Here is a 197,695-nt window from a genome sequence, read left to right on the forward strand (position 1 = left end):
GCCACCGAACTTGTAGTTCAGGCGAGCGGTCACGAGATCGACGTCCTGGCTGATGCGATCGGTGCCGAAGAACACGCCAGCCGGCGTAATGAACGTGTAGGTCCGATCCTGCAGGAAGATGTGATTGTATTCGACGCCAATCGACCAGTTCGGGGCGAAGCCGTATTCGAGGCCAGCACCGACCGTGCCACCCCAGCGGGTGTCGTCGCCGGTGGACGCAGCAAGCGCGCCAGCAACGGTGTTGATGTGGTTACGATTCGAGGTCACAGCAGCACCGCCCTTGACGTAGAGCAGGACGTTGTTGACGGCATAGCCGACCTGACCGGTGAACAGGCCGAACGCGTCGATCTTCGAGTGGTTGACGAAGCCGGGGAACAGCAGGCTGGTATTCGAGCCCTTGAAGTCAGCCCAGTTGCCCTGCGCTTCCAAGCCGAACACCCAGGTGCCGGCCTGCCAGCGATAGCCGATCTGACCACCGACCGTGGCGCCCGATGCGTCATGCGAACCCTCGGGGCCAAACGCAACGTTGGGAGCGACCGCGTCCCAGTCATTGCGGCTCCAACCGCCGCCACCGTTGACGCCGATGTAGAAACCACTCCAGTCATACACAGCGGCGATCATCGGCGGCGCCTTGGTGTAAGGACGCGCAGCGAGATCCGCAGCCACTGCCGGCGCAGCCGCGCCGAGCGCGATCAGACTGGCCGTTACAAGCAAAACCTTCTTCATCTTTTTTAATTCCCGTTCCAGTTGGTACAGCCCCCAAGGCCGTGGCAGCGTCATATCATTGTTCGTTTGAATTACTGTCACTTGGCTGCAACAGCGCACGCGAAACGAGTTCAGTGAAAATGTAAGTTAATATTGTGTAACAGGCACTTTTCGAAACATTGCGTGACGTTCGCCGCAGAAAAATCACAATGGAACCGCGCAGCGGTATCACCGTGTGCGATTGTGTTGAAGAGATGGCGCGCGTGCGCGGCTAAAGATGTTCAACGATCCGTGATCGAACCGACGAGCGCGCTCCGAGCTCAACGAGATTCGAATGTGTGGAGCGATTCCAATTCCATTGTGAAGCTGTCGTCATTCCAGCTCGACGACCTGACCGTCCACCAGCGACACCCGCCGGTCCATGCGCCCGGCCAATTCCATGTTGTGGGTTGCGATCAGCATCGCGACCCGCGTCGCCTTCACGAGCTGCATCAGGGCGTTGAACACGTGATCGGCGGTGTGCGGATCGAGGTTGCCGGTCGGCTCGTCCGCCAGCAGCACCCGCGGCGCATTGGCGACCGCGCGTGCGATCGCGACGCGCTGCTGCTCGCCGCCGGACAGTTCGGCCGGGCGGTGGGTGATGCGTTCGCCAAGACCGAGATAGGCCAGGATCTCTGTTGCACGCTTGATGGTCTCGTTGCGCTTGAGACCGCGGATCATCTGCGGCAGCATGACGTTTTCGAGCGCGGTGAATTCCGGCAGCAGCCGGTGCTGCTGGTAGACGAAGCCGATGTCGGAACGCCTGATGTGGGTGCGGTCGATGTCTGACAATTGCGAGGTCGGCGCTCCCCCGACATAGACCTCGCCGTCATCGGGGCTTTCGAGCAGGCCCGCGATATGCAGCAGCGTCGACTTGCCCGAGCCCGACGGCGCCACCAGCGCCACCGACTGCCCGGCCCATAGCGCGAGCTTGGCGCCGTTGAGAATGGTCAGCGTCGCCTCACCCTGCGTGTACTGGCGTTTTATCTCGTGGAGATAGACCACCGGTACATCTTCCGCGCCCTCGGCCATTTTGCCCTCACTCATAGCGGAGCGCGTCCACGGGATCGAGGCGCGCCGCGCGCCAGGACGGATAGAGCGTGGCCAGGAACGACAGCGTCAGCGCCATGATCACGACGGCAGAGGTCTCGCGGAAGGCGATCTCGGCCGGAAGCTTCGAGAGGAAATAGATCTCTCGCGGAAATATGTCGGTGTTGGTGAGCCACGACAGGAATATCTGGATCGATTCGATGTTGAGACAAATCAGCATGCCGACGAAAAACCCGGTCAGCGTGCCGACCACGCCGATCGCGGCCCCCGTGATCAGGAATATCCGCATGATCGAGCCCCGCGAGGCGCCCATGGTGCGCAGGATCGCAATGTCCTGGCCCTTGTCCTTGACCAGCATGATCAGGCCGGAGACGATGTTGAGCGCCGCGACCAGCACGATCATGGTCAGGATCAGGAACGTCACGTTGCGTTGGACCAGCAGCGCATTGAAGAAGGTCGAGTTGCGCTGCCGCCAGTCGACCAGGAACACCGGCCGCCCGGCCGCATCCGTCACCAGCCTGCGGAAAGTGTCGATCTTGTCCGGATTGCTGGTGAACACCTCGATCGCGGAGACGTCGTCCTTGCGGTTGAAATAGACCTGCGACTCCGGCAGCGGCATGAACACGAAGCCTGAGTCATATTCCGACATCCCGATCTCGAACACGGCGGCGACCTTGTAAGGCTTGATGCGCGGCGTGGTGCCCATCGCGGTCACAGCCCCCTTCGGGGCAACCAAGGTGATGCTGTCGCCGGCACGCAACGACAGCGTATCGGCGAGCCGGCGACCGATCGCGACGCCCTGCCCCTCGTCGAAGCCTTCCAGCGTGCCCTGCTTGATGTTCGCCGAGATCGAGGTGAGGTTGTTCAGGTCAGCGGCGCGCATGCCGCGCACCACCACGCCCGAGGCGTTGAAGGCCGACGACGCCAGCGCCTGACCGTCAACCACCGGCGCGGCCAGCCGGACACCCTGAATCAGGCTGATCCGCTCGGCGACATCCATCCAGTCCGTCAGCGGCGATTCCAGAGGTTGGACCAGCAGATGCCCGTTGAGGCCGAGGATCTTGTCCAGCAGTTCCTTGCGAAAGCCGTTCAACACGGCCATCACGACGATCAGCGTCGCAACGCCGAGCATGATGCCGAGGAACGAAAAACCGGCGATGACGGAAATGAAGCCTTCCTTGCGGCGCGCCCGCAGGTAACGCCCGGACAACAGCCATTCGAACTGTGAGAACGGCGGGGTACGAACTGTCTCCTTCATGGTCTCACCCATCACTCGTACCGGAGTGCGTCGACGGGATCGAGGCGCGCGGCGCGCCAGGACGGATACAGCGTGGCCAGGAACGACAGCGTCAGCGCCATGATCACCACCGCGGTGGTCTCGCCGAAATCGATCTCGGCGGGCAGCTTGGACAGGAAGTAGAGCTCCGGCGAGAACAGCTCGGTATTGGTCATCCACGACAGGAATTGCCGGATCGATTCGATGTTCAGGCAAACCAGCATGCCGACAAAAAAGCCGGTCAGCGTGCCGACCACGCCGATCGCAGCCCCCGTGATCAGGAATATCCGCATGATCGAGCCCTGCGAGGCACCCATGGTGCGCAGGATCGCAATGTCCTGGCCCTTGTCCTTTACCAGCATGATCAGGCCGGAGACGATGTTCAGCGCCGCGACCAGCACGATCATGGTCAGGATCAGGAACATCACGTTGCGTTCGACCTGCAGCGCGTTGAAGAAGGTCGAATTGCGCTGCCGCCAGTCGACCAGGAACACTGGCCGCCCGGCCGCTTCCGTCACCAGCTTGCGGAAAGCGTCGATTTTGTCCGGATTGGAGGTGAACACCTCGATCGCTGTCACGTCGTCCTTGCGGTTGAAATAGGCCTGCGACTCCGGCAGCGGCATGAACACGAAGCTCGAATCATATTCCGACATGCCGATCTCGAACACCGCGGCGACCTTGTAGGCCTTGATGCGCGGTGTGGTGCCCATCGGGGTCACGGCCCCCTTCGGGGCAACCAAGGTGATGCTGTCGCCGGCATGCAATGACAGCGTATCGGCGAGCCGGCGACCGATCGCGACGCCCTGCCCCTCGTCGAAGCCTTCCAGGGTGCCCTGCTTGATGTTCTTGGCGACCGAGGTGAGGTTGTTCAGGTCCGCGGAACGTATGCCCCGCACCAGCACGCCCGAGGCGTTGAAGTACGAGGACGCCAGCGCCTGGCCATCCACCACAGGCGCGGCCAGCCGGATGCCCTGAACCTGGTTGATACGCTCGGCGACATCCTTCCAGTCGGTCAGCGGCGATTCCAGCGGCTGAATTAAGAGATGTCCGTTAAGGCCGAGGATCTTGTCCAGCAGCTCCTTGCGAAAGCCGTTCATCACGGCCATCACGATAATCAGCGTCGCAACGCCGAGCATGATGCCGAGGAACGAAAAACCGGCGATGACGGAAATGAACCCTTCCTTGCGACGCGCCCGCAGGTAACGCCCCGACAACAGCCATTCGAACTGCGAAAACGGCGGGGTTCGGACTGTCTCGTTCATGGTCTCATCCATCTTTCGATAATCCCATGATTCGGGGCCAAATGTGGCCGGGAATGGCCAAGAATACCCGCCCCCCGTGGATAATCTTTATCCCGCTATCTTCCGCTTATCGTCCAACTATCTTGGCGACCGCTTCCGCCGGGCTGAGATTCTCGCGTGAGCCGTCGCTGCGCCGCTTGATCTCGAGCTTGCCCTCGGCGAGGCCCTTGGGGCCGACCAGAATCTGCCAGGGGATACCGATCAGGTCGGCGGCGGCGAACTTCGCCCCTGCGCGCTGATCGGTGTCATCATAGAGGACATCGACGCCCTTGGCCTCGAGCTCGCGATACAGCGCCTCGCAGGCGGCATCGGTGTCGCTGGAGCCCTGCTTCAGGTTCAGGATCACGGCGGTGAACGGGGCCACCGCTTCGGGCCATTTGATGCCGGCATCGTCATGGCAGGCCTCGATGATGGCGCCGACCAGGCGCGACACGCCGACGCCGTAGGAGCCGCCATGGATCGGGACGTCGACACCGTCGGCACCCGCGACCATCGCCTTCATGGCGTCGGAATATTTGGTGCCGAAGTAGAAGATCTGGCCGACCTCGATGCCCCTGGTGTGCACCTTGTTCTCGGCAGGCACTTCGCTGTCGAAGCGCGCGGCATCGTGCACGTCCTCGGTCGCGGCATAGACCGAGGTCCATTGCTTGATGATCGGGGTCAAATCGCCGTCATAATCGACGTCGTCGCCCGGGATCGGCAGGTTGAGCACGTCGCTGTCGCAATAGACGCCGGACTCGCCGGTCTCGGCCAGCACGATGAATTCGTGGCTGAGATCGCCGCCGATCGGGCCGGTCTCCGCGCGCATCGGGATCGCCTTCAACCCCATCCGCGCGAAGGTGCGCAGGTAAGCGACGAACATCCGGTTATAGGAGCGCCGCGCCGCCGCCTCGTCGATGTCGAACGAATAGGCATCCTTCATCAGGAATTCGCGGCCACGCATCACGCCGAAACGCGGACGCTGCTCGTCGCGGAACTTCCACTGGATGTGGTAGAGATTGAGCGGCAGACTCTTGTAGGACTTGACGTAGGCGCGGAAGATCTCGGTGATCATTTCCTCATTGGTCGGCCCGTACAGCAGTTCGCGCTTGTGGCGGTCGCTGATGCGCAGCATTTCCGGGCCATAGGCGTCGTAGCGGCCGCTCTCGCGCCAGAGGTCGGCGAGCTGCAGCGTCGGCATCAGCAGTTCCAGGGCACCTGCGCGGTCCTGCTCCTCGCGGACGATCTGCTCGATCTTCTTCAACACCCGAAAACCCAGCGGCAGCCAGGCGTAAATGCCCGCCGCTTCCTGCCGCATCATGCCGGCACGCAACATCAGGCGATGCGAGACGATCTCCGCCTCTTTCGGATTCTCTTTCAGGATGGGCAGAAAAAACCGCGACAATCGCATGGGGCAACTCAGGGAATCAGGGGGCGATAAGGAAGAATGGCAGTGAAACCGGATCGGCTACGAAAATACAAGGCCGGAACACCTTAAAAAGCCGCAAGATATGCGGATTTCCGACCGTTCTGCCCCCGATATTGACCGCATGATTGCGGCGCGATCAGGTCCGGGTTGGTCTTCGCAGGCAATGACCGGGAACGGTGCGTGTCCATACGCTTCTGTCGTCCCGGCGAACTCAGATGCGCAATTGCGCATCTGAGCTCAAGGCCGGGACGACGGTGGTGTTTGTTGTTGCACCGTCATCCAAACGCAGCTTCGCATTCTCGCGACGCGATGCGCCCGAGGTTTTCAATTTCGGTCCGCCCTCTAAAAATCCAGAGGGCGCAGGGAATGCCGGATGCGCGCTGCACCCGCGGTCTCGTGTGCGAATTGTGCTAAGAAAGCTGCACACGAGCATACAGGGCAGCGGAGGCAATCCGACATTCCCTGCGCAATGGCTTTACGGCTTATAACGCGATCTCCCCGGTCGGGCCGTGCTCGTTGTCACCGTCGCCCGTGGAAGCGTGAGCTTCTCACGAGCTTGACGCCAGCATACGGGGCATCAGGACCACGCGTCTTTGCCGTACGCCTTTGCCGCGCTCGTCAGGCGCAACATCAGCGTCCACCGCGACCCGCCCCTCGTTGTGACGATGGCCAACGCCCCTCTGAGTGGGACGGGATGGCTATTGATGTGCCGGTGATTTGGGGTCGAAGGAAAGGTAAATATTTTTGATTTACAGAAATTTAGGGCTTGACATGATTTCGATAAATCAGAAATGATTTGCCCGACGGGTTGTTTTGTCGCATGCTGGCCGCAAGATTGCGCTTGCGCGCGAGGCGACGCAGCATACCCCGTCACCGTACTTCGAAATCACCCTCCAGAGTGATTTTCTCGAAATCGGTCACCAGCGCGTCGATCCGCATGTGCCAACGGCCGGCGAGCGGCAACGGCACGCCGCGCACGCGCCAGGACCCATCCGGTCCGCGCGTCGCTTCACGCTCGAATGGTTCGATACCGCGCTCCGGCAGGCTCAGCGTCAGGGTCGCCTCCTTGGCCGATAGCGCGGCGAAGTCGCCGGTCATCAATTGCAGTACAAAATCATCCGAACCCACTTTCCCCGGCGAAATCGACACCTGAGCCATCGCAGTCTCGGTGTGGATATGGATCGCCAGCGGCGCCTGCGCGGCGGCCGCCAGCACGCGCGGCGGCGGCGTGAAACGCCAGCCCGCGACGACGGCGAGGATACAAGCCACCACGACGCATTCGATCAGGATCGAACCGATCAACGGCCGCGTATTCCCCGGATCAGCCGCGACGGCCGGCGTCAGGCGGTATCGGTTCAGCGCGGCGAGCCCAAGCAGGACCGTCACCAGTGTCAATTTGACCAGCAGGATAATGCCGTAGCGGGTGTCGATCAGCGCATGAAAGCTCTCAAGCTGGATGACCGCCAGACCCAATCCGCTCAACACCAGAAATCCGACGACCGGCACGGCCAGGCGCGAAAACCGTTGCAGCACCGGCACCACCGCCCCCGTCGATTGGCGCGCCAGCACCACTAGGGGCGCGAGTGCGCCGACCCAAAAAGCGATGGCAACGCCGTGGAGGAACATGGCAGGCGCCGTCAGCGATTTCGGTGACGCCGTTGCGGCGTGTCCGCTGGTTGCCAGCGACAGTCCGACGCCTGCCATCGCGAGAACAGTCAACGCCCGGGCGGTAATCCTGGTCGGGCTGCGCCACGCGAACCCGGCGATGACCATCGACGCGATCGCAATCAGCAGCGACGGTCCGAGGCTGGTTCCGAGCGCGCCAGTCCATGGCGCTGAGGTCGCCAGCCCGCCGAGCGGAAGATCGAGCAAGTCGAGACCCTGCAGGCCAAGCGAGGCGACAGCGCTCGCGACACCGACGGCAAGCGCGCCCGTGATCACGCGCGCACCGCTGGAACCCTGCCCGATCCATACGGCAAAGAACGCGCCGCCGACGCCTGCGAACAAGCCGACATAAACCCCGATGCGAGCCAGCCAAATCAGGATCGCAACCGGCCCGCCATTCGACCTGGCGGTATTGGCCGTCGCAACGCCGATCGAAAACACCAGCGATCCCGCGACGGGATGCCCGTCCTGGGAAACCACGCGATAGCTGACGACCTGAGTCCCGCGCGGCAGATCATCAGGCAACACGATCACGACGGATTGGTCGACCGCGCGAACCGTGACGGCGCGCGACTTGCCCGCGGCATCGATCAGGTTGACAACCGCGGGTGTGACGCTTTCGTTGAACTGCAATTGCAGGGTCTTTGGCGCCTCGGCCACGACGCTGCCATCGGCAGGTTCGGCATCGACCAGCGACGCATGCGCAAACGTATCGGTTGCAAAACAGAGCGCCACCAGCAGTGCCGCGACGGCTGCGATGGCGCGTAGCATCGAATTTACGGCTTCGAGATCAGCTTGAGGCCCGGCGCCGGCGACGAGCCGTCATGACTATGCGACCCGGCCCCGGCCTTCGGAATATCGATCCAGCGGCTTACCCCCTTCTCGCATTCCTGCACCACCGGAAAATACAGCGTGGTGTTCGGCTTCAGGCCACCGGTGAGAAAGGTTGCCATGACGAATTCGTCGTAATTGTCGTCCGCGAGCTTGCCCCCGCTCCAGGACACTTCCTTGACGCCTTCGGAGAATTTGTTGCCATGATATTCGTATTCGGCGGCGTATTTTCCCTTGATGGTCTCGAGAGTCCAGCCAGCCTTCGGCATCGGCTTGACGCTGATCACGCCTTCGGGGATTTGCACCCGGATTTTGACGGTGGCCGATCCCGCGCAACCATGCGGCACGGCAAATACCGCCTTGTAATAACTGCCGACGGCCGCCTCGCGCTTCTCGAGCGTAACGTGCGCGTTGGCGGAAGACGCGGCGCAGAGTGCAGCGGCGGCGACTAGTAAACCTGGCTTCGACATTTTTGGCCTCAAATGTTCCTGCTGAATTGATCGGACTTCTCTCACGTCAATGGCGATGATGCGCCGCCCGTTCCTTGCCATGGCTGGTGGACGCGGGGTCGCCCGCTGCACCGGCCGCAGCGGCGAACCCCACGCCATCGCCGTTACTTCTTCATGCCGGAATGACCCGAATGATCAGGCGCGGGCGCCTGCGCGCCGACGCCCTGCACGTCGAGCGACAGCGTCACCTTGCCCGCTTTTTCGAACTCGAGCGTTACCGGTACCTTGTCGCCTTGCTTGAGCGGGCCCTTGAGATCCATCAGCATCAGATGATAGCCGCCCGGCGCGAGTTTTACGGTCTTGCCGGGTTCGATGGCGAGGCCCTTGTCGAGTTCCCGCATCGTCATCACGCCATTGTTGACAGCCATCTCGTGGACCTCGATCTTGCCGGAGATGTCAGCTGCGCCCTTGATCAACCGATCCGGCGTCGAGCCCTTGTTCTCGATGGTGAGGTATCCGCCCGCGATCTTGGCGCCGCCCGGCGTGGCGCGGCTCCAGGCTTGCGTGATGACGAGACCGCCGGCCTTGACCTCCTGGGCGTGCAAGGGGACCGTCTGCAAGCCCGCTACGAGGGCCAGGCACACGAGTTTGATTTGAATTGATTTCATAGCTTGTTCTTTCGATGTTTGAACGGCTTCGGCATTCGGATTTCCACCACGCTGGTGAAGAAACCGGCGACATATACCGTACTCCCTCACCATCGGTACTTCATGCCGGCATAAACAGCCCTTCCGTTACCAGGTTCGAACAGAGGCGACGTGGCGGTTGCCTGATTGATAATGCTCGCACTCGAAATATAGGCCTTGTTGGCCAGATTGCGCCCCTCGATATAGGCCGAAACCGGACCGCCATTGTCGAAGCCCGCCTTCAACCCGACGAGCGCATAGGGCTCGGTCATCAGCGTGTTCGCGTTGTCGACAAAATAGGACTGCGGCACCCATTCGATATTGGGCCCGAAATAGAAACCGGTCGGATTCTTGTACAACAACTCGGCACGGAGGTAGTGGCGCGGGGCCCCGGGCAGGATGTTGTTGCGATAGTTTGGATCGTTGTCGAAACGAAAATCGTTCAGCGTATACGCAAGATTCAGCCAGATCTTGTCGGGCGCCGGGCCGTTGTTGAAGATGCCACGGAAAATCGCGGCGCCCGCACCCGCTTCGATGCCCTGGTGAATGGTGCGATCGGCGTTGGTGACGTTACAGGTTCCGGCGGCGTTGCCGAAGATACATTGCAGCTCGTCGCGGATGTTGGCGCGATAGGCCGTGATCTCCCAGGCGTAATCGGGCCGCTTCATCCGAGTTCCGATCTCGTAGGTGGTGGCGATCTGCGGTCGGATGCTGGTGAAGGGAATGACCGGCGTGCCCCCCGCTCCGGACGAACTTTCCCCAAAACTTGGCACCTCGGCGCTTCGGGAGATGTTGGCGTAGGCCTGCCAGGTCGGATCGATATTCCAGAGCAGACCGGCCTTCGGCGACCACAGCCTGAACTCGGTCGCCCCCGACTGATTGCCATCGCTGAGAAAGCGATCCTGCCGGTTGCGGGTTGCGTACAGGAACTGCGTTCCGCCGATCGCGGCAACATTCGGCAAGAAGTAAAAGCTGTCCTCGATGTAGAGGGAGGTGTTTTTCGACCGATCGATCGACGACGACAACAGCGCGCCCTTCTGGCCGCCGATATTCGCGAACTGCTGGTTGTCGATGCTGCCGTTCAGGACGTTGACGCCGGCGACAAGGCGGTTGCGGAAGCCGCCGATGTACCGGTCGTCGGTGACCTTCGCGAAGCCGCCATAGTCCTTGTAACTGTAATCGAGCCACTGAAAGATCGGGTGCATCAGGTGACGGTCGACGCCGAACACTCCGAATTCGACCTTGGTGTCTTCAAACCGGATCGTCGTCTTGTTGGCGAGCCGCACAGTATCGATATTGCGCTGCTGGTCATTGGTGACGTTTGCGGGAGCGGCGGCTTCAGGATTGCTCAAGGCGGAGGCCTTGGTGACGGTGCCGGGGATACGCTGGCGCACCTCATTGGCGTTGAAATAGAACCGTGTCTCGACATCCGGCGAGAACTGATAGCCGACATTGCCGCTGACGCGCGTGCTGCTGCCGCTGCTGTGATTGCGAAAGCCGTCGGACGCCTGGGTCGAAGCGGTGACGAAACCGTCCCACGGCCCATTCGCGCCGCCGGCATTGGCTTGGAGCCGCTTGAATCCGAATGCGCCAATATCAGCCGACACCCCGTTCGGAAACGGGTCGCGGCCGGTCGGCATCACGAAATTGATGGCGCCGCCGAGCGAGTTCGCGCCGAACTGCAGCGCGTTGCCGCCCTTGTAGACCTCGACATATTTGTAGGCGGTCGGATCGATTTCCTGGAAATCGCCATAGCCGTCCGCGGTGTTCATTGGAATGCCGTCCATATAGAGCTGCACGCCGCGCAGATGGAAGTTCCGTGACAGGCCGGACCCGCGGATCGAAAGCCGCGTGTCGTCACCCCATTTCGGCTGCGCAAAGACGCCGGGAACGTAATCCAGAATGTCCTTGATGGTGTTGGCGACTGTCGAATTCCTGTACGCTTCGGCCGGCACCAGCGCGACGCCGCCCGGCGTCTGGTTGATCTCCGCCAACGCCTGCTGTGCACTCAGTACCGCCAGGGCGCCGCGCCGCCCCTGCCCCTGATCGCTCGCGACCGGCGCAACCGGAGCCGGATTTCGAACGCGAGATGCCCGCGCGGTGCGCGCCGCGGCGCGTTGTGGGGGACGGGTCGTGGTCGCCCGCTGCTGTGTGGGGGCGTCAACCGTGACGGGAGGCAACACGCCGTGCGGGCTTGTCTGCGCGGCTGCTGGAATGGAAGCAAGTAGGACGGCGCCGGCAAGCAGGGGCTTGCACGGGCGCGCGCCCGAGGGGAAATGATAGCGAAACATTGATAATCCTGACACCGGCGCTGTGGCCGGCTTATTGAACTGCACCGATCAGCGCAGCCGAGGCCGCACCGATCGTTCGGATGTTCGAAAGGTCAGGAAATAGAGGGTGGCGCGCGCGCTTGCGCGTGCGAGCCGGCGCGGGAACCGAACCGCTCCGTTGTGAATTCGACCCAGACCACGCGCGCGTGCCGGCGTTCGAAGACGACGGCGTCGGCGGTTTGCGGTACATCGACCGGCGCACCGGTCTGGAGCACGCTGCAGACCGAACAGCAACCATCGTGCGCGCGATGCCCGGTCTGGTCGCTCTGGCCGGTGGAGGCATCTGCATTGCCGTGACAGATCACGGCCGCGGCGATCGGATCGGAGGCCGCGATGCTGGCCGCCCAGCATGCGCCGATCGGTGCGAAAATCTGCACCAACAAGGCGATCAGGACTATGGGTAGGAACTTTTTCAGCCGCGCGCGCATTGCAAACCCATCCGGGTCAAGAACTAATCACCGAGAGAGTCCGAAGTCGAGATCGGGTTTCCGGTTTATCCGCTTGTGTTGCGCAAATAACCCGGCGTTTTGGATGCGTTCCAGCCGATTGAGGCGGCGATTCCGGCCCTCCGCGCCCGTGACCCAGTACGGGTACTGACCCTGCGCCACAAGGAATAGTGGTGCAATTCCAATCATTTCGCAGATTGCTGGAATTTTGAACAATCGTTGCTGAAAATGGTGACAAGTGGAAAAAGATAGTCTACATGTGCTGGCTCAGGCTGGCCGAAAGGTTGAAGTCTGGTGGTCCAAGTCTCGGGAGGAGCCCTGACGCGCACAAGCAGCGTCGCCTCGTCAATCAAGATCAAACCCAAATTTTCGAGGTAAAAGGGTCGACACAATTTTTGAGCAGGGCTCCGTGCCCTGCTCTTTTTTTTGAGTCTTTTGTTTTGACGCGTTTTCTTTACGCGAACCGCAGCCCGCTTCGGTTGAAAACGCTCTAGAATCGTTTCTCTAAATCGTTCCAAGAGTCTCCGAACCGCGTACGCCTCATGATCGCGTCCAATCCGATCGAGCGAAGCTTTGAGATCGCAGCCGCCCGCTGCGCGGATCTGACGCCGCTGGTCTATCGCCGCCTGCACAGCGAACATCCCGAAACACAAACGATGTTCCGGACCGAGGGCAGCGAGCTGGTCAAGGGCTCGATGCTGGCGCTGACGATCGATGCGATCCTGGATTTCGCAGGTCCCCGCACCGGCCACTTCCGCATGATCGAGTGCGAGATTTCCTCGCATGACGCCTACGGTACGCCGCGCGACCTGTTCATCGCATTCTTCGGCGTGATCGCCGGGACCCTGCGCGAAATCCTCGATCAAGACTGGTCGCCTGAGATCGATGCTGCATGGCGGAAACTACTCGATGAGATCGAGCAGCTGGTCTTGCAGCGCACAAGCTAGGACGGCTTCCACTCAACTTGCTCGATCGATTCTGCACCCTCAGCGATGACGTGATCAGCGAACGGGTAGCGCGTGCGCGACGAGTGTGAGACACTGCGGGCATCCGCGGTGCGTGCAACGCCCTCGGTCATAAAAATGAAAGCGAGGGAGCAAGCAATGTCAGGGACGGACAAATCCTCTACGACCAGGCGTGATCTTCTTCAGTCGGCGGCGTTCGCCGGCGCAGCGACTGCGCTGTTCGGCGGTTTGGGCGTGAGCCCGGCGCTCGCGCAGGCCGCACGTTCCGAAAAACCGCTGAAGGCCGCGTTCTCCAACGCCGGCCTGCAGGCCACCTGGTGCGCGCAGGGCAAGCAGGCCGCGGAATGGTGGGGCAAGCTGTTCAACGTCGAGGTCACCTGGTTCGACGGCCAGCTCGACGCCGTCAAGCAGCGCGCCGCGATCGACAACATGGCGTCGCAAAAATGGGATTTCGTCGCCATCCAGGCGTTCGGCATCGGCACCCTGACCCAGCCGGTGCAGAAGATGATCAGCGCCGGCACCCCGGTCATCGACATGGACACGCTGATCGCACCGCTCGACCAGATCAACGTCCACTCCTTCCTCGCCCCCGACAATGAATTTATGGGCGCTTCGGTGACGCAGGCGCTCTGCAATGCCATGGGCGGCAAGGGCAAGATCATCATGACCCAAGGCGCCCTCGGCCACACCGGCGCGCAAGGCCGCGCCAAGGGCTTCAATACGGTCGTCAAGCAATTCCCGAACATCGAGGTGCTCGATACCCAGCCCGCCGATTGGGACGTCACCAAGGCCGCGCGTCTGTGGGAGACCTATCTGACAAAATACCCGCAGATCGACGCCGCCTTCTTCCACAATGACGACATGGCGCTCGCCGCCTACAACATCATGAAGGCGCGCAACCGCACCAACATCCTGATCGGCGGCGTCGATGCCATGCCGCCGGCGATCCAGGCCGTCAGCGAAGGCCGGATGTTCGCCACCGTCCGCAATCCTTCATGCCGTATCCATGGCGGCGCCATCGTCGCGGGCGTCGCCGCGGTGACCGGGGGCGAGAAGAGCGGTCAGGGCATTCCGAAGCACGTGATAACGGACGGCCCGGTCGTGACCAAGGCCAACGCCGCGGGCATGCAGTGGATGGAGAATCATTTCCTGATCTGAAGCCTGATGATTCCGCAACGCGCACCCATCCTCGAACTGCGAGGGATCACCAAAGCCTTCGGCGGCGTCGAGGCGCTTCGCGGGGTCGATTTTGCGCTGTTCGCCGGCGAGATCCATGGTCTCGTCGGCGAAAACGGCGCGGGAAAAAGCACGCTGATGAAGATCATCGCCGGCGTGCACGCGGAATTCTCCGGCCATATTGCACTGGATGGGAAGGACACCCGTTTCCGTTCGACCCGCGACGCGCATGCGGCCGGCATCGCCATGGTCCATCAGGAGCTGAGCGTCGCCCCTGATCTGTCGGTGGCCGAAAACGTCTTTCTCGGCACCCAGCCGACCAACCGCTACGGCCTCGTACAGTGGCGGCGCATGGCGCGCGAGGCCGGCGAGCAGCTCGCCAAATTTGGCATCGACGTCGATCCAATGTCGCGGCTCGGCGACCTGCCGATCGGCATGCAGCAGTTGATCGAGATCGCCCGCGTCCTGTTCTCGGGCGCCCGCATTGTCATTCTCGACGAGCCGACCTCCGCCCTCTCGCCGCCTGAGGTCGAGCGCCTGTTCGCGACGCTGCGGCGGCTGCGCGACGAGGGTTGCGCCATCGTCTTCATCTCGCATTTCATCGAGGACATCCTGCGCGTCTCCGATACGGTGACGGTGTTCCGCAACGGGCGGAAAGTCGCCGAGACGGAATCCGCCGCGACCAGCAAGGCCGCGTTGATCGAAGCCATGATCGGCAAGGGCAGCGAGGCGCTGGGCGAGACCTATACCGACGACATCATGCTGCCGCCGCCAACCGATCGTCCGGCGGTGCTGAAGGCGGACGAGCTCACGCTCGCCCGCAGCCTGCAGGACGTTTCGTTCGAGGCCCGCGGCGGCGAAGTTTTGGGCATCTACGGCTTCATGGGCTGCGGGCAGCTCGAGCTGGCGCGAATCCTGTTCGGCAAGATCAAGCCCGACCGCGGCACGCTGATCGTGGGCGGCGAGCCCAAGACCTTCGCCAGCACCGCGGCGGCGCGGCGCGCCGGCGTCGCCTTTGTTCCCGAGAGCCGCCGCGCCATGCTGTTCCACCAGGAGCCGGTCTACAAGAACATCTCGATCAGCGTGCTGGGCCGGATCTCTGCCCTGTTGCTCAAGCCCGCACGCGAGCGCTCGATCGCTGCGCGCCAGGTCGAACAGTTGCAGATCAGGCCCGCCGCCGTCGAACTCGAACTCGGCATGCTGTCCGGCGGCAATCAGCAGAAGGTGGCGCTGGCGAAATGGCTGAGCTATCCGCCGCGCCTGCTCGTGCTGTGCGAGCCGACGCGGGGCATGGACGTCGGCGCCAAGAACGACGTCATCAACATCGTCAGAGATCTGCGCGCCAAGGGACTGGCCGTGATCGTGCTTTCGACCGAACCGGAGACGGTGCTGTCGCTGGCCGACCGCATCATCGTCCTCAAGCGCGGCGTAGTCGTGCGCGAATTCACTCACGAGATGGTCAGCAAGGACCGCCTGCTGCAAGCGGCTTGAGGAGAACTTTGAATGGCGAGCAGTGACAGCGCGACAGTCCCGGCGGATCGCAAGCGGCCGCGCAGCATTGGCAGGTTCCTGCGCTCGCAGATGCGCAACATCGCGCCGTTCCTAACGCTGATCTGCCTTACCGGCTTCTTTGCCGCCGCCAGCCCGTCGTTTGCGACGCTCGACAATTTCGGCAACATCCTGACCCAGGTGTCGGTGACCGGCATCATCGCCGTCGGCCTCACCTTCGTGATCCTGTGCGCCGAGATCGACCTGTCGATCGCCAGCATCGCCAACGTCACCGGCATCGCGGTCGCTTATTTCACGCTGCAGGAATCCTACGTCAACATCGCCAACGTGCCGATGCCCGGCTGGGCCGCGGTCATGCTGGCGCTCGCGCTCTGCGCCCTGCTCGGCGTCGTCAACGCTTTCGGCCTCACCGTGATCGGCATCCCCTCCTTCATCATGACGCTGGCGATGATGCAGATCGCCGCGGGCATTTCCGCGCTGCTGGTGCGCGGCCAGATCGCCTACAAGGTGCCCGACGTGATCACGACGCTCGGATCGGGATCGATCGGCGGTATCCCCTGCATCGTGATCGTGGCCGCGCTGATGTTGCTCGCCGGCCACCTGGTGCTGACCTACACCCGCTTCGGCCGCTACGTTTACATGGTCGGCGGCAACCGCGAGGCGGCGGAATATTCCGGGCTCAACGTCAAGCTCATCCTCGGCAGCGTGATGGTGATCGCGGCGGTCTGCTCGGGCATCGGCGGCATGCTCGGCGTCGCCCATTTCGGCAGCGCGCAGCAGAACGAGTTCGACACCTACCTGCTCGACTCGATCGCCGCCGTCGTGGTCGGCGGCACCAGCCTGTTCGGCGGCCGCGGCGGCATCGGCAACACCATCGTCGGCCTGTTCGTGCTCGGCGTCCTCAACAACGGCCTCGACCACGTCAACATCGACAGTTTTCTGAAGATCCTGATCCGCGGCCTGATCCTGCTCGCAGCGCTGGTGATCAACGTCTATGCGCAGCGGCTGCGGGAAAGGTCGGTTGATTGAAGGCAGCGTTCCAGGCCGCGAACCCATAAATCTGCCGAGGGCGGACTTCTTGCCAGAGTCCGCAATGCGTCCCGTGGACGCGACGGGTCGGTCATCTCGCCACGAAATCATCCGCGTCAAAGTCATCGTATTGTCAGCGCAAAAATTCGAGGCGCGCTTCCAATCCGCCGCCATCACGATTGGCGAGCGTGAGCGTCCCGAGAAGCGCGCTGGTAAGTTGCTGGGCGATGGCAAGGCCAAGCCCGGTGCCGCCGGTTTCGCGATTGCGCGAAGCCTCGACCCGATAAAACGGCAAGAATACCGACTTCAGATGCTCGTCGGGAATACCGGGGCCCCGGTCCGATACGGTGATCGTGATGCCGTTCGACCGCTGCGCATCGATGGCGACTTCGACATCCTCGCCGAATTTCAGGCCGTTATCGATCAGGTTGATCATGATGCGGCGCAAGGCCTGCGGGTGCGTGAGAATCGTCACCCCGCGTTCTCCGGAAAAGCGAAGAGATTTTCCGGCGTCGGAATAGTCGCAGACGAGGCTGTCGATAAGGGCATGCAGGTCGGTCTGACACCGCTGCTTGCTGAGCTCGTCGCGTCCGCGGGCCAGGGCAAGACCCTGCTTGACGAGCGTCTGCATTTCCTGCAGGTCGCCCTGCAGCCTTTCCTTGGCGTCGCTGTCACCCAGGAAATCAGCGCGCAGCCGCATGCGCGTGATCGGAGTCTGAAGACGGCGCGCTATCCCCGCCAGAATCTGGATCCGCTCCACAGCCTGCCCGGCAATGCGTCGCTGCATGGCGTTGAATGCGGTAGCGGCGCGCGCCACTTCCTTCGGACCATCCTCCGGGAGCAACTCGCCGCGCAGATCCGAACCCAGGCTGTTGGCCGCGCGCTCGAGGCGCACCAGCGGTTGTGTCGCGAGCTTCACGGCAATCCAGGTGAGGAACGCGAGAGCAAAGAGTTGAACGGCGAACGCCGTCGGCAACCAGGGCGAAATCACCGTCCTCTGTGCGACGAATTCGACCATCAACGGGCTGCCGTCCTTCAGGTGAACGAGCCAGCCCAGCCGCCGTCGATTCAGTGGATCGAGGTAGAAGATAGATTTCGCGTCGTGGCCGGCCCCTAGCATGGCCCTCAAACGCGCCAGGCGCTCTTGTCGTCGTTTGGATGGCGCCGCTTCTATCTCTCCCCCACCTCCGAGAACGTACCGATATGTAGGTCGACTGAGACGTTCGAGCCAGGCGGACCGTTCTTCGGTCTTGACCCGGTCGAGGATAGCGACCGTGGTCGCGATGTACCTGATGAAATAGTCATCCCCTATCTCGCGGCTGAGGCCGAAGACATTAAAGGCAACCAGACCAAAGGACAGCACATGTGTAGCCAGGAGACCGCCGAACAGGATGATCGCCAGCCGGCGGAACAGTGAGTCCGGCCAAAGACGCGCCGCCGTACGCCGAAAACGGGCGCTCATGACGGCTCCCGCAATGCTTCGACGGCGACATGCGCGGTGGCCCCGGGGCCAATGTCGTCGTACTCCCGCGCCAGGGCAAGGCCCTGTTTGACGAGCGTCTGCATTTCCTGCAGGTCGCCCTGCAGCTTTTCCTTGGCGTCGCTGTCACCCAGGAAATCAGCGCGCAGCCGCATGCGCGTGATCGGAGTCTGAAGATCGTGCGAGATCGCCGCCAGAATCTGGATCCGTTCCGCGACCTGCTCGGCAATGCGGCGCTGCATGGCGTTGAACGCGGTAGCCGCGCGCGCCACTTCCTTCGGACCATCCTCCGGGAGCGGCTCACCGCGCAAATCCGAACCCAGGCTGTTGGCCGCGTGCTCCAGGCGCGCCAGCGGTTGCGTCGCGAGCTTTACGGCAAGCCAGACGAAGAATGCGATAATACAGAGTTGAACGGCGAGCGCCGCCGGCAACCATGGCGAAATGGTTGCCCCCTGCCCGAAGATCTCGAGCGTCAGCGGGCTACCGTCCTTCAGATGCATGAGTATGCCCCGTCGCGATCGCGTCGGTGGATCGAGGTAGACAAAATTCGCCTCGTAGGCGGGCCCCAGCAGGGCCCGCAAACGCGCGATGTTTGCTTGCCGTCGTTTGGGTGGCTCCGCTTCCAGCTCTCCCCCATCTCTGAGAACGTATCGATAGTGCAGTCGAGAGATGCGGTCGAGCCAAGCGGGTCTTTCTTCAGGCTTGACGTAGTCCAGGATAGCGACCGAGTCCGCGACGTCCACGGCAGCAAATTTATTCCCCAGTTCGTCTTCGATAGCCATGTGGTCGAGGACAATCAAAACGAAGGCCAGCACATGTGCAGCTACAAGGCCGGAAAACAGAATCATCGCCAGCCGGCCGAACAGGGAGCCCGGCCAAAGACGCGCCGCCATACGCCGAAAACGGGCGCTCATGACCGCTCCGGCAATGCCTCGACGGAGACTGCAAAGACGTAGCCTTCGCTACGCACCGTCTTGATGTAGGACGGCTCCCGGGCGTCGTCGCGCAATCGCTGGCGAAGGCGGCTGACAAGAAGGTCGATTGACCGATCGTAGACTTCGGTCTCACGGCCTTGCGTCAGGTCGAGCAGCTGATCGCGATTGAGGACATGTTGAGGGTGATCGAGAAACACGCGCAACAATCGGTATTCGGCGCCACTCAACGAGACCACGGTTTCGTTGGAGTCGACCAGGAAACGCCCGGTCGTATCGAGCTTCCATTCGCCGAAGCGAAAGAGGCGGGCTTTTTCCGATGCCGCAAGGTTGCGGGGCAGCATCTCGGCCCTGCGCAAAACCGAGCGGATTCGTGCGAGCAGCTCGCGCGGGGCAAACGGCTTCGTGAGATAGTCGTCCGCCCCCATCTCAAGGCCGACGATACGGTCTGCTTCATCGCCGCGCGCCGTCAGCATCAGGATCGGAATGTCATAGGGTTGATTTGCGCGCAAGTTGCGACAGAGCGTGAGGCCGTCGTCCCCGGGCAGCATGAGGTCAAGCACGATCAGATTGACCCGGTGGTTTGCGAGAACCTCGCGCATCTGCCGGCCGTTGGCCACCGTAGTGACCCGATAGCCGTTGCCGACAAAATATCGGTCCAGCAGTTCGCGCAAACCCAAGTCATCGTCGACGACGAGAATGTGGTCCGAATTGCCCATACACGCCATAGTACCCAACCGGCGAGGCAAGCGACATCCTATTTTGTAACGTAATGTATCGACCCGCCGGCCTGACATGGAAAATTTCAAAATGGGCACAAACGGAAATTCGCGAGACACATCGGACACTTCCAGTTGGGGCTTCTCGTCTTTTTTGGAGGCGGTGTCGATGAACCTGGACAAGGACATGCTCGCCTTGCCCGCCGAGGCCAAATTGAGCGCGCCCGCGCCGTCCTGGGACGGCATTAATGTCCGGATTTGGGAGAACGTCTCATGAGAATGTCGTCAAGCCTATTTGCACCCTCAGCTGTCGCGATCCTGTCAACGGCATTGTTGTGCGGCCTGAGCGGTACGGCAATGTCGCAAACCGCAACGGGCTCAACCACCCCGCTTCCTGCCGTCACGGTCGACGCGCCGAAGCAGGTGGCAAGGCCGCTTCGGCCGGCGGTAAGGTCACAAAGGCCCGCTCGGGTGGCACACACGGTTGCATCTCCCCGGAGATCGCCAGCCGCGGCAATACGATCGACTTCGCCAGGTGCCATACTGGCGGGGCCAGGTACAACCATGGAGAAGCTTGCCGCGTTCGAGAAAATCTCCAACAATTGCAACGATGGTTGCCAAACAAGTTTCAAGTACGGCAACCAACCCTGGAATGGATGCTCGGTGTCGGGGGGGGTTCCGCCTCCTTTTTCGCCAACGTGCAGAAACGTACACAACTACAAAACCTATGCTGAGTGCCAGAACAGCAGACTGTTTTTGGGTGGGAGCAACGCTGGCGCATGGTGGTATTGCAGCAGCCTGCTCGCCGGAGGGAAGTTGGCCGGGGAGAAGCCTCAGGTCGCAGAACTCAAGCGATCAGGGCGTCGCTAGTCCATACCGCCCGCTGGCTGCGCAAGTCTGGCCAAGTCCGCAATCCGCCGAAAGCGGAAGTAGATTACGCTTGGCCAGCCGCTAGCCTTTACCCACCGAATCCTGCTCGCGGCGCTGGTGATCAACGTCTATGCGCAACGGCTGCGGGAAAGGTGCATTCCAGGCCGTGAACCCAAATCAACACGCGGGTTGCGACAATGCGTCTCTCCTGTGCGCGGGAGAGAAGAATCGCGAACGATTGAGGGGCCTGCCTCGCTCGGAGACAGACCCCTCAACCGCTTCTCTCGGGAAGAGAGTCGTTAGAACACCTTGTCCACCGGCAGGCCGAGCGCCATCGAGCCGGCATATTGCGCCTGCGGGCCGGCCTGCAGCGGGTGGTAGCGGGCGGCCTGGATGTCGCGGAAGCGGCGCTCCAGTCCGGTGGCACGGTAGAAGCCGGCGCCGCCGGCGAGCTCCATCGCAAGCTCCACGGTGGCAATGGCGTGGCGCGCGACGAGCGTGCGGCCCGTCATCACCTGATTGATGGTCTCGGCCGAAGGCGCATCGAGCCGCACCGCCGCCAGCATGTGTTCGCGGGCAAGGCGCGCACCAGCCAGTTCGGTGTCCATGCGGCCGGCGAGCTGGATCATGTGGTTGTCGACCTTCTTCTTTTTCGCGACACCAACCGCGATGTCGCGGGCGCTCTCGGCGACGCCGAGATAGACCGAATAGATCAGCGGGAACGCGATGGTTGCGATGATCTGGAACAGCGGATGCCATTCGCCGGCCTTGCGCTTCACCGCGACGGCGGCCTCCGGCACCACATGGCCGTCGATCATGACGTCGTTGGAGCCGGTGCCGCGCATGCCGAGCGTGCGCCAGTTGTCCATCACCTTCACCTGCGGCGAGTTCATCGGCAGACCGAAGTGCAACACCTGCGCCGGTTCGCCTTCGCTCTCCAGCACGGCGGTGGTCATGAACAGGTTCGCGGCTGGTGAGCCGGAGGCAAACACCTTGCGCGCGGTGATGCGATAGCCGCCGTCGACCTTCTCGGCCTTGCCGGAGCCGCCGATCCAGTCGCTGCCGCCGCTCGACAGCAAAAAGATGCGCTCGGCAGCGATGCGCTTGAGCAAGGGCTCGACGGGCGCCGCCTTCTGCACCTTCCAGCGCCAGGCGGGAATTGCGACCTGATGGGTGTGCATGGAAAACGCCAGCGCGGTAGAGCCGCAATGCTGGCCGAGGATGCGCAGCATTTCGGCGAGCTCATCGATACTGGCGCCGCCGCCGCCAAGCTCAGTGGGCACGCCGGCCTCGACCAGGCCCGCTTCCTTCAGCGCGGCAAAATTCTCGGCGACGAACTGGTCCTCGTCGGTGGCGGTGGCGGTGGCGGCGCGCTCGGCGAAGATGGGGCCGAGCTCGCGGGCGATCTCGACGGGGCTGCGGTGCGTTGTCGCATCGACGGCGCGTGCTGCGTTGCTGCTCATGGTGATCCCTCCATTCATTGGGACATTCGCCGGTAAGCGAGATGTCTAATGCCCCGGAAACTAGGCCCGGGCGCAAGATCCCTCCAGTTCAGGAAGTGTACTGCCGCGCCGGCGATGCCCCACAAGCAAAACAGCCCACTGTAAACACTGGATTATTCGCTTCCATGTGACAGCCGACAGGCTAGAGCGGTATAGTATCTGTACTGCCCCCGCGCGTGCATGAGGAGATTCCCGTTGCCCGACATAAGCGAACGCGGAAGCTACGGGCAGTTCTGCCCGGTGGCGATGGCGTCAGAGATCTTCTGCAACCGCTGGACCGCGCTGGTGCTGCGCGAATTGCTCTGCGGCACCACGCGCTTCAACGAACTGCGCCGCGGCGTGCCGCGGATGTCGCCGACACTGCTGTCGAAGCGGCTGAAGGAGCTGGAAGAGGCCGGCGTGATCGTCCCGGTGCCAACCGGTCAGCACGGCGTGGTGGACTACAAGCTGACCGAGGCGGGCGAAGATCTGCGCGGCATCGTCATGTCGCTCGGCTTCTGGGGGCAGCGCTGGGTCGAGTCGACGCTGTCGCTGAAGAATCTCGATCCCGGGCTGTTGATGTGGGACATGCGGCGCAACCTGCAGCCGACGCCGCTGCCGCCCCGCCGCACCACCATCAACTTCATCTATCCGGAGATGCGGCCCGACCGGAAATCATGGTGGCTGGTGGTCGATCGCGAGAAGGTCGACCTCTGCCTCACCGATCCCGGCTACGACGTCGACCTCTATGTCAGCTGCCCCCTGCGCTCCATGACCGCGGTGTGGATGGGCGTCGCCAAGCTCAACAGCGAAGTCGAGGCCGGCCGCATCAAGGTCACCGGCGATAGCTCGATCGCCAAATCGATGCAGCAATGGCTGGGACTCAGCCCCTTCGCGCAGGGGCAAAGGGCTGTGGTGTAGCTGGAAGCGGGCCGTTACGGTTAGAACCGGAGGGTCCTTCTTGTTCGGCTTATCCTGAGCCTGTTCGGCGGCCGCGGCGGCATCGGCAACACCATTGTCGGCCTGTTCGTGCTCGGCGTCCTCAACAACGGCCTCGACCACGTCAACATCGACAGCTTCCTGAAGATCCTGATCCGGGGCCTGATCCTGCTCGCGGCGCTGGTGATCAACGTCTATGCGCAGAAGCTGCGGGAGCGGACGGTGGAATGACGGCGGCATTCCAGGCCGTGAACTCATAGATCTGCCCGAGGGCTTTCGCCGAGCTGATATCTTTGTCGATCATATCCTGAAGGACGCCCCCTATTCGGGAATACCGGCCTTGATCAAGCCCTCCGCGAACACCTCGCAATGGGCGAAGCCGCGCAGATTGTTGCGCAGCACGCCCACCCTCAGCGGTGGCCCGACCTTGTTGCGGCGGGCGGTGAATTCCTCCGCCTCTTCGATCAGGCCGAGATGCCCGCAGCAGCTGATGAGCGCATTGTAGTGCCCGGCGAATTCGGCATCGGCGGCGACCGATGCCCGGACATGTGGCAGCGCCTCCGCAAAGCGCCGCGCCGCGAGCAACGCCAAACCGTGGATCGTGGTGTAAAGGCCGGCAAAGGAATCCAATGGGCTCATGCGAAGCGCTTTTGCAGTTTCGGCGATCGCATCATCGAAGCGACCCGCCCGCAACAACGCCCAGCCATAAGCCGTGCGCGCGAGCGCGAAGCTGGGATTGAGGTTGAGGGCGGCCTGGTGCTCGGCCAGCGCGCGCTGGTGTTGGCAGGAGGTGCTCAAGTTGAGGCCGACGGTCATGTGGGCCCACGGCTCGCCCTGGTCGAGGCGCAGCGCCTCCTGGGCGTGCAAGGCGCTCTGCCTGTAGCCCTCGGAGCGGTCTTCAACGTAATAGTAGAGCGTGGCCCACCAGATCGCCCAGCTGAGCGTGGCGTGCGCTCGCGCATAGTTCGGGTCGATCTCTATGGCGCGGCGCAGCAAGCGTTGCGCCTCTTCATTGTGCTTGCGGCCAAACTTGTTAATGAGGTCGATGGCGCGGACCACGAGTCCCCAGACATCGACGCTTTCAGGCGGCTGTCGGGTGGCACGATAGCCCTCCTGGGCGTAGAGGTGCGGCTCGATCGCGGCAACGATGTTTTCCGTAATCTCGTCCTGGACCGTGAAGATGTCGTGCAGTTCACGATCGTATTTCTCCGCCCAGATGTGCTTGGCCGTCTCCCCATCGATGAGCTGGCCCGTGATGCGGATGCGCTGGCCAGCCGTGCGTACGCTGCCCTCCAGGACGTAGCGCACGCCCAGATCGCGGGCGATTGTCCTCACATCGACGGCTTTGTCTTTGTAGACAAAGGCCGAGTTGCGGGCGATGACGAAGAGCCAGCGAAGCCGGGACAGCGCCGTGGTGAGATCCTCGGTGACGCCGTCCGCGAAGTACGCGCGCTCCGGATCGTCACTGAGGTTCGTGAACGGCAGGACCACGATGGACGGCCTGTCCGGCAATGGCAGAGCTGGCGGAGCCGACGCGGCAGCGGCCAAGCCGACGTTGACCCGAAATACCTGCAACGGGTCAGCGATGTTTTTCAAACGCTGCTCACCCATATCAGCGTACTGGGCGGCGATCTTACCCTTGACCTGTTCGTATGCGGAACGCGACAAGCAGATTCCGCCGGGTTCAGCAATTCCTTCGAGTCGCGCTGCGATATTGACACCATCGCCCAGAATGTCATCGCCCTCGACCAGCACCTCGCCGAGATTGATGCCGATGCGGTATAGCACGCGCTGTTCCGCGATCAGCTTGGCGTTGCGTCGGGCCATTAGCTTCTGCACTTTGATCGCGCATTCGACCGCTGCCACCACCGATGGGAACTCAATGAGCACGCCGTCGCCCATGGTCTTGAAAATCCGTCCGTCGTGCTTTCCGACGATCGGCCGCATTGCCGCTAGATGGTCACGCAAGCGGCGCGCTGTCCCTGCCTCGTCCAAGCCCATGAGTCGGCTGTAACCAGCCACATCGGCGGCAAGGATCGCTGCAAGCCTGCGTTCGACCCGCTGCTGTGCCATGGACTGCTCTCCAGGCTACGGCTTGCGGCACTGTACCACAATGAGCGCACGGCTATCACCACGGGGGCGATATCTGGTTCTGCCGCCGCCATTATGGAGGTATGTCTGTTATGGGTCATTCGCAACCGGGTCGAACCAGCAGCAAGTCCGCAATCCGCCGAAAGCGGAAGTGGACCACGCCCTAGCCAGCCGCTCGTCCTTACCCAGCGAAATCCGGCCGCCAGTCGCGCATTTCTCGTGCCGCTTTCGTCACATCGCCGATCGTGGGGAATGAGGACGATTCCACCATCATGGCACGCGCCAGCCGCAGGCTTCGCGCCTCGCAGACGGCGCGAAGCTTCGGATCCTCGATCAGTTCGAAGTCGATATTGTGCGCGAGACCGAGGATGCGGCGGATGATCTTGGCCGCGGCAAACCCGACGGTGTCGCCAAACAGCTGTGCCATATAGGCCTGCCGTTCGGCCTCGAGGCGCGCCGCACCATCAGTGCCGGCAAACAGCGATGCCGGATAGGCATCGCCCTTCGCTTCGGTGCGCCACAACTCGACGAATTTTCGCGTGAATTCCGTCCACACGCCCTCGACCGTCTGCAGCAGCCACGCTTCGAAGGCGCGCCGGTCGCCGGGCGAGGTTTCGTGACCGCTGGAGGCGAGATAGGCCATGAGGAGATTGCCGATCACGGCGCCGATATCGAACGCCATCGGCCCATAGAACGCGAATTCGGGATCGATCACCTTCGTCTCGCGATCCGTCACCATGATCGAGCCGGTATGAAGGTCGCCGTGGATCAGTGCTTCCGGCGAAGCCATGAACTTCAGCTTGAGCCTGGAGATCGCGACGTGCAGGTCGAGATCCCCGCGAAAGCGCGCCGCGGTCGCATCCAGCCAGGGCTGTGTCCAGCGGTTCTGTTCGGCGACGCGGTATGGATCGGTGAAGATCAGGTCCTCGGTAATCTTGCACAGCGCATGATTGCCGGCAAAGGCGGCAATGCCTTCCTTCTTCTCCGCGGCGGGGACCGCGAGATCGGAGCTGAAGAACAGCGTTCGCGCCAGAAAATTCGTGATGTCGTCGACGAAGCGCGGATAAGTGGTTCCGGCCACCAATCCCTTGCGCATGATGATATGCGGCTCAAGAAACTCCATCGCGATCAGCGCAAGCGCTTCATCGTGGTGGAGGACCACCGGCACCAGCCCGGGCGCCAGCCGGGCCTGATGGGTGAGCGCCAGATGTTCGTAGTGCGAGCGCGACAGCGGCAGCGGCCAGCTCTCGCCGACCAGGCGCACATAGGGCAGCGCCTGCTTGACGGCGATGCTGCCAGCCCCGCCGCGCACGATGAAGACGAGGTTGAGATTGCCGTCGCCGACCTCGCTGATCGACCAGGTGGCCGGCGCACCGCCAAGCTGGCTTGCGATCGCGGGAAGCTGCGCGAGATAGTCGCGCAGATCGGCTTCGCGCAGAATTCGGTATTGGTTCGGCCGGGGGGTATCCAACACTCGCTCGCGTGCGGTCATCGGTCGTCGCCTCCGGTTGTTGACGCCTGAGCTTCGGTCTCAATCCCGCTCGAGGAAGTTGGAACCGATGTCGGCTTTTTTCTTGATCGGATCGTAGTCGCAATAGACGCTGTCGGCGACCAGTGTGTAGCTCGCGATGATCGTATCCTTGTTGAGCTTGACCGAATTCAGGCCGATCGCCGCGGTCTGTTTGCCGCCGTTCCATTTGAACGGCGTCGAGCTCTGCGCTTTCTCGCAGGCTACGACCGCGTCGGGAAAGACCGCCTGCTCGACGAAGGCTTTCACCGTTCGAAGCTGCGTCTGCGTCTTCCAATTCATGTAGAACGACCCGCCAAGGCCGGCGGCGAGCAGGATCACCAGAGCAATCATGATGCGTTGAAAAGTCATTTCTGTTCTCCCGGCAAGCTAGTGCCTGGCCTCGCCGCGCCGCAAAATGTGCATTGACCCCTGTGCTCTAGAGCGTGATGACTTCTCTTCGATTCGTCATCCCACTCTAGCTCCTTGTTTGAGCATGATCTTTTCGGAAAACCGGTACCCACTTTTCCGGATCATGCTCTAGAACGGCGTCCCCATCAGCTTGGCCAGCCGCTCGATATTAAAGAATCCCTGATAATAGGCCCACATCGCGATGGCGAAAATGACCGCCGATATGATCGTGGTCCAGATCAGCTTGCGGCCCATCCGCGCCAGGACCGGCGCGCCGGGATCGGTGCCGGGCGCGCCCGCGCCGTCCTCGTGCTGGCTGCGCACGCCGAACGGCAGCGTCACGAACAGCACGACCCACCACAACACGAAGTAGATCGCGAACATCGTCGAGATGTTGTAGGCCATAAGGGTTCAGGCCTGTTCTATTTCGACGAGCGCGCCGGAAAAATCCTTTGGATGGAAAAACAGCACCGGCTTGCCGTGGGCGCCGATCTTGGGCACGCCGTCGCCGAGCACGCGCGCGCCCTCGCTGATCAGCTTGTCGCGCGCCACGATGATGTCGGGCACGTCGTAGCAGATGTGATGGATGCCGCCGTCGGCGTTGCGCTCGACGAATTTGGCGATCGGCGAGGCGTCGCCGAGCGGCTGGATGAACTCGATCTTGGTATTGGGCAGCGTCACGAACACAGTGATGACGCCGTGCTCCGGCAACGGCACCGCGCCGGAGATTTCAGCGCCGAACGCGCCGCCATAAATCCTGGCCGCCTTCTCGGCGTCCTTGACCGCAATCGCGACATGATTGAGCCGGCCCAGCATCGTTGCTCCTCCCCTAGTACCCAATTCCGCGGAACACGCGCTAGATCGTCAGCACATGCACGAGGCAGATCGGCTTCTTGCCCCAATGTTCGTTCAGCACCGCGCGTACCGCGCGACGTACCGATTCCGCAGTGGCATCGGCATCGCGCCGCCGCGCCCGCGGCAGGCCTTCCACGGTCGATACCACCACATCGAACACGATGTCGTCGAGGGGTTCGCCGGCCGTATTCTTCTCGGGGATGCCGACCAGATCGACCTCGGGATCGTCGGCCAGCTCGCCCTTGTCGGTCATCGCGATCGCCACGAAGGCACAGCCGGCAAATCCCATCCGGCGCCGCTCCACCACGGCGCGCGACTTGGAATCCTCCAGGATCGTGCCATCCTTGTAAATCCGGCCCGAAGGTAGTTGGTCGATGATGCCGGGGTCGCCGGGGCCGAGCTTGACCAGGTCGCCGTTTTTGCAAATCAGGACCTTCGGCACACCCGCGGTGCGCGCCAGCTTGGCGTGCTCGGACAGATGCAGGGCTTCGCCATGCACGGGGATCAGCAGCTGCGGACGCACCCAGGAGATCATGTCGCGCAGTTCGTCGCGGCGAGGATGGCCGGAGACATGGACCAGATCGGTGCGGTCGGTGATGACCTCGATGCCCTGCGTAACCAGGCCGTTGATGATGCTGCCGACCGCCTTCTCGTTGCCGGGAATGGTGCGCGAGGAGAAGATTACGCAGTCGCCCTTGTTCAGCGTCACCTGCGGATGGTCGTCATTGGCAATGCGCGCCAGTGCCGCGCGCGGCTCGCCTTGGCTTCCCGTGCACAGCGCCAGCACCTTGTCCGGCGGGAAATGGCCGTAAAGATCGGCGCCGCGGAAATTCTGCACACCGTCGAGATAGCCGGTTTCGCGCGCGACCTGCACCACCCGTTCCATGGCGCGGCCGACCACGACCACTTCGCGGTCGGCGGCCTTGGCGGCGTCCGCGACCGCCTTCAGGCGCGCGACGTTGGAGGCGAAGGTGGTGACGGCGACCCGGCCCTTGGCGGCCTTTACCAATTTCGTAATTGTCGCGGCGACCTCGGTCTCCGAGGGCGAGCGCCCGTCCCGCACCGCATTGGTGGAATCGCCGACCAGCGCCAGCACGCCCTCGTCGCCCAGTTCGCGCAGACGGCGCTCGTCGGTCGGCAGGCCTATGATGGGCGTCGGATCGATCTTCCAGTCGCCGGTGTGCAGCACGGTGCCGACCGAGGTGTGGATCGCCAGCGCGTGCGATTCCGGAATCGAATGCGCAACCGGGATGAACTCGACGTTGAACGGGCCGAGATGGACACGCCCCCCTGAAGGCACCACCGTGACCGGAATTTTCGGCGGATTGCGCTCGGCCGCCAGTTTGGCCTCGAACAGAGCCGCGCTGAACTTGGTCGCGTAGATCTTGCATTGCAGCTTCGGCCAGAGATCGATGATGGCCCCGAAATGGTCCTCATGGGCGTGCGTCAGCACCAGGCCCATCAGGTTCTTACGTTCCTTCTCCAGGAAGCGGATGTCGGGCATGATCAGGTCGATGCCCGGCAAATGCTCCTCGTCGCCAAAGGAGACGCCGAGATCGACCGCAAGCCAGGATCGCTCGTGGCGGTTGCCGAGCCCGTAGATCGACAGGTTCATGCCGATCTCGCCGACGCCGCCGAGCGGCGCAAAGGTCAGTTCATCTGGTCTAGCCATCAGGCAGCTCCCACGGAGGCCGCCGAGCCAAAATAAACCTCGCCCGCGGCGATCGGGAGGTGTTTGCCTTCTGCGGTCCGCACGATCAGGCAGCCGCTTTCATCTATCGTGTCGAACGTGCCTGCGATAGTCGCAGTTCCGGTTTGGATTGCGACCGGCTCACCGAGGCCGGCGGCGCGCGCCAGCCACAGCCGGCGGATTTCGGCAAAGCCGCGACCGTTGTCCCAGATGCCGCGGAACTCGACCCAGGCGTCCGATAGCACGGCGAACAGCTCCTCGGCGCCGACATGGACACCTAGCGCCGCCAGCGAAATGGCTGGCGTCGGCGTGCCGGTGGGGGCTGCGACCACATTGGTACCGATCCCGACCACGACAGCCAGCCGGTTGCCGGCGACAGCTTCGGCTTCGAGTGAAATACCGACCAGCTTCTGCTTCTCGACCAGCACGTCGTTCGGCCATTTCAGCAGGAATTTCAACGGGTCAGAGCCGGCGCTTCGCAGATTGGCTTCGATGCTCACCTGCTGCAGGGCGGTCGCGATCGCGAGCCCGGCGGCAAAGCCCAATGTCGCGGCGGTCGCGGGCGGGACGTCGATGATCTCGAGAACGCTGCTGGCAAGGTTGCCGCGCGGCGCGATCCAGGCGCGCTGGCGCCGTCCCTTTCCTGCCGTCTGCTCTGTCGTGACGAACCAAGTCGATCCGGGCTCACCACTGCGGGCGTGCGCCATGGCCTCGGTATTGGTCGAACCGACCTGGTCAAAGGCGGCGAGACGGTAACCCGCCGATAAGGCCCGGGAACCGAGCGCGAAGGCCATCTAGAAAAGCGACTTCGCCGCGGCCGCGGCCACACTGACCAGCAGCCCCGGATAGACGAAGAAGAAGATCGTGAAGATGCCCGTGATCGCCAGCACCACGCGCAATTCGGTGCGCATCGGATCGAGTTCGCCCGCCGGCTCGTCGAAATACATCACCTTGATGATGCTGAGATAGTAGAACGCGCCCACGACACTGGCGAGCACGCCGACCACGGCGAGCGTGAACAGGCCTGCCTTGATGGCGGCGACGAAGACGTACCATTTGGCGAAGAAACCCGCGAGCGGCGGAATGCCGGCCAGCGAGAACAGCAGCATCGCAAAGACGAAGGCGAGCAGCGGATTGGTGCGCGACAGACCGGCAAAGTCGCTGATCTGCTCCATCGGCTGGCCGTTGCGCTTCATGGTCAGGATGACCGAGAAAGTGCCGAGCGTCATCGCGACATAGATCGCGATATAGACCAGCACTCCCTGCGCGCCTTCGACGGTGCCGGACGCGAGCCCGACCAGCGCAAAACCCATATGGCCGATCGACGAATAGGCCATCAGGCGCTTGATGTTCTTCTGCCCGATGGCGGCAAACGAGCCCAGCACCATCGAGGCGATCGCCACGAACACGATGATCTGCTGCCACTGCGAGACGATGCCCGGGAATGCCGTCAGCGCCACGCGCGTAAACACCGCCAACGCTGCGACCTTCGGCGCGGAGGCAAAGAACGCGGTCACCGGCGTCGGCGCGCCCTCATAGACGTCGGGCGTCCACATGTGGAACGGCACCGCGGAGACCTTGAAGCAGAGGCCCGCGAGCAGGAACACCAGGCCAAACACGAGCCCGATATTGCCGGTTTTCGCAGCCGCCGCGATCCCGGCGAAGCTGACGGTGCCGGTAAAGCCGTAGATCAGCGAGGCGCCGTAGAGCAGCATGCCCGAAGACAGCGCGCCGAGCACAAAATACTTCAGGCCGGCTTCGGTGGATTTGGCGTTGTCGCGGTTGCTGGCGGCGACCACGTAGAGCGCCAGACTCATCAGTTCCAGCCCGAGATAGAGCATGATCAGGTCGCCGGCCGAGATCAGCACCATCATGCCGAGCGTCGAGAGCAGCACCAGGATCGAATACTCAAAGATCCGCCGCGACGGATCGGACAGGAATTCCGCCGACAGGATCAGTGTCGCGCCAGAGCCGATCAGCGCCAGGATCTTTAGGAAACGCGCAAAATCGTCGACGATGAAGCTGCCGCCGAAGGTCGTGAGCTTGCCGGCCGGCAGCATCAGCTCCAGCAAGCCGGTCAGGATCAGCAGGCATACCGCAAGGCTTGTAACGAGTTTCGTCGTCCCCTCGCCGCCGCGATAGGCGCCGAGCATCAGCAGTGCCATGGCACCCGCGGCCAGCACCAGCTCCGGCAACACCGGCAGCAACTGATAACCTGCACTTTGGAAGCTCATGGAGGCGGCCTTACTGGATCAACGCGGCTGCCTTCACGGCAGTCACGGCGGTGTTGTAATTGTTGACGAGTTGCTGAACCGAGGCCGCCGACATGTCGAGCACCGGTTTCGGATAGACGCCGAACAGGATGGTGAGGAACACCAGCGGGAACAGCATCAGGCCTTCGCGGAACGTGAGGTCCTTGATGCTGGCGAGCGCCGGCTTGGTCAGGGTGCCGAACACCACCTTGCGATAGAGCCAGAGCGCATAGCCCGCCGAGAGGATCACGCCGAACGTGGCGAAGGTCGCGGTCGGGATCGAGACCTTGAAGGTGCCGATCAGCGTCATGAATTCGCCGACGAAGCCGCTAGTGCCGGGCAACCCGACATTGGCCATGGTGAACACCATGAACACCAGCGCGTAGAGCGGCATCCGGTTCACGAGGCCGCCGTAAGCGGCGATCTCGCGGGTGTGCATGCGGTCGTAGACGATGCCGACGCAAAGGAACAGCGCGCCCGAGACGATGCCGTGCGAGATCATCTGGAACACGCCGCCGGCCACGCCCTGCGTGGTGCCGGCGAAAATGCCCATGGTGACGAAACCCATATGCGCCACCGACGAATAGGCGATCAGCTTCTTGATGTCTTCCTGCATCAAGGCCACCAGCGAGGTGTAGATGATCGCGATCGCTGACAGCGAGAAGATGATCCAAGCGAAATCATGCGACGCCAGCGGGAACATCGGCAGCGAGAAGCGCAGGAAGCCGTAGCCGCCCATCTTCAACAGGATCGCCGCCAGGATCACCGAGCCCGCGGTCGGCGCCTCGACGTGGGCGTCCGGCAACCAGGTGTGCACCGGCCACATCGGCATCTTCACCGCGAACGATGCAAAGAACGCCAGCCATGCCCAAGTCTGCAGGGAACGCGGCACGGCGGTGTGCATCAGCGTCGGGATATCGGTGGTTCCGGCGTTCCAGTACAGCGCCATGATCGCCAGCAGCATCAAGACCGAGCCGAGCAGCGTATAGAGGAAGAACTTGAAGGACGCGTAGACCCGGCGCGGGCCGCCCCAGACGCCGATGATCAGGAACATCGGGATCAGGCCGCCCTCGAAGAACAGGTAGAACAGCACGAGGTCGAGCGCCGAGAAGGTGCCGATCATCAGCGTTTCCAACAGCAGGAACGCCATCATGTATTCGCGCACCCGCATCGTCACCGATTTCCAGCTCGCGATGATGCAGAACGGCATCAGGGCGGTGGTCAGGATCACGAACGGCAGTGAAATGCCGTCGACACCCATGTGGTAGGTGATGCCGCTCGCCAGCCACGACGCCTTTTCAATGAACTGGAAGTCCGGATTGGTCGCATCGAAGCGCCAGACCAGGATCAGCGAGACCGCAAAGGTCACCAGCGTGGTCCACAGCGCGATCCAGCGCGAGTTGCTTCTCGCCGCGTCGTCGTCGCCGCGGCTGATGTAGATCACCAGCGCGCCGAACAGCGGCAGGAAGGTGACGACCGAGAGAATGGGCCAGGTTGTCATCACTGGCCTCCCAAGCCGAACATGAACCAGGTGATTAGTCCGGCGACCCCGATCAGCATCGCAAACGCGTAGTGATAGAGATAGCCGGTTTGGATCTTCACGACGTTGCGGGTGACATCGAGCACCCGCGCGGAAATGCCGTCGGGGCCGAAGCCGTCGATGACATAGCCATCGCCCTTCTTCCACAGGAAGTGGCCGATCCATTTGGCCGGACGAACGAAGATCAGGTCATACAGCTCGTCGAAATACCATTTGTTGAGCAGGAACTGGTACAGCATCGGGTGCTGATTGGCGAGTTCGACCGGCAGATAGGGCCGGCGAATATAGAAGACGTAGGAGATGTAGGCGCCCACCACCATCATCACGGTCGGCAGGTACGCGATCCACGCCGGGATGTGGTGCATCTCTTCGATGATGTTCGGGTGCATCTTCAGGGATTCACGGAAGAACTCGGCCACGCCGTGGCCTGCGAACAATTCCTTGAACGGGAAGCCGGCCAGGATCGAGCCTGCGGCGAGGACGCCGATCGGGACCAGCATCCACAGCGGAGCCTCGTGAGCGGCTTCATAGTGCTCCTGATCGTGCGGTTCGCCGTGGAAGGTCTTGAAGATCAGACGCCAGGAATAGAACGAGGTCAGGCCGGCTGCGACCACCGTCATCAGGAAGCCGTACATCGCGAACGGATTATGCGAGACGAACGCAGATTCGATGATCGCATCCTTGGAGAAATAGCCGGCGGTGAGCGGGAATCCAGTCAATGCCAGCGTGCCGATCACCATCACGATATAGGTGAAGGGAATCCGGTCCTTCAGCCCGCCCATGTTGCGGATGTCCTGCTCATGATGCATCGCGTAGATCACCGAGCCGGAGCCCAGGAACAGCAGTGCCTTGAAGAAGGCGTGCGTGAACAGATGGAAGATGCCGACCGAATAGGCCCCTGCCCCCATCGCCACGAACATGTAGCCGAGCTGCGAACAGGTCGAGTAGGCGACGATGCGCTTGATGTCGTTCTGCACGAGGCCAATCGTCGCCGCAAAGAACGCGGTGGTGGCGCCGAAGAACATCACGACGGCCTGCGCATTCGGCGCCAGCTCGAACAGCGGCGACAGGCGCGCCACCATGAACACGCCGGCGGTGACCATGGTCGCGGCATGGATCAGCGCCGAGACCGGCGTCGGGCCTTCCATGGCGTCCGGCAACCAGGTGTGCAGCAGGAACTGGGCGGACTTGCCCATCGCGCCCATGAACAGCAGCAGGCAGGTCAGCGTCAGCGCGTCGGCATGCCAGCCGAACACGTCGATGGTCTTGCCTGCGAGCCCCGGCGCACCCGCGAAGATGGTCTCGAAATCGGTGGACTTGAGCAGCATGAACACGGCGAAGATGCCGAGCGCGAAGCCGAAATCGCCGACGCGGTTGACCACGAAGGCCTTGATCGCCGCCGCATTGGCCGACGGCTTCTGGTACCAGAAACCGATCAGGAGATAGCTGGCGAGACCGACGCCCTCCCAGCCGAAGAACATCTGCACCAGGTTGTCCGAGGTCACCAGCATCAGCATCGCGAAGGTGAACAGCGACAGATAGGCAAAGAAGCGCGGCCGGTGCGGATCCTCGTCCATGTAGCCGATGGAATAAAGATGCACGAGCGCCGAGACCGTGTTGACCACGACCAGCATGACCGCGGTCAGCGTATCGACGCGCAGCGACCACGCGACCTGCAGATCGCCAGAATTGATCCAGGGGAACAGGGCAATGCGGGCGTCATGATGCATGAAGCCGACATCGACCAGCGTGACCCAGGACAGCCCAGCCGAAATCATCAGCAGGCAGGTCGTGATCAGTTCCGCCGCGCGCGAGCCTGCCGCCGGCGGCTCGGACACGTGGTGGTCGTCGTGCCCGTGGTCATCGTGGCCACGGTCGTCGTGGGCGGCTGACGCCTGCGCGTGCGCATCGTGCCCATGATGCCCGTCATCATGATGCTCGACGGTGTCGCCGCTCGGGTTGCGCGCATGCGCGCCAAAAATGGCGATCAGGCCGGCCAGAATGGCGCCCAGCAGCGGCAGAAAGACGATTGCCTGAACCATCAACGTTTTCCCTTGCGCATGATCTTGCCGGAAAACCGGCGTCCACTTTTCCGGATCATGCGCCGTCAGCCCTTCATCAAATTAACGTCTTCAACCGCGATCGAACCGCGGTTGCGGAAGTACACCACCAGCACCGCCAAGCCGATCGCCGCCTCGGCTGCGGCGACCGTCAGCACCAGCAGCGCAAACACCTGGCCGACGATGTCGCCGAGGAAGGTGGAGAACGCCACCAGGTTGATGTTGACCGAAAGCAGGATCAGCTCGATCGACATCAGGATGACGATGATGTTCTTGCGGTTCAGGAAGATGCCGAGGATCCCGAGCGTGAACAGGATGGCGCCGACCGAGAGGTAATGTCCGAGCCCGATCGTCATTTCACCCACTCCGCCGCGTCCGCGTCCTGCAGGCCCTGGCCCGCGGCCACCTTGCGCACGCTCATCGCGAGCTCCGGCGTCCGCGCGTTCTGCACGTTGATGTCCTGCCGCTTGACGTTGACCTTGTGGCGCAGCGTCAGCACGATGGCGCCGATCATCGCGACCAGCAGCACCATGCCGGCGAGCTGGAAGTAGTGGATGTACTTCGTATAGAGCACGAGGCCGAGCGCCTCGGTGTTGCTGATATTGGCCGGGATCGCCGCCGTGATGTTCTTGGTCACGGACGGATTGATCGCCCAGCCGCCGACGACCAGCAGAAGCTCGAACACGAAGATGCCGCCGATCACGAGCCCGATCGGCAGATACTGCATGAAGCCCTCGCGCAGTTCGACGAAGTCGACGTCGAGCATCATGATCACGAACAGGAACAGCACCGCGACCGCGCCGACATAGACCACGATCAGCATCATGCCGAGGAATTCGGCGCCCATCAGGATGAACAGGCCCGAGGCGTTGACGAAGGCCAGGATCAGATACAGCACGGAGTGCACGGGATTGCGCGAGACAATCACCATCACAGCCGACGCCACGCAGATGCCGGCAAACAGATAAAAGAACAGCGCGGGAAGGATCATGCCCTCACCTCACCGGTACGGCGCGTCGAGTTCGATCGATTTCGCAATCTCACGCTCCCAACGGTCGCCATTGGCGAGCAATTTCGCCTTGTCATAATAGAGTTCCTCGCGGGTCTCGGTCGCGAATTCGAAATTCGGTCCCTCGACGATGGCATCGACCGGGCAGGCTTCCTGGCACAGGCCGCAATAGATGCATTTCACCATGTCGATGTCGTAGCGCACGGTGCGGCGGGTGCCGTCGTTGCGGCGCGGGCCGGCCTCGATGGTGATGGCCTGCGCCGGGCAGATCGCCTCGCACAGCTTGCAGGCGATGCAGCGCTCTTCGCCGTTCGGATAGCGGCGCAGCGCATGCTCGCCGCGGAAGCGCGGCGAGATCGGGCCCTTCTCGAACGGATAGTTCAGCGTCGGCTTCGGCTTGAAGAAGTAGCGCATGGCGAGGAAGAACGCCGATACAAACTCGGTCAGGAGAAGCGAGCGGGCTGTTGCGTTGATATTGATGCTCATAGCGACCTCATTTCGGCGCGAGCCCCGCGAATTGCAGGACCCCGGCGACGATCACCACCATCGCCAGCGACAGCGGCAGGAACACCTTCCAGCCGAGCCGCATCAGTTGATCGTAGCGGTAGCGCGGCACGATCGCCTTCGCCATCGCGAACATGAAGAACATGAAGAACACTTTCAGCGCGAACCAGATGATCCCGGGCACCCAGGTGAACGGGGCGTAGGGAACCGGCGGCAGCCAGCCGCCCAGGAACAGGATCGTCGCCAACGCGCACATCGTGGTGATCGCGACGTATTCGCCGAGCATGAACAGCAGATACGGCGTCGAGCCGTACTCGGTCATGAAGCCCGCGACCAGTTCGGATTCCGCTTCAACCAGGTCGAACGGCGGCCGGTTGGTTTCGGCCAGCGCCGAGACGTAGAAGATCACGAACATCGGAAACAGCGGCAGCCAGTACCAGCCGAGCAACCCGAATCTGGTGTTCTGGGCCTGCACCACGTCGGTCAGGTTCAGCGAGCCCACGCACAAGAGCACCGTGATGATCACGAAGCCGATCGAGACTTCGTACGACACCATCTGCGCCGCCGAACGCAGCGCGGCGAGGAACGGATATTTCGAGTTCGACGACCAGCCGGCCATGATGATGCCGTAGATCGACAGCGACGAGATCGCGAAGATGTAGAGCACGCCAACATTGATGTTGGCGATCACCCAGCCGAAATCCATCGGGATCACGGCCCAGGCCGCCAGCGCCAGCACGCAAGAGACCAGCGGCGCGAGCAGGAACACGCCCTTGTTGGAGCCGGAGGGAATAACCGGCTCCTTCAGCACGAACTTCAAAAGGTCGGCGAAGGATTGCAGCAGGCCCCAAGGGCCGACGACGTTGGGACCCCTGCGGATCTGCACCGCCGCCCAGATCTTGCGGTCGGCAAGCAGGATGTAGGCGATCGCGATCAGCAGCACGACCAGCAGCAGCAGGCTCTGCGCGACCATGACGATCAGCGGCCAGAGGAAACCGGTCCAGAACGAGCTTGCGAAGAATTCAGCCATCAGGTCACGCTCACTCCGCTGCCGTCAGCATTTGCCCGGACGCCAGGCGGGAACATTCCGCCATCACCGCCGACGCACGCGCGATCGGGTTGGTGAGGTAGAAATCCTCGACGGGCGTCTTGAACGGCGTCTTGTCGACGCTGCCGCCCTTGCCGGCTAGCGCCTTGATATCATCCGCCTTGCCGGGCTCGATCTGGTCGATCCGGATCAGATGCGGCGCCGCCTTGACCAGCGCCTGGCGCAACGCCTGTAGCGAGTCGTAGGGCAGCTTCTTGCCCAGCACATCCGACAGCGCACGGACGATCGCCCAGTCCTCGCGCGCCTCGCCCGGCGGGAACGCGGCACGGTTGGCAATCTGCGCCCTGCCCTCCGTGTTGACGTAGATGCCGGATTTTTCGGTATAGGCCGCGCCCGGCAAAATGACGTCAGCGCGATGCGCGCCGCGGTCGCCATGGGTGCCAATATAGACCACGAAGGTCCCGTCCGGCACCTTGACGTCATCGGCGCCGAGCAGGAACAGCACGTCGAGCGTGCCGAAGGTGGTCATTTGCGCGAGATTCAGGCTGCCCTTGTCAGCCGCAAAGCCGATATCGAGCGCGCCCGCGCGCGACGCCGTATCCTGCAACACGCCAAAACCATTCCAGCCGTCCTTGAGTGCGCCGACATCGACCGCGAGTTTGGCAGCGAGCGCCAGCACCGCCGCGCCGTCATGGCGTGCCAATGATCCGGCGCCGACCAGCACGATCGGGTTCTTGGCGCCCTTAAGCACCTCGGCGAAGGAATGCTTGCCGGCCGCGAGATCGCCGAGCGAATCCGTGCCGGCGCCGAGATAATCGTAATCATAGGTCAAGTCGGCCTTGGCGCCGATCACACCGACCTTGAGCCTGCCCGTGCGCCAGCGCTTGCGGATACGGGCGTTGAGGACGGCGGCTTCCTTGCGCGGGTTGGAGCCCACGATCAGCAGCGCGTCGGCCTGCTCGATCCCGGCAATGGTCGGATTGAAGATATAGGACGCGCGGCCGGCCTTGGGGTCGAAGGCGTCGCCGCCCTGCACCGCCAGGTTGGCCGAGCCGCACTTCGCCAGCAGCTCCTTCAGCGCGAACATTTCTTCGACCGCGGCAAGGTCGCCGGCGATCGCACCGATCCGCTTGCCGTCGATACGGCCGGTCTTGGCAGCAATCGCCGCAAACGCCTCCGACCACGATGCGGCGCGGAGCTGGCCGTTCTGGCGGATATAGGGCCGGTCGAGCCGCTGGGTCCGCAGGCCGTCGACGATGTGACGGCTCTTGTCGGAAATCCATTCTTCGTTCACGGCCTCGTTGATGCGCGGCAGGATCCGCATCACCTCGCGGCCGCGGGTATCGACCCGGATCGCGGAGCCTACGCCGTCCATCACGTCGACCGACTGGGTCTTGCCGAGCTCCCAGGGCCGCGCCGCAAAGGCATAGGGCTTCGAGGTCAGCGCGCCGACCGGGCAAATGTCGACGAGATTGCCCTGCAGTTCCGAAGTCAGCGCCGATTCCAGGTAGGTCGTGATTTCCATGTCCTCGCCGCGGCCGGTCGCGCCCATTTCCGGCGCGCCGCAGACTTCGGCGGAGAAACGGACGCAGCGCGTGCACTGGATGCAGCGGTTCATCGAAGTCTTGACCAGCGCGCCCAGATATTTGTCCTCGACCGCGCGCTTGTTTTCGGCAAAGCGCGAGGTATCGACGCCGTAGCCCATCGCCTGGTCCTGCAGGTCGCACTCGCCGCCCTGGTCGCAGATCGGGCAATCCAGCGGATGGTTGATCAGCAGGAATTCCATCACGCCTTCGCGCGCCTTCTTCACCATCGGCGAACGCGTCGAGATTTCCGGCGGCTCGCCCTTGGGACCCGGACGGCAATCGCGCACGCCCCAGGCGCAGCTTGCGACCGGCTTCGGGCCGCCCTTCACCTCGACGAGGCACATCCGGCAATTGCCGGCGATCGACAGCCGCTCGTGGTAGCAGAAGCGCGGAATTTCGGCGCCCGCGGCCTCACATGCCTGCAGCAGCGTGTACTCCGGGGGGACATCGATCTCTTTGCCATCGACGATGAGTTTGGTCATTGCGCTCTCAAGTCTTTCCGAGCTTGCAGTCGGGTGGTGTAACGCTTGATGTCTTCAGCGACGCCTTGATCCATTGCTGGGTCTCGGCGCCATAGGTGGCCAGATAGGCCGGCTGCGCCGCGTTCTTCTCGCACAGGAACGGCAGATGCGGCTTCAAATCGTAATCGCAGGAGGCCTGCCATTCGCGCTTTCCCGCGAACGCGCCGATCGCTTCCTCGCAGGCGTAGAGGAAGTAGGTGACGAAGCTCTCGTACTGAACCTGCTCGTCGCGGCCGGAAGCCTTGATCTTGTCGTAGTCCGGCTGCGCGAACTTCGGATTCTTGAACGCCAGGTCGGTGTAGCCCAGAAACGCCTGCCGCGCGCTGGTCGCGCGGTTGCCTGTGCGGATCTCGTTGATCTGGAGCAGGATCGCAACAAAGCCGAGCAGCGCCACGGTCGCCTGCGCCATCTGCGCCAGCGTTCCGTATTTCTGCCACCAAAAGCTCGGTTGCGACATGGACATTACTCCGCCGCGACCATGTTTACGGGGTCGCGCACGCCGATATCGTCGATATCGGCCTTATGCGAATACTGATCGATACGCTCTTCGATCTCGTGGCGAAAATGCGCGATCAGGCCCTGGATCGGCCACGCCGCGGCATCGCCCAGCGCGCAGATGGTGTGGCCTTCGACCTGTTTGGTCACCTCCAGCAGCATATCGATCTCGCGCTTGTGGGCGCGGCCGTCGGCCATGCGGGTGAGCACCCGCCACATCCAGCCAGTACCCTCGCGGCACGGCGTGCACTGGCCGCAGCTCTCGTGCTTGTAGAAGTAGGAGATCCGCGCGATCGCCCGGATCAGATCTGTCGATTTGTCCATCACGATGACAGCGGCGGTGCCGAGGCCGGAGCGCAGCTTGCCGAGGCTGTCGAAATCCATCGGCGTATCGATGATCTGTTCGGCCGGCACCATGCGCACCGACGAGCCGCCGGGGATCACAGCCTTGAGATTGTCCCAGCCGCCGCGAATGCCGCCGCAATGGCGCTCGATCAATTCGCGGAACGGAATCCCCATCGCCTCTTCGACGTTGCAGGGCCGCTCGACATGGCCGGAAATGCAAAACAGTTTTGTGCCGACATTGTTGGGCCGGCCGATCGCGGCGAACCATGCCGCGCCACGCCGCAGGATATCGGGAGCCACCGCAATCGACTCGACGTTGTTGACGGTGGTCGGGCAGCCATAGAGACCGACATTGGCCGGGAATGGCGGCTTCAGCCGCGGCTGGCCCTTCTTGCCTTCGAGGCTTTCCAAGAGCGCGGTCTCTTCGCCGCAGATATAGGCGCCGGCGCCGTGCGCGACATAAATGTCGAACGGCCAGCCATTGAGATTGTCCTTGCCGACCAGCTTGGCATCATAGGCCTGGTCGATCGCGGCCTGCAGATGTTCGCGCTCCCTGATGAATTCGCCGCGCACATAGATGTAGCAGGCATGCGCGTTCATCGCGAAGCTCGCGAGCAAACAGCCCTCGACCAGAAGATGCGGATCGTGCCGCATGATCTCGCGGTCCTTGCAGGTGCCGGGCTCGGACTCGTCGGCATTGACCACGAGATAGCTCGGCCGGCCGTCGGTGGATTCCTTCGGCATGAACGACCATTTCAGCCCGGTCGGAAAACCCGCGCCGCCGCGCCCGCGCAGGCCGGAGGCCTTCATCTCGTTGATGATCCAGTCGCGGCCCTTGTCGATGATCGATTTGGTGCCGTCCCAGGCGCCGCGGCGGCGTGCACCCTCAAGGCCCCAATCGTGCAGGCCGTAGAGATTCTTGAAGATGCGATCCTTGTCGTCGAGCATGACCAGAACTTCCCGGGATCAACGTTTGGACTGAGAGTAAGCGAGCCCCGCGGCGCATCCGCCGAAGGTCAGCGCCCACAACAAAGCGGAATCAAGCGAGGCGCTCAGCGCGTAGCGCTGCAGCAGAAAAATGAACGTCGCCGCGGCCAGGGCGTGAAGGGTCATCAACTGCCAGGTCTTCATCGCAGCGGCCCTCCCCGGCCCGCCCGCTCGCAACAAGCGATCGCGCGTCATGTGGTTTCCTTCAGCGTTGTCGGGCCGCCCACCGGCGCCGAGAACTGACGGTCGATCTGCGGTCCAGGCTTTGGCGGATTGCCGGAGGCAAAGCCGTCCAGCACCTTGCCGAAGTTTTCCTTGTTCAGGTCCTCGTAGGTGTCCTTCCAGATCAGCACCATCGGCGCGTTGACGCAGGCACCCAGGCACTCGACCTCTTCCCAGCTGAAATTGCCGTCCTTCGACAGATGGAAGGGGTCGTGATGGATGCGGCTCTGGCACACCTTGATGATGTCTTCCGCGCCGCGCAGGCGGCACGGCGTGGTGCCGCAGACCTGGACATGGGCTTTCTTGCCGACCGGCTGCAGCTGGAACATGGTGTAGAAGGTCGCGACCTCGAGCACGCGGATGTAGGGCATATCCAGGAGATCCGCGACCGCGCGGATCGCGGCTTCCGAAACCCATCCCTCATGCTGCTCCTGCACGCGCCACAGGATCGCAATCACCGCCGACGCCTGGCGTCCGGGCGGATACTTCTCGATCTGCTTCTTCGCCCAGGCGAGGTTCTCGTCGGAGAACGCAAAGCTCGCGGGCTGCAGTTCCTTTGGTGCAAGGCGGCGGACGGACATCGTTCAGTCTCTCATTGCGCGCGGGGCTGCGGCTTTCGCATTGAGCGCATTGATCCGGTCGAGCCAGAATGCGCTTGCGGTGCCGAACACGTTGTAGCCGACGTGGGTTGAAACCTTGATGCGATCGAGGATGGAAAGGTCGGTCACGGTTTCAAGGCGATTGCTGCGCGGATCGTAGACGATCAGCTTCAGCGGGGTCTGGTCGAGGATGTAGCGCGACACGGTATGCTGGGGATCGTTGCCGTGCTCCTCGCACAGGATCACGCTGTCGGCCTCCAGCAGCCGCTTGCCGCCCTTCATGGCCTCGATCTCGACGCCTTCGACGTCGAGCTTGATCAGGAATTTTCCGCCGGCCGCGACCTTGCCGTCGTCGATCAGATTGTCGAGCGCGATCACAGGCACTTCCTCGCCAGCGGTCTGGTCGCCGGCGATGCTGAAGGCTTCATGCTTGGTGCCGCTCAATCGCGCGGTGCCGCGCGCGGCGCCGATCGCGCATTTCATCGCTTCGAAGCGGTTGCCGTTGAGTCTCGCGTTATTGGCCAGCTTCGGGAAATTCTGCCCCGACGGCTCGATCGCGATCGCCTTGTGCGAGCCGAACGGCTTGCTTGAGACCAGCACCGACCAGTAGCCGTAATTGGCGCCGCAATCGAGCAGCGTGTAGTCGACGTCGACTGATTCCCGGAACAGCAATTCGAGTTCGTTCTCATAGGCGAACGAGCGGTTGAGCAGCTTGCTCCAGTAGCCGTCGCCATAGGGGAATGCGAATGTCGCGTCCGCATTCAGCCTGACGTCGATGTCGCGCTCGGGCAACGTCCTGCGCAGCAGGTTGGCGCACATGTTGTAGCCGCGATGCGAAAAGTTCGACGATATTTTCGATCCCAGCGTCAGCGCCACCGCAGCCAGCCGCTCCCAAGGGTTGGCGCCTTCAAGCGCACCCGAAGCCCGGTCAAACTGGATTGGCGGCTGCGCCATCACCGATCGACCTCTCCGAACACGATGTCGAGCGAGCCGAGGATGGCCGAGACGTCGGCGAGCAGATGGCCCTTGCAGATGTGGTCCATCGCCTGCAGATGGGCAAAGCCCGGCGCGCGGATCTTGCACTTGTAGGGCTTGTTGCTGCCGTCGGCGACCAGGTAGACGCCGAACTCGCCCTTCGGCGCCTCGACCGCGGCGTAGACTTCGCCGGCCGGCACGCGGACGCCCTCGGTATAGAGCTTGAAGTGATGGATCAGCGCTTCCATCGAGCGCTTCATCTCGCCGCGCCGCGGCGGCGCGATCTTGTTGTCCTCGACGACGACAGGCCCCTGCCCGTCCGGCGCCCGCAGCTTGGCGATGCACTGCTTCATGATGCGCACCGACTGGCGCATCTCTTCCATGCGGATGCAGTAGCGGTCGTAGCAGTCGCCGTTCTTGCCGATCGGAATGTCGAAATCCATCTCGGCATAGCATTCATAAGGCTGCGACTTGCGCAGATCCCAGGCAGCACCGGAGCCGCGCACCATCACGCCGGAGAAACCCCACTCCCAGGCTTCTTTCAGCGGCACCACGCCGATATCGACGTTGCGCTGCTTGAAGATGCGGTTGCCGGTGAGCAGCGTTTCGAGGTCGGCGACGACCTGCAGGAACGGATCGCACCAGGCGTCGATGTCGTCGATCAGTTTTGGCGGCAAATCCTGATGCACGCCGCCGAGGCGGAAGTACGCCGCATGCATGCGCGAGCCGGAAGCGCGCTCATAGAACACCATCAGCTTTTCGCGTTCTTCAAAACCCCACAGCGGCGGGGTCAGCGCGCCGACGTCCATCGCCTGCGTGGTGACGTTGAGCAGATGCGACAGGATGCGGCCGATCTCGCTATAGAGCACCCGGATCAATTGCCCGCGGCGCGGCACCGTGATGCCCAGCAACTTTTCCGCCGCGAGGCAGAACGCATGTTCCTGGTTCATCGGCGCGACGTAATCGAGCCGGTCGAAATACGGGATCGCCTGCAGATAAGTTTTCTGCTCGATCAGCTTTTCGGTGCCGCGATGCAAGAGGCCGATGTGCGGATCGACGCGCGCGACGACCTCGCCGTCCAGTTCGAGCACGAGACGCAGAACGCCATGGGCTGCCGGATGCTGCGGTCCAAAGTTGATCGTGAAATTTCGAAGATTCTGTTCGTTCATGGTCAGGCCTTCGGCTCCGCCTTCTCATCGCCGGGCAGCGGATAGTCAGCGCCTTCCCATGGCGAGAGGAAATCGAACTTGCGGAATTCCTGGTTGAGACGGACGGGTTCGTACAACACCCGCTTCTCCTGGTCGTCGTAACGCACCTCGACGAAGCCGGTGAGCGGGAAATCCTTGCGCAGCGGATGGCCGTCGAAGCCGTAATCGGTCAGCAGGCGGCGCATGTCGGGATGGCCGGTGAAGATCACGCCATAGAGGTCGTAGCATTCGCGTTCGAACCAGTCGGCGCCGGGAAACACGTCGATGATCGAGGGCACCTGCGTGGTCTCGTCGGCCTCGGCGCGCACGCGGAGGCGACCGTTCAGCGTCGGGGACAGGAAGTGATAGATCACGTCGAAGCGTTTTTCGCGGCCGGGATAATCCACCGCCGTGACGTCGATGATGCTGACGAAACGGCAGGAGGGATCGTCGCGCAGGAATTTAACGACCTCGACGATTTTGGTCGCGTCGACCGTGATCGTGAGCTCGTTGTACGCGACCGCGTGGGCGCTGGCCGCACCCGGAAGCGCGCTAACAATCGTCTGCCCCAAGGCGTCGAGCTTGCCGTCGTCCATTGACCTGAAACCTTAGCGTTCGATGGTGCCGATGCGCCGGATCTTCTTCTGCAACAGCAACACGCCGTAGAGCAGCGCTTCCGCCGTCGGAGGGCAGCCGGGCACGTAGATGTCGATCGGCACGATCCGGTCGCAGCCGCGCACGACCGAATAGGAATAGTGATAATAGCCGCCGCCATTGGCGCACGACCCCATCGAGATCACGTAGCGCGGCTCCGGCATCTGGTCGTAGACCTTGCGCAACGCCGGCGCCATTTTGTTGGTCAGCGTCCCCGCAACGATCATGACGTCGGACTGCCGCGGCGAAGCGCGCGGCGCAAAGCCGAAGCGCTCGACGTCGTAACGCGGCATCGACACCTGCATCATCTCGACGGCGCAGCAGGCCAGACCGAACGTCATCCACATCAGCGAGCCGGTGCGCGCCCAGGTGATGAGATCGTCGGTCGCGGCGACGAAGAAGCCCTTGTCGGAAAGCTCGTGATTGACCTCGAGGAAGTACGGGTCATTGGCGCCGACCGGCTTGCCGGTCGAGGGATCGATAATGCCGGTCGCGGCCGGTGCGATCACCGGCGAAGACCCATGCGATACGGCGGTGGGGCTCAATCCCATTCGAGCGCGCCTTTCTTCCATTCGTAGGCAAAGCCGACCGTGAGGACGGCGAGGAACACCATCATCGACCAGAAGCCGGTGGCGCCGAGCTTGCCGAAAGCCACCGCCCACGGAAACAGGAACGCCACTTCGAGGTCGAAGATGATGAAAAGGATCGCCACCAGATAGAAGCGGACGTCGAATTTCATGCGGGCGTCATCGAAAGCGTTGAATCCGCATTCATAGGCGGAAAGCTTTTCCGGATCGGGCTGCTGGAACGCGACGAGGAACGGGGCAATCAACAGCGCCAGACCGATCAGGCTTGCCACCCCGATAAACACCATAAGTGGAAGGTAATTCTGCAGGATGCCGTTCATCGGCGGGACCTTTTCCTGCGGTTTCGGACAGCCGCAGATTCGCTGATTGGAATTATTCTTGAGGCTTAGCGCAGCGCAACAGAGGGCGCAAGACAAGCTATTTTGTGGTCTAACCGGGGCTACCACGCCGTGGACAACTCAGGAAAGCAAGGGCGTTCCCGTCGCCACCCTGGCCAGCGTTTCGCGCCGTGCTTCTCGCGCAATCCATTCATGCGAACCCTGCTCGCGCGGCGCGTAATTGGTGTACCGATCAGCCAACAGAATGTCCGGGCCCGCCGCTCCGGTTTTCGCGATGTGCATGCTGACGCAGGATTGCAAAACCATGGTGGCGGCTTCCGCCTCGGGCGACTTTTGCGATCGCACACACCGTCGAAGCCGAGCATGCGAGCGCTGGCGTCCGCGATCATCCTGATGACCGCAACCTGCTTTGGCCAGGGGCGTCGGCGCGCTCGCGGTCGGCACGATCAACGGGACGAACTGAAGAACGACTTGGCGCAGGCGCAGCGCCATTCCCTTCTGTCGGCCGAGGTCACGACTCGGCGCACTGCTGTGGACACCAAACGAACGGGTGACAGAACCGATCTCGGCATATCCCATTGTTATTGCTTATATTTCAAGCCATGTCGCCGGCCTATGCCTTCGCCGCGACAACGGGCGAACCACCTAACGACGCCGAAAAGGCGCAAAATCGCCCCGAAAGCCCACCGGACGAAACCATTTCACGGAATCCACGAAACCGTCCCGAAACAGACGGGGCGTACATCTCTTGCCATCAGATGGCGCATAGACGCCTCGGAGGCATCACATGAACCACTCAATTCACTCGGCAGACCGTTCGACCCACCTGAAGATCGTGGTTGTCGCGCTCGTGGCTGGTATCGCGGTGGCAGCTTTCGGCATCTCGGCGCGCACCAATTCGGAATACACCCAGACAGCCCAGACCCAGGTCGTGAAGGCAGGCAAGCCGGTTGTCATCACCAGCTCGCAGACCTCGGCGGTCCGCTAAGGGGTTTCGTTCTCAGCACCGGCAAGACGGCCGCCTTCGGGCGGCTTTTTTGTTGGCTGCGCAGCCACTTCTGCCGCACGCTGGAACCATCGGGCCGCGTTTGAGCGCAACCGAGTTCCAGTCCGACGATCGGGGGATTTTTCTTTAAGCCATTGAAAAATGGCGCGAGAGACGGGACTCGAACCCGCGGCCTCCGCCGTGACAGGGCGGCGCTCTAACCAACTGAGCTACTCCCGCGGATGCGTAATCACGTCTTGATCCGCGCAGAAGCGAGGACTTAAAGGGCCTCCTTGTTTTAGTCAAGGACGTTGCGAATCCCCTTGTCAAATGGGCCTTTTTGCGATGCCGATGCAAATAACGGCCTATTTGCAGGCAAAACAGCGTAGGCACCCGCCACCCGAATCGTTTAAGGCCTGATACGCCTAAGTTTCCGTAAAGCCATTCATCACCAAGGAGGGCCGAATATGGCGAAGAAAGCAGCGACTCCGGCGACGATCACGCTGAAGCATCTGGCAGCGGCAATCGCCGAGGATCAGGAATTGTCCAAAAAGCAGGCTGAGTCGATCCTGACCGACACGGTCAGCCTGATCACCAAGCACCTGAAGAAGGGCGAGCGCATCCGCATCGTCGGTCTCGGCATCCTCCAGGTCCGCAAGCGCGCCGCCCGCATGGGCCGCAACCCCGCCACCGGTGAAGCCATCCAGATCAAGGCCAGCAAGAAGGTCGCCTTCCGTGCGGCCAAGGAACTCAAGGAAGCCGTTTAAGCGACAAGCTTTACGGTCCGACATTCAAGCGCCGTTCCGGGGGCCCGGAATGGCGCTTTTCTGTTATAGAGCGCCGTCGTTTCTCAAAACCTGTTGCGGTTGTCATGCTGGCTTCGCCCCTCGCCTTTACCCACGGTGTTACCGAGCGCTTCCTGCGCTATGTCGTGATCGATACCCAGTCGGATCCGGCGTCGCCGACCTGCCCTTCCACCGAGAAGCAAAAAGACCTCGGCCGCGTGCTGGCGGCCGAACTCAAGGCGATGGGCCTCTCCGATGCCCATCTCGACGAGCACGGCTATGTCTACGCGACGATCCCGGCCAATTCAGACAAGAAGGTGCCGGTGATCTGCTTCTGTTCGCACATGGACACCTCGCCGGATTGCAGCGGCAAGGACGTCAAGCCGCAGATCGTGCGCAATTATCGTGGCGGCGACATCGTGCTGCCGGCTGATACGACGCAGGTGATTCGATTCGCCGATCATCCGGCGCTTGCCGACCAGATCGGCAACGACATCGTCACGACAGACGGCACCACGCTATTGGGCGCCGACAACAAAGCCGGTCTTGCCGAGATCATGGATGCCGCGCAGTTCCTGATCGACAATCCGCAAGTGAAGCACGGCGCCATCAAGATCCTGTTCACGCCGGACGAAGAGATCGGCCGCGGCGTCGACAAGGTCGATCTGAAAAAACTCGGCGCCGATTTCGCCTACACAATGGATGGCGAGACCGCGGGGAATATCGAGGACGAGACGTTTTCGGCCGATGGCGCCACCATCACCATCGAGGGCGTCAGCACCCATCCGGGTTTTGCCAAGGGCAAGATGGAGCACGCGATCAAGATCGCCGCCGCCATCGTCGACCGCCTGCCGAAAGACACCTGCTCGCCGGAGACCACCGAAGGCAAGCAAGGGTTCCTGCATCCGATCGGCATTTCCGGTGCACTGGAAAAAGCGACGATCGGCTTCATCGTGCGCGATTTCACCGACGAGGGCCTGAAGGAAAAAGAGGCGCTGCTGGAGGGCATCGTCAAGGACGTGATGAAGGACTATCCGCGCTCGACCTACCGGATGGAGGTCAAGCACCAGTACCGCAACATGAAGCAGGTGATCGACCGCCACCCCGAAATCGTCGACTACGCGATCGAGGCGATCCGCCGCGCCGGCTTGACGCCGGTGCGCTCATCGATCCGCGGCGGCACCGACGGCTCACGGCTGTCGTTCATGGGGCTGCCCTGCCCCAACATCTTTGCCGGCGAACACGCATTCCACTCGCGGCTGGAATGGGTCAGCGTACAGGACATGGAAAAAGCCGTGCAGACCATCGTGCATCTGGCGATGATCTGGGAAGAAAAGGCCTAGCTGACGAGCGGGAGCGATAGTGTGAAAATCAGAAATTCGATTTGTCTCGTGTGGTTGTTGGCATTTGGAACGGCGCCTTCCCTGGCGCAAACCTCAGCCGAGAAAGTCACCGTGAGCTCCCTGCTCGCGCAGGACTACGCAATCGCCGGGACCTCGGCGCCGGCGAGCGGCGGCGCCGGACTGTTTCTGCGCAAGGGTCCAAAACTCTATTTCTGCTTCGTTTCCGAGACCCGGCAATCGGCAACGGTTTCGACCGAGTATTGCAAGCCGGTCGAGTAGCCGGGCGAACCATCCTGTATTTGGCGGTGACCTGGGGGAGCTGACGACGCGCCATGGGCTTTTCCGCTAGCCGAAAGTTCAGCAATGCGACGAAACTACCGAGTCTATACAACCAAGTATGACAGGGAGATTCACGCCAACCAAATTGACTCGGTTCTTGGCCGTCCTTTACCCCGGGACAGGATGGCACTCGATGAAGCGTGGCATGCCTTCCAATCCGACCTGCTCCCCTGGAGAACCCGATTGCTTGTCGTGGCGGCGGACGTGAGCGCGCGCATCAGAGCAAATTTGACCAATTCAGATCGTAGCAATACCGCTGTGACGCTCTTGGTGGATCAGTCGGGCTCCATGCGCGGACAAAAAATGCTGTTCGCGGCGGCAACACTCGATGTAGCCCAAGAGCTACTGGTCAGCCTTGGTTTTGCCTGTGAGGTTTTGGGCTTTACTACCTCGGAGTGGACTGGCGGACGTTCTCGCAACCGATGGAAGTGGCGTTTCAGCCGAAATAACCCGGGCCGACTGAACGATATTCTACACATAGTCTACAAGAGCGCGGATGACCTGCGCGCAAGCACCGGAAGGGCCGACTTCCGGCAGATGCTACGTCCGGACCTGCCGAAGGAAAATATAGATGGCGAGGCCGTGCTGTGGGCTGCACGGCGCCTGCTGGCGTTACCTCAAGAAAAAAAGCATCTGATTGTCCTGTCAGATGGCGCGCCAGTTGATGATTCAACCCTACAGGAAAACGGCCTCTCCTATCTCTCTGACCACCTCCATGAGGTGGTGGGTCAAATCAAGGAGGCGGGCAGGATCAATTTGGCAGCCCTCGGACTGGGCCACGACGCCAGTGAGTACCCCGTCACAAGCATAGTCGATGCGCCCGACGAGCTTGGTGGAGCCCTTGTTTCTCTGCTGGAGCGCATCCTCGCAGGCGAGCACGCGATGTTGGGCGCTCGGTCGCCGTAGCCTTCGCTCGGTCGAGTAGCCGGGCGAACCGCGGGGCCCGGACTCAAAATCGCGAAAACAACCCCATGCAAAGATAGCCAGGGTTGAGCAACCGGTAATTAGGTAGCGCGCGCGGTCACGATCCAGACCGAGGCCGGGAGCAGCACGGCGTCGCCCTTGGCGTACGGCGTGAGCGCGTCACGGATCGAATTGGCCGCGGCAACGCGAAGCTCCTCCGGCTGGCCGTCCAGCGCGCGGCTCACCGGGCCGATTTCGAGCGAACCCTGCACCGCCCCATCGACGCCGCGGCCGATCGCGGCGTCCAGCAACAGCGGACAGGCTTCCATTTCCACCGCGGCAAAGCCGGCTTCGCTCAGGATGCGGCGCACGCGCGCTTCCGAGGCAAACGCAAACGGCCCGGGATCTTCCGGCCCCTGCTGTGGCAGCTTTGGCACGTGTTTATAGGCAGCCTGCAATGGCGCCATGAAGAACGGGTTTTCGCGCGGCTCGCGCCAGCAGGCGAATGCCAGCCGGCCCGTGGGTCGCAGCGCCTTGCGCATGTTGGCAAACGACGCCACCGGGTCGGCAAAGAACATCACGCCGAACCGCGACGCCAATAGATCAAAGCTCGCGGGGTCGAACGGATAGACGGTGGCATCGGCCAGCGCGAAGTCGACAGGCAAATCCTTCGGCGCGCTCGCCCGCGCCCGTTCCAGCATCGGGCCTGATATGTCGACGCCGAACGCGTGTCCTGACGGCGCAACCTTTTTCGCAAACGCAATCGTGGTGACGCCGCTGCCGCAGCCGATATCGATGACCCGCTCGCCCGGTTTGGGCTTCGCGCGATCGATCAGAAGGTCGGCGACCGGCCCGAGCACGACGTCCTGCTCCGCCTGCCGATCAGCCCAGCGTTGCCCGGCCGGGCCGTTCCAGTAGGCTATCTGATCGGCGTTCTGCTCGTGGCCTGTGGGGGCGTCCATGTGGTGTCTCGCGCGTATGAAAGGCGTGGTCCAACGAACAGTCCGCCTTCGCTCTTCGAGCTACGGCGAGACAGCCTTCGCGCTTCGCACCCTGGCTGGCTTGCCCAGCCGTAGCGCGAAGCGCGAAGGCTGGTAGGCGATGACGGACTCGAACCGCCGACATCTTCCGTGTAAAGGAAGCGCTCTACCAACTGAGCTAATCGCCCTTAAGTCGCCTGTTTAGCGCCGCCCTGCCCCTTGGCGCAAGCGGGGATGCCCTAACAAAAAAGCGGCGCCCCGGGGACGGGACGCCGCTTTGTCACATTGTCTGGTCTCAGTGGGCCGTCAGGCCGCCACCGGCGTCATCCGCAGCGTCGGATTTGACCGGCACCTTGCTGTCCTCTTCCCAGACGATCGCCACCGGCGGGCGCACCAGCGCCTTGGCGACGACGTCATCAAGCCGGGCAACCGGGATGATGTCCATGCCGCCCTTGATCGCATCGGAAATCTCCGTGAGATCCTTGGCGTTGTCCTCGGGGATAAACACCGTCTTGATGCCGCCACGGGCCGCCGCCAGCAGCTTCTCCTTCAGGCCGCCGATCGGCAGCACCCTGCCGCGCAGCGTGATCTCGCCGGTCATGGCGACATCGTGCCGGACCGGAATGCCGGTCATGACCGAGATGATGGCGGTCGCCATCGCGACACCCGCCGACGGTCCATCCTTCGGGGTTGCGCCCTCGGGAACGTGGACGTGGATGTCACGCCGGTCGAACAATGGCGGCTCGATGCCGTAGTTGATCGCCCGCGAGCGGACATACGACGCCGCCGCCGAGATCGACTCCTTCATGACGTCGCGCAGATTGCCCGTCACCGTCATCTTGCCCTTGCCGGGCATCATGACGCCTTCGATCGTGAGCAGCTCGCCACCGACATCGGTCCAGGCCAGGCCCGTTACGATGCCGACCTGAGGCTCGCTCTCGATCTCGCCGTAGCGGTACTTCGGCACACCGAGGAATTCCTCGAGGGACTTCTCGGTGACCTTGACCGACTTCTTCTTGGAGATCATCAGCTCCTTCACCGCCTTGCGGGCGAGTGTGGAGAGCTCACGCTCCAGGTTACGCACGCCCGCTTCGCGGGTGTAGCGGCGGATCATCAAGAGCAGCGCATCGTCGTCGATCGACCATTCCTTGGAATCGAGGCCATGCTTGGAGATGGCGTTCGGGATCAGATGCTTGCGCGCGATCTCGACCTTCTCGTTCTCGGTATAGCCGGCGATCCGGATGATCTCCATGCGGTCCATCAGCGGCCCCGGAATATTCAACGTATTCGCGGTCGTGATGAACATGACGTTCGACAGATCGTAATCGACCTCCAGATAGTGGTCGGCGAACGTGCCGTTCTGCTCCGGATCCAGCACCTCAAGCAGCGCCGACGACGGATCACCGCGGAAATCGGCGCCCATCTTGTCGATCTCGTCGAGCAGGAACAGCGGATTCGAGGTCTTCGCCTTCCGCATCGACTGAATGATCTTGCCGGGCATCGAGCCGATATAGGTGCGGCGATGACCGCGGATCTCGGCCTCGTCGCGCACGCCGCCAAGCGACACGCGCACGAACTCGCGGCCCGTCGCCTTCGCGATCGACTTGCCCAGCGAGGTCTTGCCGACGCCGGGAGGTCCGACCAGACACAGGATCGGTCCGGTCAGCTTGTTGGCGCGCGACTGCACCGCCAGATACTCGACGATCCGGTCCTTGACCTTCTCAAGCCCGTAATGGTCGCTGTCCAGGACCTCCTGCGCGGCCACCAGGTCCTTCTTGACCTTGGACTTCTTGTTCCACGGGATCGACAGCAGCCAGTCGAGATAGTTGCGCACGACGGTGGCTTCCGCGGACATCGGCGACATCTGGCGCAGCTTCTTCAGCTCGTGCTGCGCCTTCTCCCGCGCTTCCTTGGAGAGCTTGGTCTTGGCAATCTTCTCTTCCAGATCGGCGAGCTCGTCGCGACCTTCGTCGTCGCCGAGTTCCTTCTGGATCGCCTTCATCTGCTCGTTCAGGTAATACTCGCGCTGGGTCTTCTCCATCTGGCGCTTGACGCGCGAGCGGATGCGCTTCTCCACCTGCAGCACCGAGATCTCGCTCTCCATCAGGCCCAGCACCTTCTCCAGGCGCTGCGTCACGGACAACGTCTCCAGGATGCCCTGGCGATCGGCGATCTTGACGGCGAGATGCTGGGCGACCTGATCGCTCAGCTTGGCGAAATCAGTGATCGCCTGAACCACGCCGACGACTTCGGCGGAGATTTTCTTGTTCAGCTTCACATAGCTTTCGAAGTCGGACACCACCGAACGCGAGAGCGCCTCGGCCTCGACGGAGGTCGCATCGGTATCGGCGAGCGCAACCGCGGTGGCTTCGTAATATTCGCTGCGGTCGGAATATTTCTGGACGCGTGCGCGCTCCAAGCCTTCGACCAGCACCTTCACGGTGCCGTCGGGCAATTTGAGCAGCTGCAGGACGCTGGCGAGCGTGCCGACTTCGTAGATCGAATCCGGGCTCGGATCATCGTCGGACGCGTTCTTCTGCGTCGCGAGCAGGATCAACGCATCGTTCTTCATCACCTCTTCGAGCGCGCGGATCGACTTCTCGCGGCCGACGAACAGAGGCACGATCATGTGCGGGAATACGACGATGTCGCGGAGCGGCAGCACCGGATAAGAGTGGCTTTCGCCGTGGACGATAGATGGCCGGGGTTTGGCGGTCGTCATGGCCTAATTCCTTTTGTTGTGCCCCCTTGCACGCAGTCCGCCTGTTGTGCGCAACCGCCACAAGGTGCCGGGAGGTTCCGGGGCTGCAAGCCACCTTCGCAGCCTGTTTTTCCGGATCGTTTGGCGACGAATCTCAAGCATGAGCTTCGCCACCGACAGCATTAGGTGGCTATCGGGTACGGGGGTGTCAAGTCACGAAAAATGCCCGCCAAATGGGGCTAAACGCAAAAGGATTGCTGCGAAATAACTACGCCGCTGTGGCCGCCGGAATGTCCCGGCAGCCGTCCTGTTTGGGACAGAAATCCATCCCGGACCAGGGCCTATCAGGCGCTGGCGCTGCTCTCGACGGCGCGGTCGGAACGGTCCGCGTAGATGTAGAGCGGACGGGCAGTTCCCTCGACCACTTCGCGCGAGATCACCACCTCTTCGACGCCTTCCAGACCCGGAAGATCGAACATGGTCTCGAGCAGGATGCTTTCGAGGATCGAACGCAAGCCCCGCGCGCCGGTCTTGCGCTCGATCGCCTTGCGGGCGACAGCGCCAAGCGCCTCGTCGGCGAAGGTGAGTTCGATATTCTCCATTTCGAACAGCCGCTGGTACTGCTTGACCAGCGCGTTCTTCGGATCGGTCAGGATCTTCTTCAGCGAAGCCTCATCCAGATCTTCCAGCGTCGCGACGACCGGCAAGCGGCCGACGAATTCCGGGATCAGGCCGTACTTCAAGAGGTCTTCCGGCTCGACATGGCGGAAGATTTCGCCGGTGCGGCGGTCTTCCGGCGCCAGGACCTGCGCCGCGAAACCGATCGACGTCGAACGGCCGCGTGCGGAGATGATCTTCTCGAGGCCCGAGAAGGCGCCGCCGCAGATGAACAGGATGTTTGTGGTGTCGACCTGCAGGAATTCCTGCTGCGGATGCTTGCGGCCGCCCTGCGGAGGCACGGAGGCAACGGTACCTTCCATGATCTTCAACAGCGCCTGCTGCACGCCCTCGCCCGAGACATCGCGGGTGATCGACGGATTGTCGGACTTGCGGCTGATCTTGTCGATTTCGTCGATATAGACGATGCCGCGCTGCGCGCGCTCGACATTGTAGTCGGCCGACTGCAGCAGCTTCAGGATGATGTTCTCGACGTCCTCACCGACATAGCCGGCTTCGGTCAGCGTGGTCGCATCCGCCATCGTGAACGGCACGTCGAGAATCCGCGCCAGCGTCTGGGCCAGCAACGTCTTGCCCGAACCGGTCGGACCGATCAGCAGTATGTTCGACTTCGCGAGTTCGACGTCGTTGTGCTTGGTCTGGTGATTGAGCCGCTTGTAGTGATTGTGGACGGCGACCGACAGCACCTTCTTGGCGTGGCTCTGGCCGATCACGTAGTCGTCCAGCACCTTGCAGATTTCCTTCGGCGTCGGAATGCCGTCGCGCGACTTCACCAGCGAGGATTTGTTCTCCTCACGGATGATGTCCATGCAGAGCTCAACGCATTCGTCGCAGATGAAGACGGTGGGTCCCGCGATCAGTTTGCGGACCTCATGCTGGCTCTTGCCACAGAACGAGCAATACAGCGTGTTCTTGGAGTCGCTCGTGCCGACCTTACTCATTCTATTCTCCGTCCGCCGTTCGATCCCGTCACTCGATCGACCCATTCCGGTACCAAACCGGACCTGAAAGTAGATAGAGCAAATTCCGTACCAAAAAAGACCTTAACTCAGTACGCGCCGTTCGAATCACGGTTTACTCGAATCCCCGCGATCCTACCCGATCCCTCACAGCCAACCATGCTGACACCCGACTATCAAGAATTCGCTAACCGGGCTCGGCGCGGACACCGTGACAATACCGTGATTTTCGGCCTTCGCACGGGGAGAAGCTACCGAAATCACCCAAGCGTTGCGCGATTACCACGCCGCCAAACCAGCACGAAAGCGGAACTTTCTGCCTACGTTCGGGCATAAGCAGCCGCTTAGAGCGTAATTTGCCGATTGGGCCCACCTGTCAAGGTCAACGCGTGGGTACCTCCACCCGTTACCTTACGGGGTCTTGGTCATCGCCGGCTCTTCCGGACGCTTATCCATCACCTTGTCGACAATACCGAAGTCCCTGGCCATGTCGGCGGTCAGGAACTTGTCGCGCTCCAGCGCTTCCTCGATCGCCTTGTAGGTCTGGCCGGTGTGCTTCACGTAGATTTCGTTGAGCCGCTTCTTGAGATTCAGGATCTCCTGCGCGTGCAGCATGATGTCGGTGGCCTGGCCCTGGAAGCCGCCGGACGGTTGATGCACCATGATGCGCGAATTCGGCAGCGAGAAACGCATGTCCTTGTGGCCCGCCGCCAGCAACAGCGATCCCATCGACGCTGCCTGCCCGGTGCACAACGTCGTCACCGGCGGGCGGATGAACTGCATGGTGTCGTAGATCGCCAGGCCCGATGTCACCACGCCGCCCGGCGAGTTGATGTACATCGAGATTTCCTTTTTCGGATTCTCGGCTTCCAGGAACAGCAGCTGAGCGACGATCAGCGTCGACATGCCGTCTTCGACCGGACCGGTCAGGAAGATGATGCGTTCCTTCAGAAGGCGCGAGAAAATGTCGTAGGCGCGTTCACCGCGGTTGGTCTGTTCGACCACCATCGGCACAAGGTTCATGTAGGTTTCAACGGGATCGCGCATTAGTCACCCAAAGGTTGGCTGGGGCGAACATCCATCGGCAAGCCGGCTGATTTGCCAAAAGTGGACGAACGTCCCGTGATGCAGAACTTCAAAGACAACTCACAGATATGAGCCAATTTCCCGGCCACAAGGCCGAGCAATTGCGAGCTGGATTAGACGAGTTCAAACTGATTCGCAGGCGAACTCATAGCGACGGATGCCGAAGCCCCGCCGCTTTCGCCGTTCATCATTAACATCAGGTGCCGGGATTAAGCGGCAGTTTTCTCAGCGTCCTCGTCCTTGAACAGGTCTTCGCGCGAAACCTTCTTTTCGGTCACGTTGGCGAGTTCGAGGATGAAATCGACCACCTTGTCTTCATAAATCGGCGCACGAAGCTGGGCCAGCGCATTGGCATTGTTGCGATAGTAGTCCCAGACTTCCTTCTCGCGGCCCGGCATCGACCGCGCTCGCTCGATCACGGCGCGGCTGACTTCGTCGTCGGTGACGGTGATCTTGTTCTTCTCGCCGATCTCCGACAGCACGAGGCCGAGCCGGACCCGGCGGTCGGCGATCTTCTGGTACTCTTCCTTGGCGGCGTCCTCGGTGGTGTTCTCGTCGGCAAAGGTTTTGCCGCTGGATTCCATTTCGGCCTTGATCGAGTTCCACATCAGATTGAACTCTTCAGCGATCAGTGACGGCGGCGCCTCGAATTTGTGGCTTTCGTCGAGACGGTCGAGCAGCGCGCGCTTGACGCGCTGGCGCGTCGCACCGGCAAATTCAGAGACCAGGCGCTCGCGCGCGGCTTCCTTCAGCTTGTCGAGCGATTCGAGGCCGAGCGTCTTGGCGAACTCGTCATCGACGGTGGTCTCGCCCGGGGCTTCAATGGCGGTGGCGGTGGTTTCGAACTCAGCGGGCTGGCCGGCGAGCTTTTCGCTCGCGTAGTTCTTCGGGAAGGCAACCTTCAGCGTGCGGGTCTCGCCCGCGCCGATGCCGATCAACTGCTCTTCAAAGCCCGGAATGAACTGGCCGGTGCCGATCACGACAAGGATGCCCTCGCCGGTACCACCCTCGAACGGCGTACCGTCGATACGGCCGGTGAAGTTGATGGTGACGCGATCGCCGTTCTCGGCCTTCGCGCCTTCGCTCTTGGCGTTATAGGGGCGGCTCTGGTCCGCGATCCGCTTGATGGCGTCATCGACATCGCTGTCGGACACGTCGACGACCGGCTTCTCGACGGTAAAGCTCTTGAAGTCGGCGAGCTGGATCGTCGGCACCACCTCGATCGCCACCGTGTAGGTGAGATCGCTCTTGCCGGCGAGGAGTTCCTCGACCTCTTTTTCCTCGGTCGGCATCGTGATCTTCGGTTCGGTCGCAAGGCGGAAGCCGCGATCGGTGAAGATCTGCGTGTTGGTGTCGCGGATGGTCTGGTCGATGGTCTCGGCCATGACAGAGCGGCCATAGACTTTCTTCAGATGGCTCACCGGCACCTTGCCGGGACGGAAGCCGTTGAGCTTCACCTTGTCCTTGAGGTCGATCAGCTTGGCGCCGGCCTTGGCATCGAGATCCGATGCGGGAACGCTGATCTTGAACTCGTGCTTCAATCCCTCGACGAGGGTTTCGGTGACCTGCATGGCGTCAATCTTCTTCCGTTTCGGCAGGGCCTGATGGCCCCGACATTGTCAATTGGGTCGACGCGGGGCCCTTAAAGCCTGCGCCGGTGGTTCGGCTGACCCAACTCCCCAACCGGGGAAACAGGCCCTCCAGTATTCATCATGCAAACGCTTGAATAGAGCGCTTGGTGCGGGCGGAGGGACTCGAACCCCCACAACTTTCGTCACTGGAACCTAAATCCAGCGCGTCTACCAGTTCCGCCACGCCCGCGTAAAAAGCATCCAGTCCGGCCGCGATGCCGCGAGCGGCGGGCTTATAACATGCGCCCACCGGTCCGCAGCAAAAAAATGGCCCTTTTTGCACGCCGCCCGAGGCAAGGCGTCACAGCTGGACACGGCCGCCAGAAAATGGTCCGCATCAGTCTCATGGCAAGCCCCAAATCCCTGCTGCACCGACGCGAGCTGATGGCCGGACTGGGCGCTGCCGCCCTGCTCCCGATATGGCCCGCCATTGGCTCCGCTCAAGGCCGCGCCGCGCTGGCGCTGCAAGCCAAAGCCGATGTCGTTGCGCTTCGGCCAGGGGCGCCGCAGACGCCGGTTTGGTCACTCGCCGGTTCGGAAATGAGATTCAAACGCGGCGATACCGTTGAAGTCACGCTCGCCAATGAGCTGCCGCAGCCCGTTGCCCTCAATTGGCGGGGGCTCGACGGGGTCGCGAGCGCCGAATCGCTGACGGCCCGCGCGCCGCTCGCGGCCGGAGTGAAGGAAACTCTGCAACTGCCGCTGCGACATGCCGGGACGCTGCTGTGCGATCTGACCCTTCTCGGCGACGGCCAGGCACGGCCATCGCGGGCTCGCGCATTGGTGGTCCGGGAAAGCGAGACTGTCGCCGTCGATCGCGACGAGGTGTTTCTGGTCGAGGACTGGCGGCTGCGCCCGGACGGGTCAGCGATCGCGCCCGGAATCGACCCCAAGGACGCCGCAACGGTTTTGACGGCCAACGGCCGGCTTTCGCTCGATATTGCAGCGCGAACCAATGAACGGATCAGGATTCGCTTCATCAATGGCTGCCAGCGGTCTGTTATCGCCGCGAAAATCGAGAATTTCGACGTCCGCGTCATGGCCATCGACGGCCAGCCCTCCGAGCCGTTCCAGGCCCGCAACGGCGCGCTGGTGCTGCCCCCCGGCGGCCGCGTCGATGCCTTTGTCGATGTGACGGCGCCGGCCGGGACCACCGCAGCGATTCTGGTCCACGACGGCAAGGAGGCCCGCCCTATCGGCAGGCTGATCGTCTCGGGTGAACCGCCGGTTCGCGCCGCCCCGCTTTCCCCGGCGCCGCCGTTACCTTCCAACGGTCTGCCGGAGCGACTCGACCTCAAGGGCGCAACCCGGGCCGACTTGACCCTTGGCGGGCCGCAAGGCGACTGGGTGCCGCCGGCAAACTTCACTGCGACCGCCGCGCCCGCGGTCCGCACCAAAGCGGGACGCACCGTTGTGCTGGCCCTGAACAACCGCGGCGCCACCCCAACGGTGTTTCACCTTCACGGCCATCATTTCCGGCTGCTCGACCGGCTCGATGACGGCTGGAAGCCGTTCTGGCTGGATACGCTGGCCATCGAACCCGGCCAAACGCAACGCATCGCCTTTGCCGCCGAATATGCCGGACGCTGGCTGATCGAATCCGTCGCGACCGATTGGGCCTCCCCCCGGCTGGTGCGATGGTACAGTGTGGAATGAGGAGACCGGCATGAGCACATCCGTTCCCACCATTCGTAGCGTAACCGCCCGAGGCCTCGTGGTGCCGATCGCACGGCCGGTGAAGACAGCCTTCTCAACGATCGATGCCGCACCGATGGTGTTGATCGATGTCGCGACCGATCAAGGCGTTACCGGACGCGCTTACATCTTTGCCTACGCCAAGCTGACGCTGAAGCCGCTGGTGCACCTGATCGAGGAGATCGGGCGCGAACTCGTCGGCAAGCCGGTTGCACCGTTTGATCTGATGCAGGCGATGGATGCAAAATTCCGCCTGCTCGGCTGGCAGGGCCTGGTTGGCATGGCAGTGTCCGGCCTCGACATGGCCTATTGGGACGCGCTCGGCCAGATTGCCGGTCGGCCATTGGCCGAGCTGCTCGGTGGCGCGCCGCGGCCGATCAAGGCCTATGACAGTTATGGCGTGGTCGATCCGATCGCCGACGAGCAGGCGCTGCGCCGCTCGCTGGAGCAGGGTTTTCGCGGCATCAAGATCAAGGGCGGCGACGGCGACGCTGCCAATGACGAGCGGGTGGTCAAGGCCGTGCGCGCTTTGCTCGGCCCCGATATCGCGCTGATGATCGACTTCAACCAGTCGCTCGATCCCGCGGAAGCCAGCCGGCGCATCGCTCGCCTTGAGCCCTATGATCTGCACTGGATCGAAGAGCCGGTGCCACAGGAGAACCTGCTAGGCCACGCCAAGGTGCGCGAGACCTCGCCGACGCCGATCCAGGCCGGCGAGAACTGGTGGTTCCCGCGCGGCTTTGCCGAGGCGATCGCAGCCGGCGCCAGCGACTTCATCATGCCCGACCTGATGAAATGCGGCGGCGTCACCGGCTGGCTGCAAGTCGCAGCGCAAGCCGAAGCCGCCAACATTCCGGTGTCGAGCCATCTGTTCGCTGAGGCCAGCGCCCACATGCTGGCGGTGACGCCATCCGCGCACTGGCTCGAATTCCTCGATTTCGCCCGCGTCATCCTCGCCCACCCTGCCGAGATCATCGACGGCACGGTTACCGCGCGAGGTCCGGGCCTTGGGCTGGAATGGAACGAGACAGCGGTGGCGAAATATCAGGTGACGTAGTGGACAGTTCGGCAGTCGGCGGATTAGGCGTCCCATAGATGGGAATTCCGAAAGAACTCGGACATGCTCGAAGTCACAATTTCAATTTTATCGCGTGGATATGGGACCGAAACTGCGTAGTCATGTGGAATCCTTACAAGGGGCGGATCGTTAGAAGAATTCCTGAGATCCACAAAATATGGATCTCCTGATCCCTCCGCACACGCCCCTACTGCGAGAAATCCATAGGACAGCACTGATTTCCCGGGCTCACATTCGACGCTCTCGGACACAATCTGTTCCGGCGTTAGCCAGATAACTTCTGCTCCGATCCCAGACTCGTCGTGATCCGTGTTCAAGCTGAAGCCAACGCCCGCCAGCGCGTGCCCTCCCAAAAGGGCCATGAGCCAATCAGGTGTCAAACTGGCGGGCAATCGAGATCTCAAGAAATGTATATCGCCATCCGTCGCGCGCGTGCCGCGCAGATTTGGACTGATCGAGCGTAGGCGTAGATCGAGCGTCATGATCTGGCTCTTTGCTAATACTCAATCCCGAACTCGTCATACAGCCGCCGGAACACCGCGGGCAGCACTTCGGTCAAATCTTCCGCGATCAGGCCCGGCCCCGCCTCGCGGGCGCCCTCGCCGTGCATCCAGGCGCCGATACAGGCAGCCTCGAAGGCCGGCACGCCCTGGGCCAATAACCCTGCGATGATCCCCGCCAGCACGTCGCCGGCGCCGGCGGTGGCGAGCCAGGGCGGCGCGTTGGCGGCGATGCTGGCGCGCCCGTCGGGTGACGCCACCACCGTATCCGGCCCCTTCAGCAGCACCACGGCGCCAGAGCGCAAGGCGGCGTCACGCACCCGTTCGAGTTTGGAGCGGCCCGGATGCTTGTTGCTGATGTCGCTGAACAACCGCGGAAACTCGCCCTCGTGCGGGGTCAGCACCACCTGCGGATCGCTGGACGCCTTGATCGATTCAAACAGGCGCTCCGGTTCTTGCGCAAAGCTCGTCAGCGCGTCGGCATCGAGCACGAGGTGACGTTTCGCCGACAATGCGGTGTGGACGAGATCGCGCGTGCGCGCGCTGATTCCGGCGCCCGGTCCGATCACGCAGGCATTGAGCCGCTTGTCGTTCAGCATGTCAGCGAATTCGATCGCACTATCGACCGCGCGGATCATCACCGCGGTCAGGGCCGAAGCATTGACCGCGAGCGCCTCGCGCGGCGAGGCCAGCGTGACCAGTCCGGCGCCGGCCCGCAGCGCGGCGCGCGCCGCCAGCCGCGCCGCGCCGGTTGAGGCCATGTCGCCGGACACGACGACAGCGTGACCGCGCGCATATTTGTGGCCATCGATACGCGGCACCGGAAAGCATCTCCGCCAGGCCTGCGGAACGTTTTCCGTTGTCTGCGGGCGGATCTCGTCCAGCACTTGCGCATCGATGCCGATGTCGGCGACGCGGACGCGGCCGCAATGCATCCGTCCCGGCAGCAACAGATGCGCCGGCTTCTTGCGGAAGAACGTCACGGTCTCGACGGCGTTGATCGCGACATCCATCACGGCGCCGGTGGTGCCGTTGATGCCGCTCGGCAGATCGACGGCGAGGACCGGCGCGCCGTTGGCGTTGATCGCCTCGATCATGTCAAGCGGATCGCCCTTCACGGGACGATTGAGACCGGCGCCGAGCAGCGCGTCGATGATCAGCGCCGGCTTTCCGATCGCCTGCGGATTGAACGGCAGCACCGGGTATTTCCAGCCCTTCGCCGCGATTGCCGCGTCGCCCGTCAGACTGTCCCGCTCGCAGAGCAGGATCACCGAAACCTCGCGGCCGCGCGCGGCCAGTTCGGCCGCAGCGACAAACCCGTCGCCGCCATTGTTGCCACGGCCGGCAACCACCACGATCGCGCCCTCCTCGACCAGTTCCATCGCGGCTTCGGCAACGGCCTGGCCCGCGCTCATCATCAGCGCGAAGCCGGGCGTGCCGGCGGCAATGGTCATTCGGTCGGCGCGCTCCATCTCAGTGGTGGTCAGAACTTCCATGCCGAATCCTCGATCTATCAGCCTTTTCCGGAGGCATTTCCGATATCGGCCGTAGCCAATTTTCCAATAGCTGCATACCAATTGATCGGTTTGCCTATTTGCTAGGCTTGGGTATCATGCAGCGTCCGGTTCGACCTCTGCCGATTGCCTGTTAAAAGTCTGATAACATTCCAAAATCAGGCCCGTTAACAACTTGGCATAGACCCTGCTTTTGGGGAAGCCGGTAAGGAAGCCGGTTCAGGACCTTCGTCGTTCGCGGCAATTGCGAGCGTTTAGAGGCCTGATCAGGGATCAACGACCAGACGGCGCCACGCGCGACATCGAAACTATCTGCTCTGCAATTTGTAATGCCCGGGAGGCGCTCAGTGAAAAAAATCGAAGCCATCATCAAGCCGTTCAAGCTCGACGAGGTGAAGGAGGCGCTTCAGGAGGTCGGACTGCAGGGCATCACCGTGACCGAGGCCAAGGGTTTCGGCCGGCAAAAGGGCCACGCCGAACTGTATCGCGGTGCGGAATACATCGTGGACTTCCTGCCCAAGGTCAAAATCGAGATCGTGATATCAGACGAACTGGTCGAGAAAGCCATCGACGCGATCCGCCGCGCCGCCCAGACCGGCCGCATCGGCGACGGCAAAATCTTCGTCTCCAACATCGAAGAAGCGATCCGGATCAGAACCGGAGAATCCGGGCTGGACGCTATCTAAGCCGGGTGCTATCCCGCATTTTGCGACTGAAAAACAAGAAAAGGGCTGCTTCGGCGGCCTGATTTCGTTTGCGATATCTCACCACTCTGTCTGTGTGTGCGTGTTGTTTGCGAAAATGTCGTTGTCGCAGAGTCCTGGAAACCAAAAGGGGTATTCATGAAGACCGCCAAAGACGTCCTGAAATCGATCAAGGACAACGACGTAAAATACGTCGACCTGCGCTTCACCGACCCGCGCGGCAAGTGGCAGCACGTGACTTTCGACATCGGCATGATCGACGAGGAAATCTTTGCCGAAGGCACCATGTTCGACGGCTCGTCGATTGCCGGCTGGAAGGCGATCAACGAATCCGACATGTGCCTGATGCCCGATCCGGTCACCGCGACGATCGACCCGTTCTTCGCCGAAACCACCATGGTCATCACCTGCGACGTGCTCGAGCCGACCACCGGCGAGCCCTACAACCGCGACCCGCGCGGCATGGCCAAGAAGGCCGAGGCGATGGTCAAGTCGATGGGCATCGGCGACACCGTGTTCGTCGGACCGGAAGCCGAGTTCTTCGTATTCGACGACGTGCGCTTTTCGTCCCTGCCCTACAACACCGGCTTCAAGCTCGACTCCTCGGAATTTCCGACCAATTCGGACACCGAATATGAAGGCGGCAATCTCGGTCACCGCATCCGCACCAAGGGCGGCTACTTCCCGGTGCCGCCGCAGGACTCGGTGCAGGACATGCGCTCGGAAATGCTCGGCGCGATGGCCAAGATGGGCGTCAAGGTCGAAAAGCATCACCATGAAGTCGCTTCCGCCCAGCACGAGCTCGGCATGAAGTTCGACACGCTGACGCTGATGGCCGACCACATGCAGATCTACAAATATTGCATCCATCAGGTCGCGCACATCTACGGCAAGACCGCCACCTTCATGCCGAAGCCTATCTATGGCGACAACGGCTCGGGCATGCATGTCCACCAGTCGATCTGGAAGGACGGCAAGCCGGTGTTCGCCGGCAACAAATACGCCGACCTCTCCGAGACCTGCCTTCACTACATCGGCGGCATCATCAAGCACGCCAAGGCGATCAACGCCTTCACCAACCCGTCGACCAACTCCTACAAGCGTCTGGTCCCGGGCTATGAAGCCCCCGTGCTGCTCGCCTATTCCGCGCGCAACCGTTCGGCCTCCTGCCGTATCCCCTACACCGCCAACCCGAAGGCCAAGCGCGTCGAGGTCCGCTTCCCCGACCCGATGGCCAACCCGTATCTCGGCTTCGCTGCGATGCTGATGGCCGGCCTCGACGGCATCAAGAACAAGATCGATCCGGGTCCGGCGATGGACAAGGACCTCTACGATCTGCCGAAGGAAGAACTGAAGCAGATCCCGACGGTGTGCGGCAGCTTGCGCGAGGCCCTGGAAAACCTCGACAAGGACCGCGCGTTCCTCAAGAACGGCGGCGTGTTCGACGACGACTTCATCGACAGCTACATCGAGCTGAAGATGACCGAAGTCGAGCGCTTCGAGATGACCCCGCATCCGGTCGAATTCGACATGTACTATTCGCTGTAAGGTTGGTGGGATTTTCCACCGACCTCACGGCTCGAGAAATGCGAAAGGCGCTCCCAACGGGGCGCCTTTTGTTATGCAGGATGGGTTAGTTCATTCGCCTTACGGGCTGAAACTTATATGCCCCCATTGCGCGCGCACGCTTCCCGCTGGGCAAACCCCTTAACCAGCTTTCGACATGCCCGATAGCGATCTTCCATAGACTGGGCGGCGACCTTGCCCTGTCGCGTATCGCTCTCTAGCGCAACCTTCGGGCCCAGGGTTTTCGGCTTGATCGTGGGCTCTGATATCGTAGATCGCCGCTCTGGCGACTTCTGTTTGGGCACTGGACCATTTTGCGAAGACAGTCGCCACAGCGGGCTGAGCTTGATAGTGGCCGTTTTCGATTGGCCTTGCTGCGGACTTGGGTTGAGCGAATGAAAAGTCATCGTCGAGCCCGAAACCTTGGCATCCATTGGCACGTCGCCACTCTTGAACTCTAGTTTGCCGTTGTTGATCTTCGAGGCAAAGTCAACGTAGCCAGCGGGCGTCTCCTTCTGCCAGGAAAGCTTTTTGGGTGGCCCCCAAAGATAGTACCCAAGAGCAATGCCGTCCGAAGTAACTTCCGTCACAATCAACATCACATGACGGCCAGTCCCTTTGCCGAAGCCATCTTTGTTTGACCATATACCTACGAACTGCAGATAACGATCTGGAACGTCGCTCTTGGTTTGCCCCATAGCAAAGGGTGGCATCTTCAGTTTTTGGTCTGCTCCTGTCGCAGCAACCCGCTGCGCGTCTTCTGTTGAAAACACATTGCGCAGTCCTGATGACAAGCTGCCTGTTCCATTTTCACGCGAATTGGCTTTTTCCTTCGCTTCTTCTGGTTTTGTAGCAAGCTTGGCGACCGTCGTCGGAGCCACCATGGGTGCCTGCAACGTAGCCATCGGCTTGAGATAGATCGCTTCCTTCGAAAGCGAACCATACACGAAGGGCTGCTGCTCTCTCTTAGTTGCCGCCATGACCTCGTCACGCACGTTCCGGAACAAGAACGATATTTCAAGACCCGGAGTTTCGATATTGCGAAGCAGGGCCGCCGTGAATGGGCTGTTACGGCCTTCGCCGTCGCTGGCTGTGGTGCCATCCCGAGCGGCATATGCAATCAGCACGTTGTCGGAGGGTTCTGTCGGAGCCAACCCGCGAGCCACCGCCCGGGTGCTGAGCGAGCGCTTCATCTTTGCAGCAAAGGGATTATTTCGACATGCATCAAGAATGACGAGACCCAGCTGCCGCGCCTTTGAAACCTGGAGACTAATCGAGCGCAGACTGACGGCCTCGCTCTCGATGTCGGCGTCGCTACGCAGTTCGGCATTGACCGGAATCAGCCAATTTTCGCCACCCACCTCCATGCCGTGTCCGGCATAGAATACGACGGCCATTTCCGCCCCTTCGGCAGCGCGGCCGAAATCGACGATGGCTTTACGCATTTCGTGCGCGGTCGCGTTTTTTGTTTGCGTGACCTTGAAATTCAATCGCTCAAGGGCACGCGCAATGTCGGCTGCGTCACGAGGCGGGTTAGGTAGCTCCGGTACCTTTTCGTAGGAGCCGTTCCCGATGACGAGCGCGATCCGATTCTCAGCAAGTGCCGGCTGAATGAGAAGCCAAATTGAAGTGACGACGAAGGTGGCTGCTCTAACGGTGCGCATCGGTACGGTCCTATCCAGCATTAAATTCGAAGCTATCATCCGGGTACCCCGACAACAGGAAAACTAGAAATTGCACATCTTGTGTGATCTAACTCACAGTTTGATGTGAAAGCCTTCGTTGTCCGAAGTGAAACTTGTTTGCGCGACGCCTCTCCGCGACACCTCGAATAAATTCTATCTTTCCTTCGGCGGATACTTGCGCAGGAAACGCTCCAGCTCCGGCTGCACGGAATAAGGCGTTGGTATCGGATCGCCGGCCGGATCGACCGCAATATCAAGACAACGGCGCAACGTTCGCGCCAGCTCCGCGCGCCGATACGGCTTGGTCAAAAGCGGAATCCCGTGGCCCGCGCGGTTTTTCAGCGGCAGCGCGCCGTCGCTGTAGCCGGAGGTGAAGAGCACCCGGAGCGACGGACGCCCGGCCATCAGCGTTTCAGCCAGTTGCCTGCCGTTCATGCTGCCGGGCATCACGACGTCGGTGAACAGCAGATCGAACGCGGCGCCCCGATTGACGATGGCGAGGGCCTCGTCGGCATTCGAGGCCACGATCACCTTGTAGCCGAGGCTCTCGAGCTGCATCGTCACATAGTCGCGGATCTTGCGGTCGTCCTCGACGCACAGGAGCGTTTCGCTGCCGCCCTGCACCGGCGAATCCTCGTCTTGTGTCGACGGTTGAAGCGCGCTGGTGTCGGCTTTGGGCAGATAGATCGTGAACGTCGTGCCGCTTCCCTCCTCGCTGCGCACGTCGACGCTTCCGCCCGACTGCTTGGCGAAGCCAAACACCATGCTGAGCCCGAGCCCTGTTCCCTGGCCAACCTCCTTGGTGGAAAAGAACGGTTCAAATATCTTGTCGAGAATGGGCTGCGGAATTCCGGTGCCGGTGTCACTCACTTCGACCACGACGTAATCGCCGGCGCGTTCGACGCCGCGGGCCACGGCCTCCGGCACGCCCAGGGTGATATTGCCGGTCGCAATGGTCAGCTTTCCGCCATCTGCCATCGCGTCCCGGGCATTGATCGCGAGATTGACGACCGCGGAGGAGAGTTGGCTACGATCGACGAATGCCGGCCACGCGTCGTCGTTCAAGGCGGCCTCGATTTCGATATTCTTGCCGACGGTTGGCGCGAGCAATCGAACGGCCTCGCGAATGAGATCATTGACGTCGATCTCGGCCGGCTGCAACGGCTGCTTGCGCGCGAACGCCAGCAGGCTGGCGGTGAGGTTTGCACCGCGGTCGGCGGCGTCGCTGATCAGTTTGGTGATCGAAGCCAGGTGCGGAACGTCCTTGACGCCATCGGCCAGAATTTCGATCGTGCCTGTGATCACCGTAAGCATGTTGTTGAAGTCATGGGCAATGCCACCGGTCAGTTGCCCGACCGTATCCATCTTTTGCGCCTGAATCAGTCGCTCCTCGGCAAGGCGCCGCTGGGTGACGTCCCTGACAAAGGAGTTGATGATGTAACCGTCGCCGCGGCGCAGCGCCGTGAGCGACACTTCGACGAAAAATTCGTGACCGTCCCGGTGCAGCGCCGGCGCCTCATAGCGCATGCCCATGGCGCCACCGGCGGTCTCGCGCAGGAATTGGGCGATCCGCTGCCGGTGCCCCGCACGAAGCGGTTCGGGAAACACCAGCTCGACCAGCTTCGCACCAACGGTTTCTGCCCGCGTCCATCCGGTCAAAGCTTCGGCCTGCGGACTCCATTCGAGAACGAATCCGTTCTCGTCGGTCTGGACGAAGGCGTCGAGCGCGGTGCTCACGATGGTCTGCGCCATCTGTTCGCTGTCGACCAGAGCCTGCAGGGCGCGCCTTTGTTCGGTGACGTCGCGGAGCACGGTCACCGCCCCGGAAAGCCTGCCGCGTTCGTCGCGCAACGGCCGGGCGTTGGCGACGATGTAGGCTTTTGCGCTGGATCCTTCGGACTGCACTATGAGTTCGAAATCATCGACATGTTCCCCGCGCAGCGCCCGCGCCAGCGGCGAATCCGGGATCGGCAGCGGCGTGGTACCGTCCGAAAGGAAACAGGCGAATTTTCTTACCCCCGTCAGGCTGTCGAAGCCGCGGTCCACACCCAGCAGCTGGCGGGCTGCGCCGTTGGCAACGACGACCACCGCATTCTCGTCGGCCACGACAACGCAATCGCGGATGCTTTCGACCGTGTTTTCCACCAGGTTTGGCCTGGCGCCGAGCTGGCCCGACAATTCGGCGAAAGCCGCTGATAGCGGGGCCATCTCCCGGCTACCTTCGGAAGGCATCGCAACCGGCTTGCCGCGCGACAGCCCTTCGACCGCCCGGGTCATTTGGGTCAGCTGTCGGGACAGCGAGCCCGCGATGGCGGCCGCAAGCACCAGCGCGAGCAAAATCGCGATCGCCCCGACGACCAGCGTCGCGCGGCCGAAACCATCACCGAACACAGCAAGGGCGCAAATGGTGCCCACGACCAGGAACACCATCGCGAACGCAAGGCGGCTCCTCAAAGTCATGACGACCAACTGCCCAATAAAATCGCTAAGAAAACCGCCAGAGAAACCGCCCAGGAAATGATAACGACAATGGTGTGAGTATGAATGCGGGTCCGGCGCCTTGCGCCGGTTGTTCGGCGCCCTCAGCTACCCCAATGCATAGCCGAGTTCTGCGCCGCGCTCCCGCGTTTTCGGTTCCGTAGAATTACGGACAGCACCCCGGAGAAATGCATATTTCGAATCAAATTATACCCCGAATATCCTGGTGTAACGCGCCTTGATCTCCTCGCTTTGCGCTTGCACGGCGGCGGGATCGGCCTTGAGCAATTTCAGATTCGCCAGCGGGATGTGCTCGCCCTTCTCCTTCACCTGCGCATGAAACGAGCGGTGTGCGAACACGTCGACCAGCATCTGCTGGGTTTCGGCGCTGAAAAAGAAGTTCTGAAATAATCTTGCCGCGTTGGGATTGGGCGCGCCGCGGAAGATTCCGGAGGGAACGATGATTAACGGCGCCCCCTCGGTCGGGTAGACCACCTCGACCGGTTTGCCCTGGTCCTTGGCCAGCACCAGATTGTAGTCGTTGCCGTCGGCCATGATGGCACGCTCGCCGAGCAGGATCTTCTTCGGTGGATCGGCGGCCGACTGCACCTGCATGACCTTCTGCTGCGCGAGTCTCTCCAGATAGACCCAGCCGAGATCGCGCGTCAGCACGAAGGTCGCCGTCAAGATGGCGCCGCTGTAGCCGGGATGGCCCTTGACGATCTTGCCTTGCCATTTCGGGTCGAGCAAATCGGCATAGCTCTTTGGCGCTTCCTCGCGCTTGACGAGATTGGTGTTGTAGCCGATCGCCTCCAGCCAGGCGCAGGACGTCGCGTGCATGCCATCGGGGTCGATCTGGTCGGCCGGGAAATGTTTGGCGACCTCCGCCGGCAGGTAGGCCGCGAGCCAGTTGTTCTTCTTCCAGTCGAGATAATGCGCCGGGTCCGTCGAGTTGGCGACGTCAACGGCGTTGATGCCGCTGCCCTGCTCCTGCGCGATGCGCTGGAAGATCCGCTCCGCGCCGGAACGCTCCACCCGGACGCTGATGCCCGGATATTTGGCTTCGAACGTCCGCGCCATCCGCTCGGCGGTGTTGAGCTCAAGCGCCGTATAGAACGACACCTTGCCCTCTTTCTTGGCAGCCTCGATCAGCGCGGGCGTCACTTCGGAAGGCGGCGGCGCCGCGGCTTTGACCGGCTCGGCGAATAAAAGGCCGGCAACGGAAGCCGTCGACGCCTTGAGCAGGTCACGTCTCGACCATCGGCGGTCCCGCATCGCACCCTCCCCCTTTGTCGCCCGACCGTTGTTCGGCCGCCTGTTCGTTCGAAACCGCCTGCTAGCTCGCCCGCTGATGCGCCTTCAGCGCCTCGCCGAACGCCTCAAACAGCGCACGGTTGATCGGATTGCGCTGCGGATCGTACTCCGCATGCCATTGCACGCCGAGCGCAAAGCTCGGTGCGTCAGCAATCCGGATCGCTTCGATGGTGCCGTCTTCCGCCACGCCCTCGATGACGACGCGCTCGCCGGGATCGAGAATGCCTTGCCCATGCAGCGAGTTCACGCGAATGGTTTCGCAGCCGAGCAGCTTTGCAAAAGCGCCGTCCGGGGTGAGATGGACGTCATGCCGGTCGGCAAAGATCACCAACGGATCGGGGTGGATTTCGCCGTTCTCCAGCCGCGGCATGCGGTGATTCATCCGGCCGGGGATTTCGCGAATCTCCGGGTGCAGCGAGCCGCCAAAGGCGACGTTCATTTCCTGCAAGCCGCGGCAGATACCGAAGATCGGCACGCCGCGGGCGACGCAGGCCTCCGCCAGCGCAAGGGCGACGTCGTCGCGGTGAATATCGTAGGGCTCGTGCCTCTCATGCGGCTCGGTCTTGAAACGGGTCGGATGGACATTGGCACGGGCGCCGGTCAGCACCACCCCGTCGACGGCGTCAAGCAAGGCGCCGATATCGGTAATCTCCGGCGATCCCGCAAACATCAGCGGCAGTGCGCCCGACACGTCGGCTACAGCGCGGAGATTGCGCTCTCCGACCATCTGGGTTGTGAAACGATTTTCGATGCGATGGGCGTTCCCGATCACACCGACCACGGGCCGTCTCATCGCCAAATTTCTGCTTTCATCGTCCTGCGCAAGGATCTTCTAGGTTGAGCCATGATGTTGGCCGATCATGCCTGCGAGAACGTGCCGGATCAACATGATATGCTGCCCACTTCTGCTTTGCAGCTCCGCGCGAATCCCAGGCCGTGCCGGCAAGCCGGCGTCAGAATAGGCGCAAGGCACACGTTTTGGCTCGTGGGGGGCGGCCTGACGCGCGGCAAAGGCAGCTACTTCCGGGTAAAGGCTTCCCTGGCATCAACAGCCTCGACGCCGGGCAGACCGGCCGCCCGAAGCGCGGTCGCGGCGGAATTGTCGGCGCCATTCAGCCACGGCAGTTTCGCCTGGATGGCGCGGGTCACCGGCTCGCCCAGCGCGCCGCCGAAATCGAGCGGCCAGAACCCGTTCGGCACTGCCTCGGCTGATATCCCGTGGAGGCGATATCCCTTCCCCAGCGTCGCCTCCGCTTGGTCAGGCTGTACGTTGCGCGCGGTCCCAGGGTTGGCCGGATCGGCAAATGTCACAAGCACCGGGATCAGCGCGCCCGTTACCGGCACGACGCCGGTCTGGCGGTTCATGTCGTTGAACGACACGCGCTTGCCGTCGCCGGCGGCGGCCGTATAAGCGCGCAAGGCTACGTAATTGATGCCCTCGAGTTCGAGTTTCTTGTCGATATGCGCCAGCAGCGCGACCAGATTTTTGCCGCCGCCGAGGTCGACGTAGACGGCATCGCCCACGGTGCGGGTTGGGCCGATGCCGCTGTAGCCGCGATACGGATGGACCGCCAAAACTCCGCTCGCCGATTTGCGTCCATCGGGGGTCTCGACTTCGACGGTCAAGCGATATTTGTGGCTGGGACGGTTGATCCTGATCTGGTCGCCGATATAGATCGCCGCCAGCAGCGCAACCGGCCCCAACCATTTGAAATTCATCTCATCCTCGCCGACGTCGCTGGAGCCTTTTCCGTTCCGATGGAATCGGAACGGAGCTCCAGATTCTTGATTTGACGCGTTTTCTTGACGCGAACCGGCGTCCACTTCGCTGGAAAACGCTTTAGTTAGCCTGCACCGCTTGGCACACCGGGCGTGGCAGCGTCAAACCGGCGCGTGCCTCGCCGCTTGATCCCGGGCGAATTTTCGCGAAAGACTGGCGCAGGATATTCTGCAGGAAGGAATCAACGTGACAGGTCCGGCTGACGATCGTCTTTTGGCCCGCAACGATCTGGCGTGGGCGATCTCGGTCGGAGGCATCGGCGTCGTGCTGTTCACGGCACTCTTGCTGTTCACCTGGTATTTCGCCGCGACCCTGTTCCTGATCTTTGCCGGCGTGCTGCTCGGCGTCGCCCTCACCGCGATGGCCAATATGCTCGGCCGTGTGGTCAAACTTCCCCATTCGCTGCGGCTAACCGTCGTGGGCCTGGTGTTGGCCGGGCTCCTGTCGGGTATTCTTTTTCTCGGCGGCGCCACCATCGCGCAACAGACCAAGGTGTTGAGCGACACGATCAAGTCGCAGTTGGTTGACCTCAAAGCCTTCCTGGACAGGAATGGGGTCGATACCAGCTTTTTCGACTTCGGCAGCCTCAATGCGGCTTCGGATGCGTCTGCGCCGGCGGCGCCAACAACGCCGCATAGCCTTCCCAGCGCCAGCACCATCGCGTCCAGCGGCGGCGCCATTTTCAGCCAGAGCCTGAAGCTGATCCTGGGCACCGTGAGCGCGGTCGGAAACTTCTTTATCGTGCTGTTTCTGGGCCTCGCCTTTGCCGTGCAGCCGAGCGTCTACCGCAACGGGCTGCTGTTCATGGCGCCGGCCAAGCACCGCGCCCGCGCCACCATCATTATCGACCGCATCGGCTGGACGCTGGAGCGCTGGCTGATCGCGCAGATCATCACCATGGCCGCGGTGTTCTTTGTCACCTGGGTCGGACTTGCCATCATCGGCATCCCCAGCTCGTTCATCCTGGGCATCCAGGCCGGCCTGCTCGCCTTCATTCCAACCGTGGGTGCGATCCTCGGTGGACTGATCGTGGTGCTCGCGAGCCTCGCTTCGGGATGGGTCGCGGCGTTGAGCGCGTTCATCCTGTTCCTCGGCGTGCACGCGCTGGAAAGCTACGTGCTGACGCCGATCATCCAGCGTCAGGCGCTGGATATTCCGCCCGCCACGCTGTTCGCGTTCCAGATCCTGCTCGGCGTCGTGTTCGGCATCTGGGGGCTGGCGCTGGCGCTCCCCCTGATGGCGATCGCCAAGGTCATGATCGACCATTTCAAGGCCGAAAGGACGATGGCGTAAGCCTAGCCCGCCGAGGTCAGCACCGTCTCGGTGTGCTCGACCTCGGGCGGCGCCGCAAAGTACTGCCCGACCAGGCCGCGCCATGCCGTAAAATCTTCCGAGCCGCGGAAGTCGACGGTGTGATTTTCCAGCGTTTCCCATTGCGCCATCAGGCGATAGCGCTGCGGCTTCTCAATCGACTTGTGCAGCTCAAACCCCTTGCCGCCCTTGGCGCGCAGGAACAGCGGACGCGCCTTGGCCACCGCGGCCTCAAAATCCTTCTCGGTGCCGGGTTTGACGTCGATCTGTGCGATTTCGGTGATCATTGATGAAGGCCTTCTGCTGGGAACAATCGTCTCTAGAGCCTTTTCCGTTCCGATGGAATCGGAACGGGCTCTAGATTCTTGTTTTGACGCGTTTTCTTGCCGCGAACCGGTATCCACTTCGCTGGAAAACGCTCTAACCCAGCCCGGCGCAAAGAAAAAGGCGCCTCGCGGCGCCCGGCATCAGCATCCCGAAGGTCAGCCTCAGTTGAACAGCAACACTGCGCCCACAACCATCATCGCGCAACCGATGAACAGGATGGCGGGCCAGCGCGTTCTGCGCTGATCGTAACGGCCCTGCGCCCGGCGCTCGGTTATGAGCGCCGTCTCGAATTCTTCCGAGCTGGAGAACATGCAGGCGAAGCCGCCACGGGCGGAGACTGCGGCCGCTTCGAGCGACATCAGGGCAGCCTGGGGGTTTCGCGAGCGTATCGACTCCATAAGTAAATAATATGGACAGAATGGTAAACGCGAGGTTACCGCCGCGTTTTCCTGCAGCGCGTTTTCAAGCGAAAGCCTGTCCCGCACTTGATGCGGGATGGCTACCGGTTCGCGTCAAGAAAACGCGTCAAACAAGAGTCTGGAGCTTCGGTTCTGCTCAAATCAAAACCGATCAGCTCTAGGTCGCGGCAACCTGCGCACGGGCCGGCGCCGGAAGGCCTGCGGTCTTGCGCCGCCAGTGTTCCAGCGACAGCGGCAGCTCTTCCGCGGCCTCGACGCGATTGCGGCCGCTGCGTTTGGCCTGATAGAGCGCGGTGTCGGCCGCCGCCAGCAGCACCTCGAGTTCGGTGCCCGCCGGCCCGCCGGCCACGCCGATGCTGACGGTGGTATCGACCGGCCCTTCCTCGCACACGATTCCGGACGCCTCGAACGCTTCACGCACGCGCTCGGCCACCAGCACACCCTCTTCCAGCGCACACGGCAACAGCGCGGCGAACTCCTCGCCGCCAATGCGGCCTGACAGATCGCTGATGCGCAGATTATTGACCACGACGGTGGCAAACAGTTTGAGGATTTCATCACCCGCCGGATGACCGAAACGGTCGTTGATGCCCTTGAAATGGTCGATGTCGAAGATCATCACCGTCACCGGCCGGCCGGCGTTGGCCTCGCGTTCGATCACCCGCGCACAGGCCTCGGCAAAGCCGCGGCGGTTGAACATGCCGCTCAAGGGATCGATCGACGCTGCCGTCTTGTGCACGGTCACGGCACGATCCGACACCAGCATGAAGATGACGAACACGGTGCCGATCGCATAAAGCACGAGCTCGATCGAAAACGCCGTCACCCAGATGCTGCTGTAGAAGGTTTCGTCGTGTGGACGCAGCAGATCGCCGAGCAGGATCGGCAGCATCAGCACGCAGCCGTGCATGACAGGCACCGCAATGGTCGGCCAGCGCTTCTGCATGCTGCGCCGCCGCTCGCTCCACAATTCGGAGGCCGTCAGCGCCGCGTAGATCGCAACGATGGCCGCACCGGCGGTCAGGCGCATCGCCGGATCCAGCCACGGCAAGCCCACGGATACACCGACCCAGGCGATCGCGCCGAACACCAGTCCCGGCAGATTGGGCTTGCGGCCGAGGAATACACGGGCGGCATTCCAGACCATGCCGCAGGCGATGAAGCCGACCGCGTTCAACGCCAGCGTCAGCGGTCCGCCAAGTGCGGCGCCGCCGACGGTCCAGATCGCGACCGAGGCCGCGCCGAGCAGATAGGCCGTGCCCCACCACTTCAACGCCGGGACATTTTCCTGCTTGCCGAAGAAAATGAGCATGGCCCCGAGCATGCCCGCAACCATGGTTGCGAACAGATATAGCGTGGACGTATCGAACGACATGAGCCCCACCGTAAAAGTGTGATGCAATGCTGGGAGCGTATTTGGAAATGTGATGCTGCGCCCCCGCAGTCCTGGCACGCTAGGCCGCTCGGGTTCCAATTTCGTGTGTACGCGCACGAAAGTTTTCGTGAAAATCTGCGTTAATTCATCTCTAAACTCACAACAAAAAGGGCGCTGAAAAGCGCCCTTTTTCTTCGTTTTTGAATGCAGCAATCGCTGCAAATTTTAGCGAAGCAATTAGCGCTTCGAGAACTGGAACGACTTGCGCGCCTTGGCGCGGCCGTACTTCTTGCGCTCCACGGTACGGGAGTCGCGGGTCAGGAAGCCGCCCTTCTTCAACACGCCGCGCAGATCCGGCTCGAAGCAGGTCAGCGCCTTGGAGATGCCGTGACGCACGGCACCCGCCTGGCCCGACAGACCGCCGCCGGCGACCGTGCAGATGACATCGTACTGGCCGGCACGGGCAGCTGCGACCAGCGGCTGCTGGATCAGCATGCGCAGAACGGGACGCGCGAAATAGACTTCGACTTCGCGGGTATTGACCACGATCTTGCCGGCGCCCGGCTTGATCCAGACGCGGGCGACCGCGTCCTTGCGCTTGCCGGTGGCGTAGGCTCGGCCGAACTTGTCGACCTTCTTGACGTATTTCGGCGCGTCGGGCGAAGCCGTCTTCAGGGACGACAACTGGTCGAGCGACTGCATGGTATCGGACATCTTATGCGGCCCTCATGTTCTTGCGGTTCATCGAAGCGATATCAACCGTCTCGGGCTGCTGGGCTTCATGCGGATGTTCGGCGCCGGCGTAAACGCGCAGATTGCCCATCTGCACGCGGCCGAGCGGTCCGCGGGGGATCATGCGCTCGATGGCCTTCTCGACGACGCGCTCGGGGAAGCGACCCTCGAGGATCGACTTCGCGGTGCGTTCCTTGATGCCACCGATGAAGCCGGTGTGCTTGTAGTAGACCTTCTGGTCGCGCTTGCGACCGGTCAGAACGACATGCGCCGCATTGATGATGACGACGTGATCGCCGCAATCGACGTGGGGCGTGTAGGTAGGCAGGTGTTTGCCGCGCAGACGCATGGCGACCAGGGTAGCGAGCCGTCCGACCACCAGACCTTTGGCGTCGATCAGCACCCACTTCTTCGTCACCTCGGCGGGCTTAGCCGAAAAGGTTTTCATGTGAGGAAATCCGTGAAAGGGGACTGCGGCGCAGGCTGCGCCGAACTGCGCGGTTTCTAGAGAACCGCGCGCGGTGCGTCAATGCCAAACGATAAGAATTATAATAGCAAAAACAATCACTTATAAATATGGTGTTATATTACCGTATAAAAGACTATTTGTTTGGAATGGAATAGGTCGACGTCACGTGCGCGATCGGATCGGGTGACGTGCCCGACAGCAGATTGACCTCCCCCACCGCCAGCCGCTTGCCGAGCTTCAACAGCCGCGCTGCGGCCAGCACGTCCTGTCCAGGCTGGCCCTTGCGCAGGAAATTGATGTTGAGATTGGTGGTCACCGCGAGCCCAACCGGTCCGATCGCCGACAGCAGCACCACATACATTGCGAAATCGGCCATCGCCATCAGCGTCGGGCCCGACACCGTGCCGCCCGGGCGGAGCATGTTCTCGTTGTAGCGCTGGCGCAGCAGGCAGGTTTCGCCATCCGCGCTTTCGATGGTGATATCGCCGCCTTTGAACGCCTGCGGGAATTCCTCGTGGAGGAACTTCTCCAGTTCAGCCACGCTCATTTTCGCTGCCGCCATGCTGACCCCTGCCCTCGCTTCAGATCGCCTGTTACATTAAGTTGTCATCAAAGCCCAAACAAAACCCAAGAAAACCATTGAGCGGAAATTTTTGAGATGTCGCCCCAGACCGCCCGCGCGCCCGCCCCTCAATCGCCGATCCTGCTGCGCGAGCGGGTCGGCAGCGTCGCCGTGCTTACCTTGAACCGGCCCGCGGCGCGCAACAGCCTGTCGGAGGGCTTGATCGCCGAACTGCATGCGGCGCTGAAGGACATTCACGGCGACAAGAATGTGCGCGCACTCGTCATCGCCGCCAACGGCCCGGCGTTTTCGGCCGGCCACGACATGAAGGAACTGACCGCGCGCCGAAGCGACGCCGATAGCGGCCGCGCCTATTTCGCAGAGATCATGAATGCCTGCAGCGCGATGATGCAGGCGATCGTGCAATTGCCGAAGCCGGTGGTCGCCGCGGTTCAGGGCGTCGCCACCGCCGCCGGTTGCCAGCTGGTCGCGAGCTGCGATCTGGCGGTCGCCTCCGAAGCCGCAAGCTTCGCCACGCCCGGCGTCGACATCGGGCTGTTCTGTTCGACGCCGATGGTGGCGCTGTCGCGCAACGTGCCGCGCAAGCAGGCGATGGAAATGCTGCTCACCGGCGAGCCGGTGGACGCCACGACGGCGCAAAACCTCGGCCTCGTCAATCGCGTGGTTCCACCCGGCACCGAACGCGATGCGGCGATTGCACTGGCGCAAAAGGTTGCGCTGAAATCCGCCTACACCGTCAAGCTCGGCAAGGAGGCCTTCTATCGCCAGGCCGAAATGAGCCTCGCCGACGCCTATCGCTACGCGGCAGAGGTGATGACCGAAAACATGATGGCGCGCGACGCCGAGGAAGGCATCGGCGCCTTCATCGAGAAACGCGAGCCGAAATGGCAGGATAGATAGCTTTTCCGTCATTGCGAGCGCAGCGAAGCAATCCATCGATACCAAGCAAAGAAAGAATGGATTGCTTCGTCGCTTCGCTTCTCGCAATGACGCAGGGAATCATAAATGAACCACGACGCCTACGACGACAATTACATCCGCGCGATCCTCAACAGCGTGAAATCGATCGCGATGGTCGGCGCCTCGCCGGTCAACGTGCGGCCGAGTTACTTCGCGTTCAAATATCTGGCACAGCGCGGCTACGACATGATCCCGGTCAATCCCGGCCATGTCGGCAAGAGCCTGCTCGGCAAACCCTTCGTCGCTTCGCTCGGGGATATCGACCGCCCGATCGACATGATCGACATCTTCCGCAATTCCAGCCACATCATGCCTGTGGTCGATGAAGCCCTGAAATTGTCGCCGCTGCCGAAGGTGATCTGGATGCAGCTCGGCGCGCGCGACGACGCCGCTGCGGAAAAAGCCGAAGCCGCCGGCATCCAGGTCGTGATGAACCGCTGCCCGAAGATCGAATATGGGCGGCTGTCATCAGAGATTTCCTGGATGGGCGTCAATTCGCGAACGCTCAGCTCCAAGCGCGCGCCGATCCCGACGCAGGGCATGCGTCTGTCGCTGAACCGGATGAGCGTCGGCGGCGGTGAAACCGCTGCATCCGACCGCGCCGCGAAAAACAAGAGCGAGCCATAGCGTTTCAAGCGAAATGGGCACCGGTTCGCGCCAGGAAACGCGTCAAAACAAAAAACAGAGCCGACCAGGCTCTGTCGTAACGCAGATGCGAAACGATTGTTTCGAAAACGTGGCCAACGGCGCGGAGCGCCGCCTAGCTACAGGCTCCCGTGAAGCACGTCCGTTCCTAATCCACGATATGTGAAACGGTCGCCTTGACGGCGGACGCGGCTTGCGATCAGCATGCCGCGCATTTTCGACGAACCAAAAACAGGATGCATAGAATGACCGATCGCCACCCGGGATTTTCGACCCTTGCCGTGCATGCGGGCGCGCAGCCTGATCCGACCACCGGCGCGCGGGCGACGCCGATCTATCAAACCACGTCCTTTGTTTTCAACGACGCCGATCACGCTGCGTCGCTGTTCGGCCTGCAGGCCTTCGGCAACATCTATACCCGCATCGGCAATCCGACCAACGCCGTGCTGGAAGAACGCGTCGCCGCGCTCGAAGGCGGCACCGCCGCGCTTGCGGTCGCGTCCGGACACGCCGCCCAGGTGGTCGTGTTCCAGCAATTGCTGATGCCCGGCGACGAGATCATTGCCGCGCGCAAACTCTATGGTGGATCGATCAACCAGTTCACGCATGCATTCAAGAGCTTTGGCTGGAACGTCGCATGGGCGGATTCCGATGATATTGCAAGCTTCGAACGCGCGGTGACGCCGCACACCAAGGCGATATTCATCGAGTCGATCGCCAATCCCTCCGGCAGCATCACCGATATCGAGGCGATCGCCGCCGTCGCCCGCAAGGCCGGCGTGCCATTGATCGTCGACAACACGCTTGCCACCCCCTACCTGATCCGCCCGATCGACCACGGCGCCGACATCGTCGTCCATTCGCTGACGAAATTTCTGGGCGGCCACGGCAATTCGCTCGGCGGCATCATCGTCGATGCCGGCACCTTCGACTGGTCGAAGGACAACAAGTATCCGATGCTGAGCGAGCCGCGCCCCGAGTATCACGGCATCAAGCTGCAGGAAACTTTTGGCAATTTCGCCTTTGCGATCGCCTGCCGGGTGCTCGGCCTGCGCGACCTCGGCCCGGCGCTGTCGCCGTTCAACGCCTTCATGATCCTCACCGGCATCGAGACGCTGCCGCTGCGCATGCAGAAGCATTGCGAGAACGCCAAGGCCGTCGCGGAATTTCTCGCCGGCCATCCCAAGGTCGCCGCGGTGAACTATGCGGGTCTCGCCAGCGACAGGTACAACAACCTCGCGCGCAAATACGCACCGAAGGGTGCCGGCGCGGTGTTCACCTTCAGCCTCAAGGACGGTTATGACGCCGGCGTCAACCTGGTGTCGAACCTGAAACTGTTCTCGCATCTGGCCAATGTCGGGGACACCCGCTCGCTGGTGATCCACCCGGCCTCGACCACGCACAGCCAGCTCGACGACGCCGCCAAGGTGAAATCGGGCGCCGCCCCCGACGTGGTCCGGCTGTCGATCGGCATCGAGGACAAGGAAGACCTGATCGCGGATCTGGAGCAGGCGCTGACGGCCTGAGGGCCATCGCACGTCGCATCACCACGACTCGTGGTACCCCGCGAAAGCGGGGTACCCAGTACGCCGCGGCCTAACGGTTTACCCGCCCCCCGTGCGCAATTGCGCACTCGGGCGGTGGCGACAGTTGGTGACCGCCGCCTCCCAGCCGGCCATTTGGCCTGAATCACAAGCCTCTCATTAACGGTCATTCCGGCATAAAGTGGCGCTAAGCCGCCCTTGATGATTCGGAGCAAACGATGCCGCGCTGGATGACGCCATTTCTGGTCGCTATTTTCGCGATCGGAACTGCTGCCGCGGACGAGGGCCCCGGCACCGCCAAGGCCACCGATGGCACCGCAGCAGCAAAGCCTGCCGACAGCCCGGCCGCTACCACATCCCCAAAAAGCCCAGCCGTAGCGAAGCGCGCCGATAACCCGGCCGCCGCCAAGCGCGCCGCGGCTCGCGCTGCCAGGCAGTTGCCGCCGGGCCTGCCCCGCGCGCACTACAATTACCGGACCACGATCGCTCCTGCTGCAGCGCCGCTCTACGTGCGGCGCGGCCGGCAATTGGTGGTCGTCGAGGAAGCCGATCCCGACGTGTTGTTCACGCCGGTCGGGGTCGTCCCCTATGCACCGCGTGTCTACGGCGTGCCGCTGCTGCCGGGCTCCAACACCCTGCCCGGTTACTACGGGACCAGCCACTCCTACAGCTATGATGGCCCCTATTACGGCGGCCCCTACACGCCCTACTGGAATCGCCTGCCTTATGCCGGCGGCGTCTACGGGTATCGCTAGCGCGACCGCAACAGAAACGGACTTTTGGACGTGGCAGGGCCACCGCGAAAAACTAAGACACCGAATTCCGCGCGCGCGATCACCGCCGACCTCGTCGCCGTGCTGGTCGCGGTGACCGACGGCCAACCCAAGATCATGACGATCGCCAATGCGGGTGCGCTGCCGAGCGGGCCTTTCGAATTCAAGCACCGCTCGCTGCAATCGGGTTTGCGGGCGTGGGTCGAAGCGCAAACCGGCCATCCGCTCGGCTATGTCGAGCAGTTGTACACTTTCGCCGATCGCGGACGGACCGGCGATGCCCGGTCGCCGCATAGCATCTCGATCAGCTATTTGGGATTGACCCGCGAGGATGAGATTGGCGAGGGGGCGGAGGCCCATTGGTCCGGCTGGTATGATTATTTCCCCTGGGAAGATCATCGGGAAGGGCCGCCTTCTCTGCTGGCGAAACTGCTGACGCCGCGACTGCGCGCATGGGCGAAATCCGCCCCCTCCACAGCGCTGCAGCGGGAGCGCTGGCAGCGTGCCGCGATCACCTTCGGGTTCGAAGACCGCGAGTGGAATGAAGAACTCGTGCTGCAACGTTACGAATTGCTCTTTGAGGCCGCGCTAATTCCCGAAGCGGTTCGCGAAGGCGGCAACGCGGCCACGCTGATGCCCGGCCGGCCGATGACGGCCGATCACCGCCGTATTCTCGCGACCGGAATCGCCAGGCTGCGGGCCAAGATCAAATACCGCCCCGTGGTATTCGAGCTGATGCCGGCGGAATTCACCCTGCTGCAACTGCAACGCAGTGTTGAAGCGCTTGCAGGACGGCTGGTGCACAAGCAGAACTTCCGCCGCTTGATGGAACAACAGCAACTCGTTGAGGAAACTGGCGCAATCGCCGCCGACACGGTCGGCCGCCCCGCCAAGCTGTTCCGCTTCCGCCACGCCGTCCTGGCCGAACGGGCCGTCGCCGGAACCAAACTCCCGCTCTCGCGCACTTGACTTAGGTTATGCTCAGGATAAGTATAAGCCATGATATGCTCATGGAGAGTATAAATGGCCAGCCTCAATGCCGACGCCCTCGCCCGCACCGCGCCGCTTTACGAGAGGGTGAAACGCGTGGTCCCGCCGCCCGAATGGGCGACCTTCGCAGGCGACGTCGACGCCATTCTCGACCTCAAGCGCAAGCGCAACGCGGTCATCCTGGCGCACAACTACCAGACGCCGGAAATTTTCCACGGCGTCGCCGACATCGTCGGCGACAGCCTGCTGCTGGCGCGCGAAGCCACCAAGGTCGACGCCGATATCATCGTGCTCGCCGGCGTGCACTTCATGGCCGAGACGGCCAAGCTGCTCAATCCGCAGAAGACCGTCCTGATCCCTGATCTTGCGGCCGGCTGTTCGCTCGCGGATTCAATCACGCCGGCAGACGTGCGGCTGATGCGTCAGCGCTACCCCGGCGCGCCCGTCGTCACCTATGTCAACACATCGGCCGCTGTGAAGGCGGAATCCGACATCTGCTGCACCTCGGGCAACGCGCTCAAGGTCGTGGAGTCGCTGGGCACTGACCGCGTCATTATGCTGCCGGACGAGTATCTGGCACAGAACATTGCAAAACAGACCGGCGTGAAGATCATCGCGTGGAAGGGTCATTGCGAGGTGCATGAACTCTTCACGCCTGACGACATCAGGCAGATCCGGGAAAACCACCCCGGCGTCACTGTTCTGGCGCATCCGGAATGCCCGCCCGAGGTGGTGGCGGAGGCTGACTTCTCCGGCTCGACGGCAGCGATGTCCGGCTATGTCGAGCAGCAGCGCCCGCCCCGCGTCGTGCTGCTGACCGAATGCTCGATGAGCGACAACGTCGCGGTGCTGCATCCCGATGTCGAGTTCATCCGGCCCTGCAATCTGTGCCCGCACATGAAGCGGATCACGCTGAAAAATATCCGCCATGCGCTGGAGACCAATCAGCACCAGGTGACGATCGATCCCGCGATCGCCGCCCCCGCGCGGCGCGCCGTCGAGAGGATGCTGGCGATATGAGCACGGATATTTCAGCGCTGGCCAACCGTCCCGTGATCATCGGCGGCGGCGCCGCAGGATTAATGACGGCGTTACAACTGGCGCCAGAGCCGGTGCTGGTGGTGTCGAAGGCCCCGTTGGGTGCGGAGGCCTCCAGCCTGTGGGCGCAAGGCGGGCTCGCCGCGGCGATGGGTGCGGACGATGATCCTGCGCTGCATCTCGCCGACACCCTCGCTGTCGGCGCCGGCCTTTGCGATGAGACCACCGCAAGCCGGATCGTCCACGCAGCGCCCGCGGCGGTCGAACATCTCGCGCAACTCGGCGTCGCCTTCGACCGGCGGCCGGATGGACGCTGGCGGCTTGGCCTCGAAGCCGCCCACAGCCGCAACCGGATCGTACACGCCACCGGCGACGGCACCGGCCGCGAGATCATGCGGGCATTGATCGCGGCGGTACGCCGCTGCCCAACAATCACGCTGCTGGAGGGTGTCGAGGCGCGCCGGCTGATCGTCGAGGACAACGCCGTCAAGGGCGTGCTCGCCGTCAACGCGCAAGGCCCGCTGGTCATCGATAGCGGCCGCGTCGTGATCGCGACCGGCGGGATCGGCGGACTGTTTCTCGACAGCACCAATCCGGCCGGCTGCTTCGGCCAGGGGCTGGCGCTGGCGGCGCACGCGGGCGCGAAGCTTTCGGACCTGGAGTTTGTCCAGTTTCATCCAACCGCGTTCGATGGACCGTCGCGGCCGATGCCGCTGCTCACCGAGGCTATCAGAGGCGACGGCGCAACCCTGATCGACGAGACCGGCGAGCGTTTCATGGCGAACGAGCCCGGCGCCGAGCTCGCAGCCCGAGACATCGTCGCCCGCGCCGTGTGGCGCCGCCGCGCTGAGGGACATCGGGTATTCCTCGATGCACGGAAGCATCCGGGGAAGGATTTTGCCAAGCGCTATCCCGTCATCTCCGCTTTCTGCAAGATGGCCGGGATCGATCCTGCGACCGATCCGATTCCGGTCCGGCCCGCCGTGCACTACCACATGGGCGGCATCGCTGTTGATCTTGAGGGCCGCAGCACGGTTGGCGGCCTCTGGGCCTGCGGCGAGGTCGCCCGCACCGGGTTGCACGGCGCCAATCGTCTCGCCAGCAATTCGCTGATGGAAGCCATCGTCTGCGCCGAGTGGGTTGCCGGAAGCGTCAACAGAGCAAGCCGCGGGCCATTGAAGGCGCGTGCGCCCCTTACGCCGCTGCCCGCCTCCGATCCATCGCCCCTACGGCCAATGATGTCGCAAGGCCTCGGCGTGCTCCGCGACCGCAACGCGATCGGACGGCTGGTTCATAGCCTCTTCCCGATCGCCCACAGAGACGGCGCGGCATCCGATCCAGCGCTGGTGGGATTGATGATCGCCGTCGCCGCCTATCGGCGCGAGGAGAGCCGCGGCGGGCACTTTCGTACCGATTATCCCGACACGCTGCCGTTGGCCACGCCGTCATCGATCTCGCTTTCCGAGGCGCTGGACGCCGCGCGCGAGATTGTGGAATCCGACACCCTGTCTCTTGGGAGTGCCCAATCATGACCCTCAATCCCCTCCTGCCCATCATGTACGAGCCGATCGTGCGAACCGCCCTCCTGGAGGATATCGGTCGCGCCGGCGACATCACGGCTGACGCGATCGTTCCCGTCGACCAGCAGGCGGCGCTGGTGCTGCGCGCGCGGCAGCCCGGCGTCGTGGCTGGCCTCGACATCGCGCGCTGCGCCTTCCAGTTCGCGTCGCCAGCCATCACGCTCCGTGCGGAGCGGCCCGACGGCAGCGTCGTCGCGCCGGGCGAAATCATCGCGACCATCGAAGGCCCCGCACGCGGTTTGCTGACCGGCGAGCGGACGGCGCTGAACTTCCTGTGTCATCTCAGCGGCGTTGCAACGGCCACCGCCTCGCTGGTCTCAGCCGCGAAGGGGACGAAGGCGCAGATCGTCTGCACCCGCAAGACGACGCCGGGGCTGCGCGCGCTGGAAAAATATGCGGTGCGCGCCGGCGGCGGCGGCAATCATCGTTTTGGCCTCGACGACGCCATCCTGATCAAGGACAACCACATCGCGCTGGCCGGCGACATCCGCACCGCCATTGAGCGCGCGAAGGCCCATGCCGGTCACCTCGTCAAGATCGAGGTCGAGGTCGACACGCTGGCGCAGCTCGAACAGGTGCTGGCACTCGGCGTCGACGCGGTGCTGCTCGACAACATGTCGAACGAGGAGCTCAAGCAGGCCGTGGCCATGACCGGCGGCAGGGCGATCACCGAGGCGTCCGGCCGCATCACCGCCGCCACCGCCAAGGCGATCGCGGCGACCGGCGTCGACCTGATTTCGGCCGGCTGGATCACGCACAGCTCGGCCGCGCTCGATATCGGGCTCGACTATCTCGATCTCAAGCGGCAGGCCGCTTGAGGATCACTCGGCCGCGCGCACCGAGGTTTTTTCCTCGCGCATCAGGCGAGCATTGCGCTGGAACACCGAATAGGTCGCGAGCGTAAATAGAATGACCAGGAGCTGGATCGACAGCGCTTCCACGCTCGGATTGAGCCCGATCGCGGTGAAGAACGCGCTGCCCTTGACCTCGGTGACCGTGATGATCGCCTGCTCCTGGAATTCCTGCACGGCTTCGCCGATGAACTTGATCGCCATCGCGAACAGGAACGCCGAGGTAATGACGAACAGCGGCCGCAGCGGAAGCTTTTGCGCGATCATGTTGATGAAATAGAACAGCACGGCAAGCCCGACCGTCGCCGCCGCAAGGCCTCCGAACAGCCCGGCACTCCATCCGCCTTCGGTCTTCGCCAGCGCATTGATGAACAGCACGGTTTCGGCGCCCTCGCGGAACACCGCGAGGAAGGCCAGCGCGCCGACCGCCCACACCGTGTCCTGCGCCAGCGCGCTGTCGGCCTTGTGCGCCAGATAATCCTGCCAGCCGCGCGGATCCTGCTTCACCATCAGCCAGCCGCTGACATAGAGCATCAACGCGGCGGCGAACAGGATGATGACGCCTTCGAGGACGTCGCTGTGGTCGCCTGAATTGAGCACCGCAAACAGCCAGGCGGCGATGAAGCTGGCGCCAACCGCGGCCAGCGCACCACCATACAGCGCGCCGACACGGTGCGCGGAGCCGACCTTTTTCAGATAGCCGGCAAGCGCCGCGATCACCAGCATGGCTTCAAGCCCCTCGCGGAGCAGGATCACGGCGGCCTGGATGAATGCTGAAGACATAATGGAAACCCTGATTTCCGGCTCGTTTTATCGTCCGGATGATTCAAGTAAAGCGCAACGTCCGACACAAGCGCGTCAAGCGCTCACGACAGCTTAGAATAGCTTTAGAATTCTCCCATCTCAGCCGGGCTGCCCCACCGGCTGAACCAATCTCTCCGGGCCGGGCTCGGTGCGGCGCGCGACCAGCCGCTCGGTCTGAAAAATCGCCAGCGTCAGGACGACCATCGCGACCGCCTGATGGGCCAATGCGAGATCAATCGGCACCTGATGCAGCAGCGTCAGGATGCCGAGGACCGCCTGCACGACGATCGCGGCGACCAGCCACCAGGCGCCGCGGACCACGGCCGTCCCGGCGCGCGAGGCGACCGCATCGATCGCGTGCAGCACCGCCAGCGCCAGCAGCGCATAGGCGGTCATGCGATGCTCGAACTGCACCGTGAGCGTATTGTCGAACAGATTGCGCCACCATGGATCTTCGAAGAACAGCCGCGCCGCGGAGGGAATGAAGGCGCCGTCGATCTGCGGCCAGGTGTTGTACACCCTGCCCGCACGCAGGCCCGCGACCAGCGCGCCGAAATAGATCTGCACGAAGGTCAGCGCCAGCAACGCCACGCCGGTGACCTTCAGTCGTGACGACGCCGCGGCTTGCTGCCGATCCGTCAGCCGCAGCAATGTCCAGACGATCGCCGCAAAAATCACCAGCGCCAGCATCAGATGCGCCGCCAGCCGATATTGCGAGACTTCGACCCGCTGCGTCAGGCCCGAGGCCACCATCCACCAGCCGACCGCGCCCTGCAGCGCGCCGAGGCCGAAGATCACCCACAACCGCCGCTTCAGCTCGGTGCCGAGCATGCCGCGCCAGAGGAAGAACAGGAACGGCAGCAGATAGACCGCGCCGATCACGCGCCCGAGCAGCCGGTGGCTCCATTCCCACCAGAAGATGGTCTTGAACTCGGCCAGGGTCATGCCGGCGTTGAGTTCGCGGTATTGCGGAATGGTCTTGTAGCCCTCGAACGCCTGTGCCCATTGCGCATCCGTCAACGGCGGCAAGGTTCCGGTGACGGGTTTCCACTCGACGATCGATAATCCGGACTCAGTCAGCCGCGTGGCGCCGCCGACCAGCACCATGATCGCGATCAGGGCCGCGACCGCAAACAGCCACCATCTGACAGCGCGGTTTGGAGGCCCCTCGTTGGCGGAAATGCCGGTCATTGAACCCGTTCGATGCCCATGCTTGATTGAATTGCTGCGCCCCTTATAGTCCGCCCCTTCCCGCGCGCAACAGGCTCTAAGCTCAGTAAAGGCTTCACATATCCGCCATGACAATCCGTACCCGCAAATTCGTCGGAACCATCTTTTTGCTGGTGCTCGTCGTGGTCTGGTCTCTGCTCGGCATGACCATCGCGCAGACGCCTTGGCTGGCCAATTCCGGGCTGTTGCAATCGATTTTCTACGTCGTGGCGGGCCTTGGATGGGTGCTGCCGGCGATGCCGATCATCAGCTGGATGTCGCGGCCCGACGCCTGAATTCTGCACTCACTCCTGATCGGTCCGTTTCGCCTTTACCTTCGGAAGAAGCGTCCCCGACAGCATCACCCGCATCATGCGCAGCGAACGCAGCCGTCCGTCCCAGGCGACGCGCGGCAACGCGTGCAGATTGGTATATCCCTTTGAAGCGACCACGCCCGGCAACACGGTTGCCGCGCTGGCGAGACCCAGTTCCTGCGCCATCGCCACGTGCGCCCGGCGAAAGGCGTCGCGATCGCCGAACGGATAGGTGAAATGCTTGATGGTGCGGTGGAAGGCGGCTTCCGCCACCGCCTTGCCCATCGCCATCTCGCGCTGGGCGTCGGCGTCTTTCAGATTCGACAGAACCGGATAATTCACCGTGGCGCTGCCGATCGTCACGTTCGGATCGGCCGCGAGCCTGGTCAGGTCGTCCCAGTCCATCGACGCGCCGCGCGACAGGCCCGCAAGGTCGACCGAATAGCGCTTGCAGAGATCGTTGATGGCGAATGAAAGATCCGGCGGCGACAGCGTCCGCATCCAGCTCGCAAAAAATTCGAACGCCTGATATTTATCGGAAGCGCTTCGCGTCGCGAAATGCCGCTCTTTGCGATCGATCACGAGGCTGATGCGGTTTTCCCGCGCGATCATTTCTTCCAGCGCCAGCCACCATGCCTCGCCGAGCCCGTCCGGAAACGCCGTCGGGAGGTAGATGGTGAAGGGAACAGCGTGCTTCGCCAGCACCGGATAGGCCGCCGTCATCACGTCCTTGTAGCCGCCGTCAAATGTCAGCGCGACAAACCGATTGGCCGTCGGCAGCGTGACCCCACGCCGGCATACCTCGTCCATCGAGACGATGTCATATTTCCAGCGCTTCACAGCCCGGATCATCCGGTCCAGAAATTGCGGGGTGATCTCGCTCGCTTTGAGCGGCTGGAACCGTCGCGGCTGCCGCCCGCGCACGCGTTCGAACCGCAGCACGACACCGGCGCCGCCGCTTCCGCGCTGCTTCAGCCGCGCGTAGCCGCTGAAATAAGCGAGCTCCATTTGGGCCCGCTTCAAAAACCCGACGTCCTGACCCAACGTCCCGCCCCCAAACACGGTCGCGCGGTGCCCCGCCGCGCCCGCATTGTTATTACTCTTTGTTGACATTTCCCTGCGAAGGTCGCGCCAAAGCCGAAAATTGTAAACAATTTCCTACAGGGTTCTGCGATGACCATGGCTGCCGCGATTGAAAACGGAACGGCGGATACGCAAACCTGGTCGAAACCGGGGCGCATCGCCGGCATCGACATCATCCGCGATCTCGCAGGCGCCGAAGCGATCTGGCGCGGCTTGGAAAACGCGCAGCAGCAATCCTCCACGCCCTTTCAGCGCTTCGACTTCGTCAGCGCCTGGCAGCGCAATGTCGGCGCGCGCGAAGGCCTCACCCCCTTCATTGTGATCGCCTACGACGCGGAGCGCCGGCCGCTGATGCTGCTGCCGCTCGCGGTCAGGCATGTCTATGGCGCGCGCTGCGCCAGCTTCATGGGCGGCAAGCACTCGACCTTCAACATGGCGCTGTGGGACAAGGATTTTGCCGCGACCGCAACGCGGGCCGATATCGAGGGCCTGATCGCGGCCATTTCGCAACGTTCCGAGGCCGACGTGCTGGCGCTGCATCAACAGCCGCTGCGCTGGCGCGATCTGCCGAACCCGATCGCACTGCTGTCGCATCAACCCTCCGCCAACGACTGCCCGGTGCTGAAGATGGAGCCCGGTGCGGCGCCGACGGCGCTGGTCAGCAAGTCGTTCCGGCAGCGGTTGAAGGGCAAGGAGCGCAAGCTGCAGGCCCTGCCCGGCTTTCGCTATCACGTCGCCACCACCGACGCCGACATCACGCGATTGCTCGACTGGTTCTTCCGCATCAAGCCGCTGCGGATGGCCGAGCAGAAACTGCCCGACGTATTCGCCGAGCCCGGCATCGAGGATTTCATCCGCAGCGCCTGCGCAGCACACGTGGAAGGCGGCAACCGCGTCATCGATATCCACGCGCTTGAATGCGACGAGGAAGTGATCGCGATCTTCACCGGCGTCGCCGACGGTCATCGTTTCTCGATGATGTTCAACACCTACACGATGTCGGCCAATTCGAAATACAGCCCCGGCCTGATCCTGATGCGCGACATCATCGATCACTTCGCCGCCAAAGATTATCGCGCCTTCGATCTCGGCATCGGATCGGACGATTACAAGCGGCTGTTCTGCAAGGACGACGAACCGATCTTCGACAGTTTCATCGCGCTGAGCCAGCGCGGCAAGCTCGCCGCGGGCGTGATGTCGGGCCTGAACCGTACCAAGCGCATGGTGAAGCATAATCCGGCCCTGCTCGAGATGGCGCAGAAGCTGCGGAATGCGTTTAGTTGAGGCGGGGCAAGAGAACGAGTTGCGAGAATGTCGGCGCTTCTCTTTCGTCGTCCCGGCGAACGCCGGGACCCATACCGCGTGATCTCTCAATAGAAGCTCGGTAACAGAGACCTTTCGCAAAACTGCTTCCTGTGGTTATGGGTCCCGGCTCAAGGCCGGGACGACGGCGGAATTTGTTGCCGCACTGTGCACTGAACACGCCTTCGCCTTCTCGCGACGCATTGCGCCCGAGCTTTGCCAGAAACTTCCCGCCCTCTCATCAAGAGGGCGCAGGGAAGACCGGGTGCGCGCTGCACCCGCGGTCCCGTGTGCGGTTTGCACTAAGTAGGCTGCACACGAGCATACAGGGCAGCGGAGAACACCCGGCCTTCCCTGCGCAATGGCTTTACGGCTTATGCCGTGATCTCCCCGGAGACGAGTTCTTGGTTGACTCCGTCACCACCGGTTCAGCTTGCGCTTAGCCGACGGCTTGACGCCAGCAACGGGCGCCAGGACCACACGGTTTTGCCGTACGCCCATCCACGCCGTCGTCTCAGCGTAAACAAGCGTCCATCGCAACCCGTCCAACGTCCGTGACGACGGCCGACGCCCTCTGAGTGGGACGGGATGGCGATAGGTATGCACCTGATTTTACTTCTGGTAAACAGAAATATTTTTAATTCCGGGGCTTGACATGACTTCCGTAAATCGGAACTGATTTGCCCGTCGGGTTGTTTTGTCGCACGCTGGCCGCAAGATTACGCTTGCGCACGAGGCGACGCAGCCCGCTCGTAGGATGGGTAGAGCGCAGCGAAACCCGTCCTGTCGTCATTGCGAGCGCAGCGACGCAATCCATATCGCGGCATAACGGATAGATGGATTGCTTCGTCGCAAGTGCTCCTCGCAATGACGGTGGTTGACCGCGCCCCTACGCCGCCACCACGCGCGGGGCACGCTCCACCGCATCCGACGGCTGGCACGGCTTGCGCAGCATGGTGACGTCGGAGAAGCCGACGGCCCGGAGCTGATCGCACATGATGCTGCGGGCGTCCGAATCCATCGAGGCGTCGGGGACCACGACCGCGCGGGCATGCGCGGTCAGTAGTTCCGCCGGCAGGTCGGAGGCCGAGCCGGCATCGAGCAACACATGGTCGTAGACCCGCAGCAGCGCGTCGATCGCCAGCGTCAGCCGCGGCGACTGCAGCTGCGAGCGATCGAAGCCCGGACGTCCGGCGCTGACGAGATGGACGCGTGACAGTTTGTCCCTGGTGATCACTTGCGCAAACGACGCTTCGCCCTGCATCAGTTCGGCGAGCCCGGGGGCCGCCGGATCGACCGACACCGCCGTCATCGTCGGCGAAGACGCGGTCAGATCGACCACCACGATCTTGGCCTGCCGCGCCATCAGGCGCGCCAGCGTCAAGGCGGTCAGCGTGATGCCTTCGCTCGACGCGGTGCCGAGGACCGTTACCTTGCGCGCCGCCCCGCCCGCCTGGGCGAGCCGATCGGCCAGTTGCTCGATTTCTTCGATTCCTGCCGCGAGTTCGGCGCGGGGTTCGCTGAAGGCAGGCTTTGAGTCGTCCGTCACGGGATGTTCAGGTTCCGGCCCGAAATCATCTTGCGGCTCGAAATACGGTGCAGTCGGAGGCGCGGAGACGCGAACCGATTCCGCGGTCGGAGCCACGGCGCTGGGAGGAGCTGCGGCGGCCGCGCGCGGCGCGGTCATGCGCAGCAGTTCGCCGGTCGCGATCGCGCCTGACGTCAGCAGCAAGGTCGCCAGCGTCGCGATCAGCACGATCGGGAGTTTCTTCGGATAGGCCGGCGTATTCGAAACGGTGGCGCGCGAGATGATGCGGCCATCGGCCGGCGCGGCCTCGATGTTTTCGCGGGCGGCGGCCTCGCGGTATTTCGCCAGATAGGATTCCAGGAGATCGCGCTGCGCCTTGGCTTCGCGCTCCAGCGCGCGCAGCTGCACGTCCTGGCCGTTGGATGCGGAGGCCTGCTTCTTGACCTGGTCAAGTTCGTTTCTCAGGCTATCGACCCGGCCGCTGGCGAGGCGCGCGTCATTCTCGAGCGAACGCGAGATCTTGCTCGCCTCCTCACGCAACTGGCGATCGAGATCGCCGAGCTGCGCCTTCAATTCCTTGATGCGGGGGTGACCGTCGAGCAGCGTCGACGACTGTTCGGCGAGCTGCGCGCGCAGCGTCACCCGCTGTTCGGACAGCCGGCGGATCAATTCGGAATTGAGCACTTCGGAAGCCTCGATCGGCTTGCCGCTCTGAAGCATGTCCTTGATCATGCGCGCCTTGGACTCGGCATCCGACTTCAGCGCGCGGGCGTTGTTGAGCTGGGTGTTGATCTCGCCCATCTGCTGGTTGGACAGCGAGGTGTTGTTGGTGCCGATGAACAGGCTCGACTTCGAGCGGAAATCCTCCGCGCGCGACTCCGCCTCCGAGACCTTCTTGCGCAGATCCTCTATACCGCCCGACAGCCAGCCGCTGGCGGATTTCGCCTGGTCCTGGCGCGCGCCCTGCTGCAACGCCAGATACCCTTCCGCGATCGAATTGGCGACGCGCGCGGCCAGCTCCGGATCGCGCGACTGGAATTCGATGACGATGACGCGCGACTTGTCCACCGCATACGCCGTGAAGCGCTCGAAATAGGCGTCCAGCACGCGCTCTTCCGGCGTCAGCGACAACGGATCGCGTCCGATTCCGAACAGCGCCAGCAGCGACTTCAGCGGCGAAAAGCCCTGCAGCACCGGATCGAATTCCGGGCGCTCGGCCAATTTGTTCTTCTTGATGATTTCGCGCGCCAGATCGCGCGACAACAGCAGCTGCACCTGGCTGGTCACCGCCTCGGCGTCGACCGTGTTGCGCTCTTCATTGCGCTCGCCGTTCGGCCGCAGGAACACGTTCTCGCGGCCATCGACCAGAATGCGCGCTTCGGATTTGTAGCGCGGGGTGACCATGTTGACGGCGGCGATCGACAGCACCAGCGCCAGCACCGTCGGGACGATGATCCAGGCGCGCTTGCGGATCAGGGCCTGACCAAGTGCGTGGAGATCGAGATCGCCGGATTCGGACGCAACCTGCTTCGCGACGACGGGCTTGGCAACGGCAGGCATAGCGAAGGCGGGCTCTGTGGAGACGGGCCTGGTGACGGCCGGCGCGGGCTTTGGAAGCGCCCGCTCCAACACGGCCTTGACCCTGCCCGTACGCCAAAACGCAAAACGCATCGCACACTCCCGCGGACGCTACTTAAAATCGTGACGCGTTTTCGCTCGAAAACGCCACGACCCTACCTCAACCCCGGCGATTACACTCCATTAAGGTTGCTGCTGGGTTAATCCGCGCGAATTGCGGGCTGCAATGACCGCCCCGCAGGGCTGCGGTCATGTTTTGTTAACCATGAACGCCCTTAATCGGGCGGATACTTTTTCAGGATTCTCCCCCCATGCGAGGCGCGCTGGCCCCGATCCCATGTCTGGTTGCTGCGCTGGCGCTTGCGGGCTGCATGGGCCGGACCACGCCGGTTGCCGTGGCGCCCTATGCTGGCCCTGCCCCTGTTGCGGTGGCCTATGCCGAACCGGCGCCGCCGCGCTTTGACGCGGCCTATCATCTGGATACTGGCGACAAGCTCCGCGTCGTGGTCTACGGCCAGGAAGGCCTCACCAACACCTATGCGATCGATGCCAGCGGCTCGATCACGATGCCGCTGATCGGTTCGGTCCCGGCGCGCGGCAGCACGCCCGCGGGGCTGGCCGCCGACATCGGCGCCAGGCTGCGCCGCGGTTTCATCCGCGAGCCCTCGGTCGCCGTCGAAGTCGAGGCCTATCGGCCGTTCTTCATCCTCGGCGAAGTGGCGGCGCCCGGACAATATCCTTATGTACCGAACATGACCGTTGAAAGCGCCGTTGCCATCGCTGGCGGCTTCTCGCCGCGCGCGCTGCGCGACCGGGTGACGGTCACGCACACCGACGGATCCGGAACGGCGCGCTACGTGGTGCCGCCGGGAACGTCCATCAGCCCGGGCGATACGGTGCTCGTTGGCGAACGCTGGTTCTGATTATGCCTATCATCGACGGTCAGCCCCTTCGTATCCTGCACGCGACGCGCGCCCCGGTGGGCGGCATTTTTCGCCATATCCTGGATCTCGCCAACGGCCAGGCCGATAAAGGCCATCACGTCGGCATCATCGCCGACAGCCTCACCGGCGGCGAGCGCGCCGAGCAGGCGCTGGCGGAAATCGCCCCTCGTCTCAAGCTCGGCGTTCATCGCGTCGCCATCCACCGCGAACCGCGCCCCAGCGACACCTTGGCATGGGTGCGCTTCCTGCGCCTGGTCCGGAACCTGAAACCGGACGTGCTGCACGGCCATGGCGCCAAGGCCGGTGTGTTCATACGTTCCAAGATCGCCGCCAGGGATACGATCCGGGTCTATACGCCGCATGGCGGGTCGCTGCATTACCCGCTGTCGACGCTCAAGGGCAACTTCTATGCCCGCCTCGAGCGCGCGCTGATGGACTCGACGGACCTGTTCCTGTTCGAAAGCGCGTTTGCGCGCAACACCTATCAGCGCACCATCGGCACCCCGAAGGGGCTGGTGCGCTGCGTGTTCAACGGCGTCACCGCCAATGAATTCGACCCGGTCGTCAAGGCCGAGGACGCCACGGACGTGATCTATGTCGGCGAGTTCCGGCACATCAAGGGCGCCGACCTGCTGATCGACGCGGTGGCCCGTCTGCGCGCCGACGGCCGGCCGGTGACGCTGACGCTCGCCGGCGACGGCGAGGAAAGCGCGAGTTTGAAGGCCCAGGTGCAGCGGCTCGGTCTCGGCGAGGCCATCCGCTTCATCGGCCACGTCAAGGCGCGCTACGGCTTTTCCAAGGGCTCGCTGCTGGTGGTTCCCTCGCGCGGCGATTCCATGCCCTATGTCGTGATCGAGGCCGCGGCGGCGGGAATTCCGATGGTGGCCGCCAATGTCGGCGGCATTCCGGAGATTTTCGGCTCTCATACCGAGGCGTTGTTCGCCCCCAACATCGCCGCGGCGATGGCGGACGCGATCGAGGTTGCGCTGGAGAATCCGGCGGCGATGCTGGAGCGGGCCAAATCCCTGCGCGAGCGGATTTTCCAACACTTCTCGCAGAAGGCGATGGTCGAAGGTGTATTGACCGGCTACCGCGACGCGTTTGCCAATCGTTAACCGTTCTTTACCAACGTAACTGTTTCTTCCGATTTGTCCCTTAAGCCGGATGGCAGGGAATTCCGCATCGGCAGGCGCGTCCCTATGTGCCGGCCTAAGAACGGAATCAGAATCGGACTTGGAACAGTGGAACCGCTTAACGCTCGCTCGATGTTAGACGCCGCGGCAGCAACGGCCGCGGCGACCGCTACCGGTGAACGCCCGCCGATCGAACGGCGCCGCCGGTTGTCGCCGGCAGCCCTTGCCGTCACCAACCAGAAGGTCAGCCGCGCCTATTCGCCGATCGTGATCGCGGGTGCGGTCCGCCTGGTCGATTTCGTCATGCTCAGCCTGATCGGCCTTGCGCTCTATTTCGCCTATGTCGTGCGCCTCAAGGGTTTCCATTGGGAATATGTCGCGGCGATCGTCGGCATGACGGCGACCGCCGTAATCTGCTTCCAGGCCGCCGACATCTACGAAGTCCAGGTGTTCCGCGGCCAGCTGCGGCAGATGACCAGGATGATTTCGTCCTGGGCCTTCGTGTTCCTGCTGTTCATCGGCGCCTCATTCCTGGTCAAGCTCGGCAGCGAGATCTCGCGGATCTGGCTCGCATCGTTCTTCTTCGTCGGCCTTGTGGCCCTGCTGATCGAACGCGCCTTCCTGCGCACGCTGGTGCGCAGCTGGGCGCGGCAGGGCCGGCTCGACCGCCGCACCATCGTGGTGGGCTCGGACCAGAACGGCGAGCAGCTGGTCGAGGCGCTCAAGACCCAGCATGATTCCGATATTGACGTGCTCGGCGTGTTCGACGACCGCAACGATGCCCGCGCGCTGGAAACCTGCGCCGGCAGCCCGAAGCTCGGCAAGGTCGACGACATCGTCGAATTCGCCCGCCGCACCCGCGTCGACCTCGTGCTGTTCGCGCTGCCGATCTCGGCCGAGACGCGCATCCTGGAAATGCTGAAGAAGCTGTGGGTGCTGCCGGTCGACATCCGCCTGTCGGCGCACACCAACAAGCTGCGCTTCCGTCCCCGCTCCTATTCCTATCTCGGCGAGGTGCCGACGCTCGACGTATTCGAGGCGCCGATCACCGACTGGGATCTGGTGATGAAGTGGCTGTTCGACCACGTCGTCGGCTTCCTGATCCTGATGCTCGCGCTGCCCGTCATGGGGCTGGTCGCGCTCGCCATCAAACTCGACAGTCCCGGGCCGGTCATCTTCCGCCAGAAGCGGTTCGGCTTCAACAATGAGCGCATCGACGTCTTCAAGTTCCGCTCGATGTACCACCATCTCGCCGATCCCACCGCCTCCAAGGTCGTGACCAAGAACGACAGCCGCGTCACCCGCGTCGGGCGCTTCATCCGCAAGACCAGCCTCGATGAACTGCCGCAGCTGTTCAACGTCGTGTTCAAGAGCAACCTGTCGCTGGTCGGCCCGCGCCCGCACGCCGTGCAGGGCAAATTGCAGAGCCGGCTGTTCGACGAGGCCGTCGACGGCTATTTCGCGCGCCACCGCGTCAAGCCCGGGATCACCGGCTGGGCGCAGATCAACGGCTGGCGCGGCGAAGTCGACACCGACGAGAAGATCCAGAAGCGCGTCGAGTTCGACCTCTATTACATCGAGAACTGGTCGGTGCTGTTCGACCTCTTCATTCTGCTCAGGACGCCATTGGCGCTGATGACGAAGAACGAGAACGCGTATTGAGTTTCTGAGACGTTTGAAGCGTCATTGCGAGGAGCGCAAGCGACGAAGCAATCCACACTTCCTTCGTTGCCCGATGGATTGCTTCGCTTCGCTCTCATGCACAAACGCTCCGCGTTTGTTGCAGACAATGACGACATAAGCGGTTGTGGGCGTATTGTAGCGTTTAGCGTGTGCGTGAGTATCGAATGGCGTATGCGGCGACAGCCGGGGGTCCTCTTCCATCGTTGACAGCCGCGCCGGGCGTGCTCGCGGTGCAGCGCGCGATGGTATGGCTGGTCGGCGCGTCCGGGGCCATCGTCTTCATCGAGCCCAGCCCTTATGAGATCGCAACGCTGCTGGCGTCGCTGATCTTCTTTGCCACCGGCGGTTTGCGGATGCGGCTGGTGTTCATTCCGCTGCTGCTGGCGCTGTTCCTGCTCAACACCGGCTACACGATCAGCGCCATTGCCGTGATCGACCGACCCAATGTCAGCATGTGGATCGCGACCTCCTGGTACATGGCCATCACCGTGATGCTGTTCGCGATGGTGATGGCCGAAGATACCGCAGCCAGGCTCGACATGCTCAGGCGCGGGCTCGTCGTCGGCGCAATGATCGCGGCGAGCCTGGGTGTCGCCGGGTATTTCAACCTCGTCCCGGGCGGACGCGACCTCCTGACGCTGTACGATCGCGCCCGCGGCACCTTCAAGGACCCCAACGTGCTCGGCGCGTTCCTGATCCTGCCGGCGCTGTTTTGCCTGCAAAGCGTGGTCTCGGACAAACTCGGAAAGTCGCTGCGCAACACCGTCGCTTTCGGCATCATGTCGCTGGCGATCCTGCTGGCGTTTTCGCGCGCGGCCTGGGGCGGGCTGATCCTGACCTCGATGTTCATGCTGGCGCTGATGGTGCTGACCAGCCGGTCGCAGGCGCAGCGTTCACGCATCATCATGATCGCGATTGTCGCTGCGATCCTCGCGGCGGCGCTGGTGGCGGTGCTGCTGTCGTTCGACTCGATCGCGCAGATGTTCAAGCAGCGCGCCAGTTTCGATCAAAGCTATGACTCGGGCCGCTTCGGCCGGTTCGGGCGCTACATCCTCGGCGCCAACATGGCGCTCGATCTGCCGTTCGGAATAGGTCCGCTGCAGTTCACCCGCTACTTTCCCGAGGACACCCACAATTCCTATTTGAACGCATTCATGTCGGGCGGCTGGCTCTCCGGCGTCTGCTACCCGGCGCTGGTGTTCGTCACGGCGCTGAACGGCTTTCGATACATCTTCGTCCGCGCGCCCTGGCAGCGCGCCTATCTCGCGATCTTCGCCGCCTATCTCGGCACCGTCGGCGAGAGTTTTATCATCGACACCGACCATTGGCGGCATTTCTGGATGATGCTGGGGCTGATGTGGGGCCTGTTCGTCGCCGCCGAGCATTACAAGGCCCGCGCCGGCCAGACGTTCAACGGCGCGGCCGTCCCAGCTTCTTAGGCGCTTTCTCCGTCGGCGAGTCGATCAATCCCTTCAGCGCCTCGGTCGCCTCCAACACCGACTTGTAGCTCTCGCTCGCGAAGCGCAGCAGCAATTGCAGTTCCGCTTCCGAATAGGAGCTCCATAGTTTGTGCATCGCCTGCTGCATTGGCACATAGAACCGCCCGATCTGCGCGACGTTGTCAGGCACGGTCGCGATAAAGACCTTGCGCCGGTCGGCCGCGTCGCGCTCGCGACGCACGAAGCCGGCCTTCTCGAGCCGGTCCACCACGCCGGTGATGGCGCCGGTGGTCAGCCCCGTGACCTCGGCAAGACGGCCGGCGGTGACGCGGCCCTCGAGATTGAGAAAATCCAGGCATTCGAGGTCGGAACCGGAAATTCCGGCCACATTGGCAACGGTTTGCCCAAAGATCACGCCCTGCGCCGACGACCGCCGCATGGCCTCTTCCAGTTCCTGCAACAGCGCGGCCCGCGCCTTCGGCCTTGACACGGTCGATTTCATATCTTAGTCCATCATTATCTTAGCTACTAAGATAATTAGCAGCTGATATTTCCTACCACCCCACGGATGCATGGAGCAAGGCATGACCAAACGTCCCAAGGCCCTGATCATCGGCGGTGGCATCGCAGGTCCCGTGACCGGAATCTTCCTGAAGCAGGCCGGCATCGATGCCGAGGTGTTCGAAGCCTGGCCCTACTCGGCCGGGATCGGCGGCGGCCTGCAGATCGCGCCGAACGGCATGCACGTGCTGGCCGAGATCGGCTTGGCCCCCGAGATGATCCGGCGCGGTTCGGTCGCCGAATCGTTCGATTTCTATTCGCAGAAAGGCGCCCGCCTCGGCTCGCTCAACCGCAACATGAAGGCGCGGTTCGGCCAGCCGGCGGTGAACATGTGCCGCGCCACGCTCAATGAATTGCTGGTCAACAAGGCCTGGTGCGCCAATGTCGAGCTCAGGTTCGAGAAGCGGCTGGTGGGAATCGAGGATCGCGCCGACCAGCCGGTCGTGGCGCATTTTTCCGACGGCAGCTTTGCCGAGGGCGATTTTGTCATCGGCGCCGACGGCGTGCATTCGGCCGTCCGCGGCCACGTCATCCCGGACGGACCAAAGCCGTTCGATACAGGATTGATCGGCTTCGGCGGTTTTGTGCCACGCGCGGTGATCGAGAATTCGCCGATCGGCCAGCGCGTGGTGACGACGTTCGGGCAAAGCGGGTTCTTCGGCTATGGCTTCTGCAGTTCCGATCCCAACGACGGCCTGATGTGGTGGAGCACGCAGCCCGCGCACGGCGCCAGTGCCGCGACGTTCCGCGCCATGAGCCAGGACCAGTTGCGGCAGCATTTGCGGAAATTCCACGCCGGCTGGCACGATCCGATTCTGCAAATCATCGATGCGGCTGAAAACATCGTGGTCACGGACACGCTCGACGTCGCAACCTTGCCGACCTGGTCGCGCCAGCGGACGCTTCTCATTGGCGACGCCGCGCACGCCACCAGTCCGCATGCCGGCCAGGGCGCCTCGCTGGCGCTGGAAGACGCGCTGCGGCTTGGCCGGTTGATGCAGACCCGCCAGGAGCTCGCGTTGACATTCCAGAATTTCGAGGCCGAGCGCCGCCCGCGCGCCGAAAAGATCGTGGCGCTGGCGCGCCGCAACGGCAACAGCAAGCGCGAGTTCAGTCCGACCGGCGCCTGGATCCGTGACCGGATGATGAAACTGATGCTTCCGCTCGGCGCACGGGCGATGGACTTTATGTACGCGTACGATCCCCGTTCGGCGTAGCGGTCGCAAAGCCTACTTCTCCACGCCGAACGTCAAGCCGGCATGGCCGACCAGCCGCTTGATCAGTCTGTGCTGCATCGCCGCCCCCGGCGTCCAGATGCCGGCGGGCACATCAGGCGCATCGCGCAGCAGGCAGATCGCGCATTCGGAGATCATCTTCGCCGTCGAGCCATAGCCGGGATCGCGGTCACCCTTCACGGCAGCCCGCACCTGCTTGCCGTCGGGCGCGAGTGCGACGAACAGCAGATCGAAGAAACCACTCTCCCGCACCTCTTTCGAGGGACCGTCGCCGGGCTTCAGGCCGCTTGCGCCGCCCATCCTCTCGGCGTTGACGGCGGCGACGAGCTGTTTGGCGTTGGCTCCGCCCTGCTCTCCCGGACCGGTCAGGACCATCTCGTCATAGACGAAGTCCTTGCCGTACGGAAAGTTCATCAGAAAATTGGAACGGTGCACGTTGCGGGTGTTGATGGTCGCCATCACGAAAGGCGCCGTCCACGAGCCGAGATCATCGTCGAACAGCGGCTTGTTCCCGCGCGGCTGCTTCGGGCCTTCAAATCCCGGCGCCAGCAAGAATGGATCCTTCAACAGGGCGACCAGACTGAGGTCTTGCGCGGCAGCCGCGAACGTCGCCCAGGTGCTCGCGGCGGTACCACCGGACAACGTGCCACTCATGTCGCGAATCCGGCCCTTGACGCGGTTGGCCGGGGCGCCAAAACTCTTGTTCGCCTCCTGCTGGACGGAGAACACGCCGAGTTCGAACGGCAGCGAATCGAAGCCGCAGGAAAATACGATGCGTGCGCCGGTCGACTTTGCGGCCGCCTCGTGCGTGTCGATCATCTGCCGCATCCAGAGCGGCTCGCCGCAAAGGTCGAAATAATCGGTGCCATCCGCGACGCAGGCTGCGACCAGTTCGGAGCCATAGCGCTGATACGGACCGACGGTCGAGATCACCGATCTGGTTCGGCCGACCATCGCCTTCAGCGAGGCGGGATCGCCGGCATCGGCAACGATCAGCGGGGTATCAGCCGGCGCGCCGATCGCGTCGCGCACGGCAGCGAGCTTGTCCAGGCTGCGCCCGGCCATCGCCCATTTCAGATTACCGTCGCCCTTGTACTGCGCGGCGAGATATTCAGCGATGAGCTGGCCGGTGAAGCCGGAGGCTCCATAGACGACGATGTCGAATTCCGACGAAGGCATTGCCTGACTTCCGGGAAGATGATGCTCGAAAACTGGGCTACTTCTCCACGGTGAACGTCAGGCCAGCGTTGTCGACCAGCCGCTTGATCAGCTTGTGCTGCATCGCCGCGCCCGGCGTCCAGATGCCGGCGGCCACATCAGGCGTGTCGCGCAGCAGGCAGATCGCGCATTCCGAAATCATCTTGGAGGTCGAGCCGTAGCCTGGATCGCGGTCACCCTTCACCGCCGCACGGACCTGGCGGCCATCGGGAGCGATCGCCACATAAAGCAGGTCATAGAGGCCGTTCTCGCGCTCTTCCTTCGATGGCCCCTCGCCCGGCTTGGGCGCACCGGGGCCGGTCTTTTCGGTGTTTGCGGCCATCACGAGCTTGGCGTTGGCTTCGCCCTTCTCGCCAGCCCCCGTCAGCACCATTTCGTCGTAGACGAACTCCTGCCCGTACGGAAAGCCCATCAGCATGTTCGAGCGATGGACGTTGCGGGTGTTGATCAGCGCCATCATGAAGGGCGCGATCCAGGACTGCAGGTCTTCCTCATAGGACGGCTTGCTGCCCGGCGGCTGTTTCGGCCCCTTGAATCCCGGCGTCAGCGCGAACGGATCCTTGAGGATCGCAACGAGGCTGAGATCCTTGGCAACGGCGTCGAAGGTCGCCTTGGCGCTGGCGGCGGTGCCGCCGGACAAGGTACCGCGCATATCGCGCACGCGACCCTTGACGCGCAAAGCCGGCGCACCGAACACCCGCTTGGCTTCCTCCTGCACGAAGAAGGCACCGAGTTCGAACGGCACCGAGTCGAACCCGCAGGAAAACACAATGCGCGCGCCGCTCGCCTTCGCCGCGGCTTCATGCTTGTCGATCATCTGGCGCATCCAGAGCGGCTCGCCGCAGAGATCGAAATAGTCGGTACCCGACTCCACACAGGCCGCAAGCAGCTCATTGCCGTAAAACTGATACGGGCCGACCGTCGAGATCACCGATTTCGTCTGACCCACCATCGCCTTCAGCGACGCGGCATCTGACGCGTCGGCCACGATCAGCGGCGTATCCGACGGCGCGCCGATCGCATCGCGCACCGTGGCGAGCTTGTCCTTGCTGCGCCCGGCCATCGCCCATTTCAGGCTGCTGTCGCCCTTGTAATGCGCGGCGAGATATTCAGCGACGAGCTGGCCGGTGAAGCCGGTAGCGCCGTAGACTACGATGTCGAATTTCGACGAAGACATGTTTTAGTTCCCTAATACTCGTCATTGCGAGAAGCGAAGCGACGAAGCAATCCATACTTACTTGGTGGCTATCTTACTTGGTGGCTATGGATTGCTTCGCTGCGCTCGCAATGACGGTTTCCCCTTCATTTCGCAAGGCTATTTCTTAGCATACGAAACGCCCATGCCGGCGCGGACGTCGGCCTGGATGCCATAGGGCGCGATCGGATAGCGCAGGCCGTTTTTCGCCAGTTGCTTCATGCCGACAATGGCCTTGGCGAGATGCGCCGGCTGCAGCGCCATCAGCATCTCTTCGTCGGGCACGCCGCCATAGCGCCGTTCGGCAAAGCATGGCAGCGACAGGCTCGGCTCGCCGGTCTTGAGCGCCCGCCCCCAGGAATCCGCGCATGCGGTCTCGCCGACCACGCCCCATTCGAACTTCTTGTAGCCGGTATATTGCAGCCCGTTGATCAGGATGATCATCTGGCCCGGCGTCGCATAGACCAGGCAGATATCCGGCGGATTGAGCCGTCCGCTGGTGAGCGGACTCACCGCCATCGCCTGGTACTGGCCGTACGGCACGACGTCGAGCGCTTCCTGGCGCTTGCGCGCGTCCTCCTCGGTGCCGTGCCAGACGCCGACATAGTTTTTTCCTTCCAGGAATTTTTCGTCCCTTTGCGCCAGCCCGATCACGGCGCGGCATTGCGCGCCGACGAGGTCTTCGCCGGTGATGCCGACGGTCCAGCCGAGCCTTGAAGCCATGCTGACGATCTGGTCGGTGGTGTGGACCGCACTGGGGCGCCGGATTTTCGGGATCGCCGCCATCTCCTCGACGGTTGCGAACATCTTGATGCCGATCACGGTGGTCCGGAGCCGCAACAGGCTGATCAGGTCGGCAGCCATGCCGTTCAAATCGAACGCTTCCGGCGGCGTTTGCTGTTGCATGGCGTAAACTCCCAAATCGGCGCGGTGCGCATGTTGTTGTTGGCGTCAATTCTAGCCCGGTCGCTCGGCTGTTGCGACCTCTACTTCGGCGCGGGTCCCGGCAGCAAATCGTCGATCTTGCCGGTGACCCGGTACGCAACCAGCCCCATCCATTCGCGCGCCGCGGTTTCGGTCCGTCCCAGGCCATCAAGAATGGAGTTCGAAAACTTCGTGAAATCGCCGCGGTCGCCGACCCGCCAATCGACCGGATAGGCTTCGACCGCAAAACCGGCCTTGCGAAACAGGCCGACCGATCGCGGCATATGAAAGGCCGAGGTCACCAGCAGCCAGCGCTCGCCGTCCTTCGGCGCCACCAGCGCTTTCGAGAACTGCGCGTTCTCCAGCGTGTTCCGTGATGCCCGCTCCATGATCAGCCGCGATTTTGCGATGCCGAGGCTCTCGAAAATCGCGCCGGCGAAATCGGCCTCGCGCGCGTCGTTCGAAATCAGATTGGCACTGCCGCCGGTGAACAGAATGCGTGCATTCGGATAGCGGTGCGCCAACGCCGCAGCCGCGATGATGCGGTCAGGCGCGCTGCGCACCACCGGCGTGCCATGCGCGGCCGATATGTCAGCCTCGATCGACGCGCCGAGCACGACGATGCCGTCCGGCGGCGCGCCGGCTCCGTCCTTCCATGGCGGAAAGCGCTGCTCCAGCGGATAGAGCAACAGGTTTCCGAGCGGCGACAATCCGCAGATCACCAGCAATATCACCGCTGCCATCACAAGCTTGCGGCCGAGCGATGCAAAGCGCGTCAGCAGCAGGATGGCGCCAATGAAACCGACGCCGATCAGGAAATTCGTCGGCATCAGCATGTAGCCGAGCGTTTTGGAGAGAACGAAGAACAAGGCAGGCCTCTTGGAATTTCCAGTTCGTCATACGCGGGCTTGACCCGCGTATCCATCTTCTTCGCAAAAAGCGTTATGCGAAAATGATGGATTGCCGGGTCAAGCCCGGCAATGACAAATAGAACAAGACAACACCGACAAGAAGGTCCCCATGACCCATCATCACCTGCATTCCAGCCCCAAAACCTGCCACTGGGGCTTTTTCGAAGCGAAATTGAAGCCGGTCCTGACCATTGCCAGCGGCGATGAGGTCACGGTCGATACCATCACCGGCGGCCCCGACGTGGTGCCGGACCGCAGCAAGTTTCATGTGCCGCCCGAGCTTGCCGACGTGCACGCCCAGAACGAGCGGATGGTGCCGGGCCATATTCTGACCGGCCCGATCGCGGTTGAAGGCGCCGCGCCCGGCGACGTGCTCGAGGTCGACATTCTCGACGTCCAGCTCCGGCAGGACTGGGGCTACAATCTGATCAAGCCGCTGTCCGGCACCCTGCCCGACGATTTCCACGAGACGCGGCTGCTCAACATTCCGCTCGACCGCGAGCGGATGGTCGGCCGGATGCCGTGGGGATTAGACCTGCCGCTCAAACCGTTCTTCGGCGTGATGGGCGTGGCGCCGCCGCCGGCCTGGGGCCGCATCACCTCGCTGATCCCGCGCGCGATGGGCGGCAATCTCGACAACAAGGAGTTAGGGGCCGGCGCCAAACTCTATCTGCCGGTGTTCGTGCCCGGCGCGCTGTTTTCCTGCGGCGACGGCCACGGCGTGCAAGGCGACGGCGAAGTCTGCGTCACCGCGATCGAAACTGCGCTGCAGGGCCGCTTCCGCCTGACGCTGCGCAAGGATTTGCGGCTGGAATATCCGCGCGCGGAAACGCCTGATCATTACATGACGATGGCGATGGACCCCGACCTCGACCAATGCGTGGTGCGCGCGCTGCGCGACATGATCGTGCTGCTTGGCGAGAAGCGCAATCTGTCGCGCGAGGACGCCTACACGCTCTGCAGCCTCGCCGCCGATTTGCGGGTGACGCAGACGGTCAACGGCTCCAAGGGAATTCATTGCATGATCGCAAAGAGTGTGGTGCACGGCTGATTTGAGCGCAGTGCGCCGTCACAGCGGCGAAAGCAGCTCCAACGTGGAGCGAATCCTGACGCTGGTCTTTCCAACCAGCGCCGCCCCCTGCACATCAGCGCGATCGGCGGTATAGGTGCCGCTGAAGCCGGTGGTGACCTCGCGCCCGCCAAACAGCGGCAGCACGCCGGCCGATTTGGTGTGCTGGTTGGTGGTCAGTTCGCCGCGCCATTTGCCGCGATCGGCGGTGTAGGAGCCCGTATAATAGAAATGCGAGTCGCCGCCGGCGATCTTGCCGTCCAGCAGCACGATGACGCCGCTGGCATGGCCATGCCCGCCCTCAATCATTTCGGTCAGGATTGAGTAGAGACCGTTGGTCATCGTCATCACAGGATTGCCCCTCGTCGAAGCAGCATCGACCGTGCAGACCACCTGAGGCAATCGGGAAATGGGTTGAGGAACTGGATCGTTTCGCCGCGGCTGCTTGGGCGCCGTCAGGCCGGTAGTTGGTCGCGCAGCGCTGTCCAACATCGGAGCCTGTGTGGCGCCAGTCGAATTTTTCGACGTCGTTACAAGGAGATAGGCTGCGACCGTGGCGGCAATTGACTTATCCCCATGAAACTTAATAGAGTCTAAATAGATACTTTTCAGTACAGCGTTTAAAAGTTAGCGTTCTTGCATGGCTACAGAAAAAGCCGAAACCGACCGCATTCCCGTGACGTTGGCGATCTCGACCATCAGTTATCTCGAAAAACTGGTGAGACAGGGCACCCACGGCACTAGCGTTCCCGGCGTTGCGAAGACCCTGATCGAGGAAGGCATCCGGCTCGCCATCAAGGACGGGCTGCTGTCGATCCGCGACAATGGCAGGCCTTGATGGCACGCCAGCGGAAAATTCGCTGACGGGAGACAGGAACGCGGCGGTTCCTCAAAGAATTTGGGACCGCAAGCATGTTCGCAAACATACCGACCTGGACCACCGAGCGCGTCGAACTCCTCAAACAACATTTCGAATCCGGCCTGTCCTGCCGCGAGATCGCCGCTCACATCGGCGTCAGCCGCAACGCCGTGATCGGCAAATTGACACGGCTCGGTCTGACCCGCGGGCCGACCAATATCGAACAGCATTTGCAAGGGACCGCCAGGGAACGCAGCCCGAAATCCGTTCCCCGCACGCAGTACCGGATGCTGCAAGTGGTCTACCAGAACGGGCAACCGGCCCCCGACGCTCCAATCGCCAGCGAGCGGCCCTGCTCACTGCTCGAACTCAGCCATGAGCGCTGCCGCTGGCCGATCAGCACGCCCGGCGCGGAGGATTTCTGCTTTTGCGGCAACACACCGCTCAAGGGTATGCCTTACTGCGTCGGCCACACTCGCCTCGCCTACAAGCCCGGCTCGCGCCAGCGCGTGGCCCGCGCCTGACATTGTCCGACGCACTCTCTGCTTAAAGCGCCGCAGTCACTGCGCGGGTACGAGCGCCTGCGCTCCCTTGTCCTTGATCAAGAGCACGAGGAATTTCGCCGGCTGGGTGCTACTCGCGTTCCGATCAACGACATGAATATCATCGGGGCCTTCATAGAAACTTTGTCCAGCTGTCAGTGTCACGGGTTGTCCACCCTTCAGCTGCATCACGACGGAGCCCTCCAGCACATAAACAAACGCATGTGCGTTGTGTCGGTGGACAGCACTCGACCCGCCGGGCGCATGCTCGACCATGATCATCAAAGCTTCCTTGCCGGGACTATCCGGAAGATCCTTGGACATGAGCGGCGTCACCTTGGGGGCCTGAGCTGCCGCCGTTCCGGTCATCAAGCACAGAAGAACCAGCGCAACGAGTTTGTTTGTCATAATCGCCTCTTTCGTTCATGGCCCAGGAGCTGATGCGGGATCAGGCCTTTGCGCGGCGAAGCCATTCGTCGAGACCGATGCGGCCGAGGCGCGCCTCGCCCAACGGCACCAGCGAGTGCTCGTCAACCCGACCGCCCCAGTATCGGGCCTCGGGATCGCTCACGACTTCGCGCGGGTCGCCAACCGCCTTCAGATAGCGGGCAATGATGTCATTGAGCGGCGCTCGTTCCGGTCCGGCGATCTCCACGATACCGCTTCGCGGCGCCGCCAGTGCCAGATCGGCAACGATGGCAGCAACGTCGTCCGACGCGATGGGCTGGAACAGGATAGGCGGGAGCCTCACTGTGTTTCCGTCCGCACTTGAATCGGCGATACCGCGAACGAATTCCAGGAACTGGGTCGCGCGAACGATGGTGTATGGAATGCCGGAGGCTTCGATCAGTTTCTCCTGGGCGACCTTGGCGCGGAAATAGCCATTGTCGGTCCGGTCGATCGCGACGATCGACAGTGCGACATGATGCCGGACGTTCGCTGCGGCCTCGGCGGCGAGCAGGTTGCGGCCGGAGGTCTCGAAGAATTCGAGCACCGCCTTGTCGTCAAATGAGGGCGAATTGGCCAGGTCGATCACCACCTGTGTGCCCGCCATGACCTCCTTGAGTCCCTCACCAGTCATCGCGTTAACGCCGCTCTTGGGCGAAGCGGCGACGACTTCATGGCCGCCCTGGCGCAGAATGGCGACGGTCTTCGAGCCGATCAGGCCGGTGCCACCGATCACGACGATCTTCATGGTTGATGCTCCGTTGTCGTAGCAGCTTAGTTCCGCTTTGAACCTGCAGAATACTATCCCAAGGTACAGGTCGGACTACCCGCTGAACCGGCGAGACCCTGTAGACCGTACCGCCACGCGGCGTTTTCCGTCAGCGTGGCACGCTTGGGTGAGCCAACAACTCTTGTTGAGTTCCGGCTCTGGTCGCTATTCTGATCAGCCCTTCAGGCCAGCTTCCAGCCGACCTCGTCCCGATAGCTCTGGTAGAAATCGAGCGTATAGGCCTCCTCCGGCGTCTTGCGCACGCGCTCGTCGAGCTTGTGGGCGTCGTCGCCGACCAGGATGCGCCAGCGATCAGCCTTGACGCCGTCGAGGATGATTTTCGCGGCCGCCGCCGCCGTGGTCGGCGCGTCGTCGCGAAACGATCGCGCGCGGTCGAGCGCGAGTTGCTGGATGTCCTCATCCGACATGGCAGAGGTGTCGGTACCCATCCCCTTCAGCCGTTCCCGGGTCACACCGATTTCAACATCGGTCAGGCGCTCGGTCTCGCTTCCGCTCTGGATCTTGCGCGAGTTCGACACGATCGAGGTGCCGATGTGGCCGGGCATCACGACCGAGCATTTGATATGCGGCGCGTTGAGCCGCAGATCCGTCATCAGCGCCTCGGAAAATCCCTTCACCGCGAACTTGGCGGCGGCGTAGGCGGTGTGCGACACGCCGGGGCCGACCGACGCCCAGAACCCGTTGACGCTGGACGTATTGATGATGTGGCCCTCGTCGGCCTTCAGCAGCAGCGGCATGAAAGTGCGAACGCCGAGATAGACGCCGCCCCAACAGATGTTGAAGGTGCGCTCCCACTGCTCGCGCGTGTTGGTGAACAGGCTGCCGCCACCGCCGATACCGGCATTGTTGAACAATAGATGGATCTTGTCGGTCGCCTGCTGCTCGATCAGCTCATCGCGAAACCGCTTGAGCTGGTCCTCGATCGCGACGTCGGCGATGTGCGTGGTGACGCGCAGGCCCTGCGGGAGCTTCTCGGCTTCGCACAGCTGCCTGGTCTCGGCCATCGCCTCGGCGGAGACGTCGCACATCGCGACATTGCAGCCCTCGGCGACGAGCTGGCGCGCCAGCTCGCGGCCCATGCCCGTGCCGCCTCCGGTGATGACGGCGATCTTTCCGGCGAATTCCTTCATGGAGAGCGTTCCTCTATTTTCTTTTGCTGGCCTTCATGAACACCGCACGGGGCCTTTCGCGAAGTGTAGCAGCTGCGCTTCGCCGGTAAAGCTCGTGCCGTGATGGTGCGATCAGCGACGATGTCCGCGACGCGGAAAAACCGCGACGCCCGTCATTCATTCTGTCTATTGTATGCCGCCACCCGCTTTACTAGATCGATAGCAATTTCCCGACTCTCACTTGACGCGACCCAATCAACCGCCTGTGGCGACGCATCGAGAGCCGTCAAAACTTCGCCTATCAAAGGCTCAACACCGAATTCTGCGACCGAACCGGCGTCAACATAGACGGTCGGACCCTTTGCGTGATGATGTTCGATCAGATGCTGGAGCTCACGGAACAAGATTACCCGTCCAGAGGGTAACCTGAGAAACATTCCGTGAGCTTGCCCCAATCCTTCTTCCATCCAATTTTCAACTCGAAAGCCAAGCAGCTGCGCAATTTCAAAAACTCCCACTTGAAATCGCATGATAGGCAAATCGGCGTTAGGAAACCGATGCTCATATATCTGCGCCACCTTCGTCATCGGCAAACCATTGGCTACGGGCCTGTACCGTCATGGCCGGGCGTAGCCGTCAAGGACAGCGTCACTTCCGCTCGCCTATCCCCGGCCATCCACGTCTTCCTTGCTGTTAGACTGTAAAGACGTGGATGCCCGGGACAAGCCCGGGGCATGACGATCCGTTGAGTATCTGCCCTACTCCGCCGCCTCGACGCGTTGGCCGGCCGCCCCCAACCCGTCCAGCGCCTTCTTGATCGCGGCCTGTTGCGCAGGCGACGCTTCCGGCATCGGCGCGCGCGAGAAGGTCTTTGGTAATCCCTGCAGCGACTGCGCGTAGCGTGTGCAGGCCGGCAGATTGTCTGAAACTACAGCGTTCCACAGCGTCAGCAGTTTCTTGTGCAGGTCGAGCGCGCGGACGTGATCGCCGGCCTTGACCGCATCCCACAGTTCGACCGAGGCATGCGGCGCGGCCGAGAGGATCGCGGCGATCGAGCCATGCGCGCCGAGCGCGTAGGACGGATACATCAGCGCGTCGACCGCGCTGTAGATCAATTTGTCCGGCGCCATCATCATGAGATCGGCGAACAGTTTCAGATCGCCGGCGCTCTGCTTGACGCCGACCACCAGCGGCACCTCGTTCATGATCCGCGTCAGCAGCGCGGGCGACAGATACGACCACGGCACCACATTGTAGATGATGATCGGCATGCCAGTCTCGTCGGCCATCCGGCGGAAATGATCGACCATCGCCTGCTCGTCCGGCTTGAACAGATAATGCACCGGCGTCACTTGCAGGGCGGCGACATCCATGTCGCGCACCAGTTTGCCGCGCCGGATCGCGTCGCGCGTGGAGTCGACGATGATGCCGGCGATCACGGGCGCGCGGCCCTTGGCGGCCTCCACCGTCGCCGCCACCAGGTCGCGATACTCTTCATGATCGAGCGTATGTCCCTCGCCGGTCGAACCGCCCGCCGCCATGCCATGGCTGCCGGCGCCGATCAGCCAGTCGACTTGCGGGGCGACCTGCTTGAAATCGATCTCGCCGTCTTTGCGAAACGGCGTTGTCATCGGCGGTATCACGCCTGTCGGGCGTACTTTCATCATCGACCCCTTGCGTTTCCGTTTCCCAAATCCGACCCCGCTCTTTGGCTATCATTATCGATCGGCGGGTAAAGCCTAACCGTTGCCGGATGGGCAATCCAGTTGAGACATCGGTGGGCTGGGTCGTGGCGGCGTCATAACGGGCGGAGGCGCGGCTCCTCCACTCGTGATCCAAAATGCTTGAATTTTTGCACGAAAAAACCCCGGCAAGTCATGCCGGGGCTATTCGCTCGCTTAACGGGCCGGTGGCTTCGGCGGACCAAAGGGGTTACGGGGCGGAAGGTGCGTGGGGCCGGTGCCCAGCCTGCCGCCGGTCACGATATCCAGCTGGTGCGTCGTCAGTTCGACCGGCTTGTCAGTCCTGCGTTCCATGGTGCGTCTCCCGCTGCTGTCCCGGTGCAACATTGCCTCGGTATGACCGGGACCATGACGGATCGGCGACGGCCGCGCTGTTCCCCAGGTGACAGCCGGACCGGAACGGAAGTGGCCTCAGCCTTTCTCTTGGCCCTTCCAGACCGTCGTCACTTGCAAGGGCTGACGGGCTTTCGCGTTTAACCATACTAAAACTCAGGGCGACGGCGGGAGTGCGCCTGTAGTATGTTTGCGGCTATTGGATTTATTAATTTTTGGTGCCTTATGAACGACGCGTATTTCAAGGAGCAGTCCCGGCGCGTCCGCGCGATTGCGGACAAGGCCGATCCCTTCACGAAAAAACGACTGCTTGCGCTCGCCGAAAGCTACGATGCGCGGATTGGACGGCCCTCAAAGGCAACGCGACAGCTGCCCTTCGTCGCGATCAATAATGAAAAACCCGCCGATCAGCGCGACGACGGCGAGACCGCGCGCTGATTGTGGCAACTTCCGCATAGCGATCGCCGCTCGCATATTCCGCGATAAGGCATTACGCCCGTACGCGACAAGGGAGCGCAGGCGGAAACGGTTCGGCAAAATGGGCGTGACGGCGCGCGCGGTGCATGCCAGTATCGGCAATAATCAAAGCGCGCGCACGTCGGACGAAGCGCCGCTGCCAGGGAGGGGACTGCAAAGCGTTCGCGTAAGCGGACGCGCTGCAAGCGTCTGCGTAAGCGGACGCGCCGTTTGTTGGCCTAACGGTCCGTTGGCGTCGCATGGGACAACAGATTGTCCATCGCCTGCTGATTTCGTTCCCCGCTTTGCTCGGGGTTCTCTTCCTCTGTTTTTGTCTGTTGCAGGTGGTGCCGGCTGATCCCGCAATGATCATCGCCGGTCCCGACGCCAAGGCCGAGACCATCGCGGCGATCAGGCTCGAGCTTGGCCTCGACCGCTCGATCCCGGTGCAGTTCTTCGAATACATCATGCGGGTTCTGCGCGGCGATCTCGGCCGCTCGATCATCTCCAACCGGATGGTGAGCGAGGAACTCGCGATGACGATCGGTCCAACGGTCGAACTGATGCTCGGCGCGATGCTGATCGCGGTGCCGAGCGGACTTGCGTTCGGAACGCTGGCCGCCGTCAATCGCGGCCGCCTCGCCGACCGCATCATCATGGCCTGCTCGGTAGCCGGTGTTTCGATGCCGGTGTTCTTCATCGGCCTGATCCTGATCCAGTATGTCGGTTTCAAATGGGCGTTGCTGCCGTTCACCGGCCGCACCGGGCCGATCTGGGACGGCGGATTGCCGAGCCTGATCCTGCCCGCGACCACGCTCGGCCTCGTGCTGATCGGACCGATCGCGCGGCTGACGCGCACCGCTGTGCTGGAAGTGCTGGGCGCCGATTTCGTGCGCACGGCGCGCGCCAAGGGGCTGCGCGAGACGGCGGTGATCGTCCATCACGCGCTGCGCAACGCCATGATCCCGGTCGTCACCCTGATCGGGCTGCAGGCGGCCTTCCTGCTTGGCGGCGCGGTGGTCACGGAAACGATGTTTTCCTGGCCCGGCGTCGGCCGGCTTGCGGTCGGCGCCATCGTCTCCAGCGATTTCCCGACCGCGCAGGGCGCGATCATGATCCTCGCCATAGCCTTCCTGTCGATCAACCTGATCGTCGACGTGCTCTACGTCTATCTCGATCCCAGGGTGGCGCGCCGATGAGCGTTCAGGCCCTCGAACCCGTCTTTGTCGCCGAGCCCGAAACCGGCGCGTTCGCCCGTGCCGGCGTGCTGCGGCGCCTCGCGCGCGACCGGGTCGCGGCCGGGGCGGCGTTGACGCTCACCACCATCGTGGCCGCGGCGGTTTTCGCGCCCTGGATCGCGCCCTACGACCCCTACTTCACCGACCTCACCAAGGTCATGCAACCGCCGGGCGCCGAGCACTGGTTCGGCACCGACAACACCGGCCGCGACGTGCTGAGCCGCGTCATCTTCGGCACCCGCGCCACGTTGATGCTCGGGCTGGTCGGCGTCATCATCGGCGGCCTGTTCGGCGGCGTGCTCGGCATTCTCGCCGCCTACTACAAGCGGCTCGACGGCTGGATCATGCGGCTGGTCGACGTGATGCTGGCGTTCCCCGCCATCCTGATCGGGCTCGCGGTCGCCGCGATCTTCGGCGCCGGCCTCACCGCCGTAGTCATCGCGCTGGTCGTCGCCACCGTGCCCGACGTCGCGCGGGTGGCGCGCGGGGCGGCGGTCGGCGTTATGGGCCAGGAATTCATGGAAGCCGGCCGCGCGGTCGGCGTCACCGACGGCGCACTGATCTGGCGCTATCTGACGCTCAACTGCATCTCGACGATCTTCGTGTTCCTGACGCTTCGCTTCGGCCAGATCATCCTGATCGGCTCTGCGCTCGGCTTCCTCGGCATGGGCGCGCAACCCCCGACCGCCGAACTCGGCATGATGGCGGCCCAGGGGCGCGACTTCCTGTTCATGGCGCCGCACATCGCGACGATCCCAAGCTGCGCGATCTTCGTGATCGTGCTGGCGGCCAACCTTCTGGGCGACGCGTTCCGCGACGTCCTCGATCCGAGGCTGCAGACATGATCAGAACCGTTCTGGGTGTAGCATTGGCAATAGGCGTCGCGGGGGCCGCATCGGCCCAGACGCTGACCTTGATGAAGGGCATCGACGCGCCGCATTACGACGCGCAGCGCACCACCTGGGGTCCGACATCCGACATCGTCAACATGTTCCAGGACACGCTGGTGGCGCTCGACTGGGACGGCCGCACGCCGATCCCCTATCTCGCCAAGTCCTGGATCATCAGCGAGGACGGCCGGACCTATACGTTCAAGCTGCGCGACGACGTCTCGTTCTGCAGCGGCAAGAAATTCACCGCCGAGGACGTGATCTACAGCTTCAAGCGGCTGAAGGATCCCGCGATCAAGGGGCCGTACGCCTGGCGCGCCGGCAGCATCAAGGAGTTGCGCGCGCCTGATCCCTACACCGTCGAATACGAACTCGAGGAGCCCTACTCCGAGCTGCTGTTGCAGCTCACCATGTTCACCAACGTGATCCACAACAAGGAAAGCGTCGAGGCGCTGGGCAAGGACTACGGCATCAAGGGCGCCGACGGCACCGGGCCGTGGTGTTTCGATTCATGGCAGCCGCGCACCGAGATCGTGCTGAAGCGCCACGCCGCCTACAAATGGGGCCCGTCGATGTACCAGAACAAGGGCCCGGTGAAATTCGAAAAACTGGTGGTCAAGATCGTGCCCGAGGAATCCAGCCGGGTTGCGGCGATGATGGCCGGCCAGTTCGACATCACCCACCAGTTTCCGCACCAGTTCATCACCCAGGCCAGGGCCGCCCCGATGCTCAACGTGAGCGAGGCGAAGCCGAATTTCCAGCTGCTTTATTTCGGTTTCAAGACCACGCGGCCGATGGTCGCCGACAAGCGCGTGCGCGAGGCCATGAGCATCGCCATCAACCGCGCCGAGATCGCCAAGGGCATCCTGCTCGGCAACGCCACGGCGGCCTTCACCATCGTCGACAAGGATGCGCTCGACCACGATCCGAAGACGGCCGGAATCGTCAAGGAAGACCTCGAACGCGCCAGGAAGCTGCTCGACGATTCGGGGTGGAAAGTCGGCGCCGACGGCGTGCGCGAAAAGGACGGCACCAAGCTGGCGCCGAAAGTGTACTACACCGCGAACGCCAACTCGGCCAAGGTCGCCGACGCGATCCAGGGATACTTGCGCAAGATCGGCGTCGACTGGCGGCTCAACCCGCAGGACTCGACCATCGCGGCGGCCAAGATGGCCGAGCAGGATTATGAAATCTGGTCGGTGACGGTGCCGTATCTGTCGGCCGGCGATCTCATGAACATCTACTTCGATTCACGCAACATCCCGACGCCGAACCGGATGAACTGGAAGGACGCCGAGACCGACGAGTGGCTGAAGCTCGGCCGCTCGGCGCTGACCGAGGCCGATCGCGCCAAACATTACGCGATGGTGCAGCAGAAGGTCATGCAGGAGCATCTGTGGATCCCGGTCCTCAACATCAACATGGACCAGGTCGCCAACAAGAAGATCAAGGGCGCGCGGCCGCACATGATCTACCAGAACACCTTCTACAAGGGGTTGGACGCGTCGCTATAGGCAAGCAACAACAAGGAGCAAACGATGCGCGGATTGTTCACGACGGCTGCGGTGCTGCTCGGAGTGGTGGGAGCCTCCCCGCTCGAGGCGCAGACCCTGAAGATGATGAAGTCGCTCGACGCGCCGCATTATGACGGCCAGCGCACCACCTGGTCGCCCTCCTCCGACATCGTCAACATGATTCAGGACACGCTTGTCGCGATGGACTGGGACGGCAAGACGGCGATCCCTTATCTCGCCAAGTCGTGGACGATCAGCGAGGATGGCAAGACCTACGTGTTCAAGCTGCGCGATGACGTGCAATTCTGCAGCGGCAAGAAATTCACCGCCGCCGACGTGATCTATTCCTTCAAGCGCCTGACCAGCACTGAACTAAAGGCGCCGCTGGCCTGGCGCGCCGGCAACATCAAGGAACTGCGCGCGCCCGATCCCTACACTGTCGAATACGAATTGAACGAGCCGTTCGCCGACTTGCTGCTCCAGCTCACGATGTTCACCACCGCGATCCACAACCAGGAGAGCGTGGAGGCGCTCGGCAAGGATTACGGCATCAAGGCGATCGACGGCACCGGTCCCTGGTGCTTCGAGAACTGGCAGCCGCGCACCGAAATCGTGCTCAAGCGCCACGACGCCTACAAATGGGGCCCGTCGATGTACCAGAACAAGGGCCCGGTGAAATTCGAAAAACTCAGCATCAAGATCGTGCCGGAGGATTCCAGCCGCGTCGCCGCCATGCTGGGCGGACAATTCGATGTCAGCCACCAAATCCCGCTGCAGTTCATCCAGCAGGTCAAGGCCGCGCCTACCCTCAACGTGCAGGAGGCGCAGCCTAACTTCCAGCTGATGTATTACGGCTACAAGACCACGCGGCCGATGGTATCAGACAAGCGCGTGCGCGAGGCGATGAACATCGCGATCAACCGCGCCGACATCGTCAAGGGCATCATGCTCGGCAATGCCGAACCGGCCTACACCTTCATCGACGACAAGGCACTCGACTTCGCCTCGTCCACCAAGGGCATCATCAAGGAGGACGTCGAACGCGCCAAAAGGCTGCTGGACGAAGCCGGCTGGAAGGTCGGCGCCGACGGCATCCGCGAGAAGGACGGCGTCAAGCTCGCGCCGAAGGTGCTGTTCACGCAGGTCGCCTATTTCGGCCGGGTCTCCGAGGCGATCCAGGGCTACATGCGCAAGATCGGCATCGACTGGAAGATCGTCGGCTTCGACTCCACGATCGCGCCGGCCGAGATGGCCAAGCAGGACTACGAATTGTGGACGGTGACGTTCCCCTACATATCGGCGGGCGACCTCCTGAACTTCTACTTCGATTCGAAGAACATGCCGGCGCCGAACCGGATGAACTGGAACGACCCCAAGACCGACGAGTATTTGAAGATGGGCCGCGCGTCGCTGACCGACGCCGATCGCACCAAATACTACGCGTTGGCCCAGCAGCGGGTCACCGAGGAGCATCTGTGGATGCCGGTGATGAACATCGCGATGTACACGACGAGCCAGAAGAAACTGAAGGGCGTCCGTCCGCACATGCTCTATCAAAACACCTTCTACAAAGGCCTGGATTACTCGTTCTGATGGAAAACCTGCTCGAGGTCCGCGGCCTCAAGACCCATTTTGCCACCGACCGCGGCCTGTTTCGCGCCGTCGACGGCATCAGCTTCAACGTACCGCGCGGCCGTACCGTCGGTCTGGTCGGCGAATCCGGCTGCGGCAAGAGCGTGACGTCGCTCTCCGTGATGGGCCTGGTGGCGAGCCCGGGCAAGGTCGAGGCCGAGGCCGTCATGTTCGGCAATCGCGACGTGCTGAAACTGTCGGCCGACGAGCGCCGCCGGCTGCGCGGCGGCAAGATGTCGATGATCTTCCAGGAGCCGATGACCTCGCTGAACCCGGTCCACACCATCGGCCAGCAGATCGTCGAAGCGATACTCGCCCATACCCAGTTGTCGCCGCAGGCCGCGAAAGCGCGCGCCATCGAGATGCTGGAACTGGTGCGGATTCCATCAGCGAAGCAGCGCATCGACGACTTTCCGCATAATCTGTCGGGCGGCATGCGCCAGCGCGTCATGATCGCGATGGCGCTGTCCTGCGAGCCGGCGCTGCTGATCGCCGACGAGCCGACCACCGCGCTCGACGTCACCATCCAGGCCCAGATCCTCGATCTGCTCGGCGAATTGCAGCGCCGGCTCGGCATGGCGATCCTGATCATCACCCACGATCTCGGCGTGATCGCCGAGGTCGCCGACCAGGTGCTGGTGATGTACGCCGGACAGATCGTCGAAAGCGCCGATGTCGCCGATCTGTTTGCCGATCCGCAGCACCCCTACACGATCGGCCTGCTCGGTTCGATCCCGCGCCTCGACGTCGACCGTATCAGGCTCGCCACCATCGAAGGCACGGTGCCGAGCCCCAACAACCAGCCAAAGGGCTGCCGCTTCGCGCCGCGCTGCCCGTTCGCCGACCGGCGCTGCCGCGAGGCGCCGCCGCCGCTGCGCGAACTCGCGCCGGGTCACCTCGTCGCCTGCTGGAAGGCCCCGGTCGAGGTGGCGTCATGAGCGCGGTCCCGGTGCTGCAGGTCGACGGCCTGGTGAAGCATTTTCAGCTCAGCCGCGGCATCATCCTGCGCAGACAAGTGGGCCTTGTGCGCGCCGTCGAGGACGTCAGCTTCGAGATCGGCCGCGGCGAGACGCTGGCGCTGGTCGGCGAGTCCGGATGCGGCAAGTCGACGACCGGACGCCTGGTGCTGCGCCTGATGGACCCGACGGCGGGCTCGGTTCGTTTCAAGGGCGAGGAAATCGCCAATCTCGGCAAGGATGAACTGCGGCGGCTGCGCCGGCACATGCAGATCATCTTCCAGGACCCCTACGCCTCACTCAATCCGCGCATGACCGTGGGCGAGATTTTGGCCGAACCGCTGCGGGTGCATGACATCGGCGATCCCGCCTCGCGCGAGACGCGGGTGAGCGAGCTTCTCGATATCGTCGGCCTGCTGCCCGAACATGCACGGCGCTATCCGCATCAGTTCTCCGGCGGGCAACGCCAGCGCATCGGGATTGCGCGGGCGCTGGCCGTCAATCCCGATCTGATCATCTGCGACGAGCCGGTATCGGCCCTCGACGTCTCGATCCAGGCGCAGATCGTCAACCTGCTGCAGAATTTGCAGCAGCGTTTTGGTCTCTCCTATCTGTTCATCGCGCATGATCTGGCGGTCGTAAAACACATCAGCGATCGCGTCGCGGTGATGTATCTCGGCAAGCTGGTCGAGATCGCTGACAAGAAGACGATCTACGCAAAGCCGCTGCACCCCTATACCCACGCACTGCTGTCAGCGATCCCGAAGCCGGACCCGAGCCTGCGCACCAAGCGCGTCATGTTGCAGGGCGACGTGCCGAGCCCGTTCAACCCGCCGTCCGGCTGCCGCTTCCATACCCGCTGCCTGCACGCCCAGCCGCGCTGCTCGGCGGAGGAGCCGAAGCTGCGCGAGGCCGCGCCCGGCCATCGCGTGGCCTGTCATTTCTTCGAGACGATCCAGGCCCCTGTCATCGTCGCGCGCGCCGGCGCTGCGAACGGAAAGTTCGCCGAACGGCTGGCCGCCTTTGAGGCGGCCAAGCACGCGCGAACGCCGGCCTGACGTATCAGCAGGCCAATATGGGCGAGGCCTTGTCGTAATGCTTGATAAACACAAACGGGCTGGGCGTGGCTTTTCCCTTGCCGCCGCTGACATTGGCGAGCTCGCGATCAGACAGCGCGTCGGCCTGACGGTCCCGCTCGCATGATTCAGCGCGATTGATGATGGTGCTCATGGTGACGGCTCCCTTTCGATCGAGGTCGGATCATTGCTGATGAAGGGGATTTAGCCGCCCGGCCGTCGCCGTCGCTGTGACATCAATCACAGTCCCTAACCTTTCACCGGGGTCAGGATGGTTTGGCATCATCCAGCCACCGGAGCGCATCATGACCGCATTTCAGACACAGCCGAACGTCGACCAACGGGCCGCCGCGACCACCGAACTTTGCGCGACCGAACTGGATGCGGTGATTGGCGGCACGTCCTGGTTTGAAGTCCTGAGCAATATTTTCAAAGCGCAGAACGAGACGCGCAAATCCATCGCCGAGAACATTCGGTAAGAAGTTGTTGCGGTGCGATTGACCGAACCGGAGCCAGCTACTGGTTGACAAGCCAACGAGAGCGGATCGTAATACTACCTAAGATCGATCAACGGGGCGAACGGCAGCGCTGGCGCAATGCCAAGCGGTCCGGCTCCCAAAGCGTCGCTCCCAAAGCGTCTTGGCTTCCTGAACGTCTTGCTTCCTGAACGTGTTGGCTTCGAGGGCAGCGACCGCGGGATACCGCGGCGCTCAGCAATGGGGAGGATGGTCGTGATTGAATCTCTCATCGTCTGGCTGATCATCGGCGCGATCGCAGGCTGGCTGGCCGGGCAGATCGTCAAGGGCTATGGCCTCGGCCTGGTCGGCAACATCGTGGTTGGCATCGTCGGCGCCGTGATCGCCGGCTGGCTGTTGCCGATGATCGGGTTTGTCCTGGTCGGAGGCTATCTGGCCGCGATCGTCAACGCCGTCATTGGCGCGGTGATCCTCCTGATCATTGTCGGCTTCTTCAAGAAGTAGTCCGTTCAAGAACCAGCTTCGGCCGTTCGCAACGATGCGGAAGATCTTGTGCGCCGCGGCAACGCTGTTGAAAGAGGCGGCCCCAGCACGGGGGGAGAGCTGAGGCCGCCTTTTGCCGAACGCGACGGGGCTGGTTCGCGTCCGGACGTGCCCGACTAAGCTCCCCGGCAATAATTTGTTCCCAACAGACGGCGGCGGCAAAAATTTCGGGGGCATCAGCCGGGAACCAACGGCGACGCCGCGGATTATGAGTTTCGTGGTGGGGTGCCCATCATCATCTTGCGGCTGGGGGGCCGTTTTCCAGTGACCGAGGAGCTCGACGACGAATGGATGGTGCCGAAGTACCAGTGAGTTTTGATGTTCCTGCCATCATCCGCAAATGGCCGTCGCTTCACAACGCCCGCCGCCTCGACAGCTCCGGCCCCTATATGGTGTTCGAGGGCACGCTCGATGAGTGCATGAGGGAATTCATGGCCAAGCCTGAATCGACCCGGCACCTGTACGAGATTCTGACAGCGCCGCAGCCGCCAATGATCCCCGAGGTCCTGTCCGCCGAGCACGTCGCCGAGCTGGTGCGGCTGCGCGAATTTCTTTAGCAGAAGCGGGCTCACCGGCGTTGCCGGCAAGCTGGCGCGCGCCTTAGGCCAGAAAATTCATTAACCAGCTAGCGCTATGGTTCGGGCAATCGCGGACGGCTCCCAAGGCCCCGCGAGACGTAAACGCGTAGGGAAACCCACCGCCTCAACCCGGTGGGTTTTTCCGTGGGAAGGCCGCCGCCAATGTCATTATCATCAGCCAAGAATTATGCGCTGCGCGCCGAACGCTGTCAGGACGCCAAGGAAGCCGCCGACCTTCTGGCAAAGGCGATCCTGGAATTGGCGGCATCGATCGAAGCCACCGACGCAAAAGTGAAGAAGATGAACAAGTCGGGCTGAGATTCCGCCTCCCACCCGGCGGCCCCCTGCTCGCCTTTCAGAACCTCGGCGCAGGATATCCCGCTTTCGTGAATCCGGGCCCGCAATCGGGCACGCCGGTTCCACGCGGGTTCCGCGTTTACGTTAAAATCACATCATCGACCAAGCCGAATAGCCCGGTGCTAAATGATTTCTTAACGAGGGGATCATGATCAACGGACGCAAAAACGCTGTCGTCGGACTGACCACGATTTTCACTTTTGTGATCGTCGAACTGGCCGTGGTCGTTTGCGCGGTCGGATTGGTGCTCGAATTGGTGTTCGACGTGGACGTTCCGCTTCTTGCTTTCAACGACGAGTGAAGGCGGAGGACGGCGCCCTCATCTGTATTTCGACGGTGAGACCCCCTTCCGCGATTGAGATGGTGGTCGTGCTGCCAAAGGTCCTTCAGTAAGCCATCATCGAAACCGGTTGGCGATCTGTAGCGTGCCCCACGATCCAACCACTGTGAGGATCGCCATACCTGCCAACAAGATGTACAGCAGAGGGTGCTGCGAGGACGCGAGCGACCCTTCCACGTGCAGCTGCGGAAGTATCATTTCCATGGCCATGCCAACGAAGATGGCGGCTACGAAGCCGCCAATGACCGAGGCGACGATATTCACGATCCATCCAAGCGCGCCGCGCTTCTTTAACCAGGCCTCGTAAATCCCCACGGCGAGCATGGTGAGAAAAAGGATCAGCATGATGGTCAGCGGACCGCCCACGCTTGACGCAGTGCCGATGAGGCCTTGCAGTATCATAGCCAGTACGGCGAGCAGTGCGATCGTCTTCATCGCGCAAGAGCCTCCCACGGTTCTTCAGTGACCCAGCAAAAAGAGCGTGAAGCCAATCGCGATAAAGCCGAAACCGACAAGGGCTTCCACGAGTTCGGCAGCTCTTCCCACTCGAAGAATTTGGGTATGGCGTGGCCGGTGGCAACGAAGAGGGTTTCCGCAATCACACTGAGCGCGCTTCCAAGCATTCCGATTGGTCGCACCAGACTCGCTGTGGTTCAACTGCCGCCGATTTCATGACGCGCGCGCCGGCGGCGCCACCGAGGCCGAGGAATCCGTCGCGACGGTCAAGATGATCCAGGGCGCGCTGACCCACACCAAGGAGAGCACGACGCTGCGTTATATTCGCCGTCGCTCCGAGAAGATCACCGGCGCCGTTGCGGATCTGCGCAGCACCAAACGTGCCGCCGATAATGAAGGCAGAACAGGGTAAGAACCGCGTGCAAAATCACGTCAGAATCGCTTTGGGGAAAGGTAGGGGAATCAATCAGTTAGATGGTCGGAGCGAGAGGATTTGAACCTCCGACCCCTAGTCTCCCAGACTAGTGCGCTAACCGGGCTGCGCCACGCTCCGATGCCGTTCCATTAGCTGCGATCGGCGCCCTGCGCAAGGCGCGCGATCCGACCCGCAAACGAGCCGGAATCGGCCCCGAACCACCCGCCTGGTCTTTTGTTTTGACGCGTTTTCTTCACGCGAACCGGGGTCCATCCCGCATCAAGTGCGGGACAGGCTTTCACTCGAAAACGCTCTGGCGCCGGTTCCGGCCCTGCCCTCAGCCGTCCTTCAGCGCGTTATCCAGCAATTGCCGGCAGGCCACCAGGTCCTGCAGCACGCGTTCGAGGCGTTCGCGGTCGGGGCCGCCTACCGGGCCCGGCACGGCAGCCGCCTTGCCCTTGCCAAAGGGGGCGAGGATACCGTCCTCATCGGTATCGACGAAGCGGTAGTCGATTTCCGTGGCTTCGCCCTCGTAATCGTCGTCATCGGATCCGGCGAGCGAGCCTGCGCCCTCTTCCGGCTCCTGCAGGCTGAGGCCGATCGCCTCCTCGACCGCGCCGAACGAGACGGCGGAGTTCTGGTCGCTAAGACCCTGCACCGATTTGATGCCGTGTTCTTTCAGGATCCGCTGCACGCCGCGGATGGTGTAGCCCTCGCCGTACAGCAGGCGGCGGATGCCCTTGAGCAGGTCGACGTCGTCGGGGCGGTAATAGCGCCGCCCGCCGCTTCGTTTCATCGGCTTGATCTGCGTGAATCGCGTTTCCCAAAATCGCAGCACGTGCTGGGGAATGTCGAGATCGTCCGCGACCTCGCTGATGGTACGGAACGCATCCGGCGCCTTGTCCAAATGCTTAGCTCCTCTCAGCTCAAGAGAATGAAGAGAAACTCTAAACGCTTAACCTGACTATCTTCACGCGTTTTGTTGACGCGAACCGGTATCGGCTTCACTCACAAAGGCTTCAATCGTCCTTGGCGTCGCCGTTCGTCACCGCGTGACCATTGATGCGCTGCTTCAAAATGGCCGACGGCTTGAACACCATCACGCGTCGCGGAGAGATTGGTACTTCGGTGCCGGTCTTCGGGTTACGTCCGATCCGTTGACCCTTCTTGCGCACCATGAACGAGCCGAACGACGACAGCTTCACCGTCTCGCCCTTCTCAAGACAATCGGTGATCTCTTTCAAAACGAGTTCGACGAACGCAGACGACTCCGTTCGCGACAAGCCCACCTTCTGGTAGACCGCCTCGCACAAATCGACGCGTGTGACTGTTTTTCCTGTCCCGGTCATCGCCTGCCCCGCACTCTCGGCGAACAATTTATTCTCTGAAATTATGAGGTTAGCACGCAATGGTCAACAGCGACCATCATGCACACGCATGAAACAGCGCAACCACTTTGTCGGGTATTTTACTTATACCTCACCAGCGGACGAGCGCGGAACCCCAGGTGAAGCCGCCACCCATCGCTTCCAGCAGCACCAGATCGCCCTTCTTGACGCGTCCGTCCTTGACGGCGACGTTGAGCGCCAGCGGGATCGACGCCGCCGACGTATTGCCGTGCAGGTCGACGGTCAGAACCACCTTCTGCGGCGCAATATGCAGCTTGTGCGCTGAAGCATCGATGATTCGCTTGTTGGCCTGATGCGGAACGAACCAGTCGATCTCCTCGGCGGAAGCCCCGGTGGCGTTGAAGGCATCGACGATCACATCGGTGATCATGCCGACCGCGTGCTTGAAGACTTCGCGGCCCTCCATGCGGAGGTGGCCGACGGTCTGGGTCGAAGACGGCCCGCCATCGACAAATAGCTTTGACTTATGGCGTCCGTCGGAACGCAGATGAGTCGTCAGTATACCACGGTCGGTCGGCTTGCCGGGCTGGTCCTGGGCCTCGAGCACGACGGCGCCGGCGCCGTCGCCGAACAGCACGCAGGTACCGCGATCGCTCCAGTCGAGAATGCGCGAGAACGTCTCCGCACCGATCACCAGCGCCCGCTTGTGCGAGCCGGAGCGCAGGAAATTGTCGGCGGTCGCCAGCGCAAAGACGAAGCCGGAGCAGACCGCCTGCAGGTCGAAGGCGACGCCATGATTGATGCCCAGCGCGTGCTGGACCGCGACCGCGGTCGCCGGAAAGGTGTTGTCCGGCGTCGAGGTCGCCAGCACGATCAGATCGATCTGCTGCGCATCGACGCCGGCATGGTCGAGCGCGGCGCGCGCGGCATTGATCGCCAAATGCGAGGTGAACTCGCCGTCTGCGGCGATGTGGCGCTGCCGGATACCGGTGCGCTGCACGATCCACTCGTCCGAGGTATCGATCCGGGCCGCCAGTTCGGCATTGGTCAGGACCTTCCGCGGCAGATAAGAGCCGCAGCCTAGCACGACCGAACGTTTAGCAGTCACGAGACAGCCTCCTGCGCGGTTTGCGCTTGAGCCAGCGCACTGCCGTCGCGATTAAGCATCTGATTGATCTTGGTGAGGAGATCGCAGCGGACCATCTCATAGCCAACATCGACCGCGTAAGCAAAGCCTTCGGCGTTGGTTCCACCATGGCTTTTGACCACCACGCCCTTGAGGCCGAGCAGCACGCCGCCGTTGGATTTGTTGGGGTCGAGCTTGTGCCGCAGCGCCTTGAAGGCGTTGCGGGCGAACAAATAGCCGATCCGGGAGCGCCAGCTCGACGCCATGGCGCTGCGCAGGAACTCCGACATCTGGCGCGCGGTTCCCTCGGCGGCCTTCAGCGCGATGTTGCCGGAAAAGCCTTCGGTCACGATCACGTCCGCCGCACCGCTGCCGATGCCGTCGCCCTCGACGAAGCCGATATAATCGAGTTCGGGCAGGTTCATCGCGCGCAGCTGCTCGGAGGCGGCGCGAATCTCCTCGCCGCCCTTCACTTCCTCGGTGCCGATATTGAGCAGGCCGACGGTCGGGCGCGGCTTGCCGAACAGCACGCTCGCCATCGCGCCGCCCATCACCGCCAGCGCCACGAGGTGATGATGGTCGCCGCCGATGCTGGCGCCGAGGTCGAGCACGACGGACTCACCGCGGCTGGTCGGCCACACGCCGGCGATGGCCGGGCGGTCGATCCCCGGCATGGTGTGCAAATGAAAACGCGCCATCGCCATCAGCGCGCCGGTATTGCCGGCCGATACGGCGACGTCGGCCTTGCCCTCTTTCACCGCGTCGATCGCAAACCACATCGACGACTTCTTGCGGCCGCGGCGCAGGGCCTGGCTCGGCTTGTCGTGCATGGCGACGGTGACGTCGGTATGGGTCACACGCGAGGCCTTCTTCAAAGCCGGATACTTGGCGAGCTCCGCCTCGATCAGCGCGCTGTCGCCGTACAGCAGAAACTCGATGTCGGGATGCCGGGCCAATGCCCTTGCAGCGCCGGGGATGATGACCGATGCGCCGACATCGCCACCCATGGCGTCAAGCGCGATTCGAACCTTTTGAGGCATGAACGTCCCGGAAACCTGATCTCTTGCAGCCCTGTTAGAGCCCGGCCGCGCGCTGGAAGCATCCGCCGAAGCGGTGCTCGGCGGAGCGCATCGCTATCGCCCCCGCCGGGCCGCGACAATAGCGTGTCCCCGTTCTGACACAACCTCTTGACCACGGTCTTTGGGGAATGGGACCCAGCACCGCCCGCAATCGGGAATACAGCGTAATATTAGCAAACTCAACAGCTTATGCAAGATTCCTGATGAGGCATCATAGCCACATCAAGTGAAATCCTGCTTCACCGGCCACTTTAAGTGTCGGTTACTTGTCTTTGGGCTTCTTTGCGCCCGACTTTTTTGGCGTGACCTTCAGCGCCTTGAGCGCCGCAAATGGGTGATCCTCGGGATCAGGGGCTTCGACCAACGGTTCAAAAACCGCGTCCGGTTTGCGCGGATATGGATCGACCGCGAGATACAGCGCGTCGGTCGCAAGCCGGCCGAGATCGATGATGCCGTTGTCGATCGGCTCCGGCGGATCGGGCGTGTCCTCGTCGCTCTCTTCAGCCTCGTCGACCAGTGCAGCCATCTCCGGAATCTGGTCCGGCGGCGCGAAGATCACATCGATCGGCTCGTCAATATCGCTCTCCATCTCCTCCAGCGTCACCACGCAGGTCTGCCCGATCCGGGCCCGCACGCGCCCCTCGACCTGAAAGCGGCCGCCGCTTTTGGGCGTCACATCGAACGAGGCCTGCAGCATAAGCACCTCGCGCAGGCTTCCCATCTCCGCCACCGCAACACGCGTGGCCTGATCGGCCTCGAGGTCGCGATGCAGACCCGTGTCCGGGACTTTCTCCACCGCGACGGGAACGCGCCACGGGTCCGGCTTCTCGATCATGGCACTCCTGGTCATCGCCGTTTGCTCATGCTTGTGCGCCGGCTTGCTCCGGCGAAGGAAACTTGAAAGTGCCGCCGGCCAGCGCCGCCTCGTCCTGCCGGTCGAGCGCCGCCATGACAGCCTCGGCATAGGCTGCGAGCTGGCGCGCCTTTTCGATGTTCTCACCGTTGAGGACGTTCTTGCACAGCGCCTGCGCCAGGGCCTCGCGGCTCTCGGTCAGCGCCAGATCATAGGCCGCGGTGCGGCCATAGAAGGCCTCGCCGAAGGCCTGCATCTTTTTCGGCACTTTGAGGTCGCTGACGCCCAGTTCGCGCAGATTATCGTCCATATCATTGCAAAAATGGTCGAACAGCGCCTGCGACAGCGCCTTGCCCGCCGGGACCGATTTGAGCCGCCGCAATACCAGCCACAAATGCATCAGAAGCAGGTCAAAACGGCCGTTAACCGTGTCCGGGACCGCCAAGTCCCGATAAAACAACGGTTCTCGCGCCTGCGTCACGATCATGCCATAGATGGCTTCAATGGTGCCGCGCGGGGCGGACCGGGGTTTCCTGAAGTGATTGAACGGCCAAAGCATTGTGGGTTCCGCATGCGAGCCCCAAAGGTTTCCGCCATGAAGGTTTCAGCCTTCAGGGTTTCAGCTTCGGGCGCCCGCGCATGTTGCAATCCTGCGTGCTGCCCGGTACGTCAACGCCTCGCGCGATGCAAGGGGACGGGATCGATTCCGGAATGACCGAGACGGGCCACTCACGCTCATGCGCGCCCTCGCCGCGCCGCCTGACGGCGCGCTGGCGCGGTTTTCGCGGCTTTGCGGCCGTGGCACTGCTCTGCGCCGCACTCGGCGGCTGCACCGGCGAGCAATTCCAGAAGGGCTATATCCTGCCCCCCGGCGCGCTCGAACAAATCCCGATCGGCGCCAGCCAGGACCAGGTGCTGATTGTGATGGGCACGCCCTCCACCGTCGCGACCCTGAACGGCGAGGTGTTCTACTACATTTCGCAGCGCTCCGAGCGGAAGGTCGCCTTCATGAACCAGCAGGTCGTCGACCAGCGGGTGATCGCGATCTATTTCGACAAGAATCGCCAGGTGCAGCGGCTTGCCAATTACGGGCTGCAGGACGGTAAGATCTTCGACTTCATCAGCCGCACCACGCCGACCTCTGGCCAGGAGCTCAGCTACCTGACGCCGCTGTTCAAGCTGCTCAGCTTTAACTGATACCCTCGTGTCCTGGACGCGGTGCAGCACCCTCGTGCTGCTCCGCAGAGCCGGGACCCAATGCGTAGACCCCGGATCAGCAGCGCACCACGCCACAAGGGTGGCGCGCTGTGCAGCATCCGGGGAACGATATCGAACACCCCTGCGCCAAGTCGCCCGCTTGCCCTGCGCGTGCGCGCTGCCTACGGTCGCCTGCAAAACAACAACCCCGCAGGGAGTGACCTAGTGACCAGCCGATTTTTTTCCCGCCGCCATATTCTGACCGGAGCCGCCGCGCTCTCCACCGCGGCCATTCTGCCGCGCAGCAGCCTGGGCGCCGACTGGCGGCCCACCGAAACCGTCCGCCTGATCGTGCCGGCCGCGCCGGGAGGCACCACGGACGTGATGGGACGCTTGCTGGCGGCTCATTTGCAGAAGGCCTGGGGCCAGTCCGCGGTGGTGGAGAACCGCTCCGGCGGCGGCGGCACCATCGGCACCGCTGAAGTCGTCCGCCAGAAGGGCGACGGGCACACCATCCTGGTCGGCAATCCCGGCCCCAACGCCATCGCCTACAGCATCTTCCGGAATATGACCTACAAGGCCGACCAGTTGCAGCCGGTCTCCAACCTGATCCGGATTCCCAACATCATCTCGGCGCACCCCTCGGTGCCGGTCAAGTCGATCGGGGACATGGTGGCCTACATCAAGGCCAATCCGGACAAGCTGACTTATGGTTCCTCAGGTATCGGGCAGAGCCCTCACCTCACCATGGCCTGGCTGCTGCAGCTCACCGGACTGAAGATGGTGCATGTGCCGTTCCGCGGCGCCGGGCCGGCGCTGCAGGCGGCGCTGGCCGGCGACATCCAGATCCTGTCGGACAATCTCTTTCCGACGCTGCCGCAGGTCATGGACGGCAAGCTCAACGCGCTGGCGGTGACGACGCCGGAGCGCAGTCCGTCAGGGCCGAACATTCCTACCGTGCGCGAGACCGGGCCGGAGCTGGCAAAATTCGACGTCTCGTCCTGGTTCGGCATCTTCCTGCCCAAGGCCTGCCCTCCTCCCGTCGTCGATGCCCTCAACAAGGAAATCAAGGTGTTCCTGGAGCGCGACGACATCAAGGAAAGCATGGCCAAGATCGGGGCACGCACCGATTACGGCACGCCGCAGCAATTTTCCGATTTCACCCAGGCGGAAACCGCGAAGTTCGGCGCCATCATCAAGCAGGAAGGCCTGCAGATGGACGCGGGCTGAGGCAACCGTCATTGCCTGCGACAAACGCGAAGCGTTTGCGCAAGGGATCGCAAGCGACGAAGCAATCCACTTCCGCGTTCGCTGCTTATGGATTGCTTCGCTTCGCTCGCAATGACGGATGAAAGACCTCAGGCTTCCAAAGAAAAACCCCGCGGCTCGCACCGCGGGGTTTTTTGTTTGATCGGGCCTCTCGCCGCTCAGTGCGCCAGGATCGCCAGCAGCAACAGCGCCACGATGTTGGTGATCTTGATCATCGGGTTGACGGCGGGGCCGGCCGTATCCTTGTAGGGATCGCCGACGGTGTCGCCGGTTACCGCCGCCTTGTGCGCGTCGGAGCCCTTGCCGCCGTAATGGCCGTCCTCGATGTACTTCTTGGCGTTGTCCCAGGCGCCGCCGCCCGAGGTCATCGAGATCGCGACGAACAGGCCGGTCACGATCACGCCGAGCAGCATGGCGCCGACGGCCGAGAACGCCGCCGACTTGCCGGCCGCGCCGCCGCCCGCGATCGCATAGATCACGAAGTAGACGAAGATCGGCGACAGCACCGGCAGCAGCGACGGGATGATCATTTCCTTGATCGCCGCCTTGGTCAAAAGGTCGACCGCGCGGCCGTAATCCGGCTTGTCGGTGCCCTGCATGATACCCGGCTTTTCGCGGAACTGACGCCGCACTTCCTCGACGATCGCGCTGGCCGCACGGCCAACGGCCGTCATGCCCATCGCGCCGAACAGATACGGCAGCAGGCCGCCGAACAGCAGGCCGACCACGACGTAGGGGTTGTTCAGCGAGAAGTCGGGCAGCACGCCCTGGAAGTACGGATACTTCGCGGCGTTGGCGATGAAGAATTTGAGGTCTTCATTGTAAGCCGCGAACAGCACCAGCGCGCCGAGACCGGCCGAGCCGATCGCGTAACCCTTGGTGACCGCCTTGGTGGTGTTGCCGACCGCGTCGAGCGCGTCGGTCGACTTGCGGACTTCCTTCGGCAGACCGGCCATTTCGGCGATGCCGCCGGCGTTGTCGGTGACGGGACCGAAGGCGTCGAGCGCCACGATCATGCCGGCCAGCGCCAACATGGTGGTGGTCGCGATCGCGATGCCGAACAGGCCGGCAAGGCTGTAGGTCACGAGGATGCCGGCGATGATGACCAGCGCCGGTCCGGCGGTGGATTCCATCGAGATCGCGAGGCCCTGGATCACGTTGGTGCCGTGACCGGTGACCGACGACGCCGCGATCGACTTGACCGGGCGATAATCGGTGCCGGTGTAGTATTCGGTGATCACGATGATCAGCCCGGTAACGACAAGACCGACGACGCCGCATTGGAACAGCGCCATGCCGGTGTATTTCACACCCGCCAGCGGACCGAAGCCGATCAGCCAGTAGATGACGCCGGCAACGCCGACGAGCGACAGGACACCGGTCGCGATCAGGCCCTTGTAGAGCGCCCCCATGATCGACTGGCTGGCGCCGAGCTTGACGAAGAAGGTACCGGCGATCGAGGTGAGGATGCAGATGCCGCCGATCGCGAGCGGCAGCGTCATCATGTTCACCAGCAGCGGCGAGGTCGCGAAGAAGATCGCAGCCAGCACCATGGTGGCGACCGCGGTCACCGCATAGGTCTCGAACAGGTCGGCGGCCATGCCGGCGCAGTCACCGACGTTGTCGCCGACGTTGTCGGCGATGGTGGCGGGATTGCGCGGATCATCCTCGGGAATGCCTGCCTCAACCTTGCCGACGAGATCGCCGCCGACGTCCGCACCCTTGGTGAAGATGCCGCCGCCGAGACGGGCGAAGATCGAGATCAGCGAGGCGCCGAAGCCGAGTGCGACCAGCGCGTCGACCACGACGCGGTCGTTGGCCTTCAGGCCCAGCATCTGGGTCAGATAGGCAAAGTAGATGGTGACGCCGAGCAGTGCGAGACCAGCCACCAGCATGCCGGTGATCGCACCGGCCTTGAAGGCAAGCTCAAGTCCGCCGGCCAGCGAGGTAGTCGCGGCCTGCGCGGTACGCACGTTGGCGCGAACCGACACGTTCATGCCGATGAAGCCGGCGGCGCCCGACAGCACCGCGCCGATCAGGAAGCCGACCGCAACCAGCATGCCGAGGAAATAAGCCAGCAGGGCGAAGATCACGACGCCGACCATGCCGATCGTCATGTACTGGCGCTTCAGATAGGCCTGTGCGCCCTCGGCCACCGCGGCTGCGATCTCCTGCATGCGCGGATTGCCGGCGTCCGCCTTCATCACGGATGCCGTCGCCCAGATCGCGTAAACAATCGAAAGCGCTCCGCAGAGCACAATCATCCATAATGCTGTCATTGAATTTGCCTCAGACCTTGATGTTCCCCCGCCACACCGCGAGCGCGGCAAGCGCATAAAAAGGAGGCCTTCCCCGCCCAGAAGGGTGGCCCCTCAAATCGCCGGGACCTTGCCAAAATCGTTTCCCCGGCGCAACGCCGCGGAGGCCAGAAACCGTCTATTTTTGAAAGGAATCCCCGGGAACGACGGCCGGTGCCGAGGCCTGGCTGGCGGCTGGACCGTCCGGCGGAAAATCCGAGGCCTGTCAGGCGCCCGCGGGGCGGACTTTCGAATCGTCTGCCGACAGCGATCCTGCGGGTGCAGCAAGCCCAAATAGCGACCAAGAAATATATGGGCCTGAAACTACTCGGCTTGAAAATACATGGGCCCGCCCAATCCTCGAAGGGATTGAGCGGGCCCGCGATCCATTTCAGTACATCCGTGAAACGACCGTTTCGAGGCCTTAGGCCAGCGACAGGTTCTCTGCGCTTACCTTGCCCCGCATCTTGTCGGTCTTGAGTTCGAACTCGACCTTCTGACCTTCGGCCAGACCGGTCAGGCCGGCGCGCTCAACGGCGCTGATGTGAACAAACACATCCTTGCTGCCGTCGGTCGGCTGAATGAATCCAAAACCCTTTTGACCGTTGAACCACTTCACAGTTCCCGTAGCCATTTTCTATTCTCCAAAGCACGTAGGCTTTCATTCCGCACGGCGATCGCGCGGATTCAAATCCAATCGACGATGTCTCTGGAAGATGCCCTAACAGGCGCGTTCAAAAAGGCACGGCGGCAATCGAATGCGCGAACAACTATAGATTTTCCGGGAAATTGCAATGGCCGGCTGCAAATAAAGGCCCGCAGGCGGCGCTGCGACGCTCAAAAATGGCTGTAAGAGCGCCGTTTCAGCACGATTTCACCGCCCTGCCCGTCGAGGAATATTGGCGCACCAGTTCCAGCGACCACGGTTCCGATGGAACTCACCGCCACGCCGGCGCCCTGCGCGGCTTGCAGGAACGCATCGACGCGGTCTTCCGCCACCGTGCACAGGATTTCGTAATCGTCGCCTCCGGCGATCAATGTTTCGATTCCGACGATGCCACGCGACACCAGATCGCGCGCGGTATCCGACAGTGGAATCGATTCCAGATCGATCGCAGCAGAAACGCCGGACACGCCGCAGAGCTTGGTGAGATCGCCGGCGAGCCCATCGGACACGTCCATCGCCGCTTTGGCATGGTCGCGAACGATTTCCGCGAGCACTACGCGCGGCTGCGGTACCCGATAACGCCCGATCAGCAGATCGCGCGCGGCGATATCGCTGACCGCGGCATGGACCTTTCCGCCGCCGAGCACGGCAAGCCCGAGCGCGGCGTCGCCGATCGTGCCGGTCACCAGCACCCGGTCGCCAGGCTTGGCGCCGCTGCGATGGACCATTTTGCCTGACGGCACGCGCCCGAACGCGGTGATTGAGACCATCAGCGGCCCTGATGTCGACACCGTATCGCCGCCCAGCAGCGGACAGCCGAATTGCGCCGCGTCCTCGCCGAGCGCGGCCGCGAACGGTTTGAGCCAGGCTTCGTCGGTATCGCGGAGCGCCAGCGTCAGCACAAAACCGGCCGGCACCGCGCCCTTGGCCGCGAGATCACTGAGGTTCACCCGCAACGCCTTGCGCGCAACCGTGTCGGGCGGATCGTCGGGGAGGAAATGCACGCCTTCGACGATGGCGTCCGTCGTCACCACGATGTCGTCGCCATCAGGCTTCAGGGCCGCCGCGTCGTCGTCCAGATTGAAGGCGCCCGGGTCGGTCGCGATCGGCCTGAAATAGCGCGCGATCAGCGAGTCCTCGCCGGACGCGGGCGCGCTAGCCACGCGCGAACTCGTCGGCGCGGAATTGGCGCGCGATCTGATCCAGCACCGCGTTCACCATGCCGGTCTCGTCCTTTTCGACAAAGGCGTGCGCGACATCGACATATTCGGACACGACCACGCGGCCGGGCACGTCCTTGCGATGCTCCAGTTCATAGGATCCAGCCCGCAGCACCGCACGCAAAATCGCGTCGATCCGCTTCAAGGGCCAGCCCTTCGACAGCGCGTCGTCGATCAGGGGATCGAGTTTTGCCTGATCCCGCACCACGCCCGAGACGACGTCGCGGAAAAACGCGGCTTCGGCCGGCAGATATTTGTCGCCCTCGACCTCGTTGCCGAGCCAGTGGCTTTCGAACTCGGCGAAGATGTCGTTGATCCCGGCGCCGCCAATGTCCATCTGGTACAGCGCCTGCACGGCGGCGAGCCGCGCCGCACCGCGCCGGTTGGCTTTCTTGTCCGGACTTTTCGGAGCGGGCTTCTTGCTGTCTGCCATCGTCAGGCCTTTGCCAGCCGGCGTTTGATCCGCAGCATCGCGAGCGCCGCGCGGGCGGCGTCGCCGCCCTTGTTGAGTTCACTGGCGCGCGCCCTCGCCCAAGCCTGCGCCTCGGTGTTGACCGTAATGATGCCGTTGCCAAGCGGGAACTTTCTGGCGACGGCAAGGTCCATCAGCGCGCGCGAGGATTCTATCGAGACGATCTCGAAATGAATGGTGTCGCCCCGCACCACGCAGCCGAGCGCGATCGCGGCGTCATAGGGCTTTCCGTTGCGCTCGGCGGCGTCGATCGCGATCGCGATCGCGGCGGGGATTTCCAGCGCGCCGGGCACGGTGATGACGTCATGCGTGACACCGGCTGCCTTCAATTCGGCGACGGCGCCTTCCAGCAGCGCATCCTGGATATCGTCGTAGAAGCGTGCCTCGACGATCAGCGCGCGCGCGCCTGTGATGTCGGTCTGGTCTTTGAGGGGTGCGCGCCGTGCGTCTGCCATAGAATCTTTCCGTGTCGTTTATCCCTCATCCTGAGGAGCGGCCGCTTGGCCGCGTCTCGAAGGATGTGGGCCCGTCTGTGGCCTCATGGTTCGAGACGGCAAGGGCGCCTCCTCACCATGAGGGGGTGGCCGGCGTTTTAAGCGCCGTGCGTTACACTGTCACTTCATTTCCGAAAGCCGCGCCGCGTAGCGGGCCATCAGATCGACCTCGATATTGACCTCGCTGCCAGCGTTCCAGCCCCCCAATGTCGTGACACTGAGCGTATGGGGAATGATCAGCACCGAAAACACCACGTCTTCGACCGTATTCACGGTCAATGACACGCCATCCAGCGTGATCGAGCCCTTGACGGCGATGAAGCGCGCCAGTTCCCGCGTGGTGCGCAGTTCGAACCTGGCCATATCGGGCAGATCGTCGCGCTTGACGATGCTGGCGATGCCGTCGGCATGGCCGGCCACGATGTGACCGCCGAGTTCGTCACCGATCTTCAGCGCGCGCTCGAGATTGAGTTTTGTCCCCTTGGCCCAATGCTTCGCCGTGGTCATGCCGAGCGTTTCGGCCGCGGCATCGACATCGAACCAGGCCTTTCCGTCCTCGACGCCGGAGCCGACGACGGTAAGGCAGACGCCGTTGCAGGCGATCGAGGCGCCATCGGCGATGGTCTTCTGGTCATAGCGGCATGCGATCCGCAAGCGGTGCAACTGCCCCTGCGCCGTTGGCGTCAGGCTGGCGATCTCGCCGATATCGGTGACTATTCCGGTAAACATTTAAGCGCGCTCGTAGATCGTGAGAGTATCTTGGCCCACGCTTTCGCTAGCACGGACTCTTAGCGCGGGCGACCCGGTGAGAGCCGACAGCGGCAATGCGTCCAGCGCGGGAATGCCGCCCGCGCCGACCGCCTCGGGTCCGCGCAGCAGCCAGACCTCGTCGACCAGCCCCGCCGTTACAAAGGACGACGCGACGCGCGCCCCGCCCTCGACCATCAGCCGCGAAATGCCCTTGTCGGACAGCGCGCCTAGCACCGCCGGCAGATCCAGCCCCGGCGGCGCGCTTGACGCGGCGACGCGGATCACCTGCGCACCCGCCGCGCCGAGCTTCATGGCCGCCGGCGCTTCGGCGAGATCCGACGTCATGACCCAGAGCGGCGTCTCGCGCGCGGTCTGCACCAGACGGCTGGTACCGGGAATCCGCAAGCTCCGATCCAGCACCACCCGTACCGGCGACAAATGCTCCATCCCCGGCAGCCGGCAGGTCAGCACCGGATCATCGGCCAGCACGGTGCCGATCCCGACCAGGATCGCATCGCATTGCGCGCGCAGCAGATGCACGCACATCCTTGCGGCCTCGCCCGTGATGGCGACCGGCTTGCGGCCGGCGGCGCCGATCTTGTCGTCGGCGGAGACCGCCAGCTTGAGGATCACATGCGGGCGCTTGTCGCGGATGCGGCGGAAATGCCCGGCATGGTCGTATGCTGCTTCCGCGGAATTCAGGCCGACATCGACGATAATCCCGGCGGCGCGCAATTTGGCGTGGCCCTGCCCCGCCACTTCCGGATTGGGATCCTCGATCGCCGACACCACGCGGGCAATGCCCGACGCGATCACGGCATCGACGCAAGGCGGCGATTTGCCGAAATGCGAGCACGGCTCCAGCGTCACATAGAGCGTGGCGCCGCGCGCGGCTTCACCGGCGCGCTTGAGCGCGTCCGGCTCGGCATGCGGCCGGCCGCCGGGCTGGGTCCAGCCGCGCCCGACAATGACACCGTCCTTGACGATGACCGCACCGACGGCGGGGTTCGGCCAGGTGCGCCCCTGCCCGCGCCGGCCGAGCGCAAGCGCGAGCTGCATGAAGCGCGCGTCCGCGGCTTTGGACTCTCTGGATTTCTGCGCGTACTGGTCTTCCAGAATGCGGAAGATCATTTGCGCAACGCGGTGACCCGTGCGTCTTCCTCGCCGGACAGCTCACCGAGCACGGCTTCAAAGTCCTTGGCCTCGCGAAAGTTGCGATAGACCGAGGCAAAACGCACATAGGCGACGTCATCGAGCTGGCGCAGATGCTCCATCACGATCTCCCCGATCGCTTCCGAGGAAACCTCCGCTTCGCCGCCGCTTTCGAGCTCGCGCACGATGGCGGAGACCATCTTCTCGACGCGCTCCGGATCGACCGGGCGCTTGCGCAAGGAGATCTGCAGCGAGCGCACCAGCTTGTCGCGGTCGAACGGCACGCGGCGGCCGTTGCGCTTGATCACGGTCAGTTCGCGCAGCTGCACCCGCTCGAAGGTGGTGAAGCGGAAATTGCAGGCGATACAGACCCGCCGCCGCCGGATCACGGCGGAATCCTCGGTGGGGCGCGAATCCTTCACCTGCGTATCGAGACTGTTGCAGCTGGGGCAGCGCATCCCACGAATCCCTTACTGGTGGCCTTTACTGATAAATCGGGAAGCGGTCGGTGAGTGCCTTGACGCGTTCCTTGATAGCGGCTTCCACCAGCGGCGCCTTGCCGTCCGGCGATTGCGCCAGCGCGTTGAGCACTTCGGCGATCATGGAGGCGACCTGCTGGAATTCGGCAACGCCAAAACCGCGCGTGGTCGCCGCCGGCGTGCCCAGACGCAGGCCCGACGTGACGAACGGCGTTTCGGGATCGAACGGAATGCCGTTCTTGTTGCAGGTGATCGCGGCGCGAACCAGTGCCTTCTCCGAGGCGTTGCCCTTCAGCCCCTTGGGCCGCAGATCGACCAGCATCAGATGGTTGTCGGTACCCCCCGAGACGATGTCGAGGCCCTGCGCGCGCAGCGCCTCCGCCAGCGCCTTGGCGTTCTCGACGACGTTCTTGGCGTAGACCTTGAAGTCCGGACGCAGTGCCTCGGAAAATGCCACCGCCTTCGCGGCGATGATGTGCATCAAGGGACCGCCCTGCAGACCCGGGAAGATCGCCGAGTTCAACTTTTTCGTCAGCGTCTCGTCGTTCCACAGCATCAACCCGCCGCGCGGGCCGCGCAGCGATTTGTGCGTGGTGGTGGTCGTGACATGGGCATGCGGTACCGGCGAGGCATGCACGCCACCGGCGACGAGGCCGGCGAAATGCGCCATGTCCACCATCAGATAGGCGCCAACGCTGTCGGCGATCTCGCGGAAGCGCTTGAAATCCCAGGCGCGCGAATAGGCCGAGCCGCCGGCGATGATCAGCTTCGGCTTCACTTCCTCGGCGCGGCGCTGAACGTCGTCCATATCGATGATCTGGTCGTCGCGGCGCACGGTGTAGTGCTGCGCCTTGAACCATTTGCCGGACATGTTGACGGGCGCGCCGTGGGTGAGATGGCCGCCGGCGGCAAGGTCGAGACCCATGAAGGTGTCCCCGGGCTGCAGCAGCGCCAGGAACACCGCCTGGTTCATCTGGCTGCCCGAATTCGGCTGCACGTTGGCAAACTGGGCGCCGAAGAGTTTCTTGGCGCGATCGATCGCCAGCGTCTCGGCGACGTCGACCCATTCGCAACCGCCATAATAGCGCGCGCCCGGATAGCCCTCGGCGTATTTGTTGGTCATCACCGAGCCCTGCGCTTCCAGCACCGCGCGGCTGACGATGTTTTCCGAGGCGATCAGCTCGATCTCGTGGCGCTGCCGGCCAAGCTCGCCCTTGATGGCGGCGGCGATTTCCGGATCGGCCTCGGCGAGGGTCGCCGTGAAGAACGAGTCGGGCGCGGAGGCGGTCTTGCTGCTGGAGGTCATGGGCCGAATATCTCCACCGCCGCAAGCCCTTAGGGGCAAAACGGTCGGTTACGTGTGGCGGTCGAAAGAAGCGCTTGCGAGATACCACATCGGCCCGGGCCGGCCAAGCACTTGCGGTATCCGTCTGATATTTATGCAAGATATGGTGGGGATGGCGGGGGTGCCAGTCCCGGGCAAATAACCCGCCGCCGCCCCGGCCTTGAGCCGGGGCCCATAGCCACCGAAGCCAATTGAGGAATGAAGGCGTCTGCCAGAGTGCCTCTTACGACGGCCGCGGGTATGGGCCCCGGCCCAAGGCCGGGGCGACGAAAGCTATTTCGCGAACCGGTACGCCCCGCCCTTCTCGATCGAGCGCTGGAACGCCGGGCGCGCGTGCATGCGCGTCAGCCAGGCCGCCAGGTTCGGATAGGGCCCAAGCTTTTCGAAAACCTTTGCCATCTCGCCGACAAAGCTCATCTGGATGTCGGCACCCGACAGCGACGGGCCGATGAAGAATTCGCGATCCTTCAGCGCGCGGTCGACATAGCCGAGATGGTTGGCCAACTCGCTGTCGATGCGCGGATGCAGCGGCGCGCCCGCCTCCTTCAGCCTGCTGACATAGAGGTTCAGCATCAGCGGCAGCATCGCGGACCCTTCCGAATAATGCAGCCACTCATTGTACGCCTCATAGTCGGCGCTGTCGGGCGCCGGCATCATCGCGCCTTTTCCGTATTTGCGGATGATGTAGTCGACGATCGCACCGGACTCCGCGATCGTGGTGCCGCCATCGGTGATGACGGGCGACTTGCCGAGCGGATGGATCGCCGTCAGTTCCGGCGGCGCCAGCCGCGTCGTGGCATCGCGCTGATAGCGCTTCATCTCATAGGCCGTGCCGAGCTCCTCGAGCAGCCACAGGATCCGCTGCGAGCGGGAGTCGTTGAGATGATGAACCGTGAGCATGGCAGTTTCCTCAAGGGGTTTCTTGTTTGGAGGCGCACGTTAGCAGAGGTTTCGAGCATCGTCATGATGCGTGACCGCAATCACTGAACTCCCGCCTCACCGCAACTACGCTCCATCTGGGTTGGCATGTTCGAGCCAATCGCAAACAGTGGAGAACGGCTATGACCGAAGGCAATACTGCGCACGAAATCAATGGCGAGTTGTCGCTCGATCAACTCGATGCCGCCGCAGGCGGCCTCACGATCGGCCCGATCACCTATGAAGACGGCATTCTCGCGATCGGAATCAAAGGTGTCGGCGGCATCTTCGTCGGCGCGGGCTGCATCGGAGGCTGGCTTGGCGGCACAGCCATCGCTTACTGCCCCAAATAAGCATTCGCCGTCACTAAAAGGTTTGAGGAATAACCGGATTTCGTGAGTCCGGTTCTTCCTGCTGTTTGTTGATGCATGCCCGAAGTTTTACCCTCGCCCACCGTCCGCCTGCGATGCTAGGCTTTCGGCGAGCGAGGAGAGAACGATGCGAATTGCGATTGTCGGCACCGGCGGCGTAGGCGCCGGTTATGGGGCGGCGCTGGCGAAAGCCGGCGCGGATGTCACCTTCATCGCGCGCGGAGCCCATCTGGCGGCCATGAAGCGCGACGGATTGAAGGTTCAAAGCCCCCGCGGCGACATCCATCTGGTGCCGACACAAGCGACCGATAACCCCGCCGAGATCGGCAAGGTCGATTTCGTGTTGTTCTGCGTCAAGCTGTGGGACGTCGAAAGCGCGGGGATCAGCATCAAGCCGCTGATCGGCCCTGATACGGCTGTCATCCCGCTGCAGAACGGCGTCGATGCCGCAGAAAGGCTGATCCCGATCCTGGGCGAAAACGCCGTGATGGGCGGCGTGGCGCAAATCAGCGCCAACATCATAGCCCCCGGCGTGATCCAGCAGGTCGGCACCTTCATGCGCATCGTGCTCGGCGAACTCGACGGCAGGAGCAGCCCGCGCGGCGAGGCATTTCTCGCGCTGTGCCTGAGGGCCGGCTTCGATGCCAAGCTGAGCGACGCGATCCTCACCGAACTATGGATGAAGTTCATCCTGCTCGCCGCCAACGCCAGCGCGGTGGCCTTGGCGCGCCAGCCAATCGGCGCGTTGCGCGACGATCCTGATATTCGCCCCGTGCTGATGTCGGCCTACCGGGAAGTGATGGATGTCGGCCGCGCCTACGGCGTGGCGATGCCGGACAACGCGGTGGAGACGATATCAGCATATTCCGACAGCCTGCCCGCGCATCAAAAGCCATCGATGGCGCTCGACCTCGAGCGCGGCAACCGGCTGGAGCTGCCCTGGCTCGGCGGCAAGGTGGTCGAGCTCGGCAAAAAGCTCGGCGTCCCGACGCCGACCCACAGCCTGATGTATGCGATGCTGAAGCCTTACATCATGGGGAAGCCGGTGGGTTGACGGAACGCTCGAGGCGCCATGTCCTTACATCGCGCCGGACAGGTCGGCAGTGTAGCCACCACTTTGCGACGCGCCTCGATGCGCGACATCACGGAGAAGCATATGCCGCTTGTCGAGAACGCCACGATCAGGAAATTGCGAGCGGGCGGGCTCGCCCTCGGATTCGGCGTGCACCATTTACGCACCGCGGCAGCGGGCATGATCGCTGCGGCGACAGGGCACGACTGGCTGTTCATCGACCTCGAGCACGGTGCATTTTCGCAGGATGATGTCGCGCAGATCTGCATCGCCGCGTTGCCGACCGGCATCACCCCGATCGTCCGAATTTGCGCAGGCGCGATTGATGAAGGCACGCGGGCGCTCGACAACGGCGCCGCAGGCGTCATCGTACCGCATGTCGATACGGTCGATCAGGCCCGGCGCATCGCCTCGGCCTTTCGCTATCCGCCTTTGGGGTCGCGGAGCTGGGGCGGACCATCCGCTCTGTTCGGTTACAAAACGCCGGGCGCCGCCGAGGCCCAGGCGGCCATCAATCCGGAAATCCTGGTCGTTACCATGATAGAGAGCCCCGAAGGCGTGGCCAATGCCGCCGGGATCGCCGGGGTCGATGGGATCGACGGATTGCTGATCGGAACCTCCGACCTGACCGCGGAGATGGGCATTTCCGGTCAGATCCTGGATCCGCGCGTCGAAGAAGCCTACCGAAGCGTCGGCGCGGCGTGCCGCAAGGCAGGCAAATTCCTCGGCATGGGCGGCGTCTACGAACCGGACGCCATGACGCATTACGCCGATCTCGGCGCGCAGTTCATCCTGACGGGATCGGATCACGCTTACATGCTGGCCGGCGCCAGTCTCAAGTCGGCCTCGTTGCGGAAGCTCGAAGCGGATCGCAAGGCGGGCTGAGCCAACTCACATCCCCGTATAGCCTGCCTTCACCGGGTCGGTGGAGCCGTCGAGCTGGCGCAGATAGGTCAGGCCGCACACGGTCAGGCGGTGGGTGTCCTTTTCGCCGGCCTCGAACAGCGTCTTCACATAGTCCGTCACCTTCTCGCGCGCTTCATCGTTCGCGGCAGAGCTGCGGTTCACCAGCAGATCGTAGGTGTGCATGATGCGGTCGATGGCGGCTTCCATGAAGTTCTCCGGTAGGGGTCAGGCGATGTAGGTTTCGACTTCGAATTTGGCGATCGCCTGGTTGGCGAGGCGGATCTTGTTCAATTCGCCGCGCTGAAACATCTGCACGATGATTTCGAGCAGCCGCTCGTCGGTGGCGAAAGTATCCGGGATGGCGCCGGTCCTGCGGAGATAGTTCGAAGCAATGGCATAAGCGTCGCCCACCACCTCGACATTCATCACCCGCAATCCGCGCTCGACGAGCATGTTCTTCGGTCCCCGTGTCAGGAGCGATAATGCGCGAGCCCGGCAGAAGTTCCATTCCGGGAAACCAGCTATTGCCCGGCCCGCCGCCAATGCTTGCGTCACCTTAGAATTGCGATGCAGCTTGTTGTTTTGATGCGCTTTATCAGGTGAAACTGTGACCGCTATCACTCGAAGCGGCTGTGCCCGAGGCGGCTCTTGCGCGCGTCGCGAAGGACGAAGCCGCTGCACTCAATACTCAGGCCCAAAAAGCAAAACGCACCGGACCCGGTAAACCGGAGCCGATGCGCCTTGGGCAGGGCTTACTGCCTTGCCAGTTCATGATCCGCTGTTGGCTGCCGGTCTTTTGAGTGGCCGGCTTGGCCGCGGATTCGAGTTCTTATTTGACGCGTTTTCTTCACGCGAAACGGAAGTCCACTTCGCTCGAAAACGCTATGTAAATCTCAGAGCCGATACAGGATCTGGTCGGTCCAGAACCGCTCGAGCCGATGCAGCGACTTGTTCAGCGTCGCGAACTCCTCGTTCGAGATGCCGCCGACCTGCTCCACGGTCTTGACGTGCTTCTGATACAGCGCGTCGACGATCTTGCGGATTTCCTGGCCCTGCGAGGTCAGGCGGATGCGCACCGAGCGGCGATCAACGCGCGAACGCTGATGATCGAGAAAGCCGAGCTCGACGAGCTTCTTCAGATTGTAGGAGACGTTGGAGCCGAGGTAATAGCCGCGCGTGCGCAGCTCGCCTGCGGTCAATTCCTTGTCGCCGATGTTATAGAGCAGCAACGCCTGCACCGAGTTGATATCGGCGCGGCCGCGGCGATCGAATTCATCCTTGATCACATCCAGCAGCCTGCGATGCAGCCGCTCCACCAAAGTCAATGCTTCAAGATAGAGCGGCTGCACCGGAGCTTGACCGGCAGAGCGTTCAGCGGTTTCCACCGCCGTTGCAACGGCTTTCATCATGACATTCCCCTGTTGTCGTTTTTATCGACTTATTCGACGAAACTTTTGTCCCGCCTGATAGCTTCAACTTAAGGGGGCCGTTTGAAGATCCGCTTAAATAAGACAATAAAGAGATCATGAATTTAAGACAGTGAATCGCGGATTAAGCCCATGGATAAAGGGCTTTTCGCAAGATTTCATTGACGGTGGCAGGCCTCTGTTCACGCTTCGTCTGGCAGGGTTGTCGCATTCCAAAACAGGTTCGTTTGAATTCGAAACGCCTGGGTAACCGACGTGAGGGAACCCTTTACGGTGACTGAAAAGTTACCGCGAAAATCGTCGAAAATCTTATGGGAATCCGTGGCGCGTTTTGGCACGCGCGCCATCAAATCAGGATGCGGTCGTTAAGATCAGCGCGCGGCCTACTATGGCGGCCGTTCGCGCGCGGCCATCCAGGCGAGTGCGAGGTAGGCTGCCAGCATCACGGCTTCGACGCCGACCACCGTCAGGCTGCCGCCGTAGATGCCAGGAAACATCAATTCGATGACGGCCATCGACACCACTGTCGTGAGCCACACCACCGCGCCCCAGGGCGTCGCAAGCCACAGACCCACGGCGGCGACGAGTTCAATCACGGCGAAATAGATCGTCGCGGTCTGCCAGGCCATCGACTGGTTTTCGAACGCCTCTTCCTCGCCGCCGATGAAACCGGTCACCTGCGCCCAATGGTAAAGGCCCTTGGCGATCGAGATGACCGCCATGATGCGCAGGAACAGCACCAGCCGCCGGGTCCACGCGTTGTCATCAGGCTCGATCCGCTCGGACGAGATCGCCGCCACCGACATCGCATTGTCCCGGGCGTTGTCCCTGTTATCCCGCGACGGGTCGCGCGCGGAGGTGTCAGACATGAGAATCGGTGCTCACAGGCGAAAACGGGTCCTTATAGGCGGAGTCTTGGCCCGCCGGGTCGGCAAAATCAATTGCCGCTGGCGCAAATCAAGCTGCGGTGACGCGGCCGTTCCGGAATGCTAGAATTAGACCAGGTCCAAATCAGGCCAAATCAGCCTTCCGCCGGGGAGTACCATCATATGGCGATCAAATTCGGGCGCCCGATCGAAATGCGCGACGCACCGCGGCACCAGACCGCCCTCACCTCGGCCCCGCTCGACCTCGCGATCCGCCCCCGCCGCAACCGCAAGGCCGAATGGGCGCGACGGATGGTGCGGGAAAACGTGCTGACGACCGACGATCTGATCTGGCCGTTGTTCATCGTCGGCGGCCACAATACGCGCACCGCGGTCGCCTCGATGCCCGGCATCGACCGCATCACCGTCGACCAGGCGGTCCGTGATGCCGAGCGCGCGGCGAAGCTGAACATCCCCTGCATCGCGCTGTTCCCCTATACCGACCCTTCGCTGCGCGACGAACAGGGGTCCGAGGCGCTGAACCCGGACAACCTCGTCTGCCAGTCGGTGCGCGCGATCAAGAAGGAATTCCCGGGCCTCGGCGTGCTCTGCGACGTGGCGCTGGATCCCTTCACGAGTCACGGCCATGACGGCTTGATCGAGGACGGCAAAATCCTGAACGACGAAACCGTCGCCGTGCTGGTCCGGCAGGCGCTGGTGCAGGCCGAAGCCGGCTGCGACGTGATCGCGCCTTCCGACATGATGGACGGCCGCGTCGGCGCGATCCGCGAGGCGCTGGACGATGAAGGCTTTACCGACGTGCAGATCATGTCGTACGCGGCGAAGTATGCCTCCGCCTTCTACGGCCCGTTCCGCGACGCCATCGGTTCGGCCAAAACGCTGACCGGCGACAAGCGCACCTATCAGATGGACAGTGCCAATTCCAATGAGGCGCTGCGCGAGGTCGAACTCGACATCGCCGAAGGCGCCGACATGGTGATGGTGAAGCCCGGCATGCCCTATCTCGACATCGTGCGGCGGGTAAAGGACACCTTTGCGATGCCGACCTTTGTCTACCAGGTGTCGGGCGAGTACGCGATGATCGCGGCAGCCGCCGGCAACGGCTGGATCGACGGCGAACGCGCGATGATGGAAAGCCTGCTCGCCTTCAAGCGCGCCGGCGCCGACGGTATTTTGACCTACTTTGCGCCGAAGGCGGCGGAGAAGATCAAGGCGGAGAGCTGAGCCGCCGGTCTCTCTCCATCCGTCGTCCCGGCGAAGGCCGGGACGACAAATAACCCAGCCCCCGAATCGCCTGAATATTGCCGTTTCGTAACCGTCGCAGGGCTTGCGCGCGCGGGGGCGGTTCCCATGTCTCGGCTTAATGTGTTGGCTTGCGGGAATATGCACGGTCTGGAGGACTGATCATGTCGTATAGCGGTTCGGGTAATACCGGTGGCGGCCCTTCAAGTGCTGGCGGCGGCTGGCGAAATGATGGCGGCGTGCAGCCGCATGCGTTCGACCCCGATTTGCAGCCGGAACTGTTTCGCGGCCTGCTGACGCGGCGGGTGTTCGCCTTTCTGATCGACCTCGTCGTGCTGTCGGTCCCGGTGATCCTCGGCTACATCTTCATCGCGGTGTTCGGCCTGATCACGCTTGGGCTCGGCTGGGCGCTGTTCTGGCTGGCCTGGCCGGCCACGATCGTCTGGGCCATCGTCTATTACGGCTCTTCCCTCGGCGGGCCGCATTCGGCGACCATGGGCATGCGCGTGATGGATCTGGAACTGCGCACCTGGTACGGCGCACCGGGCTATTTCGTGCTCGGCGCCACCCATGCCGTGCTATTCTGGGTGTCGATCTCGTTCCTGACGCCGCTGGTGCTCCTGATCGGCCTGTTCAATGGCCGCCGCCGGTTGCTGCATGACATCGTGCTGGGAACCGTTGTCATCAACAGCTCGGTTCGCACACAGGTTGTACCTCCAGCGCGCGCCTATTGAAGGGATGTCACACTCCAAATTGATTGACCGTCAGCCCCCGCGGCGCGATGCTCAGGATTGTTCGGCCCGGATCAGGATCGGGGCCGAGCTTCCCTCACCGGTACCAATTGTTCACCGGAAAGCGTTATCGTTCGTGTTTCGGAGGCCTGACGACCCGACGTGACCCAGCATTCGCGTGATACCCCGCAGTTTTACCTGACGGCGCCCTCGCCCTGCCCCTATCTGCCGGGACGGCACGAGCGCAAGGTGTTCACGCATCTGGTCGGCGACAAGGCCGGCGACCTCAACGACCTCCTCACCCATGGCGGCTTCCGGCGGAGCCAGTCGATCGCCTACCGGCCGGCCTGCGACCAGTGCCGCGCCTGCGTTTCCGTGCGCGTCGTCGCCAACGAGTTCCGGCCCTCGCGCAATTTCCGCAAAATTCTGGCGCGCAATGCCGACATCATCGGCGAGCAGCGCAGCGCGGTCCCGACCTCGGAACAATATTCGGTGTTCCGCGCCTATCTCGACCGGCGCCACCGCCATGGCGGCATGGCCGACATGACCGTGCTTGACTACGCCATGATGGTGGAAGACAGCCACGTCGAAACCCGCATCATCGAATACCGCAAGCGCAACGTCGATTCCGGCATCACCGGCCGCGGCGAGGAGCTGATCGCCGTTGCCCTGACCGACGTGCTCAGCGACGGGCTGTCGATGGTGTATTCGTTCTTCGAGCCGTCCGAGCAAAGTCGTTCGCTCGGCACCTTCATGATCCTCGACCACATCACGCGCGCCAGGCGCCTGGGGCTCCCATACGTCTATCTCGGCTACTGGATCGAAGGCTCCAAGAAGATGGACTACAAGGGCCGCTTCCTGCCGCAGCAGCGGCTGGCGCCCTCAGGCTGGCTGCGCATCGACGCGTCAGGAGAAGTGCTGACCGAGCCGCAGGATTAGGGCTTCTTGTCGTCACCCGGCTTGACCGGGTGACCCAGCACGCCGCGGCTTCTCGATTGATCACTGACGTCTCTGGAATACTGGGTCGCCCGGTCCCGGCTACGCCAAGGCTTCGCCGAGGCTTCCCTGTGCTGGCACGCCGAAGCTTTAGCGAAGGCGGCAAGCCGGGCGATGACAGTTGTGGGTATGTCAACCGCCGAACAGCGTGTCGTAGAGCAGCTTCACGTTCAGCGTCACGATGATCCCGGCGACGATCCATGCCAGCGTGGCGACCGAGCGGGAAATCGCAAAATCACCCATCTTGCGGCGGTCGGAAACGAACCGCACCAGCGGGATCACCGCGAACGGCAATTGCATCGACAGGATGACCTGGCTGAAGACCAGCAGCTGCGACGTTCCGCGCTCGCCATAGAGCGCGGTGACGATGACGACGGGGACGATCGCGACGCCGCGGGTGATCAGACGCCGCGCCCAGTTCGGCAAGCGCAGGTGCAAAAAGCCTTCCATCACGATCTGGCCGGCCAGCGTCGCGGTCACCGTCGAGTTGAGGCCGGACGCCAGCAGCGCGACGGCGAACAGCGTCGAGGCGATCCCAAGGCCCAATAGCGGCGACAACAGCTCATACGCCTGCCCGATCTCGGCCACGTCGGTACGGCCGCTGGAATGGAACGTCGAGGCGGCCACGATCAGGATGGCGGCGTTGATGAACAGCGCCAGCATCAGCGCGATGGTCGAGTCCGTCGTCGCCCATTTGATCGCATCGCGCCGGCCTTCGTCAGTGCGTGGATAGGCGCGGGTCTGCACGATCGAGGAGTGCAGATAGAGATTATGCGGCATCACGGTGGCGCCGATGATGCCGATCGCGATGTAGAGCATCTCAGGATTGGTGACGATTTCGGTCGACGGCAAGAAGCCGCGCAGCATCGCGGCAACAGGGGGCGCCGCGGCGAAGATCTGGATCGCGAAGCAGACCGCGATCACGATCAGGAGCGAGATGACGAAGGCTTCGAGGAAGCGAAAACCCTTGTTCATCAGAAGCAGCAGCAGGAAGGCGTCGAGCGCAGTGATCAGCGCGCCGCCGATCAGCGGAATGCCGAACAACAGCTTCAGCGCAATCGCGGTGCCGATCACTTCCGCCAGATCGCACGCGATGATCGCGGCCTCGCAGGCCAGCCACAGCATGAAATTGACGGGACGCGAAAAGCTGGCGCGGCAGGCCTGCGCGAGATCGCGGTCGGTGACGATGCCGAGCCGAGCGGCGAGCGCCTGCAGCAGGATCGCCATCAGGTTCGACAGCAGGATCACCGACAGCAGGGTGTAGCCGAACTTCGATCCACCGGCGAGGTCGGTCGCCCAATTGCCGGGATCCATATAGCCGACGGAAACCAGATAGCCGGGCCCAACAAACGCCAGCAGCCGGCGCGCCCAATGGCCACCGAGCGGCACCGCGATGGTCGCGTTGACTTCGGCCAGACTGCGCTGCCTGTTCGCGGCGGCGTCGGCGCGCCAGCCGGCGTCGGCGTCTTGCAAGGCCACAGGCAAGCTCTCCGAATTAGTCTTTCGGCCCAATTCGGGCGTTCGCGCATCCATCTCAGCAAGATGGTCGAAATTCACCCTTATTGCAACTAATTTGCAACTGCATCTGATGATCACGAGAACGATACCGGCGCGGCCTGCGCGACCGCGCCAGCTATTTGGCCGGAACCATGAACCGCCGATTCCCCCTCGACGACAAACTGTTCGCGATCAGGGGACCAACAATGCTGACCATCAGCACAATCAGAGGGCGCGTCTTGGTTCCATTCGCAGTTCCGGGCTACCTTGCCGGTTGGGAAAGTCCCTTCCCGGCCCACCTGGTCTCAGAAGGCCGCGCTTACGAGACCCACATCGGCGTCAAATCGAAATCAATCCGACCGGAGGAGAAGACCGTGGTCTACGAAGGCATCATCCTCGCACGCAGCGGCCGGCTGCTTGCCGCCATCGCCAGTCAGGCGATTGACGATTTGGAAGGCAACAACAAGGTGGCCCTCGTCAAACAGTCCTCACAATGAGCGCCGTGATCGACCTCCTGCTGGCGGCGGACGTCCGGCCCTTCACGATTGCCGCGGCGATCGTGGTCGTGCTTGCCGTGATCGAACTGCTGTCGACGATGGTTGGGTTTTCGCTCAGCCACGTCGTCGGCAAGGACGTCGAGATCGAGGCCGACGGCCACAGCGCCATCTCCGGCCTGTTTCTCTGGATCAATGCGGGGCGCGTTCCGCTTTTGATTCTTTTGATGTTGACGCTTGGCATCTTTTCGATCGCGGGATTTTTCCTGCAGGCCATCGCGCACAGCGTCGGAATTTCTCTCCCGGTTTCGCTCGCCGCCGTCGGCGCCATCATCGGCACCATTCCGGCGGTCCGGGTTACCAGCCGCGCTATCTCACGCGTGATCCCGCGCGACGAGACCTATGCGGTGGATGACGCCGACTTCGTCGGCCAGATCGCCGTGGTTTCGATCGGTCCGCTCGACCAGGGACTGCCCGGCCGCGTCCGTCTCAAGGATGTCTTCGGCAACTGGCACTCTGTCCCGGCGCGGGCCGGCCCCGATTCGAAAGCGCTCGCGGTCGGCAGCAGCGTGTTGCTGGTCGACCGCGACACCAAGAGCTTTATCGCGATTGCCGCACCAGCCGACCTCATTGCACAACAATAGTCATCACACAGGACATGAACATGTGGGAATTAGCAGTACCGGTCTCTATCGGCGTCCTTCTCTTTGTCATCATCGGTTTCATGTTCGCGACGCTGTACCGGCGTTCGACCCGCGACGAGGCCTATGTGCGAACCGGTCTCGGCGGCCAGAAAGTCGTTCTCGACGGCGGCTCCGTCGTGCTTCCGGTCTTCCATTCGACGGCCGCCGTCAATCTGAAGACGTTGCGGCTGGAAGTCGCCCGTGGCGGTCCGGACTCGCTGATCACCAAGGACCGCATGCGCGTCGACATCGGCGCCGAATTCTACGTCCGCGTCAAACCCGACATGTCGTCGATCGCGCTGGCCGCGCAGACGCTCGGCAACCGCACCAACGACGCCGCTGAATTGCGCGAACTGATCGAGGCGAAATTCGTCGATGGCCTGCGCTCGGTCGCCGCCACCATGCATCTCGAAGAGCTGCAGGAACAGCGCGCGACCTTCGTCAAATCGGTGCAGGACGCAGTCGGCGCCGACATCCAGAACAACGGCCTCGAGCTTGAATCGGTTTCGCTGACGAGGCTGGACCAGAGCGACATCAAGCATTTCAATCCGAGCAATTTCTTCGACGCGCACGGCCTCACCACGCTGACCAAGATCACCAAGGAGCGCGAGCAGGAGCGCAACCAGATCGTCCGCACCACCGAGGTGAACATCGCGCAGCAGGACCTGGTCGCCCGCCAGACCACGCTGACGATCGAGAGTACCAAGCGCGAGGCGGAACTGGCGCAGCAGCGCGACATCGCCAACAAGACCGCCGCGATGCGCGCGCAGACCGCGCAGGTCGAGCAGACGGCGTTGCAGAACGAGGCCGAATACCGCATCCAGCAGGAACTGGCCGTCGCCAACGTCCAGACCGAGGCCAACCAGGCCCGCGACACCAAGAAGATCGAGGCTGATCTGGCGGTGAAGCGCCGCACCACCGAAATGGAGCGTGATCTCCAGATCGTGGCGCAGGAAGCCGCGATCGTCGTCGCCACCAAGAACAAAGAGCAATCCGAAGCGCAGACCATCGCCGAGACGGCGCGCGCGCTTGCGATCGCAGCCGAAGAAAAGGTCACGACCGCACGGGCCACCGAAATCGCCGAGCGCGACAAGATCATCAACGTGATCGCGGCGCGCAAGGTGGCGGAAACCGACGCGATGCCGATCACCGTGATGGCGGAAGCCGAACGTCAGGCCGCCGCCAACAAGGCGGAAGCGATCAACGTGCTGGCCCAGGCCGACGCCACCGCCGCGACCACGCGCGCGACCGGCGTCAAGGCGCTCGGCGAGGCCGAGGCCGAGGTGGCGGCGCTCAAGGCCGAGGCCCGCAACAAGCTCGGCGCCGAGATAATCGAATACGACCTCAACCTCGCCCGTATCAACATCATTCCGGGCGCGCTGGCCGAAGCGGTCAAGCCGATCGAGAAGATCTCGGACATCCGGATCTTCGACACCGGCGGCATGCTCGGTCGTGGTGGCGGCAACGGCGCGATGAATGGCGGCGGCAACGGCGGTCTCGGACTCGGCGATGGTCTCGCCGCGCAGCTATTGTCGGTATCGGCGTTCAAGCCGATGATCGACAAGATTCTCGGCGAGGCCGGCTTCCCGGCTGGCCCCGACGCCATGACCAGCCTGTTGAATGCGCTGCGGTCCGGCAGCGGCCCGCTGACTGAAGTGGAGGCGCCAGCGGCGCCTGCCGACAGTACCGCAACGCCGCCGACCACCATCTCCGGCACGGGCAAGGCGACGCTCGGACCGAAGTCGTAGTCGCCATGACGGCCTGATCCGCGGTCAGATCGCAAATTTAGAAAGGTCCGCCGCACCCGATGGGGCGGGCTTTTTTTACGCCTGTCGGGCACGGCGCTTTCGTCTCTCCTCCATTTCTTTATTGCAAATGCCTCTCATTAGTGACACTAGTTGCGAATAATTCGCAATTGCAAGTCAGGGAGGCGGTCGATGCGTCAGCTCAAGCGGGCTTTTGGCGGCAAGGACGGAGACCATGACGATTTCCACTTCGGCAATTTTTCCCAGCATTTTTTCCTGCCGCACCAGCCTCACGGTTCACATGGCTCGCACGACTCCCACCCCTCTCATGGGGGCCATGGTTCTCACGGGGGCCACGGTTCTCATGGCTCGCATGATGACCCGTCGTGCCAACCGGGTCCGCAGCCGGTAAAAATCGAATACCGCAGCTTCGACGGCTCGCAGAACAACCGGTCGGATTCCACCCTCAACGCCGCCGGCACCGAATTCGCGCGTATCGGCACGGCGCATTTTGCCGACGGCATTTCGGTGCCGCTCGGCGGCAACAACCCGCGCACCATCAGCAATCTCGTGGTCGGCGCCGGCGATGCCGACGTGGCGAACCCGGAAGGTGTTTCCGCGTTCATGTACGCCTGGGGCCAATTCATCGATCATGACATGACGCTGACCCGCACAGACGGCGTCAACGACATCAGCGTCGTGGTTCCCGCGGGCGATCCCGTATTCCCGGCCGGCACCATCATTCGGATCACCCGCGCCGTCACCGATCCCACGACCGGTGCGGGCACAGCCAATCCGGCGATGGCGGTCAATTCCAATTCCGCCTGGCTCGACGCCTCGATGGTCTACGGGTCGAGTGCGGCAATCGCGGCCAGCCTGCGCACCGCCGACGGCCACATGAAGACGTCGGCGGGCGACAATTTGCCCATCATCAACGGCATGGTGGTGGCCGGCGACGGCCGTGCCGCGGAAAATCCGGCGCTGACCGCCCTGCAGACGCTGTTCGTGCGCGAACACAATTATCAGGTCGACAAACTGCATCATGAGCATCCGAACTGGAGCGGCGACCAGCTCTACAATTACGCCCGCGCCATCGTGTCGGCGGAAATCGCCAACATCACCTATTCCGAATTCCTGCCGAACCTCGTCGGCAAGGACGCGCTCACGCCCTATGACGGCTATGACCCCAATGTCGATCCGCACTTGACGCTGGAATTCGTCGCCGCGGCGTTCCGCTTCGGACATTCGATCGTGTCGGGTGAAACCGAAGGCCTTGCGGAAAACGGCGAGGTCATCGCCGGCTCCGAGGAAGACTTGAAAGACGTGTTCTTCCAGCCGGCGGCAGACTTCATCGACAATGGCGGCGCCGACGGACAATTGCGCCATCTGGCCGCCGACCCCTCGCAGGCGCTCGATGCGCGCATCGTCGAGGATCTGCGAAATTTTCTGGTCGATGCGCCGGTGTCGATGGATCTCGCCGCGATCAATATCCAGCGCGCGCGCGACCTTGGTCTCGGCACGCTCAACCAGACCCGTGAAGCGCTCGGCCTCGACCCCTACACGGATTTCAGCCAGATCACGAGCGACCCGGAGACGCTGGCCGGATTGAAGGCGGCCTACGGCAACGTCAACAATGTCGGCCTGTGGACCGGCGGCCTGTCGGAAAACCATGTCCCCGGCGCGCTTGTCGGCGAAACCTTTCAGGCCATCCTGACGATGCAGTTCGAGGCGCTGCGCGACGGCGACCGGCTCTGGTTCGAGAACCAGGGCTTCGATGCCAAGACGTTGTCCGAGATCAAGGGCACGACGCTGGCCGACATCATCCTGCGCAACACCGACACCAAGCATATCCAGGACGACGTCTTCGTCACCTATGTCAGGCACACCGGCCTTGCCGGCGGTGTGGAGTCCGAAGATCCCGACGCCCGCCAGATCGTGATCGGTTCCAACGGCACCGACACCTTGATCGGCGGTCCGCAGGGCGATTACCTGTTCGCCGGCACCGGCAAGCAGACCATGACGGGCAACGCCGGCGCGGATCGCTTCGTGTTCGATCTCGGCGCCACCAAAGCCAGGATCACCGACTTCGATCCCGACGTCGACCTGCTGGTGTTCAAGCACGCCGGCCGCCTCGACTTTCGCGATGTGAAAATCTCGGGCAACCACGGCAACACGATCGTGCAGGTCGGCGACGACTGGATCGAACTGACGGGCGTGCGGCCCTATGAACTCAGCAGGCACGACTTTCTGTTCGACGTTTGATGGGTCAGCAAGACGTGGATGGCCGGGACAAGTGTTTAGCCCGGACAGATCACTGACAGATGTTGGGAGACATAGCTGACACATCAAGGTGAGAAACCTCCACACGTTCGCGTGTGGAGGTTTTTTCATTGCCCCACAGCTTGTCGGGAAACGGGTGGGTTGGACCGTGCAGTCGTCGGACAGTGAGGGGCAATAAAGCCATCAGGGAATCGCCCCAAGGAATCCCCCATGTCCACCGCCGAGACGCCGCGCCTGCCGCCGACCTTCAACCGCCTCGCCTGGTCCAACCTCGCCGCACAATCGGCCGAGCAGGTTGCGCTGGCTGCCGCCCCCATCGTCGCGGTGCTGCTGCTGGGCGTCGGCGAAGGCCAGACCGGCCTGCTGCAGACCGCGCTGACGCTGCCCTTCATCCTGTTTGCGATACCGGCCGGCCTGCTCGCCGACCGCATCTCGCGGCGCCGGCTGATGGCGGGCTCCGAAGCGCTGCGCGCGGCCGCGCTCGGCGGAATCCTGCTGCTGATCTGGCTCGGCTGGATGACGCTGCCGCTGTTGGCTCTGCTCGGCTTCGTCGCGGTGTGCGGCACGGTCGCCTATAGTGTCGCCGCACCGGCGCTGGTGCCGTCGCTGGTGAACCCGGAGCAACTACCTGCGGCCAACGCGCGGATTGAGCTGGCGCGCACCGTGGCGTTCGCCAGCGGCCCCGCGCTCGGCGGCGTGCTGGTCGGATGGGTCGGTGCGGCCCCCGCCTTCGGATTTGCCACGGCGCTTTCTGTGATCGCGGTGGTGCTGCTGTCGGGCATCTATGAGCCCGCCCGCGCGCCCGCGCCGCGCCGGCATCCGCTGCAGGAGATCAAGGAAGGCGCTGACTTCGTGCTGCACCACAAGCTGCTGCGGCCGGTGTTCATCACCCAGTTCATCTTCAACACGGCCTCGTTCCTGCTGCTTGCGGTGTTCGTGCCCTATGCCGTGCGTCATCTCGGCCTGTCGGCGACCGGCGTCGGCACGACGCTGGCGATGTACGGTGTCGGCATGGTGGTCGGGGCGCTCCTGGCAACGCGGGTGATGAAGCGCCTCGCCTTCGGCACCGTGATCGGACTCGGCCCGGTGACCGGTTTCGTCGCCGCCACCGTGATGGCGCTGACGACCATCTTTCCGTCACCGCTGCTCGCGGGCCTGAGCTTCTTCCTGCTCGGCGTCGGCCCGATCCTGTGGGTGATCTCCACCACCACGCTGCGCCAATCGGTGACGCCGCCCTCGCTCTTGGGGCGCGTCTCCGCCATCAACATCATGAGCTATGGCGCCCGCCCGCTCGGCTCGGCGCTCGGCGCCATCGTCGGCGGCCTCTACAGCGCCGAAGCCTGCCTCTATCTGGCGGCTGCGATCTTCGCCGCGCAAGCGCTGGTGATCCTGATGTCGCCCGCCGTTTCGCTGACGCGGCAGCCGGACATGGTCGGCGACGGACCGGCGCTGCGGGCATGTTGATTGCAGAAAGAATCCTCTGACTTCGCGCGCGTTCCGAGATGGTTCCGTCATGCCCAGGCTTGTCCCGGGCATCCACGTCTCTCTTGGCTGCAAACCCGGAAGTAAGACGTGGATGGCCGGGTTAAGCCCGGCCATGACAAACTGAACCCATGATGAAGCAAAACAGCATGGCCATCGGCGTTTCCCAATCCCGTTTTATATGTTATCCATCATTTTATAAAAACGGGAACCCTCCATGGCCGACCAGACCGTAGCGATCGCGAGCCCTCGTCCCGAGGCCTCCTCCACCGTGCTGCAGATCGCGGTGCTGGCGGCGCTGGCCGCCACCGGGACGCTGGCGACCAATATCCTGCTGCCGTCGCTGCCGCAGATGGCAGCCTCGCTGCACGTCACGAGCGCTGCGGTCACATCAGCCATCACGATCTTTCTCGCGGTGTTCGCGGTCGGCCAGCTCGTGGTCGGGCCGATTTCGGACCGCTACGGCCGTCGCTGGCCGGTGCTGATCGGCTTCGCCGTGTTCTTTGCCGGCAGTGTCTGGTGCGGCCTCGCCACCGACCTGCCCAACCTGCTCGCCGGCCGCGTGGTCCAGGCCGCCGGCGCCTGCGCCACCTCCGTGCTGTCACGCGCCATTGCGCGCGACCTGTTTTCCGGCGCGGCGCTGGCGCGCGCGATGGCGCTGATCATGATTGCAATGGCGGCCGCGCCCGGCTTCTCGCCGCTGCTTGGCGGCGCGCTCGATCACTATTTCGGCTGGCGTTCCGAATTCGCGCTCGTCGCCGCCTTTGCGGTGCTCGGCGCGGTCGCCTACAGCATGGTTCTGGGCGAGACCCATCATGCGACGCGCACGCCGCTCGACCCGCTCGCGATTGCCAAAAACTATCTTGGCCTGATCGCCGACCGGCGTTTTGTGGTGCCGGCTGCGACCGTGAGCCTGATCATGGGCGGTCTGTTCGCGATGTTCTCGGCCGCGCCCCGCGTGCTGATCGAAGCGATGCACTTTACGCCGATCCAGCTGGGCCTGTTCTTCGCCGGCACCGTGCTGATCGTATTCGCCTCAGGCATGCTGGCGACAAAGCTGGCGCCGCGCTACGGGCTCGACCGTTCGATCCGCGGCGGATTGTTCGCGGCTGCTGCCGGCAGCCTCGCGATGCTGCTGGTGTCGCTGTATAGCCCAACCTTCCTGCCGTTTCTGGGTGCGATGAGCGTGTTCCTGCTCGGCATGGGGATTGTGAACCCCTTGGGCACCGCGCAGGCGCTCTCCCCGTTCGGCGAGAAAGCGGGCGCGGCCTCCGCGCTGGTCGGCTTCTGGCAGATGATGACGGCGGCCATCGGCGTCTGGCTGGCCGCGACGATCTCGCGTGAGGCGCTGTTTGCGCTCGGCGTGGTGCTCGCGGTGTTTTCCTTTGTCGCGGTCGGGCTATATACGCTGCGCGCCAAAGCGGCCTAGCTGCCGAGATACCGCTCGTACTTCCCCGCCACCACTTCATCCGACGCAATGTCCGGATCGAGCGTATAAAGATCCTGCGCGCGGCCGATGCCGCGCAGCGCGTAGCGGCCGGTGGAAACCAGATAGTTGCGCCCCGCAGCGTCCAGTCCGGTGCGAAACGCCTCCGAGGTCAGCAATTCGCGGTCGACCGAGCGGCACATCGAGGCGATGCGGCTGACTTCGTTGACGGCCGGCCCCACCACGGTGAAGTCGAGCCGGTCATCGCTGCCGATATTGCCGTAAAAGACCTCGCCGACATGCAGGCCGACATGGGCCGTCGTCACCGCCACGCCTTCGGCGGCACGGCGGGCACTGACCGCAGCCATGTTGCGCCGGAAATGGTGTTCGGCGCGCAGCGCTGTGCGCTTGGCAACGGCCATGATCTCGTTGGTGAACATCGCCAGCACACCGTCGCCGATCAGTTTCAGCACCTCGCCGCCGGCGTCATGGATGGCGTCGATCGAGGCCTGCGCATAATCGTTCAGGAACGGGATGATCTGGCCGGGCTCGATGCTCTCGCTGATCGAGGTCGAGCCGCGCAGATCCGAAAACCACAGCACCGCGTTGATGCGCTCGGTGACGCCGCGGGCAATGCGGCCACGCAGCACCTGCTCGGACGCGTCCCGGCCGAGATAGACCCGCCCCAGCGTCCGCGCGACTTCGGCCTGTGCGGCGGATTTGACCGCAAGCCCAAGCACCGGCACCAACTCGCGCAAGGCGGCGAGCCCCTGCTCGCCAAAACCTTCGTCGCGCCGGGTCACCCATGTCGAGTAAAAGCAGTCCATCTGGCCCATGGTGCCGGCTTCGCCGAAGCGGTGCACCATGCTGAGAAAATGTTTGTGCCCCTTGGCGGACAGGTCCTCGATCATGTTGAAATCGAGGCCTTCGCAATCGGACAGATCGATCAGCAGTTCGTCGCCACCGGTTTCAAGCAAATGGTAGAATGTCGAGCGCCGCCAGTTTTCCGCAACGGCGCCGCCCTCGCTACTCGAACCATATTCAAAACTGTCGCTCTCGTTGGTTTGGGAATGGCTCCAGCGAAAGCCGCGGCCCTCGAACACCGGATGCAGCGTGTCAATGATGACCATTGCGCGCGACAGCTCCAGGCCATGAGCGCGGCAACGCTCGCAAAAGCCACGGAGCAGATCGTTCTCGGGCAGGCCTGTCAGGCTCTGGTGCGCGATCCAGTTCATCAGGCGCAGGCGGGGCGTGAGTTCCATGCCGCCTATTATGCCGCGCAATCGTGACAGACGGAAGCCTGCCGCAACCCGTTACGTCTTCCCCGCTGCGACGACCTCGCCGTCTTCCTTCACGAAGGAGTCCACGGGACGGTCGAGCAGCTCGAGCACCAGCTCCGACGGCCGGCACAGCCGCACCCCCTTCGGCGTCACCACGATCGGCCGGTTGATCAGGATCGGATGGGCGAGCATGAAATCGATCAGTTCGTCGTCGCTCCATTTGGGATCGGCAAGGCCGAGTTCCGCATAGGGCGTGCCTTTTTCTCGTAACAACTCGCGCGCGGAGATGCCCAACGCCGCGATCAGTTCGACCAGTCGGGCACGGCTCGGCGGGGTCTTCAGGTACTCGATCACTTCAGGCTCTTCGCCGCTTTGCCGGATCATCGCCAGCGTATTGCGCGAGGTGCCGCAGGACGGGTTGTGATAGATCGTCAGGCTCATGAATGCGCCTCCCTGGTCGTTGCGGCCACCTCGCCTGCCCCGCGCAGCAGCCAGCCCATCAGCATCATCGCAAGGATCGCGCCCAAAAGTTCGGCAGCGATGAAGCCGGGCAAATCGGTTGGGCGGATACCCGAAAACGTATTGGTCAGCGATCGCGCAATCGCGACCGCGGGATTGGCAAACGACGTCGACGACGTGAACCAGTAGGCCGCCGTGATGTAAAGCCCGACCAGCCAGGGAATCGCCGGCCGATTGAACCGGATGCCGGCGAGAATCGTGACAACCAGACCGAACGCGGCCACGCCTTCGGCCAGCCATTGCGCGCCGCCGGTTCGGACCTTCAGCGAGGCATCCAGCAGCGGCAGGGCGAACATCGCGTGCGCCATGATGGTTCCGGCGATGCCGCCGGCGATCTGCGCCGCCACGTACAACAACGCCTCGCGCGCCGTCAGCTCGCGCCGGAGCGCAAACACCAGCGAAACCGCGGGATTGAAATGCGCACCCGATATCGGCCCGAGAATGCTGATGAGCACGACAAGGATCGCGCCGGTCGGCAGCGTGTTGCCGAGCAGCGCGAGCGCAACGTCCTTGGTCAGCGTTTCCGCCATTATGCCGGAGCCAACCACGGTTGCGACCAATATCGCGGTGCCGAGGGCTTCGGCGGTCAGGCGGCGCGGAAGATCAAAATCGGACATTAACTCGCCTTCTCGTGACCATTGGTGGCACCATCGATGCGGCCGATATCGCGCAGCCGCGTTCCCAGCGACAGGGCATCGATGCTGCTCAGCGGCAGGCTCGTGAACGCGGCGATACGATTCTTCATGTACCGGAATGCCTCGACGAACGCCGCTTCGCGCTCGATATCCGTACCAACAACCTCCGCCGGGTCTGCAATACCCCAATGCGCGGTCATCGGCCGGCCGGGCCACACCGGGCAGGACTCGCCTGCCGCGTTGTCGCAAACCGTAAAAATGAAATCCATCATGGGGGCGCCGGCACGCGCGAACTCCTCCCAACTCTTGGAGCGCAAATCGCCGGTTGGATAATCGAGGCTGTTCAGGACCCTGATCGCAAACGGATTCACCGTTCCCTTCGGCTGGCTCCCCGCGGAGAAGGCGCGGAAGTGGCGATCGCCATCCTTCCGCAGAATCGCCTCGGCTAGGATCGAACGGGCGGTATTTCCCGTACAAAGGAAGAGAACATTATACATGCGATCAGACATGAATTTTCCTTTGGGCTTTCCTGCTCGTCGGTTTCGGTGAACAGCAAGGCGTGAGGTCTTCGATCAGCGGCGCGCAGATTTCCGGTCGCCCATCGCAGCAATCCCGGACCATGAACAGCATGACCGCTCGAAAAGCGTCGAGATCGGCGCGGTAGACGATCGAGCGGCTGAAGCGCTGGGCCGTCACCAGCCCCGCGCGCGACAGGATCGCCAGATGCGACGACATGGTGTTTTGCGGCACCGCCAGCGCCTTGGCGATATCGCCCGCCGCCAGCCCATCCGGTTCGTGCTTCACCAGCAGGCGAAACACCTCGAGCCGGGTCGGCTGGGCCAATGCAGCGAGCGCTAGGATGGCTTGTTCTGATTCCATATATCCAGACTTATGGATATACATTGTCCCCGTCAAGCCTCGCGGACGTACCCGCGATGCCTTGCCGACAATAATCTGCTGCCCGACGGGCAAATCACTTCTGATTTACGGAAGTCGTGTCAAGCCCCGAAATAAAAAATATTTCGCTTTTACAGAATGGCAAATCAGGTGCATATCTTTGCCCATCCCGTCCTGGTCAGAAGGGCGTCGGCCGTCGTCACGGACGTTGGACGGGTTGCGGTGGACGCTTGGTTCACGTCTGACGACGGCGTGGATCGAGCGTACGGCAAAACCGTGTGGTCCTGGCACCCGTTGCTGGTGTCAAGCTGTCGGAGAAGCGCAAGCGGAAACGGCAGTGACGGAGTCAACCAAGAACTCGTCTCCGGGGAGATCACGGCATAAGCCGTAAAGCCATTGCGCAGGGAATGTCGGATGTTCTCCGCTGCCCTGTATGCTCGTGTGCACTTTGTTTTGTGCAAACCGCACGCGAGACCGCGGGTGCAGCGCGCATCCGGCATTCCCTGCGCCCTCTCTCTGAAAGGGCGAAGAATTTCGAGCAAACCTCGGGCGCAATGCGCCGCGAGAGGGTGAAGTCATGCTCAGTGCAGCAACAAAAAGCGGTGTCGTCCCGGCCTTGAGCCGGGACCCATAACCACATGAAGAAGTTTTGCGAATGGTCTCCGCTATCGAGTCTTCATCGAGAGATCACGCGGTATGGGTCCCGGCGTTCGCCGGGACGACAGCCTCACACTATTTCCATACTTCTAGAAATACAGTTGACAACCCCGGATTCGAATATCATGATGCCGTCATGAAACTCGATGACGCCGCCGCACACCTCGAAGCCCTGGGCAATCCGACCCGGCTCAAAATCTATCGCGCGCTGGTTCGCGCCGGCGACGCCGGAATGTCGGTCGGCCGGCTGCAGGACAAGCTGAAGATCGCGCCGTCCACCCTCTCGCATCATATCAAGACGCTGATGGTGGTGGGCCTGATCAACCAGGTGCGGGACGCAACCACACTCGTATGCCACGCCAATTACGACGTGATGCGAGGGCTGGTGGAGTTCCTGGTGGCCGAATGCTGCACCGGCTCCGAAAGCAATGATACGCAGACCGCGGCGTGAATTTGCGCCGCCCGTAATTTCGATATTTCTAGTTTGATGGGAGAACAGTATGAGCGAGGCAAAGTCCGTTGCGATCATCGGCGCCGGCCCGGTTGGCCTTGCCGCCGCCGCCCATGTGCTGGAGCGCGGGCTCCGGCCGATCGTGCTGGAAGCAGGCAGCAGCGTTGGACATTCCGTTCGGCAATGGAGCCATGTCCAGTTGTTTTCGCCCTGGGAATACAACATCGACCGCGCCGCGGAGCGTCTGCTCGCGGCAACGGGGTGGAATTCGCCCGACCCGCAGCACTATCCGACCGGCGCGGAATTGCTGGAGGGCTACCTTGAACCGCTCGCGGCCAAAACCGCCCTCACCGATCACATCCACACCTCCAGCCGCGTCACCGACATCAGTCGCGCTGGTTTCGACAAGCTCAAGACCAAAGGACGGGAGTCAGCGCCGTTCGAAATTCGCTATCAGAACGGGCAAGGCCCGAAGGTCGTCAAAGCTGACGCCGTGATCGACGCGTCAGGCACCTGGCATTCGCCAAATCCGGCCGGCGCCAATGGCCTCCCCGCCATCGGCGAGGCGCAGGCGGCGAGAAAAATCGCCTACGGCATGCCCGATATTCTGGGACAAGATCGCGCGCGCTACGCCGGCAAGACCGTCGCCGTGCTGGGCGCCGGTCATTCGGCGATCGGTACGCTGACCGATCTTGCGCGACTCGCCGCCGAGGTTCCGGAAACACGTCCGATCTGGCTGTTGCGCGGCAACGATCCCGCCAAGGCCTTTGGCGGCGGCGCGAACGACAAGCTGGTTGCGCGTGGCGAGCTTGGCGCCGCCTTTGCATCGCTGGTCGCCGCTGGCCGCATCAGGGTCGAGAGCGAGTTTCGGGTTTCGCACATCACGGCGGAGGGCCCTCGCCTCACCGTCGCGACCGGCGCGGGCAGTTGCTGCCGTCAAATCGTTGTCGAAGAGCTGATCGTTGCAACAGGCTTTCGGCCGGACCTGAATTTCGTGCGCGAGCTTCGCATCCAGCTTGATCCGGCTATCGAATGCCCGGTGGCGCTGGCGCCGCTGATTGATCCGAACGAGCATAGCTGCGGCACCGTGCGGCCCCACGGCGCGCGCGAACTGGCGCAGGCCGAACCCGGCTTCTATTTCGCCGGCATCAAGTCCTACGGCCGTGCGCCCACATTCCTGATGCTGACGGGCTATGAACAGGTCCGTTCGATTGCCGCCGATATTGCCGGCGATCACGCGGCGGCAGAGCGTGTCGAACTGGTGCTGCCCGAAACCGGCGTTTGCAGTCGCGCGGACGCGCCCGGCGCAAGCCAGTGCTGCGGCGGACCGGCACCATCAGATGTTGACGCCTGTTGCGCAGCGGATGCAAATGCCAAGCAACAAGGCAAAGCAGGATGCGGCTGCGCGTCCTGAACGAACCGGGGTGAAACGCATTTCCTTAAACGGCCGATCCGTCATCGTCGCGATGTGTGTGGGGCAGCTCGGCAGCCTGCTCCCCCATGTCGTGGTGCCTTCCATTCTCGCGGCGTTTTTGATTCCGGAATGGCATCTGAGCGGCGCGCAGGCCGGCCTGCTCGCAGGCTCGGGCGCCGCGGGCTACATGTTGACCGTGCCGGTGCTGGCGACGCTGACCGACCGGATCGACGCGCGCAAGATTCTAATCGCCGGCTCTGCGGTCAGTGCAATCGGTACGTTGCTGTTCGGCCTCTTTGCCACCGGCCTCTGGTCCGGGGCGTTGTTCAACGCCATCGCGGGCATCGGATTTGCGGGCGCTTACATGCCGGGGCTCAAGGCGTTGACCGACCGGCTTGCGCCGGGCGACTCATCGCGCGCGGTCACGTTCTACACCTCGAGCTTCTCGTTCGGCGTCGGACTGTCGTTCCTCATCTCGCAGCTCGTCGCGGACGCCTGGGGCTGGCGCGCCGCCTTCCTGGTGACGGCGCTGGGCCCGCTGGTGATGCTTTCGGTCTGCTTCCTGCTGCAACCGGTGACGCCGAAGCCCGCGCAAGGCCGTTTGCTGGATTTTGCGCCGGTGTTCCGCAACACCAGCGCGATGGGTTTCGTTCTCGGCTATGGCGCGCACTGCTTTGAGCTTTACGGCATCCGAACCTGGCTGGTGGCGTTCTGGACATTCGTGGCGGCGAGGAGTTCGGACGGCTCGATCCTGACCCCCGTCGTGGTCAGCGTGCTGTTCTCCGTGCTCGCGATGCCCGCAAGTATTCTCGGCAATGAATGCGCGATCCGGTTCGGCCGCCATCGCGCCATCACCGCCGTGATGTTCAGTTCGGCCGTCGTGGCGCTCTTGATCGGCGCGTTCGCCGACAAATCGCCATGGCTGCTGCTGCCGCTGATCCTGGCCTACGCCATCACCGTGCCTGCCGATTCCGGCGCGCTGACATCGGGGATGACGATGGCGGCGGACCCGAAATACCGCGGGGCGACGATGGCCGTGCATTCGACCGTCGGCTTCAGCCTTTCGGCTTTGGGCGCCTGGGCCCTTGGCGTCGCGCTGGATGCGGCCGGTGGACCGTCGAGCGCCTCCGCCTGGACGGCGGCGTTTACCGTGCTCGCGGTGGGTATTCTGCTTGGGCCATTGGCACTCTACTGGTCGAGACGGACCACGGTTCAGGCATGAGTGCGACACAAGCCTGTTGCCACCTGACGTCATGGCGCCTAGGCTCCAAGTTGTCTATTATCATAGACAACTTGATTCCGGCACACTGGAACGACGGCAACGACAACAAGCAGGCGCAACGAAAAAGATAAGCCATGAGCGCACGCCCCCTCCCCATCATCATCGCGCTCGGCACCACGCAGACGCTGGCCTGGGCATCGAGCTATTACCTGCCGGCCATTCTGGCCGACCCGATCTCACGCGATCTCGGGGTCTCCTCGAACTGGATATTTGCCGCCTTCTCCGCCGCCCTGGTGATCTCGGCTTTGCTTGGCCCGCGCATCGGCCGGCAGATCGACCTGGTCGGTGGCCGGCCGGTGCTGTCGATGTCCAATGTGATATTCGCGGCCGGACTGACGCTGCTTGGGTTCAGCTATTCCATTCCGGTGATGGTTCTCGCCTGGCTACTGCTTGGCATCGGCATGACCGGCGGCCTCTACGATGCGGCGTTCGCCGCGCTCGGGCGCATCTACGGCAATGAAGCGCGGCGCTCGATCACCGGCATCACGTTGCTCGCGGGTTTTGCATCCACGGTCGGATGGCCGCTGTCGGCCTGGGGACTGGAGACCATCGGCTGGCGCAACACCTGCTTTGCCTGGGCGGCGGCGCATATCCTGATCGGCCTGCCGATCAATTTGCTGATGCTGCCGGCGGTGAAGGGCGCCAAGGCTGCGGTGGCGAACGCCGTCAAGCCGCACATCGCGATCGACCGCACCATGATCCTGCTGGCCTTCGTGTTCGCCGCCGCCTGGACCGTCACCGGTGCGATGGCCGCGCATCTGCCGCGCATCATGGAAGCGGCCGGCGCCACCACCGCGCAGGCGGTGTTCGCCGGCGCCCTGCTTGGCCCGGCGCAGGTGGCGGCGCGTATCTTCGAGGCTGGCTTCCTCAGCCGCTTTCATCCGCTGGTCTCGACCAAGCTCGCATGTGTCACGAATCCGATCGGCGCGGCGATACTCGGATTGGCCGGTGGCGGGGCGGCCAGCGTGTTCGCGATCTTCTACGGCGCCGGCAACGGCATCCTCACCATCGCGCGCGGCACGCTGCCGCTGGCGATCTTCGGCCCCCAGAATTACGGCTATCGCCTCGGCATCATCGGCGCGCCGGCGCGGATGGCGCAGGCCGCCGCTCCATTGCTGTTCAGCCTCTTGATCGACATTATGGGCAGCCGCGTTCTGATCGTCTCCTCCGCGCTCAGCCTCGCGGCGCTGCTCGCGCTGTTTATGGTGCGCAGCCATCCGCCCATGACGACACAATCATGAGGACTCCCAATGGTAGATGACACGACGCCGTCGATCCGGCGCATCAACCCGCCCGAACTCGGCACCCCACCCGGCTATTCGCAGATCGTTGACGTCAGTCCGGGCCGCCTCATCTTCATCGCCGGCCAAACCGCGCTCGATCGCGACGGCAATGTGGTCGGCAAGAACGATTTTTCCGCGCAAGCAGAACAAGTGTTCGAGAACCTCACCATCGCGCTGAGGGCAAGCGGATGCACGGCCGCCAACCTGGTCAAACTCACGGTGTTCCTCACCGACATAGACAATCTCGGCCGCTACCGGGAAGCCCGGAACCGCTTCTTTGCCTCCGTCACGCCGCCGGCCGCGCCCGCGGTCACGCTGGTCGAGGTGTCGAAGCTCTATGGCCCCGATTTCCTGATCGAGATCGAGGCCATCGCCGCGGCGTGAGTCGCCTCAATCCCTGAAGCGCGCCATGATGACCTCGTCGTGGAAGACACCATTGATCAAAATCGCACGCCGCTTGATCCCTTCCTCGACGAACCCGGCCTTGCGGTAGAGCGCCGCGGCGCTCGGATTGTCCGCAAACACGCCGAGTTCGATGCGCAGATATCCAAACGCATCCGCGGCCACGAGGGATTCCCGCAGCAGACGTTCACCCAGCCCCTGACCGCGCCACTGCGGCAGCAATCCCATAAAGAGATCGCCGACATGCGCCATCACCTCGCGTGAAGCCGGTGGGATGTTGCACCAGCCGATGACCTCCCGATCGGCGATGGCGACGAACTGCGGATAACCCTTCTCGATGTTGCGCCGGACGAAGGCCGTTGCGCGTTCGATCGGCGGCGCCTCGAGCAGCGCGAGATATCTGTGCTCGCGGGCCACCGCATCGATCGCTGCATGGAAGCTCTCAATGTCCTCCTCGCGAATCTGACGGACCTCGATCGTCATGGCGGCGGCTTCCTTACCAGTTCGGAACAGCGGTATCGGATGATATCCGGCCGGGCAACTTGGGATAGCCCCTTCTCACGGCCGCTCGGGCTTAACCGCCGAGGTCGCAATCCAGATGCCGGCAAACACCGCGATCAGCCCGAGCACGAGGTTCGGCGTGATCGGCTCGCCGACCAGCTGCGTGGCGAGAAGTCCCGCCGCCAGCGGATTGACGGTCATGGTGTTGGCCACGCGGGTCGGCGACGCCCGTTCCAGCGCCAGCACCCACAGGATGAACGCCAGCGCGCCGCCGGCGATCCCGAGATAGAGGCCTGCGATCCATTGCGCCGTTCCGAACTGGCTCAAGACCGCGACGCTCCCGGTCAGGGAGCCCACCAGGATCAGCGCGGCGGCACCCGTGCCCATGCCGACGGTGAGGAAGCCTAGCGCGCTCGATCGCTGGATGAACGGACGGGACCAGACGTTGTAGAACGCCATGCACAAGACGGCCGCCGTCATGATCAGTTCGCCGCGCCAGGCGCCCGCCGGCGCGCTCGAGAGCCCCGATGCCAGGGCCGCGAAGACGCCGAGCACGGCAATGCCGACGCCGACCGATTTCCGTTTCGTCAGCGGCTCGATGCCGAGCAAGGCGCCGACCACCATGGTGTGCAGCGGCAGCGTCGCCAGCGCGAGGCTGGCGCGCGCCGCGGTCGTATAGGACATCGCGATGTTGTAGAGGACGAAGAACACGCCAAAAAAGCAGAAGCCCAGTGCGGCGACGGCAGGCCAATCCCGGCGCTGCGGCCAGCGCGCTTTCAGGAGCAGCGCGGCAGGCAACACGCAGCAAAAGCCGATGCCCCAGCGCAGGATCGCCATCGTGACCGGATCGGTATTGCCGGCGAGATAGCGCGTGATCGCCGCCGCGGTCCCACCGAGAGAACTCGATACCAATGCAATTGCGACACCGACCCATTCGCCCCCCAATGCCTGTCTCCCATGTCTTGCCAAGCTTGCTTGTGCCATCTTGCCGGTCGGCAAGGTTTCGGCAACTACCTGGCAGGTACTCATGGCGCTCCAGCAGGATTTCGCGGCAAACCTCCGCTGGTGGCGACGGAAGCGAGGCCTGTCGCAACTCGAACTCGCCGGGCGCACCGAGATTTCGCAGCGGCATCTGAGTTTCCTTGAACTCGGCCGCGCAGCGCCGAGCCGGGACATGGTGATACGGCTTGCGATCGCCCTCGACGTGCCGCTGCGCCAGCATAATTCGCTGCTGATCGCGGCGGGCTTTGCGCCGGTGTGGCGGCAGACCAACCTCGCCGCGCCCGAGCTCGGGCAAATCCGCACTGCGCTCGATTTCATGCTGGCCCAGCAGGAGCCGTTTCCTGCGGTTGCGGTCGATCGGCACTGGAATCTGCTACAAAGCAATTCCGGCACCGTTCGGCTGGTCGAGTTCCTGGTCGGGCCGTTGGCGCCGGACACGCCGATCAATCTGGCCGACGCGCTGGTTGCCCCGGACGTGCTGCGGCCGCATTTGGTGAACTGGGTCGAAGTCGTCGGCTATTTCATCCGGAGCGTGGAAGCCGACGCTGCCGCTGATGGATCAACCGAGACCGCAGCGCTTCTTAAACGATTGCTCGCTTATGAAGGCGTGCAGGCGGCGGTCCATGCGCCCCCTGCCGAACTGGCTATCTCGCCAGTGCTTCCCATGCATTTCCGCAAAGACGGGATCGATCTGCGGCTGTTTACGACCATCGCCACGCTGGGCATTCCGCAGGATATTACGCTGCAGGAACTTCGCATCGAAAATTTCTTCCCCCTGGATGACACCACCGCCCGCATCCTGCGCGGCTGGGCTGCCGAAAACGCATCGCGCACAACGCTTCGCAGGGACTGAACGAGGGTGAACCATGTCTGCTGATCTGCTCATTCGTGCCGTCGAGCAACCCGATCTTCCGGCGCTGCTGGAATTATATCGCGACTTGAATCCCTCCGATCCGCCTCTCGCGATCGAGGATGCGACATCGATCTGGCGGCAGCTCTCGGGCTACAAGGGAAGCGCCGTTTTCGTTGGGGTCCGGCAGCACGTGCTCGTCACTTCCTGCACGCTCGTCGTTGTGCCGAACCTGACCCGCGGCGGCCTGCCCTATGCGCTGATCGAGAACGTGGTCACCGGCGCAAACCATCGCAAGCAGGGACACGGCGGCGCCGTTCTCAAACACGCGATCGCCGAGGCCTGGAAACACAATTGTTACAAGGTCATGCTGTTGACGGGATCGAAAAGCCCGGCGACGCTGAAATTCTATTCTGGCGTCGGCTTTGAACAGAACAAGACCGGATTCCAGATCCGGCAGTTGCCGGTGCGTCAGGAATGATTTGTGCTGCCTCCCCACCGCGTCAGGACGACTCCTCGGGCGGCTTGATGTGGCGGAACGAGAACAGCAGCGCGAGGTCGTAGCCGATCTTCAACGCGCCGCAGACCACCAGCGGCAGGCCGGAAAACGCCGTCATCAGCAGCGCGCCTGAGATCGCCGGGCTGATCGCGGACGCAAGGCTGCGCGGCACCGCGGTGACGCTGGCGGCGGCGGGCCGCTCTGCGGGTGTCACGACTGCCATCACATAGGAGGTGCGGGTCGGCACATCCATTTGCGACAGCGCCGAACGCAGCAACAACAGCCCCAGCGCCAGATAAAGATTGGGCGAGAACGCCGCCAGGATCAGGAACACGCTGGAGGGGATGTGCGTGAACACCATGGTGTTGACGAGGCCGATGCGCCTGGCGAGCCAGGCGGCGACCGGATAGGAGAAGGCGCTCAGCGTGCTCGACCAGAAGAAGAACAATCCCGCCGCAGATAGTGAAAGATCGAAGCGCTCGAACAGCCACAGCACCAGCAACGACTGCGCGACGAAACCGCCCGCGAACGCATCGATGCTGAACAGCGCGGCGAGCTTGTAGACAGTGCCGCGCGAAGGCCCGAGCGGCGTCTGCGGCGCCCGCTCCTCGCCGCGCGTGTGCGGGACACGACGATAGAGCGCGGCGCAGAGCATACCGAGCGCGGCGTAGGCATAGAACATCAGGCGGAACGCGCCGAGCTGGGTGCTGCCGCTGGCAACGAGAAAATCGGGCAACGACGCCGCCAACGATCCCGCCGCGGTGGCCAGCGCGCCGATCAGGCTGTAGCGGGCAAAGATCTGCGTGCGGCGCTCGTCGGCCGCGCTGTGCGCGAGCACCGCATGTTCGAGCGGCACCAGCACGCCGAGGTCGCCGCCGGACGGATTGATGGTGCCGATAAAGGCGACCAGCACGATCAGGACGAAGTGCTCGACGCCCGGGAACGCAACCCCGGTGGCCGCCATCAGGCCCGCGCCGAACATCAGTAGCGGACGCAAATCATGGCGGGGCGCGATCCAGCCGACGATCAAGGTCAGCAGCGCGGTTCCCAGCAGCGAGGCGGTGGCGACGATGCCGACCGCGATGGCGTCGTAACCCAGCAGCGTCATGTAGGCCGGCAGGATAATGATCGCAAAACCGTCGCCGAATCCGCGCAAGCCCCGCGCGACATAGAGCAGCGTGATCAGCGAGGCTGCGGTAGACGATTTGGACTCTGTGGGAATGCTGGCCATCGATCCATGCCTTCATGCGCAACTCGACACGTCGAGCGGTGCGCAGAGCTTGGACGGCCGACCGTCTGACGGGGAGCCTGCTTTGTCCCCGATATGACGCATGCTAGGTCCGGACAATGAATTCCGCAAGCATCGGGCCCGCAGGATGGGTGCATGGGTTGACAGCCGAACCGGCAAGCAGTTAATTCGGCGCATGGGGACCATGCGATCTCCCCACGAGGCGACATGCCCAAGTATCGCGCCCGTTTTCTCTTAACGAGGGCGCAACCATGTCATCCTACACCACGATATCTCCAGATAAACTTGCACGGTTGATCGGCACGGCGAACATGCCTGTCCTGATCGACGTCCGTACCGACGAGGATTTCGCCGCCGACCCGCGGCTGATTCCCGGCGCCGTCAGGCGCAGCCATCAGGACGCCGCCAATTGGGGCGAGGAGTTCTCCGGCCGTCCCGCCATCGTGGCTTGCCTGCGCGGCCAAAAGCTTGCGCAAGGCACCGCCGCCTGGCTACGGCATCTCGACGTGTCGGCCGAAACGCTCGAAGGCGGCTTTGAAGGCTGGAAGGCTGCCAAGCTGCCGCTGGTGCCGGCCGAAAAGCTGCCGCCGCGCGACGCGCGAGGCCGCACCGTCTGGGTAACACGGGCGCGGCCGAAGATCGACCGCATCGCCTGCCCCTGGCTAATTCGCAGATTTGTCGATCCAAACGCGGTGTTCCTGTTCGTCGCACCGCCCGAGGTGATCGCGGTCGGCGAGCGCTTTAACGCGGCGCCCTTCGACGTCGAGAACGTGTTCTGGAGCCACCGCGGCGAACTCTGCACCTTCGACGTGATGATCGAGGAATTCGGTCTGGCGACGCCGGCTCTGTTGCGGCTGGCGACGATGGTCCGCGCCGCCGATACCGGCCGGCTCGACCTTTCGCCGGAAGCACCCGGGCTGCTGGCCGCCTCGCTCGGCCTGTCGCGAATGTTCGACGACGATCTCGCGCAATTGGAGGCCGGCATCACGCTGTATGACGCCTTCTATCGCTGGTGCCGCGATGCGACCGGCGAAACCCACAATTGGCCGAGCAACAAGGCGAAGTCGTAATGGAAGCGACCATCAACAAAACAGCCGAAGCCGGTGCCAACAGCGAATACGCGCACGGCATCAGCTTCGGCGAGGCATTCCGGGTCTGGCTGCGGGTGGCGTGCTTAAGTTTCGGCGGGCCCGCAGGCCAGATCGCGGTGATGCATCGCATCCTGGTCGAGGAAAAGAACTGGATTTCCGAGAGCCGGTTCCTGCATGCGCTGAACTACTGCATGCTGCTGCCGGGGCCGGAGGCGCAGCAGCTCGCCACCTATATCGGCTGGCTGCTGCACCGGACCGCCGGCGGCATCATGGCCGGCGGGCTTTTCATCCTGCCCGGCATCATCGCCATCATGGGGCTGAGCTATATCTACGCGGCCTACGGCAGTGTCGGCTTCGTCGAGGCGGTGTTCTTCGGGCTGAAAGCGGCGGTGCTCGCCATCGTCGTGCAGGCCGTGGTGCGGGTCGGCAAACGCGCGTTGCGCAACCGGGTCATGATCGCGCTGGCGGGCATCGCCTTTGTCGCGATCTTTTTCTTCAATGTCCCCTTCCCGATCATCATCATTGCCGCCGGCGTGATCGGCTATCTCGGCGCGCGGAGCGGCCGGCCGGAATTCGCCGCGGTCGAACATGGCGGCGGCGGCAAGAAAACAGCCGTCGTCGACAGCCTGCTCGGCGAAGAGTTGCCCGAGCATGTCCGCCCGAGTGTATCCAAGGCGCTGAAAGTCAGTTCGGTCTGGCTGCTGCTATGGCTGGTGCCGGTGGCCGCGCTGCTGATCGCGTTCGGCCAGGACAATGTGTTCAGCCAGATCGCGCTGTTCTTCTCGAAGATGGCGATGGTGACGTTCGGCGGCGCCTATGCCGTGCTGGCCTATGTCGCCCAGCAGGCAGTCGAGCACTATCACTGGGTGCAGCCGCGCGAGATGCTGGACGGTCTCGGCATGGCCGAGACCACGCCGGGCCCGCTGATCATGGTGCTGCAGTTCGTCGGCTTCATGGCCGCCTTTCGCGATCCGGGCACGCTGTCGCCGATGATGGCGGCAACCCTCGGCGGATTGCTGGCGACCTGGGTCACCTTCATGCCCTGCTTCCTCTGGATATTCCTCGGCGCGCCCTTCATCGAGACCCTGCGCGGCAACAAGGGGCTAGCCGGCGCGCTAACCGCAATCACCGCCGCCGTGGTCGGCGTGATCCTCAATCTGTCGATCTGGTTCGCGCTGCATACGCTGTTCCGGCAGACGACGCCGGTTCGATCGTTCGGGTTGTCGTTCGACATGCCCGTGCTGTCGAGCATTGAAATTGCCGCGTTCGTGCTGGCGGCTGCCGCCGCCACCGCGATCTTCCGCCTCAATGTCGGCATGCTCTGGGTGCTGGCGGGGTCCTGCGCGGCGGGCGTGACGCTGCGGCTGACGGGGATGATTTGAGGGGCGGCGCTGCCGCCGACCCGCCTTAACCACGAAACAGGCGTTCGACCCCGTCGCACGAGTCAGAAGTCAGGCTGCTTCCCGACCGATTCTGTTTTGCAGTTCGGCAATGTCGATGAATCCGTCGGCCTGACGACGCAATTCTTCGGCGACGATCGGCGGCTGGCTCGAAATCGTCGAGGCTACGGTGACGCGGACGCCTCGCCGCTGCAGCGATTCAACCAGCGCGCGGAAAGCGCCATTGCCAGAGAACAACACGATTTCGTCAAGATGCACGGCGAGCTGCATCGCATCGACTGCCAGTTCAATATCCATGCTGCTCTTGAACTTGCGGCGACCGCCGGCGTCGGCGAACTCTTTCGATGCCTTGGTAATGACGGTGTAGCCGTTGTAACCAAGCCAGTCGACCAAGGGACGGATCGAGGAAAATTCCTGATCCTCGCTGACAGGCGTGTAGTACAATGCCCGCAACAACGAACCGCGGTTCTGAAATTCCAAGAGCAGACGCTTGAAGTCGATGTCAAAGCCGAGCGCCCTGCCGGTTGCGTGAAGATTGGGGCCATCGATGAAGATCGCCATTCTGCCGGGCTCTGATCGCAACATATTACCGTCCTTGAACCGAGAAAAAAATGAGCGTCGTTCAGACCGGTGCGTCACCGGCTTCCGGCTCATCAGCTTCATTCAAACGTTCCGCTTGCGAAACCATGTCGTCGAATGCAGCGATCGCCGCGTCGATCTCGCGGAAGCTGCAACAATCGACCGACACCTTTGTGTCGTGATCGAACAACTCGATCCACAACGCTGGCTCGTCGCCCACGGGCGATGAAACATTGAAAATTCGGATTTCGTGTATTCCGATCCTCACGATCGAGATCACGCTCGGCACAGAGGCACTCTCCGGAATGCCGGACAGCGCTATGAACGCCTGCGTTACTCGCAATCTGCCGGACGTATGGCCGGATTTCGTGCACATCTTGCAATCCCTGAATGGCGGTATCAGACACCGCGTTCGGCGCCCTACACACATCCGCGCGCTGTGAAACCTGGGAGATACCGCAGCAAAAATCGCGCAACCGAAACCGGCCGGCTCGAAGCGGCAATTCATATCTAGCAGACAGCCCGCATCCGGCTTGCTATCCTGCGCCAATTATTTGATCTTCTGCGCCAAGATGCCCCCTCGCGGCGAACAGACCGCAAACGGATGTCGCAATAGAGGATGATGTCTCGTGCCTGCTACCAAACCGGGGCGCATCGATTCGATTCCGAGTGCCTCAGGCGGTATCGCCCGGATGGTTTGCGCTGAGCTGCGCGAACGAGGTATTCCTCTGGCGCCACTTTTGTCGAAGGCCGGATTGAGCGTTGAGCAGATTGATGATCGCGCCGCCCGCGTCGAGGTCCAGGGCCAAATCAAGATTCTGAAACTCGCTGCCGACGTGCTGCAGGATGGCCTTTTGGGCTTTCATCTGTCGCGGGAGTATGATCTTCGCGAGATCGGTCTGTTTTATTACGTCCTGGCATCCTCCGAAGTCTTGAATGACGCCTTGCAAAAGGCAGCACGCTACAGCCGGATCACCAACGAGGGCGTTTCACTGACATATCGCGCCAACAAGGAAGTCGCGATCTCCTTGGATTACGTCGGCGTCGAACGACGCTCGGACTACCATCAAATCGAATTCTGGCTGGTTTCCCTCGTTCGCCTGTGCCGGCAACTCACCAACCGCCGATTGATACCGAGCAAGATCAGGCTGGTTCACCACCGCAAGAACACGCCAGCCGAATTTCGGTCGCTGTTGGGATGCGAAATCGAATTTGGGGCCGGAGCGGATGAATTGGTTTTTCCAAGTGCGATCGCACAGCTGCCCATCGTCAGTGCCGACAGCCACCTCAATCAGCTCCTGATGCAATACTGCGAAGATGCTCTCGCCCATCGGTTGCCGGCCCGCACCAGCCTGCGCGCAAGCGTGGAAAATGTAATGGCTCCGTTGCTCCCGCATGGAACGGCGAACGCAGTCGAAATCGCCCGCCACCTCGGCATGAGCCATCGGACTCTGGCGCGCAAGCTCTCGGCGGAGGGACTGACCTTCTCGGACATCGCAGAGGAGCTGAGGAGCGACCTCGCGGGTCATTACCTGGGCGATACCGACCTTCCGATTTCGCAGATTGCCTGGCTGCTCGGTTACCGCGAAGTCAGCGCCTTTACTCACGCATTCAAGCGCTGGACCGGGCTTACACCACGACAGTCGCGGGCACAGCATCCGCCTGCGGCTGTCGGCGGGGCTTCAAAAATCCGGCAGCGCCTCCGGAAACCATCCGGCCGATAGGTAACCGGCCTCTCGTCCCGGCGTAATCGCCTACACCCGCTCCGCCGGCGCGAGCTTGCAGACCGCGCCGCTGGACTCGATCTGCAGCGTGGCGTGGTGAATGTTGAAACGGTGCGACAGCTCTTCGCAGACCCGATGCAGGAATGCGTCGTCGCTGCCGTCAGGCCGCACCAGATGCGCCGTCAGCGCGGTCTCGTTGGTGCTCATGGCCCAAATGTGGAGGTCATGCACTTCCGAGACGCCGTCGAGTGCGCCGAGATAGTCCCTGACCTTTGCCAGTTCGATGCCGCGCGGCACGCCGTCGAGCGCGAGATTGACGCTGTCGCGCGCCAGCCCCCACCCGCTCACGAGCACCACGCCGGCGATGGCAAGGCTGATCGCAGGATCGACCCACAGCCATCCCGTGAACATGATCACCAGGGCCGCGACCACCACGCCGAACGAGACACCGGCATCGGCGGCCATGTGCAGATAGGCGCCGCGAACATTGAGGTCGCCATGGCGGCCGCGCATGAACAACAGGGCCGTGCCGCCGTTGATGGCGATGCCGAGTGCAGCAACCGCCACGACGGTCCAGCCGGCCACCGGCGCGGGTTCCTGCAGGCGATTGATCGCCTCGACGATGATGCCGCCGACCGCGACCAGCAGAAGGCCGGCGTTGAACAGCGCCGCGAGGATCGAGGCCCGCCGGTAGCCATAGGTATGCCGCTGGGTCGGTTGCTTTTGCGCGAGCCACGCCCCGCCCCAGGCCAGCAGCAGCGCGATCACGTCGGAGAGATTGTGAACGGCGTCCGAAATAAGCGCCAGCGAATTGGCGGCATAGCCGAAGATCAGCTCGGCGGCGACGAACGCCGCATTGAGCGATGCGCCGACGGCAAATGCCCATCCGAAACTGTCGGGCGCATGGCTGTGCCCGGCGTGGTCATGTCCTTGGGAATGGTCGTGGTGGTGGTGTGCGTGCGCCATGAATCCGATATAGCGCACTCAGATGCGAATACTATCACAGCGTCCTGCACAGCGCCCTGCCCGTCAGAGCGAGACCGCGATCAGTTCCTCCACCAGAGGACCGCCTCCGACCGGAAACACGACGAACTGCTTGCCGCCCGCCATATAGGTGATCGGCGCGCCGACGGCGTTGGCCGGCACCGCGATCTCTGCCAGCATCTCGCCCGAGGTCTTGTCGTAGACCCACAGATGCGGACTGAAATTGTTGAGATCGGCGATCCGGCGCGTTCCACCCGCAGGCAGTCGCGGCGCGCCGAAATAGCCTGACTGTACAACGATCATCACCGTTTTCGTGATCAGCGCCCAGCTGCGTGTGGGAAATCCCAGCCGCTCACGTATGCCCAAGGCTTGAATGGTCGGAATAAGCTCGGCACGCCCGATCGGAATCCGCCAGCGATGCTCGCCGCTGTTCATATCGATGGCAAGCATGCTGCCGAATGGCGGCTTGAGCAGCGGCAAGCCACGTGGCCCGGACAGGTAGCGGAATTCGCCGATAAAGTCGTAGCGCGACTCCCCCGGCGCTGGCCTGCGAACGGTGATCACAAACGGCAGCCGGTAGGTGCTGACATAGAGCATGCCGGTGTCCGGATCGATCGCCGCACCTGCCCAGTTGCCGCCGCCGGCGACGCCGGGTACCTGGATGGTGCCTCGTTCCGACGGCGGGGTGAACAGCGGACCGTGATCGTATTTCGCCACGATGTCTTTTGCCTCCTGCCGGAGTTCAGGCGTGAAATCGATCAAGTCTTCGTCGCGCACGCCCTGAAGGTCGATCGGGGCCGGCCTCGTCGGAAAGGGCTGGGTCTTCGATGCAATTTCACCGGGAACGGTCGAAGCTGGCACCGGCTGCTCCTCGATCGGCCACACCGGCTGGCCGGTGACGCGATCGAACACGTAGACGAACGCCTGCTTGGTCACCTGCGCGACCGCCTTGACCGCTTTGCCGCCGACGGTGATGTCGATCAGGGTTGGCGCTGCCGGGGTGTCGTAATCCCACAATCCATGATGCACGAGCTGGTAGTGCCAAACCTTTCTGCCGGTGGCTGCTTCGAGACACACGATGCTGTCGCCGTAAAGCCCGTCACCGGGACGATGCCCGCCATAGTAATCGTTGGTCGGCGTGCTCACCGGCAGATAGACATAGCCGAGCTCTTCATCCGCGCTCATCGGCGCCCAGACATTGGCGTTACCCGCCTCGCGCCACGAATCCCGTTGCCAGGTCTCGACGCCCGCCTCTTCGCCCTGCGGCACGGTGTGGAAGGTCCAGAGCAGCCGGCCGGTCACGACATCGAAGCCCCGTACGTCGCCGGGCGGCGACGGGCTTTTCCGCCACCAATCCATGACAGACGATCCAACCACGATGACGCCGCGTACGATCACCGGCGGCGAGCTCATGGTGTAGTAGTCGCGGTCGACCTCGCGGCGCAGACCCTGCGTGAGATCGATCCGGCCGGCATTGCCGAAGCCCGGCACCGGCTTTCCGGTCTTCGCATCCAGCGCGATCATCTGCGCAAATGCCGTGAGCATGATGATGCGCTCGTCCTCGCCATTGCGCCAATAGGCGACGCCGCGATGCAGCCAGCCGTCATTGGCGGGCATGCCGAGTCCGTTTTCGTAAACCTTGGGATCAAACACCCATTTGGTTTCGCCGGTGACGGCATCGACGGCGGCAACCTGTGACAGCGATGTCGAGGTGTAAAGTACACCCCCGACCATCAGCGGCGTCGATTCATGGGCGCGGGTCGGGCCGACGGACGGATTGGCTTGCTTGACCGCCATGTCCGGCGACTTCCAGCGCCAGGCGACATGCAGGCTTTTCGCGTTGGTCCGCTCGATCTGCGTGAGCGGCGAATAGCGCGACGCGGCGTAGGTCCCGGCATAGGCCGGCCATTCTCCTTGCGACAATGCCTTGGCTGATTCAGGCAGCGCACCGGGGATGGCCTGAGCGTTGAGCAAAGACGGCATGGCGAGCATCAGGACTGCTCCGCCGATCGTTGCGATGAGTCGTTGCCATTCCGCTTTGCGCAATGCCGCCTCCCCTTTTCTGGAGAGCATCGGCGAGAACAGGGATGCAGTCAAAGGGCATCCAGCAAAACCGCGAGCGGATAACGAAATCGTAATCCGCCGCCAGACGTGGATGCCCGGCACAAGGCCGGGCATGACGACGTTTGGTATAGCCCGTCTCCGTCCTACTCCACACCCCGCAGGAACTTGTTCGACTTCGGCAGGCCGTGCGCGAGGCGGCCGGCGTCGGCGCGGTTGCCACGCCAATCGGCCAGTTCCTTCCAGCTCATGCTTTGGTCGCGGCCGGCGGAATCCTTCCAGCCGAGCCCCGCCTTGGAATCGAATACCGCGACGTCGGATAGTTTCGCGCTGGTGTATTTCTGCAGCCGCACGCCGCGGCCGCGCGCCATCTCCGGCACCTGGTCGAGCGGGAACAGCACCATCTTGTGGTTGGTGCCGATCACAGCGACGGTGTCGCCGGCAACGGTCGTGATCGCGCAGGCCTCGTTCGGCATTTCGACGTTGAGAACCTGCTTGCCCTTGCGGGTATTGCCGACGCAGTCGTCCTCGTTGACGATAAAGCCCTGCCCTTCGAGGCTTGCGATCAGGAATTTGCGGCCGCCCTTGTTGACGAACAGCGACACGATCGCGGTTTCCGGCTCCATGTCGATGAACATGCGGATCGCCTCGCCATGGCCGCGGCCGCCCGGCAGCTTTGCGACGTCGAGCGAGTAGAATTTGCCGTTGGTTGCGAACACCAGCAGTTTTGAGGTGGTCTCGGCGAAGAACGCATGGTCGAGCTTGTCGTCGGTCTTGAAGGCAAGCCCCGAAATATCCTCGACATGACCCTTGAGCGTGCGCACCCAGCCCTTTTCGGAGATCACCACCGTGCACGGCTCGCGCTCGACGAAGGCCTCCTCGATCGCGGCCAGATCGTGCTCGGGTGCATCCGCGAAGGTGGTGCGGCGCTTGCCGAGCGGCGTCTTCGGACCGAACATGTCGCGGACCTTGCGGACCTGATCGCCGACCTTGGACCATTGCTCGGTCTCGGAGCCGAGCAGCGCCTTGATGCCCTTCAACTCGGCCCGAAGGTTCTTGTCCTCGGTGCGGATCTCGAATTCCTCGAGCTTGCGCAAACGGCGCAGCCGCATGTCGAGGATGGCGTCGGCCTGGACCTCGGTCAGCTTGAAGGCCTTCATCAACTCCGGCTTCGGTTCATCCTCGGTGCGGATGATCTTGATCACCTTGTCGATGTTCAGATAGGCGATCAGATAGCCGCCAAGCACTTCCAGCCGGTTCTCGATCTGGGTCTTGCGGTAGTTTGAGCGGCGCAGCAGCACGTCGCGCAGATGATCGAGCCATTCGCGCAGACATTCGGCAAGGCCAACCACTTTCGGGATCTTGCCCTTGATCAGCACGTTGAGGTTCAGCGAAATCTTGCTTTCAAGCTCGGTCAGCCGGAACAACGATTCCATCATCAGCGCGGGATCAACGGCGCGAGATTTCGGCTCGATCACGAGACGGACGTCTTCGGCGGATTCGTCCCTGACGTCGCCGACCAGCGGCAGCTTCTTCTCGTTGAGCAGTTCGGCGATCTTCTCCACCAGCCGGGATTTCTGCACCAGCCACGGGATCTCGGTGATCACAACGACCCAGGTGCCGCGCGCGCCCTCTTCCTGGGTCCATCGCGCGCGGGTGCGGAACGAGCCGCGCCCGGTCATGTAGGCTTCGGCGATCGCTTCCTTGGAATCGACGACGATGCCGCCGGTCGGGAAGTCCGGCCCCTTGACCCATTTCAGCAGCGACTTCGATTTGGCATCCGGCTTGTCGATCAGATGCAGGGCGGCGTCGCACAGCTCGGCGGCGTTGTGCGGCGGAATCGACGTCGCCATGCCGACCGCGATGCCCTGGGAACCGTTGGCGAGCAGGTTCGGGAAGCCGCCCGGCATCACCACCGGCTCTTTGGTCTGGCCATCGTAATTGGGACGGAACTCGACGCCGTCCTCGTCAATGCCCTCCAGCAGCAGCTGCGCCACCGCGGTCATGCGCGCTTCGGTGTACCGATAGGCCGCCGGATTATCGCCGTCGATATTGCCGAAATTGCCCTGGCCGTCGACCAGCGGGTAACGCGAGGAGAAATCCTGCGCCAGCCGCACCATGGCGTCATAGATTGCCTGGTCGCCATGCGGATGGAACGAGCCCATCACGTCGCCGACGATTTTGGCGGATTTCTTGAACGCCGTGCCGGGGTCGAGCCGCAGCAGCCGCATGCCGTAAAGGATGCGCCGATGCACCGGCTTCAGGCCGTCGCGGCCGTCCGGCAGCGCGCGGTGCATGATGGTCGAAAGCGCATAGGTGAGATAGCGCTCTTCCAGCGCATCCCGCAGCATGACTTCATGGATTTCGGCCGGCTCTTCCGGCGGTAACGTTCGTTTTCCCATGGGGAGGGGTTAAACTTTTGGGCTGAATCGGGCAAGCCGCGAATCGGGCGTCATCCACTCACCCGTCGTCCCTGCGAACGCAGGGACCCATAACCACAGGTGTTTGTGGCAAAAAACGGCTGGGGCCACACGCCAATCGATGGGCCGGGGCGTATGGGTCCCTGCGTTCGCAGGGACGACGCGGGGAAGGAGCCCGTCAGACCGCGGAACTGATTCGCGCCCGGTATTTGGTCACCGCGTTGATAAATCCGTCGCGGGCGTCGGAATGGCCCTGCCCGCGCGGCTCCAGCACGTGGCGGAGCAGGAACATGCCGGTCAGGCGAAAGCCGTCCTGCAAGTCCTGGTCCGACCAGCCATTCGCCCCGCCCTCGCCCTCTCGCAAAAATGCCGGGAGCGGCAGCAGCCGTTCGCGGTAGGGCTCGCCGGCGCGCCGCGACACCGCACCGCCGGATTTCGGCGACACGTAAATCAATTCCGTTGTCTCGCCGGTCGCGGCGCAGTTTTCCAGGTCGAGCCCGAAGCCGAGTTCGGCCAGCATCGCCAGCTCAAACCGGATCAGATGCGCCGCGGCGCCGCCGACATCGTCGAAATCGTCCAGCGTGCGCTCGAACATCTCGTAGATGTCCTCGTGCGGATCGCGCTCCGGCAACAGCCGCACCAGCGAGGCCAGATGGGTGACGCCATAGGTCGCATGCGCCGACGCCAGCAAGGTCGCCGCGCGCAGCCGCGTGCCCTCGATGGCGTAATATCCGAGATGCTCGTCGAGCCGCGCCCGCCACACCGTGGTGACGCTGTTGCCGGGCTGCAGCAGCGGCCGCATCCGTTTCCCCGCGCCGCCGCGCACCAGGCCGAGGTGCCGGCCGTGGCTGCGCGTCAAGAGTTCGACAATGGCGGAAGATTCGCCATGCCGCCGCACCCCCAGCACGATGCCTTCGTCGGTCCATTCCATGGGCGGGAGTTTACAGGATTCCGGCAGCGCGGGCAGCTATCTCAGGATCGTCATTCCGGGGCGATGCAAGCATCGAACCCGGAATCTCGAGATTCCCCGGTGCGCAATTGCGCACCTGAGGTCTGGTGCTTACGCACCATCCCGGAATGACGGGCCTATCACTATGCGTTGAACCAGCCCACGGCATCGCCGGTGAAGGAAAAATACAGCCCCACCGTCGTCAGTGCGCAGGACACGACCTCGATGGCGCTGTCGAGTTGCAGGCCGTTCGCACCGATCACCTGCACCAGTGAGATCACCGACAGCACCAGCGCCGCGGCCAGCACCCAGCGCGGCCAGTTCTTGCGGTCCCGCGCCGCGAGCCGGACGAAATAGACCAGCAGCAGGATCAGGCCCGCCGCCATCAGGGTCGCGACCATGATCATCTGCTCGGTCATGTCGGCTTTCGGCGTGCGGTCCTGGAACGCGACCGACACCGCATCCAGCGTCAGCGACAGATAGAGCAGCACTTCAAACCAAACTACGTTCCTGGGCAAGGTCATCGAAGACGCCGATCATCGCTGATGTTTCTTGATTATTCTTTGGGGAATTCAATTCCCATTTCGCGGTAGCGCTCTGGGTCGTCGCCCCAGTTCTCGCGCACTTTGACGAATAGGAACAGATGCACGGGTTGGCCTAATATCTCGGCGATTTCCTTGCGCGAATCCGCGCCGATCGACTTGATGGTGGCGCCGCCCTTGCCGAGGACGATTTTGCGCTGGCTCTCGCGCTCGACAAAGATGGTCTGCTCGATGCGGACCGATTTGTCCTTGCGTTCGGTCCAGCTGTCGGTCTCGACGGTGGATTGATACGGCAGCTCCTGGTGCAGCTGGCGGTAGATCTTCTCCCGCGTGATCTCGGCCGCCAGATGCCGCATCGGGGCATCCGACATCTGGTCTTCGGGATAGTGAAACGGGCCCGCCGGCACCATTTTGGCGAGTTCGGCGCGCAGATCGTCGACGCCGTCGCCCGACAGCGCCGAAATCATGAAGGTGTGTTCGAACTTCATGCGGTCATTGGCGGCCTGCGCCAGCGCCAGCAATCTCTCGCGCGGGATCAAATCGATCTTATTCAGCACCAGGATTTTCGGATGCTGCACACTCGCAAGCCTGCTCAGGATCGCGTCCGCTTCCTCGTCGAGGCCGGCTTTGGCATCGAGCAGCACGCAGACCAGATCGGCGTCATGCGCCCCGCTCCAGGCGGTCGATACCATGGCGCGGTCGAGCCGCCGTTTCGGCGCGAAGATGCCGGGCGTATCGACCAGGATGATCTGCGCGTTGTTCTCGATCACGATGCCGCGGATCAGCGCCCGCGTGGTCTGCACCTTGCGCGACACGATCGTGACCTTGGAGCCGACCAACGCGTTGACCAGGGTAGACTTGCCGACATTGGGCGCGCCGATCAGCGCGACGAAGCCGCAAGCGGTCTGGGCCGGAGATTCAGCTGTCATTGCCACCACCGCCGACGCCTTCGCGCTCGATCATCACGGACGCCGCAACCTTCTCGGCCGCACGCTTGCTGCCGCCGACGCCTTCGGCCGGCGCGAGGCCCGGCAGTTCCACGGAAACGCGGAACTGCGGATCGTGATGCGGCCCGGTGCGCTCGACCTCGCGATAGACCGGCGTCGGCATCCCCTTGCTCTGCGCCCATTCCTGCAACACCGTCTTGGGATCGCGCAGCGGCCGGCGCGGCTTGCGCATCCGCTCGGTCCAGTTGCGCTCGACGAATTGGGCGGCGGCGCCGTAGCCGCCGTCGAGAAAGATCGCCCCGATCACGGCTTCGCAGATGTCGCCGAGCACAGATTTGCGGAGCCGCGCGCTGGCGCTGGCGCCGACCTGGCCGAGCTTGATGTCGTCGACCAGTCCGAGCGACTTGGCGACATCGGCGCAGCTTTCCTTGCGCACGAGATCGGCGAGGCGTTTTGACAGCTCGCCCTCGTCGGCGTTCGGAAAGGCGCGATACAGCATGTCGGACACGATCAGCCCGAGCACATGATCGCCGAGAAATTCGAGGCGCTGATAGCTTTCGGCGCGATTGCGCGCGGGTTTCAGCGCGGACACATGCGTGAACGCGGTGGTCAGGAGGTTGGGATCGCCGAACTTGTGGCCGATGCGCGCTTCAAGCGCAGCCGCCGCGGCCTTCGCCGATTCCTTGGCCGAGCCCCTGCCGCGCTTCTTCTTGGGCGCAGGTTCGCCACCGGCATCAGGCTGCGGGCTCTCGCCCTGTGTCGGGGTATCCCTGATGACGGGCGTTTCGTCGTTCATCGCACGATTGAAAAAATGCGATTCCAGCGCACCGCGGTCGGCCAGCGCCAGAACATCCAGGCATGTTCGCCCTCGGCAATGGAGAAGAAGATCATTTGCGCCCGGCCGACGATGTTTTCAAACGGCACATAGCCCACCGCCGACAGCACGCGGCTGTCGGTCGAATTGTCCCGGTTGTCGCCCATCATGAAGAAATGGCCGGCCGGCACGGTATAGATGGTGGTGTTGTCGTAGAAGCCGTTGTCGACGCAATCGAGCGACTCATAGGAGACGCCGTTCGGCAATGTTTCCTTCCAGCGCTTGACGCGCGCGGTGGCGTCGGAGCCGCACGGGTCCTCACCGATGAAATCGCTCAGGCGCTCGCGCTTGATCGGGGCGTCGTTGATGTAGAGCAGTCCCTCGCGCATCTGGATGCGGTCGCCCGGCAGGCCGATCACGCGCTTGATGTAATCGGTGGAATCGTCCTTCGGCAGGCGGAACACGACGATATCGCCGCGCGACGGCTCCGAGCCGAAAATGCGGCCCGAGAACAATGGCGGCGACAGCGGGATCGAGTAGTGGCTGTAGCCGTACGAATATTTCGAGACGAACAAATAGTCGCCGACCAGCAGCGTCGCCTTCATCGATCCCGAGGGAATGTTGAAGGGCTGGAACAGGAAGGTGCGGATCACGAGCGCGATCAGGAGGGCGTGGATGACGACACGGATGGTTTCGCCCAAGCCGCTTTCAGTTTTTGTCCCGGATGTCACGCTCATCGCTTTCCCAATTCCCGCAAGGCTGCTTCAAGCAAGGCTAGTCTTAAACAGAGGCTTGGCCTGCACGGTGGCAGAACGTTTTCCTCACGCGAATCGAGAGTTCCGTTCGCGTCAAGAAAATGGTCTTCGATACTGATGTTGAAGGCAAATTCCGGCGCAAAACCCGAATTCGCCCTGGCTCGGTAGTGTCGCCGCGGCGTTTTAGACGGTTGTTCGCGGCCGTGCAATCAAGCGCCTCGATAAAACTTCGTAATACATTGATAAATCAATGTTTTTTAGTTTTATGTCGGTCCCCCGGCGCGAACGGCCGCCTGCCCTATGATTTGCCCGGAACGACCGCCGAAATTATGACGAAGGCCTGCGCCAGCGGCCAGTCGTCGGTGATGGAAAGGTCGATCCGGGCCTCGAACCCCTCCGGCGTCAGCTTCTCGAGCCGGGCCAGCGCCCCGCCGGTCAGCTTCATGGTGGGACGGCCGCCCGGCAGGTTCACCACCCCCATATCCCGCCACCAGACGCCCTGGCGGATGCCGGTGCCGAGTGCCTTGGAACAGGCCTCCTTGGCCGCGAATCTTTTGGCATAGGTCGCGACCACCATCTTCTCGTTGTTGGCGCGGCGCGCGGCCTTGGCGCGCTCGGCGTCGGTGAAGATGCGCTCGAGGAAGCGCTCGCCATGGCGTTCGATCACCTTGGCAACCCGCGTGATGTCGATCAGGTCGGAGCCGATGCCGATGATCATGTCGGAGCCACGCTGCGCTGGCGCCCGCGGTCCATCGCCGCGCGCATGCTGCGGACGGTTTCGCCGAGGCCGACGAACAGCGCCTCCCCCATCATGAAATAGCCGATGTTGAGCTCGGCGATCTCGGGCAGAGCGGCGATGGTCTCGGCCGTGTCATAGTCGAGGCCGTGGCCGGCATGAACCTCAAGCCCCGCGGCGCGCGCCAGCCGTGCGCCCGCGACAATGCGCTGCCATTCCGCCTCGGCCTTGGCGGCATGGCCATCCACCACCGCGTCACACCAGCCGCCGGTATGGATTTCGATCACCGGCGCCCGCAGGCGCGCGGCCATCTCGATCTGGGCTGGATCGGCGGCGATGAACAGCGACACCCGGATGCCGGCATCGTTCAGGCGCGCGATGAACGGCGCCAGCGCATTGTGCTGGCCGACCACATCAAGCCCGCCTTCGGTGGTGAGTTCTTCGCGGCGCTCGGGAACCAGGCAGACCGCGTGCGGCCTGGTCGCCAGCGAAATCCGCAGCATGTCCTCGGTCGCCGCCATCTCGAAATTCAGGGGTTTTGAGATTTCGGCCTTGAGGCGCGCCATGTCGGTGTCGCGGATATGGCGGCGGTCTTCGCGCAGATGCGCGGTGATGCCGTCGGCCCCCGCCTCGATCGCGGTCAGCGCGGCGCGCACCGGATCGGGCCGCGCGCCGCCCCGTGCGTTACGCAAGGTAGCGACGTGATCGACATTGACCCCGAGGCGCAGCGGAAGAGCTTTCGGCATTTCACTCTCTTGGAATCCTGGCGGGCGAAATTACCCATTAACACGCTCGACCCGTGCGACGACGGCCTTGGCGCGCAACTGGGCGATGATAGCGCTGAGATGCTTCAGGTCATAGACCTCGAGATCGATGGTCAGCTCGGTGAAATCGGGGGAGCGGCGCGACATGCTGATATTGTCGATATTGCCGTCATGCTCGGCGATCACGGTGGCGACCTGGGCAAGGCTGCCGGGCTCGTTGACGTTGTGCACGAGAATCCGCGCCGGAAAACGTTGCGGCATGGTCTCGTCGACGTCCCAGCGCACGTCGAGCCAGCGCTCCGGCTCTTCCTCGAAATCCTTCAGCGCCGGCGACTGGATCGGATAGATCGTGATCCCCTCACCCGGTGAAACGATGCCGACAATGCGGTCGCCCGGCACCGCGCCGCCGTTCGGGGCGAACTTGACCGGCAGGTCGGAATTGAGGCCACGCACCGGGATCACCGACGCGCTGCGCGCCGGATGCGGCGGCGATTTCAGCTTCAGCTTGTCCGCGAGGCTTCTCTTGGCCCCGTAACGCACCATCCGCTCTTCCTTGTAGTCCGGATACATCGCCCGCGCGACGTCGGACGCCTTCAGTTCGCCGCGTCCGACGGAGGCCATCACGTCTTCGATCGAGGCGCGGGCCAGCCGGGGCAGCGCGCCCTTCAGCTTGTCATCGGCGTATTCGATCTTGGCGCGGGCAAACAGGCGGTCGACGATGCGGCGGCCAAGTCCGGCATATTGATCGCGCACGGCGGTCCGGGTGGCGCGGCGGATCGCCGCCCGCGCCTTGCCGGTGACCGCGAGCGACTCCCAGGCCGACGGCGGCGCCGCCTGCGCCTGCGAGGTCAGGACCTCGACCTCGTCGCCGTTCTGCAATTCCGACGACAATGGCGCGAATTTACCGTTGATCTTGCAGCCGACCGCGCTGTTGCCGACGTCGGTATGCACGGCATAGGCGAAGTCGATCACGTTGGCCTGACGCGGCAGCGCGATCAGCTTGCCCTTCGGGGTGAAGCAGAACACCTGGTCGTGGAACAGTTCGAGCTTGGTGTGCTCCAGGAACTCTTCCGGATTGGCGCTTTCGGACAGGATGCCGACGGTGTGGCGCAACCAGGCAAAGGCGTTGGACTCGTGCTTGAGCCGCTCGGTCGGGGAGCCCTCCCCCTCCTTGTAGAACGCATGCGCAGCGATGCCGAATTCGGCGATCTGGTTCATCTCCTCGGTGCGGATCTGCAATTCGACGCGCTGCTGGCCGGGACCGATCACGGTGGTGTGGAGCGAACGATAGTCGTTCTGCTTCGGCGTCGAGATGTAGTCCTTGAAGCGCCCCGGCACCACCGGCCAGGTGGTATGGACGACGCCGAGCGCGCGATAGCAGGATTCGACGTCACCCATCACGACGCGGAAACCGTAGATATCGGACAATTGTTCGAAGCCGACCGACTTGCGCTCCATCTTGGTCCAGATCGAAAATGGCTGCTTGCGGCGGCCATAGACCCGCGCGGTGATGCCGTTCTTCTGCAAATTCTTCGACAGCTGGCTTTCGATCTCGCCGATCAGATTGCGGTTGCGCTCGGCCAGTGCGTCGAGCCGCTGCATCACCACCGCATAGGCTTCGGGATCGAGCGTGTGGAACGACAGGTCCTCGAGCTCTTCGCGCATTTCCTGCATGCCCATGCGGCCGGCGAGCGGCGCATAGATGTCGAGCGTCTCCTCGGCGATCCTGCGACGCGAGGCGTGCGGCACGAATTCCAGGGTCCGCATGTTGTGCAGGCGGTCGGCGAGCTTGATCAGCAGCACGCGGACATCGTCGGCGATCGCCAGCAGCAGCTTGCGCAGGTTCTCGGCCTGCTTGGCCTCGCGCGAAACCAGTTCCAGCCGCTTCAGTTTGGTGAGGCCCTCCACCAGAGCGCCGATCTCGTGGCCGAACACGTTGTCGATCTCTGCGCGCGTCGCCTCGGTGTCCTCGATGGTGTCGTGCAGCAGCGCTGCGACGATGGTGGCATCATCGAGCTTGAGGCCGGTGAGGATCGCCGCGACCTCGAGCGGATGCGAGAAATAAGGATCGCCCGATGCGCGGGTCTGGGTGCCGTGCGCCTTCATGGCGTAGACATAGGCGCGATTAAGCAGGTCTTCGTCAGTGTCCGGATTGTACGAGCGGACACGCTCGACCAGATCGTATTGCCGCATCATGCGCGAGCGGGGGGATTTGGGCCGCTCCACCGCGGGCAAGGCCGGCGCCACCGCGACCGAATCGGTCGCAGCCTGCATTTGCCGGGATATGCGGCGCCAGAACGCCATCGAATTACTGCCTCATCCGCGCGCCGAGCTCGGCCCGCTGCAAGAATGCCTCAAGAACACTAATGCGATTTCGAGCGAAGCTGCACCCCGTTAGGGGTCCGCGAACGATCAATTTCGCATGGCTTGGGACGATTGTGATGCCGAACCCGGCCAGGCTGCCGCCAACCCGGTTCAGGCGATCTCGCACCCATCTGCCAAGCACGCATCGTAACCGAAAAAATGTCAACAAAAGCAAAGGCCCGGACAAATGTCCGGGCCTTTGTCAGATCAGGGTGTTCGGGACGTCCCGTTGTCGGGTCTATTCGTCCTCTTCGGGCTGCTCTTCCGGCGGCGCCAGGCCCTCGAGGCCCTTCAGGAGCTCTTCTTCGGTCATGCGCTCGACCGCGACCTCGGTGTCGTCGGCATCGACGCTGGCGCCGGCCGAGCCGATCAAGGGCACGGTATCGGGCTCAGGCTCATCGACTTCGACGAATTTCTGCAGGGAATGAACCAGTTCCTCGCGCAGGTCTTCCGGGGAGATCGAGGAGTCGGCGATTTCCCGCAGCGAAACGACCGGATTCTTGTCGTTGTCGCGGTCAACTGTGAGTTGTGATCCGGACGAGATCATACGGGCGCGATGTGCTGCCAGCAGGACCAGGTCGAACCGGTTGTCGACCTTATCAATGCAATCTTCCACGGTGACGCGCGCCATAGACTGTCGCTCCGTTAAATGGGGCCCAATATGTCGGTTATGGGGGCTAGTTATAGGGGCGGATGGGGTTTCGCAAGACTAAATTTGTGATTTGCCTTCTTAATGGGCTCTGGTAACCATCTCCGGGGCCAGAAGGGCCGGAGCGTCCGAAGACGGCGGGACACCGTTCGGGACAAGTATTCTCTCCTTACAACGTCAAAAGACTAGGTATTTCGCCCTCGCCTCACCATAATTGCAGTGGTGATTGTCGTGGGGAAAGATTCACCGAACTTTAGGCAGCTGAACTGGAAAGTGCGCGCGGTCGATTCCCGCTGCGCTAAAAACGTAACAACAACGCGAGAACCCTTTGATGTCACCCGTTTCCAACAAGATCGCGCTCTTCATCGACGGCGCCAATCTCTATGCAACCGCAAAGACACTCGGCTTCGACATCGACTACAAGCGCCTTCTCAAGGAATTCCAGAGTCGCGGTACGCTAGTGCGGGCGTTCTACTACACGGCGATCATCGAAGATCAGGAATACTCATCGATCCGTCCTTTGATCGACTGGCTCGACTATAACGGCTACACTGTCGTCACCAAGGCGACCAAGGAATTCATAGACGCCAGCGGCCGCCGCAAGGTGAAGGGCAATATGGACATCGAGCTCGCCGTCGATGCCATGGAGCTCGCCGAGCACGTCGATCAGATCGTGCTGTTCTCCGGCGACGGCGATTTTCGCTCCCTGGTTGAAGCCGTGCAGCGGCGCGGCGTTCGCGTCACGGTGGTGTCGACGATTTCGAGCCAGCCGCCGATGATCGCCGACGAGTTGCGCCGCCAGGCCGACGTCTTCACCGATCTGGTCGAGCTGCAATCGAAGCTCGGCCGTGACCCCTCGGAGCGCCCGGCTCCGCGCGAGCCGCGTCATCACGCCCCGCAATTCCTGCAGCGCGCCACCACCATGGCGCCGCGGGCCGCCGGCGACGACGATTTCGAAGATTGAGAATGATCCGCTGCACTGCTAGAGCCCGGTTCTGGAATCAGAACCGGGCTTTGGCTTTTGTCGTGACGCGTTTTCCTGACACCATCCGGTATCCGCTGCGCTCGAAAACGCTATGGTCGTAGATGGCTAGCGTCGCCGCCCTTCCCGCAACCGAACCCGACCGCAACTGCCCGCTCTGCCCGCGGCTCGCCGAATTTCGTGGGCAGGCGCGCCTGCGCGAGCCGGGCTGGCACAATGCTCCGGTGGCCTCGTTCGGCGATCCGAAGGCCCGGCTATTGATCGTGGGGCTCGCACCGGGCCTGCAGGGCGCCAATCGCACCGGACGCCCCTTCACCGGCGACTACGCCGGCGACCTGCTCTATGCGACCTTGCTGGAATATGGCTTTGCCAAAGGCAGCTATCAGGCACGGCCCGACGACGGGTTGCGGCTGGCCGACTGCCGGATCAGCAACGCGGTGCGCTGTGTGCCGCCGCAGAACAAGCCGCTGCCGGTCGAGATCAACACCTGCCGGCAATTCCTGATCACGACCATCGCCGGCATGCCAAAACTTCGCGCCATCGTGGCGCTCGGGCGCATCGCCCATGAATCGACGGTGAAAGCGCTGGGGCTGCGAAACGCCGCGGTGCCATTTGCGCACGGCGCCGTGCATACGGCCGGCGCGCTCAGGCTCTACGACAGCTATCACTGCTCCCGCTACAACACCAATACGCGCGTGCTGACGCCGGAAATGTTTCGCAATGTGTTTGCGAAAGTAAGGGCGGATCTGGATTCGTAGCGTGGGCAAAGGCGCGCTTGCGCCGTGCCCACCATCTTCATCGAAACGAGCATGGTGGGCACGCTTCGCTTTGCCCACCCTACAAGATCAAACCCGGTTTTCCTTCAGCCACGCCAGCACGTCGCCGGCATTCCGGTCCGGCGGAAACACCGGATAGAACACGTGGCTGATGCGCCCGCCATCGATGATCAGCGCCAGCCGCTTGATCAGCGTCAGCCCCGCCACCTCCATGGTCGGCAATTTCAAGGCGCGGGTCAGCGTCAGCTTCTCATCCGACAGCACCGGGAACGGCAGATGCAGCCGCGACGCCATTTCGGTCTGGTAGATGTTGCTTTGCGTCGACAGGCCGAAGACGTGCCTGGCGCCGGCCGCCTTCAGATCGGCGAACAGATCGCGGAACGAGCAGGTCTGCGGCGTGCAGCCGCGCGCGCCCGGGATCATGTCCCAATCATCGACCAGGCTGATCTTGCCGGGCTCGCCGGTGCGGGGATAGGCGAATACGACGACCCTGCCCGGCAACGCCGACAGCGTTACCGAATTGTCGTCGGTCGCCATCAGGCTGAGCGGCGGGATCGCCAAGCCTACCAGATGGGCGGCTGCGCCATCATCCGACGGCGCCGGAATCTTGCTCCAGTCGACTTCCAGCAGATTTTTTTGATTCATTTCGGTAACTCTCCAACGGCTGTCATTGCCTGCGACAAACGCGAAGCGTTTGCGCAAGGGAGCACTTGCGACGAAGCAATCCATTCTTCCTTGGCCGCACGATGGATTGCTTCGCTTCGCTCGCAATGACGGAAGACATTAGGTAGCCGCTACCCCCGCGCCCGCAGCAAGCGGCCTTTTTCCCGGCCCCAGTCGCGTTTCTTCTCGCTCTCGCGCTTGTCGTGCAGCTTCTTGCCCTTGGCCACCGCCAGCAGCAGCTTGGCGCGGCCGCGCTCGTTGAAATAGAGTTTTAGCGGAATCAGCGTCATGCCGTCGCGATCGACCGCGCCCATCAGCTTGTTGATTTGCTTGCGGTGCAGCAGCAGTTTGCGCGGCCGCTTGGGCTCGTGGTTGAAGCGGTTGGCCTGCAGATATTCGGGGATATTGGCGTTGATCAGCCAGATCTCGCCGTCCTTGGTGTCCGCATAGGACTCCGCAATGGTGGTCTTGCCGTTGCGAATTGATTTCACCTCGGTGCCGGTCAGCGCGATGCCGGTTTCGATGGTGTCCTCGATCGCATAGTTGAACCGGGCCTTGCGGTTCTCGGCGACGACCTTGATCGGGCGCTCGTTCTTCTCGGCCACGTTAGCTCTTCTTGAGGAGATCGCGGATCTCGGTCAGCAGCTCTTCCTGGCGCGTCGGCTTCGGCGGTGCCGCGGGCGCGGCCTCATCCTTGCGCTTCAGCGTGTTCATGGCGCGAATGACGATGAACAGCACGAAGGCGATGATGACGAAATTCAGTGTCAGGGTCAGGAAGCTGCCCCAGGCCAGCACGGCGCCCTGCTTCTTGGCATCGGCCAGATTGGTCGCCGTCACCGACTTCGACAGTCCGGTGAAATAATTGGAGAAGTCGAGACCCCCGGTGATCGCACCGATGATCGGCATGATGACGTCGCCGACCAACGAGGTCACGATGGCGCCGAAGGCCGCACCGATAATGACGCCGACGGCAAGGTCGACCACGTTGCCCTTCATCGCAAATTCGCGAAATTCCTTCAACATAGTCGGTTTCCTTCGTGCATCAGGCGAAGTGAGAGGCCGGCCTTAGTTGATCAGGCCGGCATGGACCATGGCGTCGCGGATCACCTTGCCGGTTGGCGGCGTCACATTCATCAGCGGCAGACGCACTTCTTCTTCCAGCCGTCCCAACAGCTTAAGGCCATGCTTGGCTCCCGCGAGGCCCGGCTCCTTGAAGACGGCATCGTGCAGCGGCGTCAACCGGTCTTGAAGCTTCAGTCCGGTGGCGAAATCGCCCTTCAGGACGGCCGTCATCAGCTCGGCGCACAGTTTCGGCGCCACGTTGGCGACCACCGAAATGCAACCATGTCCGCCCGCCGCCATGTAGGCCAGCGCCGTCATGTCCTCACCGGACAGCTGGATAAAATCCGGTCCCATCGCATGGCGCTGTTGCGACACCCGGGCGAGATTGGCGGTGGCGTCCTTGACGCCGGCGATGTTCTTCAACTCGAACAACCGGGTCATGGTCTCGACGGACATATCGACGACGGAGCGCGGCGGGATGTTGTAGATGATGATCGGGATGCCGATCGCGTCATTCACCGCCTTGAAGTGCTGATACATCCCTTCCTGGGTCGGCTTGTTGTAATACGGCGTTACCACCAGCACGGCATCGGCGCCGGCCTTCTCGGCGTGGACAGCCAGATCGACGGCCTCGCGCGTGGAGTTCGAGCCCGCGCCGGCGATGACAGGCACGCGCCCCTTTGCCTCCTCGATACAGATCTCGACCACACGGTGATGCTCAGCATGGCTCAGCGTCGGGCTTTCGCCGGTGGTACCGACGGGAACGAGACCGTGCGAACCCTGCTCGATTTGCCAGCTGACCAGACCGCGGAACGCCGCCTCGTCGAGCGAACCGTTCTTGAATGGCGTGACCAAGGCGGTGAAGGATCCCTGGAATTTTGTCTTGGCTGCCATGGATTTCCTCCCAACGCGTTCGTGACGGCACGGCTAAAAATGACCCGCCAATTCATATCGGGTCTGGCGATCTGGCGAAAGGGCCGAAGGATATGACCACAGGCCTTTGTTTTTGACGCATTTTCCGGCCGCGAGGCGCAACCGTTCCCGGATCGAATCCGGAAGACTCGAAAACGCCGCAGCCGCGATTTTGCCGTGGTGTTGGCGCAAACACCCCGGGCCGCGACGTTTTTAGCATTTTGTCCACATATTCAATCAAATAGACCTAAGGCTTGAGCGATTGAGTGATTCGCCGCCGCAGAGGAAATCCGTGACCTGCTCCGCCCGCGCAGCCGCATTGCGATCGACCGCACTGGCGACAGGTCTGGTGCTGGCGGTCGGGCTATCTGCAATGTCGGTGGAGGCCTGGGCCCAGCCGAAAGTTCCATTGCCGAAGCCGCGGCCGATCGCCCGCAACGTGGTCCCCAAGACCACGCCTGCTGCCAACCCGACGGCCGCAAGCCCGACGGCTGCGATCCCGACGCAACATGCTGCGCCCGCAACGACGGCTCCCGCCGCGCCAATTCCAGCACCGGTGCTGGCGCCTGCGACGCGCCAGCACGCCGCCCTGCCCGCCGCGCGCAAGCCCGTGACCGCCGCCGCGGTTGCCGCGACGTCGTCGACCTCGCAGTCCGACAAGGACGCGCTGGAGAACGTCATCGAGCTCATTCGAAAGCGCAAACCGGGGGATGCGACGCAAGCACAGGCCGCGATTTCCGATCCCGTCGCCCGCAAGCTTGCGGAATGGGTGATCCTTCGCAGCGATGACAATGGCGCTTCGGTCGAGCGCTATCGCACTTTCGTTTCGGCCAATCCGAGCTGGCCTTCGCAGACCTTCCTGCGCCGGCGCATCGAGGCCGCGCTGTGGGACGACCGCCGCGACGACGCCACGGTGTGGTCGTGGTTCGAAAACGAATCGCCGATCTCCGCCAAGGGCAAGTTCGCGCTGGCGCGGGTGATGATCGGACGCAGCGATCGCGCCAATGCGGAACGCCTGGTGCGCGATGCCTGGCGGCACGACGGCATGTCGGAGGACACCGAAAACGCCGCGCTCGATCTGTTCGGCGCCCTGCTGACGGCCGGCGATCACAAGGCGCGGATGGATTTTCTGCTCTATGGCACCGAGCAGGAAGCCGGCGGCCTGCGCGCTGCGAAGCGGCTGGGTGCGGGCCACATGGCCTTGGCCAAGGCGCGCATCGCTGCCAACAAGAAGGGCTCGAACCTCCGGGCCTTGCTGGACGCGGTGCCGCGCGAACTGCACGGCGATCCCGGTTACACCTTTGCCAGGATCCAGCTGCTGCGTCGCGAGGAGAAATTCGCCGAGGCCGCCCAGCTGATGCTGAGCGCGCCGAAGGATCCGGGCCGCCTGCACAATCTCAACGAATGGTGGATCGAGCGGCGGCTCCTGGCGCGCAAGATGATGGACGTCGGCGAACATCGCAACGCCTATCTGATCGCGCGGGATGCCGCCCTGCCCTCGCGCGACATCTACAAGACCGAGCAGGAGTTCACCGCCGGCTGGATTGCGCTGCGCTTCCTCAAAGACCCAGCGGTGGCCGCCCAGCATTTCGCGCGGATCGGCGTCGGCAGCGTGAACCCGACCGCGCTGGCCCGCGCCGGCTATTGGCAAGGCCGCGCCGCGGAAGCCGCCGGCCGCACCCAGGAGGCCCGCGCCGCCTACACAAGGGCTGCCGAACAGTCGACCAGCTATTACGGCCAGCTGGCGCGCGCCAAACTTGGATTGCCGCAGATCGAACTGAACGGCGTCCCCCGCGGGCGCGGCGCCGAGCGGCTCGAGATCGTGCGCGCGGTGCAATTGCTCTATGAGCTCCAGGAGCGCGAGCTCGCCATCCCGATTTTCGGCGACATGGGCGAGAACGGCGATCCTGACGCGCTGGCCGGGCTCGGCGAGCTGACCGCGCGCTACACGGATGCACGCGGCATGCTGTTGCTCGGCAAGGCCGCCCTCAACCGCGGCCTGCCGTTCGACCACTACGCCTATCCCGTCAACGGCATCCCATCGTTCAAGCAGATCGGCCCCGAGGTCGAGCAAAGCGTTGTCTACGCCATCTGCCGGCAGGAAAGCGCCTTCAACCAGGCCGTCGTCTCGCCGGCGCAGGCCTACGGGCTGATGCAGGTGACGCCGGACGCCGGGCGCTATGTCGCCAAACGGGCCGGCGTCAGCTTCGACCTCAACCGGATGAAGACCGATCCGGTCTACAACGCCGCAATGGGCGCCGCCGAGCTCGGCGGCCTGCTCGAGGACTATCGCGGCTCCTACATCCTGACCTTCGCCGGGTACAATGCCGGCCGCGGCAGCGTCAAGAAATGGATCGAGCGCTATGGCGATCCGCGCGACCCCAAGGTCGACGCGGTCGACTGGGTCGAGCAGATCCCGTTCTCCGAAACGCGAAACTACGTGCAGCGGATCATGGAGAACCTGCAGGTCTACCGTGCGCGGTTCGGCGGCGGGACCAGGCTTCAGATCGAAGCCGATTTGCGGCGCGGCTCCAGCGTCGAGTAGCGCCGTCGCACGAGCGTCGCCCCGGGGGTGTCTGGCCTACTGCTGCCTGCTCCGAATCTTCCGTTTCGCAACGTACGGTTTGCTCGTTTGGACAAAGTAGGGATTTCGGTCGCAAAAGGCGTAACGGCCCGACGCGCTGTCCAGACATTGCTGGTAGGTATCGAAACTGCAATCCCCCACCGAGCTAACGTAATTGGCGCCCTTGATGCAGAACGGATAGTCCCGTGCCTGGGCTGAAGCCGTCGGGATGCCGGTCGAAACGGCAGCAGAAAGCGCGACAGCGATCGAGAACAAACAACGCATCGTGTGTCACCTCGGAAGGGTGGTCTTTCTTGAAGCCCGGGAAATGGCTTCCGGTAACATCCGACCGACCGGCACCCTACATCAGGCACCCGATCGCGCCACTTGATGCTCGCGTCAACTTGTCGTGGCGCGAGCAAACCTCGCGCAATGTCTTGCCGAACAAAGCAAAGCCCCCGGCAGTTTCCCGCCGGGGGCTCGCTTAGACGTTGATCAGACGAACTGGATTACCAGTTGCGCTGAGCGCGGAGCAGCATGCTGACGGTGTTCTGGTCCTTCAGCTCGTACACAGCTGCCGGCTTCGCGATACCAGCCTGGGCTGCGGGAGCAATCAAGCCAACAAACTTCTGGTCGAGATGGGTATAGGTAACATCCGCCGAGAAGGTCAGGCCCTTCACAGGCGTCCAGCGAGTGATGAGACCGAGCTGGGCGACGTTGAAGTCCGGGTTACAGGTGGTGATACCCGCAGCGCCTACGAGGCCTGTGAGAGCGCCGCCGGGGCCGCAGAGCAGAGCAGTTCCGCCGTTACCATACTTAAGCTGGGCGTAAGCTCCGTAAAGCGACGAACTCCAGTAGGGATCCCAGTTGTGGTTGAAGGCACCGCGCATACCCCAGGTCTGAACCTTGGAAATGCCGGTTCCCAATCCGAAGATCCCGTCAGCTACTGCAGCGAGGCCAACGCTCTGATAGGCGCCCGGTACACCGGTGCCGCCGTACATCGCGAAGCCCTGCGGAGCAAGGTTCTGGAAGTTATAGCGGGTTGCACCGTCGGTGTAGACCGCCTGGATGTTGATCGTGTCGCCGGGGCCGGTCGGGATGTTCTTGATCTGCAAGGCACCCTGGACAGCCCAGCCCCACGTGTCGCTGGGATGACCGGTGGGTTCAGTGCCACCGTAGTAAGCAGCATGAATGTTATGCCC

At 62.9% G+C, this 197,695-nt stretch carries 196 protein-coding genes, 4 tRNA genes and 1 pseudogene (1 of these 201 running past the window's edge); 74 read left to right on the plus strand and 127 right to left on the minus strand.

Features of this window, described 5'->3' with window-relative positions; genetic code table 11:
• The 10 genes from JQ611_RS08960 to JQ611_RS09005 all read right to left on the minus strand — a co-directional run.
• Window positions 1–726 carry the 5' portion of an outer membrane protein gene (locus tag JQ611_RS08960; RefSeq protein WP_212465253.1) on the minus strand. 21 nt of this gene lie to the left of the window's left edge, so the window shows 726 of its 747 coding nt (coding positions 1–726); its start codon is at window positions 724–726; the stop codon falls past the left edge of the window.
• 351 nt (window positions 727–1,077) lie between these two features.
• Complete coding sequence (locus JQ611_RS08965) at window positions 1,078–1,791, minus strand: ABC transporter ATP-binding protein (protein ID WP_409363298.1); 714 nt, start codon at window positions 1,789–1,791, stop codon at window positions 1,078–1,080.
• Entirely contained in the window at window positions 1,784–3,064 is a 1,281-nt protein-coding gene (locus tag JQ611_RS08970) for a lipoprotein-releasing ABC transporter permease subunit (RefSeq protein ID WP_212465254.1), read from the minus strand. Before JQ611_RS08970 ends, JQ611_RS08965 begins: the two co-directional genes overlap by 8 nt.
• A complete protein-coding gene (locus tag JQ611_RS08975) occupies window positions 3,064–4,344 on the minus strand; it encodes a lipoprotein-releasing ABC transporter permease subunit (protein ID WP_212262410.1) in 1,281 nt (426 codons plus the stop codon). Before JQ611_RS08975 ends, JQ611_RS08970 begins: the two co-directional genes overlap by 1 nt.
• 94 nt (window positions 4,345–4,438) lie before the next feature.
• Entirely contained in the window at window positions 4,439–5,761 is a 1,323-nt protein-coding gene (gene proS / locus JQ611_RS08980) for a proline--tRNA ligase (RefSeq protein WP_212465255.1), read from the minus strand.
• A gap of 888 nt (window positions 5,762–6,649) precedes the next feature.
• Window positions 6,650–8,215 (minus strand): CopD family protein, encoded by a 1,566-nt coding sequence (locus JQ611_RS08985; RefSeq protein WP_212465256.1) that lies wholly within the window; start codon window positions 8,213–8,215, stop codon window positions 6,650–6,652.
• A gap of 5 nt (window positions 8,216–8,220) precedes the next feature.
• On the minus strand, window positions 8,221–8,745 hold the full coding sequence (locus tag JQ611_RS08990; protein ID WP_212262416.1) for a YcnI family protein: 525 nt from the start codon (window positions 8,743–8,745) through the stop codon (window positions 8,221–8,223).
• Window positions 8,746–8,888: 143 nt separating this feature from the next.
• Entirely contained in the window at window positions 8,889–9,392 is a 504-nt protein-coding gene (locus JQ611_RS08995) for a copper chaperone PCu(A)C (RefSeq protein ID WP_212262418.1), read from the minus strand.
• An 86-nt stretch (window positions 9,393–9,478) separates the two neighbouring features.
• The gene (locus JQ611_RS09000) at window positions 9,479–11,701 is read right to left on the minus strand and encodes a TonB-dependent receptor domain-containing protein (RefSeq protein WP_212465257.1); all 2,223 of its coding nucleotides are present in this window, start codon (window positions 11,699–11,701) and stop codon (window positions 9,479–9,481) included.
• A 92-nt stretch (window positions 11,702–11,793) separates the two neighbouring features.
• Complete coding sequence (locus JQ611_RS09005; protein WP_212388906.1) at window positions 11,794–12,168, minus strand: DUF2946 domain-containing protein; 375 nt, start codon at window positions 12,166–12,168, stop codon at window positions 11,794–11,796.
• Between the two features lie 560 nt (window positions 12,169–12,728).
• On the opposite strand from JQ611_RS09005, the gene JQ611_RS09010 reads away from it, so the two are divergent.
• The 4 genes from JQ611_RS09010 (at window position 12,729) to JQ611_RS09025 (ending at window position 16,865) form a co-directional block, all read left to right on the plus strand.
• On the plus strand, window positions 12,729–13,133 hold the full coding sequence (locus JQ611_RS09010) for a globin (protein ID WP_212388908.1): 405 nt from the start codon (window positions 12,729–12,731) through the stop codon (window positions 13,131–13,133).
• Between the two features lie 156 nt (window positions 13,134–13,289).
• Window positions 13,290–14,309 carry a sugar ABC transporter substrate-binding protein gene (locus JQ611_RS09015; RefSeq protein ID WP_212262426.1) on the plus strand — a complete coding sequence of 340 codons (1,020 nt, stop codon included), beginning with the start codon at window positions 13,290–13,292 and terminating at the stop codon, window positions 14,307–14,309.
• 6 nt (window positions 14,310–14,315) lie between these two features.
• On the plus strand, window positions 14,316–15,818 hold the full coding sequence (locus JQ611_RS09020) for a sugar ABC transporter ATP-binding protein (protein ID WP_212465258.1): 1,503 nt from the start codon (window positions 14,316–14,318) through the stop codon (window positions 15,816–15,818).
• A 12-nt stretch (window positions 15,819–15,830) separates the two neighbouring features.
• Window positions 15,831–16,865: an ABC transporter permease gene (locus tag JQ611_RS09025; protein ID WP_212465259.1), complete on the plus strand. Its 1,035-nt coding sequence runs from the start codon at window positions 15,831–15,833 to the stop codon at window positions 16,863–16,865.
• Window positions 16,866–16,998: 133 nt separating this feature from the next.
• On the opposite strand, the gene JQ611_RS09030 is transcribed toward JQ611_RS09025, so the two are convergent.
• The 4 genes from JQ611_RS09030 to JQ611_RS09045 form a co-directional block, all read right to left on the minus strand.
• Entirely contained in the window at window positions 16,999–18,327 is a 1,329-nt protein-coding gene (locus JQ611_RS09030; protein WP_212388914.1) for an ATP-binding protein, read from the minus strand.
• Entirely contained in the window at window positions 18,324–19,259 is a 936-nt protein-coding gene (locus JQ611_RS09035; protein WP_212388915.1) for a HAMP domain-containing protein, read from the minus strand. The genes JQ611_RS09030 and JQ611_RS09035 overlap by 4 nt, the downstream gene beginning before the upstream one ends.
• Window positions 19,256–19,996, minus strand: coding sequence for a response regulator (locus tag JQ611_RS09040; RefSeq protein ID WP_212389024.1), 741 nt, complete (start codon window positions 19,994–19,996; stop codon window positions 19,256–19,258). The genes JQ611_RS09035 and JQ611_RS09040 overlap by 4 nt, the downstream gene beginning before the upstream one ends.
• A 1,169-nt stretch (window positions 19,997–21,165) precedes the next feature.
• Window positions 21,166–22,329 carry an acyl-CoA dehydrogenase family protein gene (locus tag JQ611_RS09045; RefSeq protein WP_212388916.1) on the minus strand — a complete coding sequence of 388 codons (1,164 nt, stop codon included), beginning with the start codon at window positions 22,327–22,329 and terminating at the stop codon, window positions 21,166–21,168.
• Window positions 22,330–22,614: 285 nt separating this feature from the next.
• Between JQ611_RS09045 and JQ611_RS09050 the strand changes: the two genes are divergently transcribed.
• Together JQ611_RS09050 and JQ611_RS09055 are read left to right on the plus strand one after the other, a co-directional pair.
• Window positions 22,615–23,268 (plus strand): winged helix-turn-helix transcriptional regulator, encoded by a 654-nt coding sequence (locus JQ611_RS09050; RefSeq protein ID WP_249133054.1) that lies wholly within the window; start codon window positions 22,615–22,617, stop codon window positions 23,266–23,268.
• 108 nt (window positions 23,269–23,376) lie between these two features.
• Window positions 23,377–23,517: a hypothetical protein gene (locus JQ611_RS09055; RefSeq protein ID WP_283814721.1), complete on the plus strand. Its 141-nt coding sequence runs from the start codon at window positions 23,377–23,379 to the stop codon at window positions 23,515–23,517.
• 90 nt (window positions 23,518–23,607) lie between these two features.
• Here JQ611_RS09055 and JQ611_RS09060 read toward each other — a convergent pair whose 3' ends face one another.
• The 25 genes from JQ611_RS09060 to JQ611_RS09180 all read right to left on the minus strand — a co-directional run bounded on the left by JQ611_RS09060 (window position 23,608) and on the right by JQ611_RS09180 (window position 47,328).
• Window positions 23,608–25,359, minus strand: a complete 1,752-nt coding sequence (locus tag JQ611_RS09060; RefSeq protein WP_212465260.1) for an adenylate/guanylate cyclase domain-containing protein — start codon at window positions 25,357–25,359, stop codon at window positions 23,608–23,610.
• 199 nt (window positions 25,360–25,558) lie between these two features.
• On the minus strand, window positions 25,559–26,869 hold the full coding sequence (gene mtnK / locus JQ611_RS09065; protein ID WP_212465261.1) for an S-methyl-5-thioribose kinase: 1,311 nt from the start codon (window positions 26,867–26,869) through the stop codon (window positions 25,559–25,561).
• Window positions 26,870–26,908: 39 nt separating this feature from the next.
• Window positions 26,909–27,256, minus strand: coding sequence for a hypothetical protein (locus JQ611_RS09070; protein ID WP_212263532.1), 348 nt, complete (start codon window positions 27,254–27,256; stop codon window positions 26,909–26,911).
• Window positions 27,257–27,424: 168 nt separating this feature from the next.
• Window positions 27,425–27,700: a DUF1467 family protein gene (locus tag JQ611_RS09075; RefSeq protein WP_212465262.1), complete on the minus strand. Its 276-nt coding sequence runs from the start codon at window positions 27,698–27,700 to the stop codon at window positions 27,425–27,427.
• 6 nt (window positions 27,701–27,706) lie between these two features.
• Entirely contained in the window at window positions 27,707–28,111 is a 405-nt protein-coding gene (mce, locus tag JQ611_RS09080; protein WP_212263534.1) for a methylmalonyl-CoA epimerase, read from the minus strand.
• Window positions 28,112–28,151: 40 nt separating this feature from the next.
• On the minus strand, window positions 28,152–29,822 hold the full coding sequence (locus JQ611_RS09085; RefSeq protein ID WP_212263535.1) for a ribonuclease J: 1,671 nt from the start codon (window positions 29,820–29,822) through the stop codon (window positions 28,152–28,154).
• The gene (locus JQ611_RS09090) at window positions 29,822–30,634 is read right to left on the minus strand and encodes a biotin--[acetyl-CoA-carboxylase] ligase (RefSeq protein WP_212465263.1); all 813 of its coding nucleotides are present in this window, start codon (window positions 30,632–30,634) and stop codon (window positions 29,822–29,824) included. Before JQ611_RS09090 ends, JQ611_RS09085 begins: the two co-directional genes overlap by 1 nt.
• Entirely contained in the window at window positions 30,635–32,074 is a 1,440-nt protein-coding gene (gene nuoN / locus JQ611_RS09095) for an NADH-quinone oxidoreductase subunit NuoN (protein ID WP_212465264.1), read from the minus strand.
• 10 nt (window positions 32,075–32,084) lie between these two features.
• Entirely contained in the window at window positions 32,085–33,593 is a 1,509-nt protein-coding gene (locus JQ611_RS09100) for an NADH-quinone oxidoreductase subunit M (RefSeq protein ID WP_212263538.1), read from the minus strand.
• On the minus strand, window positions 33,593–35,674 hold the full coding sequence (gene nuoL / locus JQ611_RS09105) for an NADH-quinone oxidoreductase subunit L (RefSeq protein ID WP_212465265.1): 2,082 nt from the start codon (window positions 35,672–35,674) through the stop codon (window positions 33,593–33,595). Before nuoL ends, JQ611_RS09100 begins: the two co-directional genes overlap by 1 nt.
• Before the next feature lie 65 nt (window positions 35,675–35,739).
• A complete protein-coding gene (nuoK, locus tag JQ611_RS09110; RefSeq protein WP_028162793.1) occupies window positions 35,740–36,048 on the minus strand; it encodes an NADH-quinone oxidoreductase subunit NuoK in 309 nt (102 codons plus the stop codon).
• Window positions 36,045–36,683 carry an NADH-quinone oxidoreductase subunit J gene (locus tag JQ611_RS09115; RefSeq protein ID WP_212032185.1) on the minus strand — a complete coding sequence of 213 codons (639 nt, stop codon included), beginning with the start codon at window positions 36,681–36,683 and terminating at the stop codon, window positions 36,045–36,047. The genes nuoK and JQ611_RS09115 overlap by 4 nt, the downstream gene beginning before the upstream one ends.
• Window positions 36,684–36,692: 9 nt before the next feature.
• Window positions 36,693–37,181 carry an NADH-quinone oxidoreductase subunit NuoI gene (nuoI, locus tag JQ611_RS09120; protein ID WP_212263767.1) on the minus strand — a complete coding sequence of 163 codons (489 nt, stop codon included), beginning with the start codon at window positions 37,179–37,181 and terminating at the stop codon, window positions 36,693–36,695.
• A gap of 13 nt (window positions 37,182–37,194) precedes the next feature.
• On the minus strand, window positions 37,195–38,235 hold the full coding sequence (gene nuoH, locus JQ611_RS09125) for an NADH-quinone oxidoreductase subunit NuoH (RefSeq protein ID WP_212465266.1): 1,041 nt from the start codon (window positions 38,233–38,235) through the stop codon (window positions 37,195–37,197).
• Window positions 38,236–38,245: 10 nt separating this feature from the next.
• Window positions 38,246–40,321 carry an NADH-quinone oxidoreductase subunit NuoG gene (gene nuoG, locus JQ611_RS09130; protein ID WP_212465267.1) on the minus strand — a complete coding sequence of 692 codons (2,076 nt, stop codon included), beginning with the start codon at window positions 40,319–40,321 and terminating at the stop codon, window positions 38,246–38,248.
• A 7-nt stretch (window positions 40,322–40,328) separates the two neighbouring features.
• Window positions 40,329–40,817: a hypothetical protein gene (locus JQ611_RS09135; RefSeq protein WP_212263542.1), complete on the minus strand. Its 489-nt coding sequence runs from the start codon at window positions 40,815–40,817 to the stop codon at window positions 40,329–40,331.
• 5 nt (window positions 40,818–40,822) lie between these two features.
• Window positions 40,823–42,148: an NADH-quinone oxidoreductase subunit NuoF gene (gene nuoF / locus JQ611_RS09140; RefSeq protein WP_212032190.1), complete on the minus strand. Its 1,326-nt coding sequence runs from the start codon at window positions 42,146–42,148 to the stop codon at window positions 40,823–40,825.
• A gap of 18 nt (window positions 42,149–42,166) precedes the next feature.
• A complete protein-coding gene (locus JQ611_RS09145) occupies window positions 42,167–42,382 on the minus strand; it encodes a hypothetical protein (RefSeq protein WP_212263543.1) in 216 nt (71 codons plus the stop codon).
• Window positions 42,379–42,990: an NADH-quinone oxidoreductase subunit NuoE gene (gene nuoE, locus JQ611_RS09150; RefSeq protein ID WP_212263544.1), complete on the minus strand. Its 612-nt coding sequence runs from the start codon at window positions 42,988–42,990 to the stop codon at window positions 42,379–42,381. Before nuoE ends, JQ611_RS09145 begins: the two co-directional genes overlap by 4 nt.
• A gap of 3 nt (window positions 42,991–42,993) precedes the next feature.
• Entirely contained in the window at window positions 42,994–43,962 is a 969-nt protein-coding gene (locus tag JQ611_RS09155; RefSeq protein WP_212263545.1) for an FkbM family methyltransferase, read from the minus strand.
• Window positions 43,962–45,152, minus strand: a complete 1,191-nt coding sequence (locus JQ611_RS09160; protein WP_212263546.1) for an NADH-quinone oxidoreductase subunit D — start codon at window positions 45,150–45,152, stop codon at window positions 43,962–43,964. Before JQ611_RS09160 ends, JQ611_RS09155 begins: the two co-directional genes overlap by 1 nt.
• Window positions 45,153–45,154: 2 nt before the next feature.
• Window positions 45,155–45,766, minus strand: a complete 612-nt coding sequence (locus tag JQ611_RS09165; RefSeq protein WP_212263547.1) for an NADH-quinone oxidoreductase subunit C — start codon at window positions 45,764–45,766, stop codon at window positions 45,155–45,157.
• Window positions 45,767–45,778: 12 nt separating this feature from the next.
• Complete coding sequence (locus JQ611_RS09170; protein WP_192733457.1) at window positions 45,779–46,375, minus strand: NADH-quinone oxidoreductase subunit B family protein; 597 nt, start codon at window positions 46,373–46,375, stop codon at window positions 45,779–45,781.
• On the minus strand, window positions 46,366–46,731 hold the full coding sequence (locus JQ611_RS09175) for an NADH-quinone oxidoreductase subunit A (protein WP_212263548.1): 366 nt from the start codon (window positions 46,729–46,731) through the stop codon (window positions 46,366–46,368). The genes JQ611_RS09170 and JQ611_RS09175 overlap by 10 nt, the downstream gene beginning before the upstream one ends.
• Window positions 46,732–46,869: 138 nt before the next feature.
• Window positions 46,870–47,328: a hypothetical protein gene (locus JQ611_RS09180; protein ID WP_212465268.1), complete on the minus strand. Its 459-nt coding sequence runs from the start codon at window positions 47,326–47,328 to the stop codon at window positions 46,870–46,872.
• A gap of 208 nt (window positions 47,329–47,536) precedes the next feature.
• On the opposite strand from JQ611_RS09180, the gene JQ611_RS09185 reads away from it, so the two are divergent.
• Window positions 47,537–47,737 (plus strand): hypothetical protein, encoded by a 201-nt coding sequence (locus JQ611_RS09185; RefSeq protein WP_212263550.1) that lies wholly within the window; start codon window positions 47,537–47,539, stop codon window positions 47,735–47,737.
• A 160-nt stretch (window positions 47,738–47,897) separates the two neighbouring features.
• Here the strand turns inward: JQ611_RS09185 and JQ611_RS09190 are convergent.
• Window positions 47,898–47,974 (minus strand) — tRNA-Asp (locus tag JQ611_RS09190).
• A gap of 227 nt (window positions 47,975–48,201) precedes the next feature.
• Between JQ611_RS09190 and JQ611_RS09195 the strand changes: the two genes are divergently transcribed.
• From JQ611_RS09195 to JQ611_RS09210, 4 genes are all read left to right on the plus strand, one after another.
• Window positions 48,202–48,501 carry an HU family DNA-binding protein gene (locus JQ611_RS09195; protein ID WP_212263551.1) on the plus strand — a complete coding sequence of 100 codons (300 nt, stop codon included), beginning with the start codon at window positions 48,202–48,204 and terminating at the stop codon, window positions 48,499–48,501.
• A gap of 104 nt (window positions 48,502–48,605) precedes the next feature.
• Window positions 48,606–49,862, plus strand: coding sequence for a peptidase T (gene pepT, locus JQ611_RS09200; protein WP_212263552.1), 1,257 nt, complete (start codon window positions 48,606–48,608; stop codon window positions 49,860–49,862).
• A 111-nt stretch (window positions 49,863–49,973) separates the two neighbouring features.
• A complete protein-coding gene (locus tag JQ611_RS09205; RefSeq protein WP_212263553.1) occupies window positions 49,974–50,141 on the plus strand; it encodes a hypothetical protein in 168 nt (55 codons plus the stop codon).
• A 183-nt stretch (window positions 50,142–50,324) separates the two neighbouring features.
• Entirely contained in the window at window positions 50,325–51,107 is a 783-nt protein-coding gene (locus JQ611_RS09210; protein ID WP_212465269.1) for a cobaltochelatase CobT-related protein, read from the plus strand.
• 98 nt (window positions 51,108–51,205) lie between these two features.
• Here the strand turns inward: JQ611_RS09210 and JQ611_RS09215 are convergent, their stop codons facing one another.
• From JQ611_RS09215 to JQ611_RS09245, 7 genes are all read right to left on the minus strand, one after another.
• Entirely contained in the window at window positions 51,206–52,066 is an 861-nt protein-coding gene (locus tag JQ611_RS09215; RefSeq protein WP_212465270.1) for a class I SAM-dependent methyltransferase, read from the minus strand.
• A 130-nt stretch (window positions 52,067–52,196) separates the two neighbouring features.
• Window positions 52,197–52,272: transfer RNA gene (locus tag JQ611_RS09220), tRNA-Val, on the minus strand.
• Window positions 52,273–52,379: 107 nt separating this feature from the next.
• Window positions 52,380–54,806, minus strand: a complete 2,427-nt coding sequence (lon, locus tag JQ611_RS09225) for an endopeptidase La (protein ID WP_212263556.1) — start codon at window positions 54,804–54,806, stop codon at window positions 52,380–52,382.
• A 323-nt stretch (window positions 54,807–55,129) separates the two neighbouring features.
• On the minus strand, window positions 55,130–56,404 hold the full coding sequence (clpX, locus tag JQ611_RS09230; protein ID WP_027537232.1) for an ATP-dependent Clp protease ATP-binding subunit ClpX: 1,275 nt from the start codon (window positions 56,402–56,404) through the stop codon (window positions 55,130–55,132).
• Between the two features lie 429 nt (window positions 56,405–56,833).
• Window positions 56,834–57,469 carry an ATP-dependent Clp protease proteolytic subunit gene (locus JQ611_RS09235; RefSeq protein ID WP_192733466.1) on the minus strand — a complete coding sequence of 212 codons (636 nt, stop codon included), beginning with the start codon at window positions 57,467–57,469 and terminating at the stop codon, window positions 56,834–56,836.
• Window positions 57,470–57,717: 248 nt separating this feature from the next.
• Window positions 57,718–59,079 carry a trigger factor gene (gene tig / locus JQ611_RS09240; RefSeq protein ID WP_212465271.1) on the minus strand — a complete coding sequence of 454 codons (1,362 nt, stop codon included), beginning with the start codon at window positions 59,077–59,079 and terminating at the stop codon, window positions 57,718–57,720.
• A 165-nt stretch (window positions 59,080–59,244) separates the two neighbouring features.
• Window positions 59,245–59,329: transfer RNA gene (locus JQ611_RS09245), tRNA-Leu, on the minus strand.
• A 155-nt stretch (window positions 59,330–59,484) separates the two neighbouring features.
• On the opposite strand from JQ611_RS09245, the gene JQ611_RS09250 reads away from it, so the two are divergent.
• Both JQ611_RS09250 and JQ611_RS09255 read left to right on the plus strand, forming a co-directional pair.
• On the plus strand, window positions 59,485–60,795 hold the full coding sequence (locus JQ611_RS09250; RefSeq protein ID WP_249133047.1) for a multicopper oxidase family protein: 1,311 nt from the start codon (window positions 59,485–59,487) through the stop codon (window positions 60,793–60,795).
• A gap of 10 nt (window positions 60,796–60,805) precedes the next feature.
• Entirely contained in the window at window positions 60,806–61,891 is a 1,086-nt protein-coding gene (locus JQ611_RS09255) for an enolase C-terminal domain-like protein (protein ID WP_212465272.1), read from the plus strand.
• Window positions 61,892–62,408: 517 nt separating this feature from the next.
• Here JQ611_RS09255 and JQ611_RS09260 read toward each other — a convergent pair.
• Window positions 62,409–63,908 carry an NAD(P)H-hydrate dehydratase gene (locus tag JQ611_RS09260; RefSeq protein ID WP_212263560.1) on the minus strand — a complete coding sequence of 500 codons (1,500 nt, stop codon included), beginning with the start codon at window positions 63,906–63,908 and terminating at the stop codon, window positions 62,409–62,411.
• A gap of 365 nt (window positions 63,909–64,273) precedes the next feature.
• On the opposite strand from JQ611_RS09260, the gene JQ611_RS09265 reads away from it, so the two are divergent.
• Together JQ611_RS09265 and glnA are read left to right on the plus strand one after the other, a co-directional pair.
• Window positions 64,274–64,612 (plus strand): P-II family nitrogen regulator, encoded by a 339-nt coding sequence (locus JQ611_RS09265; RefSeq protein ID WP_027537227.1) that lies wholly within the window; start codon window positions 64,274–64,276, stop codon window positions 64,610–64,612.
• Between the two features lie 156 nt (window positions 64,613–64,768).
• Complete coding sequence (gene glnA / locus JQ611_RS09270; RefSeq protein WP_212263561.1) at window positions 64,769–66,178, plus strand: type I glutamate--ammonia ligase; 1,410 nt, start codon at window positions 64,769–64,771, stop codon at window positions 66,176–66,178.
• Window positions 66,179–66,291: 113 nt separating this feature from the next.
• Here the strand turns inward: glnA and JQ611_RS09275 are convergent, their stop codons facing one another.
• From JQ611_RS09275 to JQ611_RS09295, 5 genes are all read right to left on the minus strand, one after another.
• Entirely contained in the window at window positions 66,292–67,860 is a 1,569-nt protein-coding gene (locus JQ611_RS09275; RefSeq protein WP_212465273.1) for a caspase family protein, read from the minus strand.
• Between the two features lie 174 nt (window positions 67,861–68,034).
• Window positions 68,035–70,341, minus strand: coding sequence for a PAS domain S-box protein (locus tag JQ611_RS09280; protein ID WP_212465274.1), 2,307 nt, complete (start codon window positions 70,339–70,341; stop codon window positions 68,035–68,037).
• Window positions 70,342–70,566: 225 nt separating this feature from the next.
• Window positions 70,567–71,634 (minus strand): extracellular solute-binding protein, encoded by a 1,068-nt coding sequence (locus JQ611_RS09285; protein ID WP_212465275.1) that lies wholly within the window; start codon window positions 71,632–71,634, stop codon window positions 70,567–70,569.
• Between the two features lie 61 nt (window positions 71,635–71,695).
• Entirely contained in the window at window positions 71,696–72,466 is a 771-nt protein-coding gene (locus JQ611_RS09290) for a gamma-glutamyl-gamma-aminobutyrate hydrolase family protein (RefSeq protein WP_212263564.1), read from the minus strand.
• A 224-nt stretch (window positions 72,467–72,690) separates the two neighbouring features.
• Window positions 72,691–73,392: a hypothetical protein gene (locus JQ611_RS09295; protein ID WP_212465276.1), complete on the minus strand. Its 702-nt coding sequence runs from the start codon at window positions 73,390–73,392 to the stop codon at window positions 72,691–72,693.
• Window positions 73,393–73,639: 247 nt separating this feature from the next.
• Here JQ611_RS09295 and JQ611_RS09300 point away from each other — a divergent pair, with 247 nt between their 5' ends.
• Complete coding sequence (locus JQ611_RS09300) at window positions 73,640–74,746, plus strand: AI-2E family transporter (RefSeq protein WP_212413945.1); 1,107 nt, start codon at window positions 73,640–73,642, stop codon at window positions 74,744–74,746.
• 2 nt (window positions 74,747–74,748) lie between these two features.
• Here the strand turns inward: JQ611_RS09300 and JQ611_RS09305 are convergent, their stop codons facing one another.
• The 6 genes from JQ611_RS09305 to JQ611_RS09330 all read right to left on the minus strand — a co-directional run bounded on the left by JQ611_RS09305 (window position 74,749) and on the right by JQ611_RS09330 (window position 78,648).
• On the minus strand, window positions 74,749–75,051 hold the full coding sequence (locus JQ611_RS09305; RefSeq protein WP_192733478.1) for an antibiotic biosynthesis monooxygenase: 303 nt from the start codon (window positions 75,049–75,051) through the stop codon (window positions 74,749–74,751).
• Window positions 75,052–75,252: 201 nt separating this feature from the next.
• Complete coding sequence (locus JQ611_RS09310) at window positions 75,253–75,489, minus strand: hypothetical protein (RefSeq protein ID WP_192733479.1); 237 nt, start codon at window positions 75,487–75,489, stop codon at window positions 75,253–75,255.
• Between the two features lie 178 nt (window positions 75,490–75,667).
• The gene (locus tag JQ611_RS09315; RefSeq protein WP_212263567.1) at window positions 75,668–76,885 is read right to left on the minus strand and encodes a GGDEF domain-containing protein; all 1,218 of its coding nucleotides are present in this window, start codon (window positions 76,883–76,885) and stop codon (window positions 75,668–75,670) included.
• Window positions 76,886–77,122: 237 nt separating this feature from the next.
• The gene (rpsI, locus tag JQ611_RS09320; protein ID WP_212263568.1) at window positions 77,123–77,599 is read right to left on the minus strand and encodes a 30S ribosomal protein S9; all 477 of its coding nucleotides are present in this window, start codon (window positions 77,597–77,599) and stop codon (window positions 77,123–77,125) included.
• Between the two features lies 1 nt (window position 77,600).
• Window positions 77,601–78,065, minus strand: a complete 465-nt coding sequence (gene rplM / locus JQ611_RS09325) for a 50S ribosomal protein L13 (RefSeq protein ID WP_212388940.1) — start codon at window positions 78,063–78,065, stop codon at window positions 77,601–77,603.
• Window positions 78,066–78,219: 154 nt separating this feature from the next.
• Window positions 78,220–78,648, minus strand: coding sequence for a PaaI family thioesterase (locus JQ611_RS09330; RefSeq protein WP_212263570.1), 429 nt, complete (start codon window positions 78,646–78,648; stop codon window positions 78,220–78,222).
• A gap of 96 nt (window positions 78,649–78,744) precedes the next feature.
• On the opposite strand from JQ611_RS09330, the gene JQ611_RS09335 reads away from it, so the two are divergent.
• The 8 genes from JQ611_RS09335 to nadC all read left to right on the plus strand — a co-directional run bounded on the left by JQ611_RS09335 (window position 78,745) and on the right by nadC (window position 87,017).
• Window positions 78,745–79,569 carry an enoyl-CoA hydratase gene (locus JQ611_RS09335; protein WP_212263571.1) on the plus strand — a complete coding sequence of 275 codons (825 nt, stop codon included), beginning with the start codon at window positions 78,745–78,747 and terminating at the stop codon, window positions 79,567–79,569.
• A gap of 105 nt (window positions 79,570–79,674) precedes the next feature.
• Window positions 79,675–80,256 (plus strand): CoA-binding protein, encoded by a 582-nt coding sequence (locus JQ611_RS09340; protein WP_212413940.1) that lies wholly within the window; start codon window positions 79,675–79,677, stop codon window positions 80,254–80,256.
• A gap of 263 nt (window positions 80,257–80,519) precedes the next feature.
• Complete coding sequence (locus tag JQ611_RS09345; RefSeq protein WP_192733486.1) at window positions 80,520–81,800, plus strand: O-acetylhomoserine aminocarboxypropyltransferase; 1,281 nt, start codon at window positions 80,520–80,522, stop codon at window positions 81,798–81,800.
• 236 nt (window positions 81,801–82,036) lie between these two features.
• Window positions 82,037–82,573, plus strand: coding sequence for a hypothetical protein (locus tag JQ611_RS09350; protein ID WP_212465277.1), 537 nt, complete (start codon window positions 82,037–82,039; stop codon window positions 82,571–82,573).
• 99 nt (window positions 82,574–82,672) lie between these two features.
• Complete coding sequence (locus JQ611_RS09355; RefSeq protein ID WP_409411263.1) at window positions 82,673–83,560, plus strand: NUDIX hydrolase; 888 nt, start codon at window positions 82,673–82,675, stop codon at window positions 83,558–83,560.
• 54 nt (window positions 83,561–83,614) lie between these two features.
• Window positions 83,615–84,601: a quinolinate synthase NadA gene (gene nadA / locus JQ611_RS09360; RefSeq protein WP_212465279.1), complete on the plus strand. Its 987-nt coding sequence runs from the start codon at window positions 83,615–83,617 to the stop codon at window positions 84,599–84,601.
• Complete coding sequence (locus JQ611_RS09365; protein WP_212465280.1) at window positions 84,598–86,151, plus strand: L-aspartate oxidase; 1,554 nt, start codon at window positions 84,598–84,600, stop codon at window positions 86,149–86,151. Before nadA ends, JQ611_RS09365 begins: the two co-directional genes overlap by 4 nt.
• Window positions 86,148–87,017, plus strand: coding sequence for a carboxylating nicotinate-nucleotide diphosphorylase (gene nadC / locus JQ611_RS09370; RefSeq protein ID WP_212465281.1), 870 nt, complete (start codon window positions 86,148–86,150; stop codon window positions 87,015–87,017). Before JQ611_RS09365 ends, nadC begins: the two co-directional genes overlap by 4 nt.
• Before the next feature lie 3 nt (window positions 87,018–87,020).
• On the opposite strand, the gene JQ611_RS09375 is transcribed toward nadC, so the two are convergent.
• A complete protein-coding gene (locus JQ611_RS09375) occupies window positions 87,021–87,833 on the minus strand; it encodes an FTR1 family protein (RefSeq protein ID WP_212263578.1) in 813 nt (270 codons plus the stop codon).
• A 120-nt stretch (window positions 87,834–87,953) separates the two neighbouring features.
• Entirely contained in the window at window positions 87,954–89,045 is a 1,092-nt protein-coding gene (locus JQ611_RS09380) for a COX15/CtaA family protein (protein ID WP_212465282.1), read from the minus strand.
• A gap of 107 nt (window positions 89,046–89,152) precedes the next feature.
• On the opposite strand from JQ611_RS09380, the gene JQ611_RS09385 reads away from it, so the two are divergent.
• Window positions 89,153–89,359, plus strand: coding sequence for a DUF2842 domain-containing protein (locus tag JQ611_RS09385; RefSeq protein WP_192733494.1), 207 nt, complete (start codon window positions 89,153–89,155; stop codon window positions 89,357–89,359).
• Window positions 89,360–89,368: 9 nt separating this feature from the next.
• Here the strand turns inward: JQ611_RS09385 and JQ611_RS09390 are convergent, their stop codons facing one another.
• Window positions 89,369–90,421, minus strand: a complete 1,053-nt coding sequence (locus JQ611_RS09390; protein WP_409411264.1) for a polysaccharide deacetylase family protein — start codon at window positions 90,419–90,421, stop codon at window positions 89,369–89,371.
• A gap of 129 nt (window positions 90,422–90,550) precedes the next feature.
• Between JQ611_RS09390 and JQ611_RS09395 the strand changes: the two genes are divergently transcribed.
• Window positions 90,551–91,744 (plus strand): GNAT family N-acetyltransferase, encoded by a 1,194-nt coding sequence (locus JQ611_RS09395; RefSeq protein WP_212465284.1) that lies wholly within the window; start codon window positions 90,551–90,553, stop codon window positions 91,742–91,744.
• Window positions 91,745–92,651: 907 nt separating this feature from the next.
• On the opposite strand, the gene JQ611_RS09400 is transcribed toward JQ611_RS09395, so the two are convergent.
• Window positions 92,652–94,961, minus strand: coding sequence for an exopolysaccharide transport family protein (locus JQ611_RS09400; RefSeq protein WP_212465285.1), 2,310 nt, complete (start codon window positions 94,959–94,961; stop codon window positions 92,652–92,654).
• Window positions 94,962–95,179: 218 nt separating this feature from the next.
• On the opposite strand from JQ611_RS09400, the gene JQ611_RS09405 reads away from it, so the two are divergent.
• From JQ611_RS09405 to JQ611_RS09420, 4 genes are all read left to right on the plus strand, one after another.
• The gene (locus JQ611_RS09405) at window positions 95,180–95,791 is read left to right on the plus strand and encodes a polysaccharide biosynthesis/export family protein (RefSeq protein WP_212465286.1); all 612 of its coding nucleotides are present in this window, start codon (window positions 95,180–95,182) and stop codon (window positions 95,789–95,791) included.
• A gap of 2 nt (window positions 95,792–95,793) precedes the next feature.
• Window positions 95,794–96,927, plus strand: coding sequence for a glycosyltransferase family 4 protein (locus tag JQ611_RS09410; protein WP_212465287.1), 1,134 nt, complete (start codon window positions 95,794–95,796; stop codon window positions 96,925–96,927).
• A gap of 150 nt (window positions 96,928–97,077) precedes the next feature.
• The gene (locus JQ611_RS09415; RefSeq protein ID WP_212465288.1) at window positions 97,078–98,607 is read left to right on the plus strand and encodes an undecaprenyl-phosphate glucose phosphotransferase; all 1,530 of its coding nucleotides are present in this window, start codon (window positions 97,078–97,080) and stop codon (window positions 98,605–98,607) included.
• A gap of 185 nt (window positions 98,608–98,792) precedes the next feature.
• The gene (locus JQ611_RS09420; protein WP_212465289.1) at window positions 98,793–100,067 is read left to right on the plus strand and encodes an O-antigen ligase; all 1,275 of its coding nucleotides are present in this window, start codon (window positions 98,793–98,795) and stop codon (window positions 100,065–100,067) included.
• On the opposite strand, the gene JQ611_RS09425 is transcribed toward JQ611_RS09420, so the two are convergent.
• Entirely contained in the window at window positions 100,039–100,569 is a 531-nt protein-coding gene (locus tag JQ611_RS09425; RefSeq protein ID WP_249133048.1) for a MarR family winged helix-turn-helix transcriptional regulator, read from the minus strand. The genes JQ611_RS09420 and JQ611_RS09425 overlap by 29 nt on opposite strands.
• Window positions 100,570–100,651: 82 nt before the next feature.
• Between JQ611_RS09425 and JQ611_RS09430 the strand changes: the two genes are divergently transcribed.
• Window positions 100,652–101,845: an NAD(P)/FAD-dependent oxidoreductase gene (locus JQ611_RS09430; protein WP_212465290.1), complete on the plus strand. Its 1,194-nt coding sequence runs from the start codon at window positions 100,652–100,654 to the stop codon at window positions 101,843–101,845.
• Between the two features lie 12 nt (window positions 101,846–101,857).
• Here the strand turns inward: JQ611_RS09430 and JQ611_RS09435 are convergent, their stop codons facing one another.
• From JQ611_RS09435 to JQ611_RS09450, 4 genes are all read right to left on the minus strand, one after another.
• Window positions 101,858–103,042, minus strand: coding sequence for a trans-acting enoyl reductase family protein (locus tag JQ611_RS09435; protein ID WP_212465291.1), 1,185 nt, complete (start codon window positions 103,040–103,042; stop codon window positions 101,858–101,860).
• A gap of 37 nt (window positions 103,043–103,079) precedes the next feature.
• Window positions 103,080–104,258, minus strand: coding sequence for a trans-acting enoyl reductase family protein (locus JQ611_RS09440; protein WP_212263589.1), 1,179 nt, complete (start codon window positions 104,256–104,258; stop codon window positions 103,080–103,082).
• A gap of 138 nt (window positions 104,259–104,396) precedes the next feature.
• Window positions 104,397–105,182 (minus strand): DUF169 domain-containing protein, encoded by a 786-nt coding sequence (locus JQ611_RS09445; protein WP_212272887.1) that lies wholly within the window; start codon window positions 105,180–105,182, stop codon window positions 104,397–104,399.
• A gap of 80 nt (window positions 105,183–105,262) precedes the next feature.
• Window positions 105,263–106,069: a YdcF family protein gene (locus JQ611_RS09450; RefSeq protein WP_212465292.1), complete on the minus strand. Its 807-nt coding sequence runs from the start codon at window positions 106,067–106,069 to the stop codon at window positions 105,263–105,265.
• A gap of 151 nt (window positions 106,070–106,220) precedes the next feature.
• On the opposite strand from JQ611_RS09450, the gene JQ611_RS09455 reads away from it, so the two are divergent.
• Window positions 106,221–107,162 (plus strand): acetamidase/formamidase family protein, encoded by a 942-nt coding sequence (locus tag JQ611_RS09455; RefSeq protein ID WP_212296208.1) that lies wholly within the window; start codon window positions 106,221–106,223, stop codon window positions 107,160–107,162.
• Window positions 107,163–107,180: 18 nt separating this feature from the next.
• Here JQ611_RS09455 and JQ611_RS09460 read toward each other — a convergent pair whose 3' ends face one another.
• Window positions 107,181–107,528: a GrlR family regulatory protein gene (locus JQ611_RS09460; RefSeq protein WP_249133049.1), complete on the minus strand. Its 348-nt coding sequence runs from the start codon at window positions 107,526–107,528 to the stop codon at window positions 107,181–107,183.
• A gap of 292 nt (window positions 107,529–107,820) precedes the next feature.
• Between JQ611_RS09460 and JQ611_RS09465 the strand changes: the two genes are divergently transcribed.
• Window positions 107,821–108,018 carry a hypothetical protein gene (locus tag JQ611_RS09465; RefSeq protein WP_192733542.1) on the plus strand — a complete coding sequence of 66 codons (198 nt, stop codon included), beginning with the start codon at window positions 107,821–107,823 and terminating at the stop codon, window positions 108,016–108,018.
• A gap of 74 nt (window positions 108,019–108,092) precedes the next feature.
• On the plus strand, window positions 108,093–108,563 hold the full coding sequence (locus tag JQ611_RS09470) for a GcrA family cell cycle regulator (RefSeq protein ID WP_212465293.1): 471 nt from the start codon (window positions 108,093–108,095) through the stop codon (window positions 108,561–108,563).
• Between the two features lie 36 nt (window positions 108,564–108,599).
• Here the strand turns inward: JQ611_RS09470 and JQ611_RS09475 are convergent, their stop codons facing one another.
• The 6 genes from JQ611_RS09475 to JQ611_RS09500 all read right to left on the minus strand — a co-directional run bounded on the left by JQ611_RS09475 (window position 108,600) and on the right by JQ611_RS09500 (window position 112,963).
• Window positions 108,600–108,989 (minus strand): cupin domain-containing protein, encoded by a 390-nt coding sequence (locus tag JQ611_RS09475; protein ID WP_212465294.1) that lies wholly within the window; start codon window positions 108,987–108,989, stop codon window positions 108,600–108,602.
• A 40-nt stretch (window positions 108,990–109,029) separates the two neighbouring features.
• Window positions 109,030–109,776 carry an SDR family oxidoreductase gene (locus JQ611_RS09480; RefSeq protein ID WP_212465295.1) on the minus strand — a complete coding sequence of 249 codons (747 nt, stop codon included), beginning with the start codon at window positions 109,774–109,776 and terminating at the stop codon, window positions 109,030–109,032.
• 203 nt (window positions 109,777–109,979) lie between these two features.
• Window positions 109,980–110,948: an SDR family oxidoreductase gene (locus JQ611_RS09485; RefSeq protein ID WP_212465296.1), complete on the minus strand. Its 969-nt coding sequence runs from the start codon at window positions 110,946–110,948 to the stop codon at window positions 109,980–109,982.
• A gap of 152 nt (window positions 110,949–111,100) precedes the next feature.
• The gene (locus JQ611_RS09490; protein WP_212465297.1) at window positions 111,101–111,514 is read right to left on the minus strand and encodes a hypothetical protein; all 414 of its coding nucleotides are present in this window, start codon (window positions 111,512–111,514) and stop codon (window positions 111,101–111,103) included.
• A gap of 171 nt (window positions 111,515–111,685) precedes the next feature.
• Window positions 111,686–112,591 (minus strand): dihydrodipicolinate synthase family protein, encoded by a 906-nt coding sequence (locus JQ611_RS09495; protein ID WP_212465298.1) that lies wholly within the window; start codon window positions 112,589–112,591, stop codon window positions 111,686–111,688.
• 234 nt (window positions 112,592–112,825) lie between these two features.
• On the minus strand, window positions 112,826–112,963 hold the full coding sequence (locus JQ611_RS09500) for a hypothetical protein (protein WP_211999955.1): 138 nt from the start codon (window positions 112,961–112,963) through the stop codon (window positions 112,826–112,828).
• A gap of 264 nt (window positions 112,964–113,227) precedes the next feature.
• Here JQ611_RS09500 and JQ611_RS09505 point away from each other — a divergent pair, with 264 nt between their 5' ends.
• From JQ611_RS09505 to JQ611_RS09535, 7 genes are all read left to right on the plus strand, one after another.
• Window positions 113,228–113,440: a hypothetical protein gene (locus tag JQ611_RS09505; protein ID WP_212263598.1), complete on the plus strand. Its 213-nt coding sequence runs from the start codon at window positions 113,228–113,230 to the stop codon at window positions 113,438–113,440.
• 278 nt (window positions 113,441–113,718) lie between these two features.
• A complete protein-coding gene (locus tag JQ611_RS09510) occupies window positions 113,719–114,657 on the plus strand; it encodes an ABC transporter permease (RefSeq protein ID WP_212263599.1) in 939 nt (312 codons plus the stop codon).
• Window positions 114,654–115,541, plus strand: coding sequence for an ABC transporter permease (locus JQ611_RS09515; RefSeq protein WP_211999958.1), 888 nt, complete (start codon window positions 114,654–114,656; stop codon window positions 115,539–115,541). The genes JQ611_RS09510 and JQ611_RS09515 overlap by 4 nt, the downstream gene beginning before the upstream one ends.
• Entirely contained in the window at window positions 115,538–117,100 is a 1,563-nt protein-coding gene (locus tag JQ611_RS09520) for an ABC transporter substrate-binding protein (protein WP_212465299.1), read from the plus strand. Before JQ611_RS09515 ends, JQ611_RS09520 begins: the two co-directional genes overlap by 4 nt.
• 24 nt (window positions 117,101–117,124) lie before the next feature.
• Window positions 117,125–118,693: an ABC transporter substrate-binding protein gene (locus JQ611_RS09525; protein WP_212465300.1), complete on the plus strand. Its 1,569-nt coding sequence runs from the start codon at window positions 117,125–117,127 to the stop codon at window positions 118,691–118,693.
• The gene (locus tag JQ611_RS09530; RefSeq protein WP_212263603.1) at window positions 118,693–119,670 is read left to right on the plus strand and encodes an ABC transporter ATP-binding protein; all 978 of its coding nucleotides are present in this window, start codon (window positions 118,693–118,695) and stop codon (window positions 119,668–119,670) included. Before JQ611_RS09525 ends, JQ611_RS09530 begins: the two co-directional genes overlap by 1 nt.
• A complete protein-coding gene (locus JQ611_RS09535) occupies window positions 119,667–120,746 on the plus strand; it encodes an ABC transporter ATP-binding protein (protein WP_212263604.1) in 1,080 nt (359 codons plus the stop codon). Before JQ611_RS09530 ends, JQ611_RS09535 begins: the two co-directional genes overlap by 4 nt.
• A gap of 4 nt (window positions 120,747–120,750) precedes the next feature.
• On the opposite strand, the gene JQ611_RS09540 is transcribed toward JQ611_RS09535, so the two are convergent.
• Entirely contained in the window at window positions 120,751–120,918 is a 168-nt protein-coding gene (locus JQ611_RS09540; RefSeq protein ID WP_212263605.1) for a hypothetical protein, read from the minus strand.
• Window positions 120,919–121,069: 151 nt separating this feature from the next.
• On the opposite strand from JQ611_RS09540, the gene JQ611_RS09545 reads away from it, so the two are divergent.
• The 5 genes from JQ611_RS09545 to JQ611_RS09565 all read left to right on the plus strand — a co-directional run bounded on the left by JQ611_RS09545 (window position 121,070) and on the right by JQ611_RS09565 (window position 123,019).
• Window positions 121,070–121,243, plus strand: a complete 174-nt coding sequence (locus JQ611_RS09545; protein ID WP_212263606.1) for a hypothetical protein — start codon at window positions 121,070–121,072, stop codon at window positions 121,241–121,243.
• Window positions 121,244–121,489: 246 nt separating this feature from the next.
• Window positions 121,490–121,744, plus strand: coding sequence for a GlsB/YeaQ/YmgE family stress response membrane protein (locus tag JQ611_RS09550; protein ID WP_192733557.1), 255 nt, complete (start codon window positions 121,490–121,492; stop codon window positions 121,742–121,744).
• A 326-nt stretch (window positions 121,745–122,070) separates the two neighbouring features.
• Window positions 122,071–122,340 (plus strand): hypothetical protein, encoded by a 270-nt coding sequence (locus tag JQ611_RS09555; protein ID WP_212263607.1) that lies wholly within the window; start codon window positions 122,071–122,073, stop codon window positions 122,338–122,340.
• Window positions 122,341–122,523: 183 nt separating this feature from the next.
• Window positions 122,524–122,679 carry a hypothetical protein gene (locus JQ611_RS09560; RefSeq protein WP_192733559.1) on the plus strand — a complete coding sequence of 52 codons (156 nt, stop codon included), beginning with the start codon at window positions 122,524–122,526 and terminating at the stop codon, window positions 122,677–122,679.
• 187 nt (window positions 122,680–122,866) lie between these two features.
• The gene (locus JQ611_RS09565) at window positions 122,867–123,019 is read left to right on the plus strand and encodes a hypothetical protein (RefSeq protein ID WP_212263608.1); all 153 of its coding nucleotides are present in this window, start codon (window positions 122,867–122,869) and stop codon (window positions 123,017–123,019) included.
• 96 nt (window positions 123,020–123,115) lie between these two features.
• Here the strand turns inward: JQ611_RS09565 and JQ611_RS09570 are convergent, their stop codons facing one another.
• Entirely contained in the window at window positions 123,116–123,493 is a 378-nt protein-coding gene (locus JQ611_RS09570; RefSeq protein WP_212263609.1) for a hypothetical protein, read from the minus strand.
• Between the two features lie 193 nt (window positions 123,494–123,686).
• Here JQ611_RS09570 and JQ611_RS09575 point away from each other — a divergent pair, with 193 nt between their 5' ends.
• Window positions 123,687–123,926: a hypothetical protein gene (locus tag JQ611_RS09575; protein ID WP_212465301.1), complete on the plus strand. Its 240-nt coding sequence runs from the start codon at window positions 123,687–123,689 to the stop codon at window positions 123,924–123,926.
• Window positions 123,927–123,989: 63 nt separating this feature from the next.
• Here JQ611_RS09575 and JQ611_RS09580 read toward each other — a convergent pair.
• From JQ611_RS09580 to JQ611_RS09610, 7 genes are all read right to left on the minus strand, one after another.
• Window positions 123,990–124,067, minus strand: a tRNA-Pro gene (locus tag JQ611_RS09580).
• Window positions 124,068–124,266: 199 nt separating this feature from the next.
• Window positions 124,267–124,836: a MerR family transcriptional regulator gene (locus tag JQ611_RS09585; RefSeq protein ID WP_212465302.1), complete on the minus strand. Its 570-nt coding sequence runs from the start codon at window positions 124,834–124,836 to the stop codon at window positions 124,267–124,269.
• A 112-nt stretch (window positions 124,837–124,948) separates the two neighbouring features.
• Window positions 124,949–125,278: an integration host factor subunit alpha gene (locus JQ611_RS09590; RefSeq protein WP_192734233.1), complete on the minus strand. Its 330-nt coding sequence runs from the start codon at window positions 125,276–125,278 to the stop codon at window positions 124,949–124,951.
• Window positions 125,279–125,408: 130 nt separating this feature from the next.
• A complete protein-coding gene (locus tag JQ611_RS09595; RefSeq protein ID WP_212263612.1) occupies window positions 125,409–126,386 on the minus strand; it encodes a beta-ketoacyl-ACP synthase III in 978 nt (325 codons plus the stop codon).
• Window positions 126,383–127,444, minus strand: a complete 1,062-nt coding sequence (gene plsX / locus JQ611_RS09600; protein ID WP_212263613.1) for a phosphate acyltransferase PlsX — start codon at window positions 127,442–127,444, stop codon at window positions 126,383–126,385. The genes JQ611_RS09595 and plsX overlap by 4 nt, the downstream gene beginning before the upstream one ends.
• A 301-nt stretch (window positions 127,445–127,745) precedes the next feature.
• Window positions 127,746–128,333, minus strand: coding sequence for a DUF177 domain-containing protein (locus JQ611_RS09605; RefSeq protein ID WP_212388362.1), 588 nt, complete (start codon window positions 128,331–128,333; stop codon window positions 127,746–127,748).
• A 10-nt stretch (window positions 128,334–128,343) separates the two neighbouring features.
• Window positions 128,344–128,895: a ubiquinol-cytochrome C chaperone family protein gene (locus tag JQ611_RS09610; RefSeq protein ID WP_212388360.1), complete on the minus strand. Its 552-nt coding sequence runs from the start codon at window positions 128,893–128,895 to the stop codon at window positions 128,344–128,346.
• A gap of 152 nt (window positions 128,896–129,047) precedes the next feature.
• Here JQ611_RS09610 and JQ611_RS09615 point away from each other — a divergent pair, with 152 nt between their 5' ends.
• Both JQ611_RS09615 and JQ611_RS09620 read left to right on the plus strand, forming a co-directional pair.
• On the plus strand, window positions 129,048–129,533 hold the full coding sequence (locus JQ611_RS09615) for an outer membrane protein assembly factor BamE (protein ID WP_212388358.1): 486 nt from the start codon (window positions 129,048–129,050) through the stop codon (window positions 129,531–129,533).
• Window positions 129,534–129,758: 225 nt separating this feature from the next.
• Entirely contained in the window at window positions 129,759–130,763 is a 1,005-nt protein-coding gene (locus JQ611_RS09620) for a tripartite tricarboxylate transporter substrate binding protein (protein ID WP_212263617.1), read from the plus strand.
• Window positions 130,764–130,960: 197 nt separating this feature from the next.
• Here JQ611_RS09620 and JQ611_RS09625 read toward each other — a convergent pair whose 3' ends face one another.
• The 10 genes from JQ611_RS09625 to JQ611_RS09670 form a co-directional block, all read right to left on the minus strand.
• Window positions 130,961–133,081, minus strand: a complete 2,121-nt coding sequence (locus tag JQ611_RS09625; protein WP_212465304.1) for a sodium-translocating pyrophosphatase — start codon at window positions 133,079–133,081, stop codon at window positions 130,961–130,963.
• Window positions 133,082–133,523: 442 nt separating this feature from the next.
• Window positions 133,524–133,733, minus strand: a complete 210-nt coding sequence (locus JQ611_RS09630; RefSeq protein WP_192733570.1) for a cold-shock protein — start codon at window positions 133,731–133,733, stop codon at window positions 133,524–133,526.
• A 203-nt stretch (window positions 133,734–133,936) separates the two neighbouring features.
• Window positions 133,937–134,929: a thiamine-phosphate kinase gene (thiL, locus tag JQ611_RS09635; RefSeq protein WP_212465305.1), complete on the minus strand. Its 993-nt coding sequence runs from the start codon at window positions 134,927–134,929 to the stop codon at window positions 133,937–133,939.
• Window positions 134,922–135,419, minus strand: coding sequence for a transcription antitermination factor NusB (nusB, locus tag JQ611_RS09640; RefSeq protein WP_192733572.1), 498 nt, complete (start codon window positions 135,417–135,419; stop codon window positions 134,922–134,924). The genes thiL and nusB overlap by 8 nt, the downstream gene beginning before the upstream one ends.
• Before the next feature lie 2 nt (window positions 135,420–135,421).
• Window positions 135,422–135,913 carry a 6,7-dimethyl-8-ribityllumazine synthase gene (gene ribH / locus JQ611_RS09645; protein WP_212465306.1) on the minus strand — a complete coding sequence of 164 codons (492 nt, stop codon included), beginning with the start codon at window positions 135,911–135,913 and terminating at the stop codon, window positions 135,422–135,424.
• 159 nt (window positions 135,914–136,072) lie between these two features.
• Entirely contained in the window at window positions 136,073–136,681 is a 609-nt protein-coding gene (locus tag JQ611_RS09650; RefSeq protein ID WP_212465307.1) for a riboflavin synthase, read from the minus strand.
• On the minus strand, window positions 136,682–137,833 hold the full coding sequence (gene ribD, locus JQ611_RS09655; RefSeq protein WP_212465308.1) for a bifunctional diaminohydroxyphosphoribosylaminopyrimidine deaminase/5-amino-6-(5-phosphoribosylamino)uracil reductase RibD: 1,152 nt from the start codon (window positions 137,831–137,833) through the stop codon (window positions 136,682–136,684).
• Window positions 137,830–138,312 carry a transcriptional regulator NrdR gene (gene nrdR, locus JQ611_RS09660; RefSeq protein WP_192733576.1) on the minus strand — a complete coding sequence of 161 codons (483 nt, stop codon included), beginning with the start codon at window positions 138,310–138,312 and terminating at the stop codon, window positions 137,830–137,832. The genes ribD and nrdR overlap by 4 nt, the downstream gene beginning before the upstream one ends.
• Window positions 138,313–138,337: 25 nt before the next feature.
• A complete protein-coding gene (gene glyA, locus JQ611_RS09665; protein WP_212465309.1) occupies window positions 138,338–139,639 on the minus strand; it encodes a serine hydroxymethyltransferase in 1,302 nt (433 codons plus the stop codon).
• A gap of 312 nt (window positions 139,640–139,951) precedes the next feature.
• A complete protein-coding gene (locus tag JQ611_RS09670; protein ID WP_212465310.1) occupies window positions 139,952–140,578 on the minus strand; it encodes a glutathione S-transferase family protein in 627 nt (208 codons plus the stop codon).
• Window positions 140,579–140,739: 161 nt separating this feature from the next.
• On the opposite strand from JQ611_RS09670, the gene JQ611_RS09675 reads away from it, so the two are divergent.
• The 3 genes from JQ611_RS09675 (at window position 140,740) to JQ611_RS09685 (ending at window position 142,924) form a co-directional block, all read left to right on the plus strand.
• Window positions 140,740–140,949, plus strand: a complete 210-nt coding sequence (locus tag JQ611_RS09675; protein ID WP_212263625.1) for a hypothetical protein — start codon at window positions 140,740–140,742, stop codon at window positions 140,947–140,949.
• Window positions 140,950–141,094: 145 nt separating this feature from the next.
• Window positions 141,095–142,021, plus strand: a complete 927-nt coding sequence (locus tag JQ611_RS09680) for a ketopantoate reductase family protein (RefSeq protein ID WP_212465311.1) — start codon at window positions 141,095–141,097, stop codon at window positions 142,019–142,021.
• Window positions 142,022–142,039: 18 nt separating this feature from the next.
• Complete coding sequence (locus JQ611_RS09685; RefSeq protein ID WP_212388339.1) at window positions 142,040–142,924, plus strand: HpcH/HpaI aldolase/citrate lyase family protein; 885 nt, start codon at window positions 142,040–142,042, stop codon at window positions 142,922–142,924.
• A gap of 6 nt (window positions 142,925–142,930) precedes the next feature.
• On the opposite strand, the gene JQ611_RS09690 is transcribed toward JQ611_RS09685, so the two are convergent.
• From JQ611_RS09690 to JQ611_RS09705, 4 genes are all read right to left on the minus strand, one after another.
• The gene (locus tag JQ611_RS09690; RefSeq protein ID WP_212037750.1) at window positions 142,931–143,152 is read right to left on the minus strand and encodes a hypothetical protein; all 222 of its coding nucleotides are present in this window, start codon (window positions 143,150–143,152) and stop codon (window positions 142,931–142,933) included.
• 18 nt (window positions 143,153–143,170) lie between these two features.
• Window positions 143,171–143,398, minus strand: coding sequence for a hypothetical protein (locus JQ611_RS09695; RefSeq protein ID WP_212465312.1), 228 nt, complete (start codon window positions 143,396–143,398; stop codon window positions 143,171–143,173).
• A 440-nt stretch (window positions 143,399–143,838) separates the two neighbouring features.
• The gene (gene ldtR / locus JQ611_RS09700; protein WP_192733585.1) at window positions 143,839–144,354 is read right to left on the minus strand and encodes a transcriptional regulator LdtR; all 516 of its coding nucleotides are present in this window, start codon (window positions 144,352–144,354) and stop codon (window positions 143,839–143,841) included.
• Between the two features lie 404 nt (window positions 144,355–144,758).
• Window positions 144,759–145,241 (minus strand): DUF6163 family protein, encoded by a 483-nt coding sequence (locus tag JQ611_RS09705; RefSeq protein ID WP_192733586.1) that lies wholly within the window; start codon window positions 145,239–145,241, stop codon window positions 144,759–144,761.
• Between the two features lie 180 nt (window positions 145,242–145,421).
• On the opposite strand from JQ611_RS09705, the gene hemB reads away from it, so the two are divergent.
• From hemB to JQ611_RS09720, 3 genes are all read left to right on the plus strand, one after another.
• A complete protein-coding gene (gene hemB, locus JQ611_RS09710; RefSeq protein WP_192733587.1) occupies window positions 145,422–146,483 on the plus strand; it encodes a porphobilinogen synthase in 1,062 nt (353 codons plus the stop codon).
• A gap of 182 nt (window positions 146,484–146,665) precedes the next feature.
• Window positions 146,666–147,235: an RDD family protein gene (locus tag JQ611_RS09715; protein WP_212388337.1), complete on the plus strand. Its 570-nt coding sequence runs from the start codon at window positions 146,666–146,668 to the stop codon at window positions 147,233–147,235.
• A 159-nt stretch (window positions 147,236–147,394) separates the two neighbouring features.
• Window positions 147,395–148,171 (plus strand): arginyltransferase, encoded by a 777-nt coding sequence (locus JQ611_RS09720; protein WP_212388334.1) that lies wholly within the window; start codon window positions 147,395–147,397, stop codon window positions 148,169–148,171.
• Window positions 148,172–148,360: 189 nt separating this feature from the next.
• On the opposite strand, the gene JQ611_RS09725 is transcribed toward JQ611_RS09720, so the two are convergent.
• Entirely contained in the window at window positions 148,361–149,761 is a 1,401-nt protein-coding gene (locus tag JQ611_RS09725; protein ID WP_212388468.1) for an Nramp family divalent metal transporter, read from the minus strand.
• 170 nt (window positions 149,762–149,931) lie between these two features.
• On the opposite strand from JQ611_RS09725, the gene JQ611_RS09730 reads away from it, so the two are divergent.
• From JQ611_RS09730 to JQ611_RS09755, 6 genes are all read left to right on the plus strand, one after another.
• Entirely contained in the window at window positions 149,932–150,222 is a 291-nt protein-coding gene (locus JQ611_RS09730) for a hypothetical protein (protein WP_212388330.1), read from the plus strand.
• 8 nt (window positions 150,223–150,230) lie between these two features.
• A complete protein-coding gene (locus JQ611_RS09735) occupies window positions 150,231–150,863 on the plus strand; it encodes an OB-fold-containig protein (protein ID WP_212263771.1) in 633 nt (210 codons plus the stop codon).
• 20 nt (window positions 150,864–150,883) lie between these two features.
• Window positions 150,884–152,650: a flotillin family protein gene (locus tag JQ611_RS09740; RefSeq protein WP_212465313.1), complete on the plus strand. Its 1,767-nt coding sequence runs from the start codon at window positions 150,884–150,886 to the stop codon at window positions 152,648–152,650.
• A 189-nt stretch (window positions 152,651–152,839) separates the two neighbouring features.
• Window positions 152,840–154,909 (plus strand): peroxidase family protein, encoded by a 2,070-nt coding sequence (locus JQ611_RS09745; RefSeq protein WP_212465314.1) that lies wholly within the window; start codon window positions 152,840–152,842, stop codon window positions 154,907–154,909.
• Window positions 154,910–155,137: 228 nt separating this feature from the next.
• Window positions 155,138–156,391: an MFS transporter gene (locus tag JQ611_RS09750; protein ID WP_212263634.1), complete on the plus strand. Its 1,254-nt coding sequence runs from the start codon at window positions 155,138–155,140 to the stop codon at window positions 156,389–156,391.
• Window positions 156,392–156,626: 235 nt separating this feature from the next.
• Window positions 156,627–157,838 carry a multidrug effflux MFS transporter gene (locus JQ611_RS09755; protein WP_212465315.1) on the plus strand — a complete coding sequence of 404 codons (1,212 nt, stop codon included), beginning with the start codon at window positions 156,627–156,629 and terminating at the stop codon, window positions 157,836–157,838.
• Here JQ611_RS09755 and JQ611_RS09760 read toward each other — a convergent pair.
• From JQ611_RS09760 to JQ611_RS09780, 5 genes are read right to left on the minus strand one after another with little or no spacing between them, the layout of a single operon-like run.
• The gene (locus tag JQ611_RS09760) at window positions 157,835–159,097 is read right to left on the minus strand and encodes an adenylate/guanylate cyclase domain-containing protein (RefSeq protein WP_212465316.1); all 1,263 of its coding nucleotides are present in this window, start codon (window positions 159,095–159,097) and stop codon (window positions 157,835–157,837) included. The two genes, JQ611_RS09755 and JQ611_RS09760, sit on opposite strands and share 4 nt — an antisense overlap.
• A 51-nt stretch (window positions 159,098–159,148) precedes the next feature.
• The gene (gene arsC / locus JQ611_RS09765) at window positions 159,149–159,556 is read right to left on the minus strand and encodes an arsenate reductase (glutaredoxin) (protein WP_212465317.1); all 408 of its coding nucleotides are present in this window, start codon (window positions 159,554–159,556) and stop codon (window positions 159,149–159,151) included.
• Complete coding sequence (locus JQ611_RS09770; protein WP_212388309.1) at window positions 159,553–160,251, minus strand: MIP/aquaporin family protein; 699 nt, start codon at window positions 160,249–160,251, stop codon at window positions 159,553–159,555. The genes arsC and JQ611_RS09770 overlap by 4 nt, the downstream gene beginning before the upstream one ends.
• Window positions 160,251–160,778, minus strand: a complete 528-nt coding sequence (locus JQ611_RS09775; protein WP_212388294.1) for an arsenate reductase ArsC — start codon at window positions 160,776–160,778, stop codon at window positions 160,251–160,253. Before JQ611_RS09775 ends, JQ611_RS09770 begins: the two co-directional genes overlap by 1 nt.
• The gene (locus JQ611_RS09780; protein WP_212465318.1) at window positions 160,771–161,148 is read right to left on the minus strand and encodes a helix-turn-helix transcriptional regulator; all 378 of its coding nucleotides are present in this window, start codon (window positions 161,146–161,148) and stop codon (window positions 160,771–160,773) included. Before JQ611_RS09780 ends, JQ611_RS09775 begins: the two co-directional genes overlap by 8 nt.
• A gap of 811 nt (window positions 161,149–161,959) precedes the next feature.
• Between JQ611_RS09780 and JQ611_RS09785 the strand changes: the two genes are divergently transcribed.
• The 5 genes from JQ611_RS09785 (at window position 161,960) to JQ611_RS09805 (ending at window position 166,637) form a co-directional block, all read left to right on the plus strand.
• Window positions 161,960–162,274 carry a helix-turn-helix transcriptional regulator gene (locus JQ611_RS09785; RefSeq protein ID WP_212263641.1) on the plus strand — a complete coding sequence of 105 codons (315 nt, stop codon included), beginning with the start codon at window positions 161,960–161,962 and terminating at the stop codon, window positions 162,272–162,274.
• 49 nt (window positions 162,275–162,323) lie between these two features.
• Window positions 162,324–163,688, plus strand: coding sequence for an NAD(P)-binding domain-containing protein (locus tag JQ611_RS09790; RefSeq protein ID WP_212465319.1), 1,365 nt, complete (start codon window positions 162,324–162,326; stop codon window positions 163,686–163,688).
• 52 nt (window positions 163,689–163,740) lie between these two features.
• Window positions 163,741–164,910 (plus strand): MFS transporter, encoded by a 1,170-nt coding sequence (locus JQ611_RS09795; RefSeq protein ID WP_212465337.1) that lies wholly within the window; start codon window positions 163,741–163,743, stop codon window positions 164,908–164,910.
• A 134-nt stretch (window positions 164,911–165,044) separates the two neighbouring features.
• On the plus strand, window positions 165,045–166,211 hold the full coding sequence (locus JQ611_RS09800; RefSeq protein ID WP_212263643.1) for an MFS transporter: 1,167 nt from the start codon (window positions 165,045–165,047) through the stop codon (window positions 166,209–166,211).
• A gap of 9 nt (window positions 166,212–166,220) precedes the next feature.
• On the plus strand, window positions 166,221–166,637 hold the full coding sequence (locus JQ611_RS09805) for a RidA family protein (protein WP_212263644.1): 417 nt from the start codon (window positions 166,221–166,223) through the stop codon (window positions 166,635–166,637).
• A gap of 6 nt (window positions 166,638–166,643) precedes the next feature.
• Here JQ611_RS09805 and JQ611_RS09810 read toward each other — a convergent pair whose 3' ends face one another.
• Entirely contained in the window at window positions 166,644–167,138 is a 495-nt protein-coding gene (locus tag JQ611_RS09810) for a GNAT family N-acetyltransferase (RefSeq protein ID WP_212465320.1), read from the minus strand.
• Window positions 167,139–167,213: 75 nt separating this feature from the next.
• Window positions 167,214–168,101 (minus strand): DMT family transporter, encoded by an 888-nt coding sequence (locus JQ611_RS09815; RefSeq protein ID WP_249133051.1) that lies wholly within the window; start codon window positions 168,099–168,101, stop codon window positions 167,214–167,216.
• An 82-nt stretch (window positions 168,102–168,183) separates the two neighbouring features.
• On the opposite strand from JQ611_RS09815, the gene JQ611_RS09820 reads away from it, so the two are divergent.
• Entirely contained in the window at window positions 168,184–169,011 is an 828-nt protein-coding gene (locus JQ611_RS09820) for a helix-turn-helix domain-containing protein (protein WP_212263645.1), read from the plus strand.
• 13 nt (window positions 169,012–169,024) lie between these two features.
• Complete coding sequence (locus JQ611_RS09825; protein WP_212465321.1) at window positions 169,025–169,489, plus strand: GNAT family N-acetyltransferase; 465 nt, start codon at window positions 169,025–169,027, stop codon at window positions 169,487–169,489.
• A 22-nt stretch (window positions 169,490–169,511) separates the two neighbouring features.
• On the opposite strand, the gene JQ611_RS09830 is transcribed toward JQ611_RS09825, so the two are convergent.
• Window positions 169,512–170,738 carry an MFS transporter gene (locus JQ611_RS09830; RefSeq protein WP_212388284.1) on the minus strand — a complete coding sequence of 409 codons (1,227 nt, stop codon included), beginning with the start codon at window positions 170,736–170,738 and terminating at the stop codon, window positions 169,512–169,514.
• A 269-nt stretch (window positions 170,739–171,007) separates the two neighbouring features.
• Between JQ611_RS09830 and JQ611_RS09835 the strand changes: the two genes are divergently transcribed.
• Both JQ611_RS09835 and chrA read left to right on the plus strand, forming a co-directional pair.
• Window positions 171,008–171,826, plus strand: coding sequence for a chromate resistance protein ChrB domain-containing protein (locus JQ611_RS09835; protein WP_212465322.1), 819 nt, complete (start codon window positions 171,008–171,010; stop codon window positions 171,824–171,826).
• A complete protein-coding gene (gene chrA, locus JQ611_RS09840) occupies window positions 171,826–173,229 on the plus strand; it encodes a chromate efflux transporter (RefSeq protein WP_212465339.1) in 1,404 nt (467 codons plus the stop codon). The genes JQ611_RS09835 and chrA overlap by 1 nt, the downstream gene beginning before the upstream one ends.
• A 78-nt stretch (window positions 173,230–173,307) precedes the next feature.
• On the opposite strand, the pseudogene JQ611_RS09845 reads toward chrA, so the two are convergent.
• Both JQ611_RS09845 and JQ611_RS09850 read right to left on the minus strand, forming a co-directional pair.
• Window positions 173,308–173,832 (minus strand): annotated as a pseudogene (locus tag JQ611_RS09845) (NYN domain-containing protein); the annotation flags it as partial.
• A gap of 37 nt (window positions 173,833–173,869) precedes the next feature.
• The gene (locus JQ611_RS09850; RefSeq protein ID WP_212388281.1) at window positions 173,870–174,115 is read right to left on the minus strand and encodes a hypothetical protein; all 246 of its coding nucleotides are present in this window, start codon (window positions 174,113–174,115) and stop codon (window positions 173,870–173,872) included.
• Window positions 174,116–174,455: 340 nt separating this feature from the next.
• On the opposite strand from JQ611_RS09850, the gene JQ611_RS09855 reads away from it, so the two are divergent.
• Window positions 174,456–175,550, plus strand: coding sequence for an AraC family transcriptional regulator (locus JQ611_RS09855; RefSeq protein ID WP_312010957.1), 1,095 nt, complete (start codon window positions 174,456–174,458; stop codon window positions 175,548–175,550).
• 30 nt (window positions 175,551–175,580) lie between these two features.
• Here the strand turns inward: JQ611_RS09855 and JQ611_RS09860 are convergent, their stop codons facing one another.
• The 12 genes from JQ611_RS09860 to rpoZ form a co-directional block, all read right to left on the minus strand.
• Window positions 175,581–176,516, minus strand: a complete 936-nt coding sequence (locus JQ611_RS09860) for a cation diffusion facilitator family transporter (protein WP_212465323.1) — start codon at window positions 176,514–176,516, stop codon at window positions 175,581–175,583.
• Window positions 176,517–176,579: 63 nt separating this feature from the next.
• Window positions 176,580–178,580, minus strand: coding sequence for a PQQ-binding-like beta-propeller repeat protein (locus JQ611_RS09865; protein ID WP_212465324.1), 2,001 nt, complete (start codon window positions 178,578–178,580; stop codon window positions 176,580–176,582).
• A 161-nt stretch (window positions 178,581–178,741) separates the two neighbouring features.
• Window positions 178,742–180,997 carry a DNA topoisomerase IV subunit A gene (gene parC / locus JQ611_RS09870; RefSeq protein WP_212465325.1) on the minus strand — a complete coding sequence of 752 codons (2,256 nt, stop codon included), beginning with the start codon at window positions 180,995–180,997 and terminating at the stop codon, window positions 178,742–178,744.
• Window positions 180,998–181,193: 196 nt separating this feature from the next.
• Complete coding sequence (gene recO, locus JQ611_RS09875) at window positions 181,194–181,946, minus strand: DNA repair protein RecO (protein ID WP_212412106.1); 753 nt, start codon at window positions 181,944–181,946, stop codon at window positions 181,194–181,196.
• A gap of 161 nt (window positions 181,947–182,107) precedes the next feature.
• Window positions 182,108–182,488: a hypothetical protein gene (locus tag JQ611_RS09880; protein ID WP_212263655.1), complete on the minus strand. Its 381-nt coding sequence runs from the start codon at window positions 182,486–182,488 to the stop codon at window positions 182,108–182,110.
• A gap of 32 nt (window positions 182,489–182,520) precedes the next feature.
• Window positions 182,521–183,435 carry a GTPase Era gene (gene era / locus JQ611_RS09885; RefSeq protein ID WP_212388271.1) on the minus strand — a complete coding sequence of 305 codons (915 nt, stop codon included), beginning with the start codon at window positions 183,433–183,435 and terminating at the stop codon, window positions 182,521–182,523.
• Window positions 183,425–184,249: a ribonuclease III gene (gene rnc / locus JQ611_RS09890; RefSeq protein WP_212263657.1), complete on the minus strand. Its 825-nt coding sequence runs from the start codon at window positions 184,247–184,249 to the stop codon at window positions 183,425–183,427. The genes era and rnc overlap by 11 nt, the downstream gene beginning before the upstream one ends.
• Entirely contained in the window at window positions 184,246–185,004 is a 759-nt protein-coding gene (gene lepB, locus JQ611_RS09895) for a signal peptidase I (RefSeq protein ID WP_212038338.1), read from the minus strand. The genes rnc and lepB overlap by 4 nt, the downstream gene beginning before the upstream one ends.
• Window positions 185,005–185,320: 316 nt before the next feature.
• Window positions 185,321–185,740: a holo-ACP synthase gene (gene acpS / locus JQ611_RS09900; protein WP_212263658.1), complete on the minus strand. Its 420-nt coding sequence runs from the start codon at window positions 185,738–185,740 to the stop codon at window positions 185,321–185,323.
• Window positions 185,737–186,504 carry a pyridoxine 5'-phosphate synthase gene (locus JQ611_RS09905; protein WP_212465326.1) on the minus strand — a complete coding sequence of 256 codons (768 nt, stop codon included), beginning with the start codon at window positions 186,502–186,504 and terminating at the stop codon, window positions 185,737–185,739. Before JQ611_RS09905 ends, acpS begins: the two co-directional genes overlap by 4 nt.
• A gap of 30 nt (window positions 186,505–186,534) precedes the next feature.
• Window positions 186,535–188,826 (minus strand): bifunctional (p)ppGpp synthetase/guanosine-3',5'-bis(diphosphate) 3'-pyrophosphohydrolase, encoded by a 2,292-nt coding sequence (locus JQ611_RS09910; RefSeq protein WP_212263659.1) that lies wholly within the window; start codon window positions 188,824–188,826, stop codon window positions 186,535–186,537.
• Window positions 188,827–189,124: 298 nt separating this feature from the next.
• Complete coding sequence (rpoZ, locus tag JQ611_RS09915) at window positions 189,125–189,517, minus strand: DNA-directed RNA polymerase subunit omega (protein ID WP_074276225.1); 393 nt, start codon at window positions 189,515–189,517, stop codon at window positions 189,125–189,127.
• A gap of 349 nt (window positions 189,518–189,866) precedes the next feature.
• On the opposite strand from rpoZ, the gene JQ611_RS09920 reads away from it, so the two are divergent.
• Both JQ611_RS09920 and JQ611_RS09925 read left to right on the plus strand, forming a co-directional pair.
• A complete protein-coding gene (locus tag JQ611_RS09920) occupies window positions 189,867–190,499 on the plus strand; it encodes an NYN domain-containing protein (RefSeq protein ID WP_192733620.1) in 633 nt (210 codons plus the stop codon).
• 122 nt (window positions 190,500–190,621) lie between these two features.
• On the plus strand, window positions 190,622–191,275 hold the full coding sequence (locus JQ611_RS09925) for a uracil-DNA glycosylase (RefSeq protein WP_212388257.1): 654 nt from the start codon (window positions 190,622–190,624) through the stop codon (window positions 191,273–191,275).
• Window positions 191,276–191,362: 87 nt separating this feature from the next.
• Here JQ611_RS09925 and JQ611_RS09930 read toward each other — a convergent pair whose 3' ends face one another.
• The 4 genes from JQ611_RS09930 to dapA form a co-directional block, all read right to left on the minus strand.
• Complete coding sequence (locus JQ611_RS09930) at window positions 191,363–191,938, minus strand: peroxiredoxin (RefSeq protein WP_212465327.1); 576 nt, start codon at window positions 191,936–191,938, stop codon at window positions 191,363–191,365.
• Window positions 191,939–192,087: 149 nt separating this feature from the next.
• Entirely contained in the window at window positions 192,088–192,561 is a 474-nt protein-coding gene (gene smpB / locus JQ611_RS09935) for an SsrA-binding protein SmpB (protein ID WP_027537130.1), read from the minus strand.
• 1 nt (window position 192,562) lies between these two features.
• Entirely contained in the window at window positions 192,563–192,979 is a 417-nt protein-coding gene (gene mscL, locus JQ611_RS09940; protein WP_212263662.1) for a large conductance mechanosensitive channel protein MscL, read from the minus strand.
• A 42-nt stretch (window positions 192,980–193,021) separates the two neighbouring features.
• Entirely contained in the window at window positions 193,022–193,912 is an 891-nt protein-coding gene (gene dapA, locus JQ611_RS09945; RefSeq protein ID WP_212038330.1) for a 4-hydroxy-tetrahydrodipicolinate synthase, read from the minus strand.
• A gap of 391 nt (window positions 193,913–194,303) precedes the next feature.
• Between dapA and JQ611_RS09950 the strand changes: the two genes are divergently transcribed.
• Window positions 194,304–196,475 carry a lytic transglycosylase domain-containing protein gene (locus JQ611_RS09950; RefSeq protein WP_249133062.1) on the plus strand — a complete coding sequence of 724 codons (2,172 nt, stop codon included), beginning with the start codon at window positions 194,304–194,306 and terminating at the stop codon, window positions 196,473–196,475.
• Window positions 196,476–196,511: 36 nt separating this feature from the next.
• On the opposite strand, the gene JQ611_RS09955 is transcribed toward JQ611_RS09950, so the two are convergent.
• Together JQ611_RS09955 and JQ611_RS09960 are read right to left on the minus strand one after the other, a co-directional pair.
• On the minus strand, window positions 196,512–196,778 hold the full coding sequence (locus JQ611_RS09955) for a DUF3551 domain-containing protein (RefSeq protein WP_212465329.1): 267 nt from the start codon (window positions 196,776–196,778) through the stop codon (window positions 196,512–196,514).
• A gap of 224 nt (window positions 196,779–197,002) precedes the next feature.
• A partial coding sequence (locus tag JQ611_RS09960) for a porin (protein WP_212465330.1) occupies window positions 197,003–197,695 on the minus strand: 693 nt, incomplete at its 5' end.

It is taken from the genome of Bradyrhizobium sp. AUGA SZCCT0182, from assembly GCF_018130185.1.
Lineage (GTDB): Bacteria > Pseudomonadota > Alphaproteobacteria > Rhizobiales > Xanthobacteraceae > Bradyrhizobium.

Bases quoted from the DNA above. Each gene is read 5' to 3' on its own strand.
- JQ611_RS08965 (WP_409363298.1), bottom strand. From the start codon at position 1,791: ATGAGTGAGGGCAAAATGGCCGAGGGCGCGGAAGATGTACCGGTGGTC.
- JQ611_RS08970 (WP_212465254.1), bottom strand. From the start codon at position 3,064: ATGGGTGAGACCATGAAGGAGACAGTTCGTACCCCGCCGTTCTCACAG.
- JQ611_RS08975 (WP_212262410.1), bottom strand. From the start codon at position 4,344: ATGGATGAGACCATGAACGAGACAGTCCGAACCCCGCCGTTTTCGCAG.
- proS (WP_212465255.1), bottom strand. From the start codon at position 5,761: ATGCGATTGTCGCGGTTTTTTCTGCCCATCCTGAAAGAGAATCCGAAA.
- JQ611_RS08985 (WP_212465256.1), bottom strand. From the start codon at position 8,215: ATGCTACGCGCCATCGCAGCCGTCGCGGCACTGCTGGTGGCGCTCTGT.
- JQ611_RS08990 (WP_212262416.1), bottom strand. From the start codon at position 8,745: ATGTCGAAGCCAGGTTTACTAGTCGCCGCCGCTGCACTCTGCGCCGCG.
- JQ611_RS08995 (WP_212262418.1), bottom strand. From the start codon at position 9,392: ATGAAATCAATTCAAATCAAACTCGTGTGCCTGGCCCTCGTAGCGGGC.
- JQ611_RS09000 (WP_212465257.1), bottom strand. From the start codon at position 11,701: ATGTTTCGCTATCATTTCCCCTCGGGCGCGCGCCCGTGCAAGCCCCTG.
- JQ611_RS09005 (WP_212388906.1), bottom strand. From the start codon at position 12,168: ATGCGCGCGCGGCTGAAAAAGTTCCTACCCATAGTCCTGATCGCCTTG.
- JQ611_RS09010 (WP_212388908.1), top strand. From the start codon at position 12,729: ATGATCGCGTCCAATCCGATCGAGCGAAGCTTTGAGATCGCAGCCGCC.
- JQ611_RS09015 (WP_212262426.1), top strand. From the start codon at position 13,290: ATGTCAGGGACGGACAAATCCTCTACGACCAGGCGTGATCTTCTTCAG.
- JQ611_RS09020 (WP_212465258.1), top strand. From the start codon at position 14,316: ATGATTCCGCAACGCGCACCCATCCTCGAACTGCGAGGGATCACCAAA.
- JQ611_RS09025 (WP_212465259.1), top strand. From the start codon at position 15,831: ATGGCGAGCAGTGACAGCGCGACAGTCCCGGCGGATCGCAAGCGGCCG.
- JQ611_RS09030 (WP_212388914.1), bottom strand. From the start codon at position 18,327: ATGAGCGCCCGTTTTCGGCGTACGGCGGCGCGTCTTTGGCCGGACTCA.
- JQ611_RS09035 (WP_212388915.1), bottom strand. From the start codon at position 19,259: ATGAGCGCCCGTTTTCGGCGTATGGCGGCGCGTCTTTGGCCGGGCTCC.
- JQ611_RS09040 (WP_212389024.1), bottom strand. From the start codon at position 19,996: ATGGGCAATTCGGACCACATTCTCGTCGTCGACGATGACTTGGGTTTG.
- JQ611_RS09045 (WP_212388916.1), bottom strand. From the start codon at position 22,329: ATGAGCAGCAACGCAGCACGCGCCGTCGATGCGACAACGCACCGCAGC.
- JQ611_RS09050 (WP_249133054.1), top strand. From the start codon at position 22,615: ATGGCGTCAGAGATCTTCTGCAACCGCTGGACCGCGCTGGTGCTGCGC.
- JQ611_RS09060 (WP_212465260.1), bottom strand. From the start codon at position 25,359: ATGGCACAGCAGCGGGTCGAACGCAGGCTTGCAGCGATCCTTGCCGCC.
- mtnK (WP_212465261.1), bottom strand. From the start codon at position 26,869: ATGACCGCACGCGAGCGAGTGTTGGATACCCCCCGGCCGAACCAATAC.
- JQ611_RS09070 (WP_212263532.1), bottom strand. From the start codon at position 27,256: ATGACTTTTCAACGCATCATGATTGCTCTGGTGATCCTGCTCGCCGCC.
- JQ611_RS09075 (WP_212465262.1), bottom strand. From the start codon at position 27,700: ATGGCCTACAACATCTCGACGATGTTCGCGATCTACTTCGTGTTGTGG.
- mce (WP_212263534.1), bottom strand. From the start codon at position 28,111: ATGCTGGGCCGGCTCAATCATGTCGCGATTGCGGTCAAGGACGCCGAG.
- JQ611_RS09085 (WP_212263535.1), bottom strand. From the start codon at position 29,822: ATGGCTAGACCAGATGAACTGACCTTTGCGCCGCTCGGCGGCGTCGGC.
- JQ611_RS09090 (WP_212465263.1), bottom strand. From the start codon at position 30,634: ATGGCCTTCGCGCTCGGTTCCCGGGCCTTATCGGCGGGTTACCGTCTC.
- nuoN (WP_212465264.1), bottom strand. From the start codon at position 32,074: ATGAGCTTCCAAAGTGCAGGTTATCAGTTGCTGCCGGTGTTGCCGGAG.
- JQ611_RS09100 (WP_212263538.1), bottom strand. From the start codon at position 33,593: ATGACAACCTGGCCCATTCTCTCGGTCGTCACCTTCCTGCCGCTGTTC.
- nuoL (WP_212465265.1), bottom strand. From the start codon at position 35,674: ATGGTTCAGGCAATCGTCTTTCTGCCGCTGCTGGGCGCCATTCTGGCC.
- nuoK (WP_028162793.1), bottom strand. From the start codon at position 36,048: ATGACGATCGGGCTCGGACATTACCTCTCGGTCGGCGCCATCCTGTTC.
- JQ611_RS09115 (WP_212032185.1), bottom strand. From the start codon at position 36,683: ATGATCCTTCCCGCGCTGTTCTTTTATCTGTTTGCCGGCATCTGCGTG.
- nuoH (WP_212465266.1), bottom strand. From the start codon at position 38,235: ATGGCTGAATTCTTCGCAAGCTCGTTCTGGACCGGTTTCCTCTGGCCG.
- nuoG (WP_212465267.1), bottom strand. From the start codon at position 40,321: ATGACCAAACTCATCGTCGATGGCAAAGAGATCGATGTCCCCCCGGAG.
- JQ611_RS09135 (WP_212263542.1), bottom strand. From the start codon at position 40,817: ATGTCGCAACCGAGCTTTTGGTGGCAGAAATACGGAACGCTGGCGCAG.
- nuoF (WP_212032190.1), bottom strand. From the start codon at position 42,148: ATGCTCGACGACAAGGATCGCATCTTCAAGAATCTCTACGGCCTGCAC.
- JQ611_RS09145 (WP_212263543.1), bottom strand. From the start codon at position 42,382: ATGACGCGCGATCGCTTGTTGCGAGCGGGCGGGCCGGGGAGGGCCGCT.
- nuoE (WP_212263544.1), bottom strand. From the start codon at position 42,990: ATGTCCGTCCGCCGCCTTGCACCAAAGGAACTGCAGCCCGCGAGCTTT.
- JQ611_RS09155 (WP_212263545.1), bottom strand. From the start codon at position 43,962: ATGGCGCAGCCGCCAATCCAGTTTGACCGGGCTTCGGGTGCGCTTGAA.
- JQ611_RS09160 (WP_212263546.1), bottom strand. From the start codon at position 45,152: ATGAACGAACAGAATCTTCGAAATTTCACGATCAACTTTGGACCGCAG.
- JQ611_RS09165 (WP_212263547.1), bottom strand. From the start codon at position 45,766: ATGGACGACGGCAAGCTCGACGCCTTGGGGCAGACGATTGTTAGCGCG.
- JQ611_RS09170 (WP_192733457.1), bottom strand. From the start codon at position 46,375: ATGGGATTGAGCCCCACCGCCGTATCGCATGGGTCTTCGCCGGTGATC.
- JQ611_RS09175 (WP_212263548.1), bottom strand. From the start codon at position 46,731: ATGAACGGCATCCTGCAGAATTACCTTCCACTTATGGTGTTTATCGGG.
- JQ611_RS09180 (WP_212465268.1), bottom strand. From the start codon at position 47,328: ATGGGATATGCCGAGATCGGTTCTGTCACCCGTTCGTTTGGTGTCCAC.
- JQ611_RS09185 (WP_212263550.1), top strand. From the start codon at position 47,537: ATGAACCACTCAATTCACTCGGCAGACCGTTCGACCCACCTGAAGATC.
- JQ611_RS09195 (WP_212263551.1), top strand. From the start codon at position 48,202: ATGGCGAAGAAAGCAGCGACTCCGGCGACGATCACGCTGAAGCATCTG.
- pepT (WP_212263552.1), top strand. From the start codon at position 48,606: ATGCTGGCTTCGCCCCTCGCCTTTACCCACGGTGTTACCGAGCGCTTC.
- JQ611_RS09210 (WP_212465269.1), top strand. From the start codon at position 50,325: ATGGCACTCGATGAAGCGTGGCATGCCTTCCAATCCGACCTGCTCCCC.
- JQ611_RS09215 (WP_212465270.1), bottom strand. From the start codon at position 52,066: ATGGACGCCCCCACAGGCCACGAGCAGAACGCCGATCAGATAGCCTAC.
- lon (WP_212263556.1), bottom strand. From the start codon at position 54,806: ATGACGACCGCCAAACCCCGGCCATCTATCGTCCACGGCGAAAGCCAC.
- clpX (WP_027537232.1), bottom strand. From the start codon at position 56,404: ATGAGTAAGGTCGGCACGAGCGACTCCAAGAACACGCTGTATTGCTCG.
- JQ611_RS09235 (WP_192733466.1), bottom strand. From the start codon at position 57,469: ATGCGCGATCCCGTTGAAACCTACATGAACCTTGTGCCGATGGTGGTC.
- tig (WP_212465271.1), bottom strand. From the start codon at position 59,079: ATGCAGGTCACCGAAACCCTCGTCGAGGGATTGAAGCACGAGTTCAAG.
- JQ611_RS09250 (WP_249133047.1), top strand. From the start codon at position 59,485: ATGGCAAGCCCCAAATCCCTGCTGCACCGACGCGAGCTGATGGCCGGA.
- JQ611_RS09255 (WP_212465272.1), top strand. From the start codon at position 60,806: ATGAGCACATCCGTTCCCACCATTCGTAGCGTAACCGCCCGAGGCCTC.
- JQ611_RS09260 (WP_212263560.1), bottom strand. From the start codon at position 63,908: ATGGAAGTTCTGACCACCACTGAGATGGAGCGCGCCGACCGAATGACC.
- glnA (WP_212263561.1), top strand. From the start codon at position 64,769: ATGAAGACCGCCAAAGACGTCCTGAAATCGATCAAGGACAACGACGTA.
- JQ611_RS09275 (WP_212465273.1), bottom strand. From the start codon at position 67,860: ATGCGCACCGTTAGAGCAGCCACCTTCGTCGTCACTTCAATTTGGCTT.
- JQ611_RS09280 (WP_212465274.1), bottom strand. From the start codon at position 70,341: ATGACTTTGAGGAGCCGCCTTGCGTTCGCGATGGTGTTCCTGGTCGTG.
- JQ611_RS09285 (WP_212465275.1), bottom strand. From the start codon at position 71,634: ATGCGGGACCGCCGATGGTCGAGACGTGACCTGCTCAAGGCGTCGACG.
- JQ611_RS09290 (WP_212263564.1), bottom strand. From the start codon at position 72,466: ATGAGACGGCCCGTGGTCGGTGTGATCGGGAACGCCCATCGCATCGAA.
- JQ611_RS09295 (WP_212465276.1), bottom strand. From the start codon at position 73,392: ATGAATTTCAAATGGTTGGGGCCGGTTGCGCTGCTGGCGGCGATCTAT.
- JQ611_RS09305 (WP_192733478.1), bottom strand. From the start codon at position 75,051: ATGATCACCGAAATCGCACAGATCGACGTCAAACCCGGCACCGAGAAG.
- JQ611_RS09310 (WP_192733479.1), bottom strand. From the start codon at position 75,489: ATGGAGTCGATACGCTCGCGAAACCCCCAGGCTGCCCTGATGTCGCTC.
- JQ611_RS09315 (WP_212263567.1), bottom strand. From the start codon at position 76,885: ATGTCGTTCGATACGTCCACGCTATATCTGTTCGCAACCATGGTTGCG.
- rpsI (WP_212263568.1), bottom strand. From the start codon at position 77,599: ATGTCCGATACCATGCAGTCGCTCGACCAGTTGTCGTCCCTGAAGACG.
- rplM (WP_212388940.1), bottom strand. From the start codon at position 78,065: ATGAAAACCTTTTCGGCTAAGCCCGCCGAGGTGACGAAGAAGTGGGTG.
- JQ611_RS09330 (WP_212263570.1), bottom strand. From the start codon at position 78,648: ATGGCGGCAGCGAAAATGAGCGTGGCTGAACTGGAGAAGTTCCTCCAC.
- JQ611_RS09335 (WP_212263571.1), top strand. From the start codon at position 78,745: ATGTCGCCCCAGACCGCCCGCGCGCCCGCCCCTCAATCGCCGATCCTG.
- JQ611_RS09340 (WP_212413940.1), top strand. From the start codon at position 79,675: ATGAACCACGACGCCTACGACGACAATTACATCCGCGCGATCCTCAAC.
- JQ611_RS09345 (WP_192733486.1), top strand. From the start codon at position 80,520: ATGACCGATCGCCACCCGGGATTTTCGACCCTTGCCGTGCATGCGGGC.
- JQ611_RS09350 (WP_212465277.1), top strand. From the start codon at position 82,037: ATGCCGCGCTGGATGACGCCATTTCTGGTCGCTATTTTCGCGATCGGA.
- nadA (WP_212465279.1), top strand. From the start codon at position 83,615: ATGGCCAGCCTCAATGCCGACGCCCTCGCCCGCACCGCGCCGCTTTAC.
- JQ611_RS09365 (WP_212465280.1), top strand. From the start codon at position 84,598: ATGAGCACGGATATTTCAGCGCTGGCCAACCGTCCCGTGATCATCGGC.
- nadC (WP_212465281.1), top strand. From the start codon at position 86,148: ATGACCCTCAATCCCCTCCTGCCCATCATGTACGAGCCGATCGTGCGA.
- JQ611_RS09375 (WP_212263578.1), bottom strand. From the start codon at position 87,833: ATGTCTTCAGCATTCATCCAGGCCGCCGTGATCCTGCTCCGCGAGGGG.
- JQ611_RS09380 (WP_212465282.1), bottom strand. From the start codon at position 89,045: ATGACCGGCATTTCCGCCAACGAGGGGCCTCCAAACCGCGCTGTCAGA.
- JQ611_RS09385 (WP_192733494.1), top strand. From the start codon at position 89,153: ATGACAATCCGTACCCGCAAATTCGTCGGAACCATCTTTTTGCTGGTG.
- JQ611_RS09395 (WP_212465284.1), top strand. From the start codon at position 90,551: ATGACCATGGCTGCCGCGATTGAAAACGGAACGGCGGATACGCAAACC.
- JQ611_RS09400 (WP_212465285.1), bottom strand. From the start codon at position 94,961: ATGCGTTTTGCGTTTTGGCGTACGGGCAGGGTCAAGGCCGTGTTGGAG.
- JQ611_RS09405 (WP_212465286.1), top strand. From the start codon at position 95,180: ATGCGAGGCGCGCTGGCCCCGATCCCATGTCTGGTTGCTGCGCTGGCG.
- JQ611_RS09410 (WP_212465287.1), top strand. From the start codon at position 95,794: ATGCCTATCATCGACGGTCAGCCCCTTCGTATCCTGCACGCGACGCGC.
- JQ611_RS09415 (WP_212465288.1), top strand. From the start codon at position 97,078: ATGTTAGACGCCGCGGCAGCAACGGCCGCGGCGACCGCTACCGGTGAA.
- JQ611_RS09420 (WP_212465289.1), top strand. From the start codon at position 98,793: ATGGCGTATGCGGCGACAGCCGGGGGTCCTCTTCCATCGTTGACAGCC.
- JQ611_RS09425 (WP_249133048.1), bottom strand. From the start codon at position 100,569: ATGAAATCGACCGTGTCAAGGCCGAAGGCGCGGGCCGCGCTGTTGCAG.
- JQ611_RS09430 (WP_212465290.1), top strand. From the start codon at position 100,652: ATGACCAAACGTCCCAAGGCCCTGATCATCGGCGGTGGCATCGCAGGT.
- JQ611_RS09435 (WP_212465291.1), bottom strand. From the start codon at position 103,042: ATGCCTTCGTCGGAATTCGACATCGTCGTCTATGGAGCCTCCGGCTTC.
- JQ611_RS09440 (WP_212263589.1), bottom strand. From the start codon at position 104,258: ATGTCTTCGTCGAAATTCGACATCGTAGTCTACGGCGCTACCGGCTTC.
- JQ611_RS09445 (WP_212272887.1), bottom strand. From the start codon at position 105,182: ATGCAACAGCAAACGCCGCCGGAAGCGTTCGATTTGAACGGCATGGCT.
- JQ611_RS09455 (WP_212296208.1), top strand. From the start codon at position 106,221: ATGACCCATCATCACCTGCATTCCAGCCCCAAAACCTGCCACTGGGGC.
- JQ611_RS09460 (WP_249133049.1), bottom strand. From the start codon at position 107,528: ATGACGATGACCAACGGTCTCTACTCAATCCTGACCGAAATGATTGAG.
- JQ611_RS09465 (WP_192733542.1), top strand. From the start codon at position 107,821: ATGGCTACAGAAAAAGCCGAAACCGACCGCATTCCCGTGACGTTGGCG.
- JQ611_RS09470 (WP_212465293.1), top strand. From the start codon at position 108,093: ATGTTCGCAAACATACCGACCTGGACCACCGAGCGCGTCGAACTCCTC.
- JQ611_RS09475 (WP_212465294.1), bottom strand. From the start codon at position 108,989: ATGACAAACAAACTCGTTGCGCTGGTTCTTCTGTGCTTGATGACCGGA.
- JQ611_RS09480 (WP_212465295.1), bottom strand. From the start codon at position 109,776: ATGAAGATCGTCGTGATCGGTGGCACCGGCCTGATCGGCTCGAAGACC.
- JQ611_RS09485 (WP_212465296.1), bottom strand. From the start codon at position 110,948: ATGAAGGAATTCGCCGGAAAGATCGCCGTCATCACCGGAGGCGGCACG.
- JQ611_RS09490 (WP_212465297.1), bottom strand. From the start codon at position 111,514: ATGACGAAGGTGGCGCAGATATATGAGCATCGGTTTCCTAACGCCGAT.
- JQ611_RS09495 (WP_212465298.1), bottom strand. From the start codon at position 112,591: ATGAAAGTACGCCCGACAGGCGTGATACCGCCGATGACAACGCCGTTT.
- JQ611_RS09500 (WP_211999955.1), bottom strand. From the start codon at position 112,963: ATGGAACGCAGGACTGACAAGCCGGTCGAACTGACGACGCACCAGCTG.
- JQ611_RS09505 (WP_212263598.1), top strand. From the start codon at position 113,228: ATGAACGACGCGTATTTCAAGGAGCAGTCCCGGCGCGTCCGCGCGATT.
- JQ611_RS09510 (WP_212263599.1), top strand. From the start codon at position 113,719: ATGGGACAACAGATTGTCCATCGCCTGCTGATTTCGTTCCCCGCTTTG.
- JQ611_RS09515 (WP_211999958.1), top strand. From the start codon at position 114,654: ATGAGCGTTCAGGCCCTCGAACCCGTCTTTGTCGCCGAGCCCGAAACC.
- JQ611_RS09520 (WP_212465299.1), top strand. From the start codon at position 115,538: ATGATCAGAACCGTTCTGGGTGTAGCATTGGCAATAGGCGTCGCGGGG.
- JQ611_RS09525 (WP_212465300.1), top strand. From the start codon at position 117,125: ATGCGCGGATTGTTCACGACGGCTGCGGTGCTGCTCGGAGTGGTGGGA.
- JQ611_RS09530 (WP_212263603.1), top strand. From the start codon at position 118,693: ATGGAAAACCTGCTCGAGGTCCGCGGCCTCAAGACCCATTTTGCCACC.
- JQ611_RS09535 (WP_212263604.1), top strand. From the start codon at position 119,667: ATGAGCGCGGTCCCGGTGCTGCAGGTCGACGGCCTGGTGAAGCATTTT.
- JQ611_RS09540 (WP_212263605.1), bottom strand. From the start codon at position 120,918: ATGAGCACCATCATCAATCGCGCTGAATCATGCGAGCGGGACCGTCAG.
- JQ611_RS09545 (WP_212263606.1), top strand. From the start codon at position 121,070: ATGACCGCATTTCAGACACAGCCGAACGTCGACCAACGGGCCGCCGCG.
- JQ611_RS09550 (WP_192733557.1), top strand. From the start codon at position 121,490: ATGGTCGTGATTGAATCTCTCATCGTCTGGCTGATCATCGGCGCGATC.
- JQ611_RS09555 (WP_212263607.1), top strand. From the start codon at position 122,071: ATGGATGGTGCCGAAGTACCAGTGAGTTTTGATGTTCCTGCCATCATC.
- JQ611_RS09560 (WP_192733559.1), top strand. From the start codon at position 122,524: ATGTCATTATCATCAGCCAAGAATTATGCGCTGCGCGCCGAACGCTGT.
- JQ611_RS09565 (WP_212263608.1), top strand. From the start codon at position 122,867: ATGATCAACGGACGCAAAAACGCTGTCGTCGGACTGACCACGATTTTC.
- JQ611_RS09570 (WP_212263609.1), bottom strand. From the start codon at position 123,493: ATGAAGACGATCGCACTGCTCGCCGTACTGGCTATGATACTGCAAGGC.
- JQ611_RS09590 (WP_192734233.1), bottom strand. From the start codon at position 125,278: ATGACCGGGACAGGAAAAACAGTCACACGCGTCGATTTGTGCGAGGCG.
- plsX (WP_212263613.1), bottom strand. From the start codon at position 127,444: ATGCCTCAAAAGGTTCGAATCGCGCTTGACGCCATGGGTGGCGATGTC.
- JQ611_RS09605 (WP_212388362.1), bottom strand. From the start codon at position 128,333: ATGACCAGGAGTGCCATGATCGAGAAGCCGGACCCGTGGCGCGTTCCC.
- JQ611_RS09610 (WP_212388360.1), bottom strand. From the start codon at position 128,895: ATGCTTTGGCCGTTCAATCACTTCAGGAAACCCCGGTCCGCCCCGCGC.
- JQ611_RS09615 (WP_212388358.1), top strand. From the start codon at position 129,048: ATGACCGAGACGGGCCACTCACGCTCATGCGCGCCCTCGCCGCGCCGC.
- JQ611_RS09625 (WP_212465304.1), bottom strand. From the start codon at position 133,081: ATGACAGCATTATGGATGATTGTGCTCTGCGGAGCGCTTTCGATTGTT.
- JQ611_RS09630 (WP_192733570.1), bottom strand. From the start codon at position 133,733: ATGGCTACGGGAACTGTGAAGTGGTTCAACGGTCAAAAGGGTTTTGGA.
- nusB (WP_192733572.1), bottom strand. From the start codon at position 135,419: ATGGCAGACAGCAAGAAGCCCGCTCCGAAAAGTCCGGACAAGAAAGCC.
- ribH (WP_212465306.1), bottom strand. From the start codon at position 135,913: ATGGCAGACGCACGGCGCGCACCCCTCAAAGACCAGACCGACATCACA.
- JQ611_RS09650 (WP_212465307.1), bottom strand. From the start codon at position 136,681: ATGTTTACCGGAATAGTCACCGATATCGGCGAGATCGCCAGCCTGACG.
- ribD (WP_212465308.1), bottom strand. From the start codon at position 137,833: ATGATCTTCCGCATTCTGGAAGACCAGTACGCGCAGAAATCCAGAGAG.
- nrdR (WP_192733576.1), bottom strand. From the start codon at position 138,312: ATGCGCTGCCCCAGCTGCAACAGTCTCGATACGCAGGTGAAGGATTCG.
- glyA (WP_212465309.1), bottom strand. From the start codon at position 139,639: ATGACCTCCAGCAGCAAGACCGCCTCCGCGCCCGACTCGTTCTTCACG.
- JQ611_RS09670 (WP_212465310.1), bottom strand. From the start codon at position 140,578: ATGCTCACGGTTCATCATCTCAACGACTCCCGCTCGCAGCGGATCCTG.
- JQ611_RS09675 (WP_212263625.1), top strand. From the start codon at position 140,740: ATGACCGAAGGCAATACTGCGCACGAAATCAATGGCGAGTTGTCGCTC.
- JQ611_RS09680 (WP_212465311.1), top strand. From the start codon at position 141,095: ATGCGAATTGCGATTGTCGGCACCGGCGGCGTAGGCGCCGGTTATGGG.
- JQ611_RS09685 (WP_212388339.1), top strand. From the start codon at position 142,040: ATGTCCTTACATCGCGCCGGACAGGTCGGCAGTGTAGCCACCACTTTG.
- JQ611_RS09690 (WP_212037750.1), bottom strand. From the start codon at position 143,152: ATGGAAGCCGCCATCGACCGCATCATGCACACCTACGATCTGCTGGTG.
- JQ611_RS09695 (WP_212465312.1), bottom strand. From the start codon at position 143,398: ATGCTCGTCGAGCGCGGATTGCGGGTGATGAATGTCGAGGTGGTGGGC.
- ldtR (WP_192733585.1), bottom strand. From the start codon at position 144,354: ATGATGAAAGCCGTTGCAACGGCGGTGGAAACCGCTGAACGCTCTGCC.
- JQ611_RS09705 (WP_192733586.1), bottom strand. From the start codon at position 145,241: ATGTCTGACACCTCCGCGCGCGACCCGTCGCGGGATAACAGGGACAAC.
- hemB (WP_192733587.1), top strand. From the start codon at position 145,422: ATGGCGATCAAATTCGGGCGCCCGATCGAAATGCGCGACGCACCGCGG.
- JQ611_RS09715 (WP_212388337.1), top strand. From the start codon at position 146,666: ATGTCGTATAGCGGTTCGGGTAATACCGGTGGCGGCCCTTCAAGTGCT.
- JQ611_RS09725 (WP_212388468.1), bottom strand. From the start codon at position 149,761: ATGGATGCGCGAACGCCCGAATTGGGCCGAAAGACTAATTCGGAGAGC.
- JQ611_RS09730 (WP_212388330.1), top strand. From the start codon at position 149,932: ATGCTGACCATCAGCACAATCAGAGGGCGCGTCTTGGTTCCATTCGCA.
- JQ611_RS09740 (WP_212465313.1), top strand. From the start codon at position 150,884: ATGTGGGAATTAGCAGTACCGGTCTCTATCGGCGTCCTTCTCTTTGTC.
- JQ611_RS09745 (WP_212465314.1), top strand. From the start codon at position 152,840: ATGCGTCAGCTCAAGCGGGCTTTTGGCGGCAAGGACGGAGACCATGAC.
- JQ611_RS09750 (WP_212263634.1), top strand. From the start codon at position 155,138: ATGTCCACCGCCGAGACGCCGCGCCTGCCGCCGACCTTCAACCGCCTC.
- JQ611_RS09755 (WP_212465315.1), top strand. From the start codon at position 156,627: ATGGCCGACCAGACCGTAGCGATCGCGAGCCCTCGTCCCGAGGCCTCC.
- JQ611_RS09760 (WP_212465316.1), bottom strand. From the start codon at position 159,097: ATGGAACTCACGCCCCGCCTGCGCCTGATGAACTGGATCGCGCACCAG.
- arsC (WP_212465317.1), bottom strand. From the start codon at position 159,556: ATGAGCCTGACGATCTATCACAACCCGTCCTGCGGCACCTCGCGCAAT.
- JQ611_RS09770 (WP_212388309.1), bottom strand. From the start codon at position 160,251: ATGTCCGATTTTGATCTTCCGCGCCGCCTGACCGCCGAAGCCCTCGGC.
- JQ611_RS09775 (WP_212388294.1), bottom strand. From the start codon at position 160,778: ATGTCTGATCGCATGTATAATGTTCTCTTCCTTTGTACGGGAAATACC.
- JQ611_RS09780 (WP_212465318.1), bottom strand. From the start codon at position 161,148: ATGGAATCAGAACAAGCCATCCTAGCGCTCGCTGCATTGGCCCAGCCG.
- JQ611_RS09785 (WP_212263641.1), top strand. From the start codon at position 161,960: ATGAAACTCGATGACGCCGCCGCACACCTCGAAGCCCTGGGCAATCCG.
- JQ611_RS09790 (WP_212465319.1), top strand. From the start codon at position 162,324: ATGAGCGAGGCAAAGTCCGTTGCGATCATCGGCGCCGGCCCGGTTGGC.
- JQ611_RS09795 (WP_212465337.1), top strand. From the start codon at position 163,741: ATGTGTGTGGGGCAGCTCGGCAGCCTGCTCCCCCATGTCGTGGTGCCT.
- JQ611_RS09800 (WP_212263643.1), top strand. From the start codon at position 165,045: ATGAGCGCACGCCCCCTCCCCATCATCATCGCGCTCGGCACCACGCAG.
- JQ611_RS09805 (WP_212263644.1), top strand. From the start codon at position 166,221: ATGGTAGATGACACGACGCCGTCGATCCGGCGCATCAACCCGCCCGAA.
- JQ611_RS09810 (WP_212465320.1), bottom strand. From the start codon at position 167,138: ATGACGATCGAGGTCCGTCAGATTCGCGAGGAGGACATTGAGAGCTTC.
- JQ611_RS09820 (WP_212263645.1), top strand. From the start codon at position 168,184: ATGGCGCTCCAGCAGGATTTCGCGGCAAACCTCCGCTGGTGGCGACGG.
- JQ611_RS09825 (WP_212465321.1), top strand. From the start codon at position 169,025: ATGTCTGCTGATCTGCTCATTCGTGCCGTCGAGCAACCCGATCTTCCG.
- JQ611_RS09830 (WP_212388284.1), bottom strand. From the start codon at position 170,738: ATGGCCAGCATTCCCACAGAGTCCAAATCGTCTACCGCAGCCTCGCTG.
- JQ611_RS09835 (WP_212465322.1), top strand. From the start codon at position 171,008: ATGTCATCCTACACCACGATATCTCCAGATAAACTTGCACGGTTGATC.
- chrA (WP_212465339.1), top strand. From the start codon at position 171,826: ATGGAAGCGACCATCAACAAAACAGCCGAAGCCGGTGCCAACAGCGAA.
- JQ611_RS09860 (WP_212465323.1), bottom strand. From the start codon at position 176,516: ATGGCGCACGCACACCACCACCACGACCATTCCCAAGGACATGACCAC.
- parC (WP_212465325.1), bottom strand. From the start codon at position 180,997: ATGGGAAAACGAACGTTACCGCCGGAAGAGCCGGCCGAAATCCATGAA.
- recO (WP_212412106.1), bottom strand. From the start codon at position 181,946: ATGGAATGGACCGACGAAGGCATCGTGCTGGGGGTGCGGCGGCATGGC.
- JQ611_RS09880 (WP_212263655.1), bottom strand. From the start codon at position 182,488: ATGACCTTGCCCAGGAACGTAGTTTGGTTTGAAGTGCTGCTCTATCTG.
- era (WP_212388271.1), bottom strand. From the start codon at position 183,435: ATGACAGCTGAATCTCCGGCCCAGACCGCTTGCGGCTTCGTCGCGCTG.
- rnc (WP_212263657.1), bottom strand. From the start codon at position 184,249: ATGAACGACGAAACGCCCGTCATCAGGGATACCCCGACACAGGGCGAG.
- lepB (WP_212038338.1), bottom strand. From the start codon at position 185,004: ATGAGCGTGACATCCGGGACAAAAACTGAAAGCGGCTTGGGCGAAACC.
- acpS (WP_212263658.1), bottom strand. From the start codon at position 185,740: ATGATCATCGGCATCGGCTCCGACCTGATCGACATCACGCGGGTTGCC.
- JQ611_RS09905 (WP_212465326.1), bottom strand. From the start codon at position 186,504: ATGCCGAAAGCTCTTCCGCTGCGCCTCGGGGTCAATGTCGATCACGTC.
- JQ611_RS09910 (WP_212263659.1), bottom strand. From the start codon at position 188,826: ATGGCGTTCTGGCGCCGCATATCCCGGCAAATGCAGGCTGCGACCGAT.
- rpoZ (WP_074276225.1), bottom strand. From the start codon at position 189,517: ATGGCGCGCGTCACCGTGGAAGATTGCATTGATAAGGTCGACAACCGG.
- JQ611_RS09920 (WP_192733620.1), top strand. From the start codon at position 189,867: ATGTCACCCGTTTCCAACAAGATCGCGCTCTTCATCGACGGCGCCAAT.
- JQ611_RS09925 (WP_212388257.1), top strand. From the start codon at position 190,622: ATGGCTAGCGTCGCCGCCCTTCCCGCAACCGAACCCGACCGCAACTGC.
- JQ611_RS09930 (WP_212465327.1), bottom strand. From the start codon at position 191,938: ATGAATCAAAAAAATCTGCTGGAAGTCGACTGGAGCAAGATTCCGGCG.
- mscL (WP_212263662.1), bottom strand. From the start codon at position 192,979: ATGTTGAAGGAATTTCGCGAATTTGCGATGAAGGGCAACGTGGTCGAC.
- dapA (WP_212038330.1), bottom strand. From the start codon at position 193,912: ATGGCAGCCAAGACAAAATTCCAGGGATCCTTCACCGCCTTGGTCACG.
- JQ611_RS09950 (WP_249133062.1), top strand. From the start codon at position 194,304: ATGTCGGTGGAGGCCTGGGCCCAGCCGAAAGTTCCATTGCCGAAGCCG.
- JQ611_RS09955 (WP_212465329.1), bottom strand. From the start codon at position 196,778: ATGCGTTGTTTGTTCTCGATCGCTGTCGCGCTTTCTGCTGCCGTTTCG.